Below are 195,361 nucleotides of genomic sequence, written 5' to 3'. Positions count from 1 at the left end.
GAGAAAAAGCAGATGGGCGGGATTTACGGGCTGAAATAAAGTCGCTCCATCTATCAGATGGAAACCAGGTGTTGCAGGTACCTTTAAATGTAAAACGAGTACAAAAGATAGATCTGCAATTTCTGCCTGAAAGCGGAAAGTTGGTTGCAGGCCTTAAATCTTTGGTTGCTTTAAAAGCCTTGGCAGAAGATGGGCGATCAACCGCTGTAACAGGAGAGGTTTATGATTCCAAAGGAGTTGCTGTAGCCAATTTTGAAACGATGCATAATGGAATGGGATCTTTTGATCTTATGCCGCGATCTGGGGAGACCTATACCGCGAGGCTGAAGCAACCTGAAGGTTCAGCTCTGGTTTATAAACTGCCTCTAGTAAGTGTCGAAGGGACGGTTTTACATATTGATCCTCTTAAAGAATCGGTAGAAATATCTGTGTTGTGGACGCTCAATGCTTTGCATCCAGACAGTAGCTATTATCTAACAGGAACTTCCAGAGGTATTGTTTATTTCTCTCAACGGATTACAGCAAAGGATCAGGAGGCAATAACCATCAGTAAAAATAAGTTTCCTTCTGGAATCGTTAGGTTTAACTTATTAAAGGGCAAACAACCGATCAATGAACGTATTATATTTATCAATCATCAGGAAGGTTTTGATATCAAAGTATCCGGGAATAAGAAGCAGTTTAAAAAAAGAGATAGCGTTGATTTACTTATTGAGGTTAAAGACGCTGGAGGTTTGCCTGCCAAAGGCAATTTCTCAATAGCCGTGACAGACGACTCGCAAGTAACTCCTGATAGCGGTGGTAATTTCAGTATGCTTAGTTCGCTGTTGCTGACATCCGATCTGAAAGGGAATGTAGAATCGCCCGGGTATTACTTATCATCTGTAGATGCAAAGACATCTAAGGATCTTGATCTTTTAATGCTTACTCAAGGATGGTCTGGCTATAGTTGGAAAGATGTTTTTAGTCCGCCCAAACCTTTAAAATTCAAAGCAGAAAAAGAGTTTATGATTGTTGGAAGGGTGACTAATATATTTAATAAGCCTGTCAACGGAGCGCCCGTACTGATATCGTCTCAAAAGCCCAGCTTTATAAATACAGTGATTACTGATGCAAATGGACAATTTGTATTCAAGAATCTGCCGCAGATTGACTCGGGATCTTTTTTTATCCAGGCGAGAACAGTCAAAGGAAGATCAAAGAATACAGGAGCTTTAGAGATCGAACGTTTTAGGCCTCCTGATGTACCACTAACTTTAAAAAATAAAGTAATGCCCTGGTACGTAAATACTGATTTAGCCCAGTTAAATTATGTTCAGAAGTTTGCTTTTAAGCAGCATGAAACGAGTTTGAAGCAAGCAGGTATTGCACTCAAAGAGGTTAATATCACTACAAAAAAGATTATTAAAGGATCGCAAAATAGGAATGGCCCCGGTAATGCCGATCTGGTATTTGATGAGAAAGACATCAAAGAATCCGCGGTAATGAATTTGTATCAGTTATTAAAGCAAAAGTTACCAGGGTTACGAATTACGATGGATGCAGGTCTTCCAACGCTGAGGCTCAACAATTATTACGTGACTATTGAAATTGATGGTGGAGGATTGCCTTTATATTTGAATTCTTCGCCAACAAGGGGAGATTTACTTGAAGCGCTGAGTGAATTTCAAATTGCACAGTTTGAAGGCATGGAAGTGATGTATAGTAGAAAGTATACAAGCAATTATTTCCGGCCGCCAGGTGCTGGACACGTTACGTTGCAGGCCATTGTTAAATCGGAAGTTGATTTAAGAGAAAAAGGCGGAGAAGGGGGCGGACCAGAAGAAGGTAGTGGTGCATATTATTCGGTAGGCTTCAAAGGAGGTGGCTATCTTGACGCTAGAGTAAATGTGCTAACAAATGGAACAAGAGAGGTTGCCGTTATAGGAATCACTACAAAAAATAAGACGGGATATTTTAAAAATAACAGGCCTGATTTCGTAACCTATAGACCGCTACCAATAATGTATCCTCAAGAGTTTTATAGTCCGAAGTATGCACTGAAATCTTCTGATGTTGCAGAACCTGATGTAAGGTCTACCATTTATTGGTCGCCCAATATATTAACAGATGCCAACGGCAGGGCAAAAGTTAAGTTCTACACCTCTGATGTGGCAGGAAGTTATACGATTAGCATGGAAGGCATCGGATCTAATGGAGGTATTGGCGCGCTCAGGCAAAAGATTAAAGTGGAGTAGCTTACACCCAATGGATGCGCAATGCAGTATAGTGTGGGTTAAAAATTGCGCTACAACCTTACTCCCCTCAAGAACTCCTCAACACTCATTCTTCTTTTGCCTTCATACTGAATGTCTATCAGCTTAATAAAACCATCCTTAGTTGCAAATTTAAGAAAGGTCTTCCCATCAGTTAAAAAGCCCCCCGCAGCGATACCAGGCTCTTTATCTTCTAATTCTGCCTTGAAAATTTTCAGCGTTTTGTCGTTCAGTTTTGTAAAGGCAGTCGGGTAAGGACTCAGGCCTCTTATCCTATTAAAGACAACCTGTGCTGGCTGGTTCCAATCGATGGCACAATCATCCTTGAAGATTTTCGGAGCATGTTTTAGTTCCTCACTTTCGGGCTGTGGCTGTTCTTTATAATCACCACTTTCAATGGCTGTAACTGTTTTCACCAGCAATCCGGCACCAAGGTGCATTAGCTTATCATGTAGCTCTCCTGCAGTTTCATCATCAGCGATACTCACTTTTTCAGAAAAGATGACATCACCAGTATCGATTTCGTGCTTTAAAAAGAATGTTGTTGCTCCACTTTCTTTCTCGCCATTAATGATGACATGGTTGATAGGTGCTGCACCCCGGTATTGAGGAAGTAAACTAGCGTGAAGGTTAATAGTTCCCTTCGATGGCATATCCCACACCATTTCAGGTAACATCCTGAAAGCTACCACTACCTGAAGATCTGCACCAAGATTTCTCAGCTCTTCAATGAAAATAGGATCTTTTAGTTTGAGTGGCTGCAATACCGTAATACCCTTGGCAACAGCGTACTGTTTTACTGCGCTTTCCTGAAGCATTTGACCCCTTCCCGCAGGTTTATCCGCCGCTGTTACCACACCCGCAACTTCAAATCCAGCCTCTACTAATGCACTTAATGAAGCAACGGCAAAATCAGGGGTTCCCATAAAAACTATTTTCATCAATCTATGTTTATGTGTAACAACAATCAAATTTACGGCATATTTCTACATTTTATGGTACAGACCCTGGAGGAAATCAAATTAAGTGGCTTGACTTACGCGACGGATAGTCAGCCGGGGATCTACCGAAAAGGCGAGCCTGGAAAGTTTCATTATGAAACAAAAGATGGGGAGCGAGTTAAAGATGATGAGAGGCTGGAGAGGATTAAGGCACTCGTAATTCCACCGGCATGGACGGAGGTTTGGATCGCAAATAGAAAGAGCGCTTATTTGCAGGTAACAGGTGTTGATGCTGCTGGAAGAAAACAGTATAGGTATCATCCAGACTGGACTTCAAGACGGTCAGAAAGCAAATACTTTAGGTTATTGGAATTTGGTAAAACCCTGCCTCTAGCACGTAAAAGAATAGCAAAAGATTTGCGTCGTAAAGATTTTGATGAGCAAAAAGTACTAGCTATATGTATGCAGGTCATGCTTAAAACATTAATCAGAGTCGGTAACGGTTCTTACCGGGAGCTATACGGTAGTCATGGGTTGACTACCCTTAGAAATAAGCATGTTAAAATAAAGGGTAATCAATTGCGATTGAAGTTTATAGGCAAAAAAGGAGTTCAACAAGATGTAAATTTGAATGATAAAACACTTGCCAAATTGGTTAAAAAATGTATGGAGATTCCAGGTCAGGATCTCTTTCAGTATTATACAGAGGGCAGCGAACACCGTCCAATCGATTCAGGAAAACTGAATAATTACATAAGGGAAATCACTGACTGCGACTTTACTGCTAAAGATTTCAGGACCTGGGGCGGTACTTTAGAAGCTTTACGTCAGCTTGCTAAATGTAACATTGAAAGCATGCAAACGGCTACTTCAAAAAAGAAAGCCATTGTGCAGGTATTAGATTTCGTGGCAAGCAAGTTGGGTAACACGAGAGCAGTATGTAAAAGTTCTTACGTATATCCTGTATTGCTCGAAGCCTTTGAAAATAATCAGCTTGGTAAGTACCTAAAAAAAATAAACATCAAGCCTGCAGTTAGCAACACCGCGATGGAAAACGATGAAAAGGTACTCATGGCATTCTTAAAAGCTGTCCAGAATAAAAAAATCACCATCAAAAAAGCTGCAAGTAGGAAAGGTTTGCTAAAGAAAAGTGCCTAATCTGTAGGAGGAGTTTTGATTGGATTAACGGGTTGTTCTTCCGTCTCTCGTTTTTTTGCAGGATTCTTAAAGCCAGCTTCCTCTTTGTTATAATCTTCATCTTCTGGCTGTTTTACCGCTTTGTCTCCTTCAGGGACCTTACCTTTGGGTGTTTCTTCACAATAGTTACTACCGGGGGTTTCGTTTGTTTTTTTAGGTTCACTGTTCATAGGTTGTGGTTTTTCTATTCGTACAACAGATATTTCTTTCGCATTGTTTTATATCGGCTCAAACCGGGTTCCCAACTATCGCGTATTTCAGTTTCAGATTTACCCGCGATAATTTGAGTTCTGAAGTCTGCTACACCAATCAATTTTTCAATTGTGCCCATCTGGTTACTTAGCTTCGTATTGAAGAAATCAGCTTTATTTGGAGATGCTCGGTACAGCTCAATCAGCCAGCTCAGATTTAATTTCTTCTCTTTCCTAATTTTGGAAACATCGTATTTCCTTAAATCTAATCCATAACAAATCTGGTTCATGAACAAAGGTGTTTCCGCCATTCCCTTGATGCTAACGGGTGTGAATGAGAAACTGAACTTGCCTTTAAGAAGTGGAGAGCCAATTACGGTAAAAGGAAATTGGGTGCCACGACCATGGTTCAGATAAGTTCCTTCAAATAGGCAGGTAGAAGGGTACAACAGAATCGACTGCGCTGTATTCAAATTAGGGGAAGGTTTTACAGGGAGTTCATAGGGCGTGTCGTGGGTATAGTTGGCTACCTTTATAATCTTAAGTTTACACTTCAACTTATTATCCAACCAACTTTCTCCATTTAACATTTGAGCGTATTCTGCAACGGTCAGCCCGTGAACTACGGGGATTGGTTTTAATCCAATACCTGATTTGAACTGGGGATCCAGGATTGGTCCATCGATATAAAAGCCATTGGGATTTGGCCTATCAAGGATTAAAACTTCTTTATTATTGGCAGCACATGCTTCCATCACATGTTGTAGTGTGTTGATGTAAGTATAAAATCTTACCCCTACGTCTTGGATATCAAAGATCATGACATCAACATCTGCCAGATCTTCTTTGGTGGGAATCGCATGTTTACCATACAGGGAAATAGCTTTGATACCAGTTTTGGTGTCCACATCGTCCGAGACGCTTACGCCAGCACTTGCATTTCCTCTAAATCCATGCTCCGGACCAAAGATCTTTACAATCTGTACTCCTAGTTTTAAAAGGCTGTCTACCGATGTTTCCTTACCTATAATTGACGTAGGATTCACAACCATGCCAACCCGCTTCCCTTTTAGATAAGGCAGGTATAAGTTAGTTTGTTCCGCACCTGTAAGGAGTTTTGTTGCCTTTGGAGGGTCGATACTCTCTGGCTTCACTTTGTAAGGATTTGGAACAGCTGGATTAATAACTAATTTCGGTGTATCACAAGCCTGAAAAGCCAAGGCGAGTAATAAAGTATTTGCGATAGTTACAATATTTGACATCATACAATAACAAATATAAAGTTTTCCGAAGAGTTTACTATATTGAGCCTTCAAAACCAAATAGTAACAATGAAAACTAAATTACTTGTTTTCGCTGCGGCATTGACCGTAGTGTCTGGGTATACTTCTAAAACTCAACATAGTTTAAAACTAGAAGATAAATATCTTTCTGAACAAACTCAGCTATTCGTACCCGAAGATCTGGAAGCCACCTTGTGGGCGGAATCGCCTAAGTTCTACAACCCAACAAATATAGATGTAGACATAAAAGGTAGAATATGGGTAACCGAAGCCGTCAATTATAGAAAGTACAATAACAAGGCACCCCACTATCAGGATAGAGCAGAAGGTGATCGTGTCGTGATATTGGAGGACAAGGATGGTGATGGTGTTGCAGAAAGTTCCAAGGTATTTGTTCAGGATAAAGACCTATTGGCCCCACTTGGTATTGCCGTTATTGGCAATAAAGTGATCGTATCCTGTGCACCTTCGATTATCGTATATACAGATGAAAACGGAGATGATAAGCCTGATAAAAAGGAAGTTTTTCTCACTGGCTTTGGAGGTAAAGACCATGACCATAGTCTTCATGCTCTGATATCTGGGCCTAATGGCAAGTATTACTTTAATGCTGGAAATGCTGGTCCGCATATGGTGACCGATAAAGCGGGTTGGAACCTGCGTTCGGGTAGTAATTATAATGGCGGTTCTCCATACAACAATAGTAATAAAGGTGGATTAGTTAGCGATGACGGAAAAATGTGGGTTGGAGGAATCGCTATGCGCGTTAATCCCGACGGTACAGGCTTGAAAGTACTCGGACATAATTTCCGTAACTCTTATGAATTTACAGTGGATTCCTATGGAAACATGTGGCAAAATGACAACGACGATGATGGGAATAGGGGTGTGCGTGTTTCCTGGTTAATGGAAGGTGCCAATATGGGTTATGCGAGTGCAGACGGTACCCGCAGGTGGGAAGCAGATCGCCGACCAGATCAGCCAACTGCTGTGGCACACTGGCATCAAGAGGATCCTGGAGTTTTGCCATTTGGAGACAATACAGGTGCAGGATCGCCAACAGGTGTGGCCTTTAACGAAAGTGATTTACTGGGGGAAAAATATCGCGGAATGCTGCTCGCATGTGATGCGGGTAGAAATGTTGTATTCGCTTATAATCCAGCTACAAAAGGCGCTGGATATGAGTTAAATAGACAGAATCTTATTACTTCCCTTCCAGATAAAGATGTTGCGACAGCACAAAGTTCTGCCTCGAATGAGGATAAGACTAAATGGTTCCGTCCAAGTGATGTGGCTGTAGGTACTGATGGTGCTATTTATGTTGCAGATTGGTATGACAGCATGGTTGGAGGTCACCGTATGAATGATACGACAGGAACGGGTAGGATTTACCGAATTGCACCAAAAGGTAAGAAATTAATGACTCCAAAATACAACCTTAAAAATACAAAAGGTCAAATTGAAGCACTCTTGAGTCCGGCTGTAAATGTTCGCAATTCAGGTTTTGTTTTGCTGGCAGCACAGGGTTCAAAAGCAGTAAAAGACGTTAAGAAAATACTGACAAGCACTAATCCATATCATAGAGCAAGAGCAATTTGGCTGCTGTCTAATATGGGGCCTGTTGGCATCAAAGAAGCAGAAAATCTGTTAAAAGACAACGATCCTAATTTGAGGGTTGCGGCTTTCAGGGCATTAAGGGACGTTAAACCGGACTTTATGAAATATGCTTTGCAGTTAAGTAAAGATCCTTCTGCTGCGGTAAGAAGAGAGGTAGCTGTTTCGCTAAGGAATGAGACATACTCAGCTGCAGGGGAGGTAATTCTATCATTGGCTACGGCCTATCAGGGCAATGACAGGTACTATCTGGAAGCACTTGGTTTAGCATCTGAAGGTAAGGAAGAAGATTTGTATGCATCGCTAAATAGGAAGATAGGAGCTGAACCACTAAAATGGTCCTCGACTTTTGCTGACATTGTTTGGCGGTTGCATCCTAAGGTGGCCGTTTCTGCGTTAAAGGAGCGTGCAGGTTCTGATAAACTATCGGATGCATTAAGAAAGCAAGCTGTTGTGAGTTTGGGTTTCATAAAAGATCAGCAGGCGGTTAATGCCATGCAGGCTTTGCTTTCTAGCAAAGATCCCAAAGTTAGTGCTCAGGCAATGTGGTGGTTACGCTATCGTCAGAGTAATGACTGGAGTGATTTCAAAATGGATTTACCAGCAACAGCTTCCGAGATCAGCGCTGAAAGTCAGAAGAAAATGCTTGCTCAGAAATTGAAACTGGAAAACAATGCATCTTCGGCAAAGGATAAGATTGATGCAATAAATGCGATGTCAAAAGACAAGGTTGGTGGAGAGATGTTGATCGGACTGGCTGCAGAGAAGAAGCTTTCTGCTCAATTAATTGCTGAAGCGAGTAAGGTAATCTTTGACAATCCTGATCAAACAGTCCGTGTGTTGGCAAGTGATTATTTTAAAAAGCCAGGAGTAGAGGTAGCACTTTCGATTCCGAAGATTGCAAAATTACAGGGAGATGGGAAATTAGGTAGGGCTTTGTTCCAGACCAAATGTATGACCTGCCATAAGGTTGGCAACGAAGGAGCGAATATAGGTCCCGAGTTAACTTTGATCAATAAAAAGTTTGAAAAGAACGGCTTACTCGACGCCATTGTTAATCCCAGTGCTGGAATGGCTTTCGGCTATGAGTCTTGGCTAATCACTAAAAAAGATGGTACAACAGTATCGGGTTTCCTTCAAGCAGACGGTGAAACCGTTGTTTTAAAAGGAATGGGAGGAGAGAAATACAACATAAAGGCTTCTCAGATTGCAGCTCGCAAACAGTTCTCCACCTCTATCATGCCGGAGCCATCGGCCTTGCAACTGAGTGAAAAAGACCTTTCTAATATTGTAGAATATCTGCTTAACATTAAACAATAATTATTTGCATTTTTGCGGGGTCACCTTAAAAAGCAAGTATTGAATACAGAATATTTTATTGCCGGGCGCATTGCCATTAAATCCGAACGTACGTTTTCTAAACTAATCGTTCGGATTGCAATTATTGGAGTGATGCTTAGTCTTGCGGTAATGATGCTTTCTATTGGTATCATCAAGGGTTTTAAAACCGAGATCCAAGATAAAGTACGGGGATATATTGGCGACATCAGGATCTTTAAATACGACTTAAACAATTCGTTTGAGCTTTCACCATTTGTACCTTCGACCGCTACAATAAATAATCTAAAGAAGAATCCACAGGTAGAATACTTTCAACCATATGCTACTAAACCCGCTATCATATCTGCCAACGATGAGGTAGAGGGTATTAATTTTAAAGGTATCGATTCGACTTTTAACTGGGATTATATTGAGAAGCATTTGGTTAGCGGTAAGGTGTTGAACTTTTTAGATAGCTCCGATGCGACCAAACAGATTATGGTCTCCCAGTTTACGGCAAACCGATTGAAATTAAAAGTCGGCGATAAGTTTATTATGCACTTTGTTCAAAACCCTCCGCGTAGAAGGCCATTTACAATTGTGGGTATTTATAATATTGGAGTTGAGGAAATTGACAAGAACTTTGTTCTGGGTGACCTGAATTTGATTCGTCGATTGAATGACTGGAAGCCAAACGAAATCGGCGGAATTGAGATTCGTATCAAAGATTTTAGCAAACTTAAAGTTACCTCAACGGGTATTTATGAAGGTCTGGAAATTAAGCTGAAGTCGGAGTCTGTACAGGAATACTTTCCTGCTATTTTCACTTGGCTTTCTTTATTAGATGTAAATACAAAGGTTCTGCTGGTGTTGATGATGGTAGTTGGCGTTATCAATATGATTACTGCTTTATTGATTATGATTTTGGAACGTACCAATATGATCGGAATGCTTAAGGCATTTGGTATGACTGATTTCAGCGTGATGAAGATCTTCTTGTACAATGCCTTATATCTCGTAGGTTTGGGGTTGTTGCTGGGTAATGTTTTAGGGCTCGGTTTGGCATTGTTGCAAACGCAGACACACCTTTTTAAGCTTGATCAAACTTCTTATTATTTAGCCTATGTTCCAATGGAAATCCACCTGCTGGATGTGGTTATCTTAAACGTATGCACGGGAGCAGTTTGCTTAATCGTGCTTATTTTGCCTTCCTTGTTGGTCAGCAAAATAAGCCCGTTAAAAGCAATACGATTTAAATAATCCTTTTATTTCGCATTCTTAACATATTTGTCTAACGAGATATTCATCTCCCAGAGCATGTGAAGGATGTTTTCTTTTCAACGATAACCGAAGACTGTAGACAGCAGGTAAACAAAACAATACTAAGCTTTGAGAATCAGCAAAGTTTCCAATTTAAATGGTCCGATAATATGCAACAACAGAAAGACGTAATAGATTTTTTAGTCAACGGAGATGTGGCTCCACTAGGGCGCTTTAATTATGAATATATGTTGAGATAATTACATTTCAACATCCGCTGGAACCGAATGTTTTCTAGTTAAATTTGCGATATGAGTGAGCTTAGCACTGCGGATACGATATTTGAAAAAGTTATTTCTTTTATAGATTACACTAACCAGAATATCTTCTTAACAGGAAAGGCTGGCACTGGGAAGACAACTTTTCTTAAAAAGATCAAAGGACAGAGTACAAAAAAGATCATTGTTGTTGCACCTACCGGGGTAGCAGCGATGAATGCTAAAGGAACAACCATCAATTCATTTTTTCAATTACCTCCTGGCTCTTTTTTTCCGGGAGACATTAGTCTTCAAACCCTGCAATCTGGCATAGTTTCTATCCAATCGCTGGTTGCAGAGCTCTCTTACAGCAGGGAAAAGTTAACTCTTCTCAACGAATTGGAATTGTTGGTTATTGATGAGGTCTCTATGGTGCGTTGTGATCTGCTGGATGTAATCGATGCTATTCTCCGTTCGGTAAGGAAAAGCTATTCTCCTTTTGGTGGCGTACAGTTGTTGTTAATAGGAGATTTATACCAGCTTCCACCAGTAACCAAACGCGAAGAATGGTCATTTTTAAACAGTGTGTATCCATCTCCATATTTTTTTGATGCTTTAGTAATCAGGAGAAACCCTTTACTACAAGTGGAGTTAACGGATGTATTCAGACAGACGGAACCAGAGTTTATCAATATTTTAAATGACATCAGAAACAACCAGATCAGTAATGAGAGTCTTACATTACTAAACAAGCGACATCAGCCCGATTTTACACCTACTGAAGATTTAAATCCTATTATAATTACTTCTCATAACATAGAAGCAAATTTAATTAATAAGAGGAAGCTTGACGAATTAGCCGGTATGGAATATGCTTTTGAAGGAGAAATTAGCGGGGAGTTCAGGGATCTTGGATTACAGGCAGAGCAGAGTCTTAAGCTCAAAGAAGGGGCACAGGTTATGTTCATTAAAAACGATACGGGAGATGACCGCAAGTTTTATAATGGTAAAATTGGAAAGGTAAAATCAATTAGAAACACTGAAATCTGGATCTCATTTCCGCAAGAAAAGGATCTATTACTGGAAAAGTCCTTATGGCAATCATTTGAATACAAGATAGATACCGAAGAATCTATTGTTCAACAGCAGGTTGGTGAATTTTCGCAGTATCCAATAAAACTTGCATGGGCTGTCACCATTCATAAAAGTCAGGGTTTAACGTTTGATCATGCGATCATCGATGCCGGTAAATCGTTTGTTGCCGGACAAGTATACGTGGCTCTTAGTCGTGTGCGAACTTTAAATGGTCTGATCTTGCAATCAAAGATTACTACCGAAAGTCTGCGGTCTAATATCGAAGTGATCAATTATATGAAGCCATCCTCTATCGAAGATATGGATGATCTACTTGTTATTTCAAAAGAAAAATATATCCTTGATCTGGTCCTCTCACATTTCTCCTTATACAGCTTGCAAACTGGGCTTATGACGATTACCTCCAATGCGGAGATTCAGAAAGCAAATATTGCAGAATTTAAGCTTTTACTAATTCAACTGGAGAAGTCTGTCTCAGACCTTAACGCTGTAGGAACTAAGTTTCAGAGCCAGGTTAAACTGTTGCATCAGCAAAGTGGTTTTGCTGAACAGCAAGCTTTACAGTCCAGAATTATATCAGCGCTCTGTTATTTTACTAAAGAGATAACGCTGCAGTTGCTAAACCCACTCAATAAAAATATTAGGGTAAAACCTAAGAATAAGATCCAGCAACAGATTCAACACATGTTGTTAAAGTATAGGCAAATTATCGAATACAAGATATCAATAATGCAGTACGCATCAAGTTTACTGGAAAAGCCCGTAGATAAGGAATTTTATAGTCAGTGGATAGCTGAGCAAAAAGAGAAGACAAAGCGCAAACCCAGTACTTCCAATTCTGCTCAGCAGAATATTAGCTTACAACTGTTTTAGTTTCTATCGTAAAAGGCAGGTGGCTCTACTCCAAGGCTCCTAAGGTATACGACTCCTTGAGCACGATGGTGAATCTCATTGTCTCTAAAATACAGAATAGTTGAGAATACCTGGCCTTCATACTGACCGAATGCCAATACGGTTTGCTCCAATCTTTCGGCTGAGATTTGTGCGAAAAACTTGATGATTTCTTCAGTTGATTGATCCCAAAGTTTCAAAAGACTACCTTTTGTTCGTTCATCTTCGCTTAACGTATGTTCAGAAAATCCCCCAGTATTTTCCCAATTGTCTAAGACAATCCCTCTTACACCCGGGCCCGAGACATCAATAAGTTCCTTGACCATCTCCCCAAAAGGGCGCATTCCACCAATGCTGTACGTAAAGAGTTTGTCTTCAGGAAAAGCGTTGATCACCTTTCTCGTTAATCTGCGATGGCCTAACCATTCGTCCAAGAAGTTCTTAGTAGATACAAACGGCGATATCTCTGTGTTAATTTCAGCTGTATTCATAATTAGATTTTAATTAGGTTTTATTGTTTCTACTACAAAGAAACCCACAGACACTGACAACCCTATGGCAGTCTGAAATTCACTTGAGAAATTATTTTATTTGTTCAAAAAAGAATACGCCTTTCTTGTTAGAGACTACGATGTCAACCCGTTTATCTTTATTCATGTCGAGTGCATTAGTTTGTAGACCATTCCCTGAATCATTGTCTATTTCATGTGGAATCCAGGTAGGAATTTTGCCAGGTTTATATTCAAACCAATACAATACAGCGGGATCATACTCTCCCGGATCGTGTCCATGATGAGCAAAAAAACGTTTTCCGGTAACAAGGTCTGGGTTTTTATCCCTATTTATATCTACTAAGCCCAAGCCATGGGTCTGAGAAAACGTCTTCAGGATTTCATGTTGTTTCCAGGTTACTGCCCCCTGTGCATCCACAACCTGCTCATGCCACCAGATACCAAAATTGTGTGCAGATGCACTAATGACGTCAACATCTCCATCCTGATCCAAATCCATTGCAAACATCTGAGAGCAGTCTTCTCCAAGATCTGCCGGATGCCAGGTCCAATTGCCTTTTTCCTTGATATTTGTTGGTCCTTCCCACCATCCAATTCTGGTGATTACATCTAGTTTCCCATCTTTATTCAAATCTGCGTAGCCCAGGCCATGAGTAAATTGATGCGTTGCACGATCTTTTACATCACTGATCACATGAACAGTCCAGTCCAGGTTACCCTTTGTCTTTGGAGACTCCAACCAAATCATTCTATTGCCCTTAGAGTCATTGCACAACAAATCTATTCGGCCATCTCCGTCCATATCCAAAAATCTTGGTGACTCATTTCCTACAGAAGAATACAATGGATGTTCTTTCCAAGGTTCTTCTTTCCCTTTCGGGTTCTCATACCAGACGGCAGCTTCGCCAGGGAAATCTATACGAATCATATCTATCCAGCCATCCTGGTTGATATCCATTGCATGGTTTAGAAAGGAGTTTGAATACTCAATTTTCCAATCATATTTTTTTACAGGTTTTGTTATTTCATGTTGCTTCCATGTAGGTGCTTCAAACCAGTATGCCCCCGCTATAATGTCGAGTTTCCCATCTTTATTAATGTCTCCAACGGCAGAGCCTTCAGATATAAACTCAGTAGTCAATATATGTTTCTTGAACTTAATGTCCTTTTTTTTACTAGTCTGCGCTTGAGTTTCTTCTATTGAAAATAGGTTTACTACTGTTAAAACTATTGCGATTGCGTGGGTTAAACTGACTTTTATCATGCAATGTTTATAAAATGGTTTAGATCAAATACATTTATAAGTAACAGCCTTCGCCGGTACGACTTGACGAGTCCTAGAATTGATGGAAAGCATCAGATACAAACTCTAGGACTTTAGGTAGTGAAGCGCGCCAGTAAGTCCAGGTATGTCCGCCGTCACGGACGCGGAACTCATGTGTTACTTCCTTTTTTCTCAATGCAATATGTAGTAATGAATTTCCTTCGTACAAGAAATCATCGTCTCCGCAGTCTATAAACCATCGTATGGCTTTCTTTTGCTCATCTGGCATACTGTTTACCAAAGCCAATGCGCTGTGGCGATTGTAGTAGGTATTTATTGCGGTATCTGCAAGATTTGGATTCGCTTTTCTCATCGATATTTTAGCGTCATCGAAGGTAAGTGGCCCAACAGACGCACTTAATGGACAGGCCGATGAAAATAGCTCCGGATGATGCAAGGCATACATTAGTGTACCACCACCGCCCATTGATAGTCCAGAAATCGCGCGACCCCGCTTGTCTGTCTTGGCCCTATATTTCTTTTCTATAAATGGAATGAGCTCCTTGAAAAAGAAATCTTCATAATTCCAGTCTCCTTTAATATCATTGAAATAACCACGGCGACCAGTGTTTGCGTCGGGCATCACGATTATCATTGGCGTAGCAGTGCCATTAGCTATAGCTTTATCGGTTATGTTTAAGACTTCTCCAAACTGCACCCAGCCTGTTTGATCGTCGCCTGAACCATGCAGTAAATATAAAACCGGATAACTACGACCTGATGTCTCGTAGTCTGGTGGAAGGTAAACTGCAAACTTACGATCGCTTTTAAGAATTTTACTGGGAAGGCTTAGGTTGTCATACACTTTGCCTGTTTGAGCGCGTAATACCGAGATGCTGAGAAGTGATAGTACTGAGATTATGGTCAGGAATTTTTTCATACGTGTTACATATTGGTTGATGAAGGAATTGTATCTCCAAAGAATACACAGGCTAAAATACGAATACTATGTAAATGTGCATTAAAAATATAGTGCTATATTTGTGATTTAATTTCGATCCAAGAATGAAGAAATTTCTTTTATTATTTGCAGTTCCATTTTTAGTATGTTTTCTAATCTCAGAATTAAGCTTTGCACAGATCTCTAGAATTAAGTCTGGGACAATATATACTATAAAATCAAGATCAAATAACAAGCTGCTAGACGTTAGCAATTCCTCGATGGAAAATAACGCTGTTATAAATTCTTGGACGAACACCCATAGCGATACCCAGCGCTGGATAATTAAGCATTTGGGGAAGGGAGTTTATACCTTTACAAATTTAGGTACTGGAAAAATGTTACATATTTCTTCGACTCCTTCAGACTCTTCAAAGATTGATCAATATGAGGCCAATAGTGGTGATGACGTAAAATGGATCATAAAAAGGGCCGGTAGCGGCTCTTATTATTTGAGGCCGTTTACAGGCTCTAATTTTTCTTTGAATCTACAAGACGGTGGTGATGCAGATGGTGCCGTCGTGAATCTGGCTAGATCATCTACTGATAAAATGCAGAAATGGGTGCTCCAAAAGGACCGATTACCAGCGTTGCTTTCAGAGAATATAGTGGCAGATAGAGCTTTCGAAGCTTGGTTTGCTTATTATAGAATGGAAAGCGGTAAAGGGTTCTGGGATCGGGCGGAGATGATGGAAATTGTTTTGGATGCGTATGAAATAACAAAAGATATAAAATACATCAATCGATTTAATGCCATGTACAACAATTTTTTCGCTGTTAATAAATCTGATTGGATGTATAATAAATTTAACGACGATATTGCCTGGGCAGTTTTGTTTTCAGTCCGTGGATATTTGCTGACTGACAACAAGGCCTATCTTGAAAAAGGCAAGGAACAGTTTGATAAGATGTATTCGAGGGCATTTACCAATAAATATGGTGGTGGACTAAATTGGTTTGAGACAAAAACATCTAAAAATTCTTGTATTCAGGGTCCAGCTATGGTTGCCGCTTGTTATTTGGCCCAGGCAACAGGTGATAAAACCTACTACGATAAAGCTATTGCATTGTATAGCTGGTCAAAAATTTATCTGTTTAATGCCACTACAGGTAAGGTGAACGATGCTATAGATCTTGACGAAAAAACAGGATTGATTAAAACAGGTACGTGGAGCTCTACGTATAACCAAGGGACTTTCTTGGGTGCCGCAACTATGCTGTATAACTACACCAAGGAAAAGAATTACCTCTTGGATGCAGAGAAGATTGCAGTTTATGCACGTGATGAGATGTACAAAGGCAAAACCATGAATAATGAAGATGGTGGTAATGATCTACCCGGATTCAAAGGCATATTTGCACGTTATGCACGTAAGTATACACTTGAGACTAAGAATACAGAATTAGTTGAATGGTTGCGCCTAAATAGTAAAGTGGCCTATAATAACAGGAATTCACTGGGAGTGATTCATACAAAATGGGGCACGAAAACCAGTGAAACCAAACCTGGGTCTGCTTTTGGTGCATCTACTGCTGTTTCATTGTTTATCAATAGTTTAGGTTTAAAGAATAACTAAGTCAGTAAAGATGCACTTATTCCGTTAAGATAAAGATTTCTATTTCTGTGTTACACTATCCTAAACCTTTTCTCGATAAACTTCAAAATCACTTTTGTAAGTCTTTAGAATATTAGTGCTCCATATTTTTTGCCACGTTAAGAGAACGATATTGTAGCTCTTTTTACCATTTACAATGAACCGTGTATAATCTCCGGCATAAATAGTAGTAAAAGTAAATCCTTGAGGAATATTTTCCAATGAAGAAACCTAAAAGCCTAATATTGTGTTATAGGGTTTTGTAAAGTCTAATTCATAATCAGTGTAAATACAATATAACGTATCACTGGTTTTGTCAGGTATTTTAGAACTTAGGTTATGTATTAATAACCTATTTTATAACTGAGGAATTTCAATGCCAGATTGACCGTTTTCATTGGTTGTTCTAACAGAGATTCCAATAATGAAATGTCAAGTAATAAAGGTAATATTCATATAAAATTTTTCAACCAAATTAAATAGCAATATTGACAACCCTATGGCAGCCTGATTATATATTATTTTGATTTTCCTTTTAGCTGTATTTATCCCACTTTAAGTATATAGATATAATTACTATTATTGTTAGTAATTATATCTATATACTAACTAAATTAGTATTACGTTTGTTTTGTTATTATTATGGAACTTAAAAATGCTAACAAGGACATCATTGATCAGCTTCAAAAGGAGATACTTCTTTTGCAGGGTTTTAAAGCTGAAGAATGCCATGCCTCAAATAGTATCTCTTTACCTTCCGTAGAAACTGCATTTCCCAATTCAGTTTTTCCAATCGGTGCTATTCACGAGTTTATTACTGCGGAACCTGAGCATGCAGCTGCTTGTAGTGGATTCATTGCCGGATTACTCAAATCCTTAATGGTTAATAGTGGAGCTTGTTTATGGATAAGTGCATCTAGAACATTATTTCCACCAGCGTTGAAATCATTTGGCGTAGAACCTGATCGTATCATTTTTATTGATCTGAAAAATGAGAATGATGTGCTTTGGGCTATGGAGGAAGCGCTCAAATGCGAAGGATTAGCAGCTGTGATTGGGGAAGTTTCTGGGATTAACCTCACTCAATCCAGAAGGCTTCAGTTAACTGTAGAAAAAAGTAGGGTTACTGGGCTGATTCTAAGAAATAACACACAGAAACTTGCTACTACAGCATGTGTAGCGCGATGGCAGATCAAGCCAATAATTTCAGAATTAGAGGATGGAATGCCTGGCGTGGGTTTTCCACGCTGGAATGTTGAACTATTAAAGGTTAAAAATGGTATTCCGGGAGCATGGGATATTGAATGGTCTGACGGTAGATTTAATCTTCTGCAGTACGAAGAAGTTATTTTTGAAAAGCTAAACGTTGGATAATTATGGCTAAACGATTTCTATCCATATGGTTTAGGTACTTAACTGCCGATTGGCTCAGTTTACATAAACCAGAGTTGAAAGAGCATCCTTTTGTGTTTGCTGTTTCGGTCCAAGGTAGAAAGTTAGTAACTTCAATGAACGCTATTGCGGAAGCAAAAGGCATTGATATAAACATGCCAACGGCAGATGCCAAGGCTATTGTTCCAGGGTTAGAAATCTTTGATGATAAACCGGGTCGTAATCTTAAATTGTTGAAAGGACTTGGAGAATGGTGTATTAGGTATTCTCCAATTGTATCATTAGATCCCCCCGACGGGTTAATTTTCGACATTAGTGGATGTGCTCATCTCTGGTCTGGGGAAAGTGAATACTTAAATGAAGTAGTCAAACGTTTAAATAGTAAAGGATATTATGGCCGGGCGGCTATTGCGGATACTGTTGGGACAGCCTGGGCCGTTTCCAGATATGGGAAAATGACACCAATCATTGCAGAAGGAAAACAGACAGAGGCTTTATTGCCACTAAATCCTGCTGCGCTACGAATTGAGGGAGCAGTATCCCAAAGGCTTCATAAATTGGGATTAAATCAGATTCGTAATTTTATTGGTATCCCCAGATCTGTTTTAAGAAGGAGATTTGGGGATGATTTATTGCAAAGGTTAGGTCAGGCATTAGGACAAGAAGAAGAGGTAATCAAACCTATCCAAGTCCATCAACCATTTATGGAAAGGTTGCCATGTTTGGAGACTATAAGAACTGCAACAGGAATAGAGATCGCAATCAAGCTATTATTAGAGAAGTTGTGTATCAGACTACTTCGAGAGGAAAAGGGACTTAGGACTGCTAAATTAATTTGCTATCGGGTTGATGGGAGGATAGTTGAAATCAGCATTGGTACAAATTCTGCATCTAATTCGAAAGATCATTTATTCACCCTATTTGAATTAAAGATCTCTAGCATTGCTCCAGCCCTCGGAATAGAGCTTTTTGTAATGGAAGCCTTAAAAGTTGAGGAATTGATACCACCACAGGAAGTTTTATGGGAAAGAAATCAAGGGCTAAATAATAAAAAGCTGGCAGAATTATTGGATAGGTTGACTGTAAAAATTGGTGCAACTATAGTGCAACGATATTTGCCTGATGAACATTATTGGCCGGAGCGCGCAACTAAACAAGCTATTTCAATTCATGAAAGACCTACAATTGCCTGGAAATTGAATCCCCGACCCACAAAGCTTTTAACAAAACCTGAGGCGATTGAAGTTAGCGTTCCGGTTCCCGATTATCCACCTATGCTTTTTAGGCATAAAGGAATTACACATAAAATAAGGAAAGCAGATGGCCCTGAACGTATTGAAAGGGAATGGTGGATAGATGAAGGGGAACATAGGGATTATTATCAGGTAGAAGATGAACTGGGACAGCGTTACTGGCTCTTCCGATCTGGTCATTGCAGGGGCGATAACGCTCAGCAATGGTTCATTCATGGATATTTTGCATAGAAAATCATGAAAATTAAATATGTTGAATTACAAGTTACTACAAACTTTAGCTTTTTAAGAGGGGGTTCTCATCCCGAAGAAATGGTGGAGCAGGCGGTAGCTTTTGGATATGCAAAACTTGCCATTACCGATAGAAATACGCTTGCTGGCGTTGTTCGTGCTTATGCTGCGGCAAAGGATAAAGAAATTGAGATCATTGTTGCCTGTCGTTTGGATTTACTTGACGGGCCAAGTTTACTCGCTTATCCAACAAACAAAGAAGCTTACAGCAGGTTAGCTGAACTTTTAACTGTAGGTAATCTTCGAGCAGAAAAAGGCAAGTGTCACTTGTATAAATCTGATGTTTATAAACATGCTCTAGGGATACTGTTTATTGCAATCCCACCTGACTCATTAAACGAGTCTTTTCAAATAGAGCCTGACTTTAGTCAGCATTTAAAGGAGTATAAGTCGAAATTAAGGGCTTCATTATATCTTGCTGTGCTCAGAACCTATCAGAGCGATGACCATAAAAGAATATTCCGACTTTCGCAGCTGTCTAAGCAATTAGATGTGCCGTTGGTAGCCACTAATGATGTTCATTACCATGATCCTTCAAGGAGGGAGTTGCAAGATGTGCTAACTTGTGTTCGGGAAAAATGCACCATTCATAATGCAGGTTTTAGGCTTCATCAAAATGCGGAACGCCACATGAAATCGATCGAAGAAATGCATCGGCTCTTCCGGCAATACCCTGAAGCTATTCAAAATGCGCAATTCATTGCAAGTTGTTGCCAGTTTTCTCTAAGCAGTTTAAAATATAATTATCCTGAAGAACTTACTACGGAAGGTCGAACTCCTCAGGAAGAGCTTGTTTTTCTTACCTGGGAAGGTGCTAAAGAACGATTTCCTGAGGGTATCTTGGATAAAATGATAGTTTCGATAAACCACGAATTAAACTTTATGGAGGAAATGAATTATGCTTCGTACTTCCTGACAGTGTTTGATATTGTACGGTTTGCTAAAGAAAGGAAGATTCTTTGTCAGGGTAGGGGATCGGCGGCAAATTCTACAGTTTGCTATTGTCTTGGCATTACATCTGTTGACCCCACAAAGTTTGATCTTTTGTTTGAACGCTTCATTTCCTCTGCCAGAAATGAACCCCCTGATATTGATGTCGATTTTGAGCATGAGAGACGAGAGGAGGTGATGCAATACATTTACAATAAATACGGGAGGGAGCGGGCTGCGATAGTAGCTACAGTAACCCAGCAACACCAAAAAGGTGCGATTAGAGACGTAGGCAAAGCGATGGGGTTGTCTTTAGATACCGTTAACCGCCTTTCCTCTTCAATATGGGAATTTACTGATGAATGGTTTGAAAAAGAAAGAATACTGGAGCAAGGCCTGAATCCAGACGATCCTTTACTTCGAAAAGTTTTGCAGCTAACAGGGCAGATGATCGGGTTTCCCCGGCAATTAGGTCAACATACAGGGGGATTCGTCATTACACAAGGTAAACTTTCAGAGTTATGCCCGATACTCAATGCGCGCATGGAGAATCGTACCAATATAGAATGGAACAAGGATGATATCGATGCACTTGGTTTCTTAAAGATTGATGTGTTGGCTTTAGGAATGCTCACCTGCATTCGAAAGGGATTTGACCTTGCAAAGCAACATTATAACCTTGATCTCAGCCTGGCTGGAATAAATAAAACAGAAGATGAAAAAGTCTATGATATGATTTGTAAGGCAGATACCATTGGGGTATTCCAAATTGAAAGCAGGGCACAGCAGTCTATGCTTCCAAGGTTAAAACCCAGGTGCTTTTATGATCTCGTGATTGAAGTCGCTATTGTGCGTCCAGGGCCTATTCAAGGAGACATGGTTCATCCATATCTTCGGAGAAGAAATAATCAGGAAGATGTTACCTATCCGTCTCCAGAGCTTAGAGAGATCCTAAAACGGACTTTAGGTATTCCATTGTTTCAGGAACAAGCAATGAAAGTTGCTATGGTTGCTGCAAATTTTACTCCAACCGAAGCTGATGAGCTTAGGAGAAGTATGGCAACCTTTAAGTTCAAAGGTATGGTTAGCCGTTTCCAGAAAAAACTTGTTGATGGTATGACGGCGAATGGCTATTCAGAAGAATTCGCTCAGCGAATCTTTAAGCAACTGGAAGGCTTTGGAAGCTATGGCTTTCCGGAGAGCCATGCTGCCAGTTTTGCTCTGCTGGTCTATGTCTCCTGTTGGCTTAAATGTCACCATCCGGATGTTTTTGCTACGGCTTTATTAAACAGTATGCCGATGGGGTTTTACCAGCCTGCGCAAATTATTATTGATGCTAAAAACCATGATGTTGAAGTTCGGATAATTGATGTTAACTTTTCAGATTGGGACAATACACTTGAAGAAAAAGTAGGTGCTTATAGAGCGTTGAGGCTGGGTTTCCGACAAATCAAAGGGATTAAGGAAGAGGATGTGCAATTATTGATATCTGAACGATTAGAAAGCTATCATAGCATCACCGAAATCAGAACCGCTGGAATTAGTCAAGGTACATTGGAAAGGCTTGCTGATGCTGATGCCTTCAGATCTTTAGGTCTCGATAGGAGACAGGCCCTATGGGAGGTTTCGGCGTTGCAAGATAGGCCATTAGCATTATTTGAAGGTCAACCTTCTGAAAGTGCGCTGGAAACACAGGTCTCATTGCCGTTGATGAGTTCTTCTGAACATGTGGTTCAGGATTATGCCTCAACTTCGTTGTCCTTAAAAGCCCACCCAGTAAGTTTTGTGAGAGAGAAATTGAAATTGTTACATATATTATCTACTAAAGAAACTCAGGATACTTCAGACAGTAAACTTATTAAGGTGGCGGGGTTGGTATTGGTCAGACAGCGTCCAGGTACTGCCGGTGGGGTCTGTTTTATTACAATTGAAGACGAGACTGGTTTCTCTAATCTCGTCGTATTTAAGAATCTGTTTGAAAAGTATAGAAAGGAGATTCTGCATTCCCGCTTGCTTATGGTAGAAGGTAAGCTTCAGCGCGAAGGCCAGGTGGTACATGTTATTGTTCAACGCTGTTTCGACTTGTCAAAACTCTTACGTGGTTTAACAGTACGAAATGATGATAATTTGCCATTGCTCAACCTATCCAAAGCAGATGAAAGATCTCCTTTCCCTGTGGAGCACAAAAGAACTCAAGTGAGAACACAAGTCGAGAAGGAAGTTTTTCCTCCTGCAAGAAACTTTAAATAGTGCACTGAAACCATCTCAAGACAGTATTTGCAGGCTAAAGACAGATTTGACTTAGGAATGCTTAAATTTACAGCTTCATCATTAAATAAAAAAACTGTGTCTTTAGATAAATTAAAATTAAGCAAGCAACTAGTTTCCGCCATGACAGATGCTGGATATCTTTCCCCGAAAGAAATCCAGGCTAAAAGTATGTCAAGAATCCTCGGTGGTCAGGATATAATTGCTGTAGGCCCTGATGGCTTTGGCAAAACCACTACCTACGTGCTTGGTGTTTTGATGAAGCTGAAATACAGTACAGACGAAGCACCTAAAGTTTTGATACTTGTTCCCGATCAGGAGCGTGTATTAGCTGTAATTGAACAGTTCAAAATCCTTAGCGGAAACAGGAATTTACGCATCATTGGGATGTATGGAACGAGTGGGATGGAAGAACAGGTCTTAGACCTTTTAGAAGGTGTAGACATTGTGGTATCGACGCCAACAAGGGCCCGTGCCATCTATTTGAAGCTTGGACTGAACCTAAACAGGTTGCAGATGTTCATCGTTGATGATGCTGAAGTAATTGTAAAACAGGGAATGCAACTGCCTGTTTGTGAACTTGCCCGGAGTGCTGGTAAGTGTCAGCACCTAATTTTCACAACGGTTGTCCATGACAAACTAAATCAGATGATTGACCAATTTTTAAGCTTACCAACTACGTTGGAAGTGGAAGACCTGGGAGAGAAAACCGCTGAAACACACGGGCTGCTTTTGTACCAGGTTCCGAATTTCAAAACTAAACTGAACCTGCTTGACTTGATGCTGCGTGATGATGATGTTTTCAATAAGGTTGTAGTTTTTGTAAACACCCGTTTAACTGCTCAAAAGCTAGGTCAATCCTTACCTTCACGTAAGTCAGGAGATGTTTCTGTACTGAATCCTTTGTTTTTTGATGAGGCAGGTTTCGATCATATCGAAGATTTCAAAGAAACACCAGAAGCGAGAATTTTGATAGTTGCAAACGAAGGATCTTCAAATACATTGGACCTCTCTGGAATTCCATTCCTCTTTCATTTGGAGGTGCCTGAGAAAAAGGAAATATTTTTGAATAGAATCGTTAAGTCTGCTGATGAAGAAGTTGTCGCAATTACATTTGCGACAGATATGGAGCTTATAGCTATCAAAAAGCTGGAACAGTCAATCGGGGCAAAAATACCTCTAATGGATTTGCCAGAAGGTCTTATTATCGATAAAGCTGCTAAATCGGCCAAACTTAAAACATCTAAAGAAAACCTTGAGGATCCCAGAGGAGGTGGCGCTTATCATGATAAAAAAGAGAGCAACACAAAAGACTATAATTATGGCATCGGACAAAAAGCGAAGATGACCATGAAAAAAAAGCACGGCTAGAACTTTTTTGCCTCGTTCCAGTAGATATCCATTTCAGCAAGTGTCATATCTTGCAATGCTTTTCCATTTTCTTTTGCTTTTTCTTCAAGGTATTGGAAGCGTTTTATGAATTTTTTATTTGTTTTTTCAAGCGCATTTTCTGGGTTGATATTAATGAATCGCGCATAATTAATTAACGAGAATAATAAGTCGCCGAATTCTCCCTCCGCTTTTTCAATGTCTATTTCCTGATCGGAAGCTAAGTTGTATTCGTCCTTAAACTCTTGAAGCTCTTCTTCCACTTTCTCCCAAACCTGTTCTTTATTGTCCCAGTCAAACCCCACACCGCGCGCCTTCTCCTGAATCCTGCTTGCTTTTACCAAAGAAGGCAGGCCCTTAGGAACGCCCCCTAAAACCGATTTGTTTCCCTCTTTAAGTTTTAATTTTTCCCAGTTTCGCTTTACCTCGTGTTCATCAAGAACTTCCACATCACCATAGATGTGAGGATGTCTGCTTATTAATTTATCACAGACACCATTTAAAACATCAACTATAGTGAACTCATTAGTTTCTGAGGCGATTCTGGCATAGAATACAAGATGCATCATCACATCACCAAGTTCTTTTTTTACTTCCGGTAAATCTCCTTCCAATATGGCATCAGAAAGTTCGTAGGTTTCTTCGATAGTAAGGTGGCGCAATGTTTCCATTGTTTGCTTCTTATCCCATGGACACTCGGTACGTAAAGTATCAAGAACTGTCAGTAATCTTTCAAAAGCTAATGCTGGATTTTCGGCTGTGACAGGCGGTATATTGTTTGGCATTTATTCTTGTTCTTCTAATTTGATATTCTTTGTAATTCTATAGACCTTCCGCTTCTTATTCGGTTTTTCGTCTCCACCTAGTAAAATCCCCCATGGGCGAAGTTGGTCTACGCGATCGAAGATAATTTTTAACATAGCCATATAGGGGATACAAAGAAACATTCCTGAAATTCCCCAGATCATTTCCCCGACTATTATACCTATAAACGCAAATAATGCGTTTATCTTAACCTTAGACCCAACCACTAAAGGCATCAGTATATTGCCGTCAATAGCGTGTACTCCGGCAAAAACCGCGATAACCAATAGCATTTTAGCTGCTCCGGCAGTCGCAAAAGTGATGATAATACTGATCAGCAGTGCACTGAAGATACCGATGTAAGGAATGATATTAAAAATCCCCGCTATAAGCCCTAAAAGTACAGAATACTTTACGCCTAAAATCCAAAGCAGGAATATCATAATGATGCTAACAATCAACATCTGCAGAAAGAGTCCAGTGATGTATTTCTTGATTATGTATTGAATCCTTTGTACGATATCGCTTACCTTCTGGGTATGCTCTTCAGCAAAAACGGAGGTTAAGAACTTGAATAATATCCCCCTGTAATTGAGAATAAAGAAGGTGAATAGCAGCAAAAACGATAAAAATAATAAAGTAGAAGATAGGGTAAGCAATGTGGCTCCTAATACAGTGGCGCTAGTTGCCAAGGCGCTCGTAGCACTATTTTGCAGGTAATTTATCTGCTTTTTGGTATTCACATTAAAGGTTCTTGAAATCCACATCTGGACATCGTGAAAGGAAATTTCTGCCTGCTTTTTTAATAGAGGCCAGTCTTGCCAAAGATCTGTCAGTTGGTTGACCAGAAAATAAATTATACTTGAAATTACCGCAATCATCAAGATAACAGAGACTATTGATGCTATGCTTCTTTTAAACCTACACTTATTTTCTAGAAAGTTACAAAGGGGTAAGAGGAGTAGAGCCAGCAAAAAGGAAGTCATTAGCGGCGCGAGTAATGTCTGACCAAGTATAGCCAGATAACCAAGGCAAACTAAGGAGAATAGAATCAGTGCGAGTTTAGCGTAAAAGGGAACAGTTCTCATAGCTTATTTATAATCGCTTGCATCATCCAATATTTCAATGTCTTCCATGTTCAGTTTTAATGCGGCTGCTCTTGTCAGGTCTTCAAGTTGCACTAAGCTGGTTACGCTTGCAATAGAAGCAGTGATTGAATTGCGTTTTATTAACCAGGCCAACGCAACACTTGCCTGGTTAGCACTGTATTGTTCTGATACAATGTCTAGAGCTTTAAGGATCTTGAAGCCCCGTTCGTTAAGGTAGTTCTTCACCCCGCTACCCCGCTGACTTTTGTTCAGGTCACTCTCTGATCTGTATTTTCCAGTCAAGAATCCACTAGCCAATGCGTAATAATTGAGTACTCCCAGTTTGTAGTCTAAAACGATCTGCTCATAATTAGTTTCATAATTCTCTCTGTTGTAAAGGTTGTATTCTGGCTGTAAGGTTTGGTATTTAGCTAAGCCCAACCGTTCTGAGGTTTCAAGGGATTCGATTAGGCGTTCCGGAGAAATGTTTGAGGCACCAATCCACCTCACCTTACCTTCTTTTATCAGTTGGTCGTAAGCTTCAAGCGTTTCTTGAACAGGTGTTTCTAGGTCGTCAAAATGCGTTTGGTAAAGGTCGATATAATCTGTTTTAAGTCTCTTGAGCGAATCTTCTGCCGCCTGAATAATATATTTTTTTGATAAACCCTTTTTTTCGGGACCCATATCGGATCCAACTTTAGTCGAAATAATGATGTTCTTTCGGTTCTTCTTTTCCTGCATCCAGTTCCCGATGATGGTTTCAGATTCCCCGCCATGATTCCCCGGCTTCCATTTGGAGTACACATCTGCGGTGTCTATAAAGTTAAATCCCGCATCTGTAAAGCCATTTAGAATGGCAACTGATGTTTCCTGATCGATGGTCCATCCGAAAACGTTTCCGCCGAATGTTATGGGATATACCTCGAGGTCTGTATTGCCTAATTGTCTTTTTTTCATATAAATTGAGGCTTTAATAGGTCTTTATAGAGACGTTTGCCAGAGCAATTTAACAATTGTAATGACCTGATGTTTCCGAATCCTAAATTATTTACAAAAAAATCTTTAAGAAAGCTAAAAAAGGATTCAAGAGTTAAATTATAATGCCATAGACTTTGTGGCCCTTAGCATTTCTCTCTTTCCAACTGCCCCTGGCAATTTCTCAATGGTAAAACCGATACTTTTCAATGCACGCTTTAATTTGCCGGTAATTGCGTAGGTTACAAAAATTCCACCAGGCTTTAGAAACTGACAAACATGAGTGATGATCTCATCGGTCCACATTTCCGGTTGATGCTGGACAGAAAACGCGTCAAAGTAGATAATGTGAAATTGTTCAGCTGTCTGATATCTGTGCAGGTAGGTGTGAATTATTCTAAGGTTTTGCCCTTGTAAAATTTCGACCGATTGTTGCATAGCTTTACCATAGTTCAGCATCATACCATTCCAAATCTTGGGCAGTACATACTGATTGTAGCCGGTAGACTCCAGTTCATCAGAGCGTAGTGGAAAGGCCTCTAATGCGGTATAGTTCAATTTGGTTTTGTGATAATCAGCATATGCAACACTCATGAGAAAGTTTAATCCTGTCCCAAATCCTACCTCTAAAACTTTAATTTCTTGCCCTGTAAAGGTGTCCACTGCGTGCTGTAAACCTGCTGCAATAAATACATGTTTGCTTTCCTGCAAGGCACCATGCTTGGAGTGATAATGTTCACCAATACTCTCGTTAAATAAAGTATTTGATCCGTCGGCTGTTGGCGTAATCTTATTCATCATTACAAACATAATAAAATGCCCGAAGCGTGGTGCAATTACACATATACTTTTAACTTTAGGGTTCAAGGGCTATTAAACATCTGCAACGACTGAATAAATATGGATATAGAAACTTTTAGAGATTATTGTCTCAGCTTACATGGAACAACTGAGGGTATGAAATGGGAGCTTCTTTGTTTTATGGTTGAGGAGAAGATATTCGTTATTACTTCCCTTAATGATGGTACGCTTTGCTTTAAATGTGATCCCAATGATTTTGACGCATTTATAGCAAGACATGGTATCAGTCAAGCTCCACATTTTGCACGTAGACACTGGGTCGCTATTAATAGTCTGGAAGTAATGCCAGATAAGGAATTAAAGCAATGCATTGCATCATCCCGATCTCTGGTGCTAAAAAAACTAAGTAAAAAAATACAAGCCAAATATGAAAATTAAAATTTTCCTAACCGTTGGTAGCACGTTTAAAAAGGAAGAGAATAGGTCCCTTATGTTTCAAACAATCGTACAAAAAAATATTTCCAAATGACACACCAATTGAAAAGATTTTCTACTAAATACCTGTTAATATCATTTACCTTGCTTTTCCTGCTTTCCGTAAATGGTTGCAGTACAAAGATCAGTAAAGAAGTAAGTACGTCTTCGTTGATCAAAGGATTTCTTAATCCGCCCGCGTCAAGCAAACCAGGCGTATACTGGTATTTTATGGATGGCAATATGACTAAGGAATCGATAACTGCCGACTTAGAATCCATGAAGAAAGTTGGGATTGGGAATCTCATCTTCTTAGAAGTTAACGTTGGGATTCCAAGAGGGAAGGTTGATTTCTTAAGCGATGAATGGCAGTTGATGTTTACGCATGCGGTTAGCGAATGCGAACGCCTGGATATTGCCATGACGTTAGGAATTGGGCCAGGATGGACAGGCAGCGGCGGTCCTTGGGTAAAAGCAAGTGAATCTATGTTACATCTCGTTTCGTCTACCACAATTGTCGACAAAAATAACAGGACAAGAATAATCTTGCCTATCCCTAAATCAAAGCCTCCCTTTTTTGGAGAGGGTGCTTTCACCGAGGAGCTGAAAAAGCAATGGAACGACTATTATGAAGATGTGGCGGTTCTGGCTTATCCGGCACCGGATGGTAAAAAACCTTTTGACTTGCCCTTAATTTCAGATATTGGCGAAAAAGCGTTGTACTACAGAGCGCCTTATTCTTCTGCACCAGGTGTGAAACCTTACTTATCTTATTCTACAAAATATGAAAGTGTACCCGCCGGATCGGCCATTCTAAAAAAGGACATTATTGACCTTACCGACAAGATGAAGGCGAACGGTGAACTTGACTGGGAGGTACCGTTTGGAAACTGGATTGTGGTAAGATTTGGTAAGCGTAATAATGGCGCCATCACCAGGCCTGCACCCTATCCCGGCTTAGGCTTTGAAGCTGATAAGTTTGATACCCTTGCAATGAGGAATCATCTTGATCACTATACAGGGGTGTTGATGAAGAAGGTCGGTAAGAACTTTAAAAACAGCATCGGCGGATTGAAAATGCTGCATATGGACAGCTGGGAGATGGGTGCCCAGAATTGGACTGGTCGTTTTAGAGAAGAATTTATCATAAGAAGGGGTTATGACCCACTTCCTTTTTACCCTGCATATAACGGAACTGTAGTCGAAAGTATAGCATTGAGCGAGCGTTTTCTTTGGGATTTAAGACAGACTGCTCAGGAGCTTGTATTACAAAATCACGCTGGGTATGTAAAGCAGTATGCGAACAAAAACGGAATGGGTCTTTCGATTGAACCCTACGATATGAATCCCAATTCAGACCTGGAACTTGGAGCGATAGCTGACGTGCCTATGGCTGAGTTTTGGAGCGCCAGTTTGGGTTTTAATTCTGCTTTCAGCTGTATAGAAGCGACTTCAATTGCGCATGTTAACGGCATTTCGCTCGTGCCGGCAGAAGCTTTTACTGCACAGAATAATGAAGGTTGGAAACAGTACCCCGCTTCTATGAAAAATCAAGGTGACTGGGCTTTTGCTACGGGTATCAACCGATTCGTTTTCCACACCTTCCAGAACCAAACTCTTCCTGATTCCTTAAAACCTGGAATGACCATGGGTCCGTATGGCGTTCAATGGAACAGGAACCAGACTTGGTGGCCAATGGCGGGCGCCTACCATGAATACCTGTCACGTTCACAATATCTTTTGCAACAAGGTAGTGCTGTTGCCGATATACTTTACCTAACTCCTGAAGGTTCGCCTCATGTGTTCAAGCCACCCCTTTCTGCCATGACGAACGATGTCGCTATGCCGGATAGAAAGGAGTTTAATTTTGATGGTTGTGCGCCAAGTCAATTGTATAAAGCCAGTGTAAATGATGGTAAAATTGTTTTTCCTGGTGGTGCATCTTACCGTATTCTGGTTCTGCCCGTGGTGAAAACAATGACACCAAAGTTGCTGGATAAGCTTAGAAGTTTGATAGCTGCTGGGGCTGTAATCGTCGGTTCTCCACCCGAACAAACGCCGGGTTTAACCGGTTACCCGCAATCTGATCAAGTTGTAAAAGCGGAAGCTACTAAAATATGGGGTAGAACTGAGCCGCCATCGAAACAAACTACGAAGACTTTTGGCAAAGGTAAGGTTATATGGGGTGGGGACTTAGAAACCAAACTAGATTTCTTGTATCCACATTACGACTTAACAGCGCAGATACTTAGGTCTATGGACGTTTCTCTGGATTTCGAGTCCAATGGGCCGATACGTTATACCCATCGGACTTCTAAAGATTTTGATATTTATTTTGTTTCAAACCGAATTGATAAAGCCGTTACAGTTATTGGAAAATTCAGAAATCACAGAAATAGAAAACCTGTATTATTGGACGCGGTTACAGGGAAGGTTATAGATTTGGATGTACCACCGCAAATGAGCAAGGTTTCTTCAATTGATTTAAGGTTTGAGCCATTCCAAAGCTATTTCATTCTGTTTTCTGATCAGGGTGTGAAAGATATGATTCCAGCTTCTTTATTTGCTTCTGCAAAATCGAAAACTGTGCTGGAAGGTTCTTGGCAACTAAGCTTTGATCCAAAATGGGGAGGACCAAAATCAACAACTTTTGATAAGCTTGAAGATTGGTCACAAAGTGCCGATAAAGGCATCAAGTATTACTCGGGAATTGCAGTGTATAAAAAACAATTTGACACTCCATCTGGATTTATGGAGGTTAGCTCGGGAAGTGCAGCAAAAGGCAATTGGTTTCTGGACCTCGGTGAGGTTAAGAATATGGCCAAAGTAAAGCTAAATGGGAAAGACCTAGGCGTAGTCTGGACAGCTCCATGGCAGGTTGATATCAGCAATGCATTGCGGGCAAAAAACAATGTGCTGGAAATTGAAGTCGCTAACCTTTGGCCAAATAGACTAATTGGGGATGAACAACTACCTGACGATGGTATCAAAAATGGCAAATGGCCAGAATGGTTGTTAAAAGGCTTGCCCAGGCCTGGCAAGCGCTTTTCATTTACAACATTTAAGCATTATAGCAAAGACTCCCCGCTGTTCAAATCGGGCTTGCTGGGGCCTGTTTCTATAGTAAAAAAGTGATGTCGTTTTTGTAGAACTTTTTTACCACATTCTTATTCTGTCTTCTGGTTTTTTATACAACTTGTCTCCAGGTTGAACACTGAAAGCCTTATACCAGGCATCCATATTAACTGGTGCACCAATTGTTCTATATGGACCAGGAGAGTGCGGGTCTGTTTTTATAAATTGAGCTGCAGTTTCCGGAAGGATGTTGCCTCTCCAAACTTGTGCCCAAGATAAAAAGAAACGTTGATCTGGCGTAAATCCATCAATCTTTTCTTCAGACTGACCCTGTTTTGTCATCTTAAATGCGGTGTAAGCTGCATTCAAGCCACCAAGGTCGCCAATGTTTTCACCCATAGTCAATTTACCTATTACGTGGATCGTGTCCAATATCGTATAAGCATCGAATTGCTCACCAAGTGCCTTTGTTTTTAAATCAAACTTTGCTTTATCCTCATCGGTCCACCAGTTGCGAAGATTACCTTCTTTATCGTACTGACTTCCCTGATCATCAAAACCATGAGACATCTCATGACCGATAACTGCTCCAATACCACCATAATTCACAGCATCATCAGCATTCGCATCGAAAAAGGGAAACTGTAGAATTCCTGCCGGGAAAACAATTTCATTCATAGTAGGACTATAAGATGCATTAACGGTAGGGGGTGTCATGCCAAAACGGGTACGGTCAACTGGTTTATCAAGACGGTCAATCATCTCATTATATCCCCATGCACCTGCGTTACGAAGGTTTTGGAAGTAGGTAGCTCCATTGATCACTAACCCATCATAGTTTCTCCATTTGTCTGGATAGCCGATCTTTGGAACGAAAGCATGTAATTTATCTAATGCTTTTTGCTTCGTTACCTCGCTCATCCAATCCAAACCCTTAATTCTAATTTCGAAGGCTTTTCTTAGGTTATCGATCAATACCGCCATTCTGGCTTTAGCTTCAGGTTTGAAATACTTGGCAACATAAAGTTGGCCCAGTAACTCTCCAATAGTTCCATCCGTTAAGCTAGACATGCGTTGCCATCTCGGAGTTTCCACCTTCTGACCACTTTGCGCCTGACTAAATGCAAAGCTTGCCTTTACAAAAGGAGAACTTAAATTACCAGCAGATGCTTTTAAAACGTTCCACTCCAAGTATGTCTTCCAATCAGAGACAGGTACTGTTTTTAGCATGCCATTTAAACTAACAAAGAACTTTGGTGCAGAAACCAACACGGTATCCTGACCAGCAACTTTGAACTTAGTAAACATACTTTTCCAATCGATATTGGATGTAGTTTTACTGAAATCAACAACCGTATATTTATTGTAGGTTTTATATTGATCACGCATCTCCAGACGCGACATTTGTGCTTCCGCAAACTGCTTTTCTATCGCCATTACTGTCATTGCCTTTTTTTTCGCATCGGCAGGACTACTTCCAGTAAGTGTAAATAAGGTGTTCATGTAGGTATTGTAAGCCTCACGAATCTTTACGCTTCTTGCATCATCTAACAAATAGTAGTCGCGGTCTGGAAGCGTTGTTCCGCCCTGACTCAACTGGGGCAGGTATTTTGTAACGTTTTTTCTATCCTGACCCACGCCAAAGCCGAACATTGGTCCCCCTGTGCCTGATGTTCTCATATAAGCAACTTGATCCAGAATGTTTGGCAAAGTCTTGATCTGCTTGATCTTTTCGAGATCAGCATTGATTGGCAAATAACCTAGCTTCTCAATCGCTGCACTGTCCATTGCAGCAGCATAGAAATCACCAACACGTTTCTTTACAGATCCGGCGGGAGCAGATTTATCTGCAGCGGCTTCTTCCACAATACTCCTTACAGCGTTCGCATTGAAATCTCTTAAGGCATTGAAAGTACCCCAACGGGTTTCTTTAGCAGGAACAGGATTGTTTTTTACCCAAGCACCGCTTGCATAATTGTAAAAATCATCTCCAGGTTTAACGCTCAGATCCATGTTAGCAGGATCAATAAGTTTAGCTGGCAGTTGAGCATTGGCAGAATAGCTTGCGACCAAAATGCCAAGAACTGCAAAGCATCCTTTGAATTTGTTGATATCCATAAGTTAGTTAGGGTATAGTTAAAATACAGAAGTAAAAATAAGGTTTGAGATTTGCAACTAATCTACCTAATGAAAATATTACTTATTGAACCAATAATAGATTTTGGTAAGGCCTACTTTTTTGAGGATAGTAACTGTTAAAGAAAAGACATTTACAATTTTCATGAGTTTGCTTTTTATGACTATTTAACATTATTTAACATATATTATTGTGTTAAAGCGTAAATAAATGTAGAGATAGTTTTAAATTCTTATACTGAAACAGCTTTCCGGAATTTCTTACGCTGACCCAGAAATAGTCCGAACACCACTAAGAATGTTCCAATTATGGTGTAAACAGTGATGGGCTCGTCCATCAGCCACCAAGCATAGATAAATCCGAATAAGGGGCATAGGAAAAGGTAGAGCGAGGCTCTTACCGTATCAATTTTGAGCAGGTAGAACCAGCAGATCAAACCAATTACAGAAACAGCAATGCTAAGCCATAGGATGGCAAATATAAAATGCTTATCGAATATAATTGAGGAGAAGTCGCCAAATAGTAACGTTATCGGCAGCAACAATACTCCCCCTATTATAACCTGCCATCCATTGATTAGAATATTCGGCAGCTGCCACTTTACGCTAGCATAGTAAACACTCGCAAAAGAAACCGAGATCATACTTAATGCCAGCAACAAAAGTCCAAGAAATGAAGTGCTGCTATCTTTTAACAATGGGTAGGTGGCAATCCCAATGCCGATCATGCTGATAAAAATACTTAAGATTTCATCTTTCTCCGCGCGGCGACCCATTACCAAGGAGGAGAACAACACGATGAGTAATGGATTAGTTGAGGTGGCTAGGCTACCAATTCCTGCCGCAGTAAACTTCATAGCGTAAACGTACAGTCCGAGATATATAGTAGTATTTAAGGCTCCGAAAATGGCAAGGTGTTTCCATTCCATCCTATTTGGCATTCTGTAGGATGCATTTTTTTTAAACGAATAACCATAGCCCAACAAAAGAATGCCAGCCAAAAAGAAGCGGATGTTGGCAAGCACCAAAGGAGGTGCAGAAAGGATTCCGAATTTTGTTGCTACAGATGCCGATGCCCACAACATTGCAAACAGAACACCGATTAAGAAATTTTTCACAGTTCAAAGTTACAATATCTCAAAAGCTTACAGATTACTTTATACAGAACCTTAAATGATCTTTTTTTATTAATTTTGCAGTTCAAATCCGATACTTTTTCGAACAAAATGAGCATTTCTACTAAATACGATCCGACAGCAACTGAAGACAAATGGTACAGCTATTGGATGTCAAAGAACTTTTTCCATTCAGAGCCAGATGAGCGTGAGCCCTATACTATAGTTATCCCTCCACCAAATGTTACCGGCGTGCTTCACATGGGACACATGTTGAACAATACCATTCAGGACGTTCTGATTCGCAGAGCACGAATGATGGGTAAAAATGCATGCTGGGTACCGGGAACAGATCATGCTTCTATAGCTACGGAGGCTAAAGTGGTGGCTATGCTTAAAGAAAGAGGCATCAGCAAAAAGGACTTGACAAGAGAAGAGTTTTTGAAGTATGCCTGGGAATGGAAAGAGAAGTATGGTGGGATAATTTTGGAGCAACTAAAAAAACTTGGTGCATCATGTGATTGGGAGCGTACACGCTTCACAATGGAAGATGACCTTTCCGAGGCGGTTATCGATAGTTTCATTCATCTTTACAAAAAAGGGAGAATCTACCGGGGTATTAGAATGGTGAACTGGGATCCGGCAGGTAAAACAGCCGTGTCTGATGAAGAGGTAATTCGTAAAGAAGTCAACCAAAAACTATACTACATTAACTATTTAGTGGCTGGTTCTGATGCAGCAGAACCTAAATTCATAACGGTAGCTACCACCAGGCCTGAAACTATAATGGCTGACGCAGCAATCTGTATTAATCCTAACGACGAAAGGTATACCCATTTAAAAGGTAAGACTGTATTTGTTCCGTTAATTAATAGGGAGATTCCTGTAATTGAGGATGAATACGTGACGATGGATTTCGGTACCGGGTGCTTAAAAGTAACGCCTGCTCATGATCTTAACGATTATGAACTTGGTGTAAAACATAAATTACCTGTAATCGATATTCTTAACGATGATGGAACACTAAACGAACTAGCTGTAGTGCTGGTTGGCGAAGATCGTTTCGTTGCGAGAAAGAAGATTGCCGTATTATTAGATGAAATTGGTCACCTCGCTAAAGTCGAAGATTATAAGTCGCAGGTTGGGTTTTCCGAACGTACAGACGCAGCTATAGAGCCAAAGCTTTCTTTGCAATGGTTTTGTAAAATGGATGAGATGGCAAAGCCTGCATTGGAAGATGTTTTAAATGGCGATGTTAAGTTGATTCCTGAAAAGTTTGTAAACACCTACCGTCATTGGATGGAGAATGTTCGGGATTGGAATATTAGTCGCCAGCTATGGTGGGGACAACAGATCCCGGCATGGTATGATGATAAAGGAAATTGGGTTGTTGCTAAAACCAAAGAAGAAGCATTAGATGAGTTTCTAAAACTCAAAGATTTGGATGGCGTTTTCACAGAAGCGGAAGCTGCGGGTTTCAAACATCAGTTGGCTCCGTTTTTACACCAGGATCCTGATGTAATGGATACCTGGTTCTCTTCCTGGTTGTGGCCGATATCGGTGTTCGATGGTTTCAAAAACCCAGACAATAAAGACATCAATTACTACTATCCAACTAATGATTTGGTAACTGCTCCGGAAATCTTGTTTTTCTGGGTAGCAAGAATGATCATGGCAGGGCATGAGTTTAGAGGTCAGAAGCCCTTCACAAATGTTTACCTGACCGGTATTGTTCGGGATAAACTAGGCAGAAAGATGTCTAAATCCCTGGGTAACTCACCTGATCCTATTGGCTTAATAGAAAAGTATGGCGCCGATGGCGTGCGGGTAGGTATGCTCTTGTGTTCTCCGGCAGGTAACGACTTGATGTTCGATGAAAGCTATTGCGAACAGGGAAGAAACTTTGCCAATAAAATATGGAATGCTTTTAGATTGGTTAAGGGTTGGGAAGTGGACGACACGCTAGCGAATCCTAACGAACAGGCCATGCTATGGTTTGAGAGCCGTTTCAATGAAGCCTTGAGCGAAATTCAGGACAACTTTGCATCGTACAGGTTATCCGAAGCGTTAATGGCCTGTTATAAATTAGTATGGGATGATTTCTGTGCTTGGTACCTGGAGATGGTAAAACCTGCATATCAGCATCCGATCGATGCAGAAACCCTAAGAGTATCCATTGGATTCTTCGAAAGAATTTTAAAACTTTTGCATCCATTTATGCCGTTCTTAACTGAAGAGTTGTGGCATGATGAGATCTTTGGTCATACTGAGGAACTGGATTGCTGTATTGTAGCAAGCTATCCGAAAGTTGGCCACGCAGATCTGATTCTTTTGAAAGAAGTAGAAACTATTAAAGGATTAGTGGCGGAGATCCGTAATGTTAGAAATGCGAAACAGATCTCCCCTAAAGAAGCGTTGCCATTGGCCATCAAACTCAATTCGACACTCGAATACGATAAATGGCTGAACATTGTCTATAAGCTTGCAAACATCAATCAGGTGGATTTCGTGAAAGAGAAGATTCCTGGAGCAGTTACATTCATGGTGGGTAATGATGAGTTCTTCGTTCACTTGAACGAGGAGATTGATGCAGATGCCGAACGTGAGCGTTTAAACGCCGACCTGTTATACCTGCAAGGATTTCTGAAAGCTGTAGACGCTAAGTTAAATAACGAAAGATTCGTTCAGAATGCGAAGCCCGAAATCATCCAAAATGAGCGAAATAAGAAAGCAGATGCAGAAGGAAAGGTCAAGATTATTGAAGAAAGTCTAGCCTCGCTGTAATAGCGCGGCCTATAATTCCTGATAAATCGGCAAATCCATTACAAAGGCGAAGCTTTCCTTCGCGTGGTCTATTTTTGCGTAGCAATGTTGCAGGCCATTTGTCACCACAAGCCAGTTTGTTTTGTGAATAGAGTTATACCTGGAGGCTTGATCAAAAACTTTCTGGGTAATCTTTACGCTTGGAGCTTTGCACTCAATAACCATGACCCTTTCGCCGTTTTGACTAAAGATCACGATGTCTGTTCTCTTTTGTAACTGGTTGAGGTTTAATCCCGCCTCAATTTGTATTAATGATCTTGGGAATTTTTTTTCTGAAATCAAGTATTGGATGAAATGCTGTCTAACCCATTCTTCGGGGGTAAGTACCAAATGTTTTTTCCTCACTTCGTCAAAAATAAAATGTCTGGAGTCCTTTAGGGTAATTTTAAAAGGGTGCTGGGGCAGATTAAGTGGGATTGGTGTAAATGACATTTCTGTAAAAATAGGCAAAAAAAATAGCTAAGTTTGAGGAATATATGAGTGCTGCAGAGATCATCAGAGATATAAAAGCAAGGAAGTTTAAACCGGTGTACCTATTGCATGGTGAAGAACCCTACTATATTGACCAGATCATTCATTATATGGAGCAGCATGTGCTGAGCGAAATGGAGCGTGGTTTCAATCAGACCATTTTATATGGTAAGGATACAGACATGGCTACCATCATGAATGCTGCAAAGCGCTACCCAATGATGTCAGATTTTCAGCTTGTGGTAGTTAAGGAAGCTCAGGATCTCAAGTGGGCCAAAGAGATAGAGGGAAGCAGCAAAGAAGCTGAGTTTGTACTAAACTACTTTGAAAAGCCTATGCCAAGTACCATTCTTGTACTCGGTTTCAAATATGCTAATTTCGATAAGCGCAAGAAGATTTTTAAAGTGATTAACAAGAGTGGTTTGGTGTTCCAATCAGACCTTGTTAGGGACTATAAACTTGCGGAGTGGATTGAGAACCTTGTCAACGAAAAAGGTTATAAGATTGCTCCACAAGCCTCAGCTCTGATGGCTGAATATTTGGGGTCAGATCTCTCAAAAATCTCTAATGAGGTGGAGAAACTGATTCTCAACATTAGCAAGGACATCACTATTGACACCGATCTGGTGCAAAAGAATATTGGCATTAGCAAAGAATATAATGTATTTGAACTTCAGAAAGCGCTCGCGGTAAAAAACGTGTTAAAGTGCAACCAGATTATTACTTATTTTGGGGATAATCCGAAAGCAAATCCCCTAGTTATGGTAATGGCGAATCTTAATGCCTATTTCTCAAAGATTCTTAAGTATCATTACTTGCAAAATAAGGGTGATGCGGCTAAAGAATTAGGAGTAAATCCATATTTTATTAAGGATTTTGAAACCGCTGCGCGAAATTATAGTCTAAATAAAACTTTTGAGACCATTAGTTTGATGAGGGAGTACGATTTGAAGAGCAAGGGTGTGGATAGCACTGGGAACACTTCCGATGGAGAGCTGTTAAAGGAGTTGTTATTTAAAATCCTGCACTAATGTAACTGCAAAGTTATAGTAATGACGGTTTATTTAAAATGGACTATCTTATCTTTACGAAGACTAACAGAACTTAAATTTCATGAAAAAAATTTTATTGTTAACCTTATTGTCTGTAGCCGCAATTTCAGCGGCGGACGCGCAAACAAGGCCAACTAACCCAACAACTACGCCCGCAACGAGCGACACCACAAAAAAAGCTGGAGGAATAGGATTCCCAGGCGCGGCAAAAGCACAACCAAAACCTTATGATCAGGTGATTACCAACAAGGCTGTAAGCCGTAAAGGTATGATCACTACGCACAAACTGGATGATAAGTTTTTTTTCGAGATCGCAGATTCTACTTTAGGACGTGATATCCTGGTAGTGAGTAGAATATCAAAGGCGGGTTCAGAAGTACGTTCTGCTTCAGGCTATGCTGGCGACCAAATCGGTAGTACAGTGATTCGTTTCGAGAAAGGTCCTTCTAACAGGATTTTCATGCGTAAGATATCTTATAGAACTTACGGTCCGGACAGTACAACAGCAATGTATCAAAACTTACAGCGTTCTAATATTCAGGCAATCGCTGCGGCGTTTAACATAGCTGCTTATTCTCCTAATAAAAAAGGTAGCGTAATTGACATGACTGATTACATCAATAGTGACAATGAGATCTTTTATTTCGGATCTCCGGCAGCAAAAACGAACTTCAGATTAGGTACGCAATTGTCCGACAGAAGTTACGTTCTTGGCGTAAGAAGTTTTCCTACTAACGTAGAGATCAATGTGGTTAAAACCTACACACTAACTGCAGCTCCGAATCCATTTGGTGCAGCAGCACCTGCAGGCTTTGGAGCTGGCGTACCGTCAGGTTCGTCAACTGTAGAATTGAACGCCTCTTTGGTGATTCTACCAAAAGTACCAATGAAGCCGCGTTATTTTGATCCTAGAGTTGGTTATTTTACTGTTGGTTATACCGATTTCGATTCAAACTCTCAAGGTGTAAAAGATATTGACATGATCAAGCGATGGAGGTTAGAGCCTAGAGCGGCTGACATGGCTAAATACAAACGAGGCGAGTTAGTAGAGCCGGTTAAACCAATCGTATTCTATATTGACCCTGCTACTCCAAAAGAGTGGGTTCCTTATTTGATGGCTGGCGTTAACGACTGGCAGAAAGCCTTTGAAAAATCAGGTTTCAAAAATGCCATCATGGCAAAAATGGCCCCAACAGCTCAACAGGATTCTACATGGAGCCTTGATGATGCAAGTCACTCGGCCATCGTGTATAAGCCATCAGAGATTGCAAATGCAAGTGGTCCGAGTATTTCAGATCCACGCAGTGGCGAAATCATGGAAAGTCATATCAACTGGTACCACAACGTAATGAAACTTGTTCATGATTGGTACATGATCCAGGCTTCTGCTATTGACCCGAGAGCTCAGAAAATGAAATTTAGTCCAGAATTAATGGGCGATCTGATCCGTTTCGTATCCTCACATGAGGTAGGCCATACTTTAGGTCTGCGTCATAACTATGGTTCAAGTTCAACAACTCCGTCAGAGAAACTACGTGATAAAGCGTTCGTTGAGGCTAATGGACATACGCCATCTATCATGGATTACGCCCGTTTCAACTATGTAGCTCAACCAGAAGACAACATTAAACCTAAAGGTATTTACCCTCGTATTGGTGACTACGATTTGTGGGCAATTGAATGGGGATATAAAATGCTTCCTGATGCTAAAACGGCGACTGCTGAAGTTCCTGTGTTAAACAAATTGACTATGGAGAAGTTGAAAAACCATCGCCTTTGGTTTGGTACGGAGATTAATCCTGACGATCCGCGTTCACAGAGCGAAGATTTGGGTGATAACGCAATGATCTCAAGTAGTTACGGTATTAAAAATCTGAAAAGAATCCTTGTTAAACTTCCTGAATGGACTGAAGCTAAGAATGAAGGTTATGATAATTTAATGACGATGTACGGACAATTGACCACTCAACTTGGAAGGTACATGGGACATGTTTCTAAAAACATTGGTGGTGTATTTGAAACTCCCAAAACAATTGAGCAGGGTGGTGAAATCTACCAACGTACTCCTGCAATAAATCAGAAAGAGGCAATGGCATTTCTAGACGCGCAATTGTTTACCACACCTAAGTGGGTGTTGGATCAATCAGTTCTTGATAAAATTGGTGAGGATCCTACAACGGTGATATCAAGATTGCAAGCACCTACCTTGTCACGATTGGTAAGCAGCACCACCTTAAATAAGTTGATAAATGCGGAAGCTGCCGATGGTGCAACTGCTTATAAGATCACAGATTTCTTTACAGATATGCAGGCATCGATCTTCTCAGAATTGAAATCTAACGCAGCCATCGATGTATATCGTCGTAACCTACAAAAAAGTTATGTAGACAAACTTATTGCTATCGTTAATCCAGCTACGCCTGTAACGAGTACGATTATTGTACGAGGTGGTAGTGTTACTTTGGGGACTACGTCAACACAAGGCGATGTTGTTTCAGTTGCAAAAGGTCAGCTTCGTGAATTAAATACAGCGATAAAGGCATCTACTTCAAGCGCCACAGGGTTGTCTAAATACCATTTAGAAGATCTGACAGATAGAATTGACAGCGCATTTAAAAACAAAGAATAATCTCCCCCTAGGTTTGATAATTCCTGAGGCAGTCACGAAAGTGGCTGCTTTTTTGTTTCTAAGTATTCTATTTAGTGATTCTATCAGTTTATGATTAGCTTTAGATAACCAAATGTATTACTGGTATGAAAGCGCGACGTTCTTCTTTTAACTTCTTGATCTTAATTACAGTCTTACTGTTTAGTGGTTTAAACACCTTTGCGCAAACAGATCTTGAACTCTACAGTAAGTACGTTCAAGAAAATGAATCTTCATCTACCATGTTGCATACTTATAGAGATAAGTATGCTGAACCTGATTATGAAAATGTTTCTCTACAGGGCGCTGCTTATCAAACTTTATTTCAGTTAATTAAAGATAAAAGACAAGCAGAGGTGCGAAACGTTTATGTTAGCAATACTGATACAACCGACCTTGTAAAAATATTTAAGCTACTTAGACAGTTCCCAAAAATTGCAGTTTTGAGCTTTAGCACTGGTTATGAAACTAGGATCAAAAAACAGTATTCTTTGCCTGAAGACATAACAAAATTGCCAAATCTAAAATTCGTTAGAATTTATGGTGCAGACAATTTAAATGCAGCAGATCTATTATCTACCCTCAGAAAAATACCTTTATTAAGAGGTGTGGATTTGCTGGATTATAGAAATGAAATACCAGTTAATGAAACATTACCGGGCCAGCTTGCATTTGTTAAGCTTTCGACCTCACAGTTGAAAAACCTAAATACCGATAATGATGATTGGCGGTTTGCAAGAATTCAGCAAAGGGTTGGGGTTGATGATAATCCTAAAGATGAGGACCTGTTGCATAAGCTGGCCAATATGAAATCCCTGGAAATTCTTGACTTTCAATCCTGCTATGTAACAGACGGGGATATATTTAAAAGATTCACAAAGTTAAGGAAGCTTACAATCGAACCCTTATTGAAAGATGGTGCCAAGTTTGTAACCTCTTTATCTACATTAACGAGTCTAAAAGAGCTATCAATTAAAGGTATCCTAGACACTAGTCAAAGCTTTTCGGATCTTGACAAGTTTCAGGATCTGGAGCTTTTGGATTTGCGCTATATAACAAGATTTCAGAGCCATCCTGAGGAACTTGAGAATATTGGGAAGCTAACCAAGCTTCGTTCATTAGCTATGTACTCATGCAACTTGTCTTTCTGTCCTGATTTTTTTAGTTCGCTAAAAATGTTGGAAAGTTTCACTTTCAAGTTCAATTTGACGAATTGGAATAAGGAAAACGGATTTATGCTTCCTGCAAGTCTATATATACTTCCTGAACTTAAATCACTAACAATTTGGAAAGGTATTTCTGAATTGCCTTCCATTTTAAATTTAGCAAAGCTTGAAGTCCTTGACCTTAATTACAATCATCTAAAAAGCGTCCCTGATGGACTAAGTAATTCAAAGTTTTTAAAGTCACTTTCACTGTCCGACAATCTTTTTGAAGGCAGCTTGAACAACCGGTGGGGGGATTTTACAACTTTAGAAAGTCTTGATCTAAGTCGAAACAAGATCTCAGTTTATCCCGAAGGATTACAGCATTTATACCAATTAAAGTACCTTAATCTGGCATCAAATAACATTATTAAAATACCACAACTACATGTTAACACATATCAACTAAGAGTTTTTCTTATCGACAATAACAAACTTGATAACTTGCCAGAAAATTTCCGCTTCTACAAAAAACTTGAAGTGTTGAGTGCAAACTATTGCGGATTAAATTCTCTGCCGTCTGACATGGGATCTCTAAGGCAATTGAAGGAAATAAATCTTCAGGGCTCTCACTTAAAAATTTTGCCATACGGGATGGGGAGCAATTCGAACTTAACTAGAATTAACTTACAGGGAAATACGGAATTACAAGAGGAAAGTATATTTGATGTAATATTTAGAAGCCCTAAAAAACATTTTTTGTGGGCAGATTTAGCAAATACAGGCTTAAAGACCTTACCTGCAAATGTACCATGGGAGAGGCTTAAATTTGTTTTGGAGTTAAGTGGTAACCATTTGAAGACTCTACCCGTTGAAATGGCTAAAATGGAGTGGTTCAATATTAATTTAAGAAATAACCCTTTACCTGTCGACACTGGATTTATGGAAATGGAAATCACAAGTCGCGCTGATGCTAAAATATTCTTCCAGGAACTCGGCTATAAAACGAAGGAGCCAAAGGTTAATAGTAACGAAATGGCGATCTCTATGACTAAGGCAGTAAATTTCTTAACTCGTTATCATTCATTTGAGAAGGCTGTTAAGTATGCAAAAAAAGCTAATGAGCTGGATTCAAACGCATATAATCAGAATATTAATAGATATAGCCTGGGAATGTCTTTGTATAAAACAAAGAATTATAAGGAGGCAACTTTAGTACTAAACAAATATATTCTCCATGAAACACACATTCCATCAGGTTTAATTAACGACATCGAGTTAGCATTATCTGCTTCCTTTAATGAATTAGGACAAAAGCGCAAAGCAGCAGATATACATGCTTACTTCGCTAATAAACATTCGAAACCTCAAAGTTTTTTATATGCCGCACTGGATTTCCTGGAACTTAAAGAGATTGCATTAAGTAACAAATACCTTGATGAGGCGTCTTTGATGTCTAAAGCGGAATATGATAGGTTCCCAGGCTCCAAAGGTTTTTATATTTATGATTATGCAGAAATATTATTAATGGCAAACAAGCCTGCCCAGGTAGTTAAACTATTTAAGGAAGAGGATCCTAAGTTAACTGGCCAAAATCGTGCTTACAGAGATTATCTTGAAGCTGTAGCATCCCTAATGGTTAATCCGGATAATTATGAGCAGCTAAAGAAGGAATATATAACCAAGCTCAACAACAATGGGAAGATGAAAGATTGGAACTACGACAACTTTAACCGTTGGGTCAAAGCTTCAGATAGGTCAAGCAAAGAGAAGGAATACCTTTATGAACTTGAAAAGCTCAATAAATAGGATGTCTCTAATAGTTTACCTCAACTTAATTGATGTTGCTTATACTAAATAATCAATCAAATATGTCGTATGCTAGATCGACTATGCTAGCGACCGAGCCTTTCCCTTTATTTGTTTCAAATCTTAAATTATGAAACAGAAAAAACTCTTAACCATTATCACATTTGCGATCTTCTGGATTCCGCAATTGCTCTTCGCTCAAAAAGGTGACCCCTTTTCAAATCTCAAACCAGGAGACTGGTTTGAAGTTCTGGTTTCAGATACCGCGCGTAAGCCGAACTCTGAAAGCTATCAATACAACATTCGATACACACTGAAAACTCTTAAAGCAGGCGGTGAAAAGGAGTACTCGCTTACCTACGAAAGAATAAGAATGATATTCTCTGTACCAGGGTCTGCACCCTTAGGTTATGATTCCTACTACCCGCCCTACAAACAAGGAATTGTGCAACAAACTATTAAGCCTAGGTTAAATGGTAGTCTTTCGAAAGACGGAAAGGTATTATCTATGATCCCAGCTGGTAAATTTGCCAATATAGAGCTCAATGAAATTGCTGTACGTAAAACCTATGGAGGCTCATCTGTAAATTTTCCGCCCATTGGTCAGGAGACAAGTTCATTCCTTACAAAATACATTTTTGAAGCACTTCATAACAATGATCCAACTTGGTCTAATGGAATGCTATACAAAAATTCAGGATTAACATTTTTGGTTACCACAGCATCATTTCCACTTCAATCAAATGTTATTATAGAAGGACAGATAAAAAACGTAAATCAGCAGGTTCGCGACTACCTGGGACTTTTTTTACCTGAAGCTGCTCAAGACTTTAAGGTCCGCGAAGACGGTAGTTTCAAATGGACTGCACGTTTAGTCTGGGGGAATGCGGTTTCATTGAGATACCGTAATCCTTCCAAAACAATTGATGACTCTCAAGTTTTTCCGGCAGGCGTAGATGTTAAGATCGCAACGGTAGACTGGCGGATTCCTTTGTATTTGCGCCCTGGCGATACCCTTCGGATCAGCGCAGATGGTAATGATTTGATTAACACCTTAAAATTCTCAGGCAAAGGAGCTCAAGCTGCCATGCTCGGACTCAAAGTTGCAAAGGCTGATCAAGTTAAGAAAACTCCCGAAATAGATTATTCACCAAAATCGTTTTCTGCTAAAAGTTTTGATGAAGCACAAGCAGCTGACCGCTCTAACTTCATAAAGCTTATCTCAGCCAACAAAGATCAAACGAGTCAAGAAGTAATTAAATTCTTAACTCAGAAATTCACTTTCGAGCAAGCTAATGCACGTCTGGACCTGCTACAGAGAACCAATTTTTTACCAGAGCCAAAAGCTGCAGAAACATTCGAGGGATTTCCAGATAGGTTTTTTAGTTCAATTGACACTTTACCTGTCCTGATGCTCGAAAACACCCAAGCCGATTGGTATAAAAAATTCTTAAATAACTTCAAATTATATGCTACGTGGAAATCAGGTAAATATAATGGAGGCTCATGGGGATTTTTCCTAAATGACTATGTGAGTTCATTACATTACCTCAAGCGCTTTCCACTTTACTACTCCCTTGCTGATGCGTTTGAAGACGAGATATCTTCCAGCAGTTGGCAGGAAGCACAGTCTTTAAAGCCTTATTACGATGATTTTATTAAGAATTGCGCTGATACTGCCTTAACGAATTTAGTACAAGCCAAATGGCAGGCACTCTCGCAATGGGCTCCAGGAAAGCCGCTTCCACTGAAGAAGATTACGCTTGCAGATGGTTCCATGTTAGATTTATCAAAATTTAAGGGCAAGGCATTAAGTATTACTATCAATTATCATTATCCAGACGAATTAAAACGCCTAATTGCACGAATTAAAAAGCAAGATCCGAATAAAGTTCATTTCCTAATTGTACAGTTAAAAGAAGATGGTTATCCCAATTCTGCTATAGCTGACGAGCTTAAAAAACTTCCTCAGGTTAGCTACGTGGAAGTTTCAAGAGATAATGAAGATATAGAAGATCTGGTGCTATTAACTAATTTCGACATTAAGACCTTTGTGCTAGATAAGGATCAACGCATTATCACAGATAATATCAACGACAATCCAAATAAACTTTCACAAGACATACCATTCGAAGAAGCACTACAAAGAGCATTGTCGCCCAAGAAAATGAATAAGGAAGATAAAGCAGAATTGATTAAAATAATAGGATGGAGCATAGGCTCCATCCTTTTTGTAGCGCTCATCTTCCTTTGGATTTACAAAGTGAGAATCTCAAATATCAAAAGAAAAGAAGCATTAAAAAGACAAATTAAAGAGTTAGAGATTAAGGCTATCCGATCGCAGATGAATCCTCATTTTATGTTTAATGCCTTGAATTCGATCCAGTCTTTAATCAACAATCAGCAATATAAAGAAGCGAACGTGTATCTCGAAAAGTTCTCTCTATTGATGAGGCGGGTACTTAATAATTCAGGGAAGACCTTCATTAGTCTCTCAGATGAACTAAAGGCAGTTTCTCTATATGGAGAGTTGGAAAAGCTGCGGTTCGATTTTCACTTCACTATCAATATAGAAAACGAAATTAACGCAGAACTCATCGAAATCCCAGGAATGATCATCCAGCCTTTAGTGGAAAACGCAATCCTGCATGGCATTGCACAGAAGGGAACTGCTGGGAAACTAGAAATTCATATAAGCATGGAAGCCAGCTATTTAAAAATCGAAGTTAAAGATAATGGACTTGGTTTAAAAGGTGGTATCAACCATGTTCCACAAGATGGATTCGGTTTGAAATTGGTGAAAGAACGATTGAGCCTATTAAACGATCAAGGCGCAGATGGTAAATTAGAATTAAGTGCTAATTTAGGAGAGAAAGAAAGTGGCATTACCGCGACATTGACTATTCCAATAGATTAATTATTAGAATGATGAAGATCAAAAGCATCATCGTGGACGATGAGTCTAAAAGTAGAAATAACTTAAAACTCTTACTTCATGAGTATTGTCCAGCAGTGGAAGTCGTGGGGGAAGCAGAATCGGCAGCCAGAGCAATGCTGCTTATAACAGAACATCAGCCCGATTTGTTGTTCCTGGATATAGAAATGGGCGAGCTTTCTGGTTTTGACTTGTTGAAATTGCTCAATGGCAAGCAAACTTTTGAGCTGATCTTTGTAACTGCCTTCGATAAATATGGAATTCAAGCGGTTAAGGCCTGTGCTTTGGATTATTTACTTAAACCGATTAATATTCTGGAACTCAGCAATGCTGTTGATAAAGCTATCCATCAAATAGGGCCCAAGAAAGAAAACGAACGTCTAAGAGAGTTGATTGCAAATATCGACAGGAAAGACGAGGAACAGAAAATAGCAGTCCCCCTTGCAGATAAAATTGAGTTCATTGCTATTTCAAAGATTATTCGCCTTGAAGCAGAAGGTAACTACACACATTTCTATCTTGAAAATCAGAAGCATTACATGGTTTGCAAGACCTTAAAAGAATATCAGGAATTACTAGAGATGCATCAATTCATTCGCAGTCACCAATCTCACTTGATCAATTTTCGTAAGATTGCTGCCTATGTTAAAACTGATGGAGGATACATCGCTATGGAAGATGGTAGCCAGATACCAATTTCTCGTCAGAGAAGGGAAGATGTGCTTGCCAGAATATTGCGCTGATATAATCTTCGAAAAACAATAAGCCTTCCACTGCAGCCCTAATTTCTTCTGATGTTACTCCGAATTCCTTTGCGGCATAAGCAACTTCGTCGCTGTCGTTTAAGTCGATCTTACTATCGTCTCTTCCTGTTTACTTTTGTCGTCTGCCATAGTAGTTGATTTTAATTGATTACCAAAATATTTTAGAACTTAACAGCTATTGAAAGCAAATGTTTCTGGTTTAAATAGTATCTTCAATCTAACCAAAAGATAAAAATATGAAGTATCTATTAATGCTCGCCCTATCAGTTTGTTTATTTATAAATGCTAATGGTCAAGATCCGATAAATCTCCTGCAAGGAACCTGGCAAATAAGAAGTTTCAAATATAACGACGTGCAATCTACGAGCGAAACATCTCCTACTAGAAAATACAAATCCTATACTCCAACTCATTTCTCAGTACTAGAGATTGATACGGCTACTGGAGTAATTATTACGAGTATTTTTGGGAGTTATCAGGTTGCCGACAGTACTTATAGGGAAACAATATTGAACGTAAACAAAGAATCGGCTTTTATGATTGGCAAAACCTTTTCCTTTAAACTGAGTTTCAAAAATCCCAATACGCTATTGACAGTAGGCAGTTTTAATGGCGTAAATAGTGAAGAAGTTTGGGAGAAAGCTACTGCTATGAAAGGAGTCACTAGAATAGATGGTGGCAACAAACTTTCCGAATTACAGCCTCTTTATATTTTGAAGAATAAGTTAGAACAAATTAAATTCCACAGTAATATTAAAGAAGGAAAAAGCCCTTTAGCCTTTATACCCCAAGACCATATCGCATCGATAGAAGTTTTAAAGGATGCGACCGCCATAGCGTTATATGGAGCAGATGGTAGACAAGGGGTTATCATTATAACTATTATAGAAAGCGAGCAAGCGAATGTAGTCAAGTTGCTAAAGGCTGCGGGATTGATTGATTAACTATAGTCTAATAGTGTATCGGCTAATTATTCAACCACTTTTTTGTTCCGGTTATCTGTTAGGTATTTTCGAAATGGGATATCGTAAGCAATCATTACCAAATAAGCAGCTCCAACAAGCACAATTAATCCCATTACAACTATAAATGATAATTGTATTGTTTCCGGCTTATGACTTATATAATAATTCCCAAACATCCATAAGGCTGCATAATGCGTCATGTATAACGGATAGGAAATTTGTCCAGAAAATACACATATCTTTTTGAAAGCAGTTGCTAAAGTAGTACCTGCGCCTAGAGCTATCAGTAAAGGAAAGTAAAATAGAACTATCAAAGGTTCTGATATCCAGTTCCATTTCGAAAACGGTATTAAAAAGGCGATCAACAATAAAACAAATAGTCCGATAAACCCAAGTTTGTTTTTAATGATCCAATTCGAACGATAGATTAGTAAACCCACCAGAAAAGAATAAGAAAGCCGTACGCAACCATCCCAGAACGTAGGTCCGCTCCAGCCGCCCAATAAATTACCGGAACGGTAGGCTACCAAGCAAATAGCAAAGGCAGAGAGTATGGTTAACAACAGTAAGTAGGTGCGGCCCATTTTATAAAGTATAAATGCATAAACCACATTGGCTATATATTCCCAAAATAATGACCATGCAGGCGCATTGAAGCTAAATAAGTTAAAGCCACGATCTTCAATTATGGGTAAAGGAATAAGTAGTATGGAGCAAATGAAGGTTAAAATGATCTTGCCAGTGCTATACAACTCTGGATGGCCGCCAAATGGATCAAATAGGAACGCCAACAGACCTAGTATTGATCCTGCGATAACCAGGGGATGCAATCTAATTATCCTTGATCTAAGAAACATAAGGATACCCATTTTTGCTATGCGATCGTCGTAAGCATACCCTATCACAAATCCCGAAAGGCAGAAGAAAAAATCGACAGCTAAAAAACCATGTCCGATGAAGTTTTTGCTGGGATCCGTATATACCCACTCCATAAAGTGAAACGTAACAACCGCCAGGGCGGCAACGCCCCTTAATCCATCCAGAATTTCGAAATGTTGTTTCGTTTGCAAAGTTGTAGTGGTAGTTGTATGGTTGTCCATCAATTTTTATGCTTTCAGGGTGAGTCCAATAAGGCTATTGTGCCGGGACTGCTGATGCCCCAAGTTATCTAAATCAATGATGCTATCAAAATTCAAAATGAAAGGAGCCAAGGAACTGCTACACTGATCTCCGAATCATCATTTCCAGGTTCCACAAATTCATCTGGTATTAACCGACCGTGGACAATTATTTGACAACTTCTACTTTAACTAAAGATATACAAAAGCATGAATAATCTGTCATCTGACCCACTATGACTATAAATTTAGATATACATAAACATCCTATGTATATAATCATTACATTTGTTTATGGCGATGAGTAACGAACTTTTCAAGGGTACCCTCCAGACGATTATATTGAACCTACTAGATCAGAATGAAAAGATGTATGGTTATGAAATCACACAAAAGGTCAAAGCGATAACGCAAGGAGAACTCTTACTAAAAGAAGGTGCACTATACCCGGCCCTGCATAAATTGGAAGCTGAGGGTCTGCTTGAGACCTCTACTGAGATAGTAGAGAATAGGGTTAGAAAGTACTATTCTCTTTCTAAAGAGGGAGAGAAAGAGATGTCCAACAAACTTCAGGAAGCCAAAGACTTTATAGCTAATCTGCAAATGCTTCTTAATCTTAAACCTTCTTTATTATGAAACTGACTTGCGACCAATTAGTTGAAATCAAGGCATATATATCTGGGACACCTCGTTATAGAGAAACGTACTATGAACTTTACGATCATATTGTAAATGCGATGGAACAGTCAGACAAGCCCTTTAGTTTGGATCTAATGAAGCAGATTGTAGAGGATGACTTTGGTGGATTCCAAGGGATTGTTAAGCAGGAAGAAATCTATCAAAAGTCTGTCACTTCTAAATACAACAGATTATTGAGATCAGAAATGCTCAATTCATTTAGAAACTCAACAGTATTGAGCCATTTGGCAGTGCTTTTCTTTGGTTACATGTTGTATAATGCCAGCCTTACATCAGAGATCAATCTTAAGCCAATGGTTGTCTCGATCGTGATCTTTTCATGTATTCCCTGCCTCTATTATCTTTTTAAAAGGTTTGTATTAGACAGAAACAAGTATAAACTTTCTATAAAGTATGATTTTCTCCATCGGTGCTTGCTCGTGGGATGCCTGACGACAAATACTTTCAATTCGCTTTTTGTTTTCCAACATAGTTTTTTTGGCATCACTAATCATCAAAGGGTTATTGTGCTCATCGTAATAATGTTTATTTTAAATCTTTATGTCCGGTCATTTCTAAAAGTTTACAACAAGCGAATCAAGATACTAGCGGTCTAACCAGCATTTTTTTACTTTTTAATATGTTTCAACACTCTATCAAATTCTTGGTCATTCTTATATTTGGTTCACTTAATTTTAATTCAGCACTAGCATGGTTATTATCGAGTATAAGCGACGATACTTTGAGTTTCAACAGTAGTAAATTATATTTATGGATCAACCGCAGTACCTGCTGTGTCTGCCTATGAAAGGATAGTTATTGAGCCCTGTTTAATAGCATTTATTTAAAGTCCTCACAAAGTTCTATTGTCTCTTTGTTTCAGCGTATCCATCCCGTAAAGTAAGTGTTGATTGTATTTTAGAATACAGTGTCAGGGTCAACAATCTTATCCTGCATTTTTCCTGTCCTGATCTATACATGCCGCATGGATTATTTCCATTTATGATTTCTAGGTTGACGGCAGTAGTTGGTCCATTTTATTTAAAGCACAGGATTCTGTTATTGAAAAGATGATCGCGCTTTGTTCCACTGATTGGTGGTCACCTTGCGTAATTAGCCAGCTTATCCCATCTTTTGAGCATATAGCTGTATGCTTTGGCAATTAAAGGCTTTGGGGATAAGTGCGCAGGTAGCATTTTAAGTGTACACTTAAGGATTTATGTACACATTTACCATTTTAAGTGTGCACTTGACCTTTTTTTAATATTAAATCTGCTTTTTTTTAATATCAGTATTGTAGGTTCGTTTAAGCAATCAACCAATGCTGCTTCTAATCATGCTACTAAATACTACTACATTTCCCTATTTCAGGACTACAAAGAAGAGCCTCACTGGTTTATTACTAGTTGCCTCTTCTACGTCCTGGCTTCGAGTCTGCTTCGTATCTGCTTCGTGTCTGCTAGCGCTCGGCCCGAAGGAAACACCCATAAAACACATATCGGAGCGGTATTTGAAAAACTTCAGTACAAACCCCATATCAACGAGAGTATTTTCTCAAAAAACAAAGCGGGAAAGGTCTAAAATTCAAATAGCCGAATGCCGGGATCAATTATGCCGCCTGCCATCAATGTTCACGATTTTCTTTACATCGGTAACTTTTATCAGTTCAGAAACGCACTTTATTAAACAACGCTACCGATACACTTTCTTATTCTCTATGATTTATTAGCTTTGGAGTCGAAATACTAGAATTAAACAATGGGTCTGTTTGAACCGCTAAATGAAGTTGCTTTTGTCGCCAGCGTTGAAATTGACTTTGAAAATCGCCTCAAATACAATTTAAATAAAGAAATACAATGAATCATTGGTTAGTCAAGTCAGAGCCTTTCAAATACAGCTGGGAACAATTTAATAAAGATGGCCGTACCTTCTGGGATGGTGTGCGCAATTACCAGGCACGTAACAATCTCAGAGAAATGAAAGAAGGTGACCTAGTGCTTTTCTACCACAGTAATGAGGGGAAAAACGTAGTCGGCATCGCAAAGGTTGTTAAAGAATCATATCAGGATCCAACCACTGACGATACCAACTGGGTGGTTGTGGATCTGTCTCCTGTTGAACCGCTGAAAAATCCGGTATCGTTAGAACAGATCAAAAAGGAAGAAAGTCTTAAAGATATTTCGCTAATCAGGCAAGGAAGGCTCTCCGTCATGTCGCTTAAAGCAGAAGAGTTCGACAAGATTCTGGAAATGGGAAGCTAGCAGGCTACTCAGGAAAGAACAACGCCTTCAACTCGTGCGCGTCATTTGCTTTCATTTTGCCGCCTAAGACCAATCGTAATTGCCTTCTTCTTAAAGCACCTGCAAACAACTCCTTCTCTTCATCGCTCTCTGGAATAAGTTCTGCTACAGGAATAGTCTCGTTATTTTGCCCTATGGCCACAAAAGTATAGTAGGCCTCGTTAGACTTCAGCCGAACTCCTGAAGGTATGTTTTCTGCCCAAACATCAAGTCTTACCTCAACCGAGGTAGTGAATGCGCGGGTAACTTTTGCTTCGATGGTAATTACATCGCCGAGCTTAATGGGGTGTTTAAAAGAAACATTATCCACAGAAGCGGTAACCACAATTCTATTGCAATGCTTTTGAGCCGAGATCGCAGCGGCAATGTCCATCCAGTGCAAAAGCCTTCCGCCCATCAAATTATTAAGCGTATTGGTATCATTAGGCAGTACCAATTCATTCATAATGGTAAAAGAGTGGCTGGGGTTCTTTACTTTAAGACTCATATTAATTTAGCGCTTCACGTTATTAATGTTTGTAAATCCTATCAGTTCCTCCCAACGGGAGCCTGGTTTACGGTAATACACGAAGACTTGATAGGTATTGTTTGTTTCAAAGAAAGAAGCTTCAAAAACAGTTTGGTCAATCTTGCCGGTATCTTTATCCAGCCAGACATATTTGTAGTCGTACAGTCCTTGTTTCAGCGTAATGTTCCCAAAAAAGCGTTTTCTTCCCGCATCATAAGTAAGCTTGTTACTTTCGTTCAAAACGTAATTATTAAATCGTCCCACTACATAAGCCGCGCCATTTTTTGTGGGCGGGAGCGAGTTCAACGTAAAGGAAACTCCTGCATAATCTGCATCTGTGACCGGCTCTCTCCCTTCATTGTTTCTAATGAAGAAAGCTCCGTTCTCATCTATCAGATTACTATACTTTGCTTTACTCGCTGCCGGATCTTGGAAAAGAATGACATTGATGATCGAATCTTTAATGATGTCCTGCACGTTTTCTGCCTTATACCGCAGACTTCTCATGTCAAATTTCCTAAACTCATTTCCTCCGGGAAAATCATTGGTGTTCAAATCATTGTACACCAAAGCGCCTGGCTTAATAAAAGAAGGTTTAGTATTGGTAATTGCTGTTAGAGGATCCGCATTCTGCATTACTACAGCCTTTACGTCGGTGTAAGCATTTTGAATTGCTATTTTATGGAAGATGGTAAAGTTGAGCTTCTGATTACTAAACCGTAAGGATACTTGCGGACTTGGTACAACATCCGTTGCGACATTGACAATGTTTTCTACTATAAAGAATCTTTGGGAGATTACTGGTTTTTTAAGGTTACCATCTTCATAAACTTTCAGCAGGTAGTTTCCTGAGACCTTAGGCTTGATCTGTGTGTTGGGTATCTTGAGTTCGTAGTGTGTGAACTTCTGTAGGGTGCCAAATGAATATTTAAAGTCCTGTATTCTGTCTTCCGATAGGCTCTCCAGGAAATCCATTGTAGAAAGACGAGAAGGTTCCCAATCGGAAGTACAATGCTCAATGGCATACCAATAGATTTTACTGCCACCATTAAGGTCATCGAACGAAAAGATCAGTTGCTCATTTGAATTCAGCGTAATGATTGGAATAGATTGCTCTTTTTGCGCATTGTAACATTCTACCGTTTTAATATTCGGTTGGTAGATTTTGTTTTCATAGACAAATTGCTGTTGTGCAACAGCAATTTGGAGATTTAATACTAGAAGTAGAAAGCATGTAAAGCCTTTCATCTCTACTTACCTTCCAGGTCCATGATATCAGATGCAAGATCTTCCCATGTAGTCTGAGCAGTATCAAGCAGATTCTTCGATGCCAGGTAGCGTTTGTTTGCTTCAGATAATTTGCTGGAATCCGAGTAGGTCTTTTCATCAGCAATCTCCGACTCTATAGCTTTAACCTGATTCTCAAACTCTGAGATATCTGTCTCAATCTTTTTAAGCTGATCGTTCAGCTTTTTCAATTGCTGTTGAAGATTTGGAGTAGAAGGCTTATCATCAACTACTTTCTTAACCTCTTTATCTGGCCTCACTGGCACAGGAGTAGGGGTTGCTGGTGGTCTTTTACTATTCCATTCTTCGTATTCAGCATACGTTCCAGGGTATTCTTTAATGTCTTTGTCTTCAATGAACCAAATTTTATTGGCCACATTGTCTAAGAAATACCTATCGTGAGAAACTGCTATAAATGTACCTTCATATTGCGTCAAGGCCTGAATCAGAATGTTTACCGATTGGATGTCCAGGTGATTCGTAGGCTCATCTAGGATCAGGAAGTTTGAATCCGTTGTCAGAGATTTAGCCAGGGCAACCCTTGATTTCTCTCCTCCGGAAAGTACGCGTATCTTTTTGAATACATCATCTCCCGTAAATAGGAAACAGCCTAAAATGCCCCTAAGCTCAGTGTCTGTATGCTTTGGTGCAAAAGCCTGAAGCTCTTCTAGTATGGTGTTTTCTAAATGCAGTGATTCTAACTGGTGCTGAGCAAAGAAAGTGGTGGTCACATTATGACCAGTTTCACATTTCCCCTCAAAGCTTTCTGCGCCCGCAATAATTCTTAGCAGGGTAGACTTACCTTTTCCATTCGCACCAATCAAGGCAATCTTATCTCCTTTTTCAATAAGTCCATCAGCATTCTCTAGTATCTCAATATTTGGATAGCTTTTGTTAGCTTCGTCGACTTTGATTACGTGCCGACCAGATGGTTTAGAGAACTTGAACTGGAAGTTTACGGTAGGGTTATCGTCATCCACATCTTCTACACGCTCCATTTTATCCAACGCTTTCATGCGGGATTGCGCCATTTTAGCTTTCGAAGCCTTTGCCCTAAAGCGCTCAATCAGGCGTTCTTCCTGCTTAATCTTAGCCTGCTGATTTTTAAATTCACCTTTCTGGATTTCACCTCTCAGTGATTTTTCTTCTAGATAGAAACTGTAGTTGCCGGAATATGGTGTCAGTTTTCCTTTGCGCGATTCAACAATCTTGTTCACTACTTTATCCAGGAAGTACCTATCGTGGGAAACGATTACAATAGCACCTTCAAAACTACCTAAATAAGTTTCCAGCCATTTGATGGAGGGTAAATCCATGTGGTTTGTAGGCTCATCCAGTAATAAGATATCTGGAGTTTGTAATAGAATCTTCGCAAGCATCACACGCATTCTCCATCCACCGGAGAAGGTGTTCAATGGCCTGTGCTGATCTTCTGTGCTAAACCCTAGACCTGCAAGGATCTCATTTGCTCTATATTCTATGCTGTAACCATCTAAAGCCTCAAACTCTTGTTGCTTGTCGCTGAGTTTATATAAGACATCTTCAGAATAGTCGGTCTCAATTTGCTTTAGGAGTATTTCTATTTCATCATGAAGCTGGTTCTGGCGTTCAAATGCCTCCATTGCAACATGCAGAATGCTATGATGTGAATCGTAAGAAAGTAAATCCTGATTCAGGTAGCCTATTTTCAAGTCTTTCGACATAGAAATGCTGCCTGAAGATGGCCCATATTCACCAACAATTATTTTTAAAAGTGTAGATTTTCCCGTTCCGTTGGCACCAATTAGTCCAACCCTATCTCCTGGTTTAATATGCCAGTTTGCCTCGTCGTATAAAGCTCTGGAGCCTATAAGGAATGTTAAGTCGTTTATTGAAATCATGTGATTGCAAAAATACAAACAAATGTGCATTTTTGGCATTAATTAATTCCTTCGTTCCATGTACCGTCTTATTAAACCGATATTCTTCAAATTTGACCCCGAGAAAGTTCATTATTTTGTTGTAGAACGTTTAAAATGGTTCCATGAGCGCTTTCCATTAGGTCAGACTATTTTGAGAAGTAGCTTCGATGTGAAGATAAAAGGCCTGGAACGTGAGGTTTTCGGTATCAAGTTTAAGAACCCGGTTGGCTTAGCTGCGGGATTCGATAAGAACGGAGAATACATTGAAGCATTGAGCGATATCGGATTCGGTTTTATTGAGGTTGGTACCGTAACTCCACTACCTCAACCCGGTAACGATAAGCCAAGAATGTTCCGTCTGGAGGCCGATAAGGCCATTATTAATAGGATGGGCTTCAACAATAAAGGGGTAGACACCCTGGCAGAGCGACTAAGGCTATTAAAAAGTAAGAATACGGAGATTGTTATTGGGGGTAACATTGGCAAGAACAAGAGTACCCCAAATGAAGATGCGGTTAGCGATTATATCAAGTGTTTCGACAGGCTTCATGAGGTGGTTGACTATTTTGTAGTAAACGTAAGCTCTCCGAATACGCCTGGCTTGAGAGCGCTTCAGGAAAAGGAACCTTTAATGGATTTACTGAATACCTTGGAGCAACGTAACCAGCGGAACCCGGTTAAACGCCCCATTCTCTTGAAGATAGCTCCTGATCTTACCAATGAGCAGCTGGATGATATCGTAGAAATTGTTCTTGAAACTGGTATCGCAGGGCTAATCGCAACTAACACTACAATAGATCGAAACGGACTTTATTCCGAGGAAGCTGTTGTTAAGGAAGCTGGCGGTTTAAGTGGGAAGCCACTTACACAGCGATCTACGGAAGTAATTCGGTATCTGTCTCAGAAATCAAATAAGGCTTTCCCAATTATTGGCGTAGGAGGGATTCACTCTCCTCAGGATGCGATAGACAAACTGGAAGCAGGTGCTTCGCTTGTTCAACTTTATACTGGTTTTATCTACGAAGGCCCCGGATTGATCAAAGCAATTTGCAAGGAACTGGTTAAACAGCCGTGATATTACCCCACAAAAAAGCCCTTCTAAATCGTAGAAAGGCTTAAATCTTAAAACTTAAGATATTATGCTTTAGCAGTAAGCTGATCCAGGATCGCATTGTTTTGAGCCAATTGATCTTTTGTAGATTGTCTTGAGCGATTACCTAACTCGATGTTAGTCGCTAGTTTCAAGTTTTTTACGTCTAACTTTGCAAATGTTTTATTTCTTCTGTCTTTTCTTTTTAGTCTTGTAACTGCCATGTTAATTTTTTTTATTTAAATATTTAAATCTGGAGGTCGAGAGCGGATTCGAACCGCTGTAGGAGGTTTTGCAGACCTCTGCCTAGCCACTCGGCCACTCGACCCTGTTAAAATTCAGGCTGCAAAAATAGTAATTATTACTTACTATGCAATTTATTTCTGCAAATTTCTGCTGATATCAGAACAAATTATAGCTGCAGAAATGGCAACGTTCAATGATTCGGCAGCCCCAACCCTCGGTATCGTTACTGGATCGGTGATAAAAGCCTGTACCTCTTCACTTATTCCCTGACCTTCGTTTCCAAGGATCACTAGTCCCTCGCCACCCCATTCTGTCTGGTACATGCTTTTTCCTTCCAGTAAGGCGCCGAATACCTTTATCTCATTATCAGCTAGAAAAAAACTAAGATCCTGATAAAACACTTTCACACGAGCAAGAGAACCCATGGTAGCTTGTGCCGTTTTTGGATTATAAACCTCAACAGTGTTTAGTGAGCAAACAATGTACTTGAAGCCAAACCAATCTGCGGTTCTAATTATCGTTCCCAGATTACCCGGGTCTTGAACTCCGTCAAGAACTAAGGTGAAGGATCCTTTCAAGTTCTCGGCATTCAAATTCTCAGCTTCGGGGATATAAATAAGCGCTAAAATCCCTTGCGGCGTTTGTAACGTACTAATCTTGTTCAGTTCAGCGTTGTTTACTTCAAATAACTTTATATTTGCAGGCAAAGCAGGGAGTAAAGACTGGTATTGAGCAAGATAGTATATGCTGTGGATCTTAAAAGGTGAGTCAATAAATTCTATAATGGACTTTATTCCTTCAACGATGAATATCCCATTTTCTTTACGGTACTTTTTTTGATGTAACGATTTTATAAAACTTAACTGAGACTTTGAAAGCATATTTTCCTTGTAAACAAAACACCTTTTATCCTGCAATATTACTATTTATTCTCCTCTTTATATCCGCATGTTCTTCAACAAAGTATATTGCGGACTACCAGTCGATTGTTAAGAAGGTTAAAATAGATAGCGTGGACAAACAATTTGAGGAAGAGGCACTAAACTATATTCAGAAAGACATCAGGCCTACATCTACCATCGGGATTAACGTAATAATTTATAACATCTTTAATACCAAAGATGGTAAGTATAAAACTACAGGGATTAAGCCACTCGGTACTCCGCCTCCAATTTTGGACAGTGCCCTTGTAGAAATCTCCAGAGATCAGATACAAAAGTTCTTAATTAGCAAAGGCTATTTTAAGGCTAAAGTAACTTCTGCAATTGACGCCAAGAACCAGAAAGCTAAAGTTAGATTTAAGGCAAATCAAGGCCCTTCCTTTTCTATTAACAAAATAGCCTATAAAATCACTGATAGCGTAACCAAGGATACTTATTTAAAAAACAAATCACTATTTACGCATTTCAAAGAAGGTATGCGCTATGACGACGATTCCCTTTCGTATGAAAGAGATCGGATCTACCAAGTAATGAAGGAGAACGGTTACTTTGATTTTGCCAGACCGTACGTGAAGTTCGAGCTTGATACTAACTTGAATTCTAGCAAAGTTAATGTATCTCTTTTGATCGACAATCCTAAAGATAAAGCTGCACACCAAAAATATACCATTGGCGAATCCAGCCTGATCATCGCGCAAGATGCTGAGGGTTTTCAAGGGCCGATGGATAGCCTTCTTAACGATGCTGGCAAGAGTTCCCGGTTGTATAGGGGTCTTCGATACACAGACCTTTCTGGTAAGTTTAGAAGGGGTCCGATCGCACGCTACAATTTTCTTCAGGATTCCACAACCTATGATATCAGAAATGAAACGCTGACCTACGATAGGATGTATGAACTAAACGTGTTTAAGAATGTTAAAATTGATTACGCAAAAGCCCAGGATAGTTCCTATAAATTGCTGCCAATAATCCAGCTTATCCCTCAAAAAATTATGAGTAATAGGGTAGAAGGAGAAATTCCTTTTAATGGCGGTACCGTAGGCTTTACGCTAAGTAATACCTATACCAATAATAATTTGTTTAGGGGAGCAGAACGTTTTGAATTCCAAATTAAAGGAGGCTTGCAGTCCCGTATTGGAAATGGTACCTCATTGCTCAGTGATATTTACCAAAGAGACTTTTCATTGAGTTCTAATATCAGCGTGCCCCGGTTAATGTTACCATTCATATCTGCCAGACCAGGAAGAAGGGGGGGGATGCCACATACCGTTTTTTCTACGAGTTACGCCTATGCGTTACAAACAAATTTTTTCCAGCGTCATGTATTCCTAAATTCCGTAACGTACGAGTTTGTGGAGTCTAAGTCAAAATACCATTCCATTACGCCCTTAAATTTCGAGTACAGATTAGGTAATCTAAGCAGCAACTTATCAGATAGCATTATCCAGAACAATCAATACTATGTTAGGCTTTTAAGCAGAAAAGACATCACCTTGGGAATCAAATACACGTATTCTTTGAATTCTGATAAGCTGCTAACTAACAGTAACTTCATCTATTTTAGGGGCAATATGGATCTTGCTGGTAACCTATTGCAGCTTGCTTCTAAACTTTCGGGAAATAAGCACGATCCCAAGTCTGGTGATTTCGCTGAGATATTTGGCTTGCCATTCAACCAATACATACGTCCTGAAGTCGATGTAAGGTGGTACAAAGGTCTTGGGGGAGAAAAACAAATAGTAACCCGGATAAACGCAGGCGTGGGTTTTGCTTACGGTAATTCGACAGCAATGCCATTTGAGAAACTTTTTTTTGCCGGTGGTTCGAGTGGGGTGAGGGCTTTTCAAGCGAGAACTTTAGGGCCAGGAAATTATAATAGAGGTATTAGTATACCGGATTCTGCAACCAGAAGGTCTCTTTTCGGTATAGATCAACTAGGCGATATGCATATCGAAGCCAACTTGGAGTACAGGTATCTTTTGTTGAATAAGTTCTTTGGTGCCAAACTAAAAGGGGCAGTATTTCTTGATGCTGGAAACGTTTGGAATATCTCAAGTAATAACGCAGAGTCTTCCACTAAATTTGACCTCGCCAAGCTAGGAAATCAGTTGGGTATCGGTACCGGTGCCGGATTTAGATATGATGTACAGTACTTTGTGTTCCGTTTTGATGTCGGCCTTAAGCTCAAGGATCCGCAGTTTCAGGGTTCAGAACAATGGGTGATCAGCAAGCTTTTTAGCGGTGGTAAGGAGTTTAAGCGAGCTTACAATGCCATGAACAGTCCAATGCAATACCGTTTTCTTCAATACAACTTCGGTATAGGAATGCCTTTCTAAAAAGCGCTTTTCAAACCATCGAATATGGTCTCGAAGAATGTTCCAAGGCTCAAACCGTTGCTATGATTGAAGTATATAAAGATCAAAAATAGAATGACCGCTACAATGAGGAATTTTCTAAATAGGAAGGCAATTGCAAAAAGGATAACCGGAAATAGTACAAGCCACAAACTATTAAAAGCATAAGGAGTTAGGTTTCCATCTTTTTTATAAACATAGAAAAGCTTGCTATGGGGCCCCTGGTCATTTTCATGTTTGATGTATACAAAAGCAGAGCTTTCTAAAGGAAGTGGCAAAACCGCTACCCCATCGCTAAACCTAACTTCCTGGGTAAAACCACTAACACTGAATCTATAGAGGCCATTAATTTCCTCAATAGGGTTGTTCAATGAATCTGTGGCAATAATCGCGAGCTTGCTGTTTTTCAATAGGCTCTCCTTCACTATAAAGTTATTGATGTCTGAATTTTGTGCGTAACTGTATATAGATGCCGTAAGCAGCAAAATTAATAGGCGTATTCTTTTCATCCCCAATGGTATTTATTCTATTGATCGCTTGTTATAGATCAGGTATCCCAAATGTAGTAAAACGCCGTTTCTTTTTATCGGGTCGTCGTAGATATTATAACTGAAGCTAATAGGACCCACGGGAGTGTGATAAACCAGCCCTGCTGTAGCAGCATAGTGCCATTTGCCTAAAGACGAGGAATGGCCAACACCCTGAAAGCCAACTTTCTCAAACTTTTCATAAGGTAAAAAAACATAGGCTTCTGCCCTAAGCTCGAGGTGTCGCCGTAAACTGAAAATATTTTTAATGCCTCCGGCCAGATAACTTGTGGCCCTGAAGTTTTGCAAAAAGAGTGAGCGACTGTCCTGTAAGGGATAAAAAGCTGGAGCGGACAATAGCGTGGAATAGTAACTTGAGAACAGCGGTTGATTCGAGAAAACTGCTTCGGCAAGGTAACCTAACGAATACCTCCGCTTTTGAAGGAAGTAGTTTTCATCACTAACCTTGATATTAAACCATTGCCGATATTTGCTATCCACTACAAGTTTATTTACAGGCATTGCCATGACTAAACTTTGGCTGGAGCCAATACCGCCAGATTGAAAACTCTCCCTGCCCGCGTAAAAGTTCAGACTCAATAGTAAATTTCTTCCTTTACTGGGATATTGCTTTCTGTTGAAATTATACTTTTCAAAGGAGAGTGTCGATCTCGATGCATTTAAAATTGTTTTATCTAATTGATCACCAATTGCATACTTGTCAGTTGGACTATATTCATCGCCGTTATTGATAAATGAAGTTCCTAAACTTATTCTGGCATTTCTGTTAAGTGGCATACCGAGTAAAACTCCAATTTTCCTGTCGGCCTGCTCAATATATGTTGGATGCGGATTTTCTATGAAAATGGAACTGGTATTGTAGTAATCGAAGTGGTTATAGGTAAAATCGGCGGCCAGAAATAATGGTAGTCTTGATGGATAATCTACCCGTCCACTAAGCTGTACTGACTCATAAAATCTACCTGAATATAAATTGGTTCCAAAGGTGTAAGACTTCTTATTCAGGTAGTTGTACTGTAATCCCAGGAATACATTACTAATTGGTCTAGTTGAGATATTCCCTCCAAAATCAACTGTAAAGCTTTTTTGAGGTTTCGCAACGATTTCAAAATTATAGCTGTCAGATACCGGGTTATAACTGATCTTCGGATAAACCGTTTCAAATGTTTCATCGGCAACAAGCTTGTAATATCCTTGCTTGATATCAGCAAGATCAAAGGTTTTTTGATCTCGCTTAAATAAGCGCTCTACATACTTTTTCTGTTGTGTATTTACGCCTGAAACCGTAACACCACTAAATACAAGGTTTGGTTTTTTGCTGTTAAAGCCATTTCTTTTCGCAATTAATGCCTCATCTGAAACCCGCCTTCTAATTCGTTTCTTTATCAGGGGCATTTCAGCCATCGTAGCATCGTATCCCTTTTTGATCAGATCCGCTACCGGATTAAAGTTAGACACAGAGTATCCGCTGAGGTCAGGCTGAATATAAACTCCATTTTTACCGATCAAGGTAGAGTCCGACTTTGATAAAAACATGAAGACCATCAACCTGCTCATTAAACGTTCATCATTGCTTTTTGGATATTCGTTAAAAATCTTTGACGATACATTGGAGCCGATCATGACATCAGGATCGAAGCTTTTTTTCATCACATCGGCAGGAAAATTGTTGTATAAACCACCGTCAAATACATACTTGTCTTCCAGTTTTATTGGCCTGTAGATCAAGGGGACAGTCATTGTGGCCCGAACTGCCTCTGCAAGACTTCCTTTGCTTACGGTAATGCTGGTTTGCGAAAGTACATCAGACACCATGCACCTGAAAGGTACAAAGAGGTTGTCGAAGTTGTCCTTGGAGATCGCTGAGGCCTGAGAGAACAGCTCTAATAGGGCAAAGTTTAACGGAATATCATTAACCAAATTTGAACGTACACTAAGTCTCAGATTAGTGTCTATCGATAATTTCGCTGTTAGAATCGAGGGGTTAATGCTTTTTTTCTGAAAGAAAAACGAATAATCGCTGGTATACCTGCCACCAACCCAATCCTGAAAATCTTCACTCAAGGCAATTTTTTCTATCTGAGCAGGGGAATATCCTGCAGCATACATTGCCCCAACAATCCCGCCCATTGATGTTCCTGTAATGTAATCTATCGGGATGTTGTTTTCTTCTAAAGCTTTCAGAATTCCAATGTGCGCGATTCCTTTTGCCCCACCTCCGCTAAGAACCAAACCAACCTTCTGCGCGTAAGCTTTATTTACGCTCAAAAAGAGCAGTAGGTAAAGGAAATATCTTAAAGATCTCACTTTCCTAATTTACGATTTTTTACCATACAGAGAATTAGTTAGTTCATCCGCATGATGGTATAGGTCAAAACTGTAGCATAACTCACCCACAAAAAATAAGGAATAAAAATTAAGCCCGCTGTTTTGTCGATCTTGTAGAACGCTACACCATTTATACCTATCATGGCTAACAATGCCAGGATTTCATAAAATGCCGCATCAATCTGGTGAGCATAGAAAAAGAAGAAAGACCACATCAGGTTAAGCAATAGCTGTATCGCATAAATTGCAATAACCCGCGGTAGGTGATCAACTTGCTTTCTCCGTTGCCAAACCAAATAAGAAGCGATTCCCATTAGCACAAACAGCGTAGTCCAAACCGTTGGAAAAGCCCAATTCGGAGGTGTAAAAGGCGGCTTTTTGATAGTTAAATACCAAGTTTTCACGGATTCCTGGGTAAGCAGACTCCCTAAAGCACCAATGCTCATCGGGATAAATATATTGATTACCAATGCCGGAAAGCTGAATTTTGCTGATTGCTTTGCTGAAACCATAGTTCTCTTTTTTTAATATAGACTGCAATATAGGAAACCAATATTATTTCTAGATTTATAGTATCAATAAGCTATAAATAAACCTTATAAAGAGAAATACGTGGAATACGCAAGACTAAGAGTTGGCCTTTTTGGAGTTGGCCTAGAAGCCTATTGGGAGCAGTTTGATGGTTTGAAGGATCGGTTAAACGGCTATGTTCAACAGATGGCTGAAAAATTAACTGCATCGGATGTCGAAGTGGTAAACCTCGGATTGATAGACACGCCTGAAAAAGGCCTTCAGGCAGGCCATAACTTTAGAAAGGAGGATGTCGATATCCTATTTTTATACATCACAACTTATGCCTTGTCTTCTACAATTTTACCGGTGGTTCGACGGGCAAAAGTTCCCGTAATTGTTCTAAACCTATCTCCTGAAGCAAGTATCGACTATACCAACTTTAATAAGATGGGTAACCGTACCAGTATGACAGGAGCGTGGTTGGCGAATTGTTCTGCCTGCTCTGTTCCTGAAATAGCCAACGTATTTAAGCGATCGAATATACCCTTCCATCAGGTAACAGGTGTGCTGAATGAAGATCCACAATCATGGACTCAAATTCAAGAATGGTTGGAAGCGGCCAAAGTTGCAAACGTGATGTCGCACAATAGGCTTGGGCTAATGGGAAATTACTACGGTGGGATGCTTGATATTTACGCTAACCTTACTTTGCAATGTGCAACATTTGGAGGGCATATAGAGATTCTGGAGGTTGATGAACTGTCGCAAATCAAAGCAGGTGTAAGCCTGGAAGAAATAGGAGCGAAAGTGTATGAATTCAACCAGACCTTTGAGATTCAGGACGATTGCTCTGGTATAGAGCTCGAACGTGCCGCAAAAACTGCCGTAGCATTAGATAAGCTCGTTTTGAAACACAATCTGGGCTCAATTGCATATTATCATAAAGGAACCGGAAATTACCAGAATGAGGATACCATGAGTGCTGTGATTTTAGGCAATTCCTTGCTCACCGCGAGGGGAATTCCCGTGGCAGGAGAGTATGAGGTCAAGAATGCTCAAGCGATGAAGATCATGGATATCTTTGGCGCCGGTGGCTCTTTCACGGAATATTATGCAATGGATTTTAAGGATGATGTCGTATTGATGGGGCACGACGGACCTTGTCATGCTGGTACAGCTGAGGGTAAGATTAAGGTTAAACCTTTGAAAGAGTACCATGGTAAGGTTGGCTCAGGGTTGTCTGTGGAAATGTCTGTTAAGCATGGTCCGGTTACCCTGTTATCGGTAGTTGAAACTGTAGATGGAAAAATCATTTTTTTAGTGGCAGAAGCGGAGTCTGTAGCAGGCCCTATTCTGGAAATCGGAAATACCAACAGCAGATATAAATTTAGTATTGGTGCCCGTGCGTTCGTGGACAACTGGAATGCTCATGGTCCCGCCCATCATTGTGCAATCGGAACAGGTCATATCTCCGCAAAAATCACTAAATTGGGATTGTTGATTGGTGTAGAAACCATCCGTGTCTGCTAAAAAAAACATAAAGTACATCGTTGTAGTACTATGTTTAGGCATCGGTTCCCCCTTTTTTTTACAACATCAGACTTTATGTAAACCCTCCTCAATAACATCCTCCTTCCTTACTTTGGCAGCTTTGCATGGAGGATATACAATTGGTAGATACAAAAGCTAAAATAAATTCCAGGATATATTATAATTGAAACCTTAACCGTGGCCAACTGTTAATAAAGCAATTAAAAAGATTTGTTATGGAAACCAAGAATATAAATAACTCAAAAGAGCCTATCAAGGATGATACTAAGTTTGAGAATTCAGATATAGATCCTGGGTTTTTAGGACATCAGGAAGATAGCGAAGAATTAAAGGGGGAAGAAGATGAACGTGCACATAATATTGATTCGGATATTAGTATTAAAGAAATGCGTGAAGGAAAGAAGGATGGAGATAATAAAGAAATCGTAGCTGGTTCCCGTTAATAATGTCGATTCACAAACAGACTGGGTTACTTGACTTTATTAAAAATAAAAAGATCTTTAAAAATCCATTTACCTTCCTGAAGGTTGCCTCTTGCGATAACGAATTGATTTGTACTTCGTTTTTCGTAAAGTATGCGTAATTCTTCACCCTCTTTCTGGAATACTGCACGGTCTTTACTTGATTCGACAAAAGCATATCGGTCTTGCTTATCTTTTTCCTCAGAACCTATCAAGCCAGGTTGAAAGTGTTTTACAAGAGATACAAATCCTTTTTCTTGTCGTTCATAAGCCAGCATCTCATAGAGTGCAGCTTTTCCGTCTTTCATAAATCGCATAAAACCAAGTATATTACCGTTTTCCGGAGCGAGCCATACACCATCTATCGATTGTCCGTCTGTCGTTTTTGCCTTCCAATGACCTTCGATGAAGCTTACGTCGGCGACTGATCCCGTTTTTACATCGGTTTGGGCATATGACTTTAGGTTGAAACAGGTAACGAGTACGATAGAAAAAGTTATAAGGTATTTCATGACATTAAATTATAATTGGTTCTAGGTCAATATACAAAATCCCTTGAAAAATTGCGCATTTTTTCAAATACTTTTTGTTTGTCAGGACATGACATTTGCTTAGGGTTGGAGGGTCTATCTGATATAAAATTCTTTCAACCAATTCTATGTTCGAGGAACAAATCTCAGGACAGTGCATGATGGCTTTGTCGAAAATTTTATGGATACTAGTAAAGTTAAAAATTCAATTATTTTAAAGCCTAACCAATTATGAACCAGCAGCTAAACAGGCTCGTAACCTTAATGAGCGTAATCTTATTGTGCAATCTTCCAGGCAACGCAGTTGCGCAAAAGCTCTCTCTCTACGATTTAAAGGTGGAGCACATGGTAAATCCACTCAATATTGACAATCCAATGCCTCGTTTTAGCTGGAAAATCAATTCTGGAGTAAAAAATACGCTACAAACTAATTATGAAATCAAATTAGGTAAAAAAGCTACCATCGGGAATAAACCTTTTTGGTCTACTAATAAGGGTGTCGACCAGTCTGTATTGGTCCCTTACTCCGGACCTGAACTAGGTTCTAAAACAAAATACTTCTGGCAAGTGCGCATAAAAGATAACCATGGCAATACCTCTCCTTGGTCGGCAGTACAACATTTTCAAACGGGTTTAAAATCCGCAGATTGGACTGCTAAATGGATTACTGTTGAAGGTAAAGATACTTCGAAGATTAGTCCGCTGTTTAGAAAAGAGCTTTCATTATCGAAAGCTATCCGGTCGGCCATGATTTATATAACTGCCAAAGGTCTGTACGAGGCCAATATTAACGGTAAACGTGTGAGCGACTATTATTTCGCACCGGGATGGACCAGTTACAGGAAGCATTTACAGTATCAGGTTTATGATGTGACTAGCTCCCTCAAGAAAGGAGAGAATGTAATTGGCGTTACTTTAGGAGATGGATGGTATAAAGGCAGGATCGGTTTTGGTGGTCAGCATAATTTCTATGGAGACACCAGGGCGCTATTGCTTCAGCTGGAAGTGGAATATACAGATGGAACCAGAGAAACTATCAATAGTGATGGAAGTTGGAAAAGCAGCAACGGACCGATCTTGGCCTCTGACGTTTATGACGGAGAGACTTATGATGCCCGACGTGAGAAGAAGGGCTGGACCGTTACTGGTTATCAGGAAGATGCTTCCTGGAAAGCAGTTAGGGTCATAGAGAAAGGCACAGAACAATTGGTGGGTATGAGTGGACCCTTGGTTAAGAAACATGAAACCTTTAAAGCGCTGAAGATCTTTAAAACGCCGCAAGGAGAAACTGTCGTTGACTTCGGACAAAACATGGTGGGTTGGGTGATGTTAAAGGCAAAAGGCCCGGCAGGTACAAAAATTACGTTGAGTCATACCGAAGTTCTAGACAAGGCTGGAAATTTTTATCAGGAAAACCTTCGTTCGGCGAAAGCGCAGGATCACTATATTTTAAGTGGCAATGAAGAGCAGGTTTTTGAGCCACACTTTACTTTCCAAGGATTCAGATATGTAAGAGTTGATGGTTATCCAGGCGAATTAAAGCTTGAAGACTTAACTGGCGTTGCATTGTATTCTGATATGGAAGCGACAGGTAAATTCAGTACTTCTAACGCTTTGTTGAACCAATTACAACATAACATCCAATGGGGACAAAAAGGTAATTTCGTAGATGTGCCTACCGATTGTCCGCAGCGTGATGAGCGCTTAGGATGGACTGGTGATGCTCAGGCATTCGCAGCAACGGCGGCTTATAACATGGATGTATCTGGATTTTTCACTAAATGGCTTAAAGATGTTAAAGCTGACCAAACGCCAACCGGGGCTATTCCTCATGTAGTACCAAATGTTATAGACGACGGTCAGAGTGGTGCTGCCGGATGGGCAGACGTGGGCACCATAATTCCATGGGAGATGTACGTATCTTATGGAGACAAAAGAATCTTGGAAGTTCAATATGAAAGCATGCAGAAATGGGTCGGTTTTATCTCGTCACGGGCTAAGAACAATCTATGGAATTCAGGCTTCCATTTCGGAGACTGGTTGTTTTACCGTCCAAACGATGACAATGACGGTCGGTCAGCTGTGACCGACAAGTACATGATTGCTCAAACATTCTATGCACATTCGACACAGTTATTGATAAATGCAGCCAACGTTTTGGGTAAGAAAGAGGATGTTGAAAAGTACAGTAACCTATTGCAAGATATTAAGTCTGCTTATGTTAAGGAATACATGACTCCCAATGGAAAATTGGTATCCAATACGCAGACTGCGTATGTTCTGGCATTGCAGTTTGATATGCTTCCGGATAACTTAAGGCAGCAGGCTTCAGATCGTTTGGTTGCCAATGTGAGGGACTATGGTAACCACCTGACTACCGGTTTCTTGGGGACGCCTTATTTATGCCATGTGCTCAGCAGATTTGGTCATGAAGATGTTGCCTATGACCTTTTAATGCAAGAAAGTTATCCGTCATGGTTGTATCCTGTAAAAATGGGAGCAACAACGATTTGGGAAAGATGGGATGGCATTAAGCCTGATGGAAGTTTCCAGACGCCAGACATGAATTCTTTCAATCATTACGCTTATGGTGCGATAGGAGACTGGATGTATAAAAACGTAGCGGGGATCAATGTGGTCCCTTCTTCGCCTGGTTATAAAGAAATACTGATTAAGCCTATCCCTGGAGGAAAACTTACAAGTGCATCTGCTGAGCTTAATACTTCCTACGGAATGGTTAAATCATCATGGACACTTGTCGATGGGCTATTCAAATTAGATGTCACCGTTCCTGCAAACGCAAAAGCAACGGTCGTGCTACCAAAAAGTGGTAAAAAGGAGGAGATCGGTTCTGGCAATTATCACTTTGAATATAAGTACTAAATACCTTAACATTGTATAACACCCGAATACACAAGATGAAACCTAATTTACAGAAAACCTTAAATGCTTTGCTGCTATTTGCTGGTGTTGCTTTTTCTGCACAGGCATACGGCCGGGCGCAAACTGAACCTATTGATCTGCAAACTGAGCATCTGGTTTCCCCTTTAGGAATAGATGTTGCTAGTCCGCGTTTATCCTGGATGATGAAGGATGTGCGTCAAGGTGCAAAACAATTGGCTTACAGAGTTTATGTAGGTAAGGACTCCTTGGAGGTAGTGAAGAAAAAAGGCTTGTCCTGGGATTCGGGCAAACTACTATCTGCCAATAGCCTTGTTGTTTACAAAGGCAAACTTTTAGAGCCTTATACTAAATATTATTGGTTGCTGGAGATCTGGGGCAAAGATGGACTTACTAACTCTTCAACAGCGGTTTCTAGTTTTGAGACTGGGTTGATGTCGATGACTAACTGGAAGGGTTCATGGATCACGGACAATAATGGAATTGAAGTTAAACCCGCGCCTTATTTCAGAAAGGTATTTTCTGCAGAAAAAAAAATCAAATCTGCAAGAGCTTACATCGCTTGCGGTGGTTTGTATGAGCTGTATCTTAATGGTAAAAAGGTTGGAAACCATCGAATGGATCCAATGTACACACGTTTCGACAGACGTACATTATATGTTACCTATGATGTGACATCCCAACTACAGAACGGAAAAAATGCTGTAGGTGTACTATTGGGAAATGGCTGGTACAACCACCAATCTACTGCAGTATGGGATTTCCATAAAGCACCATGGAGGAACAGACCAACCTTTTGTCTCGATTTAAGAATCACATATGCGGATGGCACAGTGGAAACCGTAACCTCAGGAAGAGAGTGGAAAACCTCTTTGAGCCCCGTTACTTTCAACAGCATATATACCGCCGAACATTACGATGCGAGGTTAGAGCAATTGGGCTGGAACGTAGCAAATTTTGATGATGCCAAATGGGGCAATAGCACCTTTAGAAGTGCACCTTCAGATAATATTGTTTCACAACAACTACATCCAATAAGAAACGTAGAGAAAATAACAGCAAAATCATTAACTAAAGTAAATGATACCACCTATGTATTTGACCTGGGAAGAAACATTTCGGGAGTGAGCCAGATCAGTTTGAGTGCTGAGGCTGGTACTGTTGTCAAACTGAAACATACCGAGCGTCTGTATGCTAACGGTAGAGCAGATATGTCTAACATTGATCAACATTATCGTCCAACAGACAATACGGATCCTTTTCAAACTGATGTCTTAACCTTGAGCGGAAGAGGTGAGGAAAGCTTTACGCCACACTTTAACTACAAAGGATTTCAGTACGTTGAAGTAACCAGCAGCAAGCCAATCTTATTGACTAAAGGTAGTTTAGTAGGCTTTTTTATGCATAGCGATGTTCCTCCGGTAGGAGAAATCAAATCCTCTAACCCAACGTTAGACAAGATCTGGTTTGCCACCAACAATTCTTACCTATCTAACTTCTTTGGTTATCCTACGGATTGTCCGCAGCGTGAGAAGAATGGTTGGACTGGTGATGCGCATATTGCGGTAGAAACCGGGTTAATGAATTTTGATGGCATTACTATTTATGAAAAATGGTTGGCCGATCACCGGGATGAGCAACAGCCTAACGGCATTTTGCCTTCGATTATTCCAACAGACGGCTGGGGCTACGAATGGGGCAATGGACCAGACTGGACCAGTACGATTGCGATTATTCCATGGAACGTTTATTTGTATTATGGCGACGATAGAATTTTAAGAAACAACTACGACAACATCAAGAGGTATGTTGACCATATTGGAGATATTAGTCCATCGGGTTTAACAACCTGGGGGCTGGGGGATTGGGTTCCAGTGAGTACAAAGCCTCCTGTGGAGTTTACCTCATCCGTATTTTATTACGTTGACGCCGTGATCTTGTCAAAAACAGCTAAGCTTTTGAACAAGACAGAAGATTTTAACAAGTACGCTGCTTTTGCGCTTAAAATAAAAACTGCCTTCAATACTAAGTATTTAAATACTTCGACAGGAATGTACGGAGGGGGTTTGCAAGCGGAATTTGCTATGCCTTTGTATGCCGATTTGGTGCCTGAGAACCTGAAGACCAAAGTTGCCGCAAATCTTGCGAAGAAGGTTGGCGAAAGCAAAAACCATCCTGATGCCGGAATCCTTGGTGCTAAGGCCTTACTGCATGCATTAAGTGAGAACGGCTATTCAGATCTTGCCTACAAAGTGGCAGCTCAGGAAACCTATCCTTCATGGGGATGGTGGATTGTGAATGGCGCAACTACACTTTATGAAAACTGGAGAATAGACGCAAAGAGTGACATATCATTAAATCACATTATGTTTGGTGATATCGGTGCCTGGTTGTATAAAGGTATTGGCGGTATCAAAACTGATGAAAAGGCTGCAGGATTTAAAAACGTGATATTGAAACCTAATTTCGTTGTCGGACTGAACGAGTTCGAAGCGAAACATACAGGCCCATATGGTGAGATTATTTCTTCCTGGAAACGCAACGGGGATGCTGTTATCTATAAGGTTACCGTACCTGCAAACTCTTCTGCAACCATTTATCTTCCATTAGCTTCCGGTAAGAAAGCATACAGTGCAGGGAAGTTGAGCACAGCGATTGTAAACGTTCCTGCTGGCCAGTACTTGTACGAAATCAAATAATATGAAGCAGGTTCCCTTTTTTGATTTAATCAGCATTGACGAATATTCTGCGACTCCCAAGTATTTGCAACTTGGAAGCGCGATCATCAATGCTGTCGAAGAAGGAAAGTTGGATAAGGCACATCTGTTGCCATCAATAAATGAATTGAGTGTAAAGCTAGAGATTTCCAGGGATACTGCGGAAAAAGGCTATAAGTACCTGAAGAACCTTGGCGTAATCAATTCTGTACCCGGTAAGGGATATTACATTTCAAACCTGGAATTCAAGCAGAAACTTAAAATATTTCTACTCTTCAATAAATTGAGTGCTCATAAAAAAATAGTCTACGATGCCTTCATAGCCGCATTGGGCGATGAGGTAGCAGTGGATTTCTATGTTTACAATAATGATTTCAGGTTGTTTAAAAGGTTTCTGACCAATAAGAAAGAGAATTATTCCCATTACGTGATCATTCCTCACTTTATCGAAGGGGAAGAGTATGCCAGAGATATCATTAATAAGATTCCTAAAGAGAAGTTGATTCTATTGGATAAAAAAATAGCAGGTGTTGATGGAGAATATGCTGCCGCTTATGAAAACTTCGAGAAAAATATCTATGAAGCATTGGAGCAGGCGAGGGAAGAGTTGAGTAAGTACCATACGCTGAAGATCATCTTCCCGAAAAAAAGTTATTTTCCGAAGGAGATTCTGGACGGGTTCCATCGTTTTTGTCAGCAATATGCCTTTTCCCACCATGTGGTAAGCAATATCACCACTGAGCCGATCAATGAAGGAGAGGTGTTTATCAATTTGATGGAGGCCGACCTGGTGATCTTGCTGGAACGCTTGATTAGTCTTAACTTTCAGATTGGAAAAGACATAGGGGTGATTTCCTATAACGAGACACCTTTAAAAAAAATCTTACTAAACGGGATCACCACTATCTCTACGGACTTCAGGTTTATGGGTACGGTAGCGGCAGATTTGATCCTTGATAACTCGAAGAGACATATTGAGGTTCCTTTTTATTACATTAAGCGCGCTTCACTATAACAAAAATGCGCGAATTGCCTGTTTCATGATAGTACAGGACGGTTCAGCAGAACCATTCCTTTAATTTAGTAATATATATTTCTAACCAATTTATAAACTTAACAGTATGCCAGTAATCTTCGGAGTAATATTTCATTTTATAGGAGGCTTCGCTTCCGGTAGTTTCTACATTCCTTATAAGAAAGTCAAAGGCTGGGCCTGGGAGAGCTATTGGATCGTAGGTGGATTAGCCTCCTGGTTAATTGTTCCGCCAATAGCAGCTTACCTGACCATTCCTGGGTTTATGGATATCATCAAGGCAACAAATGGCCAGATCTTATTGCTCACTTACTTTTTTGGTTTACTTTGGGGAATAGGAGGTCTGACTTACGGCCTGGGTGTGCGCTATCTTGGTGTATCACTTGGTAGTTCAATTATCCTTGGTTTGTGTTCTGTTTTTGGCGCTATTATACCATCAATCTATTATAATTTTAATCCTAAAGCGGGTAAAGATAGTTTCAATGACATGATTGGTAGCCCTTGGGGCCAATTGGTGTTAGCCGGCCTGGTAGTCTGCGTGGTCGGTATCATTGTGTGTGGCAAGGCTGGAGGAATGAAAGAGAAAGACCTGATTGCATCGGGTAAAGCAGATCCTTCAAATAAGGAATATAAACTTGGCATTGGCCTGATTGTTTCGATTGTCTCGGGGGTATTAAGTGCCTGTTTTGCTTTTGGTATTGATGCTGGAAAAGTAATGGCAGAGACGGCAAACGAATCCTGGAAAGTCCTTCATCCAGCACAGGGAGAGTTCCTTTTTCAAAACAACGTAACTTATATCGTTATTTTATGGGGTGGATTGACGACCAACTTCTTTTGGTGTATGCTATTAAACTTCCGCAATAAAACATTTGGAGATTATACCAATAATAAGACACCTCTTCTTAAGAATTACATCTTCTCTGCCTTAGCTGGTACTACCTGGTTTTTACAGTTCTTCTTTTATGGAATGGGCGAAAGTAAACTGGGTAACGGAGCTAGTTCATGGATTTTGCACATGGCATTTATTATTCTGGTTGCCAATGCCTGGGGCTTGGTATTGAAAGAGTGGAGTGGCGTGCAGAGAAAAACATTTATTACCGTTATAGTTGGCATTGGGATCATCATCCTATCCGTCCTGATTGTGGGCTACGGTAATTCATTAAAGATATAATATATACAAATTATGACTGTTAGAACGACTGACTTTAAACATGTAAGTTATTTATGGGACGATGCAAAAGCTGCTGAAATAGCAGGAGATGAAGTTGCATTGTTGATCTACCGATCCAATTTATTGGGAGCGGATTTGCGTTTGACTAACTATGGGGGAGGAAATACATCCTGCAAGGCCATGACCAAACATCCTTTAACTGGAGAAGAAACCCGCGTAATGTGGGTAAAGGGGTCTGGTGGAGATATTGGTACCTTGAAGAAAAGTGGACTGGCAGCTTTGTATGTCGACCGGCTGGAAAGCTTGAAGAATATATACCGCGGATTGGAGTATGAGGATGAAATGGTGGAACTTTTTAATCATTGTATCTACGATCTTAGTTCTAAAGCACCTTCTATTGACACTGCGTTACATGGCTTTTTACCCTTCGATCATATAGATCATTTACATCCAGATGCAGCAATCGCAATCGCTGCGGCAAAAGATGGCAAGGAAATCACTGCTAAACTATTTAATGGAGAGATTGGTTGGGTGGAATGGCAGAAACCAGGTTTTGATCTGGGTTTACAGCTGAGACAATGTTTGGATGAGAACCCAGGGATCAAAGGCATTATGCTTGGGTCTCATGGTTTATTTACCTGGGGTAACACCGCTTATGAAAGTTATATTAATACGCTTGAGGTAGTTGAGAAATGCGCAGCATATCTGGTGGAAAACTACGGTAAAAAAGGACCTGTATTTGGGGGACAAAAAATAATAAGTTTAGCGGAAGCAGACAGAATTAAACAAGCAGCTGCTTTGGCTCCTGTATTGAGAGGCTTGTGCTCGAGTAAAAACCACATGATTGGACATTTTACTGATGATAGTCGGGTATTGGAATTTATCAATTCTAATGATCTTGATACCTTAGCGCCATTGGGGACAAGTTGTCCGGATCACTTCCTGAGAACCAAGATCAGCCCATTAGTGTTGAAGCTTGATCCTTCGGAAGATTTAAGTGATGTCGATGCCTTAAAAGTTAAGTTACTTCCCGAATTTGAAACGTACAGAGGAATGTACACTTCGTACTACGAGACATGTAAGCATGAGAATAGTCCGGCAATCAGAGACACTAATCCGGTAATTATTCTATATCCCGGTGTAGGGATGTTTTCTTTCTCGAAAGACAAGCAGACTGCAAGGGTTGCAGCAGAGTTTTATATCAATGCGATCAACGTGATGAAGGGTGCAGAAGCTATTTCTTCCTACACTTCTTTACCTCGTCAGGAAGCCTTTAACATTGAATACTGGTTGTTAGAGGAAGCGAAATTACAACGTATGCCTAAACCAAAAGCTTTATCCGGAAGGATTGCCTTGGTAACAGGTAGCGCTGGCGGCATAGGTAAGGCAATCGCAAAGAAATTTATCGATGAGGGTGCAGTTGTTGTGGTGAACGACAATGATGAAGGGCGATTGTCTGAGGCAGATTCATGGTTTGGAACTGCTTATTCCAAAGATAGTTTTACCACTGCCTTACTTGATGTAACAAATGGAGAACAGATTCGTGATGCTTTTGATGTTGCTGCTCTTTCTTTTGGTGGGGTGGATATTGTAGTAAACTGTGCTGGTCTGTCTATATCGAAACCTATTGAAGAACATACAGAGAAAGATTGGGACATCCTTTATGATGTGTTGGTGAAAGGGCAATTCTTTATCACACAGGCAGGGGTTAATGTGATGAGAAAACAAGATATTGGTGGCGATGTGATCAATATCGTTAGCAAAAATGCCTTGGTATCCGGACCAAATAATGCGGGTTATGGATCGGCGAAGGCGGCACAATTGCATTTAAGCAGATTAAATGCAGCTGAGCTTGGCGCTGATAGAATCAGAGTAAACGTGGTGAATCCTGATGCTGTGATTTCAGACAGTAAAATCTGGGCTGGAGACTGGGCAGAGGGAAGGGCAAAAGCATATGGGATTACCGTAGCAGAGCTGCCTGGTTTTTATGCAAAACGTACGCTATTAAATGAGGTTATTCTACCTGAAGATATTGCAAATGCATGTTTTGCGATAACTGGAGGTCTATTAAATAAATCAACAGGAAATGTTTTAAATGTTGATGGCGGTGTTGCCACAGCATTTGTACGCTAAAATTGAACTTATGAAACTAGAAAATTATCATATAGAATCAAACAATTCAGACCTTGTAGCTGCTCATCAGCGCAAATTAGAATTTATTAGTTCAGAAATCCCAGAATCTTCAGCTATCATTGATAAGTTAGTAGATTTTCAAATTGCTATTCCCAGCTGGGCTTTAGGAACCGGAGGAACCAGATTTGGCCGTTTCTCTTCTGGTGGAGAACCAAGGAATATCGAGGAAAAGATCGAGGACATCGGTCTTCTTCACAAGCTAAATGGGGCAAGTGGAGCAATCTCTCTGCATATTCCATGGGATACAGCAGACAATCCTGCTGCAATTAAAGCCTTAGCAGCGCAGCATGGTTTGCGTTTTGATGCCATGAACTCGAATACTTTTCAGGATCAGACAGATCAGGAATTAAGCTATAAGTTTGGATCACTGCAACACGTCGATAAAGCCGTTAGACAACAAGCAATTGACCATAATATTGAGGTGATCAGACAAGGAGTTGAATTGGGATCGAAAGCATTAACCGTATGGTTATCTGATGGATCCTGCTTTCCCGGTCAACTGAACTTTAGAAAAGCTTTCCAAAACACATTGGAAAGTTTGAGAGAGATTTATGCGGCTTTACCAGCTGATTGGAAGGTTTTTGTTGAATATAAAGCATTTGAACCTAATTTTTATTCCACTACGGTAGGAGACTGGGGACAATCATTGCTATACACCAGTAAATTGGGTTCGCAGGCTTATACCTTGGTAGATCTTGGTCATCATTTGCCAAACGCGAACATTGAGCAGATCGTTTCCTTATTGCTGATGGAAGAAAAATTGGGCGGTTTCCACTTTAACGATTCAAAATATGGAGATGACGATTTGACTGCCGGAAGCATGAAGCCTTACCAATTGTTCCTGATTTTTAATGAACTGGTAGAAGGTATGGATACGCGCGGAATGAACCATAAAGATGATCTGGGCTGGATGATTGATGCTTCGCACAACGTAAAGGATCCATTAGAAGATCTTTTACAATCAGTAGAAGCCATTATGATTGCTTATGCTCAGGCACTCTCTGTGGATAGGGAAGCTTTAATTGTAGCGCAGGCGATCAGTGATGTTGTTCGTTGTCAGGAGATTTTACAGCAGGCTTTTAGAACAGATGTTCGTCCGCTTGTAGCAGAAGCACGTCTCCGAGCTGGTGCAGCGCTTGACCCTCTAGGGGTTTACAGACAAAACAAAGTTAGGGAAGAACTGATTAAAAACCGTGGTGCCAAAACTGTTGCTACAGGACTATAAGAATGACATTAAACCGTGATGCGATACCAGTAGTTGCAGTTTTTGATGTGGGTAAAACCAATAAGAAGCTGTTTTTATTTGACGAGAATTATAAGATTGTCTTCGAAAGAAGTGCCAGGTTTACAGAAACTGAAGACGAAGATGGAGACCCATGTGAGAATTTGGAGAGCTTAAGGCTCTCCATTTTTGATTCCTTGCGTGAGGTGTTTAAGAATCCTGCTTTCGACGTGAAGTCTATAAATTTTGCTACCTATGGAGCAAGCTTTGTATACATTGATGAAGATGGGAGGCCATTGGCTCCCCTATACAACTATTTGAAGGATTATCCGGAAGATTTGAAAGCAAAATTCTATGCTGATTACGGTGGGGAAGAAGTATTCAGTAACCTAACTGCTTCACCTGTATTAGGTAGTTTAAATTCTGGAATGCAGTTGTATAGGTTCAAGCACGAAAAACCGGAGATCTTTAAAAAGATTAAGTATGCGCTGCATTTACCACAGTATCTGAGCTACCTGATTTCTGGTGAGGCTTATTCTGACATCACTAGTATTGGTTGTCACACTAATCTTTGGGATTTTACTAAAAACACTTATCACGAATGGGTGGAGAAAGAGGGTATTACGGCCAAACTAGCTCCTATTGTGCCCTCAGATAGTGTGATGCCGGCTGTCTTTCCAGGCAATAATTACACTGTTGGAGCTGGATTTCACGATAGCTCAGCAGCATTAATTCCCTATTTGGTAAGTTTCTCTGAGCCCTTTATTCTTCTTTCTACAGGCACATGGTGCATTAGCCTGAATCCTTTCAATGCATCACCACTAACAGCTGAGGAATTGCAAAACGATTGCCTATGCTACTTGCAATATCAGGGTAAACCTGTTAAAGCTTCTAGGCTATTTGCAGGATATGAACATGAACAGCAGGTGAAAAGAATTGCTGAGCATTATGGAACCGATATCATCAGTTATCGGGCAGTTCCATATGATCCAAAGATCATAGAAACTTTGGAGTCCTCGACAAAGACTACTAAGGAACAAAAGGCTGGCAAAACCCTTAAGGAATCCGCCTTTGGAGACCGCGACCTTTCAAAGATAGATTCAGATATCGTCGCTTATCACCAGCTCATTTTGGATCTGATAGATGCACAATATGTTTCGACACAAATGGTGTTGAAAGGGACGAAGGTGAAACGGATATTTGTAGATGGAGGCTTCAGTAAGAACGTGATATTCATGAATCTACTGGCAAGGGCATTCCCGAAAGTAGAAGTCTTTGCGGCCCATATGGCCCAGGCAACAGCAATTGGAGCTGCCATTGCCATCCATAAGTCCTGGAATACCAAGCCAATGCCGAACGACATTATCGGCTTGAAATATTATTCTTTATTACAACCTCAAAAAGGCTAGTTGAACACCATTTTCGAGTAAGCTTTAGTTGCGTCAATAGCCAATTGAGGCAAAACCATCACTTGAAACAGCTACATAGTGTGAAGTCTGCTTTACCACAAGCCCTAATGCATCAGAGGGACTATTGTAATTTCCTGGAATGTGAATTTTCGGAGTTGCAGAATCTGAATTTTCAACAGTGTACTTTAGTTTTACTTTGCCTGCTGGAGTAATCAGTTTACTTACAATGAATATAGTTTTGAGAGTTACCTCCGAGTTGGAGAGGTGGATTCTAGTTTTTCAAATTGAATGGTATGATTTGGTCTGGCAAAGAAAGATGTTTCCCAGCTCGCACCGGCAAGTGTCAATGCGGTTGTTTCTTGGTCTTTTTTCCAGCCTAGGCTGACAACACATGAATACCCCCTAAATGATTAGAGTGAATAAGTCTTTTAGGAATGATCACTTTGTCAAAGATTACCAAAGTAGGCATTAAGAGTACCGCCGATGGTGTTAACAAAGTTTATAGAAAAGCTACCATACAGAAATAGGTAGGATAATATGTTATCAAGTTTGTATGTAGGTATGATTAAACATTACAATAAAACGTCCTGGAATAGCCGGTTTTGTGTAACTGGTAATTTGTAACTGTTTAGTGTAATAACTATTGGCGTTAAAGAAACCTCATTTTTTATAAATTCTAGTTTTACACTTAAACCTTCGTTTTTATGTAATTTTTAAAACTCTCATTAGCGGTTAGTTTATATATGAACTTTAATAATAAATTGCAGCAAATCTTCAACGGTATTTTGCCTTTTATCTATGTATTCTCGAAAAACTACCCTTTTTTGATAATTCGCACAGGAAGTGCTTCCATGATTTAGGTTAGGAAATCATGGAAGTTGAATGTTATGAAACTTTTAGAATACCTCTTAATTACTACGGCTTTTTAACGTTTCTGCACCTGTGCTTCTTTCTCTTGGTGATTTTACAGTTTGTTTTCCAAAGTTGTAACTAAATGTTAGTGATGCTCTTCTAGATGCCCATTTGTTTATTACGGACAAATCCACATTTTTATATTGGACAAAACCTGTATATTGAGAGGTGAGAAATATATCACTTACGTTAAAAGTTAACCTTGCACGCCTATCAAAAAGCGACTTTTGAATGCCAGCATTAGTACTATAGTTGGCCGTTGTAGCTCGTTCAATTCCAAAAGTGCGCGGAGAAATAAAATTAAAGCTTAACTCGGCATTCCAGGTATCCGACAATTTAAATGTGTTATAAGTACTGAAAGAATATTTGAATTTGCTATTATTAAACTCTGTGTTTGACGAAAGCTTATCTCTATATGCATCATGGTTAGCACTGAATTGATTTTGCATAGACCACCAATGACAAACAGTAACAGGGAAAGATATATTAATGTAGAACCCTTTGTAACTGCCCAGATTACCTTGTATTGCGCTGACAACTTTAGTAGAATCGTTTTGCTCAGTAAGCTGAAGAATTACGTCCTTAGTTTGGGAGTATCCGATGGACGAAGTTATACTGTTTTTGTAAGTATAACTAACCTGATAACTGTCAGTAAATTGAGGATTAAGAAATGGGTTTCCCTGATCGATTGTATACTTATCTATATAAAATATAAAAGGGTTTAATTGTTGGTAATTAGGCCTGCCAATCCTCCTGCTATAAGAATACCTTATAAAATTATCCTTATTTATAGTTTGATTTATGAAAATTGAAGGAAAGAAGGATAAGTAATGTTTCTTTGACGTTTGTTGATCTGTCAAGGATTGTCCGTTGGAATAAGTTTGCTCAGCCCGTAATCCTGCCTGTATTGCCCAGTTTGTCCAGTTTTGATTTAAACTTACGTAAGCCGCATTGACATTCTCCTTATATACAAAATAGTTAGATTGTGTTGGAATATTCTCCCATGCGCCAGAGATAAGCTGGTCAAATTGGCTATTATTCTTTGTTTGAACATAATCACTTTTTAAACCACCTTCTAACTTAAGGCTTTCAGAAACTGGAACAGTTAAGTCTGCTTTAGCGGTATAAATATTGATATTGACATCGGTTTCGTTTCGATGCACCGTATTATCGGTTAGATTACCAAAGTTACCTATGTAATTAGTATTGAAATTTTGGTCTTTGGCATTACTATAGCCAGAATACGTAGCATCAAAAGTCAGTGTAGTACCGTTATCATCAAAATCGTGTTTTATATTAAAATTTGTTGTTAAGTTCCGTCTAGGGCTCTGTGTATTGGAGTTTTGAAATAAAGAATTTTGTGTTTCGATGCCTGAATTTATTTCGTTTATGATTGTTTTACTATCACCGTTTATTTTTTCGTTGTTTGCTTCTCCTTCAAATAAGACACCGTAGGTGGTTCTTGGAGAGGCTAAATAATCTATTCCAGTGCGGACTGAAAGGCCAGTACCTTTCATTGGATTGGTATTAAATCCATCAAAAGTGGTAAGACTTTCCCCCAAATCTACATTTCTATGAAGTGTTGTTTGGGAATAATCAGCATTGCTGTTAGGGTTTAAATTGATATACATATTCAATTTATCTGTCCTATGATTTAGATTTAAATTAAGCGACTCCCGTATTAAATCTTTTGGTCCATACGGCACCAAGCCTTGGCTAACTGTTGCAGAAGCACTTCCGTTTGTTCCAAAAAATTTATTCTTTTTCAATTTAATATCAATAATGCCAGCGGTTCCTGATGCGTCGTATTTAGCAGATGGGTTGGTAATTATTTCAATGCTTGAAATTTGGTCACTGCTCATATTACGCAACATATTGGCTAGATCAGCCGCGGATAGAATGTTTCTTCTTCCGTTAATCATTACCATTACTCCGGATTTGTCGTTAAGTCTTATATTAACATTTTGATTATCTACGATAACCCCTGGGGCAATTGACAATACATCCAATGCCGTCTTTCCACTTGCCAGGATACTATTTTCTACATTTAAAACCGTTCTATCTATTCGCTGCTCGATAAAGGGCTTCTTACCAACGATAGCCACTACCTTTAACTGCTTTGATGACGTAAAAAGCAAAATATCAGGCAACTTAACGATTTTCAAATCGCCTAATGTGAGCGCCACGGATAAACTATCCATCCCGATCTGGGAAATATTAATTAAATAATCGCCTCTTTCATGAACAACTAATTTAAAATAACCGCTAGTATCAGTCTGCGTAAATTGGGAGATTTTATCAGAACTATTTCGCATAATACTGACATTTGCAAATATCACAGGCTGACGCCCGTTGTCTAATAAGCGTCCATTGATTTCATAACTAATTTGCTGATTTTCTCTTTTCAACAAAATGTTACCATCAATCTGTCTAAAAGAAAAAAAGGTATTTTGCAACAACTCCGTGAGCGTCTCCTGCACGGTTCTTCTACCAATTGGAAGATTCAAATTGTCAAATGATTTAATATCCGACTTTCTATAATAAAACCGTAAGGAAGTTTGTTCTTCGATTTGTCTAAGGCAACTTGCCAGACTCTCTTGTTTTAGTCCGATGGTTACTTCCTCAGTAGCCATACTTTGCCCTTTACCCGGAGTGGCCATTAGTACCTGAAAAGTGGTTATTAATAAGATAGTTACAATTCCGCTTACGCGCATTAACTGGTGGATTAACAATGAATTAAATAGTTTGTGACCGATTGAAGCATAAAATACTCTCGGTTCCCGCTTCTCTGCAGAAATATTCATATTTTTAACTGTTTTAAGTGATTACCCAATGATTTAAAACCCCGGTCTCCGGGAAGCTTGTAAGCCGATTGCCGTCGGTTTACAGGCTTTATTTCTATGTTTATCCTGTCAAGATAGAAACAGGTTTAAAATTTCTCTACGTCATATTCCTAAGTCTTGTTCCATAATAATATTGCTATCATTTACAACCAGGGCCGTCGATCATGATAGTTCCATCTGGCATAGTCTCGAAAGTGGCATTGTTAAAAGCGCAAATAACATTTAATATTTTATTCAGTTTTTCTCCCTTTAATGCTGTACCTGTAAAGCGACAATCTTTAAGTTTTTCGTTCCTGAAATTGATCTTTACTTTGAAACGATATTCTAGCTCTAACACTGCGTCAGCCAACCTGATATCATCAAAATGAATGTCGTTGTACTGCCAGGCTGCTACCGTACGAGAATCCACGGTGGATCGAACTGCTTTACTATTTTGGGTATCGAAGCTTATCTGCTGGTTAGGGGTGAGTATACCAAGCATTTTAGTGCCATCGGCAACACTTACCTTACCACGTGCTACAGTAACTTCAATAGTATGTTTGCTTTTATCTTCTTTAATGTTAAAGGCTGTACCTAATACAGTGGTGACTATATCGCCCGTATGGATTATAAATGGTTTCGCAGCATTATGTGCAATATCAAAATAGGCTTCCCCGGAAAGATAGACTTCCCTGATGCTACCATTAAAGGCCTTTGAAGTCTTTAGTTCCGCTCCAGAATTTAGCCAGACTTTGCTCCCATCTGGTAGAGTAAGCTGTTTTTCATGATGATCAATGACTGATATCGAAGCTGATGTTGTGGATGTTTCTTGTTTGTCTAAGTGTGTCCAGGCCAAATAAAATCCAGAAACTATGATCAAAGTTGCCGCTATGCCAGCTACCTTATACCATAAGCGCCTTTGTGGGCGCATAATTACCAGTTTGGCCTCTTTATCCTTTACTGTATTTTTTATATCTACAAATACATTGGAAAGCCATTTGTCTTTCTCGGAACGATTCATTTGCTGCCATTCTGAATCGGGATTTCCATTCTCTTGTAACCACTGTTCAACGAGTTCATTCTCGTCAATAGTGGTTTTGTTTTTTAAATAACGATCAAGTAAATCTTCTACTTTATTACGGTTCATTGTGCAGGATTTCACAATAGTCGTTTGAACCGGCGCTTGGTACTATAAGAAAAGATTTTTTTTTAATAAAGGTGGGAGCTAGAATAGCCACCTAAGTATAAAGCCCAAACAAGTATGTATGTTAGTGACTGACGCAAGTGTTTTAAAGCAACAGTTAACTGGTTTTTTACGGTTTGCTCTGATACTTCCAACTTACCCGCAATTTCTTTAATAGTCAAATGCTCCTCTCGGCTTAATTTATAAACCTCTTTTACCCGTGGAGATAGCCCTTCAAGTACTACATTTACCTGTTGTTGTAATTCTTTAGTTGCGATCTGCCGCTCGACTTCAGGATCGTAGCTTTGGCTTAACGTAGAGATCATACCTGCATAGTCTTCTCGCGTAACATTTCTCCTGATTTTGTCTATAATGCGATACCTAACTAATGTAAATAAATAGCTTTCTAATTTCCGATGAACTATCTGGGTTTTCCTTTCTTCCCATAATGTGACAAACAAGTCATGAATGATGTCATGCGCATCTTCAAGACAGTATAATTTCGAGCTGGCAAAACCTACAAGATTTTCTGCGTAGCGAATATAAATTTCAGTAAAGGCGGCCTCATCATCTTCTTTTAAAAGATCTATTAATTGTTGATCATGTAAAGATTGATATTCAGCCATAATTATCAGACTTGGTCATAGAGGGTAAGTTACAGGAGATGACCCTCAATTACAAATAATCGGACGATAAGCTCAAACATTTACCTCTTAACTTCAACTTGCTCATGATAAATGCAATCCTGTTATTATAAACCCTCCCTATTTGATAATCTGTTGTAAACAAATCTTCATGCTTCAACTAAAGCAAATCTTTGCCTTTCAAGCGTTACATATCTTTTTCTCTTTTGCTGATTATCATAAACCCATTCCACTAATCAAAATGATTTTCCTATTTTTGATAATGAGTTTTTGATAATAAGAATAATATGAAAATAGGCTACGCAACGCTCCAGGTGACATTTGGATAGATTGGATAAAGCAATGGTTCCTTAACTTATGCCGGAAGCCGCATTTTCAACTGATCTATGATTTCTTCATCATCTTTTCGCTTAGCAGGAGGCCTGCCGAAGGCTCATCTGGAATGTCTCTCTGGCATATCCAACAAGCTCCCGTTTTTCGGCAGGCCCTAAAGCTTTTTTTCAATCACATCTTTAAGAACAGTAATCTGAAATGTCTGTTCAGCTACAATCTTTTTGTATTGTACCAGCTCCTTCTCCAGGTCTTTCAGTTGCTTAACCCGGGAAACCTCCATCCCAGAATACTTGCTTTTCCATTTGTAAAATGTCCCCTGACTAATGCCATGATCGCGGCAGATATCCGAAACTGATTTCCCTGATTCCTGTGAAGACAAAATCTTGATGATTTGTGGATCACTAAAATTGCTTTTTTTCATTACCCTAAATTTATTAAATACTACACTTATTTCTGTAGCTATTTTTTTTAGGGAAGATTGCAAACTTAGGAGAAAAACCTAAGGGCAAGGTTTATTAATACGTCAAAGAGCGATGCTGAACGCTTCACAGCGAACAACCAAGATTCCCATTTGATCAATCATGGTGCAATTGGAAATAAGGATAAGTGCTAGCAATAATCCTAAAGTGAATGGTGAATTGTGACTAAGAAGAGAGGAACGTTGTACATGTCAGCCTAAGGCTGATCATTTTCCAGATCATTTAATTTGATCTGTTAGTTTATTGTTTTTAGTTGCGTCGCGATCGGGAACTTTGTTATGCTGTTGTTAACGGCGATAGTAATCAGCTTCTAGTTAATGCGAATGGTGTTGATAATCTGATTAACAAGCCCCATTCAGGAACATTAGTATCTTATATTACAAGGTACGAATAATTAACGTAAGAAACAAATAATTTCATAATAATCACATATTAATTTTGTAATTATTATTTTAATTTAATTTATTTACTTTCATTATAAGAAACGACTATCATCGGCCCTCATTCCAAAAGTACTTTTACTAGCAGGCTGTGGTCTGAACAACTAGGAAACAACTAGGTAACTCAGAGCACACTCGTTGGGCAAAAGCATGCCTTTTCCCAACGAATGTGCTCTTTGCCCCCTGTTAGTACGCCGTTAGTGCAGTAGCAGGTGCAATTTGTATAGTCCTAGAATAGCTTTACACTAGTCCTGGAAAAACTTGACATCGTCCTAAATTGAACTTTACATGTCCTGGTTAAACGTTACATGCTAATTATTCCCTGGTATACCAATGGAATTTTGTTGTTGTTGAATTTTACGGTTCCATTTTTCTTTTCTGTAATTTTTCCAATTTTTGTTTAATTCTCCCTGCTTTTGGTGCGCTTGCAGAGGTGTTAGATACCCTAGGCTTGCATGTGGCGGAAATACCTCTAATGGATGGACCCTGGAAATTTAGAGGGTTGCCCGGCTTAATTTTGAAAGCAGAAGACGATCAAAAGCTCTTTTTCTATGAAGCAGTATGTATAGAGAAACCTGTAAGACCAATTCAAATATCATCGTTTGTTGATGAAAGGTTTACTAGATGTACCCTTGAACAGTATCAAAAAAAAAAGAAACAGCCTAAAACAATACAAGTCTATTTCAATGCGGGAATACTTCATATCACAAGGCCCCCTAGAGAGGGGGAGCTGCTACTTCAAGAAACAGAATAGTATTTCGACATTAATGTTAGTTGAAAAAAGATGGGTGTGATTCTACCACACCCATCAGAGATATTTACTCAGGATTTGAAAATTGATTATGTAGGGAAGTTTAGTTTCAAGTCGGCTGATAACCTTAAAATCTTATATCCGCTAGGATGGGTTTCATTGATATGTGGCCTTTAAAGCATAGAGAAGTTTCCTCAGCTAGTCATTAGAACGTGTCTTCTTACCAAAGTTTTACTATTTAACAACCACCTATTGAGTAACCTAGTGTCAGCTTTTAGGGAAGTTTACACGGTTGAGATAATTATTGATTATTGAAAATTGTTGACTAAAGAAGGTAACTTAGTACATAAATATCACTACCAGAGAATTTATAAATATTGGATTTAACAAAATTTGAAAACATTGTAAAGGGAATTCGCCGTCATTATCTAATATCTGATTCATCTATTGAGGAGCTTGTCGTGAATTTAAGTGAGGCACAGTACCCCAAAAACCATTTATTGACCCGGACTGGGGTAATGGACAATTATGTTTACTTCATAGAACAAGGTTGTACTCGTACCTTTTTTTGCACTGGTAACACTGAAGTAACCAACTGGTTTAGTAAAGAGGGGAACATAACTTTCTCTTCCAATTCATTGTATCACCAGCGTCCTGCGTTAGAAAATATTCAGCTTTTGGAGGATTCACTGCTGTACCTGTTGCCTATTAAAGCATTAAATAAACTATACGTAACCAATATAGAGATTGCTAACTGGTCACGTGTTATTCACCAGGAAGCACTTTTGAAGATACAGAACCTGCGTCTCGAACGGCTATCTCTATCAGCGAAAGAACGATATGAAAAGTTCATCATTGAGAGTCCAGATCTAGTTAGACGGGTGAATTTGGGCTTCATTGCTTCTTACCTAGGCATGACACAGCAACATCTGAGTAGTTTGCGAGCTGAGTTTCGATTTTAAGATACATTAAAATTTATAAGCTCCGACTTTCTTATTTTTGTCTTTTAGCCATCGCAAATGAAGACCGAAATCCAAAAATGCCTTGACGGGGAAATTTTTAACACCTCGGATTCCCAAATACAAAAGATCATTCAACGCACCCGGGGCTTGACTAAAGATTATAATAATCTGGTAAGTACCGATATTATAAGAAAAGAAGAGCTGTTAATAGAGCTTTTTGGAAGTATAGGCCGGAACGTTAATATTGACACCCCGTTTTATTGTGATTATGGAAGACATATATCGATTGGCCACAATGTCATTATAAATATCAATTGTACTTTCGTTGATTGCAACAAAATCGAAATTGGTAATAATGTATTAATTGCTTCGAATGTGCAGATTTATACAGCTACTCATCCTGTTGAGACCTATGAAAGGCTGGTTGAAAACTGGAAGGAAACAGATGAAATCCCTTATTTCCGGACATATGCCCTTCCTGTCGTAATAAGCGATAATGTGTGGATCGGTGGGGGCGTGATCATATTACCCGGGGTAATAATTGGAAAAAACTCTGTTATAGGGGCAGGAAGCGTGGTTACCCGTTCTATACCAGAAAACTCTGTTGCATTCGGTAACCCCTGCAAGGTAATTAGAGAAAACACTCTTAAATCTGACTAAATAAATTAAGTAAGAAATGAATAAAATTAAAGCCGTAATTTTTGATCTTGATGGTACATTAGGCAATACTTTACCATTGTGCATATCTGCATTTAGAAAGTCTATCGAGCCCCTGATAAATCACACCCTTTCAGACGAAGAAATTATAGAAACTTTTGGTCCATCGGAAGAAGGAACAATTATGGCACTGGCACCGCAATACTATGAAAAAGGTATTTCAAGCTACTTGGAATTTTACAGGGAGCTTCATTTAATGTGTCCTGCACCGTTTGATGGCATTATAGACCTGTTGATTGCTCTGAAAAATAAATCAGTTAGAATTGCGATGGTAACTGGTAAGGGAAAGCACAGTACTGATATTTCTTTAAAACAATTTGGTATTGTTCAGTATTTTGAGGCAATCGAGACGGGAATAGCTGCTGGGTCACGAAAAGCGGAAGGTATTCAAAACATTTTAGATCTGTTTAAGGACATACAGAAAAATGAAGTTATATACGTAGGTGATGCACCGAGCGATATCACGGCAAGTAAGCAAGTTGGCGTTCCTGTAGTGGCAGCAGCGTGGGCAGAAACAGCAGAGGCTGAAAAGCTAAAAGAATTACATCCGGATATGTTGTTTGATAATATCAGAGATTTCAGTCATTGGTTAACATTAAATATATGAACGGCGGGTTTTGATGTCAAAGGTGTTAGTATTGCAGCCATTAAAGACTAATGCACCTAATTATGATCTAGGATAGTATTTTTTAAGCCATATAGATACCTGAGCTTCAGGAATGTCATCCCATTCTCTTTTACCCGCAACCTTTTTAAAGTGTCCAACAAGTCGATAGGGTTCGTCATTAATAGAGTTATCAAAGAACTATCCTCGGTAAGCAATCTTTGCTGCTTCCTTTAGAAATTCCATAGAACGTAAATGTCGCTTTTCAATTCGATCGGCCGGAACATAATGACCGCCTCTTTAACCCTTAGTGCAACACGGTATTTATTAATTTCAGGAGATTTTGTCCCCACAAAATAAAAATAAATCTAATAGCCGTCTTCCACAGCCAATCGCATATCGTCTAATTTGATTCATGCGAAAATACAGTCTCAAATGAAAAACGCCGCTTAGCCTTTATAAAATCATGTCTGAGAAATCTTGCAATTTGCTGCGCCACACGATCTAAACTTTCTGCTACAGCCAAAGAAAGCTTGCGCTCAGTAATTTTAATGGAGTCACTAAATTGCGCTGCCGAAAAATCTCCACATAATAACCCGGACGTTTCACCAAACAGAATAAGATCCGCTAACTTACAATCCATCTCGTATGGATCAAAGGAGAATTTCCCTTTCTTCAAATTCTGCGCTATATTGTCTGCATTAATGTAAACCCCGACATCAAGTTTGACATTCTCATTTATTTCAGTTTCACGAATCCTTTTGATGACTGTACTTTTTCCTGAACCATTTGGATCGGCAAAAGCCCTGAGACGAAGTTGTGGTTTGATTTGTTCTGACAATAGATAAGTTCCTGTTTTATAATTAGTTATTATTAAAATTTACGTTGCTTTTTATATTTCCTTATTAACAAATGAATCTTTAACCTTAATATGAAAAATAAAAATCTTGTATGAAATCCTGCTGAGGCATATTGTTATAACATTTATGTGTATATTAGCCTGAAATTCACATTATGTTATAACATGAAAACTAATATCATAAACATAGGAAATAGCCAAGGAATTATACTCCCGTCAATACTATTAAGGCAATTGAAATTATCTAATAGATCTACTGTAGAACTTGAAATTAGTAATGGAAGTATTCTAATTAAACCAGAACCCCGCCAAGGATGGGCCGAAGCTGCAAAAATGATGAATGCTGCTGGAGATGACGATCTTCTTTTACCTGATCTCCCTAATGAATTTGAAAAAGAAGAATGGACATGGTAAAAATACATCAATATGAAGTTTTCTGGATTTCTTTAGATCCTTCATTAGGAAGCGAAATGGCAAAAACGCGACCATGTGTAGTGGTTAGTCCTGATGAAATGAATGAATTTTTAAAAACCTTAATCATCATCCCTATAACATCTACTATTAAAAGTTATCCTTGGCGTGTCTCTTGTACTATCTCTAATAAGCAGGGGTCAATAGCTACTGATCAAATAAAGGTGATAGATAGAGCTCGTATTGGCTATAAAATAGGGAAGCTTTCAAAAGGGGAGATCAACCTTTTGAAAGATGCTTTACATAAAATGTTAATCGATTAAGTTTTTATTCGAAAACACTTTATCACGAAATTTAAAAAACACATATAGAGACTATTAGAAAACGAAGGTATGCCACCTACTAATTTTCTTTTATTCAAAGTTGAATTGCAACAAAAGTCAGCGCTTTCAAAGATCAAACAAAGACTTCATTAAGAGCTGTCTGTACGCTTACTATTCAGATATTCAGCAATCGGGTTGGAAAACCACTATTTGGTCGCTTGAGTATTTTTTAGTAGAAATCCCTCTGGGAGATACTTTGTGTCCTCGAAGGGATTCGAACCCCCATCATCAGAACCGGAATCTGACATTCTATCCATTGAACTACGAAGACTATTAGCGCGCAAATATATAAAATAGATTGAACAAAAATTGTCAAGACGTTAGAGTTAGTAAATTCAGACCCATAACTGTACTAGCTTATTGATGTCATTCTTGAGATTTAGGCCTGGTTTGCCTTGCTGCAACCTTATTCTTTTTTAGCTACTATAGTTGGCATGAATTATCTTGTATTTTTATATAAACAATGCTCCTGAGGGATATAATGTCGAACCTGAAAATTTCTAGAGACACGATTACTTATGATCTAACAGTGAGTTCTCACGTACTTCAGGCAGTATTAATTAAAATCAAAGACAGTCTTGCCGGAAAAATCATCACACCTCAGGGTGACCTTGTAATTTCAGGAAAGAGAAGGATATTTTAGTTGCCTGCTAAAGCTTGATGTGTTGAAATTTCAAGGAAGCGTATACCGTTAATTAATCAAAGTAAATTACATTGTTTTCGCCATTTTTTCCTAATTGTGGAATGGTAATTGGGTTAAATTGCCTAAAATTGTAAACTCAAAATCTGCGTATGGAAGAAACCGTTGTTGAAGAAATCGAAAGTTTATTGGCATTAGCCGACGATGGACAATTGAAAATCTATCTTGATGATCTGAACATCTCAGACGTTGAGCACCTGATAGATGAACTTCCTCAACATGCGGTCAAATTCATAGATACACTTTCTGTCAAAAGAGCAGTCAATGTTTTCAGAATCCTGGATTTCCCTACTCAGGAAAAGATCATAAAAAAGCTACCGGGTGATAAGCTAGGGGAGTTGATCAATTTGCTTCCTCCGGATGACCGTACTTCTCTTTTTAGCGAACTTAAAGGTGACGCTGTTGCCAAACTAATTATTCTTCTACCTGCTAAAGATAGAGTAGAAGCCTTGTCTCTACTTGGATACGAAGAGGACAGTGTTGGGCGACTCATGACACCAGATTACGTAGCGGTGAAAAAGGATTGGACAGTCAGCCGTGTGCTTGCTCACATTAGGCAATATGGAAAGAACTCGGAGACCATTGACGTAATCTACGTGATTGATAAAGACGGTGTACTACTGGATGACATCAGGATTCGGGAAATTCTATTATCCGATCCTGAGGCTAAAATTGGTGACCTAACCGATCATCGTTTAATCGCCTTGAAAGCTGATGACCATCAGGAGGAGGCTATCAATGTCTTTAGAATGAATAATCGAGTGGCGCTACCTGTAGTGGATCAGCACAATGTACTGTTAGGTATCGTGACTGTCGATGATATTCTTTGGATTGCCAACGAAGAGTATACCGAGGACATGCACAAGATTGGAGGTACCCAGGCTTTAGATGAACCGTATTTGGATATGCCGATCTTCGGTCTTTTTAAAAAAAGAATAGGATGGCTTGTGGTGCTTTTTCTCGGTGAGATGCTTACTGCAACAGCAATGCAGCATTTTGAAGCAGATATAGCGAAGGCAGTGATACTTGCTATGTTTGTTCCATTGATTATATCCAGCGGAGGAAATAGCGGCTCTCAGGCTTCAACACTTATCATTCAGGCGATGGCTCTTGGCGAGATTACTGTAGGAGATTGGTGGCGCGTGATGCGGAGGGAGATTATTTCAGGACTGATGTTGGGAATTGTCCTTGGAACAATAGGCTTTCTTAGAATTCTAGCTTGGACATTCTTTACAGATATGTACGGGCCGCACTGGGCACTTATTGGTGTAACCGTTGGGGTTTCATTGGTTGGTGTAGTACTTTGGGGCTCGCTGGCGGGGTCTATGCTTCCCTTACTCCTTAAAAAACTAGGAGCCGATCCTGCTACGTCATCGGCTCCATTTGTTGCAACCCTGGTTGATGTAACAGGGTTGATTATATATTTTTCAGTGGCAGTTATGTTTCTTACCGGGGTACTGCTTTAAAACAGTTATACGTTAAATCTGAAGTGCATAATATCACCATCTTCAACAACATAGGTTTTACCTTCCACTCCAAGCTTACCAGCATCTTTACAAGCTGCCTCAGATCCTAATGCCACAAAGTCGTTGTATTTAATGACTTCTGCACGGATAAAACCTTTCTCAAAATCAGTATGGATCACACCAGCAGCTTGAGGAGCAGTGAATCCCTTAGTGATTGTCCAGGCCCTAACTTCTTGCACACCAGCGGTAAAATAAGTATAAAGATCCAGGAGACGATAAGCAGCAACTATGAGCTTATTTACACCTGATTCGGTCAATCCAAGATCTCCAAGAAACTCCTGACGCTCTTCATAACTTTCAAGCTCTGCAATCTCAGATTCAATCTTCGCAGAGATGACAAGAACCTCAGCATTTTCATCTTTAACAGCCTCTTTGACCCTGTCAACGTAAGCATTGCCATTGATCACAGAAGCTTCATCTACATTACACACATACATTACCGGCTTTTGAGTTAGCAGTCCCAAATCCTCAATGAAGTTGAAATCCTCCGCATTCACAGCTGCAGATCTTGCTGACAAGCCACTTTCTAAATGAGTTTTTATTACACTAAGTATGTCGAAGGTTCTTTTGGCATCTTTATCTGTCTTTGCCATTTTTTCTACCTTCTGGATACGCTTTGTAACCGTATCCAAATCTTTTAGCTGTAGCTCAGTGTCTATGATTTCTTTATCACGGATAGGATCAACAGATCCATCCACGTGAATTACATTTCCATCATCAAAGCAACGCAAAACATGAATAACTGCATTAGTTGTCCTGATATTTCCTAAGAATTGGTTTCCTAATCCTTCTCCTTTAGAGGCACCTTTAACCAAACCGGCGATGTCAACGATCTCAATTGTATTTGGTACCACACGATTCGGTTTAACCAATTCTTCCAACTTCGTAAGTCTGTCGTCCGGTACGGTGATCACACCAATATTTGGTTCGATAGTACAAAAAGGGAAGTTTGCAGCCTGAGCTTTTGCGTTAGATAAACAGTTAAATAAGGTGGATTTTCCAACATTTGGTAACCCAACTATACCACATTGTAATGCCATGTATGATTATTTTCTTGATTTGCCCGCAAAGGTATCAAATTTTTAAAAATAATCTTTATGTTTAGAAAACCGAAAACCTCAGGAATTTAGTCTACAATGGAAGAAAGATACGAAGATACAACAGATAAAAATCAACAGCCGGAACCCGTTTTATTAACCGTTACCGAAGACATTAGAAGTTTCATTTATGAGAGTTCTAAGTGGACAAAGTTCTTGTCTATCGTAGGATTTGTGTTTACCGGACTTATGATCGTGCTGTCTTTAAGTGTTGGGGCCATCATGTCATCAATGAACAACATGGTAGGCGCACAGAATAATCCTTATGCCGCATTGGGTAGTGGCTTTCTAACAGTTTTGCTCTTGATAAGTGCTGCCATTTACTTTTACCCAAGCTTTATCTTGTTCAAATTTAGTACTGCGGCCAAACAAGCCGTTCTTTATGGAGATCAGGAGAGTTTGAGTATAGCTATGGGGAAGATGAAATCCTTCTTTAAGTTTTGGGGAATCCTATTGATTGTATTACTTGGATTTTATGCATTGGCAATACTTTCCGCGATTGTTGCCGGAGTTGGTGCTGCGAGCATGGCTTAACGTTTGTATTGAAAAGTTTTTAGTTCCTTTTTCAATAAGCCTTCAAGATAAGGATTTATCAATCTTGCAACACTCATACCGAGAGCGCCAATAGGTGGCTGGTAGGAGAACACCACTTTTAATTTGGTGCCCAGGCCATACTCACTTTCAGCAAATGTTACGCGACCAACATGGTGTATCAGTGAATCAGGGGTAGAACTCCAACCAATTAATCTGCCTGGTTCATCTTTGACAATTTCAGTAGCCCAGTTTACAGAAAAGAATTTGCCTAAGATATTGGATTTCCAATGTGAGGTTTGTCCGTCTACAACATCTACGTCGAGCAAGTGTTTTAGGCTACCCGGTAGATTCTCCAGGTTTCTCCAGTAAGCATACACAAGTGCTGGAGGACTATCAATTTCAAATTCACCTCTGATGTTAATGGCCTTCGTTGTATGTGCATCTATTCCCAATTGCTCGTAGAGCATACACCTTCCGGTGACTCCCCGGTAAGTCAAATAAGCTCCGTATAAGAAGGGTGCTTTAAAGGGTCTTCTAATCCCTCTACCCAACAAAACACCGCCAAGAAACACAGAGAATAAGCGTTCCGATACACTTAGATTTTGATAATGTTCTTTTTCAACAGAGAAGTTCGCCGACCTAAGATTATGGTTGTGATGTTTTATTTCCATGATGGGTTAAGTTTTAATATGAAGAATAATTTTTATTTTAACAGTTTGCGTTATTATAAGTTTTATCATTTGCTTAAATTGTTATACTTTGGTTTACCAATAGTCGAATCGTTATGATGAAAAAGCTTTCTTTATTTACCCTTTCTTTACTTCTTGTTGCTGGGAGTTTATACGCACAAAAACTACCTAAGCCCTTTGGAGCGATCCCTAATAAATACCAGCTGGATTGGCAGGATATGGAATACTACATGTTTATCCATTTTGGCCCGAATACTTTTACCGATAAAGAATGGGGGCACGGCGATGAGGACCCGAAGGTATTCAATCCTAAAAAGCTGGATGCCCGACAATGGGCCCGTACAGCGAAAGCTGCCGGCATGAAAGCTATTATCATCACCGCAAAACACCATGATGGATTTTGCCTTTTCCCGAGTAAGTTCAGCACACATACGGTAAGAGAAAGTGCCTGGAAAGATGGTAAGGGAGATGTGCTTAAGGAGCTATCTGCTGCCTGCAAAGAATACGGTTTGAAGTTTGGTGTATATTTATCTCCTTGGGATAGAAACCATCCCGATTACGGAACGCCTAAATACAACGATATTTTCGCTAATACGCTAAATGAAGTTCATACACAGTATGGACCGATCTTCGAGCAATGGTTTGATGGTGCAAAAGGTGAGAATGAAAAGAAGCAGGATTACGATTTTCCTAAATTTTATGAGGTAGTAAGGAGAAATAACCCTCAGGCCGTCATCTTTAGTGATATCGGTCCTGATGCACGTTGGATGGGAAACGAAAATGGCGTAGCGGGTGAAACCAATTGGTCTACTTTAAATACCGATGGTTTTGGCGTTGGGGCCGATGCACCGCCTGCTAAGATTTTAAATTCTGGAAATAAAGATGGGAAGTATTGGATTCCAGCTGAGGTGGATGTTTCCATCAGGCCGGGATGGTTCTACAGTGCGGCGACTGATGATAAATTGAAAACTTTAAAGCAACTTGAATCTATATACAATACTTCTGTAGGCAGAAATGGTAATTTATTACTAAATGTGCCGGTAAACAGGGATGGCTTAATATATCCGGCTGACTCCACGAGACTGATGGAGCTAAGAAGATTCCTCGATGCTACTTATAAAACCAATCTCGCTAAAGGAAAGAAGATTATAACATTTCCTGCAACGGAGTCGGAGGTGATATCAAACCTTACAGATGGAAATAAGAATACCGTTTGGACAATTGAGGGTGGAGTGAAGAATGTTGATTTAACAATCGACCTGGGGAAACCGACTTCATTTAACCGCATTGTTCTGCAAGAGTACCTTGAACTTGGTCAGCGCGTCAAAGAGTTTTATATTTTATATTGGGATGGCAAGAAATACAGAAGCTTGGGAGATCACACCACGATTGGCCATAAGCGAATTCTTTCTTTCCCAACAATTACCAGCAGTAAGATCAAGATTGGATTTCCAGAGATACATGGAATAAATCCGGTGCTTTCTGAAATCGGGATTTACCGAGCACCGGATCTGTAGGCTAATGGTTATCAACAGCAACGCTACAATAGTTGATTATTTTATAAATAATTGAAAATTAATATGATCGGATAATAATTTGCTGTAACTTTGCGCAAATTTTATGAAGAAGATAATAGATTATAGGAAATTATTAGGTGTACAAAAAGATGCCGAGTTGAAAGAATTAAAGACCATTTATAGGAATTTAATGAAAGATTGGCATCCAGATAAGTTTCAGGACAGCGAGGAAGCTAAGGGAGATGCCGAAGTTAAAAGTAAGGAAATAATCGAAGCCTATCACTTTTTAGTTAGTATCGCTCCGGAGACTCTTGCACTTTCTAAAGAGGAGTATGATCAAACTACAGCCATGTGTGGTATCGCAGATTATAATTGGGCTGGTCTTATACTGACTGTTCAATTTCTAGATGGCAGCGCATATGAATATTTCGGGGTACCAAAACAAATTTATGTAAAACTAGTTAATGCAGATTCTCCCGGAAGATTTGCACGCAGACACATCTTTACATCTTTTCCTTATAGGAATATTGCTAAGCTAGCTACAGCCTAGATAATATGCTTTCCTTCATGATCAACCCGAAATAATTTTTGGTCATGAAGGAAGCCTCTTAAAACCTAAATTTTTCCGAAATGTTATAGGGTTGTAGATGTCACTCCGAGGTAGGCCTTAAATTCAGCAGCCTCAGCATATTCTTTGAAACTCTGAATGTCTTCACGGATCATCGTTTCGAAAACGCCATTGAATAGAGAAACGACCCCTCTACCTACGCTTCCTGCGGGCGGAAAGTAATCGATCTCTAGGTGAATCTCAGTTCCAGTGCCGTTTAATGTATCTCTAAACTCGATCTTTCCAGCATTCTCTATCATTGAATCTTCTAGTGATTGCCAGCCAATGTAGCTTCCCTCCTCCTCTCTGGTAATCTCGGCATTCCAAACAAGTTCAATCAGATTGCCCGGTGTGTTTGCGACCCAATGACTCTCAGTGCCGCTGATTTCATAAACACTTTTCAAATGCTTCATGAATTTAGGAAGGTTAGACAGCTCTCTCCAGAAGGAATATACTTTATCCCTCGGAGCATTTACTGTAATGGTTTCTGTAATGTTGATCGCCTCCGGATCAGAGGTGTCTTTGCCTAATTGTTTATAGATTGGACAAATACCTGTCGCGCCGCGGTACAATAAAAGGCCCCCCACAGCAACTCCATGTAAAGCTAGAAATGGATGATCAATAATGTTTTTTAAACTTTTATATAACAAATAAGAACCTGCTACTACAGATAGGGCTCGTTCTCCTTGGTCTATGTTTTCTTTTCCAGTGGGCTTAATGCTAAGCTCTTTAAGCCCAGTCACTACTTTTGCTGTCAATTCGTTTCTCATGTTTTTCGGGTATGTATGATAGGAACAATGGCGAAAACTTAAAGTTTAAACTTTCTTTAATTGGCTGGAAGAGCTCTAGGTCGTAGTAGCTTTTCACCTGTCATGTTTCTGTATTACTTCGACAATCGTACCTAGATAGCGTTTGCTTATCAGCTTTAATTGCTGTAAACCGGTAGATTATGATAATCCTAACAAGTTGTTTTAAATTTTCACAGACAAAATACCCAAAGAATGAACAGAAGCGAGTTTGGTATTTGCTATTTTGGTTATTTTTAATATTTTTAGGAAAACAATACAAACATTAAATTTATTATGAAAAACGGTACAGTAAAATTTTTTAACAGTGAAAAAGGATTTGGATTTATTAAAGAAGACGATGGTAGTGAAATTTTCGTTCATGTTTCTGGTTTAATCGACGAGATTCGTGAAAACGATGAAGTAGTTTACGAAGTTCAGGAAGGCAAAAAAGGCTTAAACGCTGTTAAAGTAAAGTTAGCTTAAGTATTTCCTCATAGTCAGGGTATGTACTAATTTGCCTAAATTTCCTAGCGTGTTTGCACTTTAAGGCTTAAATGCCTTCATAACAGGTTGGAAAATGGAGTCGGGAACGATGAATGTTGCACCATCGCCACTGAAAAAAAATGATACAATGATATTCACCTTGTAGGCTATATTAAGAATATCAACGATACCGCCTGTGGCAACGAAGTTGACCGTTTGATGAAGGTAGTTTGCTGCCGCAAGTCTGAAGAAACTTCTTTAAAAAGTAACTTTTGTAAAATTAAGTCAGCCAGAGATAGATATATAATAATCAGGTTGTTTTAAAAATGATTAGTTATTTTTTTCAAGGACAACTCTAGCTAAAAGTATACTGTGAATGATGCCGGATAGATTGAAATCGCTCTGTTAATGTCTTCGAGTGTAAACTTGTTTTTGCTAAGATTAGTAGATGCGCTGGAGCTCAATTGCGTATACGAAAGGTCTTTTGCTGTGGCAATGATACTATTTCTTTTAGAATAAGGTATCAATGTTCATAGCTATTAGGGAAATGGTATCCTTTAGCTTTTCAACCCTTTGATTACTATTGCGGTGACCATTAGTTGACCCACGTGTCTCATTGTGTGTTCCGCAGCATGCACTAAAAGTCCGATCACGGTTGATGGTAAACCCCCTCTACCCACGCCTCTATATTGCGTTAAAGTATCACCGTCTGTGGTCATTAGTTGTTCCATGGCGATGTCAACCTGGCGATTAAAGCGTTCTACCAAATCAATAACCTGATATCCATTAATCGAATCGCTACCCTCCTCGGCAAGTTGTTCAAACTGAAAGTTTGATAGCGGCTTGCCAATGGCATATGTAAAGACCCTATCCAATACTCCAGTTAAATGTTGCAAATGAAAGCCCACCGAGGCCATTCCTGCTGGGCGTACCCATAGTAGCTGCACCGGGTAACTATCCATGTATTCATTAATCTCTTCGCGTGCCTGTAGTAATGCATGAGCAACAGGTTGAAGCATTGGAATAATGTTAGGCAGAGGACCTCTTTGCCAAACTTCTAATTTTTGAGCCATGTTCGTTTACTTGATAGCGCAAATATGGGTATAAATGAATCTGCAGCCAATTTTTTTAACTCCAATACTCAGTAAGGCTGGTAATATTTGCGTCAGAAAAAATCGCTTAAGGCCCCAACATCAAACAGCTTGTTATATTTGCTAACGGTGTTAACCTATTATAAAAAACATGGGAATTGCAGAGCGGAAGATCAGACAGAAGGAGGAATTTAGAGCAAGTATTTTAGAGGCAGCATGGCTTCAGGTATTGGCAGAGGGATGGCAGTCGCTTTCCATTCGTAAAATTGCAGATGCGATAGAATATAGTGTTCCTGTAATTTACAGTCACTTTGAAAACAAGGAAGCGATTTTATTGGAATTCACTAAAGAGGGTTTTCAGAAGCTTTATGATGTTCTTCAAGAGGCGAAAGATCAACATCAAGGTTCGGCTAATCAATTAGAGTGCATTGCTCATGCGTATTGGAATTTTGCCTTTGATCACAAAGAATATTACCAGCTGATGTTTGGTCTCGGAATCCCAGCTTGTGATAGGGTAAACCAAATTACTGAAATGAAGGCCATGGCTATGGTAATGATTACGACAATTAAAGAAGCAATTGCTCAGAGTAAGACTCCAGATGCCAACTATTTTTTAAAATATCATACGTATTTGTCTATTCTGCACGGCCTGGTTTCCATACAAATGATCGAAAAGGAAGGAAAGCCCGGGGCGGATAAGAGAATGATTCTTCAGGATGCGATTTCGGGATTTATCCAATCTCTTTTTATCAAATAATTTAAAAATCGCTATGTTTACCTTGTTATAACGGAAATATATGAAGCAGCTATATAATACTAATTTCAATCACAGTACTTTAAACTTTATGTTCCTTGTATTGCGCTTAGCGATAGGTATTTTAATGCTTACTCATGGATACGACAAATTACAGTCGGCATTAGCAGGAGGGGAAATACAATTTATAGACCCGGTTGGTCTCGGACAAGCCGCTTCTCTTTATTTGGCTATCTTCGCAGAGGTTTTCTGCTCTATTCTTTTGATTCTTGGTTTTGCAACCAGGCTAGCTTCAATCCCATTGATTGTAACCATGCTCATTGCTGTTCTTGTTGCGCATGGCAGTGATCCTTTCGGAAAGAAAGAATTGGCTTTGCATTATCTAGTTGTATATGTTTTAATACTCGTTTGCGGTGCAGGAAAATATAGCGTTGATTATTTCATCAGTCGCAAATTTAGTAAGCGCAGGCGCTAGTCATATCATTAGCATGCTTATTGCGTTATAGGTATTATGAAAAGAGTTGTTATGTTTTTCCTGCTGGTAATAGCAGTTTCTGGTTGTGGCATAAATAAACAAGCCCAACAAATTAAGGCTTTAGAAAAGTGTACCTATAGAATAACCTCCGCGAATGAGATCACTATTGGAGGTACTGATGTCAAAAAATTATTTGCTGGTCAAGAGTTTAATCTTGCTAGTTTACCGGGTCTTGCGTTTGGTTTGCTTAGGCAAGATGTGCCTTTAAAAGCGCGCTTAAATCTGGAGGTAAAGAATCCTTCCGGCAATGATGCCGCTATCAATCAATTTGAATATAAAATTTTGATTAACAATGCAGATCTCGCCGAAGGCGTTGTCAACCAAGAGGTTAATGTGGCAGCGGGTCAATCTACAATTGTCCCTGTAAATATGATTGTAAATCTTTACCCATTTGTGTCGAACAATAAAGTTATGAATCAGATTGCTGAATTTGTAAAGGCTGGTAAAGATGGTAGTCCGGAGAAGAAAGGTTTACTTACACTCAAGATAAGACCAAGCATTAAAGTGGGCAACACCCTGGTAAAATATCCCGGATTCATCACGATAGATAAAGAAATAAGCAGTAAGATTCTCCTATAAGAACCGTCGTACTTTTGCATTATTGTTACGGATATAACTATAATTTCAATTAGGGATTCATGATTTTTGGTTAATTTCGAAAATCAAGATCCGAATATGAAATTTAAAATATACTTTTCTTTTGTCCTGTTCTTAAATCCTTTTTTATTGTGTGCTCAGCAAATGCAACAGTTGAATGCTGCTGAGATCAAACAGGGCCTTGAAAACTTAAATGTAACAGGAAGCGTGCTTTATATCGCTGCACACCCTGATGATGAAAATACTAGATTGCTGGCATATCTGGCAAAAGAAAAAAAAGTTAGGACAGGTTATTTATCATTAACAAGGGGAGACGGTGGCCAAAACTTAATTGGTAATGAGCAAGCTGAACTTCTCGGTTTGATTCGTACACAAGAGCTCCTGGCGGCAAGGAGAATAGATGGTGCAGAACAATTTTTTACACGTGCCAATGATTTCGGTTTTTCTAAAAATTCCGAGGAAAGCTTCAAAATCTGGAATAAGGCAAAGGTTTTAGCCGACGTTGTCTGGGTGATCAGGAAGTTTCAACCAGATGTGATCATTACTCGCTTTCCCGAAGATTCAAGGGCAGGGCATGGGCATCACTCCGGTTCTGCAATATTGGCTAGGGAGGCATTTTCTGCTGCCGCAGATCCAAAACAGTTTCCTGAACAGCTGTCATTCGTCAAACCTTGGCAAGCTAAACGAATCGTCTGGAATACTTTTAATTTTGGAGGTACGAATACAACTTCAGACGATCAACTTAAAATTGATGTTGGAGGTTACAATGCGCTGTTGGGAAAAAGCTATGGGGAAATTGCGGCAGAAAGCAGATCTAATCATAGAAGTCAGGGTTTTGGCTCTTCCAGACAAAGAGGTGGAGGTCTAGAGTTTTTTAGTTCTACTGCTGGCGATAAGGCGGGAAAGGATCTGTTTGAAGGTATTGATTTTACGTTGGGAAGAAGTGAAGGATACGCTGATGTCCAAAGGCTGCTGAATGAGATCAACTCAGAATACCAAGTGTCAGATCCTGCTAAATCAATTCCCAAACTACTGACATTAAAGCAATTGGTAAAGGATAAGGCTTTCAAAAAGGACTTGCTGGATAATTTGATTCTCGCTTGTGCAGGAATATGGCTCGAAGGCGCCGCCGTTAACCCTTCTTATGCTTTAAACGAGCCGGTGAGAGTCAGACTTCAGGCGATCTCCAGAGCCGGGAAATCTTTTGGATTACCGATTTCGGTGACCGAGATAACTACCGGAACATTGCTGGATTTGCAGCCGAATCAATTGGCCTCGAAAGAAGTAAACATTGCAGGTTCTGATAGACTCACCCAGCCTTATTGGTTGGAAAGTCCGCACGTATTGGGTACTTATACAGTCGATTCATTGGCCAACATTGGACTTGCAGAAAATCCGATTGGATTAAGTATAATGTTTAAAATCACAATAGGCGACCAGGAAATTTTGAAGCGCATGCCTGTGGTTTATAAATACACCGATCAGGTGAGAGGGGAATTGTATCAGCCGTTGGTAATTGCACCACCTGTAACGGCTACGATCACAGAAAAAGCCTTTATATTTAATGGCAATCAACCAAAAGTGATCAGTATTCAATTAAAGTGTTTTAAGGATAACGCAACAGGTACCGTGAAGCCGAATCTACCTGCCGAATGGAAATCATCGCCGGAAAATTTAACTTTCAAGCTAGCGAAAAAGGGTGATGAACAGCTATTGACCTTTTCGGTAACACCTTATGGAAGCATCAATGGTGGAAAGATCCTATTAGATGTTATTGTTGATGGTAGGAAATATAATTATGGTCTTCGGATCATTGATTACGATCATATTCCAGAGCAGACATTATTTCCTCGTGCAGAGGCGGGAGTTGAAAAGGTTGATCTGAAGCTGGCAGGTAAGCGGCTTGGATATATTGCCGGAGCAGGGGATCTAATTCCACAATCTTTAAAACAAATTGGTTACGATGTAATTAATTTGACAGAGGATCAGGTAATGAACTCTGATCTTTCAGGATACGATGCAATCATAACTGGAATTAGGTTTTATAATGTAAATGAGCAAGTAAAAAGCATCCAACCTAAGCTCATGAAATACGTTGAAAATGGAGGGGTCCTATTGGTCCAGTATAACGTTAATTCGCCGCTGAAGATCGATAATCTTGGCCCATATCCATTCAGATTAAGTCGGGATCGGGTAACTGAAGAAGATGCAAAGGTAACGATACTCGCCCCTGATAATTCTGCATTTAATTATCCTAACAAAATTACTCTGAAAGATTTTGATGGTTGGATTCAGGAGCGGGGTTTATACTTTGTGACAGACGTGGATCAACACTATACTCCGTTAATAAGTATCAACGACACAGCTGAAAGGGAGAATAATGGAGCTTTAATAGTGGCCAATTATGGAAAGGGGAAGTACGTTTATACCGGCATATCATTTTTCAGGCAGCTACCTGCTGGTGTTCCGGGGGCATATCGTTTGTTTGTGAATTTAATTTCTGCAGGTAAATAACGGAATGGAGAAGCTGCAATATAGAAAGTATTATATTCTTTTGATCTGCTGGTTAGTATTCCTCGTGTTGATTTTTTATGCTTTTACAAAATACTTCGGATGAGTAATTTGGACTGGGCGGTATTGGCATTGACACTGGTTGTAATTGTATTTTATGGCATTTATAAAAGTCGTGGCGCACAAAATATTGACGGATACTTGCTTGGTAATCAATCTTTGCCATGGTATCATGTGTGCTTATCTGTCATGGCAACCCAAGCGAGTGCCATCACGTTTCTTTCAGCTCCGGGTCTTGCTTATTCCTCTGGAATGAGCTTTGTCCAGTTCTATCTGGGTCTGCCGCTGGCGATGATTGTTCTATGTATCACTTTTGTGCCTATTTTCCATAAGTTGAAGGTATATACTGCCTATGAGTACCTTGAGCAACGATTTGATCTGAAGACCAGGGCGCTTACGGCTTTTTTGTTTCTAGTTCAACGTGGACTTTCTACTGGTATTACCATTTATGCCCCGTCAATTATTTTATCTACCATACTAGACATCAATACAACTTACACTACGTTGTTTATTGGAAGTCTGGTGGTATTTTATACCGTGTATGGTGGTACAAAGGCGGTTTCTTATACACAGATGCTTCAGATGAGCATCATTTTTTGCGGGCTCTTTGCTGCGGGAATAATGGTGGTTCATTTACTGCCTGAAAATATTGGTTTTATTAAGGCAATTAGCATTGCAGGGAAAATGGGAAGAACAAATGCAATAGATTTTAAGTTCGATCTTAACAACCAGTACACCGTATGGTCAGGATTAATAGGCGGATTCTTTTTGCAGTTGTCCTACTTCGGAACCGACCAAAGTCAGGTTGGACGTTACTTATCGGGTGCTTCAGTCAACGAGAGTAGGAGAGGGTTACTAATGAATGGTTTAGTTAAAATTCCAATGCAATTTTTAATATTATTGATAGGGGTTCTTGTATTTACTTTCTATCAATATAACAAACCTCCTATCTTCTTTAATTCTTTTGAGCTTAATAAGCTGGAGAACAGTAAATATAAATCAGATCTGGATTTGCTTAAAGGAGAGTATAATACTGCATTTACTGCCAAGCAAAAAGAGATCTTAAAAATGAATGACGCCCTTGATTCTGAGAATCAAATGCGTATTGATGCGCAGCGTAGAGTTTTGGAAACATCCGATCAGAAAGACAAATCCATACGGGCTAAAGTCGTAATGCTGATGGAAAAAAATGATAAACAGGCGAACACGAAAGATAATAACTACGTTTTTCTAAGCTTTGTAACCCAGTATTTACCAAAAGGATTAATAGGGCTATTAATTGCGATAATCTTCTTAGCCTCAATGGGCTCTACAGCTAGTGCACTAAATTCTCTGGCTTCCACTACTGTTATTGATATTTACAAAAGGTTGATTCGGAAAAACGGGAGTGATAACGAGTACTTGCAGGCTTCACGGGCGGCAACGGTGTTCTGGGGTATAGTATGCATTGTGATGGCTTTGTATGCAGGCAAAATCGGGAATCTTTTGGAGGCCGTTAATATTTTAGGCTCCTATATTTACGGCACTATTTTAGGTGTTTTTCTCGTTGCTTTTTACGTAAAGAAAGTAACCGGAAGGGCAGTTTTTGTATCGGCTATCCTAGCGGAAATTACAGTTGTAATAATCGGACATTCTGATAAGATCGCCTATCTCTGGTTAAACCTGATCGGTTGTTTATTTGTAGTGATATTTGGTGTTATCATACAGCGATTTTTAAGGACAACTTCGGCAGAATAGTCTAGCGCGCGGAAAAGGTCTACGCAGCATTTTACTTTGCCGAATGAACTTTTTCAAAAAAAAGAGGTCCCATATTTGAACCTCTTTCAATGGATAATCATACTTATTTTTTTGTCTCATTGAGCAAAGCCGTATTCAAACGCACATATTCAGCATTTTTGGCTTCCTCAGCAACTTTTATACCTTCCGCGGCAGTAATACCAGCTGCTTTCTTATCTCCCATTTTTAGTTGGATGCGACCTTTCCAAAGCTTATAATATGGAGCTTTTGGATCCGTAACCTCTGCTTCTGTCGCCCATTCCAAAGCCTTGGTAAGGTCTTTTCCGTTTTCATAATAGTATTGTGCAGCCGCAAAATATGGTTTTTTATCACCTTTCATTGCTTCGTCTATACCTGCCATTACTTTAGTGTCAACATCTGTAGTAAGATTAATGCTAAGCGCAGTGTTTTCCCACATCAATTGTAGCTTTGCCTTAGTGGGATAAACGTCTGCCAATTGAATCGTGAAAGTTTCAACTTTGTCTTTCAACTTCAGTGGCGTCACTTTAAACCTAAACAAATCTTCTTCCGCTTTATATTCATAAGCGCCCCATTGTTTTGCTCCTTTGTTAATGATTACAGTCCACTCATTTGCTCCCGGAATTGTAAATAGTCCATATGTGCCTGCCGGAAGATCTTTATCTTCAATTTTTATTGCCTCTGTGGTTGTAATTGTTGTAGCTGAATTAGCTCCGGTACGCCAAACTGCGCCATAGGGCTCCAGGGCACCAAAGATCTTACGGCCTTTTGTATTTGGGCGAGAATAGTTGATTGAAACAGTTCCCAATCCAAATCCCTGAGTGATTGACTGTGCAGTGCTTGCCTGTGGCATTTTAAGTCCTTGCGCATTCAGGCCTACACTTGTCGTAGCCGCGATTGCAACAAACAACATTGTTTTAAAAATCGTTTTCATTGTCTTATATGATTAAAGGTTTGTTCCCATAAAATTACGGTTATTATTAACAAATCATTCCTAAATTAGCCCGTATGGTCAATTATCGCAATATTTTAGGTTGCTTTTCCTTTTTCATTATCTCTTGCTCCGGATCAAAATATTTTGCGAATCCTGGTATCGAAAACGGAGTGTCAAGAGAATTGGCGTAGTACAGAAAATCAGTGTTGACTGACGTCAATTACAAGTAAATCTTCTGCTCTTTTTTTAGACGAAAGTGCGACCAAGGATCAGATTAATTCCAGAAGCAATGTGATTTCACATGAAACTGCGCATATGTGGTTCGAAGACATGGTGACCATGAACTGGTTTACAGACGTCTGGATGAAGGAGGTATTTGCCTATTTTATGGCAGAGAAGAGTACTGAAGCATTGACTGGAAAAGATATGTTTGACTTGAAATTTCTTATTGATCACTTTACACTGGCTTATTAGATAGACCGTGCAAAAGGAGCTAATCCGATCAGGCAAGAGTTGAATAATCTTAAGGATGTAGGCACGCTTTACGGAAACATTATATACCATAAAGCTCCAATTATGATGCGCCAATTAGAAGGATTAATGGGGCGGGATAAATTTCAGGAAGGAGTTCTAATCTGTTTAAGGCAGAAAATATCAGGTATAGTCGCTAGTTTATTTTAGCTCGATGTAGGTAACTTTATAAGTCTGAGAAAGGCCATTGTTTGTGATTCTAATTTCAGTTGGATAGTCATCGGATCCGTACTGGTAATCATACATGACATTTTCTTTCACTAGTTTTTGATTGGAAAGAGTAAGAACGTTGTTAATTCCCTGATTTAAAAATGCCTCATTGATTTCGAGCCTCAAAAGTTGGCAAAATGGCACAGACTGAAATATACCGTTTTTGGTGTCGTAGCTATAGCTATAAATACTTATTGAATTCCTTGTATTAAAATGAGAGTTGGTCAGATTACCGTCCTCTTTATATTCTAATGTGTTGTCTGAAAGCAAGGAACCATTGACCCCATAGGTTTTGATATTGTTTATTTGGAGCTTTGCGTTGTGTAAGAGGTAGTATTTTTCAGTTGGGGTAGATCGTTGTTCAGTCATATCAAATCTCGAAGCGCGGACGATCTGTCCATCCGTAATTAGGTAATCTACAGACTGCACATACAAATTGTCTTTGTACTTCTGAATCTTCTTAAGCACTTTGCCCGCATAGGTAATCAGGAAATTAGTTCCACTGGAAAGCTTTACTGCTGTGATCAATGCGCTGTTTTCCATGTAAATAAGATCTACAGTCAAACTAGTAGTTGTAAGTCTGATAGGCAACATCTTCTTTTTTTTAGGTGGTACTACCACTACGGGTTTCTCCTCTTCTGTTACCGTTGTAGGTGGTGTCCTGGAAGGCTTCATTTTTTTACAACTTACGAATAGTAACAATAAGCCTATAAAGCTGATTTGAATGATTGATTTTATCATGTTATATTTCCTGATGTGATGCTAACATCAGGAGGATTACGGTATGAAGCCAAATTGGCAGGAGATTAATTTACATACAGTCGAAATATTCCATAATTATCTAAGGTTACTGCCCGTTACAGCTTATTTTTTCATGCGATGTAATTGCTAATAATGACGCTGTTGACGGTTTTGTAACAGCCCTTCTTCAGATGGCCTTTTCCCTTGGTTTCCACATTATGTTTGCCTGTATTGGAATGGTAATGTCTTTTTTTATTTCTGTGGCGCACTTCTTCTGGTTGCGAACAAAGTAAGTGATTTACAAAGATGTGACTGCCCTGGCCCAAATTTATGGAGCATGCCGGTCCAATTTGCAGGCTGTAGGATTTCTCACAGCATATATCTACAGCTGGCTCAATTGGTTTTCTATCGCAGTGGGAATAGTTTCGGTTAGCATATGTGGATTTCTTGCAACAATCTTCATTATTGGTTAAGCGGATAATGAAGTGGATCGAATGCATTTTGTTCCTAAAGCTTACCGGACAATTTATATAGTCATGGCTAGTGGAGCTTTGGTGTTTGGAGCATCAGTAATTGATAAGATTCCTTTATTGACTTAAATATTCGGCGACCTACCAGGCGTAATCGCAATTGTAGCCGCCAGCATTTCTTTGTTAGTTATTCTTTGATCGCTTAAGAATGACAATCCGATACTATTGAGACTTCTTTCCGGATATCGGGTTACTATGATATTGTTTGCCGCTACATACAGTCATCTTCCTTATACAATACTAATTAAAAACGGTGATAATCTGTCTCAGCTAGTACATCAGGGCCAGGCTAAAACTATTAAAATATTGGGATATGCCTTGCTGATTGGAAGTGTTTTCATTCTTCCAGCTTTTATTTTACCTAATTTATATATTTCAACAAAGGAAGGCAGCTGAGCAGAATTAAATGAAATATTATCAGTTTTTTCAAACAATCGACCTACTAAAGCCTTTTTAGTAGTAAATCAAAATAGTTTTATATGGACAGGTTGATTATTGAGTCTGCGTTATCAGATGTAAACGAAATATTTTTATCAGGACTTGAAGAAAATGCTTCGGGAGCCTTTGCAATTGTATTTGGCTTCAAAGCAACTCATACAGAACAGGTACTGAATGCGTTTTCCGGATTAAAAGATATCGTATGCGACAAGGATGCAAGTCTCGTTATTTTCAAAACCAGGATGCTAGGTATTTACGATCTGGAAATTAAAACTGAGGGTTTGGATGAACCGATTAGAATCATGAACAAGGCCATTGCTAATGAAACCATCGGGTCGATTGAAGACAGAATTCACAATGATCAAGGCATTGTACTGACTACCAATGTTTCGAAGGAAGATAATTCTATTCTGATTTCTGAAGTAGAGATAAAAGCCTGTGATGACTTAAGTTAATTGTAACAATTTAAATGCTTTTCTTATTGTGAACGCGACAGTGGACAAATCTACGTGCCCGTAATTTACTTCAAACAAGCGTCCGGGAATGGTTTGTTTTCATGCTGACGCTTTAAGTTCAGGTAAAATAACGTCCTTATTCACATTTCATGCACTATTTTCCACCTGGATGTTTTTTTGTACGTTGTAACAAAAATAGACGACTTCATCTAAATGACTAAAATTTGCATTTAATTCGCATCAGTTTAATGGGATGAAAAATTGATTAATGGATTAAACCTAAGCCATGGTACTGAGTCATAAACATAAACTAAGCGAAAAATCCATTTTATCCATATTTATGAAATCAAATCTTTTAATAGTTCCATTCATTGGCCTACTTTTAACAGGAGCTATACTTTCTGCCCAGGCACAAAAAGTCACTGAATTACAGGAAGTAGGTATCTATGCGCCACAGCTTACTAAGGCTGATGGAAGAAACAATGAATGGGCTAACGCCACATTCGCCCAAAATAAGGCCACAAGTATTTCTTATCTGATTAGCAATGATGATAAGAATTTGTATTTGGTAGTGAAGTCTACTGATGTGGGAAATAATACGAAAATCATGGCAGGTGGAATCACCTTTTCTGTAAATCCTGACGGAAAAAAGAAAGATAAAGAAAGCATTACACTGACTTACCCCCTGATAAATCGTGCGCAATTTAGACGTGGGGGACAAGGAGGTGGTGGGGGTGCTATAGTACGCCCGGCATTTGGAGGTATGGGCCCTGGTGGAGTTCAATTGACTTCAAAGCAGCGTGACTCTGCGATGGCTGCTATGCAAAAAACACAGCTTGCTCAGGTTAAGGAGATCAAAATAAAAGGATTTAAGAAAACAACAGATACTTTATTGTCGATCTACAATGATAGGGGTATCAAGGCTGCAGCAAGCATTGATAAAGACAATGTCTTTTTCTATGAAGCAGCCATTCCATTGGAAGAACTGGGCCTTACTTTAGACAATGCAAAAGAGTTTGCGTATAACGTGAAGTTGAATGGTTTGCAGCTACCCGGAATGGACTTTAACCGCGGTGGCGGTGGCGGTGAGGGTGGTGGTGGATTTGCCGGCGGCGGTGGTGGACCAAGAGGCGGCGGCGGTGGACCAAGAGGTAGCGGGATAGATTTCCAGGCATTAATTAGTCCTACAGATTTTTGGGGAAAATATACTTTGACCAAAAAGTAGTCCAGAGCAACTATACATAATCAATAGATCCCACACTAATGAATTACTTCTCAAGTATATTAAGATCAGGCATAGTACTGATGCTTTTGGTATTTTTCGCTTCAAACCTTTTTGGTCAAAACCCTCCTAAATCTGCTACTCCAGCCCCTGCACTCCCAACAAGGGAAATTAGCGGAATTGTAAAAGATAGCACTGATCTCGGCGTAATTGGCGCTACAGTAACATTAACTTCCGATAAAGACACCTTAAAAACGAGCACTAATAACGATGGTATCTTCATTTTCAAAAACGTAAAATCGGCAACTTACACTATTCTGATTACCAGCATCGGGTATACAAATTCTAAACCGATGCGTTTCAAGCAAAATGATATGACCCCGAGGATCGTAATGGATCCTATTTTTTTGAAGGATGAGAGCAACACGCTTAATACAGTTGTAATTAATGGTACACCTTCTATCACATATAAAACAGATACAGTAGAATACAAGGCGAGTGATTATGTGGTACGAAAGAATGCAACTGTTGACGAGCTCTTGAAAAAGATGGAGGGAATGGAAGTTGGTACCGATGGGTCGCTCATCCATCAGGGACAGGCGGTCACAAAAGCGAAACTAAACGGCAAGGAATTTATCGGGGGGGATTTAGCAAATGCGATAAAAAACCTGCCTGCAGAGATAGTTGATAAAATTCAAATGGTTGACGATTACGGTGATCAAGCCGCTCGTACTGGGATAAAAGATGGCGATCCAGAGCGGATACTAAATATAACCACGCGGGTCGACAAATCTGTTGGTAATCAATTGAACCTTAGCGGAGCTGCTGGTAATAATGACCGTTATGAGGGTGACTTATTTGCAAATAGAATTAATCAAAACCAAACCATCGGTTTACGGGGAGATTTCAGAAATACAGTAAATGGGGTAGCAGGAGGCAACGGTGGTGGCTCTGCAACCGGAGGAACTACAGCCGCCGGGAGTGGTTCTGTAAGTGTGAGAGATAAAATAGGAAAAAAGATTGAATATAATTTCAATTATAGAATCGGTGGAAATAACGTGAATTCATTAAGTGAGACTGAATCACTTTCCTTCGCGCGGATAAGCACAAGTACTTATGATGTTTTCACGACTAGCGCCAGTAACAGCAACAATGATGCAAGAAATCATCAGCTAAGATTAGAATTAGAAGTTCCACTTGATTCATTAAATTTTCTGCGCGTAGTTCCTTCGTTTCAGTATAACTCTACATCAAGTCTCAGTAATTCCAGTAGTTTACAAAGGAGTAGTTTCCAGCCACTAAACCAGAATAGAACTACTGACAACAATAACAAAAATACCAATCCTGAACTTGGTGGTTCAGTTTTCTTTCAACATTCATTTAAAGCAAACAGAAGGAGGAACTTCTCAGTTCAGGCAGAACTAAATACCAATGACTACAGCGCAGAGCAAAGTCAAATACAAAACACTGATTATTTGGACTTGTCGGGCAATAATACTGGAAATCAGTATACAAATAGGTTGATCGTGAGGAAGAACTTGCGTGATAATTACCGGGGAAGTGCAACATACGTGGAACCATTGTCGCTGAATACACAGCTCGAGTTTAACGCTCAGCTGAATTATAACGGTTATGACAATAGCGCTACTACGCGTAATATAACTCCAACAGGACTATCCTCAACCATCGACTCCTTAAGTAATATTTTTAAATACTCCTTCACCCAGGGTCGTGTGGCTCTAAACTTTCGATATGGCATGTCGAATATGTCAAAAGTTCGTTTCTCAGCGGGTATAACCGGAATCCCAGCGCAGCTTTCTGGCACGAAACTAAGTTTAGGAACTACTATTGACAGGAAAAGTTTTAATGTAATTCCTATTGCCAGGTTTGAGTATTTATGGTCTAGACAACATCGCATCTCTTTTAATTACAATGGTAATGCGAACGAGCCAACGTTTGATCAAATTCAGCCAGTTCGGGATGTATCCAATCCAAACAACCCAGTTGTGGGTAACCCTAATCTACTTGCTACTTTTACGCACTCCCTCAGGACCGACTATAATAACTACATCGCAAATTCGAAACTGAATTATAGTGTCAGAATAAATGCAAACTTCACAGACAACGCCGTAATCAGAAACAATGTACTAATACCCGATTTTGCTGTCACTCCGGCCCAAGGTCAAAGTAGACCGTTGATTACGGAGACAAGATTTGTCAACGTGAATGGTGTTTACCGTATCAATGGAGATTACTCGATAAGTAAACAGCTAAACAATAGAAAATACAACCTTACTTTTCGCGGTAATGCAAACTATGATCACCGTATTTCCATGCTTCGGGGAGATCTCAATGTAAATACAGTTAAAACTTTCTATGAGAGATTTGGCCCACGGATAAATCCTACTGAATGGTTTGAGGTCGTTCCTACTGTTTCTTATCGACATGAAACATCAGTAAACTCCCTTGCTGAGTTGAGAGGAAATGAAATCAATACCTTAGCTCTGAATTTGGAGGGAAGAATTTATTTTCTTCAGTCATTTATCTTTGGTTATGATGCTAGCAAGAACTATGTTTCCGGAATAAACTCAAATATTAGCCGTAACCCTTTTATCATTAATATGAACGTTGAGAAGGAGTTCTTCGAACGAAGAGGAAAGGTTTCGCTGCAAGTGTTTGATGCTCTAAATCAAAACAATTTTATAAGTAGAGATCAAAATTCAGATGGTGGCTATGTCGATACTAAGTCTAATGCTTTGAGTCGCTATTTTTTAGTTAGACTAAGCATGAGACTTCAAAAATGGTCTGGAGCGAAAGGACGTAATGGTGGAGATGTAAGAAGAAGAGGTGATGGAAGTTTCCTATAAAATTTCTACATTGTATTCATGTTGTCAATTTTCATAACTCCTGTGTTACTACTTTGGTCTGTTGGATCTGGTACTGTAAACAAAACTTCCGTTAAGCAAAAAGAGTGGACATTTGAAGCCAAGCCATCTTGGGCTGAAGAGTTCAATTACAAAGGTCTACCATCAAAAGATAAATGGGGCTACGATCTTGGTGGCAGTGGTTGGGGCAATAACGAAAAGCAGAATTATACAAAAAGTCTGGAAAATGCCAGTGTCGCTAATGGGCTTTTAACCATTACTGCAAAAAAGGAAAGCAGTGCAAATATGGCTTATTCCTCCGCCAGATTAGTAACCAAAAATAAGCTGGATGTGTTATACGGAAGGATAGAAGTGAAAGCCAAGCTGCCATCTGGTAGGGGAACCTGGCCGGCAATTTGGATGCTTCCTACTGAATCTATTTATGGCGGATGGCCTAAATCCGGCGAAATTGACATTATGGAGCATGTTGGCTATGATCAGGATAATGTTCATTTTAGCACACATTCTGAAGCCTATTATTTCAAAATTAACACTCAAAAAACATCCACCAAAATTATTGAAGGTTCAAGTACTAGCTTTCATATTTACAGGTTGGATTGGACGCCGGAGTCCATAAAGGGTTACTACGATAATGAAAAAATCTTTGAGTTCGGCAACGAACACAAAACATATAAGGAATGGCCATTTGATAAACGTTTTCACTTGTTGTTAAATCTGGCCGTTGGTGGCGACTGGGGAGGGGCAAAAGGTATTGATGACACTATATTCCCTCAAAAGATGGTGGTAGACTATGTGCGTTATTACAAAATGATTGAGTAAACGAATGGTTGGTTTTAAGCGCCTGATGGTTGTTTTGAGTTCAATCGGGCTGCTGGTTGTTCTTTTTTCCCAGTGTACGGACACTGATGCAGATAAAGGGTATGAACTGGCGGCGGCAGATAGCACAAAGGCAGGAATGGCCACTTGTATACAATGCCATAGAAATATTTATGACGACTATCTAATTAGCCCACATCAAAAAACATCTTCAATAATCAAAGGGCATGAGCTTTTGCAGGCAGATAGCGCCATTTCAAATCAATTTTCTTTTGATGATCATTTGAAAATTGCTGTCGAACGGCGGGATAGCGGGGCCTATCAGGTAGCGTATGTTGACAATGAAGAGCAACTGGCAAGGAGATTTGATGTTGCATTCGGCTCAGGAAAAGATGCTATAACATTTGCCACTTGGCGGGGGAATAGACTTAATCAATTACAATTAACTTACTTCAGCAGATTAAAAACTTGGGCCAACAGTCCGGGTTATAGGAATCAGCAACTTTATTTTTCAAGGGAGATTGATGTTAGATGTTTGGAGTGTCATACCTCCTTTGCTGAACATAAGATTACAAAAACTGGAAGTCTTGTAACCTCTCAGGAATTAATTAGGGGCTCAGTTGCTTATGGTATCGACTGCGAGCGTTGCCACGGGCCGGCCGCTAAACATGCCGAGTTTCAATTAAATCACCCTGAACAGAAAAGTTCAAAATACATCTCATTGTATAAGTCATTTACCAGGAAGCAAAAAACCGATGCCTGTGCAGTTTGCCATTCCGGCAGTGATCGAAAAGCGTTGCGGTCGACTTTTGTCTTTAAAGCGGGAGACGACTTGGACGAATTTTTAGATAAGGACTCGGAGACTGTTCGGGATCCGGACGTTCATGGTCAGCAAATGCAAATGTTAGCTGGCAGTCAGTGCTTTATTCAAAGCAAAACCTTGGATTGTAATACTTGCCATAGTATTCATGGTAATAAAAATGAAGGCTTAGCAGGTTATTCAAATAAATGCATAAGCTGCCACCAAACCGTAAAGCATTCTGATAGAACCCTTTCTTCGGGTATAGTGCTAAAAGAAAACTGCATTGACTGTCATATGCCTAAGAGATCTTCAAAAGCTATTAGTTTCAAGTTATCCGGTAACTCTAAAATAGCCACATACCTTCTGCGAACCCACAAAATAGCTGTTTACTAAAAAGCCCCATCTTTCGATAGGGCTTTGATATTATTTTCAGTGTTAAAAGTCGCCGTTAAAAGCTAAAATCATCGTTTTGAACTCTTGCTACAACTTCATGGCTATCTGAGTATTCATAACGTTTTTCAACAACTTCCTGATGGTTTTTTATATACTCAACAGTCTCATTCAACCCTTCTGCAAACTTTTCAAAGTCCTCTTTATAAAGGAAAATTTTGTGTTTTACAAAAACACCATCTTCTAACCTTTTCTTACTCTCTGTCAAAGTTAGGTAGTAGTCTCCTGATCTTGTCGCTTTCACATCGAAAAAATAAGTTCTCTTGCCTGCCCTTACTTTCTTTGAAAAAACCTCTTCTCTCTCTTTGTTGTCAAATTCTCCCATGGTTGCTTTAGCTCTTGGTTTTTGGTTCTGGTAAATATAAAGTAATAATTATTAAAGTTCAAAATAGAAATCACTTAGAAAGGTTTTCTTCCTCCAGGAGCTGATTTTGGTACATTTCTGCATAGGCACCCGCAAATACTAACAATTCATCGTGGGTTCCTTGTTCTATCACAAATCCGTTATCAAGAACCAGGATTTTATCTGCGTTTTTTATTGTGGAAATCCTGTGAGCAATCAAAATGCTGGTTTTTCCATTCATCACTTTGCCCAGATTCTTCAATATTTCCTCCTCTGTCCTAGTATCTACAGCAGAAAGACAGTCGTCAAATATTAAAATGCCTGGTTCTTTAATCAAGGCACGGGCGATAGATACGCGCTGTTTTTGGCCACCTGAAAGTGTAATTCCACGTTCACCTAATATAGTTTCAAATTTGAGGTCAAAATCTACAATATTCCCATACACTGCTGCATTCCTGGCAGCATTTTCCACCTCGGCGTCTGTCACTTGGTCAAGTCCGAAAGCGATATTGTTTTTAATTGTATCAGAAAAAAGAAATACTTCCTGTGGAACAAAACCGACTTGCGATCTATAGTTTTGAAGATTTACGGCTTTGATGGGTTTATTGTCGATCAAAATACTCCCGCTATCCACATCATACATACGCATGATGAGGTTTGCTAATGTAGACTTTCCAGAACCTGTGCGACCTATAACCGCAACGAATTGTCCAGCTTCGATATTGAAACTGATATTTTTCAGGGCCTGAATGCCGGTATCTGGATACGTGAAACTAACATTTTTAAACTGGATGTTTCCCTGGACTTCCAAAGGATCATTGTGTGAGGAAACGATATCAGGCTTAAGTTCTAAAAACTCATTGATTCTTTTTTGAGATGCTGAAGCGCGTTGAATCAAAGTAGTAACCCAACCTAACATAGAAACAGGGAAGGTCAGCTGATTCACGTAGACTATAAATTCTGCTATATTCCCCGACGTGATGGATCCATTCATAACTTGTCGGCCACCAACATATATTGTGAGAATCGTACTCAGGCCTACAAGTAACAACATGGTAGGGTAGAAAAGGGCTTGTACCTTGACTAGATTCATCGCATTCTTTTTATACCCTTCGCTTTCAGCGGCGAAGACAGTTTTTGTATACCCTTCTCTTACATAGGATTTTATCACTCGGATACCGGAAAAGCGCTCCTGAACAAAGCTAGATAATTTGGACAACTGTTCTTGAATTTGCTCACTCTTATGGTTGATCATGGTGTTCACATAGTAAATGATTACCACAAGAACTGGCAAAGGCAACAAACAAAATATGGCAAGTGTAACGTTTACCGAGAACATTGCGTAAATTACTAATAAGAACAAAACTGCGGTGTTTATCGCGTACATAATTGCAGGGCCCACATACATCCTCACCCTATTGACATCCTCAGTGGCCCTGTTCATTAAATCTCCGGTGTTATTTCGTCTATAGAAACCAAGACTTAATTTTTGGTAATGGCCATAGATCTCATTCTTCATGTCGTATTCAATATGGCGTGACATAAGAATTATTGTTTGTCGCATAAAAAAGAGAAACAGACCTCTCAGAAGATAAAGCACTAATATCAGAGCACCGAAATATAGTAGGGTGTAGCTGAAGATATCATATATTACCTCGCGACGTTCAAATCCTTCGAACAGACCATATATCAGGATATTTTCAGTGATTAGATTGAAGGCATGACCGATTACCTGGGCGGGTATTACACCGAAAATATTAGAGATGACTACGAAGAAGACGCCGGGTATCAACCACCACTTATATTTATAGAAGTATTTGTTTAATATTTTCAGGTGTTTCATGAACAGGTAAAGTTAACCAATTGAAACATTAAATTTTTAAAGACTTCAGTTTATGCAATGTAAATAATGTTTTTTTTGAGTACTTTTGCGCAATAGCTGATAACAATCATCATATGTCTGATAATAGTTCTAGTGTCAATTCTGTTTTAGATCAAATTAGTGCCTCAGGGCATAAAAAAGTGGTTTATTGTAATGACCCTGATACTGGATTAAGAGCTATTATCGCTATTCATGACACTACATTGGGACCTGCTTTGGGCGGTACTCGCATGTGGAGCTACTCAACAGAGGCGGAGGCCCTTGAAGACGTTTTGAGATTATCAAGGGCCATGACCTACAAGGCCGCAATCACCGGACTTAATCTGGGCGGAGGAAATGCGGTGATCATCGGCGATTCCAGAAAAGAAAAATCAGAAGCGATGATGAGAAGCTACGGTCGCTTCATTAAGAATCTAAACGGAGAATTCATTACTGCGGGAGACGTAGGTACCAATACGAAGGACATGGAATATATCCGTATGGAAACTACACATGTTACCGGGGTTCCAGAGTCATTGGGCGGTGCAGGCGATCAGGCACCCACAACTGCAAAAGGCGTTTTTTTAGGTATTAAGGCTTGTGTAAAGGAAGTGTTTGGTACAGATATGCTGGCAGGCAGATCTGTTGTTGTACAAGGAATTGGAAATGTAGGCGAGCACCTCGTTGAACTGTTGAGAGCTGAAAACGTTGAAGTTTATATTAGCGACATAAATGAAGAGCGCTTGCAGCATGTAGCACGCACCTATAAAGCTAAACCAATTGCTGCAGATAAGATCTTTGCGCTCAATGCAGACATCTATGCCCCGTGCGCGCTAGGAGCTACTTTAAATGATCAAACCATAGGTAAGATGAATTTCGCAATTATTGCAGGTTCAGCTAATAATCAGCTTGCGAATGAAAAGACTCATGGGCAACTCTTACTTGATAAAGGAATTTTGTTTGCGCCAGACTACCTGATTAATGCAGGTGGTCTAATCAGTAGTTATTCAGAGCTCACTGGATACAGCAAAAAACGCACTATACAGCTTACTGAAAACATATATAATGCAACACGAGATGTGATAAAGATGTCCAAAAGGGAAAATATTCCTACGGTATTGGCAGCCAACCGCATTGCAGAGCAAAGAATAATAGACATCAAGAAAATAAAATCATCATTTTAAATAAACAGGTAATTTACCAATCGTTCTTACATTCATGTTAAACAGAAGGCACTTAAGAATTAAAGCTTTGCAAAACATTTTTGCATGGCACATGACCGACAAAAGAGACGTTACTTCTGCCAAGAAGGCGTTAATGGAAAGCATAGACAATGTATATGAAATGTACATCTGGATGCTTTCTCTTTTAGTGGAGGTTACAGAATACACTGATATCGACGCTTCGGAGCGTGCCGGTAAACATCTTCCAACTGTAGAAGATTTAAATCCTAATCTTAAATTACTGAATAATAAGTTCGCTGTAGTTCTAAAGAAAAACCCAGACTTCATTGCTGCTGTTAATAAATATAAGATTAACTGGATGTCCGATCCTGAATTCGTAAAAGCTATTTTCAATAGCTTAAAGGCTAGTCCTGAGTACCTTGCTTATCTTGCAGACGAAAACAACAGCCTCGAAGAATCTAAAAGCATAATCAAGTTTGTATTTAGAAAAGTCATTTTAAAAAGTCACAATATCATTCAGGCTTTTGAAGATAAATTCATAAACTGGTCGGTAGATAAAGAAGTGATGCAGGGCATGGTCGCCAAGAGCATTAAGAATTTTACCTCCGAAGATCCCTTTGTAAATAAGCTCACACCCATCAGTCAGGATTGGGAAGAGGATAGCAAGTTTGTTGAAGATCTTTTCATCTACACGCTAAAGAATGATAAGGAATACCAGGTTTACATCGCTGATAGAACTAAGAATTGGGAATCTGAAAGGATTGCTTTGATGGATACTATCCTAATGAAAATGGCGATCTGTGAGTTGCTAAACTTCCCATCTATCCCTGTTAAAGTAACTATCAATGAGTATCTTGATCTTTCAAAAGATTACAGTACACCGAAAAGTAATTCCTTTATTAACGGTATCTTAGACAAGATTATGGGAGATCTTAAAAGAAATAATAGTATTAAAAAAATAGGTCGCGGACTTATAGAAGAATAAATATGAAAAAAAACCTATTATTGGCATTTGTAGCATTATCTTTTGCATCATGCCAGCCAAGTGCAAAAACTACTAAAACGACTTTAGTAGATAGCAATAGTACTGCTGCCGCAGCCATACCACCTGTTAAGGTAAGCACTGCTGAGATCCTTTTTACAAATGATATCTACAACTTCGGCGAGATCAAAAAAGGCGAAATCGTAACTTATGACTTCAAATTTAAAAATACTGGTAAAGAGCCATTGATCATAAAGGATGCATTAGCGACTTGCGGTTGTACCGTGCCTGAAATCCCTAAAGAGCCAATTCTTCCAGGAGCAGAAGGGATACTGAAAGTGGTATTTAATAGCGCAGGTAAACCTGCCGGACCATTGAGAAAGCAAGTTACCGTAAGCTCAAATGCTGTCAACAGCCCAGTCGCTATTCAACTTTTAGGTACAATCAAAGAATAATTAACTAGAAATATATATGATATCAACAATAATTTTGCAAGCCGGTGGTAGTAACATGCTAAGTACATTGGTTCCTATGGTACTAATTATGGTAGTTTTTTACTTCTTCATGATCAGACCTCAAGTTAAAAAATCAAAAGAACATAAAAAGCTTGTCGCAGACCTTAAAAAGGGTGATAAAATAGTGACTACGGCCGGAATTCATGGTAAAATTGTAGAGTTAAATGACCTTACTTTCCTAATAGAAGTTGAAAGTGGCACAAAAATTCGTTTTGATAAATCCGCAATTTCCTTAGATGCTACAAAAGCGGCAGCGCCAAAAATTGATACAGTAAAGGCCTAAGCTTTTTTGAATATTACAGAGCCGTTCCGATATTTGGGCGGCTTTTTTGTATTACTATTTTTGATTACTTTACAGCCATGCCTCTTATACGACTTACAAAAATAGAGCGAAAGCGTTTTCTGGTATTGATCGCCTGTCTATTATTAGCGATAGGGGCCTGGTTATTTATGGCCTTAAATAAAAAGTATGTATACACGTCCAAAACGGTCTTGTACTATAAAAACTTTCCACAGAAGAAGGCCTTTCATCCTCTGCAATCCGATACGGTGGACCTCCAGGTCGAAGGTACGGGCTGGCAGCTGTTATTCGCAAGGTTAAGAGTAAAACCCCAATCCATATCAATCAACCTTGAGAAACTAAATACAAGGAATTACGTATTATTCGCTGAGCAACTCGTTAACGTCAACCGTCAACTGGAGACTTCACAAAAAATAATATCTGTAAATCCTGATACCTTATACTTTGATTTTACATTGAGGACCGTCAAACGTGTACCCGTCAAATTGATGTCAAACATTAGTTTTGTTAAACAATATGGCATCTCCGACGATATAGAAATAATTCCAGAATACATCACGCTTTCTGGACCCCAAGATAAACTTGAAAAGATAAACGTGTGGCCAACAGACACCCTTACGCTAAAAAATGTTCAGGCAACAAGTGTAACGCGTGTTTCAGTTGCTCAAAACAAGATGAAAAACGTGAATATATTTCCAAGTAGTGCCGAGGTGACTATTCCTGTAGATGAATTTACAGAGAAGACTATGGAAATACCTGTAAAAATTATCAATAACAAAGATTACTACAACATTAAGCTCTATCCAAAAAAAGTTAAAGTTACTTTCTTGATTGCACTTTCAAAATATCAGCAAACAAACGAAACGTATATAGATGCCGTTGTGGACCTCGATGAATGGAAGATATTAAACCATAATAAGCTTCGCGTAAGCCTAAGCAGATTTCCAGATTTCTGTAAACTTGTAAGTATTGTTCCTGATAAGCTTGATTTTATAATTGAAAAGTAATGCTGAAAATAGGAATAACCGGTGGCATAGGGAGTGGCAAAACTACAGTCTGCAAGATATTTGAAACATTGGGAATTCCTGTATTCTATGCTGATACTGTGGCAAAAAGCATCATGGTAATCGACCCATTGCTTGTTGCTGGCGTAAAAAAGGCTTTTGGTCATTTGAGTTATTTCCCAGACGATAGTCTTAATAATAAACACATAGCAAACATCGTTTTTACCAACCCAGAGGAACTGGCCAAACTAAACGAATTGGTACATCCAGCAGTGTTTAGAGCTTTTGAGAGTTGGATTGGAACAGTAGACAATAGCGCCCCCTACCTACTTAAAGAGGCTGCACTGTTATTTGAAAGTGGATCTTACAAAATGTGTGACCAAAGTATTCTTGTGATTGCACCACACGAACTAAAATTGAAGCGGGTTATGGCTCGAGATTCTGTAACTGCTGATCTAGTAACATCAAGGATGGACAAGCAATTTTCAGATGAACAAAAGTCGAAGATTGCCGATTTTATTCTCTACAATAGCGAGTCACAATCTGTGATTGCCCAAGTGATAGACTTGCACGAGCAATTCCTCAAAAACTAATCATCAATGATCTTAGAAGATTTCATCATCATAGACAAAACTGGTCTGTACTGCAGGTATGGTAATTTTTACCTTGACCCGAAAGTACCCACCCAAGACGCCATCATCTCACACGCACATGGCGACCATGCGATTGGAGGCCATCTCAATGTATATTGTACAGAAGCGACATCGTTGTTTATGAGGCATAGATATAGAAAGAACGCTGCAGGGACGTTTCATATTCATTTGTATAAGCAAAGTTTTAGCTTAAATGGTGTAAACATCTTTTTTGTGCCTGCTGGTCATATTCTCGGGTCCGCCATGGTGGTAATGGAGTATCAGGGGGTCTGTTATTTATATACTGGTGATTATAAATTGCAGCCTGACGCTACCTGTGAGCCAATCGAGTTCGTTAAAGCTGATGTGCTAATCACTGAGACAACTTTTGCAGATCCAAATACTCAACATCCAGATGCTGAAGACGAGATACTAAAACTTAACTCAACTGAAAATAATATTATGCTTGGTGCTTACGTATTGGGTAAGAGCCAGCGACTTATTAATTTAATGACAAGATACTGTCCTGAAAAACGAATTCTTGTACATTTCAGCATGGTGCCTTTTCTTAAAATTTATGAGCAAATGGGAATCGAACTTGGCGAGTATGAGGTTTACGATAGAAAGGTGATGAAGGCAAATTTGACCAACATGGTTTATCTGGTGCCACCAATGGTTTACAACAGTTATTTCAAAGCAATAAATGTGGTACGGGTATTTGCCACAGGCTGGAAGCACCTCCAAAAAGGTAATGAAATTCAGCTGCTTGTTTCTGATCACGCCGACTGGAATGATATTCTAACAACTATTGAGCAAATTGAGCCTACAGAAGTGTGGACCAATCATGGGAATGGGCAGTCGCTAAAGTCCCATTTTCAGAACCGCCTAAATGTTAAATCACTCAATTGATGATCGAGGGCACGGACTTTTATCTTAACCAAGAGGGATTTATGGTTTTTACCGAAGCATATCACATAAAACGCGGTTATTGCTGTAAAAACAAATGTAAGCACTGTCCTTGGGACTATGGTAAGGTACTGCCCGAAAAACCCGAGGACGATAGGGATCAAGATAAACGATGAAAAGACATCAATCGCCTGCAAAAGCTAAACGATTAGTGGGTATGCGTATCTCCTGATGTAAAGTACCCGATCAACGCGATGGAAATACCCAACAGAACCGCAAACATTTTCCTTTTACTCACTTTGTGATCTACACTCGATTCGAATAGAATGGTGGTTGATATATGTAAGAAAATACCGATCACAATACCCATAATTCTATTAAAGTAATTTTCTACACCACCGATGCTACCATTGCTAATCCCATAGCTTACATAAAACCCAAGAGGAGCCATAAGCGCAAATATGGATATGAACATGACAATTTTAGTTTTTTTGAAGTGATTGTGCATCAAGATGCTTGCCAATGCAAATGCAGCAGGGATGTGGTGTAGCGCGATACCATAGATTAACGCATTGTGTTGATCTTTCGCCAAAGGCATTCCCTCCAAAAATGCGTGTAAACACAAACTAATCATTATTCCCCATGGAAATACCTGAGTATGATCATGTTTATGAATATGCCCGTGTTCCACACCTTCAGAGAACTGCTCGAGGAATACCTGTAGCAGAAAACCGATCAATATAAAGATGCCGATGTTTTCACCTTCGCCGCCATGATATGCATCCGGAATCAAATGCAGGACTGTTATTGCAAATAAATAGGCACCGCTAAAAGACAGTATAAGTTTCAACAATTGGGACTTGTCGCTTTTAACTAAAAATATGGCGGTACCGCCAAAAAAAGCACATAGAAAAAGAACGAGTAGTTTCCAGATCTCCATTATATTTTGTTTTGTAACTTTTGGTATAGTTTAGAAGTAAAAAGACCTATTAATATCCCTAAAATAGCGCCGCCGAACACATCTATAGGATAATGAACGCCAACATAAATCTGGGAAAAAGATATTATAAATGCCCAGCTTAAAGCTAAAGGTAAAATTGGTTTCCATCTGTCAAAAAAAAGAAAAATAAGAAAAACTGCGATCGCAAAATGATTGGTTGCATGTGCAGATGGAAAGCTATAACCGCTTCCGCAGGGAACACGATGGATAATTTCATTTGTCAGTGTGCTCTCGTTACAGGGCCTAATCCGACCTACGCTATATTTTATCAACCTGGATGCCATTAAATCACCTATCGCGAAGGTAAGGAATAGCATCCCGATCATCAACCAGCCCTTTCTTTTGTACTCTTTAACGCAGAAGATGATGATAAAAAGATATAATGGAGCCCAAAAGTATTTGTTGCGCATCAGCGGAAGTAACCAATCAAAAAAGGGATTGGAAAGTCCCCTATGGATCATCAAAAATAGATCCACATCAAAATGCTGCAAGCTTTCTATCATGCCTTATTGCAAACTAATATTAAACGGTCCGATTTGGTTTCATCAAAAGCATCCAATCCATAGCTACCAAAGATATGCTGAATTTGCAAGCCGCTTTTTTCAAACATCCTTTGAAAATCGTCCAGGGTAAATGCTTGAACTCTTTCTTCAAAGGCGTATGTTTTACCCCTATGTTCAAAGTTGATGTGTTTAATTATTTTACCGTCAGATACAAACTTATGAAGATGAAATTCAATACCTTCTATTGTCTTTATTTCCTGATTAGTAAGATTTTTAATAATCTTCTGGGTGTTGAAATAATCAATAACCAAAGTTCCATCTGTCTTAATCCCTTTTCTAAAAGACTTAAGGGCATTAACGTGGTCTTTTTCAGTCTCAAAATAGCCAAAGCTTGTAAAAAGATTGAGTGCTATGTCAAAGTAGTTGATGAACGCCAGCTTGCGCATATCATGCACAAAAAAGTGCAGGTTCTTTTGCTCAAATTGTTGTGCGTACTTGATGCTTTGCTCAGAAAGGTCTATTCCTGTAACATCATAACCTTTTTTATTGAGATAAGTGGAGTGCCTTCCCCGGCCGCAGGCGATATCAAGAATTTTGGAATTTGCTGCCGGTTTCAAGAATGCGGATAGGTTATCTATAAGGTATTCTGCTTCTTCATCGTTTCGCTGACTATAAAGTATGTGATAAAACGGAGAGTTGAACCAGTAATGAAACCACTTACGCTGCATGGAGCCCTTTGTTATAATTTTTAAGAAAGGACAAATATAGTATTTGTAATGCATTTGACAGGATTATGTGCCTCCATATGTTATAATCCTCAGGTTTGCTCTTTTTTTGCTAATTTTGAAAAAACTGAATACATTGACTTTAATTAAATCTATCTCCGGCATAAGGGGAACTATCGGCGGCATTGCCGGAAATGGTCTCACCCCAATCGACATTGTAAAATTCACAGCTGCTTACGGTTTCTGGGTAATAAGTAAGACAAATAATAGAAAGATCGTTTTAGGTCGTGACGCCCGGATTTCTGGCGACATGGTTAATAATTTGGTGACCGGAACCTTGCAGGGACTTGGAATAGAAGTTGTAAATCTTGGCTTATCGACCACTCCAACTGTTGAGATCGCTGTTCCGATGGAGCAGGCTGGTGGTGGTATTATCTTGACTGCAAGTCATAACCCAAAACAATGGAACGCTTTAAAATTACTCAATCAAGATGGAGAGTTTATAAGTGATGCCGAGGGTAGAGAAATTCTTGAACTTGCTGAGAAGGCTGATTTTAATTTCGCAGAAGTAGATAAGCTTGGCAAAGTGACCTTCAATGATACGTATTTACAGAAACATATTGATGTAATCCTGGACTTGCCACTAGTGGATGTAGAAGCTATTAAGGCTGCTAATTTTAGAATTGTCATTGACTGCGTAAATTCAACAGGAGGTATTTTTGTACCTGCTTTATTAAAGGCGTTAGGCGTTGAAACAGTATATGAGCTTTATTGTGAGCCTAACGGACAATTCCCACATAATCCAGAGCCACTTCCTGAAAATCTGACGGAGATTGCTAAAGTTGTACAAAACAAGAATGCAGATCTTGGAATTGTAGTTGATCCTGATGTGGATAGGTTATGCTTTGTTTGTGAAGATGGTTCCATGTTCGGCGAAGAGTATACGCTGGTTGCTGTTGCAGATTATATCCTGCGCAACACACCGGGGAACTCTGTTTCCAATTTATCGTCGACCAGAGCCTTGAGAGATGTTACTGAAAAGGCTGGAGGCATTTACAATGCCGCTGCAGTTGGGGAAGTAAACGTGGTCAATAAAATGAAAGAAACCAATGCCATCATTGGTGGTGAAGGTAATGGTGGCATCATCTATCCAGAACTTCATTACGGTCGTGATGCACTCGTTGGCATTGCACTCTTTTTGACTCATCTCGCTAATTTTGGTAAACAGATTTCGCTATTGCGTAAAAGCTATCCTGAATATTACATCTCAAAAAACAAGATCACCCTTACTCCTGAAATGGATATAGACGCTTTGTTGCTAAAGGTACAAGAGAAATACAAACATCAGCCAACCAGTACTATTGACGGCTTAAAAATAGAGTTTGAGAAGGAATGGGTTCATTTGAGACGGTCAAATACGGAGCCAATAATCCGGATATATAGTGAAGCAGAAAGTGAAACTGTAGCTGAAGGTTTAGCTGCTAAAATCATTTCAGACATCAAAGAATTTTTAAAATTGAGCTAAGATGAACAGAATATATTTGGATAACGCTGCGACAACACCAATTGATGCGACTGTGATTGCAGAGATGGTAGACGTTATGAATACCTATTATGGAAATCCTTCCTCTATTCACGCTCAGGGGAGGGAAGTACGCACGCTGATTGAACGAGCTAGAAAAACTGTCTCGTCTACATTAAATGCATCCCCAGCAGAGATTTTCTTTACCTCAGGTGGTACAGAAGCTGACAACACAGCGATTCGTTGTGGGATAGCTGCTTTCGATATTAAACATGCCATTACCTCTAAAATTGAACACCATGCTGTTGAGCACACCTTAAATATGATGCTTAAGGACGGCGTGATAGATAAATTAAGCTTCGTTGAGGTTGATGCGAAAGGAAATGTTAATTATGATCATTTAGAAGCGCTGCTTCAAAATAATGTGCGTTCTTTCGTTTCATTGATGGAGGCGAATAATGAGTTAGGAACGTTAACTGATATTGAGCGGGTCGGTGATATCTGCGAGAAATACAATGCAATTTATCATTGCGATACCGTGCAGACCGTAGGACACTACAAACACAATGTTAGAAAGTTAAAGGCACATTTTATTGTTTGCGCTGCCCATAAACTACATGGCCCCAAAGGCGTAGGTTTTCTCTACGTAAATCACAACATAAAGATTAGTCCAATGATTATTGGTGGTGCTCAGGAGCGTAACATGCGTGGCGGAACCGAAAATGTTTATGGTATCGTTGGGTTAGCAAAGGCTCTTGAAATCGCATACGCACAAATGGATAGTCACCAGTCACACATTCAGGGGCTGAAAGATTATATGAAAGATAAGCTAAATAAGGAAATCCCTGACTTGTATTTCAATGGCGAAACAGATGCTGATAAAAGTTTGTATACCGTACTAAATGTTTCTTTTCCTGCAATGGATATGTCAGACATGTTACTTTTCAACCTTGATATCTATGGAATTTCCGCATCAGGAGGTAGTGCTTGCTCTTCCGGATCGAATATTGGATCGCACGTTCTGACTGGAATTGGGGCAGATCCAAATCGTCCATCTATTAGGTTTTCTTTTAGTAAATACAACACAAAAGAGGAGATTGATTTCGTTGTTGAAAAGGTGAAACAAATTGTTGAGCAAAATGTCACTGCCTAGTTTTTCAAACAATAGTTTGCCTGAGGTTGTTCTAAGTGTACAATCTATTTATAACCTAAACTTTGAATTATGAATATTCAGGATAACGAAGAAAAAAACAAAGGTACCGCTAGAACTGATATCGATCAGACAGAAGGTGACACCCATGAAGAGTCTACTGGGGAGACTTCAACAGTAAGAAAAACAGAAAAAACATCTTTTTCTGGTACGCCTAAACGTAAAAGTACGTCTTTAGGATCGAGCCATGAACCAGGTACCACACCAGGCAGAGAGTTCTAGAAAACACTACAATATTTAACAGCACAGTCATACATTATGACTGTGCTTTTTTGTTTTATATACCCTGTGTGAAAAAACCTTATATTGTTGGCATATTTTTACTTAGCATATTGAGTTATATACATTTTAATGTTTTTATTTGCGATTAATAAGCATCGTGAACTTCTTTGGACAGCTTATTCGACAAACCCTGTATTGTAATACACAAGATGAATTCAAATAATATGATTAAAAAACTTTTAACCGTTGCCGCACTTGTAACATCCTTCAGTCTTTCGGCACAGACAGTAGGTAAAATTAGTGATCCTGAGGAGTGGATCAATCCGCTGATGGGTACGTTGAGCAAGCCATCACTTTCTAATGGAAATACATATCCATCGATCGCCGTACCATGGGGTATGAATTTCTGGACCCCACAAACCGGTAAAATGGGTGATGGCTGGGCTTATACTTACGATGCCGACAAAATCAGGGGTTTCAAACAAACCCACCAACCTTCTCCCTGGATGAATGATTATGGACAATTTTCTATAATGCCCGTAACAGGTAAGAAAAGATTTGTTCAAGATGAAAGAGCGAGTTGGTACTCTCACAAGGCAGAAATAGTAAAACCATATTATTATAGTGTATATCTCGCTGACGCTGACGTTACAACTGAGATCACACCGACTGAAAGAGCTGCACAATTCCGTTTCACTTTCCCTAAAGCTGATTCTTCTTTTGTAGTTATTGATGCTTTTGATAAAGGCTCATATATCAAGATTATCCCGGGAGAGCGCAAGATCGTGGGCTACAGCACTAAACACGCGCACAAAGTTCCTGACAACTTTAAGAACTACTTCGTTATCTATTTCGATAAGCCGTTCATTTCAGCCGATGGCTGGAAAGGTTCAGAGCTTTTGAAGGGCGAACTGGAAGTCAAAGCAGATCATTCTGGTGCCATTGTTGGTTTTAAAACTACCAAAGGTGAGCAGGTTAATATGAAAGTTGCTTCTTCATTCATTAGCATCGAACAGGCGGATATTTCCTTAAAGCGTGAACTTGCTAACGATAGCTTCGACGCTACAAAAACCAAAGCAAAGGCAATCTGGAATAAAACGCTGAGTAGAGTTAGTGTGGAAGGTGGTACAGTAGACCAAACCCGTACATTCTATTCTAGTTTCTACCGGACATTATTTTTCCCTAACAAATTATATGAACTAGATGCAAACAACAAAATTATGCATTGGAGTCCATACAATGGAAAAACTCTGCCTGGGTATATGTTTGCTGGTACCGGATTTTGGGATACCTTCAGAGCCTTATATCCCCTCTTAAACCTGATGTATCCATCAATCAATAAAGAGATGCAGGAAGGTTTGGCTAACGATTACAAAGAAGGTGGTTTCTTGCCAGAATGGTCTAGTCCTGGTTATTCCAACATCATGGTTGGTAACAACTCGGCTTCTGTTGTTTCAGATGCGTATATTAAAGGTATGCGTGGTTACGACATCAATACATTGTGGGCAGCAGTTAAAAACGGTGCTGACAATGAAGGACCTGAAGGTACTGGTCGTACAGGTGTTAAATATTACAACAAACTGGGTTACGTACCTTACAACGTTAAAATTAACGAGAATGCTGCAAGAACATTAGAATATTCTTATGATGACTTCGCGATCTACCAGTTAGGTAAAGCTTTAGGCAAGCCCGCTTCGGAGATAGAGATCTTCAAAAAACGTGCAATGAACTACAAAAACCTATTTGATCCAGCTAGTGGCTTAATGCGTGGTAAGAACGAAGATGGTAAGTTCCAGACTCCATTTAACCCATTCAAATGGGGAGATGCATTTACTGAAGGTAACAGCTGGCATTACTCTTGGTCAGTATTCCAGGATATTGATGGTCTATCTAAGTTAATGGGTGGTAAAGACAAGTTTGTTCAGAAGTTGGATTCTGTATTCACATTACCTCCAATATTTGATGACAGCTATTATGGCAGTGTGATCCACGAAATCCGTGAGATGCAAATCGCTAACATGGGTCAGTATGCGCATGGTAATCAGCCAATCCAACACATGATTTACTTATACAACTATGGTGGTGCCCCTTGGAAAACTCAATATTGGGTTAGAGAAACCATGAATAGAATGTATAAAGCTACGCCTGATGGTTATTGCGGAGATGAGGACAACGGACAAACATCGGCATGGTATGTATTCTCGGCTTTAGGATTCTATCCGGTAACACCTGCAACAGATCAATATGTGCTTGGTGCGCCACTGTTCAAAAAGGTGACCATCAATCTGGAGAATGGTAAACAGATCGTAATAAATGCGCCAAAGAACAGTGATGCAAACAGATATGTCAACACGTTGAAGTACAATGGTGCAGTGCAAAGCAAAAGCTGGTTGAGCCATTCTAATCTATTAAAGGGAGCAGTGCTTGATTTTGATATGATTGCTACACCAAACAAAACTAGAGGAACGAAAGAAGCCGATTTCCCGTATTCATTATCTACGGAGAAATAAGGGCCAAATTAAAACGTTAGTTATTCTGAATTTATTTCGGGACCTCGGAATAGAATTCAAAGCCCCTTTCAATAGTTGAAAGGGGCTTTTTAAACCCCACAACTCCCACTACAACCTCAGCTTAATGAACAAACTCCTACTGCTTTTAATAATTAGCCTCAGTACTCAAACGCTTAAAGCGCAGAAAGTAGACACCCTCATTCAAATGACTGCTTACAAATCATACTATTCGTACCAAGTCAAAAACCCATTATACGTTACTTACACACTCTCAAAAGGTGGTGGAGATTGCAACCGTTCAAAATATTCATTCAAGAAATGTGGAGTAAATACTGCGGAAGACGACGATTACTCCGGAACCGGTTACGATAAAGGGCATCTGGCCAATGCGGAAGATTTTGCTTACAACTGCGATCTCGATAAAGAAACCTTCTGTTATTACAACTGCGTTCCACAAACATTGAAACTCAATAGGGGCATTTGGAAAACATGGGAAACAAAAGTCAGGAAACTATCACAGTCAAAACCAATCTTTGTAATTGCCGGTGCTATATATACGAACCAACTTCTAAAAGAAGGGCATACTGTTATAAAACCTGATTACTGTTACAAAATAATCGTTGATCCTCCATCAGGCACAATTCTTTATTGCCTGCTGTTTCCGAATGATGATAGCGGTAGGATAGAAGCGCTGAGCTTAAGCCAACTTAAAGCTAAGCTACCATACCCATTAGTGCCCTAGAAATTAATTCTTTACAATCTTCAAGAATGAAGCAAGCTTTGCTTTCATCACTCTGCGATCAACAATAAAATCCAAGAACCCGTGTTCTAAAACGAATTCAGCAGTTTGAAAGCCTTTAGGTAAATCCTTTTTAATGGTTTCTTTGATTACCCTCGGACCAGCGAAACCGATCAATGCATTTGGTTCAGCGACATTTATATCGCCCAGCATAGCATAAGAAGCAGTAACGCCACCAGTTGTTGGATCTGTCAATAAAGATACATATGGAATTTTAGCCTGACTTAAAAGTGCAAGTTTAGCAGACGTTTTAGCCATTTGCATTAGTGAAAACGCAGCTTCCATCATCCTCGCACCACCTGATTTCGAGATCATCAGGAAGGGTATTTTATGTTTTATAGAATAGTCAATTGATCGTGCAATTTTCTCACCCACCACTGAACCCATTGAGCCGCCGATGAAATTGAAATCCATGCAGGCAATCACAAGATCTTCGCCATTCATTTTACCGTGACCGGCTCTAATAGCGTCTTTTAACCCGGTTTTAGCCTGACTTTCTATTAGCCGATCTACATAAGGCTTCGTATCTGTAAACTGTAATGGATCACCCGAGGTAAGATTCGCGAAAAGTTCAGTGAACTGGTTGTCGTCAAATAGTACCTGAAAATACTCTTTACTTCCAACCCTTAAATGATAATCGCAATACTGGCAAACATATTTATTTTCCAGAAGATCTGCAGTATGAAGTGCTTTTTTACAATTCGGACACTTGTTCCATAAACCGTCTGGAGCTTCCTTCTTCTCTTCGGTAGATGTACTGATACCTTTTTTTTCTCTCTTAAACCAAGCCATGTTATTTCTCGAAAAATGCGAGTACAAAGAAACGAAAAAAATCAATACTAAACGTTCCGACTTTTCCTGTTTGTCGGAAGCGGTCTAAATCACAGAAATAATGATAGATACACTTGCCTAAAGTGATATTTTTCCTAACTTCGGCTTATATATAAAATATTAAAGATGAGTTTAAAAGGCTATAAAGGCGTAATTTACGGAGATGCCGTTCAAGAGTTATTTGAGCAGGCTAAAAAACACCAGTTTGCACTGCCTGCGGTAAACGTTACAGGAACAAATACCATTAATGCGGTAATGGAAACTGCCAAAGCAGTTAATTCGCCAGTAATAATTCAGTTGTCTAACGGCGGAGCGCAATTTTATGCAGGTAAAACCCTAAACAACGATAACCTTAATGCATGTGTATTAGGAGCAGTTTCTGCAGCTAAACATGTTCACTTATTGGCTGAGCACTACGGTGTTGCCGTTATTTTGCATACTGACCATGCCGCTAAAAAGCTTTTACCATGGATCGACGGATTGTTAGATCATGGAGAGAAGTTTTTTGCAGAAACAGGAAAGCCATTGTTTTCATCGCACATGTTAGACCTTTCAGAAGAGTCTATTGAAGAGAACATGGAAATCTGTGTGAAGTATTTCGAACGCATGGCTAAAATGGGCATGACTATCGAGATTGAGCTTGGAGTAACAGGTGGTGAGGAAGACGGTGTTGATAACAGTGATGTTGACAGTTCTAAACTATATACTCAACCATCTGAAGTGGCATATGCTTATGAAGAATTGAGTAAAGTGAGTGATAAATTCACTGTCGCAGCAGCATTTGGTAATGTTCACGGTGTATACAAACCAGGTAATGTGAAGTTGCAACCAGTGATCCTTAAAAATTCTCAAGACTACATCAAAGAAAAGTTGAGCTTAACAGCAGAGAAACCTATCAACTTTGTATTTCATGGTGGTTCAGGTTCTTCGCAAGAAGAAATCAGAGAAGCTATCTCTTACGGAGCAATCAAAATGAATATCGATACAGATATGCAATGGGCATTCTGGGAAGGAATTCTTGATTACTACACAGCAAATGAAAGCTATCTTCAGGCCCAGATTGGTAACCCTGATGGTGATGATAAACCCAATAAAAAATACTATGATCCACGCGTATGGTTGCGTAAAGGTGAAGAGCAATTCGTAGCACGTTTAAAACAAGCTTTCGAAGATCTTAACTGTAAAGACGCGAGCGATAAGATATAAATAATCTAATTCGAAAAGCGTCATAGGAATACTATGGCGCTTTTTTTGTTCCCCCTCCATAAATCTTCTCTTATGCAAGCACTTCAAGTAACTAAAATCACGACCAAGCTTCAACTCGAACAAGCCTTTCTAATCCGCAGAACCGTATTTGTTGAAGAACAAAACTGCCCGCCGGAGCTCGAACTCGCAGATGAAGAAGAGTCTACGCATTTCCTGGCAACAATTGATCACAATCCATGTGGGACCTGTAGGTGGAGAAAAACTGATAAAGGTTACAAATTAGAACGGTTCGCAGTACTCAAAGAGTTCAGGGGTAAAAGAGTCGGACAAGCCCTACTATCTGCTGTGCTTAATGACCTGCCAGTAGACGCCACTTATATTTATTTAAATTCTCAACTGGATGCTGTAGGCCTCTATACGAAGTTTGGGTTCGCTGTTGAAGGCGATCAATTCGAAGAAGCGGGAATCCAACACCTCAAGATGGTGAAAAAAGCTTAAAATACCCGTTGAGATAACGCAACTGCTTCATTCCACTTGCTCATATTTAAACCCAAAGCTTCTCCTTTACCTTCCAGAAAAGCGATAAGTTCTTCAGTAGCCATATTTCCGGTAAGCTCATCGCTTGCCATGGGGCAACCTCCATACCCTTTCAAGGCGCTATCAAAGCGCCTGCAGCCAGCACTGTATGCAGCTTCAAGCTTTTCTAGTCTTGTGGATGGCGTACTGTGCAGATGAACCCCAATTTCTACATCTTGAAAATCCCGTAAAAGAGGAGAGAGCAACAAATCGATCTTCTCAGGGGTGGAAACTCCAATTGTATCTGACAGTGATAAAATCGAAGCACCCGCTTTAACAAGCCTGGAAGACCAATAAGCCACTATTTCTTCAGTCCAGGCATCGCCGTAGGGATTGCCGAAGCCCATCGACAAATATAGCACAGCTTGCTTACCAGAAAGGTGGCAAAGCTCGAGGATCCGTTCTACCGTCTCCATAGACTCTTCAATACTGGAATTCGTGTTGCGCTTTTGGAAGGTCTCTGATAAAGAAAAAGGAAAACCAAGGTAAGTTATCTCCTCGTGCAATATCGCTTCTTCAGCACCCCTTATATTAGCTACAATAGCCAACAACTTTGACTTTGTCGAAGATAAATCTAACAAGGATAAAACTTCAGACGTATCCTTTAACTGAGGAATTGCTTTCTCAGAAACAAAACTTCCAAAATCTATTGTATCAAAGCCCACCTGCAAAAGTAAATTGATGTATTCTGCTTTTAAAGAGGTATCGATAAAGTGATGGATACCCTGCATGGCATCACGGGGGCATTCAATAATTTTAATATCACTCATAAATTAAAGCTAACAAATAAACCCTATAAACAAAAAAAGGCATCCCGTATAAGGATGCCTAAACTATATTTTAAAAATAATACTTACTTCTTACTAGTTCCTAAATCAATTACGATAGGAGTTGAGATACATAATGATGAATAGGTACCAATAATTCGACCAATTAACAACGCGAAGATAAATCCGCGGATGCTATCTCCACCAAAAACGAAGATCACCAATAATACGAAGAATACCGTTAATGAAGTTAGGATAGTACGACTCAATGTGCTGTTCAATGCGAAGTTGATCAACGTATTGCGCTCTTCCCCATGTAAATCATCTTTACCAGATTCTTTCAGACGCTCACGGATCCTGTCAAATACAACCACCGTTTCTGTCATAGTATAACCCATTACCGTCAAAATCGCAGCAATGAAATCCTGACCAATCTCTAATGAGAACGGCATGACACCATCCAGGATCGTATAGAATGACAGTACCATTAACACGTCATGGAACAATGCGATAACCGCACCTAAACCATATTGCCATTTCTTAAACCTAACAACGATATAGATAAACATGAATAAACAAGAAACCAATACCGCATAGAAAGCGCCGTTTACAATGTCACTCGCAATAATAGGAGTAACCTTCTGAGAACTCATGATCTCAAACTTGTTATTCAATGGCGTTAAGCCTTTGATTAACGCATCTTCAACCACTTTATCAGTTTTAGGATCCTGATCTTCAATGTGGAAAGTAGTGGTTATTTTAACCTGACTATCTTCACCTGCGGTTTTAACCTCTGGTGTTTCTTTTCCGAATGCCGGGTTCAACTGAGTTTTAAGATCTTCTGTGCTTACAGCTTTATCAAAGTGAACTAAATAAGTTCTACCACCTTTAAAGTCTACGCCTAGGTTCAATCCACCATTTTTGAAGTAGAAGATGAAACCTAAAAGGATGATCGCGGTAGAAACAATGTAGTAGATCTTACGACGACCAACAAAGTTGAAGGCAACATTCTTGAAAGCGTTGTGGGTATATTTGTTATCAAAAGTGATCTCTTGTTTACTTTCCAACATCCAATCAAATACTACTCTTGAGATCGCAACAGCAGCGAATAACGAAGATAGAATACCAATACACAATGTAGTTGCGAAACCTTGAACAGGTCCGCTACCAAATACGTATAGGATAGATCCTAATATAAATAGGGTAACGTTGGAGTCAATAATGGAAGGCATCGCATGTTTGAAACCTTCTTTAATGGCAAGAGCGGTATTTTTACCCTGTGCGAGTTCCTCACGAATACGCTCAAAGATCAGGATGTTCGCATCCACCGATAAACCAATGGTTAGTACGATACCAGCAATACCAGGAAGCGTCAAAACCGCGCCAAGAGATACCAGGGTACCAATTATGAAGAATAAGTTTAACAACAATGCGAAGTTAGCAACCCAACCAGCACGGTGATAATAAAGCGCCATGAAGATCAGGATCACAATAAATGCAATCACGAAAGAGATTAAACCATCGTGAATAGCCTGAGCACCTAACGTTGGACCAACTACATAGCTACCTGCAATACGAGCAGGAGCAGGCAATTTACCAGCTTTTAAGATGTTCGCTAAATCTTGTGTATCCTCTACAGTAAAGTTTCCAGTTATAGAAGAGTTTCCACCAGAGATCTCATCCTGCACTGTAGGAGCAGAGTAAACCGTATTGTCAAGAACAATAGCAATTGCTTGTTTTTCTGGACCTGAAGATGCTTCAGCAGTGATTTTTTTCCACTTTATAGCACCCTCACCAGTCATCCTCATTGTAACTTCAGGTTTGTTACCATCCTGGAAGTCTGCACGTGCATCGCTTATCGCTTCACCACCTAGATCTGGTTTGCCATCAGTAGACGTAACTTTAATTGCGTATAAGTCGTAGATTTTAACTGAAGATCCAGGGCCTGTTTTTACACCCATATCTGTAGGCTTAACGCTCCACATGAATTTTAGGCTTTGAGGAATTATAGAAGCAATTTCTGGTCTTCTAAAGAATGCATTTACTTTAGCAGTATCGTTTTTAGCAACCCAACCAACAACAGCTCCAGGGCGCAATTGCTGCTGACCGTTTTCAGCTTGGTATGTTGGGACGTTTAATACCGCAAATAGTGGATTATTAGCTAAGGCTTCAGTTTTCAATGCTGAAGTGTCATTAATCGCTTTGTTCTTAGCAAGACCGGCTAATTTACCACCTGAAGCAGCAGTAGTGTCACCTGCAGCTTTAGCGGTAGTGTTAGATTTTAAAGATGCAGCAAGGGTGTTGTTGATATTTTGCAAGATTGGATATACTTCCTGAGCGTTGTAAACTTTCCAGAACTGCAATTCAGCAGAACCTTGAAGCAAACGTGAAACACGTTCTTTATCCTGAACACCTGGCATTTCAATTAAGATACGGTTAGTACCTTCTTGTTTTTGCATATTCGGACTAACCACACCGAAACCGTCTATACGGCTTCTAATGATATCGAATGAACGGTCAATAGCACTTTTAGCTTGTGCAGAAAGATATTTTTTAACCTCTCCGTTACTCGCATCAGGTTTTAAAGTAGTTGCGTTATCCTGATTAGAGAAGAAATTTGCTAGTTTAACGTTAGGAGAAAGTCTTTCAAATTCATTTATAAAAAGCGCGATATAATCATTACCACCTGCATTCAATTGGGTTTGGGCAGTTTTTAAAGCTTGGTTAAAGTTAGCGTCGTCTGTATTGTTAGCTAAAGATTTAACCAATTCAGTTAACGATATCTCCATCGTTACATTCATCCCACCTTTAAGATCTAGCCCAAGGTTGATTTCTTTTGATTTGGCAAATTGATAATCAAATCCAAACAAAGGATATACTTTGACTGTTGCCATAGAATCCAAATAAGCTTTTTCTTTATCTGGATCTCCTTTAGCGTACGCTTTTGCATCATTTTCAACTTTCGAGGTTACGAGGTTGAATGAGAGAGAATACACACAGACAATCCCTAAAAGGATTGCCATAAATTTAATAAAACCTTTACCCTGCATTTGTTTGTAATTATTAGTCTATATCAGCTATATCTTTTTTTAACAAGTCGGCAAATCTAATTATTTTTTTAATTAATAGACCACGTTGTTAATTTTTTATTATAGCGATTGAGCTATTTGCGCTCGAGTGTTGAAAATGTGAAACTGAGGTTGTTTTTCTCGTCTGGGAGGTGTTTTTCTGATGCTGTTTCCATCCATATATTCTTGTCTATTTCTGGGAAAAAGGCATCTGCTTCAAAGTTCTCGTGAACTACTGTTAAGTAGATTTTATCTGTATGCTTCATGGCCATTTTGTAGATCTCTGCACCACCAATTATGAATACTTCACCGTCTTCTTTACTGATTTCAAGCGCATCTTCGATGGTATGCACTACTTCCGCACCATCGATTTCGAGGTCAGGGTTCCTTGTGATTATAATGTTCCTTCTATTGGGTAGAGGTTTCTTTACCGATTCAAAGGTTTTGCGACCCATGATCAAGGTATGTCCATTGGTGATCGTTTTAAAATGTCTAAGGTCTTTTGGTAGATACCACAATAGCTCATTGTCTTTACCAATTGCATTATTTTCTCCTATTGCTACAACAATCGTTACTATCATACTGCTACTATTCCTTTAATGTGTGGATGCGATTCATAGCCCTTCAACGTGAAATCTTCAAACTTGAAGCCAAAGATATCCTTAATCTCAGGATTAATTTCCATAGTGGGTAATTTCTTCAATTCTCTGCTCAATTGCAATTTCGCTTGTTCGATGTGGTTATTATATAGGTGTGCATCACCAAGTGTATGTATAAAATCACCACATTCTAGGCCACATACCTGAGCAACCATCATTGTTAGCAGTGCGTATGAAGCGATATTGAAAGGTACCCCTAAAAAAATATCTGCGCTGCGTTGGTACAGTTGGCAACTTAATTTTCCATCTGCCACATAGAATTGGAAAAAGGCATGGCATGGCGGTAGAGCCATATGTTCAATATCAGCTACATTCCAGGCAGAGACAATAATTCTTCTGGAATCAGGGTTGTTTTTTATGGTATTGATAATTTGGGTAATCTGATCTATTTTACTGCCATCGGGAGCAGGCCATGACCGCCATTGTGAGCCGTAAACAGGTCCGAGGTCGCCATTTTCATCTGCCCACTCGTCCCAGATTCGCACTCCATTATCTTTCAGGTATTTTATATTAGTATCGCCACTTAAAAACCAGATCAATTCATGTAGTATAGACTTCAAGTGTAGCTTTTTGGTGGTAACCAAAGGAAAACCTTCCTGAAGATTAAAACGCATCTGGTAGCCAAAAACGCTGATAGTACCCGTGCCAGTCCGATCGTGCTTTTGAGCACCATGATCCAGCACGTGTTGCATTAAGTCTAAATATTGCTTCATTGATAAAATAATAGGGTTTCTAAGCTAGGCAAAAGTATGGAATTAAAATTTCAATTTAGCTTCTAAGGTCCATTCTTTGGAGTATGCAATGTTGCTGACTGGGGGTGCCGGTGGTTCCACATATACTCCTGGTATAATCAATGCACCAACAACATTTGCAGGATTAAATAACTTCGAATTGTACATTGTACTAATGTTGTTATCTCTCTGGCTATAGTCTAACCCTATTGCTGCGACGCATAGACATTCATTGGCAACTTCAAAAACGATCTCTTTTGCCGGATTACTTTGCTGATTTGCATTAATTTCAAAGCTGTAGTACAACTCATGTTTTTTACTTGCCTGATTAAGATTTAATTGACTAATTGTAATACTTATTTCGCAGGTATTTGTTCTTTTTGGAAAGGTGAATTGTGAAGGAATTTTGAATTCAGGGATAGTCACCTTAAGTGTATTCCCATCTAAAGTCAGTGTAGGTTTGACCCAGAGAAAGTTGATTAGCGGTGATTTTATATTGAATTCGAACTCAGCTAGTCGGCTAAAGCTATCCTCCTCGAAATTAAAGATGCCGTCCTTTTCGTTAAAGCAATGAATGAGAACTTCTTTAATTGGAGTGTTGAATCTGTTTACCATCCCAGAATCGTGCATTGAGCCGATTGTACTGCTTAATTGGCGGCGGATTAAACAAGCGACTGAGCTTCCAAAGCCGAACATCTTTGAAGTTCTTTTAGACTCTTTATGTTGTGTATATTGCCTCGGCCTGGTTTGAACGACCTTCTTTCCATTTTTGCCGCGTTTGATAACTATTGGTCCTACGAGTCCAATGATATCATTTCCTTTCATTATTGCCATTTTGTTTATATTTGATAAGCGTTAAATAATCTTTATTGTTACTAAGGTCCCGCTAATACCAGGCTTTGGTTGTGGTTTGGGTGTTGGCGCCTTGTACCCGGGGTGTTTACGGGCTGAGGCCGCCTTTTCCCTAGCAAAAAGGCGGCCTCACCGCGGCCTCAGTGCGGCAGGAGGGCGGCCTCAGGCAAAGCACAACCTAATCCGATCCTTGCTCAAGCCCAGGTACTTGCATTGTAATGTTGGTAGGTGTTTTTGTCAATGTAGGTAGAATAAGTGGTACTCTGGCAATGGGCCCTACTTTCTTTTCTCACCTTCTGAAGCTTCTATATTAAAGTACCTGCTATTAACCTATTTGCCATACATTAATAAACCAGATATGAAATCTATGAGAATAAGTCTTCTAATTGCAATTGTCTTGATCTGTGGGATCGCAAATGCACAGGTTTTAAAATTAAAGGCAGGACAAAAGTTCAGTTATGAAGGAATCAATGACAGGGAACAAAAGGGACAGTATACCTCTAAGAACTATGATTACTGGAAGACTAACTTTGAAGTAATCAGTCATGTAAATGGAGTTTACACTTTCAAGGCTTCGCCTGAAGTATTTCTAGCGAAGTGGCATAAGAATGTTAAGATTGCCTGTTCTCTTTGAATTCTTAATGCGAATCAATTTCAACAATTTAATACAAAAAACCAAACATCCATAGTGGGATTTTGTGAAGATGACCAATCTCTATTTCATCAGCAACAACAAAGGCAGACTTTAGGTTTTTAATCTGCTTATTTGTTTTGTTCTTACCGCCTATTTCAAAAGTGTAATCTTTGAAAATAAAATCTCCATCTTCTGCATAATTTACCTCTCCAAGTGTGCTTAGCTGATTAAGAAACATGCTTTCGCGCGCATTACCGATGTTGATGTTGGCATTAGCCAGTGCATATTGCAAATTTGGATGATGTAAATAGATTTTCTCGGGCTTCTGCAAAATACCTATTCCTCCTGTAGCTGGATACAGACCCTTTATGATCCTCATATCTTCAAGGTATCTGATAAACAAGATCAAACTGTTTCTGCTAATCCCTATACGCTCACTCAACTTAGTAATATTCGGTTTGAAAGGTACCGACTCTGAAATAATATGCAACAGTAAACGGATTTTCTCAATGCTACTGTAGGTGATTTCATGAAATGAGGGAAGATCTATTTGTATTGCAAGGGAAATCGTTTCCGCTAATTTTTGCGGATAGAGCTTTTCATTTTCTAAAAAATAGGGATAGTATCCAAATTCCAGATACTGCTTGAAATAGGCTAACGGTTTAATTGTGCTTGTTATGTTCAACGCAATCGCGGTGTGATCTTTCGTTAACTTATCAAGACTTATACTTTCGAACTTAGTTTTGTTCCTAAGGTTTAAGAATTCTCTGAAGGAAAGTCCATGCAATTCATACATTACGGCACGTCTGCTTAAGTCACCTTTTGCTGTGTTCAAATGCATAATGGACGAACCTGTGAATATGATTTGTAAGTCAGGAAGATCGTCGTAAATATTTTTTATCTCCTGTGACCAGTTAGCATAGCGGTGAACTTCATCTAGCAATAGATACTTTCCTCCTTGGGAGGCAAATTTTTCTGCGAGTCCGATCAATGTATTCTCAGTAAAGTATAAACTATCGAGACTGGTGTAAAGTGTTTGGTGATTTAATGGTAGAGATTGCTTGGCATACTGAAGTATCAATGTGGTTTTACCTGCGCCGCGCGCGCCTTTAATTCCTATTAAACGGCTTTCCCAATCGATGAGGTCCATCAAGTACCTTTTATAAACAAGGCTCGTATTATTAATCTTTAAGTAAGACTTCTGAAAGAGATTATCCATATTGCTTTTTGTATACAACAAAATTAGTTAAAATTGTTGAATGCATAAAGCAAAATTGCTGTCGCTAGCATAGGGCTGGTTGATCTGTAAGCTATCGCTGAATTTAGATTTAGTAGCGTATGCTGATAGATCAGGAGGTTCTACACTTGAGGATCTCCATAAAAGAACAAAGATCTTCAGTTGGGCTAATCTCAGCAATGGTGAGATTCATAAATTCTTCTCTGGTGTAGCGATATTGATGGATAGCCGCTTCATTCACATCAAGGAACGTAACGCTGTCTACATCATAGATTCCTCCCTAATATTTCATTACGGGGGTGTATGTATTTGCCCCTTTTAGCTTTAGGGTGCTTTTTCGTAAGTTTGCTTTTCAAAATTGTTTCACATGCTTGCTTTTGCAAACGCTAAAATAAATCTTGGGTTACAAGTTACAGAGAAGAGGGCTGATGGCTACCACAACTTGGAAACTGTATTTTATCCTTTAAAAATCAATGACGTTGTTGAGATTACGGATGCTCCTGTTACCTCTTTTGTTTCATCAGGAATTAGTATTCCGGGGGATGCTGCGGATAATTTATGTTTAAAGGCTTACAATGCGTTGAAAAGGGACTTTGATATTCCCCCTCAACAGATAACATTACTAAAGAATATCCCGATCGGGGCAGGTTTAGGAGGGGGTTCATCTGACGCCGCCTTTCTTGTCAAGTTACTTAATGATAAATTTTCTTTGGGTTTGTCTACTTTGGAGATGGAAGATTATGTTCGGCCTTTGGGTGCCGATTGCGCGTTTTTTATAAGGAATAAGCCGGTGTATGCCGAAGGTAAGGGCGACGAGTTTTCTCCTGTTGAACTTAATCTCTCTGCGTATGAAATCGTTTTGGTTCAGCCGCATGTTCAGGTTTCCACCGCTGATGCCTACCGAGGAATTATCCCTTCTGTTCCTTCAAGTTCAGTTAAAGATTTGATACATTTGCCACCTAACGATTGGAAGTCTCATATTTTCAATGATTTTGAGACGACTGTTTTTGAAAAATATCCGCAGATAGAAAAGGTGAAGATGGATTTGTATCACAGCGGAGCAATATTTGCGCTCATGAGTGGCAGCGGATCGTCGGTTTTTGGGATATTTGCAGGGAAGGTGAAATTGGCAGCATTGGAGCGTGAGAATAAGGTCTTTTATGGATGTTAAGTGCTCGTTTTTGGGTATCCAGTGACTAATCAAGCTTGCAATTAAAGAATTTAAAACATATTGTACGAACTGTAAAATGGAAATAAATCTAATACGAAAAAGTGGCAAGTTTAACTTCGAGGCGGAGAACGGGACAGGTTTTAAAGTCGAGCTAGATGCTAAAGAGGCAATAGGCGGTGAAGGAAAGGGGTTTCGTCCGATGGAAATGCTGCTTGTTGGACTTGGTGGCTGTAGTGGAATTGATGTGGTAAATGTGCTCAGTAAACAAAAAGAGCCTTTAAATGACATCAAGATAAAAATCAATGCAACAAGAAAAGATGAAGAGATGCCGCCGATTTTTGATGTAATCGACATTCATTTCGATCTTTACGGAGGATTAAACACGCAAAAAGTAGAGCGTGCTTTGGCGTTGACTTTTGATAAATACTGTTCTGTATCAAATATCCTTGGTCGCTCCGCAACTTTGAACTTTACTTATACCATTCATAACTAAAAAATAAGATACCCGTTACCGATCATGCAAGAAGATAATTTTGAAACCCTGGCCATACGTTTGCAAATTGAGAGAAGCCAGTATAAAGAGCATTCTGTGCCATTATACTTAACTTCCAGCTACAAATTTGATGACGCTGAGGAAATGCGGGCCCTGTTCGCAAATGAAAAAGAAGGAAATGTATACAGCCGCTACGCCAACCCCAACACAGATGAGTTAATTAATAAAATGTCTGTTTTAGAGGGTGCTGAGTCGGGCTGGGCAACTTCGAGCGGTATGGCTGCTATTTTTACAACTTTCATGACTTTTCTGGCTTCCGGCGATCACGTGTTGTCTAGTCGCTCTGTCTTCGGTTCCACACACCAGTTGCTAAATAATATCTTTCCTAAATGGGGGATTACCTATTCCTACGCAGATCTTGATAAGCCTGAGCAATGGGAAAATGGCATCAAAGAAAATACAAAAATGATATTTGTGGAGACGCCATCTAATCCTGGAATCGATATTATCGACTTAGAATGGCTGGTAAACCTTGTTCATAAGCGTAATATTTTGGTGGTGGTTGACAATTGTTTCGCGACACCCTATTTACAGCAACCGATAAAACTAGGTGCTGATATTTCAATACACTCAGCTACTAAGTTTATTGATGGACAAGGCCGTACCTTAGGAGGTATAATTTTGGGATCCAAAAAGTTAATGAAAGAGATTGAAGGATTCGCAAGACATAGCGGTCCTGCTATGTCGCCATTTAACGCCTGGTTGCTTTCTAAAAGTTTGGAGACTTTAGCGGTGAGAATGGACAGGCATTGTGAAAATGCGTTTAAAGTAGCAGAATTTCTGGAAGCTCAGCCAACCGTTAAGAAGGTCAGGTACCCATTTTTAAAATCTCATCCTCAATATGAGATCGCTAAAAAGCAAATGAAGCAAGGTGGTGGTATAGTTACGATGGTAATTCATGGCGGTGTTGATGCTGCAAGTGCTTTCATGGATAAACTTAACATGTTCTCCATTTCTGCTAATCTTGGTGATACAAGGTCAATAGCGACACACCCGGCGACGAGTACACATTCAAAACTAACTGAAGAGCAACGATTAGAGGTTGGTATTGAACAAGGAACGATCCGCTTATCTATCGGTTTGGAGCATGTTGATGATATTCTAAAGGATATATCTCAAGCACTCAGTTAATCTAGCTGATATAATCGCGGTCTTCATCACTGAGCTCATTTCTACGGTCCTCGGGGTTATCCTGGGTACCTTCCTTATCATAAGTTGTAACAGTTGTCTTAGGCTTAGCTGCCCAGTATCCAATGGCAAAGCCTATAAACGTACATACGCCTACGATCAATAATTTAGACACCTCTGCTTTCACAAATATAAAATTGAACTCTACGGCGTCGGTATTCAGCATCAGAAAGATGATAATTATTGCTGTTATGATGACTATAGAAATGGTTTTTGCGCTCATGATTTGCGGTTAAAAGCTGTAATTTAAAATTAGTTCCAATATAGGATTTTGATTGTATATTTTATTTACGAATACGACCCGTCCGCCTAGCTCAACATTAGGCTGGTAACGGAGTACATTCATGTTACTACGCAATTCGAAGCCATATGTTTTAGGTTCTGATAAATTTGTTTCTGTACCAATGTTCTCATAATGGCAAAATAGGCTGGCTCTTAAGTTTCTTACGTAAGCCAACGGGCCGATTTCTAAATCAGGAAAGACGATAGGAAAGCGGTAATTGAAGAGCAAGGTGTTCTCGAGTTTGCTTTTCGCCAGGATATTGTTGTAGCCGTACACGGAGTTAATCTCTCTGTCAAAACGCCTGATTCCCCAGGAGTTTTGATAATTGAAGTTTGCCAGGAAGGAATGGTTTCTGGCAAGACCAGGGAAGTAAAGGTACCCTTCGGCAGCGAAAAGCCCTCCCACAAGGTTATTGTCGAAAGGCTGATGAAGGTAACTTACTCTTAGTATTTGGGCCCACCGTGGAGCAATATCTCGCTCTGCTTGGCGGGTGCTGTGGCTAAAGGAAACGTTGTACTCCATCGGAAAGTCTAAGCTCTTTATGAAGTTCGATGGGAGGTTTTCCAGTTGGTAACGTTGGGTATAGCTGCTGAGCGTATTGAGCGAAAAGCTGTAAGAATCATTAAATGAGTTTACAGTTAGTGGTAAGGATGCTTGGAGTTTTACATTGTTTTCTCTCCAATCGCCCTGTTTGACTACTTTGTTTTGGGTGTAAAAATTTCTTCTGGGCCGATTTCGATAGGTTGCAGAAAGTATTGGATAAAAAGCCTTTAAATAAAAGCCGGTGCTATATTCAAAGCGATTGAGATCTCGATGGTAGTCAACACCAGCGAAAGAGTCAAAAGTATTAAGCAGGTTGTTTGAAACCAATTGGAGTCCGCCTTTGTACTCATCTTCAACTGTAGGATTAAGGCTGTGTACGCTAAACAGGTTACCTAAAGAATGGTAAGGCTTTGATTGAAAAGTGTTGTTTGGTACGTTGGCGAAGACATTGCCTTTACTTTCCTGGCTTTGCGTTGTTGCGCCAAAATTGACGAAGGAACTGGTGTCTATTAATTGAGTGTTAGAAGAGGATTTAGAATCGATAGTAGTTTTAGCAATCTGATAGCCAGTAACCTGATAGTCGTTAAAGATAATTTCTGTAGCGGTTGTCGGGGTGGCGTTGAAAGCGCCGTATTTAGAGGCGCTCAGGGCGCTTATTTTATTTGATGTTGTGTCGATGTGGTAAATGTTATCAATTCCGCTGTAGTGGGCGTTAAATGCGACTCCATGATTAAAAAAGATTGGTCTGCTTAATTGCTGTTGAGATTCGGTAATTAATTTCTCATTTCTTGCTACACCATTTGTGATCCATAATGCCTTTCCTTTTTCAGATACGCTGATGTAGGTGATCAGATTTCCTGTAGCATCATAGGAAGGGGTTTGGAGAATTGGATTTTCAGGGTTTGGTAAAGTTCTGAGCGTCTTCCCTGTGGCTACGTCAAGCTCCACTAAATTCGATTGGTTACTCAAATCGATTTGGACTGCTACGATCTTTTTGGCATCTGGAGATAGGTAAGGAGAGAAGAGTCTGGTCTTATTGGTCAAGCTGGTCAGTTTTTTTGTTACCAGATTATAGGTGCAGATGACGCTGTAGCTTCGTTGACGGTAACGTGCATCGTATCTGATCTCATCCCAGGTGATCATATTATTGGCGTAACTGAACCATGGTTGCTCCTGATAGGCAATGCCGAATAATCTTTCTTCCTTCTTATTGGCGGCATCAATCAACACGAAATGCGAGGTCTCCGCCTTGCTTTGTTTTAGTGCGAGAATTTTGCCCTCAGGAAGTTTTATCGGTAGAAAATAATTTGTAGCGTATTTTGAGGGCTTATTTAATGAAGCGTAGTTTTTGGTGTTTAAAGTGCTTGCTTGTTTTTCCCATTCTGTTTTCAGGAGCTCTGTGGTTTGGTTGAACCACTTCTTGGTTCCTGATCGCGTGTATTTTTTGAGGCTGTTTGAAAAAGGATAGAGTCTTAACGGTCGGTGGCGAATGTCGGTGAGCACGCTGTCGAAGATGTCCTTTCCAAATTGCTTTTTGATGTTTGAAACATTGAGGTATCCATATTGATAGTAGCCTGGTGTGACATCTTTTGATGACCCTAAATTAATCTTACTGTAGGAGTAATTTTTACTGGTCAAAAGGTTTGTTCGGTATGGCATAATCCATGAAGGTTGTCGGCCTCTTCCTGCCTTTGTTAAAGCAGTCTCTATAGTCACTGCGTCGCCCTCAAAAAACCATAATGGAAGACTGGCGCCGAACCATGCAAAGTATACATCTTCGGGGAAGGGATGAGTCTTGCCACCGGTCAATTTATCGAACTGCGCAATGTGTCTGAGTTCGTGAACTGCGAGGTTGTTTAACCAGTCTTGACTGTCGAATTGCTGCGGTGGGGTTGTGAAGAATTCTGACTTCTTGGGAGCGAGTTGAACGAAGCCATTTGCGATGACTCCCCGGTTTTGAAGTAGGAGAGGGATAGCGGTTTTTTCTCGTCTTAAGCTGGCGCCTACACGAGGGTAGATGTACCCCAGCGTGTTCGCCATTCTTTGTGCTTCTTTCTCTAGCTCGCTAGGGTAAATGATTCTGAAACCATTCGCTGAAATCTGACGCCATTTTACACTAAGTGGGTTCTGAGAGTTGTTGAAAATCTGAGCTTTTGAGTCAATTGAAATAAAGGTTGAAGCTGATGTTGCTATAATGCTGATTATCAATGATAATTTTATGTTTATATAAGGCATATGTTGACTGTGCTAATATATTTAGTATTAAATAGGTGTGAACTCTGGGTTTATTTTTATAAATACTTTATTTAATAAGTCTTAAATAATTGATTTACAACATGCTTATGTTAATATTTTATTTTTTTATATTCAGCTTTATTCATCTATTGTTGGCAGATAATATGCAAGAATCAACACATTAGTAATGTCGTTTCAAAATGTTTGTTTTGGTTCCCTTAAGATACACTAATCGGCGTCATTTTTCACAAATATTTTTTAGAGCTTAGGAAGGTGGTTGCCAGGAAATGGTGAGTTTTCATTCCAATACCATCCCACTTTATTCAGTTCATCACCCCGGATTTGAAGTGTAATTTGCAGGGCTAAGGTGCAGGGCTAAGGTGCTGGAATATATCCAGCATACAGTGATTTCTGTGAGTAAGCTACGCTAAGCCTTTGCGTTTTTTATAAATAGGATACAAGAAAATCGAACCGATAATCAGTGTTGCGCCCAAGTAGAAACCTATGGACATTGTTTCTCTGCTACCGAAGAAAAGGAAGGCTAAAATGATGCCATATACTGGTTCCAGATTAGTGATGAGTGCTACTCGAAAAGCAGATAAAGTACGCATTACAGAGACCCCGGCGACATAAGCTAATGCAGTACAAATTGTGCCCAGGATCACTAGGTAAAACCAGTCGGCGGCGCTTAAATTAAAGGTCTCATTTTGTAGATCATTCGTAACAAAACGATAGACAGATATCCAGAAAAGTGCACCTGTAATCTCATAAAAACCGATCACTTTCGGGTCACTTTTCTGTACTAAAGTGGAGTTGATAATAGCGAATAAACTGGATGCAAGCGCAGATGACAGACCCAAAATAATGCCCTCTGTGTAATGAGATTCAAATTTAAAAATCAGATATATTCCAAGGATAATTATTAGTCCAATCACGACATCAGGAATAAGAATTGACTGCTTTTTGATGAGCGGTTCAAGAATTGCAGTGAACAGCGTAAAGGACGACAGGCATACCAAGGTTACAGAAACAGTGCTTACTTTGATGGCATGAAAGAACAGAATCCAATGAACTGCCACAATGCTACCTGTAAATAAAAACTGAATGAACTGCTTTCTAGATACTTTTAAGCTGGTTCTGGTCAACATGAAGTATACGAGTAAAGTGATGCTTGCTATCATCACCCGGTACCACACCATCTGCACTGCGCTGATAGAAATAAGATTGCCGAGTATACCGGTGAATCCCCAAATAAATACTGTGAAATGAAGGATTATTAGGTTTTTGTTGGCCGTCGTGTTAATCATTAGAATAGTTGTGGCTTATTTCGGTGCCTTTCTAAGTAGATAATAACCTAAAAGACCAAAAATAATAGTGGGTGCAAGTACGGAAAGCAGTGGTGAGATGCCCCCTTTTAGAGAAAACATCTTCGCGAACTGGCCTAATACAATGTATCCAAAACTCAAAAGAATACCTATTCCAAGGGGTAGGCCTACCCCGCCTCGAACTTTGCGAGAAGACAATGCCACACCTATAAGTGTGAGTACGAACGCAGATAGCGGGCTTAGCCAGCGCTTATAGCGTTCAAAAAGCAAGTCGTTCCAAACACCTGTACCTCTGATCTTTTCCTTTTTGATCTTATCGGCAAGCTCTTTATTACTTAGATTCTCAAAAATATTATCATAGGCGGAGAAATCATCTGGTCGCATGTCAAGCACTGTATCTTTTGTTGTTCCATATGCACCGCTTTTAAGCGATTCTTTTAGTCCGTTGATATACCGAGTGGAGTAATTGCGTAAAGTCCATTTGCGCTTGAGAGAATCGTAAGTAATTTGTTCGGCTATCAGTTTTTTTACGAGGACATCGCCTTTGAATTTATCCAAATTGAACTTTGAACCAATTTTAGTCTTGTTGTCAAAGTTATCCATGTAGATAAAGGTATGCTCATCTAATCTCATATGAATGTTATTCTTGGACGAGGGATCATTCTTCTTCACATATGTGTTTTCAAAGCTGTTTTTTAGGCGATTGGTATATGGAAGAACGTATAAATTCGAGGCTAGGTTAAAAGCGAAAATAATGAATGCCGAGATAAAGTAGGGTTGAAGAAAGCGGTTAAAACTGACGCCTCCACTAAGAATAGGCACGATTTCCGTTTGGTCAGCCATCTTTGCCGTAAAGAAAATAACCGCGATGAAGTTGATTAATGGTGATAACATGTTAACATAGAACGGTATAGAACCGGCGTAGTATAGCGTCAATATCTGCCAAAATGTAAGGTTTGCGCTAAGGAAGTCATCCAATTTTTCAGATAAATCAAAGATGATGATGATTACAATAAACAGGGTAAGAGTGTACAAGAAGGTGCCCAGATACTTACTGATGATGTACCAATCAATGATCTTTATCCTGTTGTTGAATATGTTCATTTATAACTTAGTTCCTAAAATCTTAACCATTTTGTTTTTCCATGCATAGAACTCACCACTGATGATCTTTTCGCGGGCCTCTTTCACCAACCAAATATAAAAGTGGAGATTATGCAAAGTAGCAATTTGCGCACCAAGCATTTCTTTGGAGTGAGTTAGATGTCTTAAATAGGCTTTGGAATATGCGGTATCGGCGTAAAGGTCACTATCTGCTTCGATTGGTGAGAAATCGTTCTCCCATTTTTTATTACCGATATTGATGATTCCATTCTTTGTAAACAACATGCCATTCCTAGCATTCCTGGTTGGCATCACACAATCGAACATATCTATGCCTAAAGCAATGTTTTCCAGAAGGTTAATTGGTGTGCCAACACCCATAAGGTATCTGGGCTTTTCGTAGGGTAGGATGTCGCAAACGACTTCGGTCATTGCATACATATCTTCTGCAGGTTCACCTACGGATAATCCACCGATTGCATTACCTTCCCGATCCATCGAAGCGATGAATTCTGCTGACTTAACTCTTAAATCTTTGTAAACTGAACCCTGGACTATCGGGAACAAGGTTTGGTTGAATCCGTACTTGGAGTCGGTAGAATCGAATCTTTTACAGCAGCGTTTCAACCAACGGTGGGTCATATTTATAGATGATGCTGCGTAGCTATAATCGCAAGGGTAGGGAGTGCATTCATCGAAAGCCATGATGATATCAGCACCAATAGTACGCTGAATATCCATAGCATATTCGGGTGTGAAAAGGTGTTTTGAACCGTCGATGTGTGAGCGGAATGTCACTCCTTCTTCTTTGATCTTCCTAACTTTACTCAATGAATATACCTGATAACCACCGCTATCGGTGAGAATCGGGCGGTCCCATCCGATAAATTTATGCAATCCGCCGGCTTGTTCTATGATGTCTAGTCCCGGTCTGAGGTACAGATGATAAGTGTTGCCAAGTATGATTTTTGCGTCGATATCGTTTTTCAACTCTCGCTGGTGCACCGCTTTAACAGTCCCTGCAGTCCCCACGGGCATAAAAATCGGTGTTTGTATCTCTCCGTGGTCTGTGGTGACAGTGCCTGCTCTTGCCTTTGAATTTATATCCTTTGCCGCTAAACTAAATTTCATCTGTGTTTTCTTATGTATTAATGTCAAGACCAGTGATTGGCTTGGTAGCATTAAAATCTGCCAAAAGTAGCAAAAAACCAGCTATTTAAGGGTGTAATTTTTTATCAACATTCAAGTTCATTACAGATTAAAAATCAGAAATTTGCAAATTATATTAGACGTTTTGGAATTAACTTTAACAGAGATTTGCCTTCTTGGTGCATTAACCTTTTGCTGCCTTATACAGCTGTATTACAGTTTGTTTGTCCATCTGAAACTCGCTATTTACAAAATCTCAGAGATTACTTTAGAAGCTAGAAAGCCTCTGAGTGTTGTTATTTGTGCGAGGAATGAAGTAGTAAATCTTAGAGAATATTTACCACTGGTGCTTAAACAGAACTACCTAAATTACGAAGTAATTGTGGTAAACGACCGTTCATGGGACGGAACAGATGAATTGTTGGAGGAGCTAGCGAAGGAATTTAAGCACCTTAAGGTTGTCAATATTGTAGATGGAGAGAAGTTTATAGCGGGTAAAAAGTTCGCTGTAACTATGGGTATCAAAGCTGCGGAGCACGATTGGTTGGTATTCACAGATGCTGATTGTGCCCCTGCCTCTTCGCAATGGCTACTTGGCATGCAGCAACCCGAAGATGATGATATTGAAATTTTGCTGGGATATTCGCCATATCTAAAGCGAAAGGGTTTGTTGAATGCCTTGATCCGCTTTGAAACGTTTTTCACAGCTGTGAACTACCTTTCATTTGCATTGAAGGGCATGCCTTACATGGGTGTTGGCAGAAACATGGCCTATAAAAAATCATTATTTTTTAAAAACAAAGGGTTTGCCGCGCACATGCACATTCCTTCGGGGGACGACGATTTATTCGTGAATGCGCACGCCACCAAGTTTAATACGGCAATACAAATCGATCCTGATGCCCATGTATGGAGCAATCCGAATTCAACGTTTGGCGCCTATTTGAGACAAAAAAAACGTCATTTTGGAGCTGGTAAGCTATATAAAAGCAAACACAAGTTTATTCTTTCTTTTCAGATTATCATGCAGTTTCTATTTTACACATTGTTGATCTTCCTAATGTTCTTCAAACCCGCGATGTTTATCGCTTTGGGTGTATTTGCTCTCAGCATTATTGTCAGAAGTTTCGTTTACCCTCGGTTATTGAAAAGGTTAAACTACCCTGGATTGCGCTGGTGGTTCCCTCTTCTTGATATTCTACTATTCATTTTTCTCGTGTTTAACGCCATAGTCTCTATATTTGTCAAAAAAATACAGTGGAAATAAAGTCGACATTGATTCAAGAATACTTTCCTGGTTTAACGGAAGATCAGATTGAAAAGTTTGATAAGCTATATGAATTGTATAGTTTTTGGAATGCGCAGATCAACGTTATTTCTCGCAAGGACATCGACGAATTGTATGAACGTCACATTCTGCACTCTCTTGGAATTGCAAAATTCTGTAGTTTTAAGCCTGGCGAAAAGGTGCTTGATGTTGGAACAGGTGGTGGATTTCCTGGTATTCCCTTAGCGATTTTGTTTCCGGAAACGCAGTTTCATCTGGTAGATTCTATTGGAAAAAAGATAAAAGTTGTGGTTGAAGTTGCGGCAGCTCTTGAGCTTGAAAACGTAAAAGCAAGCCATTTACGCGCTGAACAAATCAATGATAAATTTGATTTTGTTGTTTCCAGGGCTGTTACGAAGCTGATCGATTTTTATCCATGGGTACATGGAAAGTTCAATAAAGACTCTAAGAATGCGATAGCGAATGGTATTCTTTATTTGAAAGGTGGAGATTTGACCGAGGAAATTGCGGAATCAAAGCTAAAAGCGGAACTGTATCCGCTTTCAGCTTATTTTAAAGAAGAGTTTTTTGAAACCAAATACGTGGTTTACATTCCTCAATAGTATTAATTTCTATCGGAGCTATATTGCCCTGTTCCTTCAAGTTTTGTTTGCTCATTCTCGGTAGTAGGTTCTGGCTTAGGGGGATCTATTGGCGGTGGGGGTGGTGGGATCGGCCTGTCTTTAACTACAATAGGTGGTGGAAACTTGATTTTTTGACCATTGGCATCGACGGTTCTGTATTGCTTCTTTTTTTCTTTTCGCGGAGCTGGAGGTGGAAACTTGATTTTTTCACCATTAATATCGACAGTTCTGGATCTAGATTTATTTCCCGGTTTTGGGGGTGGTGGAATCCTACTGTCTTTTACCACAATTGGCGGTGGAAATCTGATATCATCCCGTACACTTAATGTTTTTGTATTCTTTCCGGTAAAGATTAACGCACCAGAGGCTGCTCCAGAACCGTATTTTGCTGTCGCTTCTTTTGCATTCAACTCTACCAATTTGTCGTAACCCTCCACTTCCATGATAACACCAGATTGCGAACTATTCCCATTGATGACCACAAGTCTGTTGTCATAGCTGGTAAAAATTTTTGTTTTCTCGCTGATCTTGTGATTCAATTTAAACCGTTTCTTCTTTGCTACAGGCTCCTGATTGGGCTTACTCGTTACGACCTGCGAATTATCCACACTGTATTTCTCCGGATACAGGTCGATCATTTCATAGTCTTTACTAAACGCCAGGGTTGATGCGAAGAGCATCCCTCCAACAACGGGTACGGTGAGCAGGATTTTGAGCCTTGCCGCACCGGCAGATCTTTTTTTGTTTAACATGTTGATTCTCCTTTTTAATATTGATTGATTGAATATTTGATTGGTGAGGTAATTTGGGGTTACTCCAAAAGAATTTTGTATCAAAAACATAGCATATTCATGTTTCTGTACATCAGAATTCGTCGTAACGGCATCTGCGATGTATTCGTGCAACAGCTTGATATCTTTTTGAATCAACCATACTATCGGGTTAAACCAATTTAGGATTTTTAAGAGTTCAAAAAACAGAATGTCCAGACTGTGCCTCTGTCGTATATGCACCATTTCATGTTTTAGGATTGTGAGTTTCTCTGTACTCGAGGGGTTAATAAACAGCAGGTTAAAGAAGGAGAAGGCAGTTGCAGAGCTAGACAGTTCTATGTAAACAATGCCTCCCAGTTTTTCCCGTCTTGCTCGTATAGCTAATGATATAATTTTGAAAAAGCTGATGGACAGTTTGATGATAAACAAGACGGCAATTAATAGGTAAACCGCTACCACTATGTTTCCTGAAGACGCTAAAGAAAGGCTATCGTTTTGCATTTTTCCCAAATTTGGATTAATGTAAACCAGATCCATGGCGGTGTTTCCATAAACTAATCCGTTAAACCTTCCGATCTGAAGAAAAGGTATCGCAAAGGAAAATAACGATGAACAGATTAGATAACCCCTATTTAACCCATAAAAGGTTTCTTTTTGCAGGAAAATAAGGTAAAATCCATAGAATACCACTAGGTAAAGGTTAGCCTCCAATAGATAATACAACCAAATCATAATTTCTTGTTTTTGAGTTTTTCTGCCAATTGAATAAGTTCGTCGAGCTCGTTCATGTCCATATTTTTTTCTTTGACAAGAAAGGAAACCAAGCTTTGGTAGGAGTTTTCGAAGTAGTTGTTCATTACCTTATCAAAAGCAAAGTGCTTGTATTGTTCTTCGGTGATAAGGGGGAAATAAATGTGAGTGTTTCCAATGGCCTTATGATTTATAAAACCTTTTCCTTCTAAGACCCTGATGACTGTTGAAACCGTATTATATGCTGGTTTAGGTGGATCCATCTTTTCGATCACTTCTTTGACGAGGCCTTCTTTCATATCCCATAATATTAACATCACTTGTTCTTCAGCTTTTGTAAGTTCTCTCATATCTATTATTAATTGGTGTTATTTAAAGGTACTACTATTTTTATAGTTTACAAACTATTTATGTAGTTTATTTTTATTTGTTTGATTATCAGCTCAGTGAAGGCTCTTTGTGGTTTTCTTGACATTATCAGTAGAGATTTAAGCATGAGTTTAGTACATAAAATTGGGTTGACCTTGATAAAGAGCGTTGGACACATCACAGCAAAGAATTTGCTTGGTCACTTTGGATCGGCGGAGTTTGTTTTCAGCGCTACTTTAAAGCAATTGATGGAGATTCCAGGGGTAGGCCCTGTAACCGCAGCCGAAATTGTCAATAACAATGCGCTAAAACTGGCGGCTGATCAAATCAGATTTTTAGAGAAGCACAAGATTGAAGTTCTGTTTTTTGGTGATGAAAACTATCCCCGTAGATTGATGGAATGTTTTGATGCTCCTATACTATTGTATTTCAGAGGGAGCGTTAATTTAAACCATCCAAGAATTGTGAGTATCGTAGGGACCAGAAAAGCTACCGATTATGGTCGTTATCTTTGCAGACAACTGGCTGAGGTTTTAGCTGCCTACGATGTATTGATTATTAGCGGATTGGCTTATGGTATTGATGTCACAGCACACAAGGAAAGCCTTCTTTACAACATTCCCACTGTAGGGGTTCTTGCGCATGGATTAGATCGGATTTATCCCCAATTGCATCATGCTGTAGCCCAGAAAATGGTCTATAACGGCGGACTTGTAACCGAGTTCCCCTTAAAGACTAACCCTGATAAAGAAAACTTCCCTAAAAGAAATCGCATTATTGCCGGATTAGCAGACGCGACTATTGTAGTTGAAGCAACGTTGAAAGGAGGCGCTTTAATTACGGCTGATATTGCCAATTCGTATGATAGAGATGTTTATGCATTCCCGGGAAGGGTTAACGATGAGTATTCAGAGGGATGTAATTTTCTAATAAAGACCAGTCGTGCCGCATTAATCAACCATGCTAAAGACTTTGTTTATTACATGGGATGGGATTCAGTTGTCTCCAAGCCCGTGATGCAGATCCAGTTACCGTTAGGACTTAGCAAAGAAGAACAGCAGATTACGGAAATCTTACAGGTATCATCGGCGCGAATAGATGAGCTTGGTATTAAGATTGGAATCAATCAAAGTAAACTAGCAATGCACCTCTTAAATCTTGAAATGCAAGGTATTTTGATAGCTCTTCCAGGTAAAGTCTATAAACTAAATCAATAAATGTTCTTGGTTCGACCTTTATATATGACTGTTTTTTAATCTATTGAATAACTAGAATAAAATTAAGTTTCCTATTTTTTTAATAATTAGAATTATATTTTGAATAGTTTGTTGAAAATAAAATAGTGATCCGTAATAAGTATTTTTGTTCTATGTGGTATAACAACATTTTAGAAACAATAGGTAATACTCCGTTAGTGAGACTAAACACCATAACAAAAGAAATCTCTGCTACCGTGCTTGCAAAAATTGAAACAACTAATCCTGGGAATTCAATTAAAGACAGGATGGCCATTAAAATGATTGAGGATGCAGAACAGTCTGGTAAACTGAAGCCTGGAGGAACAATTATAGAGGGAACTTCGGGAAATACAGGAATGGGACTCGCTATGGCTGCTATAGTAAAAGGTTATAAGTGTATTTTCACTACTACGGATAAACAGTCGAAGGAAAAGGTAGATGCATTACGTGCTTTTGGCGCTGAGGTTATTGTTTGTCCGACTAATGTTGAACCTGAAGACCCCCGCTCTTATTATTCCGTTTCTTCACGCCTTGAGCGGGAGGTTCCTAATTCATGGAAGCCAAACCAGTATGATAATCTTGCGAATACACAGGCACATTATGAACAGACGGGGCCGGAGATTTGGGAGCAAACTGAGGGCAAGATCACTCATTTGGTAGTTGGTGTTGGAACAGGCGGTACGATCTCTGGAACTGGGAAATATTTAAAAGAAAAGAATCCAAACATCAAAGTCTGGGGTATAGATACCTACGGTTCAGTATTCAAAAAATATAAAGAAACCGGTATTTTGGATAAAAATGAGATTTACCCATATATAACAGAAGGCATTGGAGAAGACTTTTTACCTAAAAATGTTGATTTTGATACCATTGACCTATTTGAAAAGGTTACAGATAAAGATGCTGCCTTGATGACCAGGGATATTGCCCGTAAGGAGGGTATTTTCGTTGGAAATTCAGCTGGATCAGCTATCGCAGGATTACTGCAGCTAAAAGATAAATTGAAGCCTGAAGACGTGGTTGTGGTAATTTTTCACGATCATGGTAGTCGGTACATGGGTAAAATGTTTAACGAAGATTGGTTAAGGGAGCGGGGTTTCCTCAAAGACGAGAAGCTAACTGCGAAAACAATTATCGCTAAAAAAGACAATACTAAAATCGTAACGATAGATTGTGAAAAGACGATTTTAGAGGCTATAAATACAATGCACATGCTGAACATTTCGCAGATCCCCGTAATTCAGAAAAAAATGGTGGTTGGTAAATTGTCGGAGAGTGATATCTTAAAAGCTTTAATGGAAAACCCTTCACTGAAGTCTGCAAAGGTTCAGGAGATTATGTCGGCTACTTTTCCGTTTGTAGATATGAATACTTCTATCGATCGCATTTCTGCATTGATTAATAGGGAAAATAGTGCAGTATTGGTTGAAGCAGAAGAAGGTAAAATAGAGATTATTACGCAGTATGATATTATAAATGCGATTTCAGGATAGTATTTGCTGGAGAAGTTTGTAAACAAAAATGCCCCTTTTTTCAAAGGGGCATTTTTGTTTAGTGTGATGGAGCGTAGGCCTCAACACGTTTTATTTGAGCGCCCAGGGCCCTCAAGCGTATGTCGATATCCTGATATCCACGTTCAATTTGTTCTATGTTGAATATCGTTGATTTTCCTTCTGCAGATAAGGCTGCGATCAGTAAAGAAACACCTGCACGAATATCTGGCGAAGTCATGCTTATACCTCTAAGTTTATACTGTTTGTCAATTCCGTTAACTGTCGCTCTGTGTGGATCACAAAGGATAATTTGAGCACCCATGTCTATCAGCTTGTCTACAAAGAACAACCTGCTTTCAAACATCTTCTGGTGAATTAATACATTTCCTTTTGCCTGAGTAGCTACAACTAATACAATGCTTAACAGGTCTGGAGTAAACCCTGGCCAAGGTGAATCTGCTATTGTGAGCATAGAGCCGTCGATAAACGACTCAATAACATAGTGTTTTTGAGATGGGATATAGATATCATCTCCCTTCAACTCGAACTTGATGCCAAGCTTACGAAAAACCTCTGGGATTACTCCTAGTTCTGAGTAGCATACGTTCTTAATCGTAATTTCCGACTCTGTCATTGCTGCAAGACCAATGAATGAACCGATTTCAATCATATCCGGAAGCATTCTGTGCTCAGTACCACCAAGTTTCTCAACTCCTTCAATGGTTAAAAGATTAGATCCCAAACCAGTTATCTTCGCACCCATGCGGTTAAGCATTTTACAAAGCTGCTGAAGGTAGGGTTCACAGGCAGCATTATATATAGTAGTTTTTCCTTTTGCAAGAACAGCAGCCATCACAATGTTTGCAGTTCCAGTAACAGATGCTTCATCTAATAAAATATAGGCTCCTCTAAGGTTAGTGGCATCTACATTGAAGAATTCCTTTTTGTTGTCATAAACGAACTTGGCACCCAATTTCTCGAAGCCAAGGAAGTGGGTATCCAATCTTCTTCTTCCTATTTTATCACCTCCAGGTTTAGGGATGGCAGCTGTACCGAAACGACCTAGGAGTGGCCCTACTATCATTATAGAGCCTCTCAAACCACCTCCTTTAGCCTTAAAAGTATCTGATGAAAAGAATTTAAGGTCTATATTTTTGGCTTGAAAAGTATATGTGTCTTTAGAAAGACGTTCGATATGAACGCCCATATCGCCAAGTAATTCTATTAATTTATTTACGTCCTTAATGTCGGGAATGTTACTAACGGTAATTTTTTGATCAGTTAATAGAACTGCAGCTATAATTTGTAATGCTTCATTCTTTGCTCCCTGGGGATGGATTTCACCCTTTAACTTCTTTCCACCAATTATTTCGAATGCATTCATATTATCAATAAGTATTTGTATCGTAATTTGGTAGTTTAGTTCCTTTGTTTTGGATTGTTATTGCGCTGTTGTGGACGGCCGTTGTTACTTCCTTGCCTATTTTTACTATTGTTGTTGTTTCTGCCACGATTGTTATTAGCGGGCCTGGCGACCACTGGTTTAAACTCGACTTTATTCAAATTGATGTTCTCAGCCAGCTCAAGCTCGCCATTGGAAAGCTCGCGTAGGTTTTTGATGATGGTTTCATCTGCAACCGAGTCTTTATTCCAGGTAACGTACGCCATTTTCATGAAATTAGCGATCCCTTGTACCATAGCTGCTCTCTTTTCAGGTTCATCTATTACAGCTTTAGCTTTCTCGATCATTACTTCAACGGTCTTACCATAATGCTTGTACTTAATCCTTTGCTGAGGATATCCTATGTGATCAGGCTTAATCAGGGCTGCTTCAGGAGTCGGCTTAGGATAGGGAGCGTCTACATCAATCTTATAACCGGATATGATGTGTAAATGATCCCAAAGTTTATGTTTAAAATCAGCAACATCCCTCAAATGCGGGTTTAAAAATCCCATAAGGTCAATCACTGCTTGCGCGTATTTATTTCTTTCTTCAAGATCCGGTAACTCAATAATGTACTTCACCATGTTCTGCACATTACGGCCATATTCTGCCAGTATCAGCTCGTTTCTTGTGGTATTGTATTCAAAACTCATGTGTATTTATTTCTATGAATGTAGTCGTTTATCTTTTATTTAACAATTCGCAATTTAGCAAATTTTAGCAACAACTGTTTGTTGCCTAGTCCCTGGAAAAATACAGTCGCTTTTACATCAGGAAGATTACCCTCCAGACTTACAATTTTACCGAATCCAAATTTCTCATGTTCAACATCCATACCATTTTGGAATGATGATGCCATATCAGGGGCAAAATCAGGGGTTGGGACATGCGCTTTTGGTAGTATCGAGGTAGTTTTCGGTCGTTGAACCGGCGTTCTTGAAGGAGCCGAGGACGTTGGTGTTTCGCGTTGTTGAGACCAGGTTCTGCGTTCACTATCAAAGCTATTGTCTCCCAACACACTTTTCGCAGGTTTAACGATCTCTAGTTCAAGATATTTTGCATTGATCTCATTGATAAACCTACTCGGTTCACAATTGGTCAATGTGCCCCATCGGTACCTCGAAGTCGCATAGGTAAGCGTAAGTTTTTTTTCAGCCCTGGTAATGGCAACGTAGAATAAGCGGCGTTCCTCCTCAAGATCAGTTCTTGAATTGAGGCTCATCTGTGATGGGAAAAGGTTTTCTTCTAATCCAACGACAAAGACATTTTTGAACTCCAGTCCTTTAGCGGAGTGAATGGTCATCAGCGAAACGGTATCCCTTGTTTTATCGTCTTGACGATCGTCATTTGTTAAAAGTGCAATATCTTGCATAAAAATAGCCAGACTTCTGTCTTCAATATCCTCACGCTCTGCGAATTCCTTGATACCGTTTAAAAGCTCCTGTATATTTTCATAACGACTTCGTCCTTCAATGCTGTCGTCTGTATGGAGCTCTTTTAAAATGCCGGAATGCTGCGCGATGTATAATGCTGTTTCATAGGCGTCAAGCTTTTTCGATTCAGCAGCAAAGCTCTTGATCAACATTGAAAAATCATTGAGCTGATTCGCAATTCTGCCCTCAATATATTGCTGAGGAGCACAAATTACTTCCCACATGGTGATGTCGTGTTTATCAGCGGCGACAATAATCTTTTCTACAGTAGTATCACCTAATCCTCTTCTTGGATAATTTATGACTCTTTTTATAGCTTCCTCATCAGAAGGATTAAAAGTCAACCTGAAGTAGGCAATAAGGTCTTTTACCTCTTTGCGCTGATAGAACGAGAGGCCTCCGTATATTTTATAGGGTACGTTAAGCTTTCTTAAGGCCTCTTCCATTGCCCTTGACTGGGCGTTTGTGCGATAAAGTATTGCGAAATCATTGTGGTTGTAACCTTTCGAAGTTCGCTCCTGAACTATAGCCTCCGCTACAATTTTTCCTTCTTCGTTATCGGTGAACGCTCGTTGGACTTTAATACGGTCGCCGGTCTCATTATCAGAAAACACATTCTTTTCCAGCTGATTCTTGTTGTTTGCAATGATGCTGTTTGCAACTTCAACGATATTTTGGGTAGAACGGTAATTTTGCTCTAGTTTATAAACTTTTAAGTCAGGGTAATCACGCTCAAAGTTTAGTATGTTTTGAATATTTGCACCCCTGAAAGCGTAAATGCTTTGTGCATCGTCTCCTACAACGCAGATATTTTGATATGCTGCCGCTAGTTTTTTGACGATTGTATACTGTGAAAAGTTGGTATCCTGGTATTCATCGACCATCAGGTATTTGAATTTCTGCTGATACTTATTGAGCACATCGGTATGTGTCTTTAACAAGATATTTGTTTTGTACAGCAAGTCATCGAAATCCATGGCGCCAGCTTTGAAACACCGTTTAGTGTAAGTTTCATAGATAGTGCCCAGGAGCGGACGCTTATTGCTAATATCTTCAGATTGAATTTCTGTACTTTCTAAATACTCCGAAGGGGAGATCAGATTATTTTTTGCTGAAGAGATTCTGTTATACACAAAGTTCGCATTGTAAAGCTTGTCATCCAGCTGAAGCTCGCGAAGAATAGATCTGATCAAGCTCTTGCTGTCGTCAGTATCGTAGATTGTAAAGTTAGACGGGTATCCGATCTTATCTGCCTCAACTCTCAAGATCTTTGCAAATACAGAGTGAAAGGTACCCATCCAAATATTTTTAGCCTCAATTCCTACCACCTTCATAATACGCTCTCGCATATCTTTTGACGCTTTATTGGTAAAAGTAAGTACTAAGATATTGAAGGGATCTACTCCTTTTTCGATTAAGTGAGCGACGCGATAGGTAATCACACGGGTTTTGCCCGAGCCTGCACCTGCAACTATCATTGCCGGACCCTGTGTATTTTCAACTGCGGCACGTTGTTGTGGGTTTAAACCTGCTAAATAATCCAAATGCGTTTCCTGTTTCTTGCTGTTTAATGATATTTTTATTGAGAAGCGTGCATAATCTTAAGAACCACAAAACTACATTTTTTTCAGATTACATCCAGTCCTTTTCCGAACTTTCAACCTGATATAGCCAATAATTCATCAAGTTTTTGATGGTGTCATAGTTACCAAATCTGAAGCGAATATCTCCAGCGGCTGTGTGACAAGTGATGTGTCCAATATTTGCGCTCCTATGCCAAAGCATTTGTTTAATTGTTATTGCTTGTATCTTATGCGGTTGTATAATTTGATGTTCAATATCCCAAATTCCCTGTTGTTTTATGATGTAATCTTCTGACACGAAAAGACGGTGATTTCTATAACTATAATAAATCATAGCTGTTGCAAATAAAGTATATGTCAGAAAATATGGCACGTAGTCAGCTAGGGGGAAGCGCCAATTGTTTATGAATAAAAAAATTGTAAACGGTATAATGATCCAAAAGAATAAGCTCAAAAATACATAACGGTAATTTGGTTCCATTTTGATGCCCTCCTTAGGTACCTCATTAAAAATCATGGTCAATATTTGGTCTTTTTCTATTGAGTTACATCCAGGAATCTCAATGTCGCTGTTTTTGGTCTCCTTATTACTTTGTGTAACTGTTGAATTTTGTTTCATTCGCATGTCCAACATGTTCATTTTCTTTTGAAAGTAGTTTTGCGTGTAGATACTGATTTGCACACGATATGCATTTAAAAAGGTGTTTTTCTTAGCGAGTAATCCTGAATTTACAACCAAAGAGTTTTTTTGCCTGTAGACTTCAAAGTCAAAGTACTTGATGAAGGTTCGAACTATATTAAAAATCAGGAGGAAAATAAGCACTCCAATGATCATGAAGGCAATTGAGAGGAGTGTTACTCCCTGTTGAAATGCTTGTCCAACTTGATTCTTGTCTACTTCAAATATATCTATGATATCCTTCAAACTTTGAAAGCCCGCAGCCAGAAATGCAATCACTAAGGCTATCGTCTGCCCATAGTTAGATGTTGCCCCTATTTTTAGCAGCGTAAGGGGACTAAGTTTCAAAAAGGGGATAGCGACTATGGGCTCATCAACCGATTCAACAAATCTGAATTCCTCAGTATTATCGGGGTTTTCAGCTCGATTTAATAACCTTTTCTTTAGCTCTTCAGCTGAAGTTTTGTCCATCGCCCGAATCGTTCCTTCTTTTTTGTCACTCCCTGCCGTATCGATTTGAAGCGTGTAAAAACCTATGATCCGCTGCAATAAAGATTGGTTGATGTTGACCTGCTGGATTTTGTCTAAATGAATAGTTAGGTTGGTTTTTACGAAGACACCCTCGTTTATCACAAACTTCTTATCAACTTCATCGAGATAGAATGTGAAGGAGTGGTATTTAAAATAGGCGAAAATCGCCACTAGAATGATCAATATACCTAGAGCTAGAAAAATGTAGTACCTGGCAGCTATGTTTGATTTAAAGATGATTACAAATAGCGGAATCGCCAGGTTTCTAATTAATTTCTGCAGCGTATTAAGGAACATAAAAATAATTCCTGTTGCCGACTGTTTTCTTGGGGTACGGAAGTCGTAATTACTAGATTCCATTGTTGACGCGTTTGGCGAGCAATTCCTTTATTTTATTAGCCCGATTTATTTCTAAGCCGTGAATTTTCACGTTTCCTGTTGCGCCACCTGCGGTAAAAACTTCCAGGGCGCCTAGATTATACATTCTTGAGAATAAACCTTCGTTAAGCGCCACGTGCTGGATACGGTTAAATGGAATAATGGTAGTCTTAGCAGAAAGGATCCCACTGCTATAAATGATGTCCTTTTCTCTGACAGCCAGTCCACGTCTTTTAAAACTCATTCGAAACAAAACGAAAAGAAATGCACCAAAGACAACTATCGCGACTATCACAGGTGTTATATATGCTCTTGTTTCTTTTTTCAAAAGGAAAATTAATCCTGATGCTGTGCCTATCAATAATATGCTGATACAAATATTTAATACGATAACCTTCCAATAATTAGGATCAAGTGCGTTAAGCGGGACTTCCTCATAACGAGGGAGTGAATTTATATCGATTGGTTCGTTGCTAAAATTCTCCATGAGCGTATTCTATTATCGTAGGTGACGAAAGTAAAGAATAATTATATTTGTGCAAAATCATCTGTTATGCAAGAGATCAAAAAATATGTAGAAAGTAATAAGCAGCGTTTTTTAGATGAGCTGTTTGAGTTGTTGCGCTTTCCCTCGGTTAGTGCTGACCCAAAGTATAAAGCTGATGTTTTAAAAACTGCAGATTTCGTTGCACAGAAGTTGACTGATGCCGGTGTGGATAAGGTTGAAATCTGTGACACCGACGGATACCCAATAGTTTATGGTGAGAAAATTATAGATCCGTCATTACCTACGGTTCTGATTTATGGTCATTACGATGTTCAGCCTGCAGATCCCTTAGAATTATGGAAAACACCTCCTTTTGAGCCAACCGTGAGGGATGGTAAGATCTACGCGAGGGGTGCCTGCGATGATAAAGGTCAATTCTATATGCATGTTAAAGCATTTGAGTTGATGATGCAGACCAATACACTGGCTTGTAATGTTAAGTTTATGATTGAAGGTGAGGAAGAAGTTGGTTCTGCTAACCTTGGAATCTTTGTGAATGCAAACGTTGAGCGTTTGAAAGCAGATGTAGTTTTAATTTCTGATACTTCTATGATCAGCATGGAAAACCCTTCTATTGAGACTGGACTACGTGGACTGGCTTATATGGAGGTGGAAATAGTTGGGCCAAACCGCGATCTCCACTCGGGAGTTTACGGTGGTGCTATAGCTAATCCAATAACTATTTTATGCAAAATGATTGCTTCTTTACATGACGAGAATAATCACATCACTATTCCAGAGTTTTATGATAAGGTTGTTGAGCTTACCGAAGAAGAGAAAAATGCGCTCAATGCTGCGCCATTTGATCTAGAGGAGTACAAGTCAGATTTAGAAATTGCTGCTGAATGGGGTGAAAAAGGATATTCAACACTTGAACGCACTGGAACGCGACCAACACTAGAAGTTAACGGGATCTGGGGTGGATATATTGGAGAAGGTGCCAAGACAGTTTTACCGTCGAAAGCAAATGCGAAGATTTCCATGCGTTTGGTCCCGAATCAAAGCTCAGAAGAGATCGCTGAGATTTTTACAAAGCATTTTGAGCGCATTGCTCCAGCTTACGTGAAAGTAAAAGTGACGTCACATCATGGTGGTGAGCCAGTGGTAACACCAACGGACAGCATTGCTTACCGCGCTGCTGAGCAGGCTATTGTTGAGTCTTTTGGCAAATCTCCGATTCCGACAAGAGGAGGAGGAAGTATACCTATCGTTGCTTTATTTGAAAGTGCACTGGGGATTAAGTCTGTTTTGTTTGGCTTCGGACTCGATAGCGATGCTTTGCATTCGCCTAATGAGAAGTATGACATTTATAACTACTATAAAGGCATTGAAACACTGCCATTGTTTCATAAATATTTCGCAGAGTTGAGTAAAGTATAAAATTCTTTCGCCTTTGTTGAAAACACCAATGTTCCTTCTCTCCTCGGATTTTGAAGTAAAATCCGGATGTCGATCAGAAACATTGGTGTTTTCAATTTGTCGGGTAAAGAGGTGTTTGAGTTATGGATGTCGTAATAATGGTATGGAAATTATAAATGGAACGTAAGAATCCGATTTTACAGAAGGGAAAGGGTAGTGTAACAGGACGGAGTAAAAGTACTAATAGGGTGCAATTGGCTTCGCCGCGGAAGAAGAAAAGTTCCGGTAAGGGGTTGTCGACATTCTTTAAGGTTGTTTCTGTTTGTGGCTTGCTTATTTTGTTGTCACCTTTTTATTATGGCTATGTAATAAAGGGTTTCAGTTCAACCTGGCGATGGATTGCCGATATTGGAGAGGATCCTGGTTACAGGACGTATAGCAGTTATGATATCAAAATTCCTAAAGGTCATTCTGTGCATGGAATTGATGTGTCGTCTTATCAAGGAAAGATTGACTGGAAAATGGTTAAAGCCATGAAAGATGATGATGTGAGCGTAACCTTTGCCTTTATTAAAGCAACTGAAGGAATGTTTAATGTTGATCCGTATTTCCAAAGAAATTGGAGAGAAGCGCCTAAAGCTGGCGTAGTGTGCGGGGCTTATCATTATCTTTTGCCTCAGAAGTCTGGGGATTGGCAAGCGAAATTTTTTCTGCAAACGGTGAAGTTTGAAGTAGGTGATCTACCTCCTGTTTGCGATATCGAAGAACTCAATGGTGTACCGGCCTCTAAGATGAGAATTCAATTGAAGGAATTTCTTCGGTATGTGGAAAAGAAAACTGGGGTAAAGCCTATTATCTACACTGGTTTGTCGTTTTACAAAGACTATTTGCAAGGTCATTTTGAAGAATATCCATTGTGGATCGCGCACTATTATCAGCCAAAACTTAAGGTAGGAAAGAATACAAATTGGCAGTTCTGGCAACACTCCGATAAGGCAAAGATTTCAGGTATAGGGCATGTTGTCGATTTTAATGCATTTAACGGGGATAGCCTGGCATTCTACAACCTATTAATTAAGTAATTAAGTTTGGGAGAGTCAATCTGTTATTTAACTGATTGTCCATTTTTCACAAGTGTCCAGGAATTCCTGATCGGCGTCTGCGCCTATTCCAGGAGTATCAGGCACATCGATGGTATATCCATTGTAAACAATACCGCCGATTACGGGGTCTATTAAATGACCAAGTAATGGTGAGTCCATATCGAAAAAAGTGATGTTTGGACTGGCTAAAGCGAAATGCATGCTTGCACTGATTGCTATCCTGGTTTCTAACATTCCCCCCATCATGCATTTAACTCCTGTTTGTAACGCAATCTCATGTATCTTTTGTGCTTCAAGTATTCCACCGGACTTGGAGAATTTGATATTCAAATACGAACAAGATCCACTATTGATAAGTTTTCGCGCATCATGATGATTGTAACAGCTTTCATCAGCCATTATCTTTATTAGAGAATTTATATTTAATTCAGGTAACTTGTCGTCGTACCATGTTCGCATTGGTTGCTCACAGAACTCGATGTTATATTGTGCTATTTCACCCAGAGCAAATAGTGCATCATCAAAATCCCAGCCCTGGTTGGCATCCAACCGAAGGGTCATTTCCTCGCCTACTGCCGTCCTGATTTGTCTTACTCTTTCAATATCATCATGTATGCCCTTTCCTAGCTTGATCTTAATGATACTACATCCCTTAGCTTTTAAGTTGAGAGCTGCGAGCGCCATATTCTCAGGATTATCTATTCCTATGGTAATGCCGGTCTCGATACTGCGCTTTTGTCCGCCAAGAAACTCGTACAAAGGTTTGCCTGCATCTTTTGATGCAATATCAAACAGGGCCATGTCGAAAGCACTTTTTATAGTTCCGTTGTGCGCCGCGTATCCTAGCAGATCGTCCATTCTATCAGGAATGGCTAGAGGATTTTTACCTACAATTACTTTGGCAAATTCCTTTGCCATGGCAATGCAAGTTTCCTGGTTTTCACCAACTATCATAGGAAAAGCGGAGCATTCGCCAACTCCAAAGATGTTCTGGTCTGTAAAAATTTTAATTAAAACATTTTGAGCGAAATACATGGTGCCAGTAGCAATAACAAAAGGCGTTGTAGGGATGCTAAACCTATATATTTCAACGTATGTGATTTTCATGGCACAGGGCTTGTACCGTAAAAGTACGATATATCTTTTACCTTTAAAATATGAATTCAAAACCTAATCGTTTAATCGAAGCTTCGTCGCCATATTTATTGCAACATGCCCATAACCCGGTAAACTGGTTTGAATGGGGTACTGAAGCGCTGCAAAAAGCCAAGGATGAAAATAAGCTGATCTTGGTTAGCATTGGTTATTCAGCCTGTCATTGGTGTCATGTAATGGAGAGGGAAAGCTTTGAATTGCAGGAGGTTGCTGAGGTGATGAATGCTCACTTCGTATGCATCAAAGTAGATAGGGAGGAACGCCCAGACATCGATCAAATTTATATGATGGCCATTCAATTGATGACTGGTAGTGGAGGATGGCCACTCAACTGCATATGTTTGCCGGATCAAAGACCGATATATGGGGGTACCTATTTTAGAAAGGACGACTGGATTAATGTATTATTAAGCGTGTCTAAACTATGGTCGCAGGAGCCTGAAAAGGCTTTTCAATATGCCAATCGATTGACCGATGGAATTCAGAACTCGGAGATAATTATACCGATTGAAGGGCCTAACGTATTTGTCAAAGCGGATCTTTTGGAAATTATCGAACCTTGGAAGCGACATTTTGATATGTTGGATGGTGGATATAATAAGGCTCCCAAGTTTCCACTCCCAAACAATTGGCAGTTTATGCTTCGGTATAGTAGGCTTATGGAAGATGATGCTACCCATGTTTCGGTAATGATTACGCTTGAAAAGATGGCTATGGGAGGAATTTACGATCACGTGGGTGGTGGTTTCGCAAGGTATTCAGTAGATGGACAATGGCATATTCCTCATTTCGAGAAAATGCTTTATGATAATGCACAGTTGTTAAGTCTTTATGCAGAAGCATATCAATATTCCAGAGCAGCCAGATTTAAAGAGGTAGTAGAAGAGACTGTTGCTTGGCTTGAGCGTGAGATGCTATCAAAGCAGGGGCTTTTTTATTCTGCATTAGATGCTGATAGCGAAGGTGTGGAAGGGAAGTTTTACGTTTGGGATAAAGTTGAGTTTGATGATGTGTTGGGTGATGATGCATCATTGCTACATGATTATTTTGATGTTACCGATGCCGGAAATTGGGAAGAGGAGGAGACCAATATCCTCCGGACTAAATATCCAGAAGAAGAATATGCAGAGGTTAAAGGATTGACTGTTCTTGAACTTCAGAAGAAAATAATTGAAGCCAAAAAGAAATTGCTTCGACGCAGGACTGAACGCACCAGACCTGGATTGGATGATAAATGTTTAACGGCATGGAATGCGATGACCATCAGAGGCCTTGTTGATTGTGCGCAGATTTTTGATAACGTTCATTACTATGAACTTGCGGCTACGGCGGCAAACTTCATACTAAGCGAGTTGAAAACTAATGAGGGTGGTATCTATAGGAATTTTAAGAACAACAAGAAAAGCATTCCTGGGTTTTTAGATGATTACGCTTTTTTAATTGATGCCTTATTGGGACTGTACGAAACGGATTTCGATGAACGTTGGTTAAACGAAGCAAAGAAACTTACCGCCTATGTGTTGCGTAACTTCGAAGACGTTGGGTCTCCGATGCTCTACTACACTTCTGTTGAAGGGGAAACCTTAATTGCGAGGAAGCATGAATTAATGGATAATGTGATTCCTGCCTCAAACTCTGTAATGGCGCAGAATTTGCAAAAATTAGGGTTGGTATTTGATCTTCCAGAGTTTTCTGATCGTGCCACATCTATGTTAGCCTCTGTTCATCCGCAAATAAAAAGCTATGGTTCAGCGTATTCAAATTGGGCTATACAATTGCTTTATGAATTTTTTGGAATCAATGAAATTGCAATAATCGGAGAAAACGCAAAGGAAATGAAGCGTGAGTTTAATCAAAGATATATTCCTAATAAACTTTTTTTAGCAGGAACAAATTCTGAGCTTCCATTGTTAAAAAATAAGCGAGGCTTTGAAACAAAAATTTATATTTGCAGAAATAAAGCTTGCCAATTACCCGTAACAACGGTGGATGAAGCATTACTATTGATCACTAAACAATATAATAATGAGTATTAAACCCAATACAGTAGTATCATTAACTTACGAATTGCATACGACAAATAAAGAAGGACAACAAGTTTTTATTGAGAAGGCGGATGAGGAAAATGCGTTAGTATTTCTATATGGTAAGGGAATGATGTTGCCAAAATTTGAAGAACATCTTACGGGTTTGCAGGTTGGCGATGAATATGGATTTGAACTGTCTGCAGCGGACGGTTATGGAGAGTTAGATCCTGGAGCATTTGCGGACCTTCCAAAAGATATGTTTAAAGAAGTAGACCTTCCTGCAGTTGGAGACGTAATTCCACTACAGGATAATGAAGGCAACCACTTCCAGGCGGGCGTTATCACAGTAGGTGAGGAAACAGTCTCTGTAGACTTGAACCACCCAATGGCAGGTAAAAATCTGATATTTGAGGGCAAAATTCTTTCAGTTCGTGAAGCGACTGAAGATGAGTTGAGTCATGGCCATGTTCATGGAGCAGATGGTCATGCTGGTCACTAATTGACCACTTGCTAAAAAACGCTTTGTTTAATTCTCCTCCTCGGATTTTAAAGAAAAATCCGGATGTCGGGAAATTAAACAAAGCGTTTTTTTTTGACGGTAATTGTTAGGGGTTTGGTTGGGATAGGAAGAGCAGAGTCCTTAGTTAATTATGGATGCTACCAAGGCGATTGGAGGGTTATCCATTGCGTTTCCAGCGTTTAGCTTAAGTGTTCCTTTTACTTTTACGGTTTGGTAAGTAAACTTTATCGGTTCAGTCATTTCCACCATTACCATTACGGGCACGCCATTCTTACCGCAGTAAAAGCATTGATTTATGGGTAGGGTTGAAAGCATGAATTTCGTTTGCTTCATTCCATCTTTAATTGGAACTATATAGCCTTCCAGTTCAAAACTTTTATTGGCAAATTTCTTTATGTTGTTATTATACACAGCATACATTTCTGTATCCTTTACAATCTTAAAATCTACGCTACCAACAACGTCCCAGTTATCTGAAATGATCTGATCGTCAGGATTGTGTTGGGCTTTAACAGCAAATCCTGAGAATATTAAGAGTATAAAAAAAATCTTCTTCATAAATCGTTAGTTTTTAGATAATATATTCGAAATATTCGCTCGGTAAGCTTGTATCGCAGGTATTATGGAAGCAAATATACCAATTGCCAATCCTGAAACAAAGAGGTAAATTTCAGCTTTAAGTACAACTAATCCAGTTAACTTTGCCTGATTGCTTTCTTGGTAATAACCAATAATCTGGAGGGCTAAATGTCCCAACGCAATTCCAAGAATTGTTCCTGCGATAGTTAACATGACACCTTCGGAAATGATGATGAAAAATAATTTTCCTCTGGAGGCACCGAGGGTACGCATGATAGCAAGGTCATAATTTCTCTCTTTTAGTGAATTATAAAGATTTACGAATACACTGATTGCAGCAATAAGCATGATCATTAAAGCAAACCATTTCAGGGTGTCAACACCAACTCCGATCAAAGAAAAGAGGCGTGTACTTTCTTGAGCAGGGGATGTAGCCTGCATGTTTGTCGAGCCATTTACCATTCTTGGGAACATTACTACAGACATTGGGGATCGGTATTGAATAAGAAGTGAGGTGAGCTCACGCTCTTCCTCATATTTAGGTACTTCTGCTTCATGGTGATCAGGGTCTTCATGCATTTCCCACACACTTTGCACATTGGTTAAGATTAAGTTATCTGTAACATTCCCCTGGTTCTTCAGAATCCCAGATACAATATACTTATGGCCCATGTGCACATCAGTGTTGCCAGTAAGTCCATGTGCACCGTAAAATTTGTCGCCAACTTTTAAACGCTGTTCTTTTGCAACATCGCTACCAATGGTGGTCTCAAATTCCCGAGACCATATTTCACCCTTCGCAACCCTGAGGTTATATACTTTAACGAAGTTACTATCTGTACCTACGATCCGGATACCGTTGTAGTTATCACCCAGCGCGAGTGGTACAGCGCGTTTTACGAATGGACTGTGTGCGAGTTCCATCGCTTCCTTCAGTGGTATATTCCCTGTTGGAAAGTCTACGTAATAAATGCTGCTCAATATCAATTGAAGCGGACTGCCTTTGGCACCTACTACCAGGTCGATATCTTTCGAGTTATTTTCTAGCTTATCACTAATCTGAGTTGATGCGAGGAGAAGTATCGTTAATATGCCTATACCAAAAGCGATCAGCATAACATTCAAGGCAGATGATAGCGGTTTAGACCATATGCTTTTCCAGCTAATTTTTAGTGGACTCATAGCAACTCGTATCTATGGGTGAATGCTTCCTTAACTCTATTGTCGTGCGTTGCCACGATCAGTGTAGCCTTATTCAAATTTGACTGACCCAATAGTAAATTTAGAACCGCTAACGCGTTAGCGTCATCCAGGCTGGACGTAGGTTCATCAGCAATCAGCAATGAAGGTTTATTTATTACCGCCCTTGCAATTGAAACTCTTTGAAGTTGCCCTTGACTCAGTTCATTGGGATAGGCATTTGTTTTGTCCGCAATATCTAAAGATTCCAAAACTTCAGAAATGCGTTTATGATCTTCCTGAAGGTTAGCAAAGCTTTGCGCCATTGCAAGGTTCTCTGCAATGGTTAGGCTCTTGATTAGATGAGGACGCTGGAAGACAATGCCAATATTACGGCCTCTAAATTGGTCGAGCGCTTTAGACCCCAGGTTATAGATGGAAGTATTATCTATTATAACCTCCCCATTAGTTGGTTTCAAGATACCTGTAAGAATGTGTAACAAGGTAGTTTTTCCGCTTCCAGAAGATCCAAGTAATAGCCATTGCTCAGCGGTGCTGATCTCCCAATCTTTAAACGGGATCATTTTATCAGCATTGTACCTATGTGCAACAGATTTTAGGATGATCATAAATGTAAATACTGATGAATAAAGCTATCGTGCTTAAGACGACTATATATTATTTGATTCCCCTTAAAGTAGCAAATTCTTCTGAAGTAATATATTCATCATAAGTCATCATCTTGTCTACGCCACCGTTTGGAGTAAGCTCAATGATACGCGTAGCAACAGATTCTGTCAAAGCGTGATCTCGCGAAGTAAATAATGCTGTTCCCTTAAAGTCCTTCAGGCCATTATTTAATGCGGTAATGGATTCCAGGTCGAGGTGATTGGTTGGTTCGTCTAACAACAAAAGATTAGCATGTTTCAGCATCATTTGAGAGAACATACAACGCATTTTCTCACCTCCAGATAAGACCTTAACATTTTTAAGAACTTCTTCCCCAGAGAAAAGCATTCTTCCTAAGAAACTTCTAACAAACTGTTCATCCTGATCTGTGCCAGAGTATTCACGAAGCCAATCCACCAAGTTCTCATCCTTGTTTTCAAAGTATTGAGAGTTGTCATTAGGAATGTCGGCAATGTTGATGGTAACGCCAAATTTGAAATTACCAGTATAATTTTTTTCTCTTCCGCTTAAAATATTGTAGAATGCAGTGGTAGCCAGACTATTTTGTGAAAGAACCGCGATCTTATCACCTTTGTTAACCATGAAACTGACGTTTTTAAACATGACCTCCCCATTCATAGTACAAGATAAGTTCTCCACCTGAAGTATTTGATCACCAGCTTCCCTTCCTAGATTGTTGAATAGGATAGCTGGATATTTGCGACTTGAGGCCTTAATTTCTGAAATATCAATTTTATCTAGTGCTTTTTTACGCGAAGTCGCCTGTTTTGACTTGGAAGCATTTGCGCTAAAGCGTTGAATAAATTCCTGAAGTTCTTTTACTTTCTCTTCTAGTTTTTTATTCTGATCGCCTCTTTGTTTAAGCGCTAACTGACTTGACTCATACCAGAATGTATAGTTACCAGAGTAAATACTCATCTTTGCGAAATCAATATCTACGATGTGCGTACAAACCGCATCCAGAAAATGCCTATCGTGAGATACAACTAAAACGATACTTTGATAATCAGCCAAAAAGTTCTCTAACCAAGCGATGGTGTCAATGTCCAAATCATTGGTAGGCTCATCCAGTAAAAGGATATCCGGATTACCAAATAAAGCCTGTGCTAGGAGTACACGCACTTTTTGATTACCATCTAGCTCTTTCAATTGCTTGTAGTGATGCTCCTCTTTTATGCCGAGACTGCTTAACATAGTTGCTGCGTTGCTTTCCATGTTCCATCCATCCATTTCAGCAAACCTGTTTTCCAGCTCTCCTGCACGTTCACCGTCTTTGTCAGAAAAATCCTCTTTCAAGTATATTGCGTCTTTTTCTTTCATGATGTCGTACAAATCCCTGTGCCCCATCATGACTGTTTCAATTACTGTAAATTCATCAAACTCGTAGTGATTTTGGTTCAGTACAGCCATTCGCTCACCTGGAGTAAAGGCAACGGTTCCAGACGTTTGGTTCACGTCACCTGAAAGTATTTTGAGAAATGTAGACTTACCAGCACCATTCGCGCCAATTACGCCATAGCAATTTCCTTGGTTAAATTTTAGGTTGACATCTTCAAATAAGGTGCGTTTTCCGTAACGGAGTGATAGGTTAGATACTGAAATCATATATTGCAAATAAGCCGCAAAGGTAAGTATTATTTATAGATTGATTTAAACAGTTACTCATTAGTTTTATGCTTAAATTAAACAAATGGATAAAGAATAACTAATCCATCTGAATAAGCTTTTTATATCCTTGCCACTTACGAAAAATCAATCGGTAATGAGTTATTATTAAAAAATGGTTTCTTTGCTAAGTGATAAAAAAGTTAGCCCAATTTATCGGTCTGAAGTAACTAAAATTGATCTTGATATAAGGATGGAAGTACTATTCCGTTGCTCAACTCCATCCTAAAAAGCTACCTGAGTGGGAAGAAATTGCCTCTTTGGCGTGCGCCGTACAAAATATGGCATTTAAAGCAGAAGCTTTGAACGTTTACGGCTTATTGGAGTTCGCCCGAAATAATTGCAGAATTGAAGGATTATCTTAACTTAGGGGAACAAGAAAAATGTTTCGGCTTGTTTCACATGGGGTATCATAATCAGAAAACGAAAACAGCGACACAGACGCCCATTGATAAAAAGATCAAATGGATAGACATATAAGTTATGCAAGTAATTAAAAATCAACTATATCAACAAAGCTTAACCTTTATTGAACAAAGAATTCAAACCGCTGAAACAGCATTACAACAAGCCAGGGAAGCTAGTAACGATGACACAAAGAGCAGCGCTGGAGACAAATACGAAACCAGCAGAGAAATGCTGCAGCAGGATATTGACAGGAATAAACGTTTGTTAATAGATGCTCAAGACAATTTGCGTGTATTACAATCAATAGATTCATCAATTAAATCAGAGAACGTAATCCACGGAAGCTACGTGATCACCAATCAAGGCTCCTTCTATATAAGTGTTAGCGCCGGTCAGCTGCACATTGGTGATAAAACAATCTTTGCAATTTCGCCCGCATCGCCAATCGGTAAATTGCTCCTGGATAAGAAAAAAGGGAGCGGATTCGAATTCAATGGTAAAAAATACCAGATCGAAAGCATTGAGTAAAAAAAAACAGCTTAAAAGCTGTTTTTAATACTATTGCTAAGCGTTTTCGGACTCCAATATCCGCTTGCTATAATTCTTCGTATGGTGAACAAGGGTTCATTTTCATCACGCTTTGTAGATAGCGCAAAAGCCATCTTGAATCCTCTTTTCTTTAGTTCCGGAATTCCTTCTGCATTCCACAATCCAAACGGATAGGCAAACTCAGTCATTTTTTTGCCAGTGATCTCCTCTAACTTTTTAGTAGGCTTATCAAGTTGTTCTTCCCAGTCTTTACCAGTATACTTTTTAAAGTTTTTATGGTCGTAAGTGTGGCTTCCTATTACATTTCCGGCGTCTGAAAGCGCTTTTATTTGTTCTTTGCTCATGTAATCCACGAACTTCCCTTTTCGACCAATGGATACAGTCATGATAAAATACACTGCTTTAAAACCATATTTCTTTAAAGTTGGCGCTGCCACGGTGAATTGATCCATATCTGTATCATCAAATGTGAACATTATTGGTTTACTTGGCAAAGAAGCTCCCGTATTCAAATAGGCATACAATTGATCTGGAAGGATAGAATGATATCCGCTATCAGCAAGCATCTTAACTTGATCCTTGAAATTCTGTTCTTCGACAATATAATCCTTACCGACTTTGCCATCTGTAGGCTTCCAATTCCTAATCTGATGATAGCAAAGGATAGGTACTTGTTTGCGGGCAAGAACAGTTTTGGGATTCGCTACTTTAATTTTGTTGACATCAATCTTGTCAGTTGTTGATGTTTGTTCAACTGTCTTGCCATTTTCATTCTCTGAAGAAACTGTTGTAGAATCTTTTTTGTCTCCGGAAACGTTACTTGTTTCTGATTTTGATTGGCATCCGGTAGTGATAATTACCGCTGCGGTGAATAAGAATAATAGGTATTGCTTCATTTAGAAATATTTTGCTGCAAAACTATAAAATCAACTGATCATATGATACAATAGCTATCATTTTTATTACAATTAATATCCCTGCAAGAATATTTTAATCAATAATTTAGGCAGCTAATTTATTAACATTATGAAGAGACTTTACATTCTATTTTTTTTGATTTCGTTTGTTTGTTTTAATGCTTTATCACAGGTTAAAACCTACACAATGTCGGAGGTTGTTCCACTATCTCCAAAAGCAAATTACCAGCTGGCTTCCAGATTCTCTCCCAATAAAGTTAAAAAAATGGTATATTCTACTGCAGTAGATCCTCATTGGTTGAAAACCAGCAATCGTTTTTGGTATGAATATGAAACTCCGAATGGTAGAGAATGGTATATGGTAGATCCAGTTGCTAAAAACAAACAGAAAATATTTGATAATGCTAAACTGGCCGCAGAGATTACAACAATTATCAGAGATCCATTCGATGCACAACATTTGCCATTGATGACTTTAAAGTTTTCTGCTGATGAGAGAAGCTTGACCTTTGAGATTCTAAGCACAATAGACGAGTTGAAGAAGGATCGTAAGGACAAGAAAGCTGCAGATTCTTTGCAGAAAAAAATCTTCAATTTCAATTATGTTATTGCGACTCAAAAGTTAACCGAAGTCCCAAATTTTACTAAGCCAAAGGCAAAACCTATTTGGGGTTCGGTTGCGCCCGATTCATCAGCAATCATATTCTCTAGAAATTACAACCTGTACTGGATGGATAAGGAGAATTATAAAAAAGCAGTTAAAAATGAAGAAGATAGTACTATTGTTGAACAACAACTAACTAAAGACGGTGTTAAGTTTTATGCGTACGGAAGTGACGGAGATGGCGAAAATAATGAAGAAGAAATAAAAAATATTAAAAAAAGGAAAAGAGCATATGTGTTATGGTCTCCGAATTCTAAATACTTCGTACTTGATCGCACGGATTCAAGAAAGGTAAAAGACCTTTGGGTAATCAATAACGTTGCTGTTGGGCGTCCAACTTTAGAGAGCTATAAATATCAAATGCCTGGTGAAAAGGAATCACCTATAGATGAGCTTCTACTATTCAATTTTGGTGCTAAGACATTTAAAAAGCTCGATGTCTCAGCATTCAAAGATCAGTCCGTTTCTGTATGGTCCGCTCCATCGTTAAATAAAGATAGAGATAATGAATTCAGGCCATCTTTGTGGTTAGGAGATAATAGCAAGATATATTTCTCCCGCACTAGCAGAGACTTGAAAAGAATTGATGTCTGCAGCATAGACATAGCTACCGAAAAAGTTACGCCTGTAATAGATGAGCGCTTCAACACTTACGTAGAAATTTCGCGTCCGGGATTGGTAAATGGAGGAAATGAATTAATCCATTGGTCGGAAAGGGATGGATGGGGTCATTTTTATCTGTTTGATAAAACGGGAAAAATGAAGAACCAGATCACTAAAGGCTCTTTTCATACTGAAAACATCGTTAACGTTGATCAAAAAAACCGCATCCTTTATTTTACTGCAAATGGCAGAGAAGATAAAGAAGATCCATACTATTACCATTTATACAAGATCAACTTTGACGGAACAGGTATGAAATTGCTCGATGCTGGCAATTTTGACCATGCAATTAGTATGAATGATGAAGCAAAGTTCTTTGTAGACAATTCATCAAGAGTGAATACTGCGCCCAGGTCTGTACTGTTAGACAATACTGGAAAGGTAGTTATGAATCTTGAAACTACAGATCTTAGTCTTTTGATAGCGAGTGGCTACAAATTTCCAGAACCATTTAAGGTTAAGGCTGATGATGGGGTAACTGATATCTATGGTGTAATGTATAAGCCATTTGATTTCGACCCAAATAAAAAATATCCAATAATTGAATATGTTTATCCTGGGCCGCAAACTGAGTCTGTGAATAAGTCATTCACAAAAAGCATGGACAACACTGATCGCCTTGCCCAATTAGGTTACGTCGTTATCTCGGTAGGTAATAGAGGTGGTAATCCTGCAAGATCAAAGTGGTACCATACTTTTGGATATGGAAACCTTCGTGACTATGGATTGGCTGATAAAAAGGCCGCTATTGAACAACTGGCGGATAAGTATAAATTCATTGATGCTACCAAGGTGGGTATTACAGGACATTCTGGTGGTGGATTTATGTCTACAGCTGCAATGCTAGTATATCCTGATTTCTTTAAGGTGGCGGTTTCAAAAGCAGGTAATCATGACAATAGTATCTATAACAGATGGTGGAGTGAGAAACATCATGGTGTTAAAGAGATCATTTCAGCAAAGGGCGATACAACTTTTACGTATGACATTGATAAGAACCCCCAAATTGCAAAAAATCTTAAAGGACATTTGATGATCATGACCGGTGATATCGACAATAATGTGCATCCGGCCAATACCATTAGATTGGCAAATGCGTTGATGAAGGAAGGAAAACGATTTGAGTTTGTGATTTTACCGGGTCAGCGTCATGGCTTTGGTGACCTTACGGAGTATGCTTTCTGGAAGCTGGCTGACCATTTCAATAAGTACCTTATCGGAGACTTCGAAACGCCAGACCAGGTTGACATGATCGAAATAGATCGCGAGCTTGAAAGAAAAAAATAATTTCTTGTTTAAAAAAAAGCTTTATATTATAAAACCTTTACACCTAAAATATATGTTATCTAAAACATGAGACTATTAATAGAACGAAAACCAGTAAAAGTATATCCCGATCCTAAAAGGGTAATAGCAAGATTTTTTTTCAACGGAGATCAAAGAGCAATAGATGTAGTTAAACATGTAATGAGTCTGAGCGACGTTGAAGTTTTTGGAATCATTTCTCCACTTCTTCAAGAATATTCAAAGAGACACCGTAATATCACAAAAATACTCACCCGGCACTGCAAAAAAGTAAAGCACTGTATTGAGGATGCCGGATTTGATTATGAGGATCTGGAAAAATACCACAGGCTATTGATTGGTTCGTACTTCACACATGAATACTCTATTGAATCGGCGGCTTTCTTCAACCCTTCTATTGTTGACGACCCCGATCAGTCAGATCTTGTGGAGGGCGAACGCAGGGTTATAATCAGCTTCCGGGCCGTGGGAGAGGGGCACATTTCTTCCGTAGTATTCAGGAGAGCATTAATCGATCGCAATAATGATATTACTGTAATACCTGCCGGAAACTATATCGACGAGGCTGAAGTAATAAAGAATGCTGTTTACAATAAAAAGCTATTTCTAAAGAAGGGAGCTGATTCAAAAATTCAAGTAGAAGTGCTGGATGAAGTGGGCGTACAGTTAGAAGATAAGTTTGACTATGCTACACTCCGCAAGATTATTTTGGATTCTAAAAATCTTCAGGAAGAAGACATGAAGAAGCTGGAATACGATAAAATCCTGTGGCTGTCTGATACCTACCATGAAATCAGTTTTTCCAGGGATACTGACATCTCAGACCGGGTAATTTTCCCTATATCGGAGTTCGAACGTAAGGGTATTGAAGATGCCAGGTTTGTTCGTTTTGTGAAAGAAGACGGTTCCATAGTATACTACGCTACCTACACGGCATTTGACGGTGCTATGATCATGCCTAAACTATTACAAACTACCGATTTTTATGATTTCAAGATTAGTCCCTTACATGGTGTAGGAGCACAAAACAAGAACCTGGCGCTTTTCCCACGTAAAATCAACGGCAAATACGCGATGATGTCAAGAATTGATGGTTGTAACAATTATCTAATGTATTCTGATAAATTAACCGTCTGGGACAACCCTGTTAAGCTACAAACCCCTAAGTACCCTTGGGAGTTTATTCAAATCGGTAACTGTGGCTCGCCAATTGAAACAGAAGCAGGCTGGCTTGTGATCACTCATGGAGTAGGACCAATGCGCCGGTATTGCTTAGGAGCTAGTCTTTTTGATCTGGATGATCCATCTATCGAAATTGGAAGGTTAAGAGAACCCTTGGTCATTCCAAATAATGATGAGCGGGAAGGATATGTACCGAATGTATTGTATTCCTGTGGTTCCATTATTCACAATGGTGAATTGATTATTCCCTATGGCTTATCAGACTATTGCTCATCTTTTGCAGGCGTAGCGCTTGATGTATTATTAGAAAGGCTTAAAAATCCAGACGGCTTATAAAGAAAGCCGTCCTACAATATTTTATGGTAGAGGGCGATGTAGTCTTCTACCATTTTTCTTTGAGAGAATCTTTCCATCGCCCAGTTTCTACAAGTCAGCCTTTCAATCCCTGGCAAATCTTGCACAGCATTAGCCGCTTCCTCCACATTATTAACAAGGAAACCAGTTTGTCCGTCATTGATCAATTCAGGCATAGAACCTTTGTTGAATGCAATAACGGGTGTGCCGCATAGCATAGCTTCTGCAACACTTAATCCAAATGGTTCTTCAAAGCTAATTGGATGCAATAATGCGAGCGCATTACGTAATAATTCGTTCCTTTTCTCCGGTCCGGCAGAGCCGATAAATTCAATATCGCCTTTCAAAAAAGGCTCGACTTTCTCTCTAAAGTATTCTGAATCTTGAACTATGCCTGCAATGATCAATTTCCTATTTGTTTTCAGCGCAATTTGTATGGCTTCTGCAGTTCCTTTGTCTGGATGTATCCGACCAAAAAATAATAGATAATCATCCGGTTGATCATTAAAATCGAAGCCCTTAGTATTCAGTCCATTGTAAACAGTTGCCATATAAGATAAAGAGGAGTGTCTGTTTGAATTGCTGATAGAAACATAGTTCCCTATGGCATTATATTTCTGATAAACCCTTAAAATCTTTTCTGAAGAAAAGCCGTGAATGGTAGTAATCAGCGGAGTTTTAATAAGTCCACTATAACTCAATGGTAGAAAGTCGTAATGATTATGAATGATGTCAAAGTCTCCGGCTTTTTCCATTAGATTGCTGATGTGGAGACATTCTACAACTTTGGCATCCTGATTCCGGTCTTCTTCATATCCGATCTTTATCACTGAATCCAAATTCCCATCTGTTATAGAATCGCCAGTGGCGAAAAGCGTAACATCTAACCCATTATTTACCAACCCTTCCGTCAGGTTTGATGCCATTTGTTCCCAAGGACCGTAGTGGCGTGGAGGGGTTCTCCACGCTACCGGTGCCAATACTGCTATCTTCATCAAACTAAAATGCCTGCTTTTGTGATGTTGTGAGGTCGCTACTTTGGATAAACTCATATTCAAATTCCATGGCTTTCAGTACTACCAAATGGGATATCCAATAAGCCAGAGTACTTTCTGCACCTTGATTTCGGTTTATCCCATAAGTTTGTAAGCCGTCTGCACATCCTTTTGTCTCATGGTCAAACAATGGAATCCGAAGTACGTTTTCTCCAAGGAACCATTGATAAGACACATACATCTGCTTAATATACGTCTTGTCATGGGTGATCTCGTAGGCTTTGAAATACATCAAAACCATTGCCATCGTTTCAATTGCTTGTTGATCGTATATAGCCATCTCAGGACCGTCTTTAAATAGCCAGCCATCATTTCCAACAGGATTCAAATACCCACTGATCAGCGTCTTTTGAGTCAAGTATTCCATACTTTCGAAAGCGATGTCGTATGCTTCCTGATTTTTGCTAATTTCATAGTAGCTCATCAATGCCAAAGGAAGAATGGCATTATCGTAAGTCATTTTCTCTTCGAACCAGTGCCAATGCCCTTCTTTATTTTTCCTGTAAGCTGCCTTTAAAGGCTCAGCTAACTTATCAAGTTGATCTTTAATGTGCTCATCTCCCGGATGGGCTTTTATGAAATGTGTTAAGCCAATTATCGTATTTCCCAAGCCCCTAAGATGCTTCAAATCCTTAAAATGCGGAACCGATCTTAAAAACAACTCTTTTGCAAATTCCCTATAAGAGTTGTTTGGAGCATTATTGATAAGGTAACCCAGCGACCATATCGTTCTTCCAAAAGAATCTTCTGTGCCTACCTCATCCAGATATTCTCTTCTAAAACTTAAAAAGTTTCGGAAATTTCCGTTGTCACACTGCATGTATTGAATGTAGCTCAAATAAATTGGCAGAAGATCCAGCGCTACTTTACTCTTGTTCTGCTGATAAGCAAGTATTGTCAAAATCAAAGCTCTGGCGTTATCATCAACGCAATAACCCTCTTTCAAATTTGGGATACCATACTTAGCATGCTGAACAATACCAGTATCGTCGGTCAATCGTTGGATATGAGCCAAATTGAAAGCAGGCATGATATCTGGATCAATAATTGGCTTACCTCCTATTTCCTTTTCTGAAAGATATTTGTCAATTGCTTCATTAAGAACATCTACAAAAACATCTCCTGTACTTGGCCAACGAAGGTGTAACCCATACTCGTAGGCATTCGCTTTTAACAGTTTAAGTTTGTCTTCATCCGCAAAAAGTTCATTTACAATTTCAGCCAATTGATCAGATTTTCTAAAGTCGAACAACTTTCCACGGTGGTCTGAAAGTAATTCCTGCGCATGCCAGTATGGGGTTGAAACTACAGCTGCACCGGCTCCAACTGCATAAGAAAGTGTGCCGCTCGTTATTTGTGCTTCATTTAAATAAGGTGTGATATACATATCACAAGCTGTTAAATAGTCGTAAAGCTCTTCTTCAGAAACAAATTTATTTATGAATGTGAGGTTTTCTTCAACATTTAAATTTTTAGCCAGTCTTTTTAAACTGTCTCTATATTCCTCGCCAGAATTTCTGATTACACCGGGATGCGTAGTTCCCAAAATAACATACATCACATTTGGGTTCTTCGCTACAATGGCAGGAAGTGCTTCAATAACAGTCTCTAAACCTTTGTTTCGGCTAATCAAACCGAAAGTAAACAATACCTTTTTTCCTTTGAAAGCAATAGAGTTCTTTATCGGGTTGTTTTCCTTTGGCTCAAGATCAGGAACACCGTGTTCAATAAGTTGGATTTTGTGATAAGGTATGCCATATATCTCAATAAGAAAACCGACAGCACGGTGGCTCATCACCACAATTCTTGAGGAGTATTTCGCAATCTCACGCAAAACAGTCAATTGCATGTGGTTCGGATCTTTTAAGATCGTATGGAAAATGGTGATTAATGGTTTCTGCAACCGCGCTATCAGGGGAAGGATGTAAACACCGCTTTCTCCGCCGTAGATTCCATATTCATGTTCTAATATACAAGCATCAGCTATACTGGTATTGATATAATCCGCTGCACGGATATAGTCTTTTTGATTCTCTTGTCTGATTACATGTTTTACCTCTTTTGGATACTCGTAATCATCAAGCGAATCAGCATCGTTCATGGCAACAACAAAACTTTCTTCGGAAACAGCATTTTTATTAAAGCCTATGGCTTTGAGGAGATTATGATTAAAAGTTGCAATACCACATTCGCGTGGAGGGTAAGAGGATATGTAAGCGATTTTCATGATTTATAAGTGTCTTATTAATACAACAAAAAAAACGGACGAATGTTCTCAATTCGGGTGCTTTGGCAACAATAATTGCTGCGTGGTTAAACAAAATTAACATTTAAATTAAAACTGTTTAATATTTAACAAAAGAGGAAGGTGGGATTTCTTAATAGTAAGAATGGTACCAGCCCCGTCTGATTATTTATTATTTACGAAAACGAACTGATTATTGAACATGTCCAGTTTAATCTTGCTCTCTTTATCAACTTTTCCAGCAAGGATTTCTTTAGACAGTTCATTTAATATACGCTTTTGAATCACTCTTTTTAGTGGTCTGGCGCCGAACTGTGGATCATAACCCAATTCTGCAAGCCAATCTAATGCTTCTGGAGAAGCCTCGATCGTTATGCCCATGTCTGTAAGCGTATCCTGGACATGCTTAAATTGGAGGTCAACAATATTTCTAATCTCAACTCTGGTCAGAGGTGTGAACATGATCAGCTCGTCTATCCTGTTTAAGAATTCTGGTCTGATGGTCTGTTTTAGTAACTCAAATAGTTCACTTTTGGTTTTCGCCACTACCTCATCCCTATTTTCATCGTTTAATGACTTAAAGTTGTCCTGAATGAGGTGAGATCCAATATTAGAGGTCATAATGATGATGGTATTCTTGAAGTTCACTACCCTTCCTTTATTGTCGGTCAATCTTCCGTCGTCTAAGACTTGAAGAAGAATGTTGAACACATCAGGATGTGCCTTTTCGATTTCATCTAGTAATATTACTGAATATGGTTTTCTTCTTACGGCTTCTGTCAATTGACCACCTTCATCATATCCAACATATCCGGGAGGCGCGCCGATTAATCTTGATACAGCGTGACGCTCCTGATATTCACTCATATCAATTCTCGTCATTGCGTTTTCATCGTTGAAAAGAAACTCAGCCAACGCCTTAGCCAATTCTGTTTTACCAACTCCAGTTGTCCCCAAGAAAATAAACGAACCAATTGGTTTGCGTTTATCTTGCAATCCTGCTCTAGATCTTCTAATGGCATCAGATATTGCTTCAATAGCTTCGTCTTGTCCAGCAATTCTTTTATGAAGTTCATCTTCCAGATTAAGCAGTTTGTCACGCTCACTTGAAATCAGTTTGGTGACAGGAATTCCCGTCCATCTTCCCACTACTCCAGCAATATCATCAGCAGTAACTTCTTCCTTAAGCATTCTGCTTTCGCTTTGTTGACTTGCAAGGGTTTCCTTAAACTTTTCAACCCGATCCTGAGCTTCCTTAATCTTTCCATAACGGATTTCCGCAACCCTACCGTAATCACCTGCACGCTCGGCCTGATCTGCCTCTAGTTTATAGTTTTCTACTTGTTCTAGTTCATTGTTGATGTTGTCAACCAAATCTTTCTCGCCCTGCCATTTCGCTTTGATTTCATCTCTTTCGGCAGACATATTAGCTATCTCTTCTCCAAGGCTAGCGACTTTTTTTGTGTCGTTTTCTCTCTTAATCGCTTCTCTTTCAATTTCAAGCTGCATGATCTTACGGTTCAATTCATCCACTTTTTCGGGAACGGAATCCATCTCCAAACGAAGCTTTGCGGCGGCCTCATCCATCAGGTCAATAGCCTTATCAGGTAAGAAACGGTCGGCGATATAGCGTTGTGAAAGTTCAACAGCAGCAATGATCGCTTCGTCTTTAATCCTAACTTTATGGTGAGTTTCGTAGCGTTCTTTTAGTCCCCGCAAAATAGAGATTGCATCTTGTGTATCAGGTTCATTTACCATTACTTTCTGAAAACGCCTTTCAAGTGCTTTGTCTTTCTCCAGATATTTTTGGTACTCATCAAGCGTTGTTGCACCTATAGCACGCAATTCTCCTCTTGCCAGGGCAGGTTTTAATATATTGGCGGCATCCATTGCACCTTCGCCGCCACCTGCGCCTACCAGCGTATGAATCTCATCAATGAAAAGGATGATATCGCCATCACTTTGGCTAACCTCTTTTACTACAGCTTTTAGCCGCTCTTCGAATTCTCCTTTATATTTTGCACCAGCGATTAAAGCACCCATATCTAAAGAGTAAACTGTTTTGCTCTTTAAGTTGGTAGGAACGTCTCCCTGGATTATCCTAAATGCGATTCCTTCCGCTATGGCAGTCTTACCTACTCCTGGTTCACCGATTAAAATAGGATTGTTTTTAGTACGCCGAGAAAGTATTTGTATTACCCTTCTAATCTCGTCATCGCGGCCAATTACTGGATCCAATTTACCAGATTCTGCATATTCATTTAAATTCCGCGCATACTTGCCAAGCGCTTGATAAGTTGCCTCGGCATTTTGATCGGTAACGCGATTGTCTCCGCGCAGACTTACAATCGCTTTTTTAAGGTCTTTTTCATTTACACCCTGATCTTTCAGCAAATTAGATGTAGCATCGCTGACTGATAAGATCCCTAGCAATACATGTTCAACAGAAACAAATTCATCTTTAAACTCTTTCAAATAGGATTGTGCTTTTTGTAAAGCTGAATTGCTTCCAGAAGTTAAATACGGACTACTTCCGCTAACTTTTGGAAACTTCCCGATTTGGGCGTCGAGATTCTGATTTAGGACATTTAGATTTACATTTAGCTTCTTCAATACATAAGAAACAACATTTTCATCAACAGTAAGTAAGCCTTTAAGAAGGTGTGCGGTCTCAATAGCTTGTTGTTGATTGCCTTCTGCTATTGCTGAAGCTTGTTGAATTGCTTCCTGAGCTTTTATCGTAAAGTTGTTGAAATTCATACTTACAAGCCAACAAACCTAGTGCCAGCAGGTTCGCCCATTCAATATCGGAAATTATGTCTGATAATAGAAGTGCTGAATGTCTATATGTCTGGTAAATAGTATTTTATACTGAAGAAATATTTTACTATTATTTCAAGATCTCTTTAAGACGCTCGGTTTGGTGATCTGCCAGTTTCTGCAGAGGACCTGAGGCAAGCATTTTCATCATCATATTCAAATCAGCTGTAATGATATGCTTTGCAACTGTACCACCTTGTCCATTATCTTCAACAGTCCATTTCAACTCGACATCGAAAGGTGGCTTTTCGGTAGGAATAGCAGTTAATTCTATGTTCTCAATACGTTCAGATATTTTGATGGCTAGTTTAGCCATATTCTGAATCGTGAAACTTGCCTCGTCTTTGGTAGATGACCAGTTATAAATATTATCCGGCATTAATTGTTGATGGTTGTTCAAATCTGCCAAAAACTCATAAACCTTTGCAACCGGAAGGTTAATCTCTGTACTGCTTTCTATAACTGTCATTGTATTATTAAGATTATTGTTCTAATTTATTACCCCATTCAGATGGGTTTCTACGCCATTTTGTAAGTAAGTCTACATCATTCTGAGCAATAAAGCTATGCTCGGCAGCGTAGGATATCAATGTGTCGTAATTTGATAAAGTTGCATACCTACACTTCGCAGCTTTGAAGTTTTCATCAGCCTGGTCGAAACCATATGTAAAGATGGCAACTAGACCCGCAACTGACAGTCCTGCGTCTCTTAGCGCTTCGACAGCCTGCAGACTACTTTTTCCGGTAGAAATTAAGTCTTCAATAACTACTACGCGTTGTCCTTCAACAATTTCCCCCTCTATTAGGCTACCTGTTCCATGCTCTTTTGCTTTTGCTCTCACATATGCAAATGGCAAACCAAGCTCTTGAGCAACTAAAGCACCCTGAGGAATTCCTGCAGTGGCAACGCCTGCAATTAAATCAACCGATCCGAATTCTTCCTGTATCAATTGTGTAAGTTTTTGTCTGATGTACGTTCTGATTGAAGGATGAGAAAGAGTTACTCTATTGTCGCAATAAATTGGCGATTTCCAACCAGACGCCCATGTAAATGGATTATTAGGTTGCAATTTTATTGCCTTAATTTGTAATAGAAATTCAGCTACCTTTAATTCAATCTCACTTTTAATATACATGGATCAAAAATACAGAATTTATATTAATGACAATACTTTGTTCATCGCAGAATTTGCGCCCAAACAACTGAAGAGAATTCAACGACTTGATGCAGAGGATTTTGATTTTCCAACATTCTATAAAAATATAGGCAAGGATACTGTTCAGGATTACATCCTAATTGACGCAGATCCTAAGAGACTTTTCAATAAGATCAAAAGAAGCTGCGAGTTGATCAAAGCAGCAGGAGGATTAGTAAAGAGTGCAAAGGGAAATTACCTATTCATTTTTCGCAATAAAAGGTGGGATCTGCCTAAAGGTAAGGTAGAAAAAGGGGAAAAAATCAAGGAAGCAGGATTAAGAGAAGTAGAAGAGGAATGCGGAGTAAAGATCTACACCAATGATAAAAAGTTATGCAAAACCTTTCATGTTTATACCCTTGGTAACAAGATTGTTTTGAAGAAAACAAATTGGTACAGCATGACGGTAAAAGCTGAGCCTAAATTGATCCCGCAAAAAGAGGAAGGTATCACTAAAGCGGTATGGCTTGGAGCAGATGAATTGAAACCAATATTAAAAAACACTTTTCCCTCAATCCTACAAGTACTGGAAGAGGCTAGTTTGCTTTAATAGTAATAAAATTTACTTTATAAATGGCATCGCTTCCGCAGGTAAGAACTTGCTGACATCGCCGCCATGCCTTAAAATATCTCGTACAATTGTAGAGCTGATTGCACCATATTCAGGTTTACTAAAAAACAATATGGTCTCTACCTCTGGCATCAAAGTCTGATTGATCTGTGCAATCGGTTTCTCATATTCAAAGTCTCCAACAGATCTGACGCCTCTAACAATAAACTTCGCATCATTCCTTTTACAAAAATCAACAGTTAATCCTTCATACAATTGCACTTCTACCTTATCTATTCCGGCGAAAACTGCTTCAACAACATCTTTTCTTTTTTCAGGATTAAAATATCCCTGCTTGGCGCTATTAAGGCCAATTCCAACAATAATCTTGTCGAACAAAGGCAAGGCCCTTTTTAAAATGTCAGCATGAGCAATAGTGATTGGATCAAAGGATCCTGGGAAAATCGCGATCTTCATATTGAATGATACTAGTTACTTTTTTCAAAAAAACTGAAAGACGAATTTCCATACCTACGGGTTTCTTTAAATCCTGGTTGCGCATTAAGTTTCAATAGTGATGGATGCTCCACAATTAACAACCCGTTGTCTGCAAGAAAGCCATTGGTCATGACCAGTTCCGGAATTTTTGGTATTGTAGGCAAGTCATAAGGGGGATCAGCAAATATAATTTGATAACTTTTTTTTGTGGCAGTCAGATATTTGAAAACGTCTGCTTTTTCTACAGTCATCTCCTCCAATTGATGCTTTTCAATTACAGATTTTACCCAGTATATGCAGCCCGAATGCTTGTCCACAGCAGTAACACTTTTAATCCCTCTAGAGGCGAATTCGAAACTTATGTTTCCTGTTCCGCAGAATAAATCCAGAACATCACAATTGTCGAAATCATACGTATTATACAGAATGTTAAATAATGCCTCTTTAGCCATATCTGTCGTAGGTCTTACGGGCAGGCTTTCAGGCGCATTAAACCTTATCCCTTTTAAACGACCACCAATTATTCGCATAATTGCAAAGCTAGTAAGCTACTGTAGTATTGGCTAGGCATATTGTCAAGAATTCTATTGTCGAGTTTATTAGCGTTAGTAGTATTAAACACAATTTCTGAAAAATAATGGTTTAAGGCATCAAACTTTTTATCGCCCTCATGAATGATCCCACTTACAGATATTTTGGTTTCTTTAGTATCAATTTCTAACTGCTGTATCATTAATAGAAGGTAATACTTAAATTCTTCTGCATCCTCCGTTTCATAGCAGTTTTCAAAGATTAATTTTCCAGCCTCCGTTAAAACTGCAGTGAAAGTACCTACAGTGAAATCTAAGATGAGGTGCTTTTCGGGAAGAATACTGGATAAAACCAAAAGAGGCGCCATATGGTCGTAAATTTTGCTTATACCAAACGTCGATTTCAGTAGCGCTTCCATAGTGTCATCAAGATTGAAAATAGTAGTAAAGTCTTGCCCTGCCAGATTTTGAAGATGCAACTGTTCCGATTGTTCCTTACTGAAAAACTTTGCATAAGTGTTTAGATTTTCAGCATCAAAAAATTCGTTGGGTATGGCAATAGAGTTTTGAGTGTAAACAGATGCTTTCACAGTTTTAAATGGAATAGCCAAATGTTGATCATCACTCAAAACATCATTAAGTGCAGCAGCTACATTTTTACATTCTTGCTGGTCATATAACACTACCAAACGATTTTCTGATCCATCTATTATCGCATAAGAGAAATTGTCTGCAGTAATTTTGATCAGCAAGTCACAATTGTCTGCCGAGCTAACATCAAAATCAGGATCAACTAATAATATGCTATTTTTGCTGTTCATGTTCACAAAAATATTCTTTTTTTCTATAACAACACCATTGCATATTTGATAAATGGATAAAGCCAGCTTGATTGCGCAATCATATCAATTTAGTCCTACTGAAGAGCAACTCGTTTTTTGTCGGGAAATGGCCACTTTCCTTTCACAACCGATAGACAAGCAATGTTTTATCTTACGGGGTTATGCTGGAACCGGAAAGACCACTTCTGTTGGTGCCTTGGTTAAAGCACTCCCGAGGTTTGGTTACCGTAGTGTTTTAATGGCTCCAACAGGCCGTGCAGCAAAGGTGATGAGTAATTATACAGGTCGCATGGCACTGACGGTGCATAAGAGAATTTACCGGAAAAAGTCAGCGATTGCGACCGAAATGTCTTTCCTACTTGCCCCTAATGTCGCTGAATACACTTTGTTTATTGTTGATGAGGCCTCCATGATTGCCGATGAATGGAATATAAAAACAGGCTCTTCTTTTTTGAAGGACTTAATGCAATATGTATATAATGGTAAAAACTGTGCAGTGGCATTTGTTGGAGATACCGCACAGCTTCCCCCGGTTGGGAGTATAGATAGTCCGGCCTTGAACGCAAACTATATTGCTCAGCAATTTGGTCTGAAAGTTAAAGCGGTTGAATTAAAAGAAGTTGTCCGACAGGAGAAGAAATCAGGCATATTGGCGAACGCTACTATGTTGAGGAAGATTATCAACAAGGAGCTTAAAGATGAAGAGAAAATCGAACTTCCGAAGTTTCTAACCAAATCTTATAAGGACATATTTAGAATGACGGGCTTGAAGTTCGTCGAGGGTCTTGAGTATGCCTATCATAAGTTTGGTATAGAAAATTCTCTGGTCGTTTGTCGGTCTAATAAATCGGCAAACATTTACAATCAGCAGATTCGGTCCCGCCTGCTATATCGCGAGGAAGAGTTGACTGGAGGAGATCAAATTATGGTGGTTAAGAACAACTATTTCTGGCTTCCTGAAAATGAATCTGCGGCCTTTATAGCCAATGGTGATATGGCTAGAGTTAAAAGAGTGAGGGGGATAGAGGAACGTTATGGCCTACGGTTCTGTGAAGTTAATCTGGAGTTGATTGACTTTCCCGAAGCAGGGAATATCACATGTAAAGTAATGCTGGACACGCTAACCTCAGAATCGCCCAGCCTCAATTATGAGCAAAGTAACAAAATGTTTGAGGCGCTCAACTTGGATTATGATCATTTGAGTAATAAGCGAGAGCGATTCAATGCTATAAAAGAAGACCCATATTACAATGCGTTGCAAATTAAATTCGCTTATGCTGTAACTTGTCACAAGGCCCAGGGTGGACAATGGGATGCTGTTTTTGTGGACCAGGGATATTTGACTGATGAAATGGTAGACATGGATTTCATGCGTTGGCTTTATACCGGAGTAACTCGGGCAAAGAAGGAGTTATTCCTTGTAAATTTCTCAAACAGCTTATTCACAAGTGTGTTAGAAGAAGAGTATTAATAAGTACAGCCTGAACCTAGCAAGCAAGCGGCATTGAAATAATAAAGGTGGATCCCTTATTTTCCTCTGTTTCAAGAGTTAACGTGCCCCCATGTTGTTCTACAATATCTTTAGAAATATGTAGTCCCAGACCAAGAGATCTTTCTCCATTCAAACCAGATCTTCCAGCTTTAGAAAATTGATCAAACAACAAATCCTTCAAATGTTCAGGGATGCCAATTCCATGATCCTTAACGCTAATCAGACAGTGCTGTTCCGTCTTATAGATTTCTATTTCTATCGGGGTATCGTTATCAGAGAATTTAAGCCCATTACCTATTAAGTTATCAATGACTCGGCTAAACCTGTCCGGGTTCAATGGTGAAAATATTACGCCTTCCGCACAGATAAAATTTATTTTGCGATTTTCTGGAGCGTTAGCTTGCCAGCTCTTGCAAATGCCATTGATGTAGTTAACCAAGTCGACATCCTGGAGCTGATATGCAGCCTTTTCAACCTGAATTACCTCTATCAGGTCATTAATAATATGTTTTGCCTGTCTAGCAGAACTTAAAATCAGCTCAAGCTCAGTATGCTCACCATCATCTTCATCTTCTTCAATAAGTATACGGCTTAAAGCCTCTATATTATTGAGGGGATTTCGAAGATCATGGGCAACAAATCCTAGTATCTCACTCTTCTGCCTATTGAGCTCCTGCACTTCAATATTTTTTTCTTCCAGTTGTCTCAGCTGTATAAAGTGCTGCGATTTATAGAAATAACTGTAGCTGGAGCATATGTATAGAACAAATGCCAGAACAACCGAAGCTGAAAAGTTGAACAATTGTTGGGCCGGCTTAAGGCTTGGCACCATCATACCGATTGTAAATAAAAAAATTACATATAATGCCAACGTGATAACGTATTTGAACTCAAGAGAAAAGAAAATACTAACGAGCACTATGCCTATTAAAAATAGCGTCAACGTGTTTTTTGCATTATGCATTGAGTATATATAGCTTATAAAGAAGCTTGTGGTCAAAATGAATAAGGTAAAAGAAAGCGTAAGGATATTTCGATACTCACTTTGCAAGTTCTTAAATTTCAGTGCCAAAGAGCTTAAAATGATGAAACAAGAAGACCCAATTAGCTGTATAAAGTTACTCAAATTGTATTCCAAGATATTTGGAATAGTGATGATTTCTGCATTGTAGAAATGGGCAAGTAACCTAATGGAAGATGCTAGTATAAACAACCCTGTGCTAAGCAATCTTATTTGCCTGACATTAATATGACTGGAAACCTCTTTGAATTCTGAGGAGTAGTTAATTGGTATTTTATACTTGAAAAAATTTAGCAAT

The 195,361-nt window shown here is 39.4% G+C and carries 160 protein-coding genes, 2 tRNA genes and 3 pseudogenes; 88 read left to right on the top strand and 77 right to left on the bottom strand.

Annotation, left to right across the window (positions count from 1 at the left end; genetic code table 11):
* Positions 1–2,237: hypothetical protein (locus tag ACHFIZ_RS05115; RefSeq protein ID WP_410883505.1), on the top strand; the 2,237-nt coding region annotated here is incomplete at its 5' end.
* Between the two features lie 50 nt (positions 2,238–2,287).
* On the opposite strand, the gene fmt is transcribed toward ACHFIZ_RS05115, so the two are convergent.
* Positions 2,288–3,196 (bottom strand): methionyl-tRNA formyltransferase, encoded by a 909-nt coding sequence (gene fmt / locus ACHFIZ_RS05110; protein WP_410883503.1) that lies wholly within the window; start codon positions 3,194–3,196, stop codon positions 2,288–2,290.
* Between the two features lie 54 nt (positions 3,197–3,250).
* On the opposite strand from fmt, the gene ACHFIZ_RS05105 reads away from it, so the two are divergent.
* Positions 3,251–4,354: a DNA topoisomerase IB gene (locus ACHFIZ_RS05105; protein ID WP_410883501.1), complete on the top strand. Its 1,104-nt coding sequence runs from the start codon at positions 3,251–3,253 to the stop codon at positions 4,352–4,354.
* On the opposite strand, the gene ACHFIZ_RS05100 is transcribed toward ACHFIZ_RS05105, so the two are convergent.
* Positions 4,351–4,563, bottom strand: coding sequence for a hypothetical protein (locus tag ACHFIZ_RS05100; protein WP_410883499.1), 213 nt, complete (start codon positions 4,561–4,563; stop codon positions 4,351–4,353). The two genes, ACHFIZ_RS05105 and ACHFIZ_RS05100, sit on opposite strands and share 4 nt — an antisense overlap.
* 14 nt (positions 4,564–4,577) lie before the next feature.
* The gene (locus tag ACHFIZ_RS05095; RefSeq protein WP_410883497.1) at positions 4,578–5,849 is read right to left on the bottom strand and encodes an exo-beta-N-acetylmuramidase NamZ domain-containing protein; all 1,272 of its coding nucleotides are present in this window, start codon (positions 5,847–5,849) and stop codon (positions 4,578–4,580) included.
* A 66-nt stretch (positions 5,850–5,915) separates the two neighbouring features.
* On the opposite strand from ACHFIZ_RS05095, the gene ACHFIZ_RS05090 reads away from it, so the two are divergent.
* The 3 genes from ACHFIZ_RS05090 to ACHFIZ_RS05080 all read left to right on the top strand — a co-directional run bounded on the left by ACHFIZ_RS05090 (position 5,916) and on the right by ACHFIZ_RS05080 (position 12,286).
* Complete coding sequence (locus ACHFIZ_RS05090) at positions 5,916–8,801, top strand: PVC-type heme-binding CxxCH protein (RefSeq protein ID WP_410883495.1); 2,886 nt, start codon at positions 5,916–5,918, stop codon at positions 8,799–8,801.
* Positions 8,802–8,840: 39 nt separating this feature from the next.
* Positions 8,841–10,061, top strand: coding sequence for an ABC transporter permease (locus ACHFIZ_RS05085; RefSeq protein WP_410883493.1), 1,221 nt, complete (start codon positions 8,841–8,843; stop codon positions 10,059–10,061).
* Positions 10,062–10,372: 311 nt separating this feature from the next.
* Positions 10,373–12,286 carry an ATP-dependent RecD-like DNA helicase gene (locus tag ACHFIZ_RS05080; protein WP_410883491.1) on the top strand — a complete coding sequence of 638 codons (1,914 nt, stop codon included), beginning with the start codon at positions 10,373–10,375 and terminating at the stop codon, positions 12,284–12,286.
* Here ACHFIZ_RS05080 and ACHFIZ_RS05075 read toward each other — a convergent pair.
* The 3 genes from ACHFIZ_RS05075 to ACHFIZ_RS05065 form a co-directional block, all read right to left on the bottom strand.
* Positions 12,283–12,795, bottom strand: a complete 513-nt coding sequence (locus ACHFIZ_RS05075; RefSeq protein WP_410883489.1) for a DinB family protein — start codon at positions 12,793–12,795, stop codon at positions 12,283–12,285. The genes ACHFIZ_RS05080 and ACHFIZ_RS05075 overlap by 4 nt on opposite strands.
* Positions 12,796–12,886: 91 nt before the next feature.
* The gene (locus ACHFIZ_RS05070; protein ID WP_410883486.1) at positions 12,887–14,080 is read right to left on the bottom strand and encodes an FG-GAP-like repeat-containing protein; all 1,194 of its coding nucleotides are present in this window, start codon (positions 14,078–14,080) and stop codon (positions 12,887–12,889) included.
* Positions 14,081–14,153: 73 nt separating this feature from the next.
* Positions 14,154–15,020: an alpha/beta hydrolase gene (locus ACHFIZ_RS05065; protein WP_410883484.1), complete on the bottom strand. Its 867-nt coding sequence runs from the start codon at positions 15,018–15,020 to the stop codon at positions 14,154–14,156.
* A 125-nt stretch (positions 15,021–15,145) separates the two neighbouring features.
* Between ACHFIZ_RS05065 and ACHFIZ_RS05060 the strand changes: the two genes are divergently transcribed.
* From ACHFIZ_RS05060 to ACHFIZ_RS05040, 5 genes are all read left to right on the top strand, one after another.
* Positions 15,146–16,657, top strand: coding sequence for a glycoside hydrolase family 76 protein (locus ACHFIZ_RS05060; protein ID WP_410883482.1), 1,512 nt, complete (start codon positions 15,146–15,148; stop codon positions 16,655–16,657).
* Positions 16,658–17,317: 660 nt separating this feature from the next.
* Entirely contained in the window at positions 17,318–18,049 is a 732-nt protein-coding gene (locus ACHFIZ_RS05055; protein ID WP_410883480.1) for an ImuA family protein, read from the top strand.
* A 2-nt stretch (positions 18,050–18,051) separates the two neighbouring features.
* Positions 18,052–19,551, top strand: coding sequence for a Y-family DNA polymerase (locus ACHFIZ_RS05050; RefSeq protein WP_410883478.1), 1,500 nt, complete (start codon positions 18,052–18,054; stop codon positions 19,549–19,551).
* Between the two features lie 6 nt (positions 19,552–19,557).
* Positions 19,558–22,791, top strand: coding sequence for an error-prone DNA polymerase (locus ACHFIZ_RS05045; protein WP_410883476.1), 3,234 nt, complete (start codon positions 19,558–19,560; stop codon positions 22,789–22,791).
* A 96-nt stretch (positions 22,792–22,887) separates the two neighbouring features.
* Positions 22,888–24,180 (top strand): DEAD/DEAH box helicase, encoded by a 1,293-nt coding sequence (locus ACHFIZ_RS05040; RefSeq protein ID WP_410883474.1) that lies wholly within the window; start codon positions 22,888–22,890, stop codon positions 24,178–24,180.
* Here ACHFIZ_RS05040 and mazG read toward each other — a convergent pair.
* The 4 genes from mazG to mnmD all read right to left on the bottom strand — a co-directional run bounded on the left by mazG (position 24,177) and on the right by mnmD (position 27,866).
* Positions 24,177–24,983, bottom strand: a complete 807-nt coding sequence (gene mazG, locus ACHFIZ_RS05035) for a nucleoside triphosphate pyrophosphohydrolase (protein WP_410883472.1) — start codon at positions 24,981–24,983, stop codon at positions 24,177–24,179. The two genes, ACHFIZ_RS05040 and mazG, sit on opposite strands and share 4 nt — an antisense overlap.
* Positions 24,984–26,090 (bottom strand): AI-2E family transporter, encoded by a 1,107-nt coding sequence (locus ACHFIZ_RS05030; RefSeq protein ID WP_410883470.1) that lies wholly within the window; start codon positions 26,088–26,090, stop codon positions 24,984–24,986.
* A gap of 3 nt (positions 26,091–26,093) precedes the next feature.
* Positions 26,094–27,047 carry an aldo/keto reductase gene (locus ACHFIZ_RS05025; protein ID WP_410883468.1) on the bottom strand — a complete coding sequence of 318 codons (954 nt, stop codon included), beginning with the start codon at positions 27,045–27,047 and terminating at the stop codon, positions 26,094–26,096.
* A gap of 138 nt (positions 27,048–27,185) precedes the next feature.
* The gene (gene mnmD / locus ACHFIZ_RS05020; RefSeq protein WP_410883466.1) at positions 27,186–27,866 is read right to left on the bottom strand and encodes a tRNA (5-methylaminomethyl-2-thiouridine)(34)-methyltransferase MnmD; all 681 of its coding nucleotides are present in this window, start codon (positions 27,864–27,866) and stop codon (positions 27,186–27,188) included.
* A 99-nt stretch (positions 27,867–27,965) separates the two neighbouring features.
* Here mnmD and ACHFIZ_RS05015 point away from each other — a divergent pair, with 99 nt between their 5' ends.
* Positions 27,966–28,304: an MmcQ/YjbR family DNA-binding protein gene (locus ACHFIZ_RS05015; protein ID WP_410883464.1), complete on the top strand. Its 339-nt coding sequence runs from the start codon at positions 27,966–27,968 to the stop codon at positions 28,302–28,304.
* Positions 28,305–28,391: 87 nt separating this feature from the next.
* Entirely contained in the window at positions 28,392–31,475 is a 3,084-nt protein-coding gene (locus tag ACHFIZ_RS05010) for a glycosyl hydrolase (protein ID WP_410883462.1), read from the top strand.
* 21 nt (positions 31,476–31,496) lie between these two features.
* Here ACHFIZ_RS05010 and ACHFIZ_RS05005 read toward each other — a convergent pair whose 3' ends face one another.
* Both ACHFIZ_RS05005 and ACHFIZ_RS05000 read right to left on the bottom strand, forming a co-directional pair.
* On the bottom strand, positions 31,497–33,533 hold the full coding sequence (locus ACHFIZ_RS05005; protein WP_410883460.1) for a M13 family metallopeptidase: 2,037 nt from the start codon (positions 33,531–33,533) through the stop codon (positions 31,497–31,499).
* 251 nt (positions 33,534–33,784) lie between these two features.
* Complete coding sequence (locus tag ACHFIZ_RS05000) at positions 33,785–34,669, bottom strand: DMT family transporter (RefSeq protein WP_410883458.1); 885 nt, start codon at positions 34,667–34,669, stop codon at positions 33,785–33,787.
* A gap of 108 nt (positions 34,670–34,777) precedes the next feature.
* On the opposite strand from ACHFIZ_RS05000, the gene ACHFIZ_RS04995 reads away from it, so the two are divergent.
* Entirely contained in the window at positions 34,778–37,450 is a 2,673-nt protein-coding gene (locus ACHFIZ_RS04995; protein WP_410883456.1) for a valine--tRNA ligase, read from the top strand.
* Between the two features lie 9 nt (positions 37,451–37,459).
* Here the strand turns inward: ACHFIZ_RS04995 and ACHFIZ_RS04990 are convergent, their stop codons facing one another.
* Positions 37,460–37,921, bottom strand: coding sequence for a type I restriction enzyme HsdR N-terminal domain-containing protein (locus ACHFIZ_RS04990; protein WP_410883454.1), 462 nt, complete (start codon positions 37,919–37,921; stop codon positions 37,460–37,462).
* Positions 37,922–37,965: 44 nt separating this feature from the next.
* On the opposite strand from ACHFIZ_RS04990, the gene holA reads away from it, so the two are divergent.
* From holA to ACHFIZ_RS04965, 5 genes are all read left to right on the top strand, one after another.
* Complete coding sequence (gene holA, locus ACHFIZ_RS04985; protein WP_410883452.1) at positions 37,966–38,991, top strand: DNA polymerase III subunit delta; 1,026 nt, start codon at positions 37,966–37,968, stop codon at positions 38,989–38,991.
* A gap of 82 nt (positions 38,992–39,073) precedes the next feature.
* Complete coding sequence (locus tag ACHFIZ_RS04980; RefSeq protein ID WP_410883451.1) at positions 39,074–41,641, top strand: zinc-dependent metalloprotease; 2,568 nt, start codon at positions 39,074–39,076, stop codon at positions 41,639–41,641.
* Positions 41,642–41,766: 125 nt separating this feature from the next.
* Positions 41,767–44,613, top strand: a complete 2,847-nt coding sequence (locus tag ACHFIZ_RS04975; RefSeq protein WP_410883449.1) for a leucine-rich repeat domain-containing protein — start codon at positions 41,767–41,769, stop codon at positions 44,611–44,613.
* Between the two features lie 130 nt (positions 44,614–44,743).
* Positions 44,744–47,530, top strand: a complete 2,787-nt coding sequence (locus ACHFIZ_RS04970; protein WP_410883447.1) for a sensor histidine kinase — start codon at positions 44,744–44,746, stop codon at positions 47,528–47,530.
* Positions 47,531–47,538: 8 nt separating this feature from the next.
* On the top strand, positions 47,539–48,291 hold the full coding sequence (locus tag ACHFIZ_RS04965) for a LytR/AlgR family response regulator transcription factor (RefSeq protein ID WP_410883445.1): 753 nt from the start codon (positions 47,539–47,541) through the stop codon (positions 48,289–48,291).
* On the opposite strand, the pseudogene ACHFIZ_RS04960 reads toward ACHFIZ_RS04965, so the two are convergent.
* A pseudogene (locus tag ACHFIZ_RS04960) lies at positions 48,218–48,406 on the bottom strand (DUF3606 domain-containing protein); the annotation flags it as partial. The gene ACHFIZ_RS04965 and the pseudogene ACHFIZ_RS04960 overlap by 74 nt on opposite strands.
* A 142-nt stretch (positions 48,407–48,548) precedes the next feature.
* Here ACHFIZ_RS04960 and ACHFIZ_RS04955 point away from each other — a divergent pair.
* Positions 48,549–49,256 carry a hypothetical protein gene (locus ACHFIZ_RS04955; protein ID WP_410883444.1) on the top strand — a complete coding sequence of 236 codons (708 nt, stop codon included), beginning with the start codon at positions 48,549–48,551 and terminating at the stop codon, positions 49,254–49,256.
* A gap of 26 nt (positions 49,257–49,282) precedes the next feature.
* Here the strand turns inward: ACHFIZ_RS04955 and ACHFIZ_RS04950 are convergent, their stop codons facing one another.
* Complete coding sequence (locus ACHFIZ_RS04950; protein ID WP_410883442.1) at positions 49,283–50,377, bottom strand: acyltransferase family protein; 1,095 nt, start codon at positions 50,375–50,377, stop codon at positions 49,283–49,285.
* Between the two features lie 318 nt (positions 50,378–50,695).
* Between ACHFIZ_RS04950 and ACHFIZ_RS04945 the strand changes: the two genes are divergently transcribed.
* The 3 genes from ACHFIZ_RS04945 to ACHFIZ_RS04935 all read left to right on the top strand — a co-directional run bounded on the left by ACHFIZ_RS04945 (position 50,696) and on the right by ACHFIZ_RS04935 (position 53,334).
* Positions 50,696–51,031 carry a PadR family transcriptional regulator gene (locus ACHFIZ_RS04945; protein WP_410883440.1) on the top strand — a complete coding sequence of 112 codons (336 nt, stop codon included), beginning with the start codon at positions 50,696–50,698 and terminating at the stop codon, positions 51,029–51,031.
* Positions 51,028–51,690, top strand: a complete 663-nt coding sequence (locus ACHFIZ_RS04940; RefSeq protein ID WP_410883439.1) for a hypothetical protein — start codon at positions 51,028–51,030, stop codon at positions 51,688–51,690. The genes ACHFIZ_RS04945 and ACHFIZ_RS04940 overlap by 4 nt, the downstream gene beginning before the upstream one ends.
* A gap of 1,239 nt (positions 51,691–52,929) precedes the next feature.
* Positions 52,930–53,334 carry an EVE domain-containing protein gene (locus tag ACHFIZ_RS04935; protein WP_410883437.1) on the top strand — a complete coding sequence of 135 codons (405 nt, stop codon included), beginning with the start codon at positions 52,930–52,932 and terminating at the stop codon, positions 53,332–53,334.
* A gap of 4 nt (positions 53,335–53,338) precedes the next feature.
* On the opposite strand, the gene ACHFIZ_RS04930 is transcribed toward ACHFIZ_RS04935, so the two are convergent.
* From ACHFIZ_RS04930 to ACHFIZ_RS04920, 3 genes are read right to left on the bottom strand one after another with little or no spacing between them, the layout of a single operon-like run.
* Complete coding sequence (locus ACHFIZ_RS04930; RefSeq protein ID WP_410883435.1) at positions 53,339–53,860, bottom strand: acyl-CoA thioesterase; 522 nt, start codon at positions 53,858–53,860, stop codon at positions 53,339–53,341.
* Positions 53,861–53,866: 6 nt separating this feature from the next.
* Positions 53,867–55,129, bottom strand: coding sequence for a DUF5103 domain-containing protein (locus ACHFIZ_RS04925; protein ID WP_410883433.1), 1,263 nt, complete (start codon positions 55,127–55,129; stop codon positions 53,867–53,869).
* 2 nt (positions 55,130–55,131) lie between these two features.
* Positions 55,132–57,048, bottom strand: coding sequence for an ABC-F family ATP-binding cassette domain-containing protein (locus ACHFIZ_RS04920; protein WP_410883431.1), 1,917 nt, complete (start codon positions 57,046–57,048; stop codon positions 55,132–55,134).
* A 58-nt stretch (positions 57,049–57,106) separates the two neighbouring features.
* Between ACHFIZ_RS04920 and ACHFIZ_RS04915 the strand changes: the two genes are divergently transcribed.
* Positions 57,107–58,144, top strand: a complete 1,038-nt coding sequence (locus tag ACHFIZ_RS04915; protein ID WP_410883429.1) for a quinone-dependent dihydroorotate dehydrogenase — start codon at positions 57,107–57,109, stop codon at positions 58,142–58,144.
* Positions 58,145–58,206: 62 nt separating this feature from the next.
* On the opposite strand, the gene ACHFIZ_RS04910 is transcribed toward ACHFIZ_RS04915, so the two are convergent.
* The 3 genes from ACHFIZ_RS04910 to ACHFIZ_RS04900 form a co-directional block, all read right to left on the bottom strand.
* Positions 58,207–58,383, bottom strand: a complete 177-nt coding sequence (locus ACHFIZ_RS04910; protein ID WP_410883427.1) for a spore protein — start codon at positions 58,381–58,383, stop codon at positions 58,207–58,209.
* A gap of 30 nt (positions 58,384–58,413) precedes the next feature.
* Positions 58,414–58,487 (bottom strand) — tRNA-Cys (locus tag ACHFIZ_RS04905).
* 49 nt (positions 58,488–58,536) lie between these two features.
* Positions 58,537–59,286: a TrmH family RNA methyltransferase gene (locus tag ACHFIZ_RS04900; protein ID WP_410883425.1), complete on the bottom strand. Its 750-nt coding sequence runs from the start codon at positions 59,284–59,286 to the stop codon at positions 58,537–58,539.
* Positions 59,287–59,417: 131 nt separating this feature from the next.
* Here ACHFIZ_RS04900 and ACHFIZ_RS04895 point away from each other — a divergent pair, with 131 nt between their 5' ends.
* Positions 59,418–61,682 (top strand): BamA/TamA family outer membrane protein, encoded by a 2,265-nt coding sequence (locus ACHFIZ_RS04895; protein WP_410883423.1) that lies wholly within the window; start codon positions 59,418–59,420, stop codon positions 61,680–61,682.
* Here the strand turns inward: ACHFIZ_RS04895 and ACHFIZ_RS04890 are convergent.
* From ACHFIZ_RS04890 to ACHFIZ_RS04880, 3 genes are all read right to left on the bottom strand, one after another.
* The gene (locus ACHFIZ_RS04890) at positions 61,679–62,209 is read right to left on the bottom strand and encodes a hypothetical protein (RefSeq protein WP_410883421.1); all 531 of its coding nucleotides are present in this window, start codon (positions 62,207–62,209) and stop codon (positions 61,679–61,681) included. The two genes, ACHFIZ_RS04895 and ACHFIZ_RS04890, sit on opposite strands and share 4 nt — an antisense overlap.
* A gap of 12 nt (positions 62,210–62,221) precedes the next feature.
* On the bottom strand, positions 62,222–64,516 hold the full coding sequence (locus ACHFIZ_RS04885) for a patatin-like phospholipase family protein (RefSeq protein WP_410883419.1): 2,295 nt from the start codon (positions 64,514–64,516) through the stop codon (positions 62,222–62,224).
* 77 nt (positions 64,517–64,593) lie between these two features.
* On the bottom strand, positions 64,594–65,088 hold the full coding sequence (locus tag ACHFIZ_RS04880) for a TspO/MBR family protein (protein WP_410883417.1): 495 nt from the start codon (positions 65,086–65,088) through the stop codon (positions 64,594–64,596).
* Between the two features lie 100 nt (positions 65,089–65,188).
* Between ACHFIZ_RS04880 and ACHFIZ_RS04875 the strand changes: the two genes are divergently transcribed.
* Both ACHFIZ_RS04875 and ACHFIZ_RS04870 read left to right on the top strand, forming a co-directional pair.
* A complete protein-coding gene (locus tag ACHFIZ_RS04875) occupies positions 65,189–66,619 on the top strand; it encodes an arabinose isomerase (RefSeq protein ID WP_410883415.1) in 1,431 nt (476 codons plus the stop codon).
* Positions 66,620–66,855: 236 nt separating this feature from the next.
* Positions 66,856–67,083: a hypothetical protein gene (locus ACHFIZ_RS04870; RefSeq protein WP_410883413.1), complete on the top strand. Its 228-nt coding sequence runs from the start codon at positions 66,856–66,858 to the stop codon at positions 67,081–67,083.
* Between the two features lie 26 nt (positions 67,084–67,109).
* Here ACHFIZ_RS04870 and ACHFIZ_RS04865 read toward each other — a convergent pair whose 3' ends face one another.
* Complete coding sequence (locus tag ACHFIZ_RS04865) at positions 67,110–67,613, bottom strand: DUF6265 family protein (RefSeq protein ID WP_410883411.1); 504 nt, start codon at positions 67,611–67,613, stop codon at positions 67,110–67,112.
* 249 nt (positions 67,614–67,862) lie between these two features.
* Between ACHFIZ_RS04865 and ACHFIZ_RS04860 the strand changes: the two genes are divergently transcribed.
* The 7 genes from ACHFIZ_RS04860 (at position 67,863) to ACHFIZ_RS04830 (ending at position 80,277) form a co-directional block, all read left to right on the top strand.
* Positions 67,863–70,514, top strand: a complete 2,652-nt coding sequence (locus tag ACHFIZ_RS04860) for a family 78 glycoside hydrolase catalytic domain (RefSeq protein ID WP_410883409.1) — start codon at positions 67,863–67,865, stop codon at positions 70,512–70,514.
* A 35-nt stretch (positions 70,515–70,549) separates the two neighbouring features.
* Positions 70,550–73,231: a family 78 glycoside hydrolase catalytic domain gene (locus ACHFIZ_RS04855; RefSeq protein ID WP_410883407.1), complete on the top strand. Its 2,682-nt coding sequence runs from the start codon at positions 70,550–70,552 to the stop codon at positions 73,229–73,231.
* A 1-nt stretch (position 73,232) separates the two neighbouring features.
* Positions 73,233–74,264: a transcriptional regulator gene (locus tag ACHFIZ_RS04850; protein ID WP_410883405.1), complete on the top strand. Its 1,032-nt coding sequence runs from the start codon at positions 73,233–73,235 to the stop codon at positions 74,262–74,264.
* Between the two features lie 106 nt (positions 74,265–74,370).
* Positions 74,371–75,453, top strand: a complete 1,083-nt coding sequence (rhaT, locus tag ACHFIZ_RS04845; RefSeq protein WP_410883403.1) for an L-rhamnose/proton symporter RhaT — start codon at positions 74,371–74,373, stop codon at positions 75,451–75,453.
* A gap of 12 nt (positions 75,454–75,465) precedes the next feature.
* Positions 75,466–77,586, top strand: coding sequence for a bifunctional aldolase/short-chain dehydrogenase (locus ACHFIZ_RS04840; protein WP_410883401.1), 2,121 nt, complete (start codon positions 75,466–75,468; stop codon positions 77,584–77,586).
* 10 nt (positions 77,587–77,596) lie between these two features.
* Complete coding sequence (locus ACHFIZ_RS04835) at positions 77,597–78,871, top strand: TIM barrel protein (RefSeq protein WP_410883399.1); 1,275 nt, start codon at positions 77,597–77,599, stop codon at positions 78,869–78,871.
* 2 nt (positions 78,872–78,873) lie between these two features.
* Entirely contained in the window at positions 78,874–80,277 is a 1,404-nt protein-coding gene (locus ACHFIZ_RS04830; RefSeq protein WP_410883397.1) for an FGGY-family carbohydrate kinase, read from the top strand.
* 908 nt (positions 80,278–81,185) lie between these two features.
* On the opposite strand, the gene ACHFIZ_RS04825 is transcribed toward ACHFIZ_RS04830, so the two are convergent.
* The 4 genes from ACHFIZ_RS04825 to tnpA all read right to left on the bottom strand — a co-directional run bounded on the left by ACHFIZ_RS04825 (position 81,186) and on the right by tnpA (position 86,592).
* Positions 81,186–83,993 carry a TonB-dependent receptor domain-containing protein gene (locus tag ACHFIZ_RS04825; RefSeq protein ID WP_410883395.1) on the bottom strand — a complete coding sequence of 936 codons (2,808 nt, stop codon included), beginning with the start codon at positions 83,991–83,993 and terminating at the stop codon, positions 81,186–81,188.
* Between the two features lie 178 nt (positions 83,994–84,171).
* Positions 84,172–85,158, bottom strand: a complete 987-nt coding sequence (locus ACHFIZ_RS04820; RefSeq protein WP_410883393.1) for a FecR domain-containing protein — start codon at positions 85,156–85,158, stop codon at positions 84,172–84,174.
* 62 nt (positions 85,159–85,220) lie between these two features.
* Complete coding sequence (locus ACHFIZ_RS04815) at positions 85,221–85,820, bottom strand: RNA polymerase sigma-70 factor (protein ID WP_410883391.1); 600 nt, start codon at positions 85,818–85,820, stop codon at positions 85,221–85,223.
* Positions 85,821–86,325: 505 nt separating this feature from the next.
* A complete protein-coding gene (gene tnpA, locus ACHFIZ_RS04810; RefSeq protein ID WP_410883389.1) occupies positions 86,326–86,592 on the bottom strand; it encodes an IS66 family insertion sequence element accessory protein TnpA in 267 nt (88 codons plus the stop codon).
* Between the two features lie 973 nt (positions 86,593–87,565).
* Here tnpA and ACHFIZ_RS04805 point away from each other — a divergent pair.
* The 4 genes from ACHFIZ_RS04805 (at position 87,566) to ACHFIZ_RS04790 (ending at position 90,127) form a co-directional block, all read left to right on the top strand.
* On the top strand, positions 87,566–87,844 hold the full coding sequence (locus ACHFIZ_RS04805) for a GLPGLI family protein (protein WP_410883519.1): 279 nt from the start codon (positions 87,566–87,568) through the stop codon (positions 87,842–87,844).
* Positions 87,845–88,302: 458 nt separating this feature from the next.
* Positions 88,303–88,803, top strand: a complete 501-nt coding sequence (locus tag ACHFIZ_RS04800; RefSeq protein WP_410883517.1) for a Crp/Fnr family transcriptional regulator — start codon at positions 88,303–88,305, stop codon at positions 88,801–88,803.
* Between the two features lie 57 nt (positions 88,804–88,860).
* Positions 88,861–89,463 carry a sugar O-acetyltransferase gene (locus tag ACHFIZ_RS04795; RefSeq protein WP_410883387.1) on the top strand — a complete coding sequence of 201 codons (603 nt, stop codon included), beginning with the start codon at positions 88,861–88,863 and terminating at the stop codon, positions 89,461–89,463.
* Positions 89,464–89,479: 16 nt separating this feature from the next.
* Positions 89,480–90,127, top strand: a complete 648-nt coding sequence (locus ACHFIZ_RS04790; RefSeq protein ID WP_410883385.1) for an HAD family hydrolase — start codon at positions 89,480–89,482, stop codon at positions 90,125–90,127.
* Positions 90,128–90,527: 400 nt separating this feature from the next.
* On the opposite strand, the gene ACHFIZ_RS04785 is transcribed toward ACHFIZ_RS04790, so the two are convergent.
* The gene (locus tag ACHFIZ_RS04785) at positions 90,528–90,965 is read right to left on the bottom strand and encodes a hypothetical protein (protein ID WP_410883383.1); all 438 of its coding nucleotides are present in this window, start codon (positions 90,963–90,965) and stop codon (positions 90,528–90,530) included.
* Between the two features lie 183 nt (positions 90,966–91,148).
* On the opposite strand from ACHFIZ_RS04785, the gene ACHFIZ_RS04780 reads away from it, so the two are divergent.
* Together ACHFIZ_RS04780 and ACHFIZ_RS04775 are read left to right on the top strand one after the other, a co-directional pair.
* Positions 91,149–91,397: an AbrB/MazE/SpoVT family DNA-binding domain-containing protein gene (locus ACHFIZ_RS04780; protein ID WP_410883381.1), complete on the top strand. Its 249-nt coding sequence runs from the start codon at positions 91,149–91,151 to the stop codon at positions 91,395–91,397.
* A complete protein-coding gene (locus ACHFIZ_RS04775; protein ID WP_410883379.1) occupies positions 91,391–91,717 on the top strand; it encodes a type II toxin-antitoxin system PemK/MazF family toxin in 327 nt (108 codons plus the stop codon). The genes ACHFIZ_RS04780 and ACHFIZ_RS04775 overlap by 7 nt, the downstream gene beginning before the upstream one ends.
* Positions 91,718–91,976: 259 nt before the next feature.
* Here the strand turns inward: ACHFIZ_RS04775 and ACHFIZ_RS04770 are convergent.
* Positions 91,977–92,048: transfer RNA gene (locus tag ACHFIZ_RS04770), tRNA-Arg, on the bottom strand.
* Between the two features lie 210 nt (positions 92,049–92,258).
* On the opposite strand from ACHFIZ_RS04770, the gene ACHFIZ_RS04765 reads away from it, so the two are divergent.
* Positions 92,259–92,420 (top strand): hypothetical protein, encoded by a 162-nt coding sequence (locus ACHFIZ_RS04765; protein ID WP_410883377.1) that lies wholly within the window; start codon positions 92,259–92,261, stop codon positions 92,418–92,420.
* A gap of 149 nt (positions 92,421–92,569) precedes the next feature.
* Complete coding sequence (gene mgtE, locus ACHFIZ_RS04760; RefSeq protein WP_410883375.1) at positions 92,570–93,943, top strand: magnesium transporter; 1,374 nt, start codon at positions 92,570–92,572, stop codon at positions 93,941–93,943.
* Between the two features lie 5 nt (positions 93,944–93,948).
* Here mgtE and ychF read toward each other — a convergent pair whose 3' ends face one another.
* The gene (gene ychF / locus ACHFIZ_RS04755) at positions 93,949–95,043 is read right to left on the bottom strand and encodes a redox-regulated ATPase YchF (protein WP_410883373.1); all 1,095 of its coding nucleotides are present in this window, start codon (positions 95,041–95,043) and stop codon (positions 93,949–93,951) included.
* A gap of 96 nt (positions 95,044–95,139) precedes the next feature.
* On the opposite strand from ychF, the gene ACHFIZ_RS04750 reads away from it, so the two are divergent.
* Positions 95,140–95,634 carry a hypothetical protein gene (locus tag ACHFIZ_RS04750; protein ID WP_410883371.1) on the top strand — a complete coding sequence of 165 codons (495 nt, stop codon included), beginning with the start codon at positions 95,140–95,142 and terminating at the stop codon, positions 95,632–95,634.
* Here ACHFIZ_RS04750 and ACHFIZ_RS04745 read toward each other — a convergent pair.
* The gene (locus ACHFIZ_RS04745; RefSeq protein WP_410883369.1) at positions 95,631–96,305 is read right to left on the bottom strand and encodes an SRPBCC family protein; all 675 of its coding nucleotides are present in this window, start codon (positions 96,303–96,305) and stop codon (positions 95,631–95,633) included. The genes ACHFIZ_RS04750 and ACHFIZ_RS04745 overlap by 4 nt on opposite strands.
* Before the next feature lie 113 nt (positions 96,306–96,418).
* On the opposite strand from ACHFIZ_RS04745, the gene ACHFIZ_RS04740 reads away from it, so the two are divergent.
* Both ACHFIZ_RS04740 and ACHFIZ_RS04735 read left to right on the top strand, forming a co-directional pair.
* A complete protein-coding gene (locus tag ACHFIZ_RS04740; RefSeq protein ID WP_410883367.1) occupies positions 96,419–97,840 on the top strand; it encodes an alpha-L-fucosidase in 1,422 nt (473 codons plus the stop codon).
* 103 nt (positions 97,841–97,943) lie between these two features.
* Positions 97,944–98,390: a KTSC domain-containing protein gene (locus ACHFIZ_RS04735; RefSeq protein ID WP_410883365.1), complete on the top strand. Its 447-nt coding sequence runs from the start codon at positions 97,944–97,946 to the stop codon at positions 98,388–98,390.
* Positions 98,391–98,473: 83 nt separating this feature from the next.
* Here ACHFIZ_RS04735 and ACHFIZ_RS04730 read toward each other — a convergent pair whose 3' ends face one another.
* Positions 98,474–99,217 (bottom strand): SRPBCC family protein, encoded by a 744-nt coding sequence (locus tag ACHFIZ_RS04730; RefSeq protein ID WP_410883363.1) that lies wholly within the window; start codon positions 99,215–99,217, stop codon positions 98,474–98,476.
* A 312-nt stretch (positions 99,218–99,529) separates the two neighbouring features.
* On the opposite strand from ACHFIZ_RS04730, the gene ACHFIZ_RS04725 reads away from it, so the two are divergent.
* The gene (locus ACHFIZ_RS04725) at positions 99,530–99,718 is read left to right on the top strand and encodes a cold-shock protein (protein WP_410883361.1); all 189 of its coding nucleotides are present in this window, start codon (positions 99,530–99,532) and stop codon (positions 99,716–99,718) included.
* A gap of 60 nt (positions 99,719–99,778) precedes the next feature.
* Here the strand turns inward: ACHFIZ_RS04725 and ACHFIZ_RS04720 are convergent.
* A pseudogene (locus ACHFIZ_RS04720) lies at positions 99,779–99,940 on the bottom strand (DUF3095 family protein); the annotation flags it as partial.
* A 335-nt stretch (positions 99,941–100,275) separates the two neighbouring features.
* Complete coding sequence (locus ACHFIZ_RS04715; protein WP_410883359.1) at positions 100,276–100,791, bottom strand: DinB family protein; 516 nt, start codon at positions 100,789–100,791, stop codon at positions 100,276–100,278.
* Positions 100,792–100,960: 169 nt separating this feature from the next.
* On the opposite strand from ACHFIZ_RS04715, the gene ACHFIZ_RS04710 reads away from it, so the two are divergent.
* From ACHFIZ_RS04710 to ACHFIZ_RS04690, 5 genes are all read left to right on the top strand, one after another.
* Entirely contained in the window at positions 100,961–101,566 is a 606-nt protein-coding gene (locus ACHFIZ_RS04710; protein ID WP_410883357.1) for a TetR/AcrR family transcriptional regulator, read from the top strand.
* A 40-nt stretch (positions 101,567–101,606) separates the two neighbouring features.
* The gene (locus ACHFIZ_RS04705) at positions 101,607–102,038 is read left to right on the top strand and encodes a DoxX family protein (protein WP_410883356.1); all 432 of its coding nucleotides are present in this window, start codon (positions 101,607–101,609) and stop codon (positions 102,036–102,038) included.
* A 36-nt stretch (positions 102,039–102,074) separates the two neighbouring features.
* The gene (locus ACHFIZ_RS04700; protein WP_410883354.1) at positions 102,075–102,677 is read left to right on the top strand and encodes a hypothetical protein; all 603 of its coding nucleotides are present in this window, start codon (positions 102,075–102,077) and stop codon (positions 102,675–102,677) included.
* Between the two features lie 96 nt (positions 102,678–102,773).
* Positions 102,774–105,209 (top strand): PIG-L family deacetylase, encoded by a 2,436-nt coding sequence (locus ACHFIZ_RS04695; RefSeq protein WP_410883353.1) that lies wholly within the window; start codon positions 102,774–102,776, stop codon positions 105,207–105,209.
* A gap of 99 nt (positions 105,210–105,308) precedes the next feature.
* A complete protein-coding gene (locus tag ACHFIZ_RS04690) occupies positions 105,309–107,003 on the top strand; it encodes a sodium:solute symporter (protein ID WP_410883351.1) in 1,695 nt (564 codons plus the stop codon).
* A gap of 103 nt (positions 107,004–107,106) precedes the next feature.
* Here ACHFIZ_RS04690 and ACHFIZ_RS04685 read toward each other — a convergent pair whose 3' ends face one another.
* Positions 107,107–107,955, bottom strand: coding sequence for a DUF2911 domain-containing protein (locus ACHFIZ_RS04685; RefSeq protein WP_410883349.1), 849 nt, complete (start codon positions 107,953–107,955; stop codon positions 107,107–107,109).
* A gap of 210 nt (positions 107,956–108,165) precedes the next feature.
* Here ACHFIZ_RS04685 and ACHFIZ_RS04680 point away from each other — a divergent pair.
* Positions 108,166–108,636, top strand: a pseudogene (locus ACHFIZ_RS04680) (M1 family aminopeptidase).
* On the opposite strand, the gene ACHFIZ_RS04675 reads toward ACHFIZ_RS04680, so the two are convergent.
* Positions 108,628–109,437: a hypothetical protein gene (locus ACHFIZ_RS04675; RefSeq protein WP_410883347.1), complete on the bottom strand. Its 810-nt coding sequence runs from the start codon at positions 109,435–109,437 to the stop codon at positions 108,628–108,630. The pseudogene ACHFIZ_RS04680 and the gene ACHFIZ_RS04675 sit on opposite strands and share 9 nt — an antisense overlap.
* A 1,009-nt stretch (positions 109,438–110,446) precedes the next feature.
* Between ACHFIZ_RS04675 and ACHFIZ_RS04670 the strand changes: the two genes are divergently transcribed.
* The 5 genes from ACHFIZ_RS04670 (at position 110,447) to ACHFIZ_RS04650 (ending at position 116,978) form a co-directional block, all read left to right on the top strand.
* Positions 110,447–110,860: a hypothetical protein gene (locus ACHFIZ_RS04670; protein WP_410883345.1), complete on the top strand. Its 414-nt coding sequence runs from the start codon at positions 110,447–110,449 to the stop codon at positions 110,858–110,860.
* Positions 110,861–111,200: 340 nt separating this feature from the next.
* A complete protein-coding gene (locus tag ACHFIZ_RS04665; protein WP_410883343.1) occupies positions 111,201–112,085 on the top strand; it encodes a hypothetical protein in 885 nt (294 codons plus the stop codon).
* 38 nt (positions 112,086–112,123) lie between these two features.
* Entirely contained in the window at positions 112,124–114,949 is a 2,826-nt protein-coding gene (locus ACHFIZ_RS04660; RefSeq protein WP_410883341.1) for an outer membrane beta-barrel protein, read from the top strand.
* An 18-nt stretch (positions 114,950–114,967) separates the two neighbouring features.
* Positions 114,968–115,786, top strand: a complete 819-nt coding sequence (locus tag ACHFIZ_RS04655) for a family 16 glycosylhydrolase (protein WP_410883339.1) — start codon at positions 114,968–114,970, stop codon at positions 115,784–115,786.
* Between the two features lie 4 nt (positions 115,787–115,790).
* The gene (locus ACHFIZ_RS04650) at positions 115,791–116,978 is read left to right on the top strand and encodes a multiheme c-type cytochrome (protein WP_410883337.1); all 1,188 of its coding nucleotides are present in this window, start codon (positions 115,791–115,793) and stop codon (positions 116,976–116,978) included.
* A gap of 55 nt (positions 116,979–117,033) precedes the next feature.
* Here ACHFIZ_RS04650 and ACHFIZ_RS04645 read toward each other — a convergent pair whose 3' ends face one another.
* Positions 117,034–117,360, bottom strand: a complete 327-nt coding sequence (locus tag ACHFIZ_RS04645; RefSeq protein WP_410883335.1) for a DUF3276 family protein — start codon at positions 117,358–117,360, stop codon at positions 117,034–117,036.
* Between the two features lie 70 nt (positions 117,361–117,430).
* The gene (locus ACHFIZ_RS04640; RefSeq protein WP_410883333.1) at positions 117,431–119,221 is read right to left on the bottom strand and encodes an ABC transporter ATP-binding protein; all 1,791 of its coding nucleotides are present in this window, start codon (positions 119,219–119,221) and stop codon (positions 117,431–117,433) included.
* A gap of 113 nt (positions 119,222–119,334) precedes the next feature.
* On the opposite strand from ACHFIZ_RS04640, the gene ACHFIZ_RS04635 reads away from it, so the two are divergent.
* The 8 genes from ACHFIZ_RS04635 (at position 119,335) to ACHFIZ_RS04600 (ending at position 124,939) form a co-directional block, all read left to right on the top strand.
* Entirely contained in the window at positions 119,335–120,423 is a 1,089-nt protein-coding gene (locus ACHFIZ_RS04635) for a Glu/Leu/Phe/Val family dehydrogenase (protein WP_410883331.1), read from the top strand.
* Between the two features lie 34 nt (positions 120,424–120,457).
* The gene (gene nusB, locus ACHFIZ_RS04630; protein ID WP_410883329.1) at positions 120,458–121,408 is read left to right on the top strand and encodes a transcription antitermination factor NusB; all 951 of its coding nucleotides are present in this window, start codon (positions 120,458–120,460) and stop codon (positions 121,406–121,408) included.
* Positions 121,409–121,410: 2 nt separating this feature from the next.
* Complete coding sequence (locus ACHFIZ_RS04625; protein ID WP_410883327.1) at positions 121,411–121,860, top strand: DUF1573 domain-containing protein; 450 nt, start codon at positions 121,411–121,413, stop codon at positions 121,858–121,860.
* A 16-nt stretch (positions 121,861–121,876) separates the two neighbouring features.
* Positions 121,877–122,203 (top strand): preprotein translocase subunit YajC, encoded by a 327-nt coding sequence (gene yajC, locus ACHFIZ_RS04620; protein ID WP_410883325.1) that lies wholly within the window; start codon positions 121,877–121,879, stop codon positions 122,201–122,203.
* 77 nt (positions 122,204–122,280) lie between these two features.
* A complete protein-coding gene (locus tag ACHFIZ_RS04615) occupies positions 122,281–123,228 on the top strand; it encodes a YbbR-like domain-containing protein (RefSeq protein ID WP_410883323.1) in 948 nt (315 codons plus the stop codon).
* On the top strand, positions 123,228–123,818 hold the full coding sequence (gene coaE, locus ACHFIZ_RS04610) for a dephospho-CoA kinase (protein ID WP_410883321.1): 591 nt from the start codon (positions 123,228–123,230) through the stop codon (positions 123,816–123,818). The genes ACHFIZ_RS04615 and coaE overlap by 1 nt, the downstream gene beginning before the upstream one ends.
* A 6-nt stretch (positions 123,819–123,824) precedes the next feature.
* Positions 123,825–124,766, top strand: a complete 942-nt coding sequence (locus ACHFIZ_RS04605; protein WP_410883319.1) for an exonuclease — start codon at positions 123,825–123,827, stop codon at positions 124,764–124,766.
* Positions 124,766–124,939, top strand: coding sequence for a DUF5522 domain-containing protein (locus ACHFIZ_RS04600; protein WP_410883317.1), 174 nt, complete (start codon positions 124,766–124,768; stop codon positions 124,937–124,939). The genes ACHFIZ_RS04605 and ACHFIZ_RS04600 overlap by 1 nt, the downstream gene beginning before the upstream one ends.
* A 32-nt stretch (positions 124,940–124,971) precedes the next feature.
* On the opposite strand, the gene ACHFIZ_RS04595 is transcribed toward ACHFIZ_RS04600, so the two are convergent.
* Genes ACHFIZ_RS04595 through ACHFIZ_RS04585 form a run of 3 tightly spaced genes read right to left on the bottom strand, consistent with a single transcriptional unit; the run spans position 124,972 to position 126,994 of the window.
* Positions 124,972–125,703 (bottom strand): ZIP family metal transporter, encoded by a 732-nt coding sequence (locus ACHFIZ_RS04595; protein ID WP_410883315.1) that lies wholly within the window; start codon positions 125,701–125,703, stop codon positions 124,972–124,974.
* Positions 125,703–126,266: a phosphatase PAP2 family protein gene (locus ACHFIZ_RS04590; protein ID WP_410883313.1), complete on the bottom strand. Its 564-nt coding sequence runs from the start codon at positions 126,264–126,266 to the stop codon at positions 125,703–125,705. The genes ACHFIZ_RS04595 and ACHFIZ_RS04590 overlap by 1 nt, the downstream gene beginning before the upstream one ends.
* Positions 126,263–126,994 (bottom strand): class I SAM-dependent methyltransferase, encoded by a 732-nt coding sequence (locus tag ACHFIZ_RS04585; protein WP_410883311.1) that lies wholly within the window; start codon positions 126,992–126,994, stop codon positions 126,263–126,265. The genes ACHFIZ_RS04590 and ACHFIZ_RS04585 overlap by 4 nt, the downstream gene beginning before the upstream one ends.
* A 133-nt stretch (positions 126,995–127,127) precedes the next feature.
* Between ACHFIZ_RS04585 and glmM the strand changes: the two genes are divergently transcribed.
* The 5 genes from glmM (at position 127,128) to ACHFIZ_RS04560 (ending at position 133,197) form a co-directional block, all read left to right on the top strand.
* Positions 127,128–128,516, top strand: a complete 1,389-nt coding sequence (gene glmM, locus ACHFIZ_RS04580) for a phosphoglucosamine mutase (protein ID WP_410883309.1) — start codon at positions 127,128–127,130, stop codon at positions 128,514–128,516.
* A gap of 1 nt (position 128,517) precedes the next feature.
* Positions 128,518–129,666, top strand: coding sequence for a cysteine desulfurase family protein (locus tag ACHFIZ_RS04575; protein WP_410883307.1), 1,149 nt, complete (start codon positions 128,518–128,520; stop codon positions 129,664–129,666).
* Between the two features lie 69 nt (positions 129,667–129,735).
* Positions 129,736–129,945, top strand: coding sequence for a hypothetical protein (locus ACHFIZ_RS04570; protein WP_410883305.1), 210 nt, complete (start codon positions 129,736–129,738; stop codon positions 129,943–129,945).
* Between the two features lie 224 nt (positions 129,946–130,169).
* Positions 130,170–132,455: a GH92 family glycosyl hydrolase gene (locus ACHFIZ_RS04565; protein ID WP_410883303.1), complete on the top strand. Its 2,286-nt coding sequence runs from the start codon at positions 130,170–130,172 to the stop codon at positions 132,453–132,455.
* 124 nt (positions 132,456–132,579) lie between these two features.
* The gene (locus tag ACHFIZ_RS04560) at positions 132,580–133,197 is read left to right on the top strand and encodes a DNA/RNA non-specific endonuclease (RefSeq protein ID WP_410883301.1); all 618 of its coding nucleotides are present in this window, start codon (positions 132,580–132,582) and stop codon (positions 133,195–133,197) included.
* A gap of 3 nt (positions 133,198–133,200) precedes the next feature.
* Here the strand turns inward: ACHFIZ_RS04560 and accD are convergent, their stop codons facing one another.
* Entirely contained in the window at positions 133,201–134,046 is an 846-nt protein-coding gene (accD, locus tag ACHFIZ_RS04555; RefSeq protein ID WP_410883300.1) for an acetyl-CoA carboxylase, carboxyltransferase subunit beta, read from the bottom strand.
* Between the two features lie 165 nt (positions 134,047–134,211).
* Here accD and fbaA point away from each other — a divergent pair, with 165 nt between their 5' ends.
* Positions 134,212–135,291 carry a class II fructose-bisphosphate aldolase gene (gene fbaA, locus ACHFIZ_RS04550; protein ID WP_410883298.1) on the top strand — a complete coding sequence of 360 codons (1,080 nt, stop codon included), beginning with the start codon at positions 134,212–134,214 and terminating at the stop codon, positions 135,289–135,291.
* A gap of 72 nt (positions 135,292–135,363) precedes the next feature.
* Entirely contained in the window at positions 135,364–135,789 is a 426-nt protein-coding gene (locus ACHFIZ_RS04545) for a GNAT family N-acetyltransferase (RefSeq protein ID WP_410883296.1), read from the top strand.
* On the opposite strand, the gene ACHFIZ_RS04540 is transcribed toward ACHFIZ_RS04545, so the two are convergent.
* The 5 genes from ACHFIZ_RS04540 to ACHFIZ_RS04520 all read right to left on the bottom strand — a co-directional run bounded on the left by ACHFIZ_RS04540 (position 135,786) and on the right by ACHFIZ_RS04520 (position 141,926).
* A complete protein-coding gene (locus ACHFIZ_RS04540) occupies positions 135,786–136,637 on the bottom strand; it encodes a hydroxymethylglutaryl-CoA lyase (RefSeq protein WP_410883294.1) in 852 nt (283 codons plus the stop codon). The two genes, ACHFIZ_RS04545 and ACHFIZ_RS04540, sit on opposite strands and share 4 nt — an antisense overlap.
* A gap of 83 nt (positions 136,638–136,720) precedes the next feature.
* Entirely contained in the window at positions 136,721–139,684 is a 2,964-nt protein-coding gene (gene secDF, locus ACHFIZ_RS04535) for a protein translocase subunit SecDF (RefSeq protein ID WP_410883292.1), read from the bottom strand.
* A gap of 113 nt (positions 139,685–139,797) precedes the next feature.
* Positions 139,798–140,283: a dihydrofolate reductase gene (locus tag ACHFIZ_RS04530; protein WP_410883290.1), complete on the bottom strand. Its 486-nt coding sequence runs from the start codon at positions 140,281–140,283 to the stop codon at positions 139,798–139,800.
* Positions 140,280–141,074, bottom strand: coding sequence for a thymidylate synthase (locus tag ACHFIZ_RS04525; RefSeq protein WP_410883288.1), 795 nt, complete (start codon positions 141,072–141,074; stop codon positions 140,280–140,282). The genes ACHFIZ_RS04530 and ACHFIZ_RS04525 overlap by 4 nt, the downstream gene beginning before the upstream one ends.
* A gap of 42 nt (positions 141,075–141,116) precedes the next feature.
* On the bottom strand, positions 141,117–141,926 hold the full coding sequence (locus tag ACHFIZ_RS04520) for a hypothetical protein (protein WP_410883286.1): 810 nt from the start codon (positions 141,924–141,926) through the stop codon (positions 141,117–141,119).
* A 385-nt stretch (positions 141,927–142,311) separates the two neighbouring features.
* On the opposite strand from ACHFIZ_RS04520, the gene ACHFIZ_RS04515 reads away from it, so the two are divergent.
* Entirely contained in the window at positions 142,312–142,578 is a 267-nt protein-coding gene (locus ACHFIZ_RS04515) for a hypothetical protein (protein ID WP_410883284.1), read from the top strand.
* Between the two features lie 28 nt (positions 142,579–142,606).
* On the opposite strand, the gene ACHFIZ_RS04510 is transcribed toward ACHFIZ_RS04515, so the two are convergent.
* Complete coding sequence (locus ACHFIZ_RS04510; protein WP_410883282.1) at positions 142,607–143,797, bottom strand: ATP-binding protein; 1,191 nt, start codon at positions 143,795–143,797, stop codon at positions 142,607–142,609.
* 385 nt (positions 143,798–144,182) lie between these two features.
* On the opposite strand from ACHFIZ_RS04510, the gene ispE reads away from it, so the two are divergent.
* The 3 genes from ispE to metZ all read left to right on the top strand — a co-directional run bounded on the left by ispE (position 144,183) and on the right by metZ (position 146,670).
* Positions 144,183–144,986, top strand: a complete 804-nt coding sequence (ispE, locus tag ACHFIZ_RS04505) for a 4-(cytidine 5'-diphospho)-2-C-methyl-D-erythritol kinase (protein WP_410883280.1) — start codon at positions 144,183–144,185, stop codon at positions 144,984–144,986.
* A 76-nt stretch (positions 144,987–145,062) separates the two neighbouring features.
* Positions 145,063–145,479 carry an OsmC family protein gene (locus ACHFIZ_RS04500; protein WP_410883278.1) on the top strand — a complete coding sequence of 139 codons (417 nt, stop codon included), beginning with the start codon at positions 145,063–145,065 and terminating at the stop codon, positions 145,477–145,479.
* A gap of 24 nt (positions 145,480–145,503) precedes the next feature.
* Positions 145,504–146,670, top strand: coding sequence for an O-succinylhomoserine sulfhydrylase (metZ, locus tag ACHFIZ_RS04495; RefSeq protein WP_410883276.1), 1,167 nt, complete (start codon positions 145,504–145,506; stop codon positions 146,668–146,670).
* 1 nt (position 146,671) lies between these two features.
* Here metZ and ACHFIZ_RS04490 read toward each other — a convergent pair whose 3' ends face one another.
* From ACHFIZ_RS04490 to tgt, 5 genes are all read right to left on the bottom strand, one after another.
* Positions 146,672–146,950, bottom strand: a complete 279-nt coding sequence (locus ACHFIZ_RS04490; RefSeq protein WP_410883274.1) for a LapA family protein — start codon at positions 146,948–146,950, stop codon at positions 146,672–146,674.
* A gap of 9 nt (positions 146,951–146,959) precedes the next feature.
* Entirely contained in the window at positions 146,960–149,761 is a 2,802-nt protein-coding gene (locus tag ACHFIZ_RS04485) for a hypothetical protein (protein ID WP_410883272.1), read from the bottom strand.
* A 449-nt stretch (positions 149,762–150,210) separates the two neighbouring features.
* Positions 150,211–151,095 carry a DMT family transporter gene (locus tag ACHFIZ_RS04480; protein ID WP_410883271.1) on the bottom strand — a complete coding sequence of 295 codons (885 nt, stop codon included), beginning with the start codon at positions 151,093–151,095 and terminating at the stop codon, positions 150,211–150,213.
* A gap of 15 nt (positions 151,096–151,110) precedes the next feature.
* Positions 151,111–152,217: an LptF/LptG family permease gene (locus tag ACHFIZ_RS04475; protein WP_410883269.1), complete on the bottom strand. Its 1,107-nt coding sequence runs from the start codon at positions 152,215–152,217 to the stop codon at positions 151,111–151,113.
* Positions 152,218–153,348, bottom strand: coding sequence for a tRNA guanosine(34) transglycosylase Tgt (tgt, locus tag ACHFIZ_RS04470; protein ID WP_410883268.1), 1,131 nt, complete (start codon positions 153,346–153,348; stop codon positions 152,218–152,220). It lies immediately after the preceding gene.
* A 142-nt stretch (positions 153,349–153,490) separates the two neighbouring features.
* Here tgt and ACHFIZ_RS04465 point away from each other — a divergent pair, with 142 nt between their 5' ends.
* Positions 153,491–154,633 (top strand): glycosyltransferase, encoded by a 1,143-nt coding sequence (locus ACHFIZ_RS04465; RefSeq protein ID WP_410883266.1) that lies wholly within the window; start codon positions 153,491–153,493, stop codon positions 154,631–154,633.
* On the top strand, positions 154,624–155,256 hold the full coding sequence (rsmG, locus tag ACHFIZ_RS04460) for a 16S rRNA (guanine(527)-N(7))-methyltransferase RsmG (protein ID WP_410883264.1): 633 nt from the start codon (positions 154,624–154,626) through the stop codon (positions 155,254–155,256). Before ACHFIZ_RS04465 ends, rsmG begins: the two co-directional genes overlap by 10 nt.
* A gap of 2 nt (positions 155,257–155,258) precedes the next feature.
* Here the strand turns inward: rsmG and ACHFIZ_RS04455 are convergent, their stop codons facing one another.
* A complete protein-coding gene (locus ACHFIZ_RS04455) occupies positions 155,259–156,782 on the bottom strand; it encodes a M56 family metallopeptidase (RefSeq protein WP_410883262.1) in 1,524 nt (507 codons plus the stop codon).
* Positions 156,779–157,150: a BlaI/MecI/CopY family transcriptional regulator gene (locus ACHFIZ_RS04450; protein ID WP_410883260.1), complete on the bottom strand. Its 372-nt coding sequence runs from the start codon at positions 157,148–157,150 to the stop codon at positions 156,779–156,781. The genes ACHFIZ_RS04455 and ACHFIZ_RS04450 overlap by 4 nt, the downstream gene beginning before the upstream one ends.
* A 144-nt stretch (positions 157,151–157,294) precedes the next feature.
* Here ACHFIZ_RS04450 and dprA point away from each other — a divergent pair, with 144 nt between their 5' ends.
* Complete coding sequence (gene dprA, locus ACHFIZ_RS04445) at positions 157,295–158,386, top strand: DNA-processing protein DprA (RefSeq protein ID WP_410883258.1); 1,092 nt, start codon at positions 157,295–157,297, stop codon at positions 158,384–158,386.
* A 152-nt stretch (positions 158,387–158,538) separates the two neighbouring features.
* Positions 158,539–159,900 (top strand): pyridoxal-phosphate dependent enzyme, encoded by a 1,362-nt coding sequence (locus ACHFIZ_RS04440; RefSeq protein WP_410883515.1) that lies wholly within the window; start codon positions 158,539–158,541, stop codon positions 159,898–159,900.
* Between the two features lie 58 nt (positions 159,901–159,958).
* Here the strand turns inward: ACHFIZ_RS04440 and murA are convergent, their stop codons facing one another.
* The 5 genes from murA to ACHFIZ_RS04415 all read right to left on the bottom strand — a co-directional run bounded on the left by murA (position 159,959) and on the right by ACHFIZ_RS04415 (position 166,435).
* On the bottom strand, positions 159,959–161,284 hold the full coding sequence (gene murA / locus ACHFIZ_RS04435) for a UDP-N-acetylglucosamine 1-carboxyvinyltransferase (protein ID WP_410883256.1): 1,326 nt from the start codon (positions 161,282–161,284) through the stop codon (positions 159,959–159,961).
* A gap of 35 nt (positions 161,285–161,319) precedes the next feature.
* Positions 161,320–161,997, bottom strand: coding sequence for a DUF4290 domain-containing protein (locus tag ACHFIZ_RS04430; protein WP_410883253.1), 678 nt, complete (start codon positions 161,995–161,997; stop codon positions 161,320–161,322).
* Positions 161,998–162,032: 35 nt separating this feature from the next.
* Positions 162,033–164,321, bottom strand: a complete 2,289-nt coding sequence (locus tag ACHFIZ_RS04425) for an ATP-dependent helicase (RefSeq protein WP_410883251.1) — start codon at positions 164,319–164,321, stop codon at positions 162,033–162,035.
* Positions 164,322–164,409: 88 nt separating this feature from the next.
* Positions 164,410–165,930, bottom strand: coding sequence for a PH domain-containing protein (locus ACHFIZ_RS04420; protein WP_410883250.1), 1,521 nt, complete (start codon positions 165,928–165,930; stop codon positions 164,410–164,412).
* A complete protein-coding gene (locus tag ACHFIZ_RS04415; protein WP_410883248.1) occupies positions 165,920–166,435 on the bottom strand; it encodes a PH domain-containing protein in 516 nt (171 codons plus the stop codon). Before ACHFIZ_RS04415 ends, ACHFIZ_RS04420 begins: the two co-directional genes overlap by 11 nt.
* 66 nt (positions 166,436–166,501) lie before the next feature.
* On the opposite strand from ACHFIZ_RS04415, the gene ACHFIZ_RS04410 reads away from it, so the two are divergent.
* A complete protein-coding gene (locus ACHFIZ_RS04410; protein WP_410883246.1) occupies positions 166,502–167,875 on the top strand; it encodes a dipeptidase in 1,374 nt (457 codons plus the stop codon).
* Positions 167,876–168,030: 155 nt separating this feature from the next.
* A complete protein-coding gene (locus ACHFIZ_RS04405) occupies positions 168,031–168,936 on the top strand; it encodes a glycoside hydrolase family 25 protein (RefSeq protein ID WP_410883244.1) in 906 nt (301 codons plus the stop codon).
* Positions 168,937–168,963: 27 nt separating this feature from the next.
* Here the strand turns inward: ACHFIZ_RS04405 and ACHFIZ_RS04400 are convergent, their stop codons facing one another.
* On the bottom strand, positions 168,964–170,064 hold the full coding sequence (locus ACHFIZ_RS04400) for a mandelate racemase/muconate lactonizing enzyme family protein (RefSeq protein ID WP_410883242.1): 1,101 nt from the start codon (positions 170,062–170,064) through the stop codon (positions 168,964–168,966).
* 50 nt (positions 170,065–170,114) lie between these two features.
* Here ACHFIZ_RS04400 and ACHFIZ_RS04395 point away from each other — a divergent pair, with 50 nt between their 5' ends.
* Positions 170,115–172,148: a thioredoxin domain-containing protein gene (locus ACHFIZ_RS04395; RefSeq protein ID WP_410883240.1), complete on the top strand. Its 2,034-nt coding sequence runs from the start codon at positions 170,115–170,117 to the stop codon at positions 172,146–172,148.
* Complete coding sequence (locus ACHFIZ_RS04390) at positions 172,138–172,638, top strand: FKBP-type peptidyl-prolyl cis-trans isomerase (protein WP_410883238.1); 501 nt, start codon at positions 172,138–172,140, stop codon at positions 172,636–172,638. Before ACHFIZ_RS04395 ends, ACHFIZ_RS04390 begins: the two co-directional genes overlap by 11 nt.
* Positions 172,639–172,779: 141 nt before the next feature.
* Here the strand turns inward: ACHFIZ_RS04390 and ACHFIZ_RS04385 are convergent, their stop codons facing one another.
* Genes ACHFIZ_RS04385 through ACHFIZ_RS04370 form a run of 4 tightly spaced genes read right to left on the bottom strand, consistent with a single transcriptional unit; the run spans position 172,780 to position 176,712 of the window.
* Positions 172,780–173,217 (bottom strand): hypothetical protein, encoded by a 438-nt coding sequence (locus tag ACHFIZ_RS04385; protein ID WP_410883236.1) that lies wholly within the window; start codon positions 173,215–173,217, stop codon positions 172,780–172,782.
* Between the two features lie 6 nt (positions 173,218–173,223).
* On the bottom strand, positions 173,224–174,420 hold the full coding sequence (locus ACHFIZ_RS04380) for an ABC transporter permease (RefSeq protein ID WP_410883234.1): 1,197 nt from the start codon (positions 174,418–174,420) through the stop codon (positions 173,224–173,226).
* Positions 174,417–175,046 carry an ABC transporter ATP-binding protein gene (locus ACHFIZ_RS04375; protein WP_410883232.1) on the bottom strand — a complete coding sequence of 210 codons (630 nt, stop codon included), beginning with the start codon at positions 175,044–175,046 and terminating at the stop codon, positions 174,417–174,419. Before ACHFIZ_RS04375 ends, ACHFIZ_RS04380 begins: the two co-directional genes overlap by 4 nt.
* Before the next feature lie 49 nt (positions 175,047–175,095).
* Positions 175,096–176,712 carry an ABC-F family ATP-binding cassette domain-containing protein gene (locus ACHFIZ_RS04370; RefSeq protein WP_410883230.1) on the bottom strand — a complete coding sequence of 539 codons (1,617 nt, stop codon included), beginning with the start codon at positions 176,710–176,712 and terminating at the stop codon, positions 175,096–175,098.
* Positions 176,713–177,255: 543 nt separating this feature from the next.
* On the opposite strand from ACHFIZ_RS04370, the gene ACHFIZ_RS04365 reads away from it, so the two are divergent.
* Positions 177,256–177,708, top strand: a complete 453-nt coding sequence (locus ACHFIZ_RS04365; protein WP_410883228.1) for a 3-oxoacyl-ACP synthase — start codon at positions 177,256–177,258, stop codon at positions 177,706–177,708.
* Between the two features lie 11 nt (positions 177,709–177,719).
* Here ACHFIZ_RS04365 and ACHFIZ_RS04360 read toward each other — a convergent pair whose 3' ends face one another.
* Entirely contained in the window at positions 177,720–178,625 is a 906-nt protein-coding gene (locus tag ACHFIZ_RS04360) for a polysaccharide deacetylase family protein (RefSeq protein WP_410883226.1), read from the bottom strand.
* Positions 178,626–178,833: 208 nt separating this feature from the next.
* Here ACHFIZ_RS04360 and ACHFIZ_RS04355 point away from each other — a divergent pair, with 208 nt between their 5' ends.
* Together ACHFIZ_RS04355 and ACHFIZ_RS04350 are read left to right on the top strand one after the other, a co-directional pair.
* Complete coding sequence (locus tag ACHFIZ_RS04355) at positions 178,834–181,260, top strand: DPP IV N-terminal domain-containing protein (RefSeq protein WP_410883224.1); 2,427 nt, start codon at positions 178,834–178,836, stop codon at positions 181,258–181,260.
* A 66-nt stretch (positions 181,261–181,326) separates the two neighbouring features.
* Positions 181,327–182,796 carry a glycoside hydrolase family 130 protein gene (locus tag ACHFIZ_RS04350; RefSeq protein ID WP_410883223.1) on the top strand — a complete coding sequence of 490 codons (1,470 nt, stop codon included), beginning with the start codon at positions 181,327–181,329 and terminating at the stop codon, positions 182,794–182,796.
* A gap of 11 nt (positions 182,797–182,807) precedes the next feature.
* Here the strand turns inward: ACHFIZ_RS04350 and ACHFIZ_RS04345 are convergent, their stop codons facing one another.
* The 5 genes from ACHFIZ_RS04345 to pyrE all read right to left on the bottom strand — a co-directional run bounded on the left by ACHFIZ_RS04345 (position 182,808) and on the right by pyrE (position 190,070).
* Positions 182,808–183,866, bottom strand: a complete 1,059-nt coding sequence (locus ACHFIZ_RS04345; protein WP_410883221.1) for a glycosyltransferase family 4 protein — start codon at positions 183,864–183,866, stop codon at positions 182,808–182,810.
* On the bottom strand, positions 183,814–186,096 hold the full coding sequence (locus ACHFIZ_RS04340; protein ID WP_410883219.1) for a glycosyltransferase: 2,283 nt from the start codon (positions 186,094–186,096) through the stop codon (positions 183,814–183,816). Before ACHFIZ_RS04340 ends, ACHFIZ_RS04345 begins: the two co-directional genes overlap by 53 nt.
* Before the next feature lie 183 nt (positions 186,097–186,279).
* Entirely contained in the window at positions 186,280–188,874 is a 2,595-nt protein-coding gene (gene clpB, locus ACHFIZ_RS04335; RefSeq protein ID WP_410883217.1) for an ATP-dependent chaperone ClpB, read from the bottom strand.
* 130 nt (positions 188,875–189,004) lie between these two features.
* Entirely contained in the window at positions 189,005–189,403 is a 399-nt protein-coding gene (locus ACHFIZ_RS04330) for an SRPBCC family protein (protein ID WP_410883215.1), read from the bottom strand.
* Between the two features lie 13 nt (positions 189,404–189,416).
* The gene (gene pyrE / locus ACHFIZ_RS04325) at positions 189,417–190,070 is read right to left on the bottom strand and encodes an orotate phosphoribosyltransferase (RefSeq protein ID WP_410883213.1); all 654 of its coding nucleotides are present in this window, start codon (positions 190,068–190,070) and stop codon (positions 189,417–189,419) included.
* Here pyrE and ACHFIZ_RS04320 point away from each other — a divergent pair.
* The gene (locus ACHFIZ_RS04320; protein WP_410883211.1) at positions 190,069–190,680 is read left to right on the top strand and encodes an NUDIX hydrolase; all 612 of its coding nucleotides are present in this window, start codon (positions 190,069–190,071) and stop codon (positions 190,678–190,680) included. The genes pyrE and ACHFIZ_RS04320 overlap by 2 nt on opposite strands.
* A 12-nt stretch (positions 190,681–190,692) precedes the next feature.
* On the opposite strand, the gene coaD is transcribed toward ACHFIZ_RS04320, so the two are convergent.
* From coaD to ACHFIZ_RS04305, 3 genes are read right to left on the bottom strand one after another with little or no spacing between them, the layout of a single operon-like run.
* Positions 190,693–191,157, bottom strand: coding sequence for a pantetheine-phosphate adenylyltransferase (coaD, locus tag ACHFIZ_RS04315; protein ID WP_410883209.1), 465 nt, complete (start codon positions 191,155–191,157; stop codon positions 190,693–190,695).
* Between the two features lie 11 nt (positions 191,158–191,168).
* Positions 191,169–191,708, bottom strand: coding sequence for an RsmD family RNA methyltransferase (locus ACHFIZ_RS04310; RefSeq protein ID WP_410883207.1), 540 nt, complete (start codon positions 191,706–191,708; stop codon positions 191,169–191,171).
* A complete protein-coding gene (locus ACHFIZ_RS04305) occupies positions 191,699–192,529 on the bottom strand; it encodes a DUF3822 family protein (RefSeq protein WP_410883205.1) in 831 nt (276 codons plus the stop codon). The genes ACHFIZ_RS04310 and ACHFIZ_RS04305 overlap by 10 nt, the downstream gene beginning before the upstream one ends.
* Positions 192,530–192,581: 52 nt before the next feature.
* Between ACHFIZ_RS04305 and ACHFIZ_RS04300 the strand changes: the two genes are divergently transcribed.
* On the top strand, positions 192,582–194,021 hold the full coding sequence (locus ACHFIZ_RS04300) for an ATP-dependent RecD-like DNA helicase (RefSeq protein WP_410883203.1): 1,440 nt from the start codon (positions 192,582–192,584) through the stop codon (positions 194,019–194,021).
* Between the two features lie 16 nt (positions 194,022–194,037).
* Here ACHFIZ_RS04300 and ACHFIZ_RS04295 read toward each other — a convergent pair whose 3' ends face one another.
* Positions 194,038–195,360, bottom strand: a complete 1,323-nt coding sequence (locus ACHFIZ_RS04295; RefSeq protein ID WP_410883201.1) for a sensor histidine kinase — start codon at positions 195,358–195,360, stop codon at positions 194,038–194,040.
* Position 195,361: the final 1 nt, after the last annotated feature.

Origin of the sequence: Pedobacter sp. JCM 36344 (assembly GCF_046546555.1) — a bacterium.
Classification (GTDB): domain Bacteria; phylum Bacteroidota; class Bacteroidia; order Sphingobacteriales; family Sphingobacteriaceae; genus Pedobacter.
This window is presented reverse-complemented; position numbering and strand designations above follow the sequence as displayed.

What these genes read in the sequence shown, in the direction of transcription:
- fmt (WP_410883503.1), bottom strand. Translation starts at nt 3,196, where the DNA reads ATGAAAATAGTTTTTATGGGAACCCCTGATTTTGCCGTTGCTTCATTA.
- ACHFIZ_RS05105 (WP_410883501.1), top strand. Translation starts at nt 3,251, where the DNA reads ATGGTACAGACCCTGGAGGAAATCAAATTAAGTGGCTTGACTTACGCG.
- ACHFIZ_RS05100 (WP_410883499.1), bottom strand. Translation starts at nt 4,563, where the DNA reads ATGAACAGTGAACCTAAAAAAACAAACGAAACCCCCGGTAGTAACTAT.
- ACHFIZ_RS05095 (WP_410883497.1), bottom strand. Translation starts at nt 5,849, where the DNA reads ATGATGTCAAATATTGTAACTATCGCAAATACTTTATTACTCGCCTTG.
- ACHFIZ_RS05090 (WP_410883495.1), top strand. Translation starts at nt 5,916, where the DNA reads ATGAAAACTAAATTACTTGTTTTCGCTGCGGCATTGACCGTAGTGTCT.
- ACHFIZ_RS05080 (WP_410883491.1), top strand. Translation starts at nt 10,373, where the DNA reads ATGAGTGAGCTTAGCACTGCGGATACGATATTTGAAAAAGTTATTTCT.
- ACHFIZ_RS05075 (WP_410883489.1), bottom strand. Translation starts at nt 12,795, where the DNA reads ATGAATACAGCTGAAATTAACACAGAGATATCGCCGTTTGTATCTACT.
- ACHFIZ_RS05070 (WP_410883486.1), bottom strand. Translation starts at nt 14,080, where the DNA reads ATGATAAAAGTCAGTTTAACCCACGCAATCGCAATAGTTTTAACAGTA.
- ACHFIZ_RS05065 (WP_410883484.1), bottom strand. Translation starts at nt 15,020, where the DNA reads ATGAAAAAATTCCTGACCATAATCTCAGTACTATCACTTCTCAGCATC.
- ACHFIZ_RS05060 (WP_410883482.1), top strand. Translation starts at nt 15,146, where the DNA reads ATGAAGAAATTTCTTTTATTATTTGCAGTTCCATTTTTAGTATGTTTT.
- ACHFIZ_RS05055 (WP_410883480.1), top strand. Translation starts at nt 17,318, where the DNA reads ATGGAACTTAAAAATGCTAACAAGGACATCATTGATCAGCTTCAAAAG.
- ACHFIZ_RS05050 (WP_410883478.1), top strand. Translation starts at nt 18,052, where the DNA reads ATGGCTAAACGATTTCTATCCATATGGTTTAGGTACTTAACTGCCGAT.
- ACHFIZ_RS05045 (WP_410883476.1), top strand. Translation starts at nt 19,558, where the DNA reads ATGAAAATTAAATATGTTGAATTACAAGTTACTACAAACTTTAGCTTT.
- mazG (WP_410883472.1), bottom strand. Translation starts at nt 24,983, where the DNA reads ATGCCAAACAATATACCGCCTGTCACAGCCGAAAATCCAGCATTAGCT.
- ACHFIZ_RS05030 (WP_410883470.1), bottom strand. Translation starts at nt 26,090, where the DNA reads ATGAGAACTGTTCCCTTTTACGCTAAACTCGCACTGATTCTATTCTCC.
- ACHFIZ_RS05025 (WP_410883468.1), bottom strand. Translation starts at nt 27,047, where the DNA reads ATGAAAAAAAGACAATTAGGCAATACAGACCTCGAGGTATATCCCATA.
- mnmD (WP_410883466.1), bottom strand. Translation starts at nt 27,866, where the DNA reads ATGATGAATAAGATTACGCCAACAGCCGACGGATCAAATACTTTATTT.
- ACHFIZ_RS05015 (WP_410883464.1), top strand. Translation starts at nt 27,966, where the DNA reads ATGGATATAGAAACTTTTAGAGATTATTGTCTCAGCTTACATGGAACA.
- ACHFIZ_RS05010 (WP_410883462.1), top strand. Translation starts at nt 28,392, where the DNA reads ATGACACACCAATTGAAAAGATTTTCTACTAAATACCTGTTAATATCA.
- ACHFIZ_RS05005 (WP_410883460.1), bottom strand. Translation starts at nt 33,533, where the DNA reads ATGGATATCAACAAATTCAAAGGATGCTTTGCAGTTCTTGGCATTTTG.
- ACHFIZ_RS04995 (WP_410883456.1), top strand. Translation starts at nt 34,778, where the DNA reads ATGAGCATTTCTACTAAATACGATCCGACAGCAACTGAAGACAAATGG.
- ACHFIZ_RS04990 (WP_410883454.1), bottom strand. Translation starts at nt 37,921, where the DNA reads ATGTCATTTACACCAATCCCACTTAATCTGCCCCAGCACCCTTTTAAA.
- holA (WP_410883452.1), top strand. Translation starts at nt 37,966, where the DNA reads ATGAGTGCTGCAGAGATCATCAGAGATATAAAAGCAAGGAAGTTTAAA.
- ACHFIZ_RS04980 (WP_410883451.1), top strand. Translation starts at nt 39,074, where the DNA reads ATGAAAAAAATTTTATTGTTAACCTTATTGTCTGTAGCCGCAATTTCA.
- ACHFIZ_RS04975 (WP_410883449.1), top strand. Translation starts at nt 41,767, where the DNA reads ATGAAAGCGCGACGTTCTTCTTTTAACTTCTTGATCTTAATTACAGTC.
- ACHFIZ_RS04970 (WP_410883447.1), top strand. Translation starts at nt 44,744, where the DNA reads ATGAAACAGAAAAAACTCTTAACCATTATCACATTTGCGATCTTCTGG.
- ACHFIZ_RS04965 (WP_410883445.1), top strand. Translation starts at nt 47,539, where the DNA reads ATGATGAAGATCAAAAGCATCATCGTGGACGATGAGTCTAAAAGTAGA.
- ACHFIZ_RS04955 (WP_410883444.1), top strand. Translation starts at nt 48,549, where the DNA reads ATGAAGTATCTATTAATGCTCGCCCTATCAGTTTGTTTATTTATAAAT.
- ACHFIZ_RS04950 (WP_410883442.1), bottom strand. Translation starts at nt 50,377, where the DNA reads ATGGACAACCATACAACTACCACTACAACTTTGCAAACGAAACAACAT.
- ACHFIZ_RS04945 (WP_410883440.1), top strand. Translation starts at nt 50,696, where the DNA reads ATGAGTAACGAACTTTTCAAGGGTACCCTCCAGACGATTATATTGAAC.
- ACHFIZ_RS04940 (WP_410883439.1), top strand. Translation starts at nt 51,028, where the DNA reads ATGAAACTGACTTGCGACCAATTAGTTGAAATCAAGGCATATATATCT.
- ACHFIZ_RS04935 (WP_410883437.1), top strand. Translation starts at nt 52,930, where the DNA reads ATGAATCATTGGTTAGTCAAGTCAGAGCCTTTCAAATACAGCTGGGAA.
- ACHFIZ_RS04930 (WP_410883435.1), bottom strand. Translation starts at nt 53,860, where the DNA reads ATGAGTCTTAAAGTAAAGAACCCCAGCCACTCTTTTACCATTATGAAT.
- ACHFIZ_RS04925 (WP_410883433.1), bottom strand. Translation starts at nt 55,129, where the DNA reads ATGAAAGGCTTTACATGCTTTCTACTTCTAGTATTAAATCTCCAAATT.
- ACHFIZ_RS04920 (WP_410883431.1), bottom strand. Translation starts at nt 57,048, where the DNA reads ATGATTTCAATAAACGACTTAACATTCCTTATAGGCTCCAGAGCTTTA.
- ACHFIZ_RS04915 (WP_410883429.1), top strand. Translation starts at nt 57,107, where the DNA reads ATGTACCGTCTTATTAAACCGATATTCTTCAAATTTGACCCCGAGAAA.
- ACHFIZ_RS04910 (WP_410883427.1), bottom strand. Translation starts at nt 58,383, where the DNA reads ATGGCAGTTACAAGACTAAAAAGAAAAGACAGAAGAAATAAAACATTT.
- ACHFIZ_RS04900 (WP_410883425.1), bottom strand. Translation starts at nt 59,286, where the DNA reads ATGCTTTCAAAGTCTCAGTTAAGTTTTATAAAATCGTTACATCAAAAA.
- ACHFIZ_RS04890 (WP_410883421.1), bottom strand. Translation starts at nt 62,209, where the DNA reads ATGAAAAGAATACGCCTATTAATTTTGCTGCTTACGGCATCTATATAC.
- ACHFIZ_RS04880 (WP_410883417.1), bottom strand. Translation starts at nt 65,088, where the DNA reads ATGGTTTCAGCAAAGCAATCAGCAAAATTCAGCTTTCCGGCATTGGTA.
- ACHFIZ_RS04870 (WP_410883413.1), top strand. Translation starts at nt 66,856, where the DNA reads ATGGAAACCAAGAATATAAATAACTCAAAAGAGCCTATCAAGGATGAT.
- ACHFIZ_RS04865 (WP_410883411.1), bottom strand. Translation starts at nt 67,613, where the DNA reads ATGAAATACCTTATAACTTTTTCTATCGTACTCGTTACCTGTTTCAAC.
- ACHFIZ_RS04860 (WP_410883409.1), top strand. Translation starts at nt 67,863, where the DNA reads ATGAACCAGCAGCTAAACAGGCTCGTAACCTTAATGAGCGTAATCTTA.
- ACHFIZ_RS04855 (WP_410883407.1), top strand. Translation starts at nt 70,550, where the DNA reads ATGAAACCTAATTTACAGAAAACCTTAAATGCTTTGCTGCTATTTGCT.
- ACHFIZ_RS04850 (WP_410883405.1), top strand. Translation starts at nt 73,233, where the DNA reads ATGAAGCAGGTTCCCTTTTTTGATTTAATCAGCATTGACGAATATTCT.
- rhaT (WP_410883403.1), top strand. Translation starts at nt 74,371, where the DNA reads ATGCCAGTAATCTTCGGAGTAATATTTCATTTTATAGGAGGCTTCGCT.
- ACHFIZ_RS04840 (WP_410883401.1), top strand. Translation starts at nt 75,466, where the DNA reads ATGACTGTTAGAACGACTGACTTTAAACATGTAAGTTATTTATGGGAC.
- ACHFIZ_RS04835 (WP_410883399.1), top strand. Translation starts at nt 77,597, where the DNA reads ATGAAACTAGAAAATTATCATATAGAATCAAACAATTCAGACCTTGTA.
- ACHFIZ_RS04830 (WP_410883397.1), top strand. Translation starts at nt 78,874, where the DNA reads ATGACATTAAACCGTGATGCGATACCAGTAGTTGCAGTTTTTGATGTG.
- ACHFIZ_RS04825 (WP_410883395.1), bottom strand. Translation starts at nt 83,993, where the DNA reads ATGAATATTTCTGCAGAGAAGCGGGAACCGAGAGTATTTTATGCTTCA.
- ACHFIZ_RS04820 (WP_410883393.1), bottom strand. Translation starts at nt 85,158, where the DNA reads ATGAACCGTAATAAAGTAGAAGATTTACTTGATCGTTATTTAAAAAAC.
- ACHFIZ_RS04815 (WP_410883391.1), bottom strand. Translation starts at nt 85,820, where the DNA reads ATGGCTGAATATCAATCTTTACATGATCAACAATTAATAGATCTTTTA.
- tnpA (WP_410883389.1), bottom strand. Translation starts at nt 86,592, where the DNA reads ATGAAAAAAAGCAATTTTAGTGATCCACAAATCATCAAGATTTTGTCT.
- ACHFIZ_RS04805 (WP_410883519.1), top strand. Translation starts at nt 87,566, where the DNA reads ATGGATGGACCCTGGAAATTTAGAGGGTTGCCCGGCTTAATTTTGAAA.
- ACHFIZ_RS04795 (WP_410883387.1), top strand. Translation starts at nt 88,861, where the DNA reads ATGAAGACCGAAATCCAAAAATGCCTTGACGGGGAAATTTTTAACACC.
- ACHFIZ_RS04790 (WP_410883385.1), top strand. Translation starts at nt 89,480, where the DNA reads ATGAATAAAATTAAAGCCGTAATTTTTGATCTTGATGGTACATTAGGC.
- ACHFIZ_RS04780 (WP_410883381.1), top strand. Translation starts at nt 91,149, where the DNA reads ATGAAAACTAATATCATAAACATAGGAAATAGCCAAGGAATTATACTC.
- ACHFIZ_RS04775 (WP_410883379.1), top strand. Translation starts at nt 91,391, where the DNA reads ATGGTAAAAATACATCAATATGAAGTTTTCTGGATTTCTTTAGATCCT.
- ACHFIZ_RS04765 (WP_410883377.1), top strand. Translation starts at nt 92,259, where the DNA reads ATGTCGAACCTGAAAATTTCTAGAGACACGATTACTTATGATCTAACA.
- mgtE (WP_410883375.1), top strand. Translation starts at nt 92,570, where the DNA reads ATGGAAGAAACCGTTGTTGAAGAAATCGAAAGTTTATTGGCATTAGCC.
- ychF (WP_410883373.1), bottom strand. Translation starts at nt 95,043, where the DNA reads ATGGCATTACAATGTGGTATAGTTGGGTTACCAAATGTTGGAAAATCC.
- ACHFIZ_RS04750 (WP_410883371.1), top strand. Translation starts at nt 95,140, where the DNA reads ATGGAAGAAAGATACGAAGATACAACAGATAAAAATCAACAGCCGGAA.
- ACHFIZ_RS04745 (WP_410883369.1), bottom strand. Translation starts at nt 96,305, where the DNA reads ATGGAAATAAAACATCACAACCATAATCTTAGGTCGGCGAACTTCTCT.
- ACHFIZ_RS04740 (WP_410883367.1), top strand. Translation starts at nt 96,419, where the DNA reads ATGATGAAAAAGCTTTCTTTATTTACCCTTTCTTTACTTCTTGTTGCT.
- ACHFIZ_RS04735 (WP_410883365.1), top strand. Translation starts at nt 97,944, where the DNA reads ATGAAGAAGATAATAGATTATAGGAAATTATTAGGTGTACAAAAAGAT.
- ACHFIZ_RS04730 (WP_410883363.1), bottom strand. Translation starts at nt 99,217, where the DNA reads ATGAGAAACGAATTGACAGCAAAAGTAGTGACTGGGCTTAAAGAGCTT.
- ACHFIZ_RS04725 (WP_410883361.1), top strand. Translation starts at nt 99,530, where the DNA reads ATGAAAAACGGTACAGTAAAATTTTTTAACAGTGAAAAAGGATTTGGA.
- ACHFIZ_RS04715 (WP_410883359.1), bottom strand. Translation starts at nt 100,791, where the DNA reads ATGGCTCAAAAATTAGAAGTTTGGCAAAGAGGTCCTCTGCCTAACATT.
- ACHFIZ_RS04710 (WP_410883357.1), top strand. Translation starts at nt 100,961, where the DNA reads ATGGGAATTGCAGAGCGGAAGATCAGACAGAAGGAGGAATTTAGAGCA.
- ACHFIZ_RS04705 (WP_410883356.1), top strand. Translation starts at nt 101,607, where the DNA reads ATGAAGCAGCTATATAATACTAATTTCAATCACAGTACTTTAAACTTT.
- ACHFIZ_RS04700 (WP_410883354.1), top strand. Translation starts at nt 102,075, where the DNA reads ATGAAAAGAGTTGTTATGTTTTTCCTGCTGGTAATAGCAGTTTCTGGT.
- ACHFIZ_RS04695 (WP_410883353.1), top strand. Translation starts at nt 102,774, where the DNA reads ATGAAATTTAAAATATACTTTTCTTTTGTCCTGTTCTTAAATCCTTTT.
- ACHFIZ_RS04690 (WP_410883351.1), top strand. Translation starts at nt 105,309, where the DNA reads ATGAGTAATTTGGACTGGGCGGTATTGGCATTGACACTGGTTGTAATT.
- ACHFIZ_RS04685 (WP_410883349.1), bottom strand. Translation starts at nt 107,955, where the DNA reads ATGAAAACGATTTTTAAAACAATGTTGTTTGTTGCAATCGCGGCTACG.
- ACHFIZ_RS04675 (WP_410883347.1), bottom strand. Translation starts at nt 109,437, where the DNA reads ATGATAAAATCAATCATTCAAATCAGCTTTATAGGCTTATTGTTACTA.
- ACHFIZ_RS04670 (WP_410883345.1), top strand. Translation starts at nt 110,447, where the DNA reads ATGGACAGGTTGATTATTGAGTCTGCGTTATCAGATGTAAACGAAATA.
- ACHFIZ_RS04665 (WP_410883343.1), top strand. Translation starts at nt 111,201, where the DNA reads ATGAAATCAAATCTTTTAATAGTTCCATTCATTGGCCTACTTTTAACA.
- ACHFIZ_RS04660 (WP_410883341.1), top strand. Translation starts at nt 112,124, where the DNA reads ATGAATTACTTCTCAAGTATATTAAGATCAGGCATAGTACTGATGCTT.
- ACHFIZ_RS04655 (WP_410883339.1), top strand. Translation starts at nt 114,968, where the DNA reads ATGTTGTCAATTTTCATAACTCCTGTGTTACTACTTTGGTCTGTTGGA.
- ACHFIZ_RS04650 (WP_410883337.1), top strand. Translation starts at nt 115,791, where the DNA reads ATGGTTGGTTTTAAGCGCCTGATGGTTGTTTTGAGTTCAATCGGGCTG.
- ACHFIZ_RS04645 (WP_410883335.1), bottom strand. Translation starts at nt 117,360, where the DNA reads ATGGGAGAATTTGACAACAAAGAGAGAGAAGAGGTTTTTTCAAAGAAA.
- ACHFIZ_RS04640 (WP_410883333.1), bottom strand. Translation starts at nt 119,221, where the DNA reads ATGAAACACCTGAAAATATTAAACAAATACTTCTATAAATATAAGTGG.
- ACHFIZ_RS04635 (WP_410883331.1), top strand. Translation starts at nt 119,335, where the DNA reads ATGTCTGATAATAGTTCTAGTGTCAATTCTGTTTTAGATCAAATTAGT.
- nusB (WP_410883329.1), top strand. Translation starts at nt 120,458, where the DNA reads ATGTTAAACAGAAGGCACTTAAGAATTAAAGCTTTGCAAAACATTTTT.
- ACHFIZ_RS04625 (WP_410883327.1), top strand. Translation starts at nt 121,411, where the DNA reads ATGAAAAAAAACCTATTATTGGCATTTGTAGCATTATCTTTTGCATCA.
- yajC (WP_410883325.1), top strand. Translation starts at nt 121,877, where the DNA reads ATGATATCAACAATAATTTTGCAAGCCGGTGGTAGTAACATGCTAAGT.
- ACHFIZ_RS04615 (WP_410883323.1), top strand. Translation starts at nt 122,281, where the DNA reads ATGCCTCTTATACGACTTACAAAAATAGAGCGAAAGCGTTTTCTGGTA.
- coaE (WP_410883321.1), top strand. Translation starts at nt 123,228, where the DNA reads ATGCTGAAAATAGGAATAACCGGTGGCATAGGGAGTGGCAAAACTACA.
- ACHFIZ_RS04605 (WP_410883319.1), top strand. Translation starts at nt 123,825, where the DNA reads ATGATCTTAGAAGATTTCATCATCATAGACAAAACTGGTCTGTACTGC.
- ACHFIZ_RS04600 (WP_410883317.1), top strand. Translation starts at nt 124,766, where the DNA reads ATGATCGAGGGCACGGACTTTTATCTTAACCAAGAGGGATTTATGGTT.
- ACHFIZ_RS04595 (WP_410883315.1), bottom strand. Translation starts at nt 125,703, where the DNA reads ATGGAGATCTGGAAACTACTCGTTCTTTTTCTATGTGCTTTTTTTGGC.
- ACHFIZ_RS04590 (WP_410883313.1), bottom strand. Translation starts at nt 126,266, where the DNA reads ATGATAGAAAGCTTGCAGCATTTTGATGTGGATCTATTTTTGATGATC.
- ACHFIZ_RS04585 (WP_410883311.1), bottom strand. Translation starts at nt 126,994, where the DNA reads ATGCAGCGTAAGTGGTTTCATTACTGGTTCAACTCTCCGTTTTATCAC.
- ACHFIZ_RS04575 (WP_410883307.1), top strand. Translation starts at nt 128,518, where the DNA reads ATGAACAGAATATATTTGGATAACGCTGCGACAACACCAATTGATGCG.
- ACHFIZ_RS04570 (WP_410883305.1), top strand. Translation starts at nt 129,736, where the DNA reads ATGAATATTCAGGATAACGAAGAAAAAAACAAAGGTACCGCTAGAACT.
- ACHFIZ_RS04565 (WP_410883303.1), top strand. Translation starts at nt 130,170, where the DNA reads ATGATTAAAAAACTTTTAACCGTTGCCGCACTTGTAACATCCTTCAGT.
- ACHFIZ_RS04560 (WP_410883301.1), top strand. Translation starts at nt 132,580, where the DNA reads ATGAACAAACTCCTACTGCTTTTAATAATTAGCCTCAGTACTCAAACG.
- accD (WP_410883300.1), bottom strand. Translation starts at nt 134,046, where the DNA reads ATGGCTTGGTTTAAGAGAGAAAAAAAAGGTATCAGTACATCTACCGAA.
- fbaA (WP_410883298.1), top strand. Translation starts at nt 134,212, where the DNA reads ATGAGTTTAAAAGGCTATAAAGGCGTAATTTACGGAGATGCCGTTCAA.
- ACHFIZ_RS04545 (WP_410883296.1), top strand. Translation starts at nt 135,364, where the DNA reads ATGCAAGCACTTCAAGTAACTAAAATCACGACCAAGCTTCAACTCGAA.
- ACHFIZ_RS04540 (WP_410883294.1), bottom strand. Translation starts at nt 136,637, where the DNA reads ATGAGTGATATTAAAATTATTGAATGCCCCCGTGATGCCATGCAGGGT.
- secDF (WP_410883292.1), bottom strand. Translation starts at nt 139,684, where the DNA reads ATGCAGGGTAAAGGTTTTATTAAATTTATGGCAATCCTTTTAGGGATT.
- ACHFIZ_RS04530 (WP_410883290.1), bottom strand. Translation starts at nt 140,283, where the DNA reads ATGATAGTAACGATTGTTGTAGCAATAGGAGAAAATAATGCAATTGGT.
- ACHFIZ_RS04525 (WP_410883288.1), bottom strand. Translation starts at nt 141,074, where the DNA reads ATGAAGCAATATTTAGACTTAATGCAACACGTGCTGGATCATGGTGCT.
- ACHFIZ_RS04520 (WP_410883286.1), bottom strand. Translation starts at nt 141,926, where the DNA reads ATGGCAATAATGAAAGGAAATGATATCATTGGACTCGTAGGACCAATA.
- ACHFIZ_RS04515 (WP_410883284.1), top strand. Translation starts at nt 142,312, where the DNA reads ATGAGAATAAGTCTTCTAATTGCAATTGTCTTGATCTGTGGGATCGCA.
- ACHFIZ_RS04510 (WP_410883282.1), bottom strand. Translation starts at nt 143,797, where the DNA reads ATGGATAATCTCTTTCAGAAGTCTTACTTAAAGATTAATAATACGAGC.
- ispE (WP_410883280.1), top strand. Translation starts at nt 144,183, where the DNA reads ATGCTTGCTTTTGCAAACGCTAAAATAAATCTTGGGTTACAAGTTACA.
- ACHFIZ_RS04500 (WP_410883278.1), top strand. Translation starts at nt 145,063, where the DNA reads ATGGAAATAAATCTAATACGAAAAAGTGGCAAGTTTAACTTCGAGGCG.
- metZ (WP_410883276.1), top strand. Translation starts at nt 145,504, where the DNA reads ATGCAAGAAGATAATTTTGAAACCCTGGCCATACGTTTGCAAATTGAG.
- ACHFIZ_RS04490 (WP_410883274.1), bottom strand. Translation starts at nt 146,950, where the DNA reads ATGAGCGCAAAAACCATTTCTATAGTCATCATAACAGCAATAATTATC.
- ACHFIZ_RS04480 (WP_410883271.1), bottom strand. Translation starts at nt 151,095, where the DNA reads ATGATTAACACGACGGCCAACAAAAACCTAATAATCCTTCATTTCACA.
- ACHFIZ_RS04475 (WP_410883269.1), bottom strand. Translation starts at nt 152,217, where the DNA reads ATGAACATATTCAACAACAGGATAAAGATCATTGATTGGTACATCATC.
- tgt (WP_410883268.1), bottom strand. Translation starts at nt 153,348, where the DNA reads ATGAAATTTAGTTTAGCGGCAAAGGATATAAATTCAAAGGCAAGAGCA.
- ACHFIZ_RS04455 (WP_410883262.1), bottom strand. Translation starts at nt 156,782, where the DNA reads ATGATTTGGTTGTATTATCTATTGGAGGCTAACCTTTACCTAGTGGTA.
- ACHFIZ_RS04450 (WP_410883260.1), bottom strand. Translation starts at nt 157,150, where the DNA reads ATGAGAGAACTTACAAAAGCTGAAGAACAAGTGATGTTAATATTATGG.
- dprA (WP_410883258.1), top strand. Translation starts at nt 157,295, where the DNA reads ATGAGTTTAGTACATAAAATTGGGTTGACCTTGATAAAGAGCGTTGGA.
- ACHFIZ_RS04440 (WP_410883515.1), top strand. Translation starts at nt 158,539, where the DNA reads ATGTGGTATAACAACATTTTAGAAACAATAGGTAATACTCCGTTAGTG.
- murA (WP_410883256.1), bottom strand. Translation starts at nt 161,284, where the DNA reads ATGAATGCATTCGAAATAATTGGTGGAAAGAAGTTAAAGGGTGAAATC.
- ACHFIZ_RS04430 (WP_410883253.1), bottom strand. Translation starts at nt 161,997, where the DNA reads ATGAGTTTTGAATACAATACCACAAGAAACGAGCTGATACTGGCAGAA.
- ACHFIZ_RS04420 (WP_410883250.1), bottom strand. Translation starts at nt 165,930, where the DNA reads ATGGAATCTAGTAATTACGACTTCCGTACCCCAAGAAAACAGTCGGCA.
- ACHFIZ_RS04415 (WP_410883248.1), bottom strand. Translation starts at nt 166,435, where the DNA reads ATGGAGAATTTTAGCAACGAACCAATCGATATAAATTCACTCCCTCGT.
- ACHFIZ_RS04410 (WP_410883246.1), top strand. Translation starts at nt 166,502, where the DNA reads ATGCAAGAGATCAAAAAATATGTAGAAAGTAATAAGCAGCGTTTTTTA.
- ACHFIZ_RS04405 (WP_410883244.1), top strand. Translation starts at nt 168,031, where the DNA reads ATGGAACGTAAGAATCCGATTTTACAGAAGGGAAAGGGTAGTGTAACA.
- ACHFIZ_RS04400 (WP_410883242.1), bottom strand. Translation starts at nt 170,064, where the DNA reads ATGAAAATCACATACGTTGAAATATATAGGTTTAGCATCCCTACAACG.
- ACHFIZ_RS04395 (WP_410883240.1), top strand. Translation starts at nt 170,115, where the DNA reads ATGAATTCAAAACCTAATCGTTTAATCGAAGCTTCGTCGCCATATTTA.
- ACHFIZ_RS04390 (WP_410883238.1), top strand. Translation starts at nt 172,138, where the DNA reads ATGAGTATTAAACCCAATACAGTAGTATCATTAACTTACGAATTGCAT.
- ACHFIZ_RS04385 (WP_410883236.1), bottom strand. Translation starts at nt 173,217, where the DNA reads ATGAAGAAGATTTTTTTTATACTCTTAATATTCTCAGGATTTGCTGTT.
- ACHFIZ_RS04380 (WP_410883234.1), bottom strand. Translation starts at nt 174,420, where the DNA reads ATGAGTCCACTAAAAATTAGCTGGAAAAGCATATGGTCTAAACCGCTA.
- ACHFIZ_RS04375 (WP_410883232.1), bottom strand. Translation starts at nt 175,046, where the DNA reads ATGATCATCCTAAAATCTGTTGCACATAGGTACAATGCTGATAAAATG.
- ACHFIZ_RS04370 (WP_410883230.1), bottom strand. Translation starts at nt 176,712, where the DNA reads ATGATTTCAGTATCTAACCTATCACTCCGTTACGGAAAACGCACCTTA.
- ACHFIZ_RS04365 (WP_410883228.1), top strand. Translation starts at nt 177,256, where the DNA reads ATGCAAGTAATTAAAAATCAACTATATCAACAAAGCTTAACCTTTATT.
- ACHFIZ_RS04360 (WP_410883226.1), bottom strand. Translation starts at nt 178,625, where the DNA reads ATGAAGCAATACCTATTATTCTTATTCACCGCAGCGGTAATTATCACT.
- ACHFIZ_RS04355 (WP_410883224.1), top strand. Translation starts at nt 178,834, where the DNA reads ATGTCGGAGGTTGTTCCACTATCTCCAAAAGCAAATTACCAGCTGGCT.
- ACHFIZ_RS04350 (WP_410883223.1), top strand. Translation starts at nt 181,327, where the DNA reads ATGAGACTATTAATAGAACGAAAACCAGTAAAAGTATATCCCGATCCT.
- ACHFIZ_RS04345 (WP_410883221.1), bottom strand. Translation starts at nt 183,866, where the DNA reads ATGAGTTTATCCAAAGTAGCGACCTCACAACATCACAAAAGCAGGCAT.
- ACHFIZ_RS04340 (WP_410883219.1), bottom strand. Translation starts at nt 186,096, where the DNA reads ATGAAAATCGCTTACATATCCTCTTACCCTCCACGCGAATGTGGTATT.
- clpB (WP_410883217.1), bottom strand. Translation starts at nt 188,874, where the DNA reads ATGAATTTCAACAACTTTACGATAAAAGCTCAGGAAGCAATTCAACAA.
- ACHFIZ_RS04330 (WP_410883215.1), bottom strand. Translation starts at nt 189,403, where the DNA reads ATGACAGTTATAGAAAGCAGTACAGAGATTAACCTTCCGGTTGCAAAG.
- ACHFIZ_RS04320 (WP_410883211.1), top strand. Translation starts at nt 190,069, where the DNA reads ATGGATCAAAAATACAGAATTTATATTAATGACAATACTTTGTTCATC.
- pyrE (WP_410883213.1), bottom strand. Translation starts at nt 190,070, where the DNA reads ATGTATATTAAAAGTGAGATTGAATTAAAGGTAGCTGAATTTCTATTA.
- coaD (WP_410883209.1), bottom strand. Translation starts at nt 191,157, where the DNA reads ATGAAGATCGCGATTTTCCCAGGATCCTTTGATCCAATCACTATTGCT.
- ACHFIZ_RS04310 (WP_410883207.1), bottom strand. Translation starts at nt 191,708, where the DNA reads ATGCGAATAATTGGTGGTCGTTTAAAAGGGATAAGGTTTAATGCGCCT.
- ACHFIZ_RS04305 (WP_410883205.1), bottom strand. Translation starts at nt 192,529, where the DNA reads ATGAACAGCAAAAATAGCATATTATTAGTTGATCCTGATTTTGATGTT.
- ACHFIZ_RS04300 (WP_410883203.1), top strand. Translation starts at nt 192,582, where the DNA reads ATGGATAAAGCCAGCTTGATTGCGCAATCATATCAATTTAGTCCTACT.